The organism is Catenovulum adriaticum (assembly GCF_026725475.1).
GTDB lineage: Bacteria > Pseudomonadota > Gammaproteobacteria > Enterobacterales > Alteromonadaceae > Catenovulum > Catenovulum adriaticum.
Window position 1 is genome coordinate 346,029 of sequence record NZ_CP109966.1, and the last position, 230,686, is coordinate 576,714.

Here is a 230,686-nt window from a genome sequence, read left to right on the forward strand (position 1 = left end):
AGTAGCACACGTTAAGATAAAAATCTTGCTCCTCAATTTAGGTAAATTGCTGAGGGTTAATGGAACGTGAGCACGATCAACTACTAAAGTAGCATACATAATGAGGATAAATCATGAAAAAACAACTACTGACTCTATCAATCATTACGGCGTTATCCGCGTGCGGTAGCAGCGATGATGACAACACTAAAGCACAAGCTCCTGCGACATTTAGTGGTGATCTTTCTGTAGTATTATCAAAAGCCGAAAACCCTGAATTAAGAGTTGAAGTGGATGATCCAAATAAAAATGAATCACTTATCCACTCAGAAGTCATTGAAGGAAAATACGGTGAGTTAAGAATTGATGCTGCAGGTTTTTGGACCTATGAATTGTACGTAGGGGAAGATGAGCACCCAGATGTTACAGCTTTGGTTAGTTCTGAAAATGCAGACATATCAGAAAACCCGCTTACAATTAAATCAGCAGATGGTACAACTCAAGATATTCAAATCACGCTTGAAGGTATTGACGTACCTGCAACTTTTAAAGATAGAACTTCAGTAGTCATTAGCCACGATACTGGCAGCATAGATGCATTTACCTCTGTTCGTGATGATAATCCTGCTGAAGCAGCTTTTAAACCAGCCCTAGAACAAGAAGGTGCTCAAGAAGTTGATGGTGAAGTAAAAATCACCACACAATATGGTGTGGTTACAATTAACGTAATTGAACCTGTTGATGCAATAGAAGGGGTAGAAGCCAGTGAAGGTGTAGAAGAAGTTGAAGCCGTGCCTGCTGTTCTTGGAAAAGTTGAGTGGACATACGAAATTGATCCGGATAACGAAGAAGCCAGAGCTTTAAATTATGATGTAGAGCCAGAAGATTCTTCTGCAATTCCAACCTTAGACGATACATTTACGCTCACTACTTTAGATGGTACGGAGCAAGAAATTGTTGTTACTCTTCGAGGGTCGTTAAAAGTACCTGCAGATATTGATGCGCTCCCTGGCGGAATTGATGTAGAGCTAACCGAGGAAGAAATAGCGGAAGGTGTTGAACCCGTTGTTAACCCAGATGCAGTTGTAAATATTAACGCTGGCGATACATCAGGTAATTTAGTCATCACTGATCCAAATTTAGCTGAGGAATCTTTTGAAATTCAAGAGGATATTACAACTACGTACGGAACGTTTACGATTGATGCCAATGGCGCTTGGACATATGCATTAGATACGGACAGTGCTGAAATCAAAGCTCATAAAGGTGATGGCGTTACAAAACCGGCACCATTAATTGATAATATTGTTGTTACTGCTGCAGATGGCACTGAAGCTGTTTTACCTATCACGATTGATCCACTCGTTGGCGGTAATTTAGTTGCTGAAGTGGGCTCGGATAAAGATGGTAAATTTGTTGTGAACACCCCAGCTGCAGCTTGGGAAAAAGGCCGCGTGACATTTAAGTTTCAGTATCCAGAAGCCTCATCAAAAGATGCTAAAGTTATCTTAAATGGCCGTAAGTATAAAGGCACTGAATTGAACCGAACGATAATTGCAATGGCTTTTAGAAGCAACGGTGAAATTAAACTTTATAATGGTACATCAGGCACTGGCACTTTTGTTATTGATCAAACTCATACACCTGGTATTTGGAATGATATGGTGTTTACATGGGATGGCTCAGAAGCAACCAGAGGTGCTAATGGCGGTAACGCTACTGTATCCATCTCTATCAATGATACGCCAATTAGTTCCGCAGGTGGAGAAATATTAGCCAATCAAGTTTCAGGCGAGTTTTTCAAATCCTTTACCAACTCTGCCGCGTTTGGTCTGATGGATGAGGCTCAATTTTTTGAAGTACAAGCTAAAGGTGGCTCTAGCGTTTATCTGGACGATTTAACAATCTATTCAGATGAAGCGGGTAACACTGAAGTGCTGAGTGAAAACTTTGATGAGTTAGCAGAAGGTGCAGCATTGTCTGTGGATTATACCTTTGATGCACAAACTAAAGAAGTGATGGTTAGCCCAGTTGCAAAACCAGAATAATAAAACGCTTTACTAAAGCGTTTTAAGATTAAAAATAGCGCTACCTTGTAGCGCTATTTTTGTTTGGTTATTACACCATTTCTACTTAAATAGACCGTTCAACTTTATACATCTCGAGTTCCCTACTCTCATCGATAGTGATTGCAGTGGCAGAATAATTTGGCCACCTAACGAAGTCTGTTTGCGAACATCTGGTTTTAAAGTTTTGTATTAGGTTAAAGAGAAAACTAATCCAAATATGTTTTGGTGTTTTAAAGCCTGGGACAATCTATCAAAGAAGAACGGCTCAAGATTAAATTTGTACTAGGTTGAATAACATGGTTTCTATAAACGCTTCATCCAATCACTCCGCTGACAAACAGACAAAGCTGATTAAACTCATTATTTTGCTAGATTATTACAATTCCCAAATAGGTGGTGAACCGATCTTTTCAACTAAATAATCAATAAATACTCTCACCTTGGCTGTTAAAACATTAGACTTAGGGTACACCAACCAAATCGCCGCCTGATCATCTATTTTATATTCAGGTAAAATTTGCACTAAGCTCCCTTCCTTTAACTCAGTGTAAACATTCCAAATTGAACTCATACATATACCCACTCCTGCTTTTGCTGCAATGCGCATACTAGAACCATCATCACATACAACCCTGGGTTTACTGCTTGTGGGAGGGAATGCGTATAAGCTTTTATCAGTTTTAGAAAATAGCTTTCGTGCTTTGGAATTAATAAACACTAATAGTTGATGCTTTTTAAGGTCATCAGGTTTATTAGGCATACCATATTTTTTTATATATTTAGGCGATGCACACAAAATGCGTGTGTCGTTAGCCAATTTTCTGCCTATTAAGCTGCTATCTTCAGCAGTATAGTTGCGTAGTGCTAAGTCAAAACCACCATCAATTAAATTAACTTGTGTATCCGTTAACTTTAACTCAACGTCAATTTCAGGATATCGTTCAAGAAACTCTGGCAATATTGGCGCGATAAAAAGTTGTGCAAACGTGCTAGATGCCGCAAACCTTAATGTACCACTCACCGTCGCTTTACCTCGTCCAAGTGCTGCTAGGGCCGCATCCTCTTGAGCAATAATTTCTTTAGCATAAGGTAAAAATTCAATCCCTTCGATAGATAAAGCCATATTTCTCGTTGAACGGTGAAAAAGATCGGCACCTAACTGAATTTCTAATTTAGATAAACGAGCGCTGGCCACTGAAGGGCCTATACCTAGCCTTTTGCCGGCCGCTGTAATATTGAGCATTTCAGCCGCCAATACAAACAGGCGAATACCGCTTGTATCCATTAGTTACCTCTTTAATTATATTTAAAAACCGAATTCTGATTCCTTTTATACATTGTTTATTCGTTAATTCAATAAAGATATGATTTAACCATCAAATTAACTCGATCAACACGCAGCACTAATAACCCGATAAAAATGCGGTAGGAAGAATAAATGTTAAAACAGCAAAGTCTCGACACACAATTAGCTTTTCCTCAATTAAATGCTGGCTTTAATCACGTATTTAAGCCAGGAAAATTGTCTGTTGGCTTAGTTGTACCGATAGAGGAATACAGTTATAGCGCGGTTCCTGGTATGCATCAGCAACTTGAGAAAATAAAACTAGCTGAAACATTAGAATTTAGTTCAGTCTGGTTAAGAGATGTTCCTTTTAATGTACCTTCTTTTGGTGATGCTGGTCAGTTATTTGACCCGTTTGTCTATCTGGGCTTACTTGCCGGACAAACTAGCAAAATTGCACTAGGCGTGGCGAGTTTAATATTACCGCTTAGACACCCGGCGCATGTTGCGAAAGCAGCTGCATCGGTAGATGTAATTTCAGGAGGCAGGCTCATCCTTGGGGTGGCGAGCGGCGATCGGCCAGAAGAGTATCCGGCAATGAATATAAATTACCAAAACAGAGCTAAATTGTTCAGAGAAAGTTATGACTATATTCGAAAAATGGCTGAAACAGCACCAAGTATTGAAAATAAATTTGGTTATTTAAATAAACAATTAGATATGTTACCGAAGCCATTGAAAGATCGTTTACCGCTATTGATAACAGGGGCTTCTCAACAATCAGCAGATTGGCTTGCAGCAAATGGCGATGGATGGATAACCTACCCTAAACCACAGGCACATCAGCACCAATTTATTAAACAGCTACGTAAAAAAAACACTAGTGGGCTGACTAAACCCGTTATGGAACCGCTCTATATTGATATTGCTGAGGATCCTAATAGCGAACCTAAACCTATCCACTTAGGTTACCGGCTTGGTGTTAACAAATTGACGCAATATCTAAAAGCGAGGCAAGCAATTGGTGTTAACCATGTCGCGTTGAATCTTAGATTTAATCAGCAAGATATTGAAAAAACATTACATGAAATCGCTGAATATGTCTTGCCTGAATTTAACAAAGAGGATTAAACAAATGCGCAAAACAATTTTATTGACAGGTGCAACAGACGGAATAGGTTTGGAAACCGCTAAACGGCTAACCAAACTTGGCCATACCCTATTGTTGCATGGTCGGAATGAAACAAAACTGGCGCAAGCTAAGCAAAGCTTAATCACGTTAAACCAGCAAGCACAAATTGAAACCTATATCGCTGATTTATCGAATTTAGCTGAAGTGGCTAACTTGGCAGAATTGATAAAACAGCAACATAACAACATTGATGTCTTAATCAACAATGCGGGTATTTATACAACCCCTACGCCAATAACAAGCTCAGGTCATGACGTACGATTTGTCGTTAATACCTTAGCGCCTTACGTGTTAACTGAGCGATTATTGCCTTTATTTAATAATACAGGCCGCGTTATTAATTTGTCTTCTGCAGCGCAAGCAAGTGTTAATTTGGATGCATTAACTGGCGAGCAAAAATTAACAGACAGCGCAGCCTATGCTCAAAGCAAGCTGGCGATAACGATGTGGACTTTTTATCTTGCTCAACAACAAGAGAGTCGTTTTCCAACTTTTATTGCTGTGAACCCTGCATCATTTTTAGGCAGTAAAATGGTGAAGCAAGCTTATGGTATGGCGGGCAAAGACATTTCAATTGGCGCTGAAGTTTTGGAACGCGCAGCACTCAGTGAAACCTTTAAAGGCATCACCGGAAAATATTTTGATAACGACGTAAGTGATTGGGTCAGACCACATCCGGATGCCCTGAATCAAGAAAAGAACCAAGCATTAATCAATGTTTTACAGCAGATAACACAACAGGTTATCTAACTAAGTAATAAACAAATAACAAGCGTGCTTGTTAAACACGACACTAACCAATATTGGAGAATAATATGAAAGCAATGATCGTTAATACCTTTGGTGGGCCTGAAGTATTTGAATCAACAGAAATAGCCAAACCAAGTGTAAAAACAAACCACGTACTCGTAAAAATAGCAGCGACCAGCGTTAATACAGTTGACACCATGATCCGCTCTATGGGGTCAGAATTACCTTTATCTCCAGCAGCACCCGCGTTGTTAGGAATGGATTTCGCTGGAACTATAGAAGAAGTTGGAGAAGGTGTAACAGAATATAAAGTAGGTGATGAAGTATACGGTTGTGCTGGCGGTTTGGCCGATTTGCCGGGTACATTAACTGAGTATATTGTCGCCGATACAAACTTACTTGCCTTAAAACCAAACAATTTATCTATGCGTGAAGCAGCCGCGTTACCACTAGTTGGTATCACTGCTTATGAGGGACTACAACGCGCAAATATAAAATCAGGACAAAAAGTATTAGTCCATGGCGGCTCAGGTGGAGTTGGTCATGTTGCAATACAATTAGCGCGTCATTTTGGAGCCGACGTATTTTCAACAGGTGGCGGTGAGCCACAAGCAAAATTGATTGAAAAACTAGGTGCAACTTCTATTAATTACCGTACAGAATCGGTTGAAGATTATGTACAAAAACACACCGACGGCACTGGTTTTGATATCGTATTTGATTCAGTTGGCGGCGAAAACATGACTAACTCTTTTATTGCTGCAGCTTTAAATGGGCATGTTGCTTCAACTGTATCTATGGTTGAACTTGATTTAACCATGGCTCATTTTAAAGGACTCTCACTACACGTTGTATTTATGCTTATCCCTATGTTGCATAATTATAAACGTGAAGAGCATGCACATATTTTAAAAGCTTTGGCTAAAATTGCAGAAGCTGGAGAATTAACCCCTGTCTTGGATGAAACCTCGTATACGCTCGCTGACATTAGTCTCGCGCATGAGAGATTAGGCAGCGGTCAAGCAATGGGTAAAGTTGTGGTAACGATATAATCAGCTATTAATTTATTCAAGGGGGCGCGCTCCCTTGAACACTTTGAAGGAAACACTTATGTTCAATTTTCAAAAACTAATTCCAAGTATTATATTACTGACTTCCTGTTCTTCTTTCTTTGCTTTTTCAGCAAACCAAAACCATCAATCAGAAGTGGTTACAGCAGAAGAAGTTAATTGGGGTTATTTAAACCCTTTAAGAGGTGATAAAAGCCCGGGTGCAGCCGATTTATGGGGCGATCGTTCAAAAGATGTTGCGACTGGTATGTTGGTGAGATTTAAAAAAGGTTTTTCGTCACCACCTCATATACACAATATTTCATACCGCGGTATTGTTATAAAAGGAGCAATGCATAATGACGATCCTACGGCCGAGCATATGTGGTTGCCAACCGCATCATATTGGACTCAGCCAGCCGGTGAAGATCACATAACAGCTGCTAATGAGCAATCGAACATGATTTATCTGGAAATAGATAGCGGCCCGTATTTAGTTAAACCATCTGATCAGCATTTTGATAATGGCGAGCGCCCAGTCAATATTCACGCAACAAACTTAGTTTGGTTAAATTCGCAAGATTCGGCTCTTATTGATGGTAACAATTTACAAGTTAGTTATTTGTGGAAAAAATCTGGTTCTGCGCCATTAGAAGGTTTAATGATCAAAGTAGCAGCTGGCGCAAAACTTACAATTAACAGCGATAGTAAAGAATTTAGAGCGGTTGTTATTCAAGGGCGTGGGCAGTATCAATCTGATGAATTAACGACGGCTGCAAGCCTCAATCCAGGTAGTTATTTTAGTTCAACTGGGCAATTTACTCATCAGTTAACGACACTTGAACCAACTACTATTTATATTCGCAGCAACGGTAAACTTAAAGCTTTTACGAAACCTTAGAGATAACCGCATCTTTAATTAATTATTTAAGTACGTGTTTAAGCCTAACTAAACCTTAAAATTATCCGTATTTAAGGTTTAGGGCTTATTTTTTATAAATATGAATATGTCTTTATTAAAGAGGCTTTATAAATATCAGCCAAATGCTGTAATGGTCAACTTTTGCTGTAGAAATTCTAAGCGGCATTTTTCATTTCAATATACTGTTGGTGTGGCGTCATATAACCCAGTGCAGAATGCCTTCTTTTGTAATTATAAAATGCAATGTATTTTACAACTTCACACACAACAGATTCATGGTTAATAAAACTAATATTATTTAATCGTTCAGTTTTTAAACTTCTAAAAAATCTTTCCATCACCGCATTGTCTAAACAATTTCCACGTGTGCTCATCGGAAGTGTCATAATGCGGCTAAATTTCAGCACTGTATATGATGAAAAGCTACCGTATTTAGTTAATGATTGGTGATAACACACACGTTTACCCAGCATATCCGACGGAACTTGTGAGCCAGCTTTAATAACAATTCCAGCACCATCAACGCCTGGAATATATCCGGCTTGCCAATCTAACGGGTTATTGTCTATAAACTTCCAGTCAACGGGATTAATAGATGCGACTTTATTCAAAACAATTATTTCATCCGGTTCAATGATTTGAGGTGGCTTCACTTTAGAAAGAAGCAGCGGACGAGCTGCTTCTGTAAATTGCCACGCCAGTTGGCAACTTTTCATATTAAATATCCCATTGCGGTGAAAAGTCCGGGTTGGCTTGACGTTCTTTTCTATCAAGCTTGTTGATAGCGTTGAGCTCTTCTGAACTCAGTTTTAATGATTGACCGGCTAAATTTGTTAAAAGATTGGAACGTTTAGTTGAAGAAGGTATGGTTGATAATCCATTTGATAACGACCATGCAATAACTACTTCTGCTGGTGTACATCCTTTATTATTAGCAATATCAACAATTGTTTTATCTTTTAGAACTTTACCTACCGCAAATGGCATATACCCTGTTGTATGGATATTTTGGGCCTCACAATATGCTCGCAATTTTTCGTTCGTTAGATAAGGATGAACTTCTACTTGGTTTGTAAATATCTGTGAAGCTGGTAACGTTTTTAGAGCTTCTTCCATTAACGCTATTGTAAAATTAGATACCCCAATATGCTTAGCCAATTTTTCATTTTTTGCCTTAGCTAACTCTGTCAAATACACTTTCATTGGTTCGTTGTTCTCTGGTGCTGGCCAATGAATAAGCAGTAAATCAAGATAATCTGTTTGAAGTTTTTTCAAACTCTCACGAACACTTTTTTGAAAAGAATGAGGGTTTAAATTTGAGTTCCAAACTTTTGTGGTAATAAAAAGTTCACTTCGTTTAACCCCGCTATCAGCAATTGCTTGACCAACTTCAGCTTCATTACCGTAAATTTGCGCGGTATCTATATGTCTATAACCAAGCTCTAATGCCATTTTTACTGAATTATAAGCAACATCGCCCTCTAATCGAAAAGTGCCCATCCCCAAAACGGGCATTTCATTATTTATTAATATCATTTGGATTCCTTTATTTATGAAAAATAGGTAGAACTAACTCGGAAATTGCTCGCATAGTTTCTTCAATTGGTGCTTCATTTCTTCGAAGGTGTAAACCGATATGATCAACACCAACTGCTTTCATTGCTTTTAATTCATCAATTAAGCCGTTAATTCCTGACTTTATACCAAAACGGTGGCGCTCAATGGGTGCTTCAGCTTCTGGTAATAGGTTTAGGTGAATAAAGCTTACATAAGGTTTTTCTCCAGCGACTTGACGCCATAGTGCAACTCGTTTTTTATGGTCAGCTGGTGTGCCCGGATAAGCTAACCAGCCATCTACATTTTCGCCCACCCACTGTGGCGACTGCTGGGCAAGTCCTGCTACATAAATAGGATAACGAGAAACTTCAGGGAGGATCTTTTGCCCTGCGTTAAGTTGCGCTTGCGATTGATCTTTTAATATTTTAACAGCGTCACGAAACAGTTGGCCTCTAGCATCGTAATCAACACCAAACAGGGGATATTCAGAGGGTCTATCACCACTCGCAACCCCTAGAATTAGTCTATTGTCACTTAAAGAAGCAATCGTGTTTGCCGATTTTTTTACTAACCAAGGTTGCCTTAGTGGCAACACAATTGCTGCAGTTCCTAACAATATATTTTTAGTTAAGCCTGATAGATAACCTAGGTATGAAAAAGCCTCAAACACTTGTGCAGCGTCACCAAAGTTAGGGTCATAAAGCGGAACATCCCGTACCCATGCAGTACTAAAACCCAATTGATCTGCCAACATAATTCGTTCTTTGTGCAAGCTAATATCCGGTACGCCAAAAGGTCTGTTTTCTGTAATTCTTTTGGCTTGACCTTCTTTACTCCAATCTGAATCTAGTGGTAATTCCACACCAACTGAAAATCCAATTTGCTTTAATTTATCCAGGTTCATAAGTTATTTCATTGGGGATTGCTCCCCAATTCTCCATTAAGCGAGTTTAGCTTGGGCTTGGTCACGTGAATCAAGAAACCCTGAAATTCTGGTCAAGATAATTGCAAATACAACAATTAAAGCGCCTACCCAAGGTGTATCTATAAGCGCCATATCTTCGACAATAACACCACCAACAATAGAGCCAATTGCGATACCTACGTTGAAAGCCGCTATATTTAGTCCTGAAGCAACATCAACCGCGTTTGGAGTATACTTCTCAGCTAATTGAACAACATAAACTTGCAACCCTGGTACGTTACCAAATGCGAATGCTCCCCAAACCAGTACCGTAAGCACGGCACCAATTTGGTTGCCAGCAGTAAAAGTGAAAGCAAATAAAACGATTGCTAGTGCAGTGAAAATAATATTCAGTGCTTTTACGGGTCCCATTTTGTCTGCAAGTTTACCGCCCCAGATATTGCCGATGGCAACTGACACACCATAAACCAGCATGATTAAACCAATAGAGCTTGACGCGAAACCAGACACCTGCTCAAGGATGGGTGCAAGATAAGTAAAGGTAACAAAAGTACCGCCATACCCCACAGCTGTCATCGCGTAAACTAATAAAAGACGAGGCTGAGTCAGTACTTTTAACTGTTCAGAAATCTTAGCGGGTGCTGATTGTTTCAAATTTGAAGGCACTAAAATCGCACTTCCGATTAGGGCTGCGAAACCTAAAATTGATACAATTAAAAAGGTCGCTCTCCAACCAAGCTCCTGCCCTATCCATGTGCCTAATGGAACCCCTGTTACCAAAGCAACTGTTAACCCAGTGAACATAATAGCAATTGCACTTGCCTCTTTTTCTTTAGAAACCAAGCTTGTAGCAATGGTTGAGCCTATTGAAAAGAAAACACCATGTGCCAAGCCAGTTAATATCCTAGCAATAATAAGTGTTTCATAACTTGGCGCTTGCCAAGCCAAAAGATTACCTAAGACAAAAAGCCCCATTAAGGTTAAAAGTACAGATTTACGATTCCAACGACCGGTTAAAGCCGTAAGTACAGGTGCACCGATGGCAACACCCAGTGCGTATAAACTAACCAAAAGGCCAGCTGATGGTAGCGAAACCCCTAAATCTGCAGCAATAGTTGGTACTAAACCGACAATTACAAATTCAGTGGTTCCAATAGCGAAAGCGCTTAAAGTGAGCGCGAGTAATGCTAAGGGCATGTTCAAAATCCTCAAATGATTAAATGATTAAAGTTGAATCATTTTCAACAAAAAAACGGGATACAGAAACAGCAAAAATAGCAAAACAATTTTGTTAAAAGTGTAATAATTAAAATAGGATATCAGATTGCTTTTGTAATAAACTGAGCTTTACAAAAATTGTAGGAATCGAGTTTTATGGGTGTAAAATCAAAAACAGAAGATCTAGAAAACTTTATCACGGTTGTTGAATCTGGCAGTTTTACCGGAGCGGCCAACTTACAAAATACCCAAGTTGCTAAAATTTCTCGTTCAGTGGCCCGGCTTGAAAAAGAGTTAGACGTCACTTTATTAAATAGAAGCACCCGAAGAATTGAATTAACTGAAGAAGGCCATCTTTTTCTTAAATATGCGAAAGAAGGATTAAGTTCTCTAAATCGAGGTGAAGAAGCGCTAAATGATCTTAGAGGCTGCCCCAAAGGTAAATTAAGAGTAGATGCTGCCAGCCCGTTTCTTATTCATCAAATAATTCCATATATAGAAGATTTCCAAATTACATTCCCTGATATTCAACTTGATCTCATTTCCAATGAAAATATTGTTGATTTAATCGAAAAGAAAACTGACGTTGCTATTCGTATAGGCAAGCTGGCTGATTCTAATCTTTACGCTAAAAATTTAGGAAACAGCAAGCTTCATCTAGTCGCCAGTCCTCGTTATCTCGCCAAATTTAATGCACCTCAATCGCCTTTAGAGCTAAAGAAACACAAACTAATAGGATTTACAGATTCACCAAAACTCAATAATTGGTATCTAAAAGAAAACGTAGAAATCAAACCGTATTTAACTGCAAGTAATGGCGAAGCCCTAAGGCAGCTAGCATTAAATGGTAACGGTATCGCGTTGCTATCGAACTTTATGATCAAAAAAGATTTAGCCAATAAAAGCCTTATTGAAATATTGCCTGAAATGGTTATTTCACCTAATCCACGGGAAGAAGTTCACGCTGTTTATTACAAAAACTCTGCCGTATCGTCGAGAATTGCCGCATTTATTGATTTTTTTTCAAAAAGATTTACTTTATAAAAAACAGCTATTTTTGTACATTTTCAAGGTTACTAGATTAATTATTAAAAATAATAAAGCAATTTGTATTATTGCAGGTGTGCACGCGCATAACGACCAGCTGCCACAAAATTGATTAAACAACTTAAGCTTAGCTTCTCGCTGTTTAATCAATTTTAACAACGCGTCCAATCAAACTTGCTAATTGGGCTCATTCAACTGTGATGGCAACATAATTACCACCTCATTGCTTGGGTGTGTAAAATTGTGTATAGACGGTTTCAATTTTTTGATTTGATAAATCGGTTATTTGTATCGCTATTTTCTTTCTCCCAACACGTTTATTTGTGACTATTGAAACCACTTGAATCGCAGAATGACCACTTGGTAGATTAATGACAGATGGGTCATTAAGTACAAATTCAGAGTTAGCTGGTAATGAAATAGCAAAACTTTTAGCTTGTTGCGATTTGTTCAACAATTTAATTGTGTATGTATTTTCAACTTCACCCGAATAGTTAACCCGATATAGCGCATTGCGGTCTCTACTTACATCTATTTCAAAATCATTGCGATAAATCCCCCAAAAGATAAGCATAAGCAAAGTAATAAAAGTAACTGCGCCATAGCTTAAATGTTGCTTCCAGCGATTAGGTGACGTTACCAAACTACTATACTTAATTAACCCATTGGCATAGTTAAACTTGCCCATAACTGAATCGCATGCATCTACACAAAGACCACAATTAATGCATTCGTATTGAAGGCCATTTCGTATATCAATACCTACAGGGCAAACGTCAACGCATAGGTTACAATCAACACAATCACCTAGTCCATCAGGTTTTATTTGGTTACGTTTACGAAGACCGCGGCTTTCTCCTCGTGCAGCGTTGTAAGTAACTAGCTTAGTGGCTTTATCAAACAGCACTGCCTGAAAACGCGCGTATGGGCACATATGTAGGCACATTTTGTCCTTTACCCAACCGGCATTAATATAAGTACAAGCGGTAAAAAATAAAATCCAGTTTTGCACCAAAAAGTAATCATCAAAGTTAAATAAGTTTGAGTAAAGGACATCGACCGGTACAAAGTAAGACATAAAAGTACAAGCCGTTAAAAAAGCAACAAGTAACCAAATACCATGTTTCGCCCCTTTTTTTATTACTTTTTCAATGCTTAGCTCAGCTTTATCTAACGCTTTACTGTGATGATGACTACCTTCAATTCGTTTTTCAACCCAACTAAAGATAAGCATCCAAATAGTTTGTGGACAGGTGTAACCACACCAAACTCGGCCATACAAACGAGTGACATAAAATAGAACGAACGCAGCTAAAATAAATAAAATGCCCACAATCAATAAATCTTGTGGGTAGAGGGTAATTGAAAAAAAATGTATCTTTTGGGCGGTAACATCAATGTTAAAAGCTGCATGAGATTGATAACGCACAAAAGGCAGCAATACAAAAATAAAAATAAGCGCTATTGATAATTTGCGCCTTATTGATTGAAAATATCCAAACTGCTCTCGAAAATATATTTTTTTCGGTTTGGTAGCCGTGGTCATTATAATTCGATTCGGTTCAGGTAAGCTCATTCGTTTCACTCTTTAGATGACAGTAAATTCATTTTATAGAGTGAATCTGCTATTGATATGTACAAAAAAATAAAAAATAATAGGGACAGATAAAATAATAACCAACCTAATAGATGTAAGCAGATAACGGTAATACCTAAAATGTCCCAGTTCTTATATGAATCTATCGCAGAACGACTGCGTAAAAATATTGAAAGCCAATTTTGGTCAATTGGGCATAAACTACCCTCTATTCGTACGCTTAGTAAAACTTATAACAGCTCAAAAATTTCTATCCAAACGGCTTTGCAAAAACTAGAAGCTGCCGGATTAATAGAAGCAAAATCACGCTCAGGTTATTATGTAAAAAAGCAAGATCAGCCCCATCAACCACAACACCAGCTTGAGATCACCCAACCTAAAAAAATTGAATTGCCCGACCTGTTTTACCAAATTATGCAAAAAAGTGCGGCTTTTGATATCTATCCCAGTGCCAAAATCCAGCCTACTGAGAATAATATTCTCACGTTAAATCGACATATAAACCGGGCTATGCGGCATCAAGCAAGCAGCAACGCCCTGTATTATTCTCCCCCTCAAGGCAATCTGGATTTAAGGCACAAAATTAGTCAACATTATTTAAGCCGCAAGCTCTACGTAAAGCCAGAACAAATATGTATTACTGCTGGTTGCCAAAATTCTTTATATTTAGCTTTAAGTACTAGTACTAAACCCGGTGATACCGTGGCAATAGAAAGCCCGGCATTTTATGGTGTACTACAAATATTGCAGCAACTAGATTTAAAAGTAATAGAAGTTCCCTCTTCAGCTACTCAGGGCATTCTGTTAGATAAATTAGAGTCAGCTGCCAAAAAATGGACATTAAAAGCATTAATTGTGACGCCAAATTTTAATACCCCAACAGGTTCATTAATGCCGGAAGCAAACAAGGTAAAATTGTGTGAGTTAGCAGAAAAGTTACAATTTAATATTATTGAGGACGATATTTACGGAGATTTAGGCTTTCACAGAGTGGTTATGCCGCTCAAAGCGTACGACAAATATAATAAAGTTATTTTATGTGGTTCGTTTTCAAAATCGTTATCGCGTGATTTAAGAATTGGCTGGATTTTTTCAGAAAACGATCTCAATAAAATAACCCATCTCAAAATGCTAACTCAATTATCTAATAGTGAATCAACCCAACAAGGATTAACCAGCTTTGTTGGTGAAGGCTTTTATCGAAAGCATCTTCTACAGTACAAACAAAGGCTATTAAATCAAAGAAATAAGCTAATTGAACTTATCAATCAACATTGGGATTTTCACTTCAAATACACCACACCTGAAGGTGGGCTCTGTTTATGGATAGAACTAAAAATTAACACGGATAGCGTTTCATTGTACAACCTAGCAATAGAGCATAATATCGTCTTAACGCCTGGAGCGCTGTTTTCAACAACACCTATATTTAACAAATACATCCGATTAAGTTACGCTCATGAGTTTCAAAAAGAGAGAGTTGAAGCACTAAAAAAGTTAGGCAAAATAATAAAGAGTCTCACCGTATAGCCAGGCTTTATATTCAAAAAATCTTAGCACCACGCCTCGACAACAAATTATCATATTTGAGCGAACATAAAGTAGAGTAAATATTTGGCAAGAAAAGTGCAGAAAACTAAAATAATTTTTACCGAAGTCACCTTAGCTTTGGAGAAAAATGTCACAGTATTTTAGCAATGACCGGCTATAAAGTGTTTTTAAGGTGTTTGGAATAAAAGAAAACTGTAATTCATAACTTGTAATTATTACAAAGAAATTCAGTAATTTTTACCCTGTTTTATCCAAATGCTTCAAACAATACCTCAGCTTTAAAACCCAGGATGATAAAGCCAGATGGAGATAGGTGAATTAAAAATGTCTTTTTGGAGCAAAGTTAGCAAAAATGCCTTTTACGTCGGCATGCTATTAATGCTCACGTTACCTTTGGCGTATGCGCAAAGTCAATCCGCAATCGAGCCCGCGAGCGATCAAGCTAAAGGAATCAGCTATATCTGGTGGAGTATGTTTTGGGTTGCTCTAGTGATATTTGTTGCTGTGATGCTTTTACTCGGCTGGGGCTTATGGAAAGGTAGATCTAAAAAACCGACGCAATTAAGCTATCTAGCCAGTCGTAATTTGGTCGTTATTGCCGGTGTAGCAATTCCTCTCATTACCGTTTTATGTTTAGTTGGCGGCAGCTTAATGTTGGGTCGTTCCTTGTCAGCGCAACCACCTGACGGTGCGCTAGAAGTTCGTATCACCGGTTGGATGTGGTGGTGGCAAATTGAGTATCTCGATGACAACAACAAGGTTATCGCAACCACCGCTAACGAACTGCACATACCAGTAAATCGTCCAATTAAACTCTACCTAGAAAGCGGCGATGTCATCCATAGTTTCTGGGTGCCACAACTGCACGGCAAAACGGATTTAATTCCTGGACGCACTAATTCTAGCTGGTTTGAGGCCAATGTCGCAGGTACTTTTCGAGGACAATGCGCCGAATTTTGCGGATTACAACATGCCCTTATGGGCTTTTTGGTGGTTGCTGAATCTAAAGCTGAGTTTCAGAGTTGGTTAAAAAACCAGCAATCCGAATCACAACAACCGAAAAATAGTGAAACCTTAGCGGGTCAGCAGGTGTTTTTTAAAACTGGTTGTCAGCAATGTCATACCATCCGTGGCACTGATGCGGCTGGCACGGCAGGGCCCGACTTAACCCACTTAGCGTCTAGAGAGTCAATCGCTGCAGTGACCAGAAAAAATAGCCGAGCACATTTAGGTGGCTGGATTGCTGACCCTAACGGCATTAAGCCCGGCGCTAAAATGCCATTGTCCCAGTTAAATGCTAAGCAGTTATCTAATTTGCTAGATTATTTACAAAGTCTAGATTAAGTGAGCGAAACAGCAGACAAAAACGCTAGTCAGTGATTAAAAACAAGAGAAAAGGACGTGAGCTTGAAAAACCAAATACCAACCGAACAAGCTATTTTTGACCATCAGCAGGGATCAGAGCCAATATTGGATAAAACTTGGTTATCTCCTACTGGATTCTTTGGTTGGTTCACCCATGTGAATCAACGGAAAATAGGTTTTCGTTTTGTTGTCACCTCATTAATTTTTTTCGCGTTAGGCGGACTATTAGCGCTACTGATGCGCTTACAGTTAGTACAACCTGAAAATACCTTGATGGGCGCTGAGTTTTACCATCAAATAATGACAATGCATGGAACTACTATGATGTTCTTTTTTGCAGTGCCAGCAATGGAGGGGCTCGGTATCTACTTAGTCCCCTTAATGCTCGGTACCAGAGATATGTCATTTCCTCGGCTGAATGCATTTGGTTACTACGTTTATTTGATAGCAGGTATCACTTTATATTTGGCTCTATTTTTAGGTATGGCCCCAGACACAGGTTGGTTTAGTTATGTTCCTTTGGCTGGCATTGAATTTTCGCCGGGAAAAGGGGTCAGTTTCTGGACAACCATGATCACTTTTATTGAGATTTCGGCTCTAACGGCAGCCGTGGAATTAATTGTGACTATTCTAAAACAACGAGCCCCAGGCATGACCTTGAATCGAATGCCTATTTTTGTCTGGTCGATACTTGTGATGTCATTCATGATCGTATTCGCTATGCCTACTGTGATGGTCGGTAGCGTTTTATTGGCTTTAGATCGTACTTTTGCAACTCAGTTTTTTGTTGCCGCTGGCGGCGGGGATCCTTTGTTGTGGCAACATCTTTTCTGGTTTTTTGGTCATCCTGAAGTTTATATTATAGTTGTCCCCGCGCTTGGGATTGTATCCACGATTATTTCCACGTTCTGTCAGCGTGAAATTTTTGGTTATACTGCGGTTGTACTCTCTATGGTTACCATTGGCTTTGTATCGTTTGGATTATGGGTACACCACATGTTTACCACTGGCTTACCACATTTAGGACTAAGCTTTTTTACCGCTGCCAGCGCCATGATCGCCATCCCTAGTGGTGTGCAAATATTTTGTTGGATCGCCACACTCTGGGGTTCAAAAGTGAGACTCAAAACGCCTATGCTATTCATCATGGGTTTTTTTGCAGTATTTGTAATTGGTGGATTAACAGGCGTAATGGCTGCTTCCATTCCATTCGATATGCAAGCCCATGATAGCTACTTTGTAGTGGCTCATTTGCATTACGTGCTAATCGGCGGCGCTGTGCTACCATTTTTTGCTGGTTTATATTACTGGTACCCTAAAATGACGGGAAAAATGCTCAGTGAACGTTTAGGGCAATGGAGTTTTTGGCTAATATTTGTAGGATTGAATTTAACCTTTTTTCCTATGCATCAATTGGGTCTAGATGGAATGCCTCGTCGGGTTTACACCTATTTACATAGTATGGGATGGGAAGACATCAATTTTTTTGTAACCTGTGCCGCTTTTTTAATGGCGTTTGGTTTTCTACTCACCTTTATTAATACGTTTATCAGTCCTCATAAATCGAAATCCGCAGGTAGTAACCCTTGGCAGGCAGATACGCTTGAGTGGTGGGCAGAATCGCCGCCACGAAATTACAATTTCCGACATCTACCCGTTGTAAACAGTCGCACGCCACTGTGGCAAAAAGCACCAATACATAAAGTGACAGGGATCCGTGCTGACCGCCGCGAGACATTAATTACAACCTTACTCGACGCAAAGGCCCAATCGGTTTGTATTATGCCTACCCCTACTTACTGGCCGTTTGTGCTTGCACTAACAGTGGGCTTTGGCTTTTTAGGTTTTATGTTTAAACCAATTTTGTTTGTAGTAGGTTTCTTTCTTAGTTTTTTTGCGATTTTGGGTTGGCTGTGGCCGTCACGTCCTTGGTTGGCAGAAAAGCCGCCTGAAGAGGGTCACCCTATTCGAGGTTTACAATAATGAGCACACAAATGAATAATGAACAACAGGCCACGAACGCAGATATAGATGTATCTAATTTCTCTCGTCATTTAAATGGCAGAAATGCGCCTATTTGGTGGGGCATCATTGGCTTAATTTTGATTGAGCTCAGCGTAGTGTCTGCTTTCACTGTGACCTATCTGTACTTATATATGCAACATCCACAATGGCCCCCTAATGATATTGAGTTGCCTCCTTTACTAATTCCTACTTGGTCAATGATTCTCATGTTATTGAGTTGCGTGACCATGTATCTTGCGGGTAAATCCGTTGAAAAAAGCCAGCCAAAAGGTTTTGTGATTTATACATTCGCATCTGTCTTTATGGCTTTATTAGTTCTGTGGATACGCTGGGGTCAGTTCGACAATTTTTCAATGAGTTGGAATGAACACGTATACGGCTCACTATTATGGACCATCTCAGGGTTTCATTTTATCCATATTGTCTCTGCTGCGATTGGCACGGCTGCAATAGGTTTTTTCGGTGTTGCAGGATTTTATACGAAGCAGCGACAAATTGGTGTGGTGGTCGATACCATGTACTGGAACTTTGTTGCCCTTGCATGGCTACCATTTTATTTTGTGCTGTATTATTTTCCTAGGTTTTAAATAATGATTAAACCCGCTTCACTTAAAAAAATTGGCGCTGGATACCTATGGCGTTTTTGGTTTATTGCCATCTTGGCTTGGGCACTGCAATTATTTGCTAGCTACGCGCTGGTAGAGTGGCATTGCACCCGCCCCCGAGCTTTTGATGAATTAACGTTGCAGTTACTCGTGGGTATTTTAACAATCGTATGCGTGGTAACTGAGCTTGGTAATCTGTTTTATGCATTAGGTTATTATCGGCTTCTTAAGAAACACAACAATAGCCATTCTCGCGAGATATTTATGGCAGCAGGCGCTATTTTAATGAGTGGTTTTCTTGCTGTGGCAATTTTTGTTCAGGGTTGGCCAAGCTTAATATTGCCGGCGTGTCAGAGCGCAGGAGGATAATGATGCAAATTCGAATATTAATTTTGCTAATAAGCATGCTGCCTAATTGGGCATTTGCCCACGTAGTGCATATGCCCTTATCCGAACAATACCGCTTTCTTAACATAGATCCTGTGGCGGCATTATTACTGCTCATTATTGCTGTTTGTTATTATCGTGGCAGTCGCAAAATAAGTCAGCGACTTGATTCCAAACAACAAACATTTCGCAAGCATATGCACTGGTTTTGGTGGGGTTGGTTCACACTACTTATTGCTTTAGTTTCGCCAATAGATGCCATTGGTGAAGAGTTATTTTCTGTACACATGATTCAACACGAAATGCTGATGATGATAGCCGCGCCTTTGCTGGTATTATCACGTCCCGAACAAAGCGTTTTGCTTGGCGGTAAAGGAATGATGACCTCTATTTTTCATCTTTTAACCGGGCGCTCGCCACTGATACTCAATTTTTATCGAAAACTGGTCACACCGCTTTGGGGATGGGTGATACATTTTTTAGGGCTTTGGCTATGGCATTTACCCGTGCTGTTAAACGCGAGTTTAACTAGCACTTGGGTACATAGCTTACAACACGCCACATTTTTACTAATCGCATGGGTATTTTGGTATTCAATTTTCAGGCTTGATAAGTCTCACTCGATGGCTGCGGTTGTTTCATTATTCACCACTGCTATTCACGCTAGTTTATTAGGGGCTTTGCTCACGTTTTCACCAAAAATTTGGTATAGCCCTTATGCTCATACTACGCAGCAATGGGGTTTAAGCCCTATTGAAGACCAACAATTAGGAGGGCTTATCATGTGGATGCCAGCAGGAATTGTTTTTATTGTAGCGGCACTCGTAACTTTGGCTCGATTACTAAGTTCTAACAACCAAAATCAACAAGCTTCAAACGAAGGATTTCTAGGTCGCAAAAAATGAATATTTCAATGCGTGCTTTCACTATAATTACATTAGGTATCACTATTAGCCTGAGCTTGGACTGTGTGGCTAGGGAACACGTAGATGATGGCCAAAAATTAATGATTAGCAAAGGGTGCAGCAGTTGTCACCAATTAGCCAAATTACCTTCAGCCAAAGGATTAGTAGGCCCGCCCTTAGATAATATGGCCTTGCAAAGTTATATAGCGGGTGTGCTACCTAATAGCCGTGAAAATTTGACCAAGTTTTTGCTTAATCCGCAACAATTTCATCCTGATACCGCGATGCCAAAACCTGAAATTACTCAGCAAGAAGCGCAGCGCTTAACTGATTACTTATGGAAAGATTAATTTTTGCCTATGACTCGAACACTCCTCATTAAATTTAACAAACGATTTTTTTCAATAACGGCTTTGGCTTTTGCTTTAATCGGGGCGGTGCTGTTCAGTCTGGTTTTTTTTGGAGCTTATAATGTCTCCGCACTGACAGGGCACACAAGCCCAGTATATAAATTTTTGGATTATACGCGGATCCAAGCAATAGATGCACGTATAAAAGATCAAGTTCCAGATTTATCAACTTTTGATAAGCAAGAAACTGCCGTTAAAAGTTATGAGCAACACTGTATATCATGCCACGGTGCGCCCGGTGTCGCGCCTGAACCTTTTTCGTTGGGCATGATGCCGGCACCAAGCGCGATTGTTCGCGTCGCTCGTCAGCGTTCACCCGCTGAACTTTATTGGGTAATAGAAAACGGAATTAAAATGTCAGGCATGCCTGCTTGGAAATACCGTTTAAGCGGTCAGGAAATATGGCAATTAGTTGCCCTAATTAAGCAGCTACCCAAATTATCAAAATCTCAATATGCTCAACTAGCAAAACAGAGGAATACACCTAATCAGACAGCTTCGCATGTAAGTGAAACGGCATTTGTTTCCGCCAGCGAAAGGAATAACGAAACCCTTTCTGGGCAAGTGGCGCTACAACAATATAACTGTAACAGTTGCCATGTTATACAAGGTATTGCATCGGCCATTTACCATGTTGGTCCCCCGCTCAATAATATGGTTAACAGGCGATTTATCGCTGGCACATTGCCAACCACTCGTGAAAATCTAGTTAAGTGGATCATGAACCCACCTCATTTTAAGCCTCAAAGCTTAATGCCCAACTTACAGGTTAAACGGCAACACGCTGAAGCTATGGTTGATTATTTATATGAAATTTCAGATAAATAGCAGTTAACCACAGCAAATAAAAGCGATACCATTTGTTTAGCTTTGTAGCCAATCCACTTTATAATCTAATTTAACTTAAACATGTAAACATGCGTGTATGCTCACTTAGCCTTTTTCTTGACGTCTTCATCGTCTTTAAGATCTTTTAAAAATTCTTCAAGAGCTGAGCCGGGATCTTCTTCTCCGGCTATCGACTCAATGGCTGCCTGAGCTTCATCATGATCAAGCACTTTGTCGTGTTTCTTGTCGGTATGTTTCGGTTGACTGGTCATTGAAAATTACCTCTGTTTATATAAACAATCATTTGCTTGCTTCTTCACACAAGCTTGCTATTAACCTTTTAATTTGTTTGGCTAATTCACTTTAAAGTATGATTCCAATCAATCATTAACGCCAAAAATTATTCCTAAGCAAACTGTAAACATCACTGGTTTTGCCATTTAATACGGCTTTTAAACCAAATAATGCGGTAGAGGCTACATGTTCAGCCTCAATTTTGGGTGGCATCACTAACTCCATATTGTTCACTTTAACATCTAAAAGTGCTGGACCATCATGTTCAAGCCATTCTTGCATTGCACTTTCCAACTCGTCAGCTTTTTCTACTCGTGCACCATATAAGCCACAGCTTTTTGCCAATAAACTAAAATCTGGGTTTTTCAGCTCGGTATAAGCATCTAGCATCCCCTCAACGCGCTGTTCCATTTCTACAAAGCCGAGCGTTCCGTTGTTAAATACCAATAGTTTAACTGGCGTATTTTCTTGTACAAGTGTGAGCAAATCGCCCATTAACATGCTCAAACCGCCGTCGCCGCACATGGCTATTATTTGGCGTTCGGGGTAGGCCTTAGAAATACCAATGGCCTGCGGATAAGCATTTGCCATAGTACCGTGCAATAAGCTGGTTAAAAAACTGCGTTCTCCAGTAGCCTCTAAATGCCGTAACAGCCATACCATAGGCGTGCCACCATCAGCGGTAAAGGCTGCGTCATTATCAGCTAATTTATTAAGTGTTTGGGTTAAAAACTGCGGATGAATCAAGCTATTATCAGGCTCGTTGGCACGGTCGAAATAAGCTTTATTGTCCTCTTGCCAGCGTTTTAACATTTTATCTAAAAAACCTCGTTCGCTGCGCGGTTCAAGCGTTTCTAAAAGCGCATTAATCGTGTCACCAACGTCTCCTTGCAAACCTAAATGTATTGGCGTACGTCGTCCAAGGTTTGTCGGATTTATATCTATCTGGACAATTTTAGCGTCTTCTGGATAAAACTGTGTGTAGGCAAAATCAGAACCCAAGCAAATAAGAAGATCGCATTCAGTCATTGCCTCAAGTCCGGAGCGGTTCCCTAAAATACCTGTCATTCCGACATTGTAAGGATTATTAGGCTCAACGAATTCTTTAGCTCGCGTGGTGTGAGCCACTGGCGCTTTTAAGCATTCCGCTAAAGCGATTACTTGATCGTGAGCGTGGCGCGCACCAATACCAGCATAAAGCGTTATTTTCTTTGCTTCAGTTATTAGCTGAGTTAATTTTTTTAGCTCGCTATCTACTGGGCGAACAAGTGTTTTGGGCCGATGAATGGCCCAAGGCAAGTCATCAGCGGTATGTTCTTTAAACATATCGCCATTAACCACAATAACAGCGACTCCGTTACAGGCAAGAGCGGCTTGTGCCGCCATTGCTGTAACACGGCGAGCTTGCTCAGGATGAGAAATTCGTTCACAAAAAAATGAGCATTGTTCGTAAATTTTTTTCTGATCTACCGCTTGAATGAAGTTAAACCCCTCTTCAGCGCGATCAATGTTAGAGGCAATCATAACCACAGGGGCACCATTTCGATGGCTCTCGAAAATACCATTAATAAAATGCAAACTACCTGGGCCTGTGGTACCCGCACACACCGACAATTCTTGAGTTAAATAAGATTCGGCCCCTGCAGCAAAAGCACCAACTTCCTCGTGGCGCACGTGCACCCACTGAAGTTTCGATTTGCTTATATGGCCGGTAAGGTGATTAATGGTGTCGCCCACTATTCCGTAACAACGTTTTGCGCCTGCATTAACGAGCGTATCAACAATAACTTCAGATACTGTTTTTTTCATAGCATGCTTCCTTGTTTTTCAGCTTGTGTATTTTTGTCACGCATAGGTGCCAAATCAATTTGAGGTGCAAAGCTGTCTGCCGACGCGGCCTTCCACCACTCTGCATAATAAGTTTCTTCCGGGGCATCCAATAAAATGTTTTTGGGTAGAAAACTATAAATGCGGTCAATCATTTTTGAATCGGTATCCCCTAAACGGTGAATAATATGATGAGGCTGTAAGTCACGGGGATGAGTTACCCCCGTGGAGGCGATAATATCGCTTAAACCTACCAGTGTTTTTTGATGAAAACGGGCCGCACGCTCAGCTTGGACATCGACCACTAAACCACGTTGGCGACCAGGATCTTGAGTGGTAATACCCGTAGGACAAGTACCCAAATGACAGCGCTGAGCCTGAATACAACCAATAGAAAACATAAAAGCACGAGCTGCATTACACCAGTCAGCTCCTATGGCAAAATTGCGTGCCAGTCCTGTTGCTGAATACACTTTACCACTGGCGGCCAACCGCACCTTGTCGCGTAGTCCCGTACCAACTAATGCGTTTCGTACTGTAATTAACCCTTCTGTAAGCGGCATGCCTACGTAGTCTGATAGCTCTAAAGGCGCTGCACCTGTTCCCCCTTCGCCACCATCGACAACAATATAATCTAAATAAATGCCGGTTTTGTGCATCGCTTTCATGATGGCAAAAACTTCATGAATGTGTCCCACGCACAATTTAATACCCACAGGTTTTCCTCCCGAAAGCTCTCGCATTTTAGCGGCAAATTCTAATAACCCAATAGGGGTCGAAAATGCCGAATGAGCGCGCGGTGATTGACAGTCTTCATAAGCTGTAACCTGTCGAACTCGAGCTATTTCTTCGGTAACTTTAGCGCCAGGTAATAAACCGCCATGCCCCGGTTTGGCCCCTTGGCTGAGTTTTATTTCGGTCATTTTAATTTGTGCTTGGCTTGCTCCTTCAGCAAAGCGAGAAGGGTTAAAGGTCCCGTCATTATTTCTACAACCAAAATAACCAGAGCCAAGCTCACACACTAGATCGCCGCCGTGTTTTTGATGGTACGGACTAATACCACCCTCACCTGTATCCTGGTAAAAACCACCAATTTTTGCACCTTTATTTAACGCTTCAACCGCATGCGCAGAAAGCGCACCAAAACTCATTGCAGAAATATTTAAGATAGATGCACTATAAGGGGTTGAACTCTGCTCATTACCGACACTAACACGCGGGTTTTCATCTGGATTTTCAATCGGAATAATGGAGTGGTTGAGCCATTCGTATTCAGGCGAGTTGGTGTTAAGTTCAGTACCAAAAGGTCGAGTATCAGTTTTACCTCGAGCTCGGGCGTGAACAAGATCACGAGCCTTTAAACTAAAGGGTTTTCCCTCTAAGTTACCCTCAACAATATAAGAACGAAGATAGGGGCGCAGATCATAAAAAATCCAGCGAATACGCGACGCCAATGGAAAGTTTCGGGTTAATGTCCATCTAGTTTGGTAGTGATCAAAAACCCCTACGATGAATAACGGTAAGGTAAACACCAAGCCTATTAACCACCAAGGATTCAAAAAAGCACAAACGATAAAAATAACGCTTAAGATTGCTACGCTAACTAATAAAACCGAGCGTTTAAGGCTATCAAGAAAGCCTTTTAAGCTTTGTGTACTAGTACGCGAAGATGCCATAAAAGGTAATGCTCCTTATTTTTATCAAAACAGCTTAATCGTCTTTAAGCGTTCTAACCGTTTAATATGCAAAAGTTACCCTGAAATTGCCCGCATTATTCAATACCTCAAGCTATTTTAAACGCACATTTTCAAGTGGAAATTTAAGCTCAGCCTGTATCGGAAAATGATCAGAATACACCTTAGTTTCGGGGGTTTTTAATACCTTAGCTTGCTGCACTAAATGACTTGGCTGACACCAGAAACGATCCAATTTAAACAAAGGAAAACGATTAGGAAACGTTGCACCTAAACTCACGGAGCGTAATTGCCGATTAATCCTACGTAAACTGCGAGAAAACAATTGCCATTCATTAAAATCACCCGCAACTAAAAATGGCACATCGTCGACATTTATTAAATTATCTACCACAGCTTCTAATTGAGTAAATTGTGCCAATCGTTCATATGATTTTAAGCCCTTATGGGTATTTAAAATACGCAGTTGATGGCCATCTATATTAAATAGGACATCCTGAATGTTTCGTGGCTGTCGAGTATCCACACTAATATCAAGAGAACGCTGGGAAAGATGTGAAAAGCGCGACAAAATTGCGTTGCCATACCAACCTGACTCGGTAAAAACAGCCGGCGATGCGATAAAGTCAGAAAAATAACCCGCTTTAAGGTAGTCTATTTGAGCTTCTTTATCTAAATCTGGATTACGTAAATCCATTTCTTGCAAGCAAACAATATCTGCTTGTTGTTGTGCTAGAAATTGACCGATTCGACGATAATCAAAAATATCGTCAACCCCTACGCCACTATGTATATTGTACGAAATAATTTTTAATGACATTAGTAAATAGGTCTCTATATTTGGTCTTGCATTTTAATAGGTGAAGATTTGTCTTCTTTACTCGGCTGTTTTTTTGCTTGCCGAGCCTGCCAATAATTCACTAGGCGTTGCGACCCGTAAGCTAATAAAAACCAAGCGATTATACCACCGACCAAAAAGCCAATATGTTTAGGGGTTGGATTTCGGAATATATCCGCAATAGACCCACCAACAACGGCTTTAACGATCATTGGCGGTAACATACCTAAAAAGGTCCCAGCTAAAAAATGCATTAATTTAATAGATGAAATGCCTGCTACTAAGTTAATCAAGCTAAATGGCGCGATTGGAATCATCCTAATAACAGCCACCCCAAAAATGCCATTTTGAGCAAACTTTTTATCAATTTTATTTATTCTTGGACCCGCCAAATCACGTAAGCCCTTATCACCCATCAAGTTCCCTATTAAAAATAATACCGCTGTACTAGCCATTACACCCGCCATCCCGTAGACCACACCCCAGGTAGCGCCAAAAACCATGGCAACAGCTAGGGAAAGCACTGTTACCGGAAAAAATAAAATACCCGCAATAACGTAAATACCAATCACGGCAAAAAACGCCCACGGGCTATCACGCACAGATGTGAGTAACGATTGCAAATAATCTTTGCTCATCCAGTCAACATTTTGACTCAATAAATATCCCCCACCAACCAACAAGGCAATAATAACAATAGCCGCTGTAATCAATAATCCACTTTTACTTGGATTTGGAATTGAAAATCGTTTGCCATTTGGTAAAGGGATTGAGGGAACTATTGGCTCTTGCGGATCGCCAATAGGGGTTAAAATTTGTTGCAAGCTTTGATCAGTAAATATTTGGTCGTCGGCCTCTTTGAGGCAATACGCATACTTTTCTTTGCATTGGGTAAGCTTACCAAATGTGTTTTCGCCATCTATGAAAGTTTGAACTTCATCTACCGACCAGCCCGAGTGCTCGCTAATAAGATCATTTCTGAACCATGCTATTTGCTCTTTGTGAGTATTGTTAGATGCCGCAAAAATCAGATCACACTCTGTATCTAACGACATCGAACGATTCGTTAAATTAGAAGAACCAATCACAAAGTGTGTATTATCAATGACCATCACTTTAGCATGAACACGTTTTTGTCCTTTAATTCCGTCTTCATTGGTTGAGCCTGAATAAGCAACAAGTACTCTTTCATCTTCGATACCGTTTTCTAGGATTTGTTTAAAATCTATGCGTCCAGCCCAATAAGCTTCTGTTTCCACTGCACCTACTGGTTGATAAGAACTCACTAACAATACACGTAAATTTGGACAAGCCTTTAGACGTGCATTTAATGCTTCAGCAATTTCACCCCGGTTAGCAAATTGATTTTCTATATAAATGAATTCTTCTGCTTGTTCAATTAATGAAAGCAGCATTTTTCTGACTTCTTGCACAGGCTTTACATCGTCCATAAAAGGCACAGTCTGTGACACTGCACAATCAATATTTTCCAAAATAGGCGTTACACTTTTTGGCCAGCAAGAAGGAAGGCCCTGCGTATTTTCTTGCGCAGTTAATTCGGTAATGTGTTTATGTTTCTCAACTAATCGATTCCATCTCCAACGTACTAGCTCAGACAATTTTTTCACAATAGGGCCTGTAACCGCTATTTGAACATCGTGAAATGGCCCATAACGCCCATCGCCATCGTCACGTTCTGGCTCATTTATGCGGTGTTCACGTGTATCCCAGCGGTGAACGGCAACGTCCATACCACCCGAAAACGCTAATTCATCATCAATAATCACTATTTTTTGATGCTGACTTCCACCCATCGGAATGCTGCTGTCTAGCACTGTATGGACATTACTTGGTGTTTTCTCATCCCAAACTTCTTTGGCCCAAACCTCTCGCATTCCAAAAAAAGCGAGCGAAGAATCCCAACGTAATAAATACACCTGTAAATCTGGGTTCTCTTTAGCTTTTAAAGCGATAAGTTCACTAATGACTGAGGGCAACTCAGAAGCTTTTTCTTCATCTCCTCTGAGCAGACGAATTCGACTATCGATGTCCCACCCAACAATAAAAATACTACGCTGTGCTTGTGCAATTGCTTCGTGCAACGCTCGATAGTAATTTGCATAGTCAACAATAGGAGCTGCGTATCGTGCGGTACTTTTAGTCGTGTAAATATCTTCTTGATCAAAAATCGTTTCAGCGCTATTCATTTAGTAAATATTTCCCGTTTGCTAAGTAATTATTTCATTTTTTTTAGCTGGTATATCTGCTAGCCATTAGAAATAAGCTTCGCATGCTATTTAATAAAACTTTATTGATATAGATAGCAATTTTAGTGCCGATGTAAAAAGGGGGGGGGAACAACAGCCAAAACCGGCACTGTCTGGCACCCTGTTCAAATGCTGCGTTCATGAGTCAGAAAAGTAGAATAAGGGAATAAGGGAATAAGGGAATAAGGGAATAAGGGAATAAACAACATTAAGTAATCATACAAAGCTATATAGAAGATATGGGTATTTGTTGATCCCGAAAATATACTTGATTGGACTTAGGTATCTCAGACAACTTAGCTTGATTAATAAATCTAACTGATGACTTAACCTAGTTATGGACAAAGCTAAGGATAACAGCCTACCCTTGTCATCAACATAAAAATTAGCGCTATGATGGTCATGCTAGAATAGGCTCATTTTCAAACCAGTGATTTTAATTACTTTTCAAAGTTTTTTATAAAAAAATCAATAATGTGTGATTAATACCTAGATTAAATCACTACAAGTAATTTTCGAGCCAGCTATTAATTTCTTTTTGGTTTCGCTTACCCGTTAAGTTTTTGGTATGAATATTTGTTGGATTAAGGCATAAATCTTCATTGTCGTCTCTTCCAAAACGAAATTCTCTCACTGCGCCGACTGGCTGATCTTCAGAACCATATAAACCAATTACGTAAAGTCTTAATGTGTGATCTTTTTCTATGATGGATTGATCTTGATTTTCACTTGTGAGACCAATAACACGCTGGATAATATTATTAAACTCGCCCATATCTCGATAAGCGCCGCCTTTAAGAGGACCTTGCACTGTGGTACTTGTATGTTTATCCCCATGAGTTATCTCAAGATCTGTAACTGAGCACCTATATGTTTTTTGTTTCGTAATTAGCTCCGCGATTACGAGCGAAACATATAATGATTGTTCGCTCATATTACATATTAAACAACGAGACTTTAATGCTGTGCCTAAACTTTGATTAATCAGTATTTTAGGCCTCATTTTGCGGCGATAATCACTCAGTAGTAGTTGAGCATAGAGTAACCAAATTGCTAACATGCCAGCATTAATCAATACAGATAATGGTCCTTGATACTCTGAAATCCAGCTTAACATGATACCTCCAGTTATCTTAGTCAAAGCAAATAGTTTAACTTTTTTTTTGTTAATCTCAAGCGGTACAAAGCTAAATCGTCATGTTAGGTAAAATGACTGTAAGGTCTTAAAAGTCATATAATTTTAGTTGGATTAATGACTAGCGCTCTCATATTAAGATCTGCATAGCTCAAAATTTAACTTAAAATAGCAATCTAATAAATAAACATGATTTTAACTTAATGAAATAAAATGTTATATCTACTGCGTCAATCGTGTATCATTTAAATGTTAACTATTAAATGTAATAGTGAATTATTAATTTATTCCGGAGATAACCGTGGTAGTTTTTAACACATCATTTTATAAAAAAGCACGCACTATTAAGCTTTTGGCTGGGTTAATGGCTGTCAGTAGCTGGGCTGTTCAAGCTGATTCATTGAGTAATGATATAAAGCAGTTAATCGAAGATCCCAAAGCCCTGTCAGCTGGCAAACAAACTTTTGAAATGGTATGTGCTGCTTGCCACGCTAAAGATCTAAGCGGCGGTACGGGTTTTAATTTAAAAGATGAAGAATGGATACATGGTGATAAACCGGCCGAAATTTATCACAACGTATTTAATGGTTTTATTGATCAAGGTATGCCTGGTTTTGGTGCTATTTATCAACCCCAACAACTCAAACAAGTTGTGGCTTACGTACTCTCAAACCGACAAGGTTTGGCTAACTTACAATACCGCATCTATCCCGTTACCACTGAAGAAAAACAGTCTGACTATCATTTACCGGTTAATGCTAAACCAGCAAAATCAGGGCCAGTGCCAAATAATTTAATTGATTTTGCTTTGCCTGAAATTCAAAATTTTGTGCTTGAATTTGAAGGTACTTTATATACACCGACAGATGTTTCTCGTTTGCATGCCACCACTAACTACAAACATAGAACTGAGTTATTTATCGACGGCGAAAAAGTGCCCATGGATATGGACCACTGGCAAAAAAGAGTCTGGACGCTAAAACCCGGTAAACAAAAGTTTTTATTGAGATACTATCGCATTGGTCAAGCTAAAAACCTGAATAAAAAAGTGAATTTTTTTGTAACCAATGAAAGTATGACCCAGAAGCTATATGGTATTTCAGTATCGGGTAAGCAGTTTTTAAGTAACGCGACTATACCGCTAAAAGCCGACCAGCATGCTCGATTAGTTCGTAAAAAAGTGGTTGATTTACCTACATTTTCGATCTCGGTTGGTCTACCGAAACAAGTTAATTATGCCTTTAATACACGAACTTGCTCTATTGTAGGTATGTGGACTGGCGACTTTATAAACGTGGGGCCCAATGTTGAAGGTCGCGCACGAGACGGTTCTGTTATTTTGGGAGACTGGGTATTTAAAAATCCTCAAGTCATTTCTCCCATTGCCGAAACTAGATGCCGTTTTGAACAATATCATGTAAATGAAAAAGCGCCTGAATTTATTTTTTGGCACGATAATACAAAGCTCAAGATGCGCGCAACTGGCGAAAACGGTAATAGCTTAACATTGAACTACCAAGTGATATCTGGAGATTTAAACAGACTGACTAAGTGGCAATTACCTAAAGGCGATAACTTTAACGTAAATGTCCAAGGCGGCAGTATGAACAATCAAGCGTTAATATTAGATAAAAACAGCCAGCAATGGCAGATAAAAATTAGCAAAAAGGCAAATTAATCATGAGCATTCGAGTAACTAAACTAGCGACTGGATTAGCTTTGTTAGGGATTACATGGGTAATGCCCTCACAGGCCGCCAAAACCACTTATATACCGGATGGCTATCGTATTGAAACCATTAAAACACCCAACGATGTGCGTTTTCATGTCACTGGAATGGATTCAAATCAACAAGGAACGCTTTTTGTTGCAACGCGCTTTGGGGATGTTTGGCGTTACAAAAATGAACAATGGTTAAAAGTAGCAGAAGGCCTACATGAACCAACAGGCCTGCTATGTGATGACGATGGCAGCTTAGTCGTTGGGCATAAACCCGAATTGACCCGTCTAATTGATGATAATGGCGATGGGATTACCGATCGTTATATTAACATGGCCAGTCAGTGGGATTTTCACGATAATTATCATGAGTTTAATTTTGCCCCAGTGAAAGATAAAGCCGGTAACTACTATGGCACTTTAAACCTTGGTCATGGCGTCCCTGATTCATTAAGTATTGGCGCAATGGACACAGCTGGCGGTTATCGTGGTTGGGCATACCAAGTTAATAACAAAGGTAAATTTGTGCCTTATGCTTATGGTTTGCGATCACCAGCCGGAATAGGAATTAGTCCAGACAACGAATTATTTTTTACAGATAATCAGGGTGACTGGGTTGAAACATCTAAACTACATTTGCTGAAAAAAGACGCTTTTTATGGACACCCAGTTAGCTTGCGAGATCACCCTGACTGGACGGTTGAGAAAATTTTAAAAGAGAAAAAGAATTTCAAATTATTTGATGAAATGCGTGAATACCCGGTCGTTTGGTTTCCACACTTAGAAGTTGCGAACTCACCTGGTAACCCGGAATGGAATATAACAAAAGGCCAATTCGGACCATTTGAAGGACAAATTTTTATTGGTGATCAAACGCAATCAAATGTGTTTCGCGTGATCTTGGATGAAGTAAATGATGTTTACCAAGGCGCCGTTATCAACTTTATCGATGGTTTTCAAAGTGGCAATATCCGAACAGAGTTTGATAATAAAGGTCAACTTTGGGTTGGTCAAACAGCAAGAGGTTGGTATTCAAAAGGCGGTAAACCTTTTGGCTTACAAAAAGTCGTGTGGGATGGTACAAACCCATTTGAAATACTCAATGTTAAAATGATTAAAAGTGGATTTAAAGTCACTTTTACAGAAGCCATTACTCAGTCATCTGCTGATAATTTGACCTTAGATATTATCGAATGGGGATACGAATACACCAGCCGATATGGCTCACCTAAGCAAGATGAAAAAAGGTTGCCGGTAAAATCACTTAAAGTGTCAGACGATCGTAAAAGCCTAGTATTTGAAACCAACTTAAATGAACGTAAAGTCGTTAAATTTCAAATCAATGGGCTAAAAGATAAAAAAGGACGCAGTCCAAGTGTGCCAATTGTTTATTACACAGTGAACAAAGTGAAATAAACAAAGTAATGTTGGGGGTAAATTTTACCCCCTATCTTCTGTACTTAATTTTTTACTTAATCTCTCATATTTAATAAAAAATCACCTCAACAGAGTTCGGATTTTAGCTGGATAATTGATTAAATATGGTTTTACCTAATTCATCTAACTTTAACAAGACTAGTGGATTTTTATTCCAGATTTCTGAGAGCGAAAGAAATCATTGAATGATAGAAACTGAATCACGCTCAACAATATCAGATAAAAATAGATGGGTACGATTTGAGACTGCTTTGCTTGTATCACTTAATTTAATCGCAAGCTCAGCTGCATAATGAGCCATTTCTTCTATAGGGTAATGCATAGTTGTCAATTTTGGGCGACAAGCTTTAGCAATAGACAAATTATCAAAGCCAATTACAGATACATCTTCTGGCACTCGAATTCCTGCATCGAATAAAGTATGTATAGCACCGATTGCCATTAAATCATTATAAGCAATCAAGGCAGTAAACTTGACACCTGTTGCTAATAGTTCTTTTGCAGCTTGCTCCCCTCCCTCTAAATTGGCAGTAGCTTCCCTAACAGCGTTTTTATGTAACTGCAATTCATTTGCCGCCAACGTGTCTTGAATACCCCTTAACCGAATTTCGGGATCGTTATTTTGATATATACTGGTAACGACAGCAAAGTCTTTATGGCCTTTGTCTACCAAATACTGAGTCGCTTGCTTGGCTGCTGACTCATTATCTAGCCAGACACAACGGTTTGCAATTTTAGGAATATAACGATTAATCAAAACCAAGCCTGGTATTTTTTCCGCTAAATCAATCAAGGTTTTTTCATCTGAATATTCGCTATGAAGAATAATTGCATCACAATGGTGATCTCGTAACGAGTTGATTGCATCCAATTCGGACTGGGTTTCATATAACGAGTTACTCATTATCAATTTATAGCTTTGATCTTTTGCTGCCTTTTCCACACCACACGCCAAAGTACCAAAAAATGACATAGACAATTTGGGAGTGACGACCCCCAGTGTGTTCGTGCTTCTTTTTACTAACGCTTGTGCATTCATATTTGGACGATACCCCAATTCCTCAATAACTTTTTTAACCCGTGAGCGACATGCATCACCAACGTGCCCACCGTTATGCACAACACGGGAAACTGTAGCGGTTGAAACACCGGCAACTTTTGCAACATCCTTGATTGTAACCATAAAAACCTCTGCAAATACTTGAACTAGGAATCAAAACCGACTGATAATAGCAACCATCTAGTATTATTATGTATCGCTATATCACAAATGTTATCCAAAAATAGCCAATTGGTAAACGTTTAACGCGGTATTTTCAAAAAACGTAATAATAACAGTCCAATCAACGCAAAAATAACGGTGCCAAAAACAAGAATAAGTCGCATTAATAATATGCTGATCTCATTTTGTTGAGCAGCTAAATCCGCATTAAACCCAATAATATTTAGGCTCACTCCAGCCAATATAATAGCTCCAGCGCTACTAAAATTATTAACCCAATTATACAAAGCCACAAAAACACCTTCTCGCTTAGATCCAGTTTTATATCGATCGATGTCTACTAAGTCAGCTAACATAGCAGGTATAATAATAGTCATTGCACTCCATATTGGTGCACATAAAATCGCATCTAGTAAAACCAACCAAGGATAATTTGGATTAAAAATAAACCACTTAGCAAAACCACCGAAAATGGTTATAACAAATACCCACTGTAATACATCTTTTTTTCCAAATTTTTGCGCAGCATAAGAAATTACCGCAGCACTAAAAATACCAAAAATAGCATGAACACTAGACAAACCGCCTTTTAGAATAGAACCTTGAGTTAAGTCACCATCATATAAATAATAAACAATCAAATAATAATCAAAGCTTGCTGCAAACGCAGCACCACATACCTGCGTAATACAAATACAAAATAAAATCAGTATCGGCTTGTAACTTAGTACCTCTAGAATGCTTTTTTTAAAGTTTGGTTTATTTAACAAGTATCGATCAGGTTTAACTTTATCATTATTTGCATTTTTTTCTTTCACAAACAAAGCAGGCAACATGCCTAAAAACCCAATGAAAAATAAACCCATTCCCCAACCTACAAAACGCACACCTACAAAAACACTGCTAAAGATAGTCAACTGAGTTAACGGAAACACCCAATGATAAACTAATGACGCTAACCTTACGAAGTATGTAGTAATTTCCATTATTTGCGTTCTTTGTTTGGGAACTGAGGTGATTTCATATGATAAACATGTTGTGGGAACCACCAAGAAGGTAACGCTGAAATGAAACAAACATGAGAAAGTAAAAAAATAAGCTAACTGTGCCGTTTCAGACCAAGATTCTGGCACCATCCAAATCATGCCAAAGTATACTGGTGACAAGCAAGATGACACTAGGATAAAAGGTTTTCTACGGCCAAATCGGCTATAAAATTGGTCAGAGAAATGTCCTACCCACGGACCAATAAAACTTGCCAGTAACACCGGAATTGTCATGGCTAAACTCAATAGAAACGGATCAACCGCAAGTGTCATTTGATAAAAAGGGATAGCCAAAATGCCAATGCCTTGATTCGCAAAAAATATTGCAAAAAAACCTAGACCTAAGGCATATTTTTGTTTTTTATCAATAACTTTAGAAAAGTTAGATTCATCGTTATAGTCACAAGGTTGAGTCAATTAATATCCCAGAAAAAAAATACAAGTAGCAAAGCATATAAAAGCCTTCAGTATATATTTACATACCCCCTAATTAATACTAACTATTCTGTTCATTTTAATCATATTTGACAATATATCTGCAACTTGATTTAGGCTTAAATCAATGTTTATAAATAATCTAAACATCCATTGTAAGCCTTTTTTGCCATCTCCTACACAAAGGAAAATAATTAATTTTCGAGACTCTAACGTTCGATTTTTCGACTTTAAAACTACGCAATAAAAAAACTAGCGTTTAATCAAACTCACTGATTCAATTTCAACTGCATGCCAGTTACTTAAGTTAGAATTTTTACTTGCATCAAACGAAAGCTGGAACCCCTGCATATCAGTTAAGTCATCTGTACTAAAAGTCTGAGATTTAACCTTATTAGCAGGGTAAACCGACGGCATAAACATAGGGTAAGCTTGAGGTAAAATTGTATCGACAGGTTTTAGTTTATTCAGCGGAATTAACACATATTGCCAATCTGTACCTATTTTCACGCTTGCACCGTAAGCCAACCCATGTTTATTTAATAATGCAAATTGAAGATGCTCAGCCACACTTGCCGATTTCGCTTTTAAAACCAAAGTATTATAACCAGTTAACTGTCTATGCTGCATTGCATTATCTTCCGCTAAGGTCGCTCTCAATAGCGGGTTATGGGTTTTATCTAAACCGTCAATCGATAATTGAATCGCTAAGCCATTACCCATTTGACCACTCACGTATTGCCACTGTGCTTTAGCTTGCGCCGGATATACAAACGCATTTTGTACCTGATTAGCATCAAATAAAGTAACAGGTGCATCTTTAAGTTTTAAATTGGTTTTATAATATAATGGGAAGTTATTGGTATTCTGCTTTGCAACAAAATTCCAATCAGACGGTTTACCTTTAATATGACCCGGTAAAGTCGTGGTTTGATTAGCTTGTTTTACCACAAACATATATTCTAATTGGCCAGCTTTATTCCAGTCTTGAGTATTTGGCAAGTTTAACTGATACCAATGATCATCGGCTTGTTGCATAGGTAGCGCGGTAAAGTCTCTGTGACCTTTGTATTTAACCCAAAGTTCAACTGATTCAATGGTTTGCTCGCTACTTACCTGAACTTTGAATACTTTTTTATCCGCTTGATTAATCTCACGCTGTGGCTGATGAAATACCGTAATTGGATGATGATGTGGAGTATTGTTAAGCTGTTTTATACTTAACTCTGGTAAATTAAAGTAAGTATCAATTTTTGCCGTAATATTTGAGTCAACGGACTGCTTTTTACTTAACAGATAAATACCGGGTTTAATCTTAAATTCAGCCGACTTTGCTTGTGTCTGAAAATTATTATTTTCATTCAGCCCTTTGATATAAAATGAATTACCTAATCCAGTTAGCTCTAGTTTCATATTTTGTTCGGTTTGAAACAAACGACGAACTTCACGATGTTCACTTGAGTTTTGGTAAGGATCTTCTATCAACTGCATATCTGGATACACTTCAAGCTGCCAAACACCACTATCAAGTTTATCTAAAAAATAAGCGCCGCTACCGCTGTATTGAACCGCTTTAGAGTTACTTGTACCGGCAATATGTTGCAGTTTTTTCGGATTAACCGGCTGGCTTTGAGTCGAGTTAGAATAATAAAAATGTGTGTCGCTGTTAAGTTCACTTAAATTATTAACCGGATCAATATTAAATTCACCAAACTGGTTATTTTGAGGGTAGCTTCCTGCATTTGCTAATCTTTGCTGACGAGTAAATACTTGGGCTGCAATCATTAAGCTAATCGCTTTTTTAGGTGTGTAAAGCAGGTTGAGATAATGGGTATTATACTCAGAGTTGGTATGCGCAATTACACTCGGATCATAAGCAAATTGTGTCGCCCACTGAAATCCCGCTTCGCGAAAACTTCGTGCCATAACAGGATAGGTGTAAGCATTGTCAATATCCGCCGCATCAAACTCATATACCATTTTGGCTTTATTGTCACAGGCTTTAATATCAGCAAATGGGTTAGTATAACGGGTAACAATCGGCAGCACATTGGAGTTAAAACGGCTGTTTTTAACTAATCCAGTTGGATACCACTGAAAAGCAACACCATCAATGCTGGTTTCACATAACGCTTTGGCAAAGTCAGGATCATAACCTTGTTCACTGGTGTTATAAAACAAAGGTTTTGTCACACCTGCATCTTTTGCTGTTTTAATTAGTTTTTCAATATACGCCGCACTTTTTTGCGGTGTAGCTGTATGTTTTGGCTCGTTAAATAATTCAAACGCAATAATATTTTCGTCTTGCTGGTATGTTTTGCCTGTATACGGATTGACATGATTTAAAAATTGAGTCAGGTATTTTTGCTGTGCTTTGATTGCCTCTGGGTTTTGATTCATTTGATACTTTTCATATAGGCTTGAAAAACCCGGCTCGGTTGGATCGGGTTCAGGCCAGCCACTACCCCACCACGAAATTGTGGTAATAACCACTTTTATATTTTTTTCAGCAAATTTTTTAACCGCATAATCAAATAAATCCAGATGATCGTTACCGTCTTTTAAGGTTAATAAATTACCCTGATGATCACTAATTTGTCTGTCCCATATATGGATTCGATAAGCCGTTAACCCCAAGCGGGCAATATGGTCGACATCCATATCAATCGCTTTTTTATGGTCTATTCCTGCGCGTTTAATCGCCCGATAACCATGTGCAAAAGGCACATTATAATTTACCCCAAACAAGGCAACTTCATCGCCGTTTGTCCATTTTAAAACGCCGTTTTCAACATAAGTTGGACTATTTGACGCCGCTACAGGCGCATTAAATACAAGCGCTGCCGCGCAAGCAAAAGAAAGCTTTAATTTAGAAAAAGTTTTTAATTTCATGTTGTAACCTCTGGTTGTTACAATAAAGTCACGATAAAAAAAGCTGAATCCAATTACCTAAATTCAGCTTTTTTATTCAAGTTCTCAACAATAATTTACTTAAAACAAGTTATCAGCCGTTGATACATTAAACTGTTTACTGGTTGCGGTAATTTTAGCTTGTTTAAAATCGCTGCCCGTTTTAATCACCGCAGTGGCAATGCCCTGCTCGGTAAACGGAGTTTGCGGATTAATCAGCTCAATATCACCTTGAGTGCTAAATTCAATTTCAACGCCATTAGCCGGAACCAAATTACCTTTATGATCCAACAACTTAGCGTATACAAATACAACATCATTAGCCGCCGCAGCAACTGTGCTGGTATCTAAACTCAACTCAACACTTGCAACTTTACCCGGTGTAGTCACCTGATGTGTTGCAACCTGTTTACCATCAATAAAGGCTTTTGCAGTTAAGCTGCCCGGTTTAAATTCCGCTAGCTTAAATTCAAACGGCGGATGTGGTAAATGAGTCGATAATTTATCGCTATTTGGCTGTTGTTTAGCAATTAATTTATCATTTAACCAAAGTTCAACTTCTTCTGCGTTACTGAATACTCGCACGTTAGTCGATGAGTTTTCTGTCCACTCACTGGCGATATGTACCATAGGACCAGACTGATAAGCATCAGACTGAATATCAGCATCACGCTGGCTTTGATAAAAGTAATAACTATATTTTGGCAACCGATAAATGCTCATAATACCCGAGGCTTCTAAATCGTCAGCGTAACCACGGTTATAATCAAACATCACCCAATAACCATCGGCAAAAGCTGGCACTTGCAAGTTATCGTTATGTGCTTCTTGCAAGTTAGTGGCTTGTTGCAATAATGGTTTTTCGCCGGCACTTAATAACTGTCGGCTGGTACGTTCGCTTTCTTTTAGATCTGCCCAGCTATCCTGATTTAAACCGGCATTTTGCGCATAGTATTCCCAGTCACCGTATTCAGATACATTGTAAGGATAGGTAGGGGTTTCGTAATGTTTCATTCTGTGCTGACGCGCTTGCAGATAAATATCGTAGCCTAACTGCCAGCCCGCAGAATAAGAGTTTGGATATTCATCATCCACCGCCTGATTAAACTTGGCAATTAACTCATCTTTCATCCAAGATTCGTTTAATGAGCATTCCCATGCTAATACACTGGCATGATTGCGATCACGACGGATCATATCGCGACAAGTTTGTACTACCTGAGCTTCAAATTCAGGTGTTTCATTAACGTACTGCCAACCTAAAATCGCATCAATTAATACCAAACCTAATTCATCAGCAGCTTGCATAAATGCAGGTGAGTGCGGGTAGTGAGATAAACGCACATAGTCAAAACCGGCTGATTTTATTTTCACTGCATCACGGTAATCTGCTTCTGGTGAAGTTGCATAACCTACATGCGGATATTCCTGATGACGGTTTACTCCACGCAAAAAGGTTTTTTCGCCATTAATTAACAGTTCATGTTTATCGTTAAATTTAAATTCACGAATACCAATTTGAGTTTGTTTGCTTTCAACTAACTTATCATCCTGCCAAATTTGAGTTTCTAACTGATATAAATTAGGGGAATTAGGCGACCAAAGCTGTGCATTTTTAACTAAAACTTGCTGATTAATATGCGCTTTTTGACCAGCAGCTAACTGTTTATTTTGTTTAACTTCAGCAACCACTTCACCTTGATAAACTAATCGCTGAACTAAATCAAAACTAGCCGCTTGCTGGCTATCATTGGCAATTTCAGTTTGTACATTTACTTTTGATTGCGCTTTAGCAACTTGCGGGAAAGTCACAAAAATACCACCACCGGCTTGAGTAGCTGACAGCATTTCATCGGTAATGTGGAGCGGGTTTTTAATCAATAAATTAACGTCACGGTATAAACCACCGTAAGTATTAAAATCTAAAATATCTAAAGGTTTAGGACCCGTAATATCACTGTCGGTATTATCCAACTTTACTAATAAGGTATTATCTGAACCTGCTTGTAATTTATCGGTTAAATCTAGCGTAAAAGGTAAATAACCGCCTTTGTGATGGCCAATTTTTTCACCGTTTAAATAAATATCCGCAATATTCATAGCCGCTTCAAAACGGATTAATACCTTTTTATTTTGCCACTCTGGCTTAAATTCAATATTCTTTTGATACCAGACATAACCCTGAAATTGATCATTAACCAATAGCGGTTCAATTTTTGGCGTATGCGGTAAACCCACAGTTTGCCAGTTAAGGGCTGTTAGCTTGTCATTCGCTAAATTTTGTTCGCTTTTAGCAAATTGCCAATTTTGATTAAAGTTAATTTTGACAGCTTGGTTTTGTATTTGCTGAACTTGAGTCGTATCACTGGTATTAGTAGAAGGCGTTGAGTTAATACAACCAGTTAAACTTGCTGCAACTGCAAGTGCTAAGCCATTATAAATAAGTTTATTCACAATCTATATCCTCATTACAACATTGCCAAATGGCAATTGGATTGTGTTAAAAACCTCAATAATATTAATTAAACTAAAAACAGGTTAATCAATTAAATCAATTGAGTGCGCTAGAAAGATTAAAAATAAGGGGGGTATATCCCCCTTTAGTTGAAACTCAGTTAAATTACATTGAATATTGGAAGCCAACTAAATAACGGCGACCCCATTCAACACTATAAGCTGGTTTTGAATAGTCATTATCCCAATAGTTTTCTGATGACTCATTAGTTAAGTTTTGAGCTTGTAAAGTCAGTTTTAAATTCTCGGTGACAAAATAACCAATACTTGCATCAGCTGTTGTTTCAGATGAATTTAAGTTAACTAGCTGAGGATCCCAGCTATTTACACCTGTATATTCACTACGATAGTTGACAGAGAAACGTGCATCAAACCCGTTTTTGTCATACCAAAGTGTTGCACTACCAATATGTTTAGACAAGCCACCTAAATTGTATGGATTGCTTTCTGGTTTGAACTCTTTAACATCACTATCTGTATATGAGTAGTTAGCAAATATCCCTAAACCATCAAATGGTTCTGGTAACATATCAAACGACTGTTGGTATAAAACCTCAATACCTTGAATTACACCACCTTCACCATTCATCGTACCGGTAAAAGCATAGTCTTGGCCGTCAAAACTTAATGTACCTTCGGTTAAACCAATATGTGACTGTAAATCTTTAAAGAAATAGTTAATTGATGCAGTAGAATTATCGCCCCAGTAATATTCGTAACCTAAATCAATTTGGTTTGCGATATACGGATTTAATCTTGGATTACCACCACTTGCTGTTGGCGGGTTAGTTTGATTACTAAAGCTAAAGCCAGTTCTCATTTCTAATAACGGCGGACGAGATAAAGTTCGAGCAGCGCCGAAACGAATTTGAGAGTCATCGGTAATATTAAAAATCATATTTAGTGACGGTAAAAATTCATCGTATTCATGCTCAACTGTAGTTGGCGAAACAACGATTTCTTCATACCATGTACCATCATCTGCCTGAACCCAACCATTACTCACCATTTCATGGCCTGATGATTCAACTTCTGTTTTAGCATAGCGCACGCCAAAATTACCTGAGTAAGGGATACCCGCTAAATCACCAACCATTTCAACTTGAACATATAAAGCAGTATTTTTTTCTTTTAATTTCCATGACGAAATATTATCAACCGCAGTATCTTCAGGAGCTGTTCGTCCATCAAAAGCTGCACTTGCAACTTTATCCCAGTTTTTAAAAGTATATAAATGAGGTTCAAGATCGTCTGACGTAATTTGATATTTATCAACTAATGCCTGCCAAGCTGGATCATTACCAAATACAGATGGGTCAAACGCGTAATCAGAGCCAATTGAATATGCTTCACCAAAATCGGTTAAACCATGATCAACATTAGCTGTTTTTGTCCAATTTGCTAATTGAACATTCTCTTTAGTTCTGTCTGTAACACGTGCACCAAATGCAAACTTACTTAGCACACCAAAGTCTAAATCACGTTCAAAATCTAAATTGATATTGCCCATTTCATCAGTTAATTCTCTTTGACTGTCACCTGTCATGGTTGCATAAGTGGTTTCAATTGTTGGCTCCCAAACATCTGGTGAAGTTTCATACCAAACTTCCTGCTGCGCACTAAACGCATAGTTGGCCGGGTCATTAACTCCACCAACCATTAAAGGCTGAGCTTTATCACCAGAAGCATTAAAGCCAACTAAATAATCACCACCAACATATAAAGGTTCGATATTTACCCATACAGATTCAATACTGGCTTCTGACATCCCAATATCGAATTTTGTTGTCCAGATTTCTCCAATATGCTCCACATTAATTCCAGCACTTAGCATTTCATTTTTCTGAAACCACTTCGGAATAGATAACTGAGCACCACCTAATTCCTGTACACCGGCAATAACTTGCTCTGAACCATCACCACTGTCTTCAATCACAGGGTTTAAATCAGCATTATGATATGCATCATAACCAAATCCAGTAGGACCACTTTCCTCATCAGCCCAATTACCTAGATCATTTGGGCCTTGCTGGTCATCTAATTCTTTGATATCAAATTGTGAATAAAAAAGATCCCCTTTAATATTTAACGACTCAGTTGGTTGAAATTCTAAAATCAGTAAACCACCGGTACGCTCATTTTGCCCCCGTTTACTTTTGGCCATTACACCCCAAGGTGCATCTTCAACTTTACCATTTTCATTCATGTCACCACGGTTTACGCCATTATTGTAATCCCATGATTGAACACCTTTCTCTATCGAAGGTTGATCTTGATAGGTTAAACCAAATGCATAACCAAATTTTTCTGAAACTTGATCAACAACACTAAAATTAGCTTTATATCCGCCGCCATCAGCATCCGGTAAATCATCAGCTAATGTATTGTACATATAGCTTGCACCAAAATTGATTAACCGTTTATCTTTTGATAGAGGGCTAACAAAGTTCATATTAACTAAACCCGAAATACCACCTTCAGCCTTAGTTGCTAATGGGCTTTTATATACTTCAACCCCGTCAATTAGCTCTGCCGGAAATTGCTCAAAGCGTACATCACGGCTTGGTTCAGCCGAGACAATTTCTCGGTTATTCATAGTCGCCACATTTAATCTTGGACCCATACCACGAATTGAGATTCGACTAGCGTTACCACGGTCACGAGAAGCAGCAATACCAGGTAAACGCACTAAAGAATCAGTAATACTAACATCTGGTAATGTACCTAAATCGTCCGATGAAATAATTTCAACTGTAGATGAAGCAAAACGTTTTTCACGTAAAGCTTTACCTAACGCACCACCAAAACCTTTAACTGCGATAACTTCAATGTCTTGATCTTCTGCTGTATTTTCTTGTGCATCTTCAGCTGCCTGTGCCATTTGTACATTAAGCACTTGTGAAACAGCCAAAGCTAATAAGCTTAATTTGATTGAATTTTTCATTATGTATCCCCAACCGTATGTTAAGTGTGTATTTGCAAGCTCAAAAACAGCCTAAAATTTAAGCTTGTCACCGTATTGTTAAAATATACACGTTAGTTAAACGTTTACCAAGTGTTTTTTTAATATTTTTTATAACAATTAAGACACAAACGAAAGTAAAGATGGATTAAATCTGCTTTAAAGGCTAAAAATCACCAAAAAAAGGTTTTAAAATTATAAAAATACAATTAATTACCACTACCCCATCGCAACCGAGCACACATCAGAGTAAACGATTACCATCGACACCTTTAAATAAAAATAATCCTATTTATTTGATGAGATATTTACGGAGTTTGATTATTAGTAACAGATAGTCTGTAACAATAAAGCCTACTATTAAGTTTGTTAGACATAATCCTTTTTTATAAATATTGCGAGTTGGGATTATTTTTTATCTAATGGCATCATTAGCATGCTTTTTAAACTGGATGTTTTTTCTGCTTGAGGATACTGGCTAAGCCCTAACTTAATATCTTGATCTGTCTTTTGCGCAGTCGGGGTAAAGCTAGCGAAAAGCTTATCCCACCACGAAACACTAAAGCCATAATTAGAGTTAGTTTCACTAACGCGCTGGCTATGGTGAATCCGGTGCAACCTTTGGGTAATGAACAAATAACTCAACCCGTTATCTAGTTTTTTAGGCAACCGAATATTTGCATGGTTAAATACTGAAAACGCGTTTAAGCCAATCTCAAACACTAGCACCGCATAAACAGGCACACCCAAAACCAATACAAAAATAGCTTTATAAAATAAACTTAACATGATTTCGAGCGGATGGAATCTTAGTCCGGTGGTCACATCAACTTGGCTATCGGCATGATGCACTTTGTGCAACCGCCACAGCAAAGGAACTTTGTGCATTAGCCTGTGCTGCCAATAAATCGCCATATCGAGTAACAGCAAACTGCTTATCAAAACAAGTGTTGATGAGACGGCTATTTGATTAAATAGCCCCCACTCTGCATTTTGAGCCATAATAGCAACGCCCGCTAAACCCGCGGGTAAAATCCAACGCGCTAACAGCGCTGAGCAAAATAGTAATAAAAAATTGCCCTGCCAATGTTGCCAACGCTTTAATGGGGCATCGCGAGCTGGTTTTAGGGTTTGCCAGCAAGCCATAACCATAAAAACCAACAAAAATACGCTTAATCGCCAACTTGAATCTGTCAAAATTTATGCCTTTTCTGTGACTTGTTTAAGGGTTTTATAGCCACCGTAAATACGAGTAAACACAGTAATAAAACAGGCAAGAGCAAACAGGTAAGCCAGTACAGCAAAGTGTTCAGGCCAAATACAAAAAGCGATAAAGATTAAAATGGTTTCTGTGCCTTCGGTTAATCCGTGTAAATAATAAAAACTTTTGTATTTAAACTGAGGTCGCTCTATTTGATATTTTTCAGCGGCGATCGCAAAAGCTAAAAAGCTACTGCCCGTGCCAATAAAGCTCACTAACAAAACCACAGCTGGCAACGCATTGTTGACTGGATCGGCCAAAGCAAACCCTAAAGGTACAGCCGCATAAAATAAAAAATCTAAACTAATGTCTAAAAAGCCACCGGCGCTGTTACTGCTTTTTTGATAACGTGCCAATTGACCATCTAAACCATCTAAAATCCGATTAAAAACAATCACGCCTAATGCAGCGTACCAATGTTGCATCGCCAATAAAGGAATGACTAACAAACCCACTATAAATCCGGTTATGGTTAATTGGTCTGCGGTGATTTTGCATTTATTTAATAGCATGACCAGCGGCGTTAATACGCCTTTAACCAAAGGCGTTATGGTTGAATCTAACATAAAGTGTTTACCTCTATTACCGGGCCGCCTGCGACTTTTGCATCCTCAATATCGTGAGTCACCATCAGCGCAGGTAATTTACGTTGGCGAATTTCAAAAAAGACTAATTCTCTAATCGACTGCCTCAATTGGCTGTCCAACTTACTAAAAGCTTCGTCTAATAAAATAGCATTGGGCTGACTAAAAAGTACTCTTAGTAAAGCCACTCTTGCTTGTTGCCCGCCAGATAATTGCTGTACGGGGGCATCGGCTAAATCAATCAATGACATTTGTGCTAACGCTTGTTCAATTTTGGCTTTTTTATCGCTTCGGCTAAGTCCTTGTTCCGGCATGGCAAAAGCAATATTGTCGGCCACATTTAAATGATTAAACAACAAAGCATCTTGAAACAGCAATCCGGTTTTTCGCTGCCACGCAGGTTTATGATCAATTCGTTGATTGCTTAACCACACTTCACCACTTGCGGTAAAGTTTTCAGGTAACATGCCAGCGACATAGCTTAATAATGTCGACTTTCCTACCCCAGAGGGGCCCATAATGGTTAGCACTTCACCGCTTGCAACCTGTTCATTAATCGAAAGTAGTTCTCTCTCACCGAGCTTAATACTAACGGCTTTTAAATTAAGTCCTGTCATGTTTGCTGGCCTTGTTTACGAGTGCTGATATTGACTTTTTTATGCGCGTTTTCTGGATTAAAAATAAGCTTAGGTAGCCAAGCTGCCAGTATAAAACCCAGTAAAGGTAATATCATTTGTAATATGGCATATACAGCACTTGTTCGTCTGCTCGCGCCATTTGCTAATGCGACTGCCTCTGTGGTTAATGTCGCGTAGCGCCCTCCACCCGATAACAATGTAGGTAGATATTGGCTCAAACTAATCGCCAACCCCAGTGCAAAAGCCACCATAATAGCAGCAAACATTTGTGGCAGTTTTATTCGCCAGAATATTTTGCAAGGTTTGGCGCCTAAACTGGCAGCCACTTTAATCAATGCAGGGTTAAAATTTTGATAGCTCACCGCTAAAGACAAATACACATAAGGAATAACATAAATTAAGTGGCTTAATAAAACCGGAATAAAAACAGCTTCACTAAAAAAGGCTTGTTGAAACCATAACAAACCAAATAAAAACGCCACACCGGGCACCAACAGAGGAACATAAATAAGCATATCTAACCAATGGCCGCCCGCTAATTTATGTTTATTCGCTGCTGATTCTAGGGTAAATAAACTGAATAAAAGTGCAAGTCCGCTACTTGCCAGTGCCATTTTGACACTATTTAAAATAGGTTCATGCAATTGAGTCAATGCATTCTGCCAATGCAAATAGGTTAACTCTTGTGGCCAAGCATCAGGATAAGGCCAGAAACCAGCAAATGACCACACCAACAAACCACCCAAAGAAACAGCCACAACAATGACAAACAAAGCCACAAAACTAAACGCCAAAATGCGATAAAACTGACTTAAACGATTTAAATTGATGCTTAATAAAAACGATTTATAGCGACAAAACAAACGCTCAGCTATTAGCCAGAGCAAAATAGCCGTTAAAGTGACTAAAGTTTGCAATAAGGCTGCGGCACTGGCTACAAATCGTAAATTCAAATCTGAATGATTAAACCAGTTTAAAATCACCACAGCCAAAGTTGCTGGATTGTTGGGTCCTAAAATATACGGAATTTCAACACTCGCGCTGGCATAAGCCAACACAGCCAAAATAGGTAAACGTATTAAAGGGTAAATTTGAGGTAATAACACTTTTATAAAAGCGGCTTCAGGTTTTAACCCTAAACTCACGGCAACTGTGGTTTCTTGCGCTAATCTGTGCTTTAAATTAGCTTGCTTTAACACACTTAAACTCATTAACAGCAAAAATGGCAGCTCTTTAAAAACTAAACCAATAATAATAGAAATCCCCCAAGGATCATTTGGCAGTAAGCTATTAGTCACTTCATCAGAGCCCGTTAACCAAGGGGATATTAACCGATTAAACCAGCCAGAGGGGGTTAGCAAAAATGCAATCGCGATAGCAGCCGCCGCATGGGGCACAGCCAGCACAGGGCTAAGCACGTGTTCAATGCGCTTTAACCACCGGCTTTGATAAAAAGTTGCCAAAATTAAAATATTTAATTTAAACGCAATTAATGTTGATACTAAGCCACAAAACAAGCTTAAACTCAGCATTTTATCTAGGCCTGGGGTTGTGAATAATTGCTGAAATACCTGCAACGAAAATTCATCTCGCCCCAGCGCCGGAAAATAATTAAAGGCAGGCAACACAACGCCAAATAGCCCAGCACCTACCGGTAAAGTAATAAGCAATAGCAAAACGGGTCGACTTAAAGCCGATAACAAATAATAAACTAACGACATTATTGCACCCCATACCGTTTTAACCATTCACGATTTAAACGGCTAACCCAACTTGGATGCAGTTCACTTAACAACTTAACCTTTGCATCTGTAGGCAAAGCAGACGGATGGGCTTGGTTTTGCACAAATAATCGTTGTTGCTGTTTGGAAAGCGCCGCCATATCTAATACCGTTTGATCGCCCCAAATATCAATTTGTTGTTTTTTTGCCTGCGCTTGCGGCGATAATAAAAAATCGGCTACTTGCTTAGCCGCTTGTTTATGTCGGGCATTAAAAGGAATAGCCACAAAATGAATGTTACTTAAGCTGCCATCTTGCATTACATAAGTTCTCACTTTACGCGGCAAGTTATACTGCTTAACCGCAGCAGGAATTTCAGCCGCGGTAAAAGTAAAAGATAAATAAATTTCTTGATCGTCAATTAAGCGCTGCATTTGCGCACCACTTGATGGAAAGTACTGCCCTTTTCTCCATAAGTGAGGATGCAATTTATCCAAAAATTGCCATAACGGCTTACTCAATTGATCAAAACTTTTATTATTGACGGGTTGATAAAGCATTTGTTGAATTGCTTCTGGTTGCGTTTGATTAAGCACACTAATGGCATATTTTAAAAAGCTGTTTGCATAAAAATCAGGTGGTTTAGGATAAGTAAAACGATGCGGATATTGTTTAAGCCATTGCATGATTTCAGCTAAGGTTTTGGGTGGCTTAGCGACCAAACCCGAGTGATAATAAAACACCAAAGAAGCCTTACCCCAAGGCGCTTCTCGCTTTTGGGTATCCATTCCAAAATCTCTCAATACTGCGGGATTTTGCTTTGGCCGGGTTAACTTAAAATGTGTTAATTCGTCTAACCACGGCTCGGCTAATAACTGATGTTCAAGCATAGACGCAAAATTTTCGCCATTAACCCATAATAAGTCGACACTGCCATTTTTGTCATTTCCCGCGGCTTTTTCGGCCAATATCCGGCTAACCGCATCACTGGTATCTGTTAATTTAACATGGATTAACTCAATGTTTTTTTGCGCTTGTAAGGTGTGTTTTGCCCACTGCAAATATTGATTAACTTGCGGGCTACCGCCCCAAGCGTAAAAATAAACTTTTTCTGTGGCCTGAGCTGCTTGACAAAAAATCAGCGTTAATACAAAAAAAAGCAAATTAAGTTGGGCATTCAACCCTTTGTTATTGCGCGCTAACATCATTTGCTCACATCATTTAAAGACCAATCATATTTTAAAAAATCTAGCGATATAGATTCATCTTTTATTTGTTTAATTTGAGTTTGATTTAAAGCCAGTTCATTTTTGTATTTTAACGCAAACTGATAGAGGCTATTCACCCCTTGCCAACCTTGTTCAAAATCCTTGTCATACCAGTCAAATATCGACGAAAAATAAAGGGTTTTGCCTTTGGCATAGTTACGTGAACTGTCTGACATAAAGCGCACCGTTTGCGCTTCTAATTGTTGATTTAATTGCACAGCTCGGTAAGCTTGTTCACGTAGAGCGGGGCAACCAACACTGGCGCAATTAACCGCAAAATGAATTCTGGGCTCGTTAAATTGCCCATTGCCGCGGATCCATTCGTGCTCAATTGTATCTAAACTGACCGTTTGCCCTAATAACGAAATAAAGGTTTTAGACCAAGGCGACGAAAAAAAGCCGCCGGTATCTCGAATAGAATCTACCGGATAGTGCTTAATAATCCATTTTACGGTAAAAGCATTATAAGCATTCAACAAAAAAGCTAATTGTTTATTTTTGTGCCATTGCTTAAAACGTTTATGACTGACTGCCGATAGCGAATTTAAATAACGATCCAATCGATCCGGTTGCTGTGCCAGAGCCTGATAATTAAATTGTGTTGCATGGCCACCTGCTATTTTCACAACATGCTGAGCTAAAATTTGATCCCATAATAAATGCAAATCTTGATTGTCTTCAGCCTGTGCTTTTGAGTAAAAACTCAATATCAGGCACAAACTTAACAGATATTTTATCTTCATTAGCTGCGCATCCAACGGTGATATTTTTCTACCCAGTTTAATAATGTTTGTGGCGCATTCGCGCGCTTCCATTCACCTGCGGCGTATTTATTTACTTCAGCCCATGTAGGGTAAGCATGAATAGTGCCCAATACTTTATTTAGCCCTAAACCGTGTTTCATCGCTAATACAAATTCAGCTAAAATATCACCGCCATATTCACTGACTAAAGTCACGCCTAAAATCGTGTCTTTACCGGGCGGAGTTAATACTTTTATAAAGCCCGTGGTTGAGCTTTCGGCGATTGCCCTGTCTAACTCAGCAAGGTCAAAACGCGTGACTTCATAAGCAATGCCTTTTTCTTTGGCTTGCGTTTCATTTAAGCCAACCCGCGCCACTTCAGGATCAATAAATGTGGTCCATGGAATCACTCGGTAATCTACTTTAAATCTTTTAAAGCGACCAAATAAAGCATTAACCGCCGCGTACCAAGCCTGATGCCCTGCAACATGGGTAAACTGATAAGGACCAACGACATCACCGACTGCAAAAATATTAGGGTATTTGGTTTGCAAATATTCATTGGTTTTAATGGTTCGTCCTGTCTCTATGCCAAGCGCTTGTAAGCCAAAACCTTCTAAACGAGCCGAACGCCCTACCGCACAAATGAGTGAATCAAACTCAATATTTTTTTCACCTGATTCGGTTTCTAACTGAATCACTTTTTGACCGTTTTCAATACGGCAAGCCTTTGCTTTATGACCCGTTAAAATATTAACGCCTGATTTTTGCAGTGTTTTTTCAGCTAATTCAGACACTTCAGGATCTTCACGCAGCATAATACGATCAGCCATTTCAACTTGAGTCACTTCACTGCCTAATCGAGCAAAGGCTTGCGCTAATTCGCAGCCAATAGGGCCACCGCCTAACACCACGATGCGTTTTGGCACTTCGTCAAGTTCAGCATAAGCTTGCCATAAGGTATCCGATGTTAAATAGCCCACCTCATCTAAACCCGGTAATGGCGGAACAAAAGGTCGAGCGCCCGTGGCGATAACAATATTTTTACTGGTTAAGGTTTGTTTTGAGCCATCGTTTAGCGCAATTTCAACCGTCCAAGGATCAATAATATTGGCATAACCCTTTTGTACGTCCACGCCTAAATTAGTGTAACGTTCTACACTATCATGAGGTGCTACCTCTGATATCACGCGATGGACTCTTTGCATCACGTTTTTAAACGAGAATGGTGCATTACTTGGCGTTAATCCATATTGGTCGGCATGTTTTTGTTGATAGGCCAATTTAGCAGACTTAATAATCGCTTTGCTTGGCACGCAGCCGTAATTTAAACAATCGCCGCCCATTTCGCCCGCTTCAACTAAGGTGACTTTTGCTTTAACCGCTGCGCCAATATAGCTGCTGACTAAACCACCCGCGCCCGCACCAATCACAATTAAGTTTCGGTCATACCTTTTTGGTTTACGATAACCTAAATACACTTTTTGGCGGTTTATTAACGCGATCAATCCTTTAGCCAACCACGGAAATATTCCCAATAAAACAAACGACAATATTAAAGTGGGCGACAAAATGCCTGACAAACTTTCGAGCTCGGCAAGCTGAGTGCCCGCGTTAACATAAACCACAGTGCCGGCCAACATACCTACCTGACTGACCCAATAAAATGTCCAGCTGCGAATTGCGGTTAAACCCATTAACAAGTTAATTAAAAAAAACGGAAATACAGGCACTAAACGCAGCGTAAATAAATAAAAAGCTCCTTCTCTTTTTACCCCTTCATCAATCGCTTTGAGCTTTTCAGGGAATTTATTTTTTACCGTATTTCGTAAAATAAAGCGCGCAACTAAAAAGGCTAATAACGCACCAATACTGCTGGCAAATGAAACAATAATTAAGCCTTCAACTAATCCAAATAAGGCACCTGCCGCTAACGTTAAAATGGCAGCGCCGGGTAATGAAAGCGCGGTAATTAAGACATAAAAGACAAAAAACGCGGTAATAACTAAAAACGGTGTTTTGGCTTTTTGCTGATCAAATTCTGCCATCGACGACTTTAAACCATCTAAGGTTAATAAGGTGTGCAAGTCATAATGGAAAAAACCCAATACCGCACTGAAAATAATCAAAATTAACAATATTTTTTTAAACATATAAGGCTCTTTAATTAATTGAGTTCAAGCTAATTGAGTTCAAACGCAAATAAACAGGCGCGTGTTAAAATTTTTGTTCAAAACTCACTTTGGCGTGAATAGGCTCATTGGGCATCACTAAGGTTGCGCCAAAATAACCCCCTTCAAAAACAGGCTGCCAGTTTTCTTGATCACTTGCGTTAATCACATCTAAACGAATATTTGCTAAATCACTTAGCCGATAACGGGTATTTAAATTAAGACTATGTTGATCACGAATATTGACTGTTCCGAGATAATCCAACGGATAAGACTTTGTATAAACTAAAGATGTCCCCAATTGCCATTTAGGCGTTATCCACACCGCGCCATTTAAACTCACCATTTGCGAAGGTATGCCCTGAACTTTAGCATTAGATGCAGCAAAAACTGTGTATGCGGGTGAACCGCCAGCCGTTCCTTGAATAATATCAGGCCTTGAATTATCAAATGCATCTGATATTTGGCGAGTTTCTTGTGCTGAGGTGGAGTCATTATAACGAGCATCTAAATAACTATAGCTCAGATTAAACCAATAACTTTCATCTGTGTGCCAAACTTGTGTCTCAGCGCCTTGTGTTTTAATACCGGTATTACTGCCATCTTGGTTTCTTAAACTACGGGTTTGCTCAAAAATGGCAGCATCAAAATACCAATTAGACTCGAACGGTGCATATTTAAACCCAAGTTCGTATAATTTGTTTTCAGTTGCAAAGTTTTGACGACTAATTAAATTATCGCCCCCGAGAACATTACCACCCGCCATACTATTTGAAGTTGAATCGTTATTGCTGTAGCTCATGTAGGTATTAAATGTTTGAGATAATTGATAACTTAAACTCGCTTGGTAAGATTGTAACCATGCTTGAGTCTCATCTTTTGCAGCAACAACCCCAGATGGCGCCAAGGGGTCTTGTGCTTGCACATCATAAAAATCACTTCGGTAACCCAAGTCCAAATTCAAATATTCACTTAACTGCGCTTTGTGTTGCCAAACTAAGCCAATTTGCAAGCTTTTTGAATCGGTCGTGTCTGACAAAGAAAAATCGCCTACTCCATCATTATCAAGATCATACTGCCCACCCGGAGAAACAAAAACGCCGGGCCGCAATTCAATCAAACGATCTTTTTGCGACTCGGTTAACGGAATTTCACGGTTAGATAAAGGCCCGGTTAAATCAACCGGGTTATCAGCTTCTGTGGTAAATTGGCTGTAGCCAAGTACATTGTTGTATCGTATATCCAATGCAAAAGTTGAAATATGCGCTAAGTTCCAATGCAGATCCAATTCACTTCGATTTTCAAATGTATGCGCCCCATCAATAATCTCAACAAAACTATTTTGTGCAATTTCCTCACGCTCTAAATACTGATAATAAGTTAAATTTCTAAAGCTAAGTCCATTATTTAATACCGTTTTATAATGGCTATGTAATAGATAAGTGCTTGCATCGTTTTTGTCATTGGGGTGGGTATACACTTGACTACGCGGTATTTTAATCAAGCCTGTTGGTGAAATAACCGCGCCCGCGCCGGGAACAAAACTGCCATTAGGTTGCTGACCTTGCCCTTGAATATACAAACCATCATCAATTAATGCCTGGGTTGGGCGGTTAATGCCCGCATTATCAGTATAGTCCACCTGATAAACTTCAAAATTAATATCCCAACTGGTATCAGCATCAAATTGCTGGGCGTAGGCCATAAAAAAACTATCACTGATAAATTGGCTGTAATCGTAAAAACTGCCTTTATCTTGGTGTTCATAACTCACTCTAAACGCTTTATTGTCCGGCTCAAAAGCATAGCTATAATCCAGCTGAGCTGAGTATTGGTCCCAACGTGCTGCAGATAATTTAAGCTGACCAAAGGATTTTTTTAAATGAGCGCGTTTTGAAACCATGTTAACAAAGCCGCCATTACGCTGCGTTGTCCCTAGCAATACAGGCGCAGGCCCTTTTACAATATCTAATTGCTCAACCGAATTAAATGATAAAGGAATACCAAATCCATTATTACCTGCTTGGCGGCGCATCCCATCTTGAAATAAATCGCCCAATTGTCCACGCAAACTCGGTAAACTCGGATTACCAAACCCACTAGCAGCATAACTGTTAGGCGTTACCGCTAAAACATCATGCAAATCATTAATATTAAGTGCGGCCATAGCCTCTTGGCTTAAGCTAGTCAAAGCTCTTGGAATTTCTATCGCGCTCACACCTTCACCGAAAGGCCCTGAAACCAGCGCATTTTTTTGGTTCAGCCGCGAGCCACCTTGACTGCCTAAAACTTCAATAACCTCAATACTTGAGGTTTCAACTTGTTGGGCTTGAACGGTCGACGATATCGTATAAGCCAAAATTGATAAGATAAATGTGTGTTTCTGTGTTTGCATCTGCAACCCTGTCATTATTCGAGTTTTTATTTAAGCGCTTTTATGTAAGAAAAGTGATAATTAAAAGCGGATATATACAAGTGACCGTATAGCGACTGGGTAAATTTCAAAAAAATTCAATTAAACAAATGTATTAGGATGAAATTATATTTTGTTTCATCAGGTCTGTGTGCAGCTCAATCATTAAAATTATGTTAGGACGTAAAATGGATAACTCAACTCAAATTAGTCAACAACAGGTAAAGTCGATTCAAATCAGTTTGTTTGCACTGCGTTTAGGGGTATTTATCGTGATGTTTGTCTGGATGATAGATAAATTTATTAACCCTTCACACAACATAGCCATATTTAAATCCTTCTATGCCATTGACGGATTAAGCATATCGTTAACTTATGTGATTGGTATTGTACAAGCCATCTTAGTATTTTCATTTTTGGCAGGGTTTAAAAAACGAATTAGTTATGGCCTTATCTTTATATTACATGGTGCCTCAACTTTATTTTCATTCCCAAGATACTTAGAACCTTTTGACAATATGTTGTTTTTTGCAGCATGGCCTATGTGGGCAGCTTGTTTTGCACTTTATTTATTACGAGATTTAGATACCTTATTTACTGTACGAGCAAAAAGCTAAAAGCATTTAATCTTAATACAAGATAAATTTATGTCTCGACAGCCTTAAAAACAGTGAAACTGACATAATCTCAGCTTCGCTGACTGAAACACAATTAACCTCAACTCGGGGTAAAACATAATCATTAAACCGAGTTGAGGTTAGTTAATCTTCTTTAGTTGTCGCTGGTAAGCCAGTTAACGGGTCCAGCACAATCGTTTGATACGCTGGCAGTTGAATTTCAATTTCTTTTGGTAAAGTATCGCGATTACTTTTAAAGCCATAATAATCCCTGCCCTGCTGAAAGTATTGGTAATGTTGATTCACCATATATTCAGGCAAAGCAAAATCGTAAAACGCAACTTCATCAATAATGCCTTTGAAAGCTTCGCCGGCATGGCCTGTCGCGTTAGGCGAATTGCCAATATTGGCAATGCCTGATCCCCCACTTAACATTTTAGAGCCAGGCGGATATTGATAATAAGCGAGCATCTGACCATCAAGATAAATAGCTTTCAAACCCGACTTCACATCGTAAGTCGCCACCACATGATGCGCCTTGCCATCTTTAAGCTCAGCTAGAGTGGGACGATTTTCTTTGCCATCTAAGGGCAGTTTTAATTCGTGATAACCTTGACCCACTAAATAAAGCCCAAAACTTAACGACTCATCAAAATCACCTTCAGGTTTGAGCATAGTTTTGCCTTTATCGTTTTGAAAACTCAGTAACATTCGATGCTCTTTATCATCCTGATCTTTTCTAAATATTTCATCTATTTCGCCGTGTTGACGACCAGGGAAAGTCACACCATTATATTCAGGTACGATCAGCGCTTCTATTGTCACACCATCAATCACCGAAAAGCTACCCGTGGCAGGCGCAGTACCGCCCCCACTACCCACGTTAATTCGAGCATCTTTTGTGTTATCAAACTGAAAAGCACCACTTCCCACTAAACCATTTACTCTAACAGCACCTTTACTGGGTATACCAGCGGAGTTCCCCGCAAAATCTTGAGCTTGATCACCCAGCCCATTAAATGACCAAAAATGATTTGGGCGCCAACGTGCAGGTATTAAAGCTGTATTTTTCCCTGTGGTAATCTGAGGTAACTCATGTGTTAAGTCCACCGTCAAAGTTGATCCCTCTGATCGCACTTTAAAATTAGGCCCAGAGACAACAAGGTAACTGCCAGCTGCCTCATCGACAGACAATTTACCTGTTCTTAACTCGATTTCTTTATCATTATAAAACTTAATTTCTGTTTGCTCAGCTAACGATAATTGTTCACCCGATTTTAGTGTTAACTGGGTGGTTTTTTCGGTGTAATAAACACCGGAGGTCAATTTATTATTGTGAATACTTCCGGCTCCGACAATACTCAACCGGCCGTCAATAATCTCAGCTAAGTTAGTATCCTCTGAATCAGCTAGTCCAAATATAAATACAATAACCGCCAACATTATGCTCAATAGACCGCTAATAATAACCAGCCATTGAAGGTAAGCAGGTTTTTTAAGCTGAGATTTATGCGTTGTCGGCAATTTTATCGCCCCATCCAAAACGGGTGAAACTTGATTAACCTCGGGGTATTCTTGTTGACCAACTGGGCGAATTAACACTTCATCTACCTGCATGCGCCTGCGAACCACTTCCATCGTGGGGACTGAGTCAGCAAGCATCTGAACATGCATTTCAATATACTCATGGTAAAATTTTTGCGCTTGTGGATTACCGCTTAATAATTTTTCTAGTTGTTTTGTTTGTTCAGCAGTGACGGTGTCGTTGCAAACTGCATCAGCAATTGCCCGAATGTCTTCATATTTGTCTGTACGGTTCAAAATAAACCCTCATGCTTTTTGCGGTCAACACAGTCAAACAGTTTTTTTCTGAGTTTATGCACCGATTTACGAATGGCGAATATAGAACGTCCCGTTTTGTCAGCTATTTCTTGGGCTTTTAAGTTCTTAAGGTAAAAGTTTTCATATAAAATTTGATCGGCTGCTAACAATTGAGCACGGCATGACTCTAATATATTCCAGCGCTGCTCTGAGCTGCTGTCAAAAGTACCAGCGTCTGCAATTTCATTCATTAATGATTCGCTCAAACCATAAGAGAGCTTATTGTTTTGGCGCCGATATACCCTGACTCGGTTAAATACAATACCATTCGCCCATTTAGAAAAGCTGGTATGGGGCTCAAACTTCTCAAATTCTCGCCACAAAATAATGCTGGTTTCTTGAAAAATATCATCAGCCGCACTTTTGTCCATCACATAAGCGTATATATAAGCGTAAATGCGTTTGCGATCCGCTTCAAATAGCTGAATAAATTGTTGAGAGGTGTTTTCAATTGCCTTGTTATTTTTATTGACTAAATTATTTTTTAACGTCAATGCAATGCCTCTTACTGAGTTAAATCTCACCCACTATTATTTGTAATGAAACAAACAAAATGTCAGTCAGCCCTGTGTCAGAAAGGGCTTGAGCGGGTACTTGAGCGGGTATGAATTAATTTGCTCCTTTTAAGCTTTTTTCAGCCACAACCAAATAAGCATAAATTTAAATTATTTTAACATCCACCTCAAGTATTACAACGGAAGATGAGCCTATTCTAGGTTTTTTACACATTAATTAAACTTAAATTTGAGATGACAAAAATTAAAGATAAGAAAATTATGACGGTTAATGGGTATCAATTTTAAAACTAACGGCCTTTTCTGATTAAAAGTGATTAATTTATTTTCTAACCGATAAGGTTTGCCCCTTGTTTAAATAGCAACTGAATTAATCTCATCAATCTATATTAATAAATAGTTAGGTAAAATAATGAAATATATTAAGGTTTTTAATCGTCTCATTTTCAGTAGTTTATTTTTAATATTTTCGACTCAGGTCATGGCAATAAACTGGCAAGCGGAGTGGATTTGGACACCGCAAAAAATTGGCAAACCAAACTCTTGGGTGGCTCTGCGCAAAGAGGTTAATGTTGAAGAATTAAGCGATACAGCCACCGCCTATATCAGCGCCGATACCAAATATTGGTTGTGGATCAATGGTGAAATGGTCGTGTTTGAAGGCAGTTATACTGGCGGGCCATCACCTGTTAAAGCTTCTCCTCGAGTCGATAGTTTCCCAATCGCGTCTAATAAATATTACGACGAAGTCGATATCAGCGAGTATTTAAAACCGGGTAAAAACACCATTGCTGCTTTAGGTTGGTATTACGGCGCCAATGGCGATAAAGGCACGCATATCTCTGCTAGAATCGCTGGTTTTATTTTTCAAGCTAAGGTCGGTGAACAAACTATAATTTCAGATGCCTCTTGGAAAGCTAAAGAACACAATGCATACCAACCTGTGGAGAAAGAAAAACACCGTCGGGTTGCCGCATGGAGTGTTAAATATGATGCCCGAAAAGACATGAATGACTGGAGTGATCAGGCTTGGTACATGCCAGGTTATGACGACTCAGCATGGAAACCGGCCAAAAGCATGCATCGTCCACCACGAGCCCCTTTTTATGAACTATATCCAAGTGAAATTCCAATTTTAAATGATTATGGTTTAGCCAATTGTAGCAATTTCCCAGATTCAGCTTTCCCTTTTGTCAGCGACGGAAAAAAAATTAAATGTAAGTTAGATTTTAATAAAAACATCACCCCATATTTTGATATTGAAGCGGACGCTGGCTTAAATATTCATATCAAATCTAATATGCGTTTAAATACCATTCAAACCGACTACACCACCAAACAAGGTCGACAGCAGTTTGAATCTTTGTCTTGGATGAACGCTCGCATTATCGAATATACCATTCCAAAAGGCGTTAAAGTGCATGGCTTAAAATATCGCTGGACGGGTGTGGGTGCAACTCCCGGTCATTTTGAGTCTGACGATGATTGGTACTCACGCATTTGGCAAATGGCAGAGAACACTTTATACATTTGTGCCCGTGATAATTTTATGGACACACCGGATAGAGAGCGCGGTTTATGGATTGGTGATGTTGCCGACCAAGCCAGTTATTTATTCTATTCAATGGATAAACCCGGTCGCGATTTATTGAAAAAAGCCATTAAAGTGACCATGGCTTTTAGTGATTCTGAATCAGGTATTTTCGCGGGTTTAGGTCCGGGCCGTTTCCGCGAATTACCAGCGCAAAGCCTGCAATTTATTGAGCAAGGGATTTGGCATTATTACTACAACACCGGCGATTTAGAAACGCTTGAATACGCATATCCGTATGTACATAAGTATCTAGAACTTTGGGGCATTAAAGATAATGGTTTAGCCACGTTTAGAAGTGGTGCATGGAAATGGACCGACTGGGGCCCGCAAGACACCATTGATTACGATGTAATTCAAAATGCGCTTTATTACAGTGCCTTAGTATCTGCACGTAAAATGGCAAAAGCGCTGGGTGATGACACTCATATTGCCATGTATGACCAGCGCATTGACTCTATTAAAGCCGCTTATCAAAAATACTACTGGCAAGATGGTTTCTATAGCAGTAAACCAAACAAACTAAAAGATGACAGAGCCAACGCTATTGCTATTTTATTTGGTTTAGCCAAACCAGAACAGTACCAACAAATTGTTGATAACGTTTTAGTACCAAATCATTTTGCCAGCCCACATTTTGAATGGATGGTTTATAACGCCATGGCAATAGCGGGTCGTTATGACGATGCTTTAGCTCGAATGAAGACCCGCTACGCCAAGCAAGTAAATAATCCAGCATTATCTACTTTGGCTGAGTATTTACCTAGCGGCGGCACTGAAAACCACGCCTGGAATGCACCGGCGACTGTACTAAGTCAATATATTGCGGGGATTGCGCCTACCTCGGTGGCGTGGAAAACCTTTGACATCAAGCCGAATATGGCCCACATGAAACAAATAAAACAATTAGTTCCAAGTGTGCAAGGTGATATTGATTTTGAAATTAGCCGCAGCTCGGATGACATTAAAATTTCATTAAGCTCGCCTAAAGGCACAACCGCTGTTGTTGGTATTCCAAAACAATATTTTGAGATTGATGAAGTGACGGTAAATCAACAAAAAGTTTGGACTAAAAATAAGTCTTTCTGGTCAAAAGCAAAACCGATTGATGGCGTTAAATTTATCAATGCGGATGATAAATATCTGAACTTTGAGGTCACTGGCGGTCAGTGGCAAATTGAAGCTAAAAAATAATATCTGGTATTTAAGTGAATCAAGCTTTCTCAAACTCAAAGCTGGTTCAAGGAAATTAAAAGGCCATGCATAAGCTGACTATATATGGCCTTTTCATAAAGCTTTAAAACAACCTTTATAAAACCATCAGCTAATAACAATGGGGCATGATTGAAAGGCTAAGCCTGAATCATAATAAAATTAATGGGTCTATCAATGAAAAACAATTCTAACTCGCTGACGACTATTTTTAGAAAAAAGTTAGGGATAAGCCTGAGTGTAACCACTTTAAGTTTGCTTAGTGCATGCAACAATACCGGTGTGCAACAATCTGATCCAACAACAGAAACATTGGTTGAATCAAAACCGGTTCAACAAGCCAATGACGCTTTTTATCAAGCCCCGGCGGATATCCTTAAACAAAACTTTAAATCGCCGCCTGAGCAAGTTAAACCTTGGGTTTATTGGTATTGGATAAGCGACCATATTTCTAAAACTGGCATTGAAAAAGATTTAGCCGCAATGCAAAAAGCCGGCATTAATACGGCGTTAATCGGCATTGTTCACCTAAATGGTGAACAAGGTGATGTGAAAGCCTTAACCGACCCATGGTGGGATCACGTACGTTTTGCCATCAAAAAGGCTGCAGGCTACAACATTGATATTGGTTTATTTAATTCACCCGGTTGGAGTCAGTCGGGTGGCCCTTGGGTCGACTTAGATAAATCAATGCGTTATCTGGACAACCAGGAGTTTCAGGTTGCTGGCCCACAACAATTTTCAATGACTTTGCCAGCGCCGGGCGCAAAAGGCATGTCGGGTGAATATTATCAGGATGTGAAAATCGTCGCGTTTAAAACGCCCACTTATGAAAAAAATCGATTAACGCCAAATAATAGCCAAATTACAATAAGCAACCCGGCTACACAAAAGGCGTTAGTTCAACAGGATTTAACTGCTTTATTTGATAATAAAACATCAACCAGTTATCACCTGCCTGATGCTGTCTTAAAGCATAATGGCAAAGGGCCGAGAGGTGGCCGGTTACAAGTTGATTTTCAGCCAAGTCAAACGTTTCAGGCCCGCAGCTTAGAGCTTTACCCTCACAAGAGTTTTAGAACTCAAGTCACTTTGTCGGCTAAAAACGCTGCCGGACAATTTGAAGAGATAAGAACATTTGAAATGCAACGTCCGCGGGATATGGCAGCCATAGGCCCAGATCACGATGCGCCTATCGTAGTCACTTTTCCTGCTATCGAGTCTAGCCACTTTCGTTTAACCTTTAATGGTTTTCATCTGGGGCGTAAAAAAAACAAAGATGAGCCAATTGGTTTTAAAGAAATCTCATTATCTACAGCTTACAAACTTGAACGTTATCAAGAAAAGAAATTGGCAAAAGTATTTCCCAATCCCATGCCAAAATTTGATACTTACCAATGGCCATTATCAACGCCGATTGATCATCCACAATTATTAGTTCAAGGCTCTGAAGTAGTTGATATTACTGAATTTTCCAAAAACGGTGAGCTGAATTGGCAAGTTCCTAAAGGTGACTGGACCATTGTTCGTTATTTTATGCGCCCTACCGGCACCAAAAATAGCCCATCAAGCAAACCGGCTCAAGGGCCAGAAATTGATAAACAAAGTAAAAAAATTGCCCAATATCACTTCGATGCCTACATAGGTAAATTTTTATCCTCCATGCCAGCTGAAGATCGCACCGCATTAAAATATGCCGTGGTCGATAGTTACGAAAAAGGTGCTCAAAACTGGACCGACGGTTTTGCTGAAAAATTTAAGCAGCGCTATGGTTACGATCCAATTCCCTATTTACCGGTTTACAGCGGCCGTGTAGTTAATAGCGTGGAACACAGTGAGCGTTTTTTATGGGACATACGACGTTTAGTCGCCGACAACGTTGCCTATGAATATACCGCAGGCCTTAGAGAAAGAGCCAATGAAAATGGTTTAAAACTTTGGTTAGAAAATTATGGTCATTGGGGTTTCCCCGCTGAGTTTTTACAATACGGTGGACAAGCTGATATTGTCAGCGGCGAGTTTTGGGCAAGTGGTGATTTAGGCGCAATAGAATTAAAAGCCGCCTCATCAGCGGCTCATATTTATGGCCAAAAAACCGTGATGTCAGAATCTTTTACGTCAGGCCGTGATACCAGCTTTAAAAATCATCCGTGGAATTTTAAAAAACGCGGTGATTGGTCGTTTGTTGAAGGCGTAAACCACACCCTTTTACACGTTTATATCCATCAAGCGTACGACGAACGTTTTCCGGGCGTAAATGCCTGGTTTGGCTCTGAGTTTAACCGCAACAATACCTGGTTTGATTATATGGGCAGCTGGTTAAATTACATCAAACGCGCCAATTATATGATGCAGCAAGGCAAGTATGTCGCTGATATTATGTATTTTATTGGTGAAGATGCGCCAAAAATGACAGGTGAAATAAACCCTGCCTTGCCTGCAGGTTATTCGTATGACTTTATAAATGCCGAAGTCATATTAGAGCGTTTAAGCTTCGCCGATGGTTATTACCAACTTCCGGATGGCATGCGTTTTAAACTGTTAGTTTTACCTAATTTAGAAACGATGCGCCCTGCTGTGCTGGCAAAAATTGCGCAATTGGTAGAACAAGGCGGCGCAGTTTATGGCCCTAAGCCTAAGCGTTCACCAAGTTTAGAGAACTACCCACAAAGTGATAAACGTGTGCAGGAATTAGCTAACACTTTATGGCAAAACATAGACGGTAAACAGACAACGCAAGCTCGATACGGCAAAGGTTCTGTCTTTTACCAGCAAGCTCAAGATGTCAAAGGTGCTAACGCTGAAACGATCGATTTAGGCGTAATTTTAGATCAATTAAACACACCAGCTGATTTAAGTGGTTTACCAAAAAAGGTCATATGGAGCCATCGCAGTAGCGATACGCACGATATTTATTTTATTGCCAACCAATCAGAACAGGTGCTCAGCATTAACCCAAGTTTCCGCACGACAGCTCACCAAGGTCAGCCTCAGTATTTTAATGCTGTGACCGGTGATATTTCAGACATTGCTCAGTTTAAAAAGGCTAATGGCCGTATTGAGATACCAATGCAGCTAAATGAACTGGAATCACGTTTTATCGTGTTTGAAAAACAACCATCCGCTCAAAGTCACACCCTTGGCAAACAAAATATTCACCAAGTAAACCACGACGGTAAAGCTGTTTTGTTAGCAAGTCAATTTGATAAGCAAGGCAACCGTATTATTGAAGTGAGCAAAAACGGGGCTTACCAAATCATCAATCAGGATGGCAGCGAGCAAACAGTATCAGTTGCCGATTTGCCTGAAGTGATAACGTTAGACCAACCTTGGCAGCTAACCTTTCAAGAAAACCGTGATGTACCAAGCAGTTTAACCTTAGACAAGTTAACCTCATTAACTGAGCTAAAACCGGTCGCTTTGCAGCATTATTCGGGCAGCATTCAGTATCAAACAAGCTTTAATTTAAGCCCAGAAATGTTACGGGATAATCAACAACTGCAACTGGATTTAGGCGAAGTTGGCGTCATAGCGCGTGTGAATATTAACGGTAAAGATTTAGGGGATTTATGGAGCCGGCCTCTGACCGTTAACATTAATGACGCAGTAAAAGCCGGTATCAACACCCTAACCATTGATGTGGCGACTACTTGGTTAAACCGTATTATTGGTGATTTAAAATATCCGGAGCAATTCCCAGAAAGCAACAAAGCTAAAAGCTTCAAAACCGACATTACCTTTGAGGGAACCATCAAGAAAAACGCCGCACTACAGCGTTCGGGGTTAATCGGACCGGTGCAACTTAAAGCGATTCGTCAGGTGAAGCTATAGCCACCTAAAATAAGCAGGATAACCACTATTTTGGCGCAAGTGACGCTGTTGGTTATCCTGTTTTTCACCATCAAAAACTAGTGAACCCATTAACATCTACTTTTTCAGGAAAATAATCCTAATGCATTACCTCAATAAAACAGCAGCCACAGCGATATTACTCTTAAGTTGTATTTTCATGGCCTCCTGCTCTACTTCATTAGCACCAGAAAGTGTTAACGATGACGATATAATTAAAAGCCAGCCTTATTCGTTTGAATCTTTATATCAACAGCAAGGTATTGATCAATCATGGCAACAATTATTGCAAACCGACGACCTAAAACCGCTTGGCACCCATACAAGGCACGGTTCTTTGGGCGCGGAGGTTGATATTAATAATCAACTTATTGAAACTGGCCCATATGCCAATACCCCGATCGATGCAGTGAAAAGGGATATGCGTTTGCATACCTTAGGGCATCCGGCACTGGATAGTAAAGACTTTGCCAAGTGGTCTCGTTGGTATCAGGAAGACGGCAATACCCAAATATTTCGATTATTTAAAGACGAAGTTAATACCTCAAATAAACGAAAAAATGCCGCTAGGGTAGAAACTTTTATCCCGAGTCAACGCTGGTTACCTCAGCTCGGTGTAGTACGTGAATTTGGCGCACGTTTTACCGTATTAAAGTCAGGCGGTTGTGTCGCCCCCCACTATTGTTCAATTTTCCAAGCGAAAGGCAATAACGTTGATCATTGGTCGGTGATGTTACGAGTCGATAGTGACGGTGCATTATGGTTTTATCCTCGCGAAGATTTATCGAAACGACAATTGATATCAAAAAATGCCATTGGCCGCCCCTTTGATATGAAGGTATTAGATGATGGCTTAAATTATGAAATGTTCATCGACGGCCAATCAGTTGGCACAGGTCAGTGGCAACGTACTAAAGAAATTGGTTTTCGTTGGGGGATTTATGTTGGCCGCTCAGCAGTACCTGAAGACATCATTGTTTTGGTGACTGGCGCTTCAATGAAATAGGCATATCAGGCTGGCACGGTATCAAAGTGAGTGCCTGTTATGGGAGCCGCTTAGCTGTTCCCAGTTTTTCTTACGGCACAATAAAATAAATAGGTTAATCATGATGAACACCTTAATATTTAATACATTTTTAAAATTAAAACCACTTGGGTTGCTATGCCTTTTTTAGTGATAAGTGCATGTTCATTTAGCGGCATATACAATAACAGCTCAGGCAATTCTCAAGCTGCTACTGCCCCTATCACACTTAAAGTGGGTGAAGGTTTTGTGGATCCTATTGGTTATTATGAATCAATACCTCGTTTTTCTTGGCAAATTGACCCAACGGCAAGTTATAAATTTCAACAAGCATTTCAAATTCAAATGGCATCGTCTGTCTCAAAGATTGCAGATGCTGATTTATGGGATAGTTTAAAACAACAATCATCAGCTAACGCTTGGATAAAATATCAAGGTAAACCACTGTCATCAAGTCAAAAAGTCTACTGGCGCGTTCGTATTTGGGATGAAGACAATCAGGTTTCTAATTGGAGCAAACCAGCGACTATTGAATTAGGGTTATTGTCTAATCACGACTGGCAAGGCAAGTGGATCCGTCATCCAGAAACAGGTGATACGGTCACATTTGATGTATCCGATAATAAAACGAAAGAAGTTAAAACAGTAACAAACAAAGTTTATCGTCCACAATATTTAAGACGGTCTTTTACAACCCACGACAATACCAACTTAGAAAAGACAGAAATTAAACCTAGCATCAAACAAGTACGTTTATACATTACCTCAAAAGGTATTTTTAACGCTTATGTGAATGGTCAAAAAGTTTCAGAAGATGTGATGACCCCAGGTTGGACACCATATAAACAGCGGATTGAAACCTTAACCTATGATGTTACTTCGCTGGTTAATTTAGGTACAAATGTACTCGCGGCCACCGTAGCCGAGGGCTGGCATACCGGACGTTACTTAAAGTTAAGAGCATTAAAAGTCGAACCTTCAGCCTTATTAGCACAGCTTGAAATTACCTATAGCGATGGCACATCGCAAATAGTAACAACAGCTCAAAACTGGCAAGTGACACTTAACGGCCCTATTCGCTCGGCGGGTAATTGTGATGGCGAAACTTATGACGCTAATTACGAAATGTCGGGGTGGAATACGGTTGATTTTAACGCTAATGACTGGAATACAGTTATCACCGAAAACATCGAACCACACGTTGCGCTAGCGCCTAAACGCCACCAAGCGGCAGCGATAAAATTAACCATACCAGCACAAGAAATTGTTGAGGTAGCTAATCCAAAACCCGGAGTGGTGGTGTTTGATATGGGGCAAAACATGCTGGGCGTGCCTGAATTATCATTGCCTGGTATTGCTAATCAAAAAATGACCTTTCGTTTTGCTGAAGCTCTACATAAAAATACCTTTTATACTAAAAATTTACGTACCGCAAAAGCAACAGACTACTATACGCCCGCTAAATCAGGCCAAATCAATTATATTCCTACTTTTACCTTTCATGGTTATCGATATGTCGAAATCTCAGGCTTTGATCAATCTAAAACACCTGAGTTAAGTTGGGTGAAGGGTCGAGTATTACATTCAAACTTTATTGTAAATGCCAATTTTAAAAGCGCTCATGCTAAGCTGAATAAACTCTCTAAAAATGTGGTTTGGGGCCTCCGCGGTAACTTTTTAGATATTCCAACCGATTGCCCACAACGAGATGAGCGTTTAGGTTGGACTGGTGACGCTCAAGTTTTTGCCGCACCTTCAATGTACATGGCTGATGTGTATGGCTTTTGGGCCGCATGGATGCAATCGGTCAGAGAAGCGCAAAACCCAGACGGCGGTGTACCAAACTTTGTACCAAATAAAGGCCATGGTTTTGGTAAATTAGCTTCTGCTGGCTGGGGAGATGTTGCCGTAATCATCCCTTGGGAGCTTTATTTATTAAATGGCGATAAACAATTTTTACGAGACAACTATGACATGATCAAAGGCTGGCTCGATTTTCACAACTCTAGGTCAGAAAACTATATTTCGAGCCTACGTGGTTTTAAAGATTGGTTACAACCCTACGCCAAAAAAGGTCAAACGCCACAGTATTTAATATCCACGGCTTATTATGCACGCTCATTAGATTACGCCGTAAAAATCGCCAAAGTACTCGGTTATGAAAATGACGCTTCAGCCTATACCCAGACATTAAATAAAGTAAAACAGGCCTTTCGCAATAAGTTTTACGATGAAAATACCAAGGTAAAAAGTGCCTCAACACAAACCAGTTATCTGTTACCACTGGCATTTGAGTTATTTGAGGGTCAAGACCGGATTAATGCACAGCAACATTTAGTAAAAACCATTAAAGCCAGCGATAAACATTTAGGTACAGGCTTTTTAGGCACGCCTTTATTGGCCCCGGTACTACAAAAAATCGGCCGAAGCGATTTGATGTTTGATGTATTGTTTAAAGAAACCTATCCCTCATGGTTTTATTCTATCAATAATGGCGCCACCACCACGTGGGAGCGATGGAATTCATACTCACTTGCAGAAGGTTTTAGTAAAGAGTCCATGAACTCGCTTAACCATTACGCCTATGGCGCTGTAGCTAAATGGTTTTATGAAGGCATTTTAGGCATTCAACCCGCCAGTGCAGGTTTTAAAGAGATTAATATTGCACCGCAATTTAATCATCGGTTAAAACATGCATCGGGCAGTTACAAAACACCTCAAGGTGAAGTAAAAGTGAGCTGGAAAATCGAGCAAGATCAACTTGATATGCAAGTCAGCATTCCAAAAAACAGCCGCGGTAATTTTAAGTTACCACAGGTGACTGACTTAACAATTAATGGCGTAAAATTAACTGAATCGAATCAGCACATTTTAGCTCAGCAACCACCCGGTGTTTACCAAATTAACGGCATCATTTTGCCTGCTAAATCAAACTAAAACATAAAGAGTAACCTTATGAGTATCCAAAGTTTATTTAACAAAATGCCCTGTTATATTAATGGCCTGCTGCTGTTAATATTGACCTCAGTCGCCGGCTGCAGCCTAAACGATAACGACAGTAACCGGATTGCCCAACCACAATCATTAAAAATTAACGAAGGCTTTAGCAATCCGCTTGGATTTTACGATGCAAAGCCCAATTTTTCATGGCAATTGCCAGCAAGTAGCAGCGTAAAAGCACAAAGCCGCTACCAAATAAAAGTGGTATCAAAACCTGAACTGTTAAGCCAATCAGCCGATTTGTGGGACTCTGGGGTGGTACAGAGCGAACAAACAACTTTTATTGAATATCAGGGTAAAGCACTGGACTCAAGACAAAAAGTGTATTGGCAGGTTCGATTTTGGGATCAAAACCAACAGGTATCAAACTGGAGCGAACCGGCTCAGTTTGAGCTTGGTTTATTAAACAATCATGATTGGTCAGCAAAATGGATTGAAATTGATAGCAAAAAACCGATTCAATTAAATCAATATAAAACGCCTATTCATATACCACAGCATTTACGAACTGAGTTTAACGCCAATAAAACCATAAAAAGTGCGCGTTTATATATTACGGCCAAAGGCGTATTTGAAGCTTTTATTAATGGCAAACGAATTGGAAACGATATATTAACGCCGGGCTACACGCCCTATAAAAAACGAATTGAAACCCTCACCTATGATGTGACCCCGCAAATTACCCAAGGGCTTAACGCAATAGGAATTCAACTGGCGGAAGGTTGGTATGCCGGCCGATTTGGGCCTAAACGCCATTGGCATAAAAAATTAAAGCTAACGCCAAAAGTACTGGCTCAATTAGAAATTGAATATGCCGATGGCAGTCAACAACAAATTGTAACGGATCAAAACTGGCAAGCCACTCAAAATGGCCCTGTGCGCACCTCGGGTTTATATGATGGCGAACGTTATAATGCTAACGTTGAATTACCAGGCTGGGCGCAAACAGGGTTTGATAGCTCTGATTGGTCTGGGGTAAAAACATCAAACATTGAAGCGGATGTGTTACTGCAACCCAAACGCCATTTTACCTCTAAAAATAAACAACTATTACCTGCCCTTTCGGTTAATAAAGTTAATCGTAAAACCATCTTTGATTTAGGCCAGAATATGGTTGGCGTACCTAAAATAAAAGTGCCAATGAAACAAGGCCAAACCCTTAAATTGCGCTTTGCCGAAGGGGTAAATCAAGACGGTTCGCTTTATACCAAAAACCTAGGCAGTGCTAAGCAACTGGATTTTTATACCGCCAAACAAGACGGAATAGTTGAATGGCAGCCACAGTTCACCTTTCATGGTTTCCGCTATGTTGAAATCAGTGGTTACGACACTGAATTTAAACCAAAGCTAGATTGGGTAACGGGTGTAGTGCAATATACTGACTTTAAAATGACAGGTAAATTTGAAAGCTCAGATCCACTGTTAAATCAACTGCAATCAAATATTGAATGGGGCTTAAAAGGTAACTTTTTAGATATACCAACCGATTGTCCGCAACGTTCAGAGCGTTTAGGTTGGACAGGTGACGCCTTAGCTTTTGCCAATACGTCTTTGTATATTGCTGACAGCCATGCCTTTTGGTCGGCTTGGATGCAATCTATCCGAGAAGAGCAATTTGAAGATAACAGTATACCTGTGGTTGTTCCAAATGAAGTGGGCGAAATCGCTCAAGCGGGTTGGTCTGATGCAGCAGTCACTATTCCTTGGGATGTTTATTGGCGCACCGGTGATAAAAACATTTTGGCTGAAAACTATGAAATGATGACCCGCTGGATCAAATATCATCAAACTCAGCTCAATAACGGTATTAGTGAAATGTGGACAGTCGGCGACTGGCTACAACCTTATTCACAGCGTGAAGATTCAAGACGAGGCGAAACGGATCATAGCTTAATCTCAACCGCTTTTTATGCCCGTTCGGTCGAATTTACCTTAAACAGCGCCAAAGTATTAGGCAAAATCGACGATGTTAAAAAATACAGCACATTATTAGCCGAAATCAAAACAAGATTTCAGCAACACTTTTTTGATCAAGGTGGCCGTTTGCAAGTGGGCAAACAAACTCAAACTGCTTATTTACTAGCAATAGGTTTTGATTTGCTAGATGCAGCTACCACAAAAAAAGCAGTCCCGCATTTATTAGCCACCTTTGAAGATGCAAATAACCACCTTAGAACCGGATTTTTAGGCACGCCACTGATTGCGCCAGTGCTGGAAAAAGTGGGCCGCACCGATTTGGCCTTTGATTTATTATTTAAAAAAACCTATCCATCTTGGTTATATTCAGTTACCCAAGGGGCAACGACAGTTTGGGAACGTTGGGATGGTTACACCCATAACAATGGTTTCGCAGACAAACAAGGTTCTTTAAATCACTATGCCTATGGCGCCATTGGCGAATGGATTTATGATCGCGTTGTTGGGATCAGTCCGCTCACTGCTGGGTATAAAAAAATACGTATCGCGCCGTTAATTACTGAGCATTTACAGTTTGCACAAGGAGAGTTCCAATCCGTTTATGGCACCATAAAATCACATTGGGAAAAAACAAACTCTGGATTAATTATGAATATCAGCATCCCTAGCAATACCCAAGCGCAAATAGAGATACCCCATTTAAACAAGGCAGTTTATATTAATCAGCAACGACTAACATCGGATAGATTTGAGATTATCGAGCGTAATCAACAACATGTGGTTATTTTAGTTGAGGCGGGAGAGCATCAAATTGAAGTGAAATCAAAAGATTTATAAACCTATAAATAGCAAAACAGCTTCAAAGTCAGCCATTAATATAGACTGACTTTGAAGGATTTCATTTCTTGAATGGATTATTGGGTTACCATATTTTTGTATTGTAAGAGCAGATGTAGGCGCCCCCGTATCAGGATTAAATCTGCCATTACAGGAATATTTTATTAACGAGGTTTGTCATTCGTTAATATGGATGCAGGCCAACAAGCAGATGATTTAGTCTAAACTCGGGATAAGAAATTAGCTAAGAGATTAGCTTAATTAGATTTGAAAAAAGGTTACTTTTCTTGGCTTAGGTTGCACTGATACAGACGGGTTTCAATAACCGTTCTCTTATCTCCAAAAGCATTGTTATCCAACTGTATTATTTGAGAGTAATCTATCACCTCATCAACTAAAACCGTATCTGCACCTGCTTCTGCTGCCAGCTCTTTTAACCGCCGATTACAGTGCCTTTCACCATTTTCACGGCGACTTTCACAGTTTTGCATCCGAATATATTTACATGATTGGGTAAGCTCTGTAACAATAACAACCTTGTCGGCTTCATTATTAGAAGCTGTAACACAGGCTGCTAATATCAAAAAAAGTGGCCAAATCAAGAATAATTTCATTTAGAGTTTTCCCTTTATCATTTCAGATTATAGCAAGTCATGTGAATAGCTTGCTGCTGTTCAAATCATCACATCGCTTGTACTATAAAAACTCCGTAACTCACTGAAATAAAGTACAAGTAATTTGATGAAAGCTTTTTAAGGTGGAAGTTTTTAAGGTGAAAGTACAGGCAATCAGCAATAGAACACCAAACATGATGTTCTATTGCCTCGTACAGATATTAATTAAAATATCTTCTGCGTATCGCTAACAAAACAATCAATGCTGCAAATAATGATGTAGTGCTGCCACCACCTGAACTTGAACCTGATGTCTGATCTTGCTCATCGTTATCGTCTTCAGGGTCATTATCGTCTGGCTGTGTTTCTTTTGCAGTTACCACAATCTGCATAGTTGTTTCTGACTGTAAATCTTGGCTATCCGTTGCCACTGCTTTTAAAACATGAGTGCCGACTGGCAAATCAGCCAGTTGAGTTTCACTTGCAGTCCATTGGTAAGGAGCAGATGTTAATGCCGAGATTTGAACACCATTCACAAACAAAGTAACTTGCTTGATTGTGCGTGTACTCATTGAGGTAGACGCAGTTACATCAATCGTTAATTCGTTATACCCCTGCTCAACGCTTAGTGAACTTTCACTAAAATTAACCTCTGGCGCGACGACTGTTTCTTCTACAATTAAATCGGCAGTCACTTCTAACGTAAGGCCTTCACTATCGGTCACAATCGCTTTTAAAACATGAGTACCGACAGGGAAGTTAAGTAACTCTTCTTTAAAATCATCATTATGGCCCCACTCGTATGGCGCAACCGATTCTTTTCGAATGAGATTACCATCAATGTACAGTGCGACGTCGGCAATAGTGCGGGTTTCAACTGGGGTTGATGCATCAACGCTCAAAGAGAAGCTGCTATACCCTTGTGAAACTGTGTAAGTCTCTTGCGAAAATGATGCGCTCGGCGTTGGATCCACTACACTTAAATTCGATGTGGTTTCTGCTGTTTCACCTTTACTGTCATCCACAACGGCTTTTAATACATAGTCGCCAATTGCTAAGCCCTTTAGGCTAGCCTCGGTATTTGACCATTTGTACGGTGCCGTATCGAGCGTTGAAATAAGCGTATCATCTAAATATAAACTAACCGAGTCAATGGTACGTGCGCTATCAGGCGTGCTCGCATCAACATTGATTTCAAGGTTTGTGTAATCTTTAACCACTGTGATATCTGATTTAACAAACTCGACTGTTGGTGTGCCTTCAACCACATTTAGAGTCATAAAAGTTTCAGAAGTGGCGCCTGTATCATCAGTTACTAGTGCTTTAACCGTATAAGAACCTAAGGCTAAATTTTGTAATTTTGTTTCGCTTTCTGTCCAAGTAAACGGTGCCGCGTTAAGTGTGGACACCAGCTCATCATCTACATATAAAGAGACAGAAGCAATCGAACGCGCAGGATCTTTAATGGATGGCGTGGCAGAAATTAATACTGATGAATAATCTTTAATTAAGGTTAATTCAGGCTGATCAAAATTAACGGATACGGTAGGAATATCCAAATCAATAATCTGTAGATGTAACGGCAGTGAATTGCCTGAACCTCTTTCCTGCAAATAATAATAAACTTTACCATCATGAATGTAGATAGTGCCGTGGGCAAATGTCGGCCCATCTGTTGCTTCATAAACTCGAGTAAAAATACTAGTACCACCTGCAGCCATTTCAACATACGGTCGGCCGTTATTAAGCCCAATAATGTAAATATTATCACCCGCAGTATAAATTGAAGTAGCCCCAACAAAGTCTGTGTCTATAATAAACTCTTCGGCTCCAGCAGGTTTATATGAGTGGATATAGACCTTTTCTTTTGGCACATCAGCAAAACCGTACTTGTCAGCTTCAGATGAATTGTTATTCGTTTGTACAAGACTAATGATATGAATATCACCACGCGCAGTGACCGTCCAATCAAAATCTTTAACAATATAAACTGAGTTTGGTTGCTCGTGCGTTATATAATCACCGGGCTCAAATACTTTAATTTCATCTGAGTTAACCAGCGGATACGTCATGGGTTCACCTTTATGGTTTTTCCAATCTCCATCGCCTTGAGGATGATCCGAATAAGCATAATAAACACCATTTTGGTATTTATATTTATCATCGTTGTCATTACTACGTTGCTGAAAACCAACACGAAGCTTACCATTTAGGTATTTCATATTACCGTATAAGCCCCAGTTGTAGGGGTTGCCGTGCGTTTTTTGATCTTTGTGGTTAAATGGCGTGAATTTAGACCACTTTTGATTTTCTGCATCATAACGGTTAAAGATATAAGCCCCGTTATTATTACCCCCTAAACGCATATACAACAAAAGCGTACCATCTGTTGTTTCAAAAAATTTGGGGTACGTTAAACGCGCAAAATTACCTTTATCCGCAATATCGCCTGTCATCGTCAAATGTTTATAATCATCATCACCTTGGCTAACTTCACTGGTATCTTTCACAAACTTGTCTAAGGTAAAATCAGCGTCAGGTAGTTCAGCCGCCCCAGGCACGGAATAAGAATAACGGAAAAAATCATCTTTGAATTTACCGTCATAGTTATTATCGTCATAGGCGTGCATGTCGAAGACCATATGAATGGTGCCATTAATCGGACTCACCGCTAAACCGATGGTATTGTGTGATTCACCAATCCACCAATCACCTCTAAAACCAGTGTGTTGGTGCGGAAACTCAATATCAACCGTTTTACCAGTGAGGGTATTAAGCCGTGTTAACATCACGTGGCGATCGTCTTTACCACCACGATACCAAGTCATAAAGACATAATGTTTGTAAGTTTTAACCGCATCACCATGGGCAGAAATACTTCTGCCAAAATGAAAATCATAGACGTCAGTACCATTGTTTGGCACATTGTAACCAACATTACTACCATCAAAATAAAGGCCATTGTCCGCTATTTTAGTATCACTCTCTAACGTCACATCAGCATTTACATTTGCGGTTGTCAGCAATAAGGCAGCGGTTAATAGTTTAGAAGAAGTTTTAACTAAAGATTTTAGTATTAAATCAACACCTTTCATACGACTACGACAATTGCCAGTTGCTGACTTGTCGTCGCCAACTGGTATGCAGCTTGTAATGTTGTTCACGTTTATACCTCGTTTGAAATAGATTTGTCTTAAGCCACTATTAACAGGTCTGAAACCCAGTTAACAAAAACCCAAAACGAAGACAATTATTAATACATTATGCCAACATTTAAAATCATTATCAAACACAAACAATCAACTCAAATCACATTTAATTTATAAACGTGGATAACAATAAATAAACCATTGCTTTTAATGACGAAATTTGTCAGTTAATGATTACCCCCACCTCTTTTATTTAACGCACAGTTTGATTGCCGAAATGCTTGTACCTAAAATTTACCAGCAATACTTAAACCTGTTCTAATACGGCTGAATTTCACCCGTCAGCAGCCAACTGATACAAGATATCAGACACATTAGTTAAATGACCGCCAAGTTTAAAAACTTCATTAATAAAACAATGCATACAAGGGGGAAAAATCACTAACCAAATGATTTTATAATCTTTTATAGATGGCTGGCTTTTAAACTTACTCCCGTAAAGCTTCGCATTCATTTATTATGAGCCTATCTTCCCGTAGCGGCTGCGTTGAGACAGATGCAATACAATTACTCCGCTCTCTGTTTTTACCGGAAAATACATTTCATACCGACCATCGCTGGACGAGAACCAATGCTTTTTATTCTCTGCGCTAAAAACGGAGTTCAAGTATTTCCGTTCTTCACTGGACGTGCTTAATATGTAGTTCGCTTTTTGAGGTTCTTTGTCATCATTAAGGTACATGTATCCGCCAAAGCCCAATAAATACGACTTGTCATTGATATCATCTCTAACGATTACAGTAATAGAAGGAAATTTTTCCTCTACCTTACTTAAAATTTTAATATCTTGTGAGGTATTCTCGAGATACTCTCTTGTAAATGAGTAATTAGATAGTCTCGACATAACATCACTTTGCTCTGTAACCAAATCAGCAGCAGAGGAAACAAGATAAGTTTCTTTTTTGTAGTGGCCATATCCCCCAAATATAGCCCCAAAAATATAACCAGTAATGAACTTGTAAAAATAAAGACCGGACGAGTGGTATTTGATTTCCTTGCCTCGACATTTCTATTACCTTCAGCAATCGCAGTAAGATTGAACATAATATTCAATATAATTGAGCCCGACAAAACTGCAAAGATACCCAATATACTTAGCAAAAACATTTCGGTCATATTTTCCCGAAATACCTTAAACCCAAAAACTGTAGAGCAAACAAAAATGAAAAACCAGTACATTAGCCCAACAACCGAAACTAATGCGATTTTGTTTGTAACTTTAACGATATTCATAATTTCAATTCCATATGCTCATAACGATTTAGTATTCATACACACCTAGTTTGTGTGAATAAATCATTTGTTAAACGGGCAAACAACACGGTTGTTTGGTTCTCGGCATAGCAACATCCGTTCTCGGTGGTATTTTTGATTTTTGGCGAAACCATTATACCACCTTGCTATGCCGATTATTTTTTAAACAAAGATCAACAGCCTTAGTTAGCTTCTCTTTTTACCAAGTCATACATTTGGGAGCCAGCCAGTAAAAACGCGCCTACGCCGTACAATTGCGAATCTTCATACGCAACCACATCAGGTTTATCATTTACACCTTGTACCCAACCAAACTTTCCATCAGGATGAACGGACGAAGACAATATATCCCATGATTTCAAAATGTGAGGCAAATATTGATTTTTATCTAACAGTCCGTTGTTAACGCCCCAAGTTAAGCCATAGTTGTAAAAAGCAGTACCGCTCGATTCAGGATAGTTATCTTTTTCACCAGCCAATAAAGACATAGGCCAAGAGCCATCTTGTTTTTGATGCTTAACGATTGCCGCCGTTAATTGAAGATACAAATCTTCATAATAAGGGCGGTATCTATGATTTTTTGGCAATGCTTCAATAGAGTTAACAACGCCAGCGTAAACCCAACCCATACCACGGGACCAGAATATTTGCTCGCCATATTTGCCTTTTTTATCAAAGTATCTTGAATCTCGGAACATTAATCCAGTTTTAGGATCTCTTAAAAAATCGACTGTGGCCTGAAATTCTTTATGCGCATATTCAGTATATTTTTCGTCACCTGTTATTTCAGATAAAGTAAAAAACGTAGGCGGTCCCATAAATAATGCGTCAGCCCAACACCAGCGCCATTGGCAATTATGCACTCTGTCTTTATTTCGGCCTGCGATAAACTCTAAGCTGTTTGTCGGGTTCTGCTCAATTAACCAGTCGAAAGTTTCTTTTACCGGCGTTAATGCAGCCTTATTTTTGTGTCTGTTGTAATACCAGAGGTTCATCTGACCAATAACATGATCATCAGCAAAGTATTTAACCTTACCCAGTTTCCAGTTATGTGCATTGCCAACATAACCCATCCAGGTCTCATAAAATGGATTGGGTGATCGCTCTGCTAATTCGGTTAAACCCACGTAAAATGCACCTTGGATCCAGCGGCCATAAGATTCCGAACCTTTTTGAGCACGACCGACATGTGGCATATGTTGAGTTCGCGCTATCTGCCAATTGGCTGATTTTTCCATTAACGCCATCACTGACGATGCCTCTGGCAGTTCATTTCCGCTGCTGTGAGTTTGAGCCTTAGGTGCCAAGCCGCAGGATGACATACCAGCTAACAAGACCCCGGCAATAACCAATCTGCCGAAAGGTTTAAATTTTTTCATTTTTTATCTTTCTCCAATACCTAACTTTTCAAATTAAACACTTGCAAATACAAAGTACGTTTATCGCCTTCGCCATCTGCTTTTTTTAAATAATAATAAACCTTGCCATCCGCTACGTATAAAACACCTTTATCAAATTGAGGGCCTTGTTTATGCTGATAGACGACTTTAAAGTTGCTCTCGCCTCCTTTGGTCCTTGCAATATTGACCCGCCCGTTATTTAAACCAATTAAATAAACATAATTGCCGGCAGTATAAAGTTGACTGCCTGTTTCGTATTTAACTGTAGTGAATTCTTTGCTACCTGATTTGCGAAAGGTGTGCAAATTAATGACTTGATCAAATTCTAAATCCTTTACTTGACTAACAAAGTGCTCATCCCCATCATCTGTTACCGTAAAGTCAAATCCATGCACAATAGATACTTGATCTTTCTTAGTCGTTTTAGCCCAATCACCTGGCTCAGCTATTTTAATTAATTCCGATTTAGCCAGAGGTAAGGCAATAGGCTCTCCATACGCATTTTGCCAATTGCTTACGCCTATAGGATCATCAGAGTAAGCATAATAAATACCGTTTTGATAAAGATATTTATCGGTTTTATTTTTTGAACGACGCTGGAAAGCTACGCGAAATTTTCCGCCTACATATTTAAAATCGCCATACAAACCCCAGTTGTACTTGCTTCCATGCTCTGATGCCAATACGCGATTAAAATCGGTATAACCATGCCATTGTTTACCATCAAAGCGCGCGAACAACATTTTTCCATTGGCTGAAAATCCAAAGCGCATCTTCATAAATAAGTCACCGTTATCGCCTGTAAAAAAGGCTGGGTAAGTCAATAATTTAGTCGTTTCAATATCATTGATGCCAGGAAAAGCTAGGTGCTTATAATGTCCAGCTTTAGAATTAACAAATAGGCTTAAATTAAATTGCTCATCAGGCACAGTGGCAGCCCCGTCCAATGTGTATGAATACCGCAAATAATCATCGGCAAAGGCGTTTACTCGACCATTTCTATGCATATCGTATAACAGGTGGATTGAGTCATTTTTAGGACTAATGCCAACTGCAATGGTGTTATGGCTTTCGCCTAGCCACCATTTTCCTTTAAAGCCGGTATGTCGGTGTGGAAAAGCAATCGTTTTAAGCATCCCTGTTTTGGTGTTTAACCTTGACAACATGACTCGGCGATCATCTTTTCCACCGTGATACCAAGTCATAAAGACAAAGTTTTTATAAACTTTAATACAATCACCGTGTGGAGATAAGGCATCGCCAAATATATAATCAAACCCGTTGGGATTGTTCTCAGTGTGTTTTCCAGTAACTTTATTGCCATCGAAGAACATAGCGCTGTCAGTCACTTTTATTTGTGATACAAAGTAATTTTGAGAAATTGTAGCGACCTGAGCCAAAGCACCATAAGTAACAAATAGCAGTACGCCTACAAACCAACGGCTAAAAAACTTTAAATATTTCATTTTTATAACTCTCGACCTTTCAATGCGATTATAATAATCAAATATAATCAACAACGCGACAGTTAAGTCAAAAAAAACAAAAAAGATTAATAATGTGTCAGTTTTAGTTTAAATATAGGTTAAACTAATTTTATAGTTAAAATTTGATAATAGATTTAATCTAGGCGAAGGCGTGTTTATCTTTGTTTATAACTTGAGCCAAGAGGTCAAAATGAAAATTAGCAGAATACGATTCATTACCGGATCTAATTTTTCAGCAACACAGATTAATAACTCACTTTTTCTATTGCTAAAAATTATACTGACAAGTCTTATTCTAGCGTTGGCAGGCTGCAATCAAACGCTGTCCAAACAAGCAGCTACCCAAGATGTCGAAACCTTAACGCCACCCAACATCTTGTTTATTTACACTGACGATCAGGCACCATGGGCGTTGGGACGCTCAGGCAATAAACAAGCGTTAACACCTAACTTAGACAAGCTTGCAAATCAAGGTATGTATTTCCCCAATGCGTACGCCACTACACCAGTTTGTACACCTTCACGAGCTGGCTTATTGACCTCTCAATACGGATACGAATTAGGTTTAGATGATTGGATCAATACTAAAGCTAAAACATTAACTGGACATCAACCTGATTTAGGTTTAGAACAAAAATACGAAACTTGGCCTGAGATACTGCAACAAAAGGGCTATAAAACAGGGCTGATTGGGAAATGGCACCTAGGCTACCAGCCAAAGCATCATCCAACACAGCATGGCTACGACGAATTTGTTGGCTTTGTTGGCGGCGGCACTTCGCCAGATAACCCCGTGTTAGAGATCAATGGTCAAGCACAAAAAACACAAGGTTTAACCACAGATATTTTAACTGACCATGCGCTTGCTTTTATCGAAAAACATAAAAATTCACGTTTTGCTTTATCACTGCATTATCGAGCACCACATTATAAATTTTTACCCGTAGCACCAGAAGATGAAGCTCCTTATCTTAATATGGAAATGGAGCTACCCCACCCTGCCTACCCAGATTTAAATACCGCACGTGCAAAGCAATTTATGCGTGAGTACCTATCTAGTGTCCGTGGTATTGATCGCAATGTGGGACGCGTAATGAATCTTTTAGATAATCTAAAATTAACTGATAATACCATGGTGATATTTACCTCTGATCATGGTTACAATATTGCTTTTAATGGTATTTGGCATAAAGGTAACGGGTTTTGGCTTGTTAATAACCCACCCGCCAGTACAGAGCAGATCCCATCAGGACAACGCCCTAATTTATATAATCCAAGCCTTAAAGTACCCACGCTTATCCGTTGGCCAAATGTAATTAAAGCCAACACACAAAACCTGACCAGTATTTCAAATTTGGATTGGTTTCCAACATTGATGCATGTGGCCAATGCAAAACCCAGCGCCTCGAATATCATTAGAGGAAAAAGCTTTTTTACAGCTTTGCAAGATGAAAATATCGTCTTATCAAGCGATTATTACGCAGCTTATACCACTCAACATCAATCGATCACTGGCATGAGAATGTATAGTGATGGTCAATATAAATTACTACGCGACTTTAAAAACCCAGGCCGTGATGAGTTTTATGACTTGATAAATGATCCTGAAGAAACAACCAATTTAATAAACTCAAAGTTATCTGAACAGCAACAGAGTATCGTGACAAAATTTGACCAAATTATTTCAGAAAAAATGCGTACGACATCTGACCCATTATATCAAGCCGTCGTGTCAGATTAGATACAGAAGCTAAATGAGAAAAAATTTGAGAACTTCTTATATGGCAAATTAAATGGCCCTAATGCTTAATGAAAGTCGTTTACAGATCACTGGCACCGTTGGTGCCTTTTGGGGGGCATGGAAATTGGGCCAATCAATTGCTACGGTTGGCAGAAAAAATAGGTGAGGCGCAGGCGGTGCTGACAACAACCATGAAGCAAACCCACACCGATATAGGTGTTACATGCGGTAAAGGTCGCTTACATGGAGATCGACAAGTTCATCAAAACTTGTCTCTTTGCTGCATTTTAGCGCTCATAGCTTTCATCATTTTTTTAACGAGCTCGGGGTGCTGATCTGCCACATTTTTAGTTTCTTTTTCTTGGCTTGCAAGATCATATAAAGCAAAGCCTTTTTTACCCATGTGAATTAAGCGAAAGTTACCCATGCGTATCGTATGATTGTGCCGCCAATAGGCATAAGCAGCATGGCCTTGTGCATCTGGGTCATTAACCTGCTTAATAAGTGACTTACCATGAGGCTGCTCTGGCATTGGTAAACCGATTAACTTTGTTAATGTTGGGAAAATATCAGCGGTTTCAACGACTGCCTGAGAACCTTCACCGGGATTGGGCATATCAGGATAGGAAATTAATAACGGTGAGCGTAATGCTTGTTCATACAAATTATGTTTACCCCACATGCCATGCTCACCTAAATTCCAACCATGATCCCCCCACAAGACAACAACTGTATTCTTATCTGCGCCAGAATCTTTAAGCGCTTGTAAAATTTTACCGACTTGGGCATCAGCGTAACTCACACAGGCGGCGTAATGGCGACGAACAGATTGGGCAAAGGCTTCGTCGGTGAGCGGGTTTTTGCCCCAGCGGTTATATTTCATGAATTCATTAGAGTTAAACCACGTAGAAGGCCCCTTGGGTTTATTCGGATATGGATTTTCTGGAAACGCTACTCCCTCATATAAGTCGAGGTATTTTTTAGGAGCGCCAAAGGGCAAATGAGGTTTAATTAACCCTACAGCTAGAAAGAAAGGCTTTTCGGGTTGATTTGTCAGTTGCTGTAATTGTTGGATAGCCTCATCAGTAATTAAGCCATCAGGATATATATTGTCATCATCTTCTGCGGCTTGAAACACATCCATATCTGAGGCTTTTTTGCGAATTTCACCGTGTGCTAAGCCATGCATAGCGCCTTTGGGGGTTTCCCACTCAGCCACTGGCATCAGGCTTTTGCTCCAGCCGTCAGGTAGCTCTGGCTGAGAAGGGTCGTCCCAATTTTCACCCATATTTCCGCCTGGGTAATGAGAAACTTTACCGACTGCAATCGTGGTGTAGCCTTGCGATTTAAACCATGCAGGCATACTCGCGGGGATCTCACCTGTGCGCTTTTTCAATGCTTCAGCGCGGCCTTTCATGGCATTATTACTGGTTGGCCCATAACGACCCGTTAATAACGAATACCGAGAAGGGCCACAACTGGGCGCATTCACAAAATGATTTAAAAAGATCCGGCTATTTTCTGCTAGTGCATCAATATTAGGCGAATGAATATGGGTCGCGCCGAATGAATTTAGTTCAGGACGTAAATCATCAAGAGCGATAAACAACACATTTTTAATTGGCTGTTTTGGGCTAACTGTGTCTTCGTTAAGTGGCGAGGTAGTACAGCCTTGAGCCAATAGAACACTTGTGATTAGCGCTAGTGAACAGACAAGCTTAGTTTTTATTATCCTCAGTTAACTGTAATGATCAAATGTTGTGACGAGTTAAAACAAGGAAGTGTTTACGGCTGCATGGATGATGGCTCACCTAAAGCATTAAACAAACTGACAGGAGAAACAAAAACTAACATGAAAACAACGCGCTAAAAATCACGGCCGACAACGGTCTAGCTTCACTCGCCTTGAAAAAAGTCTGCCATGACGACACACCTGTTTATTCCTTATATAAGCAGAACTCAACACCGGGCTTGTGACGTGCAAGGATGCACTAATGCCTTGACTGCAGGACGCAGAGAAACGGTCCAACAATAGGATTAAGTTGCGGCTTTGCGCAACATATCCTTATTTATTAGGTATACACTGCTTCATAAATAACAATACTGTTAATAATTAACAATACAAAATACGCTAATTGCTCAATATAGAACAATGTTGGTTTGCTTAATTTAGCAGCCTTTAAAATATATGATTCTTTGAAAACAAAACCAAAAGTAAACATCGAAACCCATGCAATAAAGATTACAGATACTATTACTTGTTTAACTAAGGGTTGCACCAAGTTTTCATTGAGCGCTAAAGCACAAATAAGAAATATGATTCCTAAAAAAGTATACTCGAATATGCTCTTAAATTTTTTCTTCGATATTGGCATCAGACTCCAAACTTCTATGTATACCTAACCCGCAGCACGCGCGGCTTTATAGTGAAAGCGCAGCCGCAACGAAAAATCCGTCGCCGTGCCTGCGATTGTTAAGAGGGCCAGTGAACAAAACCCATAAGACAGGCACACCTAAAAACTATAACTTACAGTAGCTTAAAATAAATTAACATTTTTTTAGTTTTAGATTTGACAAAATGTTCTCATCAAAACTGTATACCCAACCACGCGTGATTAAATAAACAGTTGTTTAGAGTGTTGTTATGGCTAAACCCAGAAGCAGTTTAAAAACCCACAGCCCTTATTTAATGTGCAATTTAATTGCCGAAATACTTGTGCCTGAAATTTACCAACAATACTTGAATCTATTCCAATACGACTGAATTTCACCCGTTAGCCGCTAACTGATACAAGATATCAGACACATTAGTTAAATGACTGCCAAGTTTAAAAATTTCATTAATAAAAACAACGAACCCAAAGACAAAAAATCACTAGCCAACTATTTTTATGCTCTTTTATAGATTGCTGGCTTTTAAATTGTTATTAATTAAAAATCTTTATTCAATGATGAACTAACATTGCTATAATCCGACTAAAAAATATAGAAGTATACACACACTATACTTCTATATTCTGTATCCAAAAAAAATCTAATTAAACATTATTGGTTGGTGGCATGTTAACCGTCGGCTAAAGCACACCTAAACATTCATTGTATTTTCGCTAAGCTCACTTCTTTTCAATAACAGGTGTAAGTCATGCAAACCAATCGAGCACAACAATGGCTGAGTTTAATTCGCCAACAACCTACGTCTGGTCTAAATATTCAAGGTTTTTGCCAACTTAGCGACCTCCACATTTTATAAATACCGCAAGCTATTAACAGCCCAATTTAGCTTTAGTAAAGTGACGATTCAAGCTGAACAAATGACACATCAGAATATGAAAGAGTGTAATGATTTTTTTCATTACACTTAAATCGCCGTTAACGACATTAATTGGGAATTGCTGTTTTAGCTTTTATGACTTATGTCGATTTAAACCCCATTTGTGCCAAAATGGCAGATACACCGGAAACCTCTGATTTTACCTCTATTCAGGAACGATTAGGAATAGCCCCTGCTATACCTAACATTGAGCAAGAAACGACACAAGCAAAGCAGACTCAAGTCGATTCAAAACAATCCAATTCAAAAGTAACCCATCCGTTAAATCCAGTTCGTAACGCTGAGTTATTACCCTTTGTTAAATCAAATCAAGAACTAGCACCCAATTTTAAACGGGATGCCAGTCATATTCCATTTTCGTTAATTGATTATGTCCAATTAGTCGATTGGACTAGCCGTCAAATCCGCCAAGATAAACGTGGATTTATTCAATCTAATATCCCTTCCATTGTCCAACGATTAGGCTTAACAGATGAATCTTGGCTTGAATTTGCCAGTTCCATTGAAACAAATTTTAGCCATTCCATTGGTCAGGCGGTTCAATTACAACACTATGCTAAAGCCCATCAACTCAAACGCGTCAAAGGCATCACCAAAACAAAGCAGCGGCTGCAGACCTAAATTCAAATAAAACCAAAGCCCTTATTTTAACACGCAATTTAATTGCCGACATGCTTGTGCCTGAAATTTACCAATAATACTAAAATCTATTCCAATACGGCTGAATTTCACCCGTCAGCAGCTAACTGATACAATATATCAAACACATCCGCTAAATGACTGCCAAGATTAAAAACTTCATTAATAAAACAATGCATACAAAGGGGAAAAATCACTAACCAACTGATTTTATAATCTTTTATAAATGGCTGGCTTTTAAACTTTATTTTTGGCAGGGTTTAAAAAACGAATTAGTTATGGCCTTATCTTTATATTACATGGTGCCTCAACTTTATTTTCATTCCCAAGATACTTAGAACCTTTTGACAATATGTTGTTTTTTGCAGCATGGCCTATGTGGGCAGCTTGTTTTGCACTTTATTTATTACGAGATTTAGATACCTTATTTACTGTGCGAGCAAAAAGCTAAAAGCATTTAATCTTAATACAAGATAAATTTATGTCTCGACAGCCTTAAAAACAGCGTAGCGGACAATTGTCCGCTACGCAGGGCAAACAAAAAAAGCATCTAATCGTTACCTATCTTGTAAGGCTAATTTGGGTTAGTGTATAAGATAGATCACAATGAACGTAAGCGAATCTAACCGTAAATTAACCTACTCTGCTCTGTGCAAATAACTAGGAATAATAGCAACAGACTCCGGTGCTGTGTAACTCATACTCGCATCCGCACTAATATCCCCACCACTGCTGTTGATAATGTTATCAAATCGCATAACAAGCGAGTTTGACTTTTCAGCAACATACAAATCTTTACCTGTGTACATAATATCTACTGGATTACCAAGCTGACTATTTACACCAGCAATTCTTACACTCATATCCGTTAAACCAGAAGCATTAGACGCTGAAGGCAATACATAAAGCTTACCATCAGCAGGATCGGCCGCGCTGCCGACATCTGAAACAATTAAAGAATTTGTAGCCGGATCATAATCAATACCATGAATATTGGTCGGCGCAGTCACAGCAGTACCTGAAATAGCAGGGATAATTGTTCTATCCTGACCGTTAACGCTTGTTTGACCAGCTAATATTTTGGCGTTTACTTGATCAAATACTGCAATAGAGCCATTGGTTAAGGCAACATAAGCTCGATCTGTATGTGCATCGTAGTCTACATCCCATGGTCTTGCTGAATCTGCAGGGATCAAGCTAATGAGTGGTGTCACATTACCAGCTGCACAAGTTGAATAAATCAAAATAGCTGGCGTGTTCGCATTATTTTCAGCCACTAATATTAAGCCTTGATTTGACGCAACATCTAAACCTTTAGGTGATATCAGCCCAGTATCAGCCCCCATAATCATTCGATCTCGAGATTCGGTATAACTACCAGCTGAACGCTCAACCGCAACACGATTACCAATAATAATCCCCCCCGTCGATGTATTAGGGTTATCAAAGCTAGTGTAACTGTCGCCAGCTAAATCAAACACCACACTTTCTATGCTCATGGTACTGTCAAAGCTTGTTGACTGGGCATTTAAGGCACTACTAAATTGAGCTATTTGACCTGTTGTAGCGCCCGCTGTACCCGGATTACTACTCACTGCTACGCCCAATAAACTCACCCCTGTTTGCCAAGTATCTGAAATATCCGAATACATCAGTTTAGATTTGGCTTGAACCAAAGACTCAGGTTTGCTGGTTTGTGTTGATAGATCAGGCTTAATGTCGCCACTTGGGCCACTGTAAATGTTTGAAAAAACTAAAATAGCATCATTGGATTTTTCTGCGACTCGTAAATCACTACCAGATAAAACAATATCTACCGGATTACCCAACATGCTCATAGGACCTGCAATTTCTCTGTCTACCGGGGTCATTCCATCGACTGTTGAGGCATTGCTAATCACAAAAATTTTACCATCAGAGGCCGAACTTGCATCTCCGACATCACTCAACACTAGCTTGTCTAATAACCTATCGTATGTGATGCCATGAATGTTAACTGAGGTTTTTACCTGCTCTGAATCACTTGGCGTAATGGTGCGTGCTGGCATCGCAACATAATCGCTTGCTACATAATTATCGTAAACAGCGACTGTTCCGTCAGTTAATGCCACAAAGAGTCTGTCGTTTACTTCATCATAAACTAAATCCCAGGGCTTAGCGGTTGTGGGGGTTTCAGCTAATGGAGTAACATCTCCAGCAGCAGCTGAGCCAAACACACTTACTTGCATCGCATTAAAATCAGCAATCAAAATCAACCCTTTGCCTTGCGCAAAATGGATCCCTTTGGGATTAACCAACCCCGTATTAGCGCCACTAATATCGCGATCTATATTCGCGTTATACATAGCACCATTGGCTCTGTGTTCAAAGTGACATAAGGTCTTAATACTACCAGCATTTGAATCTCCGGCATGTATTAAATTTTGTAGTGGGTCGATGGCAACGCCTTCGTTGTTACCTGAGGTAAATCGCTTCAGTTGTGCACCATTTTGATTGACCCAATCGATTGTACCTGCATTATCACTACCATTATTTGATAATAAAAATCTAGACTGTACAAATCCAGGTGAACCGTCTTGACCATCTTCACCATCCATTCCAGGGGCACCCATTTCACCTTGAAGTCCCATTTTCCCATCATCGCCATTACACGCGGTGAGAGCAAAAATAACAGATAAACTCACTAGGCTTTTAACTAAGTTTGAAGTGTTTAACTGACCATTTAACGTATTCATTTTCAAGCTCCTTTGAATATATGACTTAACTATCGTATCAGCAGTGCCTGCTCGAACACCGCCTGTCATAATGCCAAACGCGCAAGTCATGAAATTGGATGCAAAATATTTTCAGTTTTTAAACAAATGCGGAATTTAAGGCAAACGAACTATTGGTAGCTATACCAAGGTGATGAGGAATTAATAAACTGCTTAATAAAAACAAAAAAAGCAATCAAAAATAAAAAAACATTTATTTTATTTAAAACTAGTGCCGGGTTATTTGATAATCAATGCTAACACATTCGGCTTGCCGAGCATCTGATTCACTGTAGGTGGGCTGATTTTAAATACTTTTGTCTCTCAGTATGCGCTGGTGCAACCACTCCTGTTTATATAGTAACAGATGAAAGTCAAATATTGACCTTACTTCTGACACCGTTAGCTTTTTTGTTTACAAATTAGCTTTTAATCTAGAGCTTATAAAATTTACAATATGATAATCTTTACTTTTGTTTACTTAAAACCCTTGAATATCTATCATTACGTGGCCAAATTATTCTGCCACCAAACACAGTAACAAAAAGCGAATAGAGTAGCCCAGAACCGCTAGTCCCAGCTACTCAACAAGTTATAGATACAAACAACTATGTGTGCTTAAGGCAACTCAGAATGCCAAATAGGTATTAGGTGTTGTGGGATATTCAATTGTTTGTCGTCAGCTCCTTTCGCAAAATCAGATACCACATAGTGGTTTTCTTGCGACCAGTCAGCTTCAACACGGCCATCGCCTAAAACAATATGACCTAATTTTTGCCTAAACCATTTGGCAAGCGCTTTATATTCAGGATCATAGGCGAGGTTATTACGCTCCAAAGGATCTTTTGCTAAATCATATAAAGCCATGTCAACTTCAGTGTCGTCAGCTTCTAAACCCCATTTAATATTTTTACCAATATCGCTGTCTGGAACCGCATGGTAATAAGGCCGAGTACGCATTGAAAACCTGAATCGTTTAGAATGTAAATAAGCCCGAGGGCCGCTAACCACACTGGTTTCACCCAAAATGTATTCTCGTTTTAAAGCCTTGCCGTTAGCAACCTCTATCAGACTTTGTCCATCTAAGTAATTAAACTCAGCTTGCCCAATATTAATCCCTGCGAGTGACATCATAGTCGGTGCAAAATCAACAAATTCAACCAAATCTTGATTAACAGTGCCTTGAGGCAATAATGATTTATCTGACGCAGCCATAATCACGGCGTTAGCGACAGATTGCTGCCAAGGGCCAGTTTTACCAGCGATTCCATTTTCACCCAAGTGCCAACCGTGATCCCCTATCGTATAAATAATGACCCAGTCTTGATTATGCTTGCGGCTATAGTCTTTAAACGCATTTACAGCTTCTCCAACGAGTTCATCGCCATGTGCAGCAAATGCATAATAATCTTGAATGGCTTGTTGTTTTTCTTCATCCGTGATGCCATCTATCTTCATAGCACGATAAATTTTTTGTAACTGAAGCGGTAGCTTGTTAAGTTCAGCTTCATCAAATTCTGGCAATTTATACTTTTTATTGCTAAAACGTTCTCTTATTGATTTTGGCGGTAAAACCGGAGTGTGGGGCAAATGCAATCCAAGGTTTAAAAACAAAGGTTTAGATGAATCTACGCCTTGACGTGGGTGGCCTGCTAACGTGTTGTACTGCTGATTTTCATTTTGTAAAAAATGCCTTAATTCACGTACAATTTTCGCGTCAATTGTATCGTTTTTCGGGTTCGGATTCACGCCACCAATAATGGTTTTATTACTGCCACGGGTGTAAGCACGTAAAATATCAAACTCTTCATCTGTTTGTTTTATTTGCGCTAAATCATCTGCTGTTAAATCCGTATTATTGCGGCGCACGTGATACTGCCGTGTTGTCCCATCCGCATATTTCACGACTTCTGTTAATCCGGTAATAACTAACTTGCCGTCCACTTTACCGTATCCAGCTTTAACATAAATATCACCCTGATCATATTTTTGAATATCGTGTTTAAAATGCACTCGGGTATCAAACAATTCATCAATATTATAAAAGCCCTGACCCGGCCCCCATCTAAATACATAATGATCATCTTTACCAAAAACCGCAGCGCCATAACCTGCTGATTTAAGATGTTGTGATACAAGTGGTTTAACAAAATCAGGACCCTGATGCGACATTTCAAATGCTAAACGACTTTGCCGAAACGGATAACGACCAGAATGCATAGAAGCTCGAGACGGAGCACAAACCGGTGAATTAGCAAAAGCATTGGTAAACATAACGCCTTGTGCCGCTAAACGATCCGTATTTGGCGATTCGACGTAGCCTAACGGGCTTTCGTCTTGATTATAAACCGCACGATTGTAAGCGCGGATAGAATCTGGACGATGATCGTCTGTTATTATCCACAAAATATTGGGGGGTTGTTTGTTTTTATTCGCCTGAATCTCTTTGCTTGGCTCATCCATAATATTTTGACTGCAGGCCGTCAGCCCAAGCCACCCAATAACAAGCAGCATGGTTTGTTTAAGGCATTTTGTCATTTCGATACTCCATTTTTTCACTATTAATAAAGTGCAATTAAAAATATATATGGAGTATTTGTTACGAGTTACCCAAGCTGACACATTTTTTGTAAGGTACTGAGCCCACTAGTTTGCTTTAATGCCACTTGAGGCATTTCGTCTCAGCTCTAGCTCGATATTTATAGCTGTTACTTCGGCGATGTTATTTGCGTGACGCAAAAAGCTTTACCTTAAAATTTACGTTAAACTTTTTTGTATCGAGCTCGATTGCATATTTTAAACTACAAACAAATAGCTCTAATTGGCAATGTGGCAGCACCTACCGCCACAGGCTGTTGCTTAACACTACTAGGTACAATTTCAGGCAATGGGCGTTTAGTGCCACGCCGAAACTGCGCATAAATTTCAATTTTTGGAATGAGTTTTTCAGCCAGTTCACGGGGGATGTGCCCACCGATAATCAATGCTTGACTGTCTAAAATAGCTGAACAAGCAGTTGCGACAAAATCGAGCGCATCTTGAACTTTATAAGTCCACTCTTCGACCCCAGGCCAATTAATATCAAACGTATTCTGTAAATTGTAAATAGAGTCTATTTCAACTCCATTTTTCAATAAGATTCGTTTTAAAATTTCTAAGTTAGGATGGATATACAATTTTGGTGGAATCATATCACCCAGTTCGCCAGCATTGCCATGCGTACCATGCAAAATATCCCCGTTGGAAATCAATCCCCCCCCAAATGCAGCCGAAATAAATAAATAAACAAAATTTTTATAGTTGCGGCCAACACCCGCCATTCCTTCGCCGGCAGCTGCGGCCGTAGCGTCATTAACAACCCAAGTCGGCAGTTTAAAGTAGTCAGAAAATAACTTACTAATATCCACCAACGCCCAGTCTTCTAATTTATGGTGCGTATTCATTTTGCCATCGGTTGATGTAAAGTAACCAGATATCCCAACCCCCATACCAAGCAATCTATCAGCTGAAAGCGAGTGTTCAGTAATCAACTTATCGGCTAACCTTTCCGACTCATGCAGCACCGTTTTAATACTCATATCCTGAAGCGGCTTTAAACTACTCGCAATAACTTTTCCGGAAAAATCTAAAATCGCAATAGAAATAGCATCCAATAAAACAGAAACACCAATACAGTACGCAAATTGACCATTAAACTCTAAAATATAAGCAGGTTTGCCACGATTACCAACGATTTGCTCACCATTTTTTAAAACATTACGCCCGATAAGCGACTTAACCAAACGAGACATGGTTTGCTGCGGAATCCGAGTGCGCTCAACCAAACTGGATTGCGTTGTATCCTGCTGCCAAAAAACGGTTTTCAAGATATCTCTTTCATTATCTTGAAACAGCTTTTTGCCTTTCCCTAATTCAAAAGCCGGACGTAATAAAGGAATATGATCTGACGATAACAACTTAAATTTCCGCTACAATTAATAATCTATGCAAATAGTCTATCATAAACTCAATCAGCCATACCATTGACATAAATGGCCCTAAAATCATTTACATTAGTATTGGTAGGTCCGGTAATAATTAAGTCATCCAGTTGATCAAAAAAATGATAACTATCATGGTTATACAAATAAGAATCCGGACTTAAACCTTGCTTACTAGCTCTAGTTAAAGTCGATTCATCAATAAATGCACCTGCAACATCTTTACTCCCGTCAACCCCGTCTGTATCACATGATATGGCGCAAATTCCAGAAATACCATCGAGTTCCATCGCCATGGCTAGCATGTACTCTTGATTAGGACCGCCCTCGCCAGTTGCATTTTTAGCTTTCACTGTCATTTCACCACCCGACAATAATAAAATACGCTCACCTTTGCGTTTATATTCAAGTGCAATTGCAGCATGCGCTTTTGCAACCTGCTGGGCATCGCCTTCAATGTCGTAAGATAAAATATGAGTTTTAATACCAAGTTGATGTGCTTGGTTGGCAGCCGCATCTATCGCGACATTCGCATTTGCAATAATAACATTTTGCGTATTGTGTAGATGCTTAGTATCAACTCGCGTACCCCGAGACAAAATTTGCTCAAGCTTGCCTGATACCGGATATTGATACTTAGTCAAAATATCTAAAGCTTGTTGAGGCGTTGTGTGGTCAATAACTGTCGGGCCTGACGCAATCACACTCATATCATCCCCAACCACATCGGACAAAATGAGTGAAGTCATTGATGATCGGCAAACAGCCGCTAACTTACCGCCTTTTAGTGCAGAAAGATGTTTTCTAACAGTGTTAATTTCGGTTATTGAAGCGCCGCTTTTAACTAAAAACTGATGAACTGCGAGTTTTTCACTAAATTCAAGTCCATCAACGGGTACACATGCCAGCGCTGAACCCCCGCCAGATATCAAAAAAACAACCGGAATATTATTTGGTGTTTGTTCAACCAAATTTAATAGTTTTTTACCAGCCAACAAGCTATTTTCATCCGGAGACGGATGCCCAGCAGTTAATACCTCAATTGCACCTGTGTCTTTTTCAGTCTCATAGCCATAACGTGTAACCACTGTGCCATAACAAGCATCACCGAAATAGGCATGGGCTGCTGCAGCCATTTCTGCAGCGGCTTTACCAGCGCCTATAATGCAAACTTTATCGGAGTATTCAATAGTTGATAAATGTGTCGGCATTGCCTGTTCAGCTAAACACGACTGATAGGCTGATTTAAATAAATTTTGTAACAGATTTTTATTGTCTGAGTGCATCATTATATTGTTTCCTATACAAGTAATGGCAAAGTAAAGCAGATAGCTAACATTGCAACAAATGCAGCGAGCATCATAAAACTGTCTTTCCAAGTTAAGATGTGCTGATATTCCGATTTTTCAGGCACAGGCAGCTTCATACCCGGAATTAAATAAGTGACAGCAAAAGAGACGATAAGAGTGATACTTAAACCGATAAAGTTCCACCAAAACCAAAATACATCAGGCAACGCGATAGAGACAATTAAATTACCTATAACCCCAGATAATAAAGCCAGATTAACCGCCTTAGCTCCAATTCGCTTAGTCACCACTGCTAATAAAAACACCCCTAAAATAGGGCCATAAAACACAGAGCCCACTTTATTGATGGCTTCAATAATAGTTGGCGCTATACCACCAGCATACAAAGATAAAGTTAACGTAATAACACCCCAGAAAAAACTAGTATATTTAGCTGTTGATAAATACTGTGACTGGGTTAATTCTTTACCGGTAAAACGGCAATAATCTTCAATTGTTACTGCGGCTAACGAATTAATTGCAGAACTTAAAGACGACATTGCAGCCGCAAGAATAGCAACCACCAACAAGCCAATAATGCCATTTGGTAAATAGTTAAGCATAAAAACTGGCATCATCCAGTCTGGATTATCAGCAGGAATTTGCGCCATGAATTCGGGTGTCGTAAACGCTAATGTGCCAATCACTATCCCAGTAAAACAGTAAAGTAACGTAATTGGAAAGCGTGCAAAACCGTTGGCTAATAACATGATTTTAAGATTTTTTTCGTCTTTTGCGGCCAGTGAACGTTGAGCCTGAGTTTGATCACAACCATAATAAGAGGCGTAAAGCACAACCCCACCGAAAATCATCGGCAGCAAACCAAAACTATCACCAGATATCCCCCACGAATCCGCTTTGATCGCGGTAAGACGAGTCGGATCTAATTTATCGACAAAGGCATCAAACCCGCCTAAATAATATAAACCAAAACCTGCACAAATCATGGTGCCTAATATAATCAGTACTAATTGAATTGCATCGCCATAAACCACCGCTTTCATACCGCCTTGTAAAGAATATAAGACAGTAATAACGCCAGTTAATAAAATAGATTGCCAGATTTCAATACCCAAAGTACCTTGCAAAATAACGGATACCGCATAAACCATAATCCCAGTTGCAAAAGCGCGGCTTAATTGAAACACCAAGCTAATCAGTAATCGAGACGACACCGAAAAACGCTGCTCCAAATAATCATAAATACTAATCACACCTGACCGATAAAGCTTAGGTATAATAGTGGCTAGCAACAATATCATTGCCAGCGGCACGCCCAGCTCATAACTTAGCCAGATCATTCCGCCGCCTTCACGTAAACCAACAAAAGCAGGTGCTGAAATAAAACTAATTGCGGAAAGTTGAGTCGCCATAACTGACAAAGTTAGCGGCTGCCAAGAGAGTGTTCGTCCACCTAAAAAATAATCGTCTTTGGATGTTTGGCCTTTAAAGCAATATCCCATTCCAATTAGCAGAACCAGATAAACCACAACAACGATATAGTCTATGCTATTCATATTACGTACCTTTTTTTGATTAAAAAAAGATCATCCTTGACCTTCAGGTTAGAAAATTAAAAGTCGTAACGGACACGGAATGTGACACGACGCGGCAATATTGGGCGACCAATAAAGTACGCCGAGCTCGAAGCATCACCACCTGCCTGACGCGGAGAACCTTCCGTAATACCTTCTGAATCAAATAAGTTAAATACGCCAACGCTTGCTCTAATTGACTGATTATCTTCTAATGCCAATGTATAACCTGCATCTAATCTGAATAAGTTAAACGCATCCAACTTAATACTGTTCGCATCATTTGCGTAAGCACTGCCAGTATAGCTATGGTACAAACCCGCATCCCATTTTTCACCTTGATAACGCAAACTATTATTCATTGCCAATTTTGGCTTACGAACTAACTCATTACCAACAAATGCAGCATTGCTTTCAAAATCTGAAAACTCATGATCTTGATAAGTCACATTTGAATCCAAATACCATTCATCGGTAATTTTAAAATTAACTGCGGCCTCTATCCCGTAAGCAGTGGTCGATTGCAGCGTAACGCGTTCAACAATGGCGCCCTGCGAATCATTTTCGAATCGAACCGAACGTCTATCATCTAAATCGGCTTTAAATAAAGCCACGCTACCAGATGCCAACCCAGTGAAAAATTTTACACCTAATTCAGCTTGAGTGATTGTTTCTGGCTCATAACTACTAGGCTCACCCAATTCATTAATGCTCACAGAGCGAATTTCGGGGAAGAAGAAACCTTTTGAAACGTTACCATAAAGATTAATCGTATCGTTTAATTTGTAAAGCGCTGCAGCTGATGCCGCAAAATCACTTGCCGAAACATCTACGCTTGAAAACTTGCCCGTACCGATAACAGATTGTTGAAGAGCAGGTGCAAGGGAGTCATCATCGTTGAAAACCACTGCACTTGAACCTTCTCGTGTAACTGTACCTTCAATTTTTTCATAGCGGAAACCTAAATCGAATGTCCACTTGTCGCTATCCATCTGATCAGCAATATAAATAGCTTTTCTTACCGCGCTGGCTTCATTATTTGAATAACTAATTGCGGGTCCAGTTATCCCATTTTGAGAAAAAGTAACCTCATTGCCCTGCTGGCCACTAATACTGCCATCTACATCTTGCACAACTAAATCAATTAATCTTGGTTTGTTATTAAACTCAGCTAAATAACGAGTAATAACATTATCGTCTTCTGCCTCAGCACGAGAAAAAAAACTGCCAACTGTCACATTATGAGTAAAATCTCCCAGATCAAAACTACGCGATAAATTAAGTTCTGTCGAAAAATCACTAACCGGGCGATCTCTATCAAGTACACGATTAGCAAATACTAAGGCGTTTTGATCAACAGCTTGGCCATTGTCCGTATAGGTAAAATTCGCATTGTCGATACTAGGTAAATCTCGGTTGGCTAAATACTCATCTAAAGTTTCAGGCACGTTAATTAAGCCATCACCATCTAAAAATAAATTAAATTGATGATCATATTGAGCAAATTTAGCTTTAGCCAATATTTTCCAATCTTCATTAATATATTTATCTAGCACCACAGAAAATGAATGACCTTTAGTCACAACACCTTCAGAAATAGGTGATTCATATCGTCCATTAGCGGTTTGATAAGCTATATTAGCCGCGTGGCTAGACTGCACTGATTCAACATCTTGCCCGTCGTTACCGGGAATACGCTCATGCGTTTTAGCATCTAACGGAAATGGTAAGAAAAACTGAACGCTGTCATCAATCGATTGGGCATAAACCGTTAAACTACCCGAACCATCATCAAATTCTTTTTTCAAATTACCACGAATTTGATGACCTTTAGTTGGTAAACCTGTATCTAAAGGGCCTTCATCATAGCGGTAAAAACCTGACATGGCATAATACAAACCATCTTTTGAATTAACCGCACCGCTGGTTGCAAAATCTAAACGTGTACGATTGTGATCTGAAACTTCTAGTTGAACTGAGTGTTCTGGGTCATCTGAACCTGTTTTCGAAATATAGTTAATAATACCAGCAACAGAACCTTGTCCAAATAAATTAGATACACCACCCCGTACAAATTCAACCCGCTTGATCCCCAAATCGCTACGGTAGTAAACGTCATACGCTGATGAATTTAAACCAAAAACACTCAATGTTGGTGAGCCATCATACATTAAAGGCGTAAATTGAAATTGACCCGTAGAAGGCAATCCACGCACCTGCAGGTTAGTCGCAACTTCGCCGCCGCCCCCTTCAACTTTAATACCAGGTACCACTCTAAGCGCATCAGCCTGACTACCAGCTGATACTTTAGATAATTCAAATTCACCTAGCGTTGTAACTGATTGTGGCGTATCCGCTTCTAAACGCTTTACGTTTGTACCAGTAATAATAATGGTTTCAACATCATTTGATTTTTTTGAGTTACTTTCTGCTGCCATGACTTGTGTTTGAACCAAGCATAGTGAGATTGCAACTGCTATTGGCTTAATTTTCATTGTATTTCTCCAATTCACCTTAGTACCTAATCTGGGTTTAATTAACTCACATTTGTTAATTAAAAGTTTAAATAATATTAAACAATCTTAGTTAAGCATTAAAAATAGTTGATTTCAACTCTTTTTGGGTATAATTTAGTATTTAATTTGAACGAAGGGTCTAAATATAAACCCAAAATGGTTATAAAGAGGAAATCAAATGAAACTTTCAACCTATCAGAACACAGCTAAAGAGATTTTAAAGATAAATGACTTTGGCGGTTACACAGTACCAACTAAAGGTTTATACCCGTTTCAATGGAATTGGGACTCCGCGATTACCGCATTAGGTTGGATGTACGTAGATGAAAAACGAGCCTGGAAAGAAATAGAAATGCTCATTGCAGGTCAGTGGCAAAACGGTATGTTACCTCATATTATTTTCCATCAAGAATCAGATACTTATTTTCCAGGTCCTGATGTTTGGGGCGCAGGTGAAAAGTTGCATAGTACGTCAATTTCTCAGCCACCCATCGTCGCTAGCATGATGCTGGAAATGGCCGCTATCGCAACCGATAAACCGTTATTAGAAAGCAAACTCAAAGCAATGTTACCCGCCATTGTTGATTATCACTTGTGGTGGTATCGCGATCGTGATCCTCAAAATACGGGTTTAGTCTCTTCGTATCACCCTTGGGAATCGGGTATGGATAATAGTCCTGCGTGGGATGATGCATTAGCTGCTGTGCCGCAAGTTGAATGGGAATATCAACGACGAGACCTTAACCATGTAGACAGCGATCAAAGACCGCACAAAGCTCAATACGACAGATATTTATATTTGGTTGATTTTTTCAAAAAATCTAATTTTGATCCACAAATTATCTATCAAAATTGCCCTTACAAAGTTCAAGATATTGGCATTATCGCCATGTTGTATAAAGCAACTTTAGATCTCCTAACTTTATGCCAACAATTTAAAATTGAGCATCAGGGTTTAGACCAATTATCAAAAGAGCTCGAACTGACAGAACAAGCGATCGATCAACTGTGGTCGGATGAAACCCAGTTTTATCACAGCCGAAATACAATCACTAATGAGCTTTGCTTAGACCAAACGTCGGCAGGGTTTATGACAGTATATGCGGGATTGTCTTCTCCTGAAAAAACGCAAATTTTAACTGAGTGTGCACAAACTTGGGCAAATAGCAGCCAATATAGCTTGGCATCAACTATACCAAGCAGTGAAAAATACGAACCACAAAGATATTGGCGTGGCCCCATTTGGTTACATATCAATTGGATGATTGCTCAGGGCTTTGAAAAATCAAATCAAAATTTCATTGCGGAAAAACTTCAGCAAGATGCGAAAGCACTTTTGAAAGAATCGGGCTTCTTTGAATATTTTCATGCGGACAGCGGGCAAGGTTGCGGTGGCGATAATTTTTCATGGACTGCCGCTATTGCGCTTCATTGGATACTCAAATAAGGAGCTAACGTTATGTATCGCCAATTTGAACTCTCGCTTGAACAAATTTGTGATGTCGCTAACTCGTTTTATCGGGCCGTTTTAAATTTGTCAGATAGCACCCCAAGCTCATTACAATTTTTGCCTAATTATATTAGCGCCAAATCCAGTCAAGGACAGGAAACTATCTACGTACTTGATATTGGAGGCTCAAATGTTCGGGCCAGTTTAGCGCATTTTGAAAATGGGCAGTTAACTAAAATTGACCCCGCAATAGAAGCAAGTATGCCCTGGAAACGGGGCGTGAGCTTTAGCCTAGACGAATTTTTAAACATTCAATGTGAGCTGCTTAACCGACTAAACAGAACCGATGTAACCACCTTGGGTTATTGCTTTTCATATCCAACTAAAAACGAACCAAATGGCGACAGCCGCTTGGTTCAATGGACCAAAGGTATTGATATTGCCGGTACAGAAAATCAGTTAATGGGTAAACTCCTAACCGATTATTTCAGCAAACATTACGGCAAAACCATTGAACAAGTTAATTTAGTGAATGATTCAGTTGCTTGTTTATTAGGTGGTTTAAGTAAATCGCCTGTCGACAATTACTTAGGTTTAATTGCGGGTACGGGCTCAAATTTGGCGACATTCTTTCCAGTAGAACACACACTACAAGCGGTTAATTTAGAGTCGGGTAATTTTGATCCGCCACATTTAAATCAGTTTGATGAAATGCTTGATCAAAGATCAGATAAACCAGGGCATCAATTATTTGAAAAAGCATCTGGTGGTATGTATTTAGCTCATTTATTCAATCTTGCGCACCCAGAGGTAAACTTAGATATTAGCCAAGGTGCTGCCGGTTTATCCGCGTTATTTAATTCAAAGTTAACCCATAAAATACATAAACAATGTATTGCCCGAATTTACACCCGAGCCGCAAATTTAATTGCCGCGAAATTAGCAGGTATGATCAAATATCATTGGATTCAAAACCGCAGCAGAACGTTCAGAATCACCGCTGAAGGTGGGTTATTTTGGAGCCAATTAACACCTGATTTAAAATTTAAACAACTTATAGAAGTTCAAGTTAGATGTATCCTCAAAAATTTATCAATAGAGCCCTGTTCATTTGAGATTTGCAAAATTGAGAATGCCAACCTAATAGGTGCGGCTTATGCCACCCGCAATAATCTGAAGGTGCGTAACGATGCCAGATAATAATTTAGTCAAAATCGAGCTATCCAGATACATTAACTGGGTAAAAAACAAAGCCATTCCATTTAGTCTTGCGCAGGGGTTTAATTCAGAAACTGGCGCTTTCTATGAGCATATTTTAGCAAATGGCATGGCTAACAAAAAAGCAAACATGCGGGTTAGAGTACAAGCAAGGCAACAATTTGTCGTATGTTACGCAACAGACAGAGGCTGGCTAAATGACGCTCAAATTTATAGCGACAAACTTAACCAGTTTTTACTAGAAAGTGGAAAAAGTCCAAAAAATGAAGCTTTGTTTGCGCACCTAGTTTCACCCGAAAAAATGTTACTGGATGATAAAATTGATTTATACGACAGTGCATTCCACCTACTTGGATTTGCTTGGCGCTATAAAGTATTTAACGACAACACGGCACTTGATAATGCACAACGGCTCGTTAGTCAATTAGATATCTTATTCAAAGGTCATGCAGGTGGCTGGAACGAAGGCGATTATGCAACCCATTGGCGTCGTCAAAATCCGCACATGCATTTATTTGAAGCCTTCTTGGCGTTATATGAAGCCACAAACCAAGCTAAATGGCTTGCTCGAGCCGCTGAAATATATAGCTTATTTGAACAAGTGTTTTTTGATCATAAAGACACTGTTTTGCTTGAATTTTTTGAGCGAGATTGGCGACCCTTTAATGGCCAAGGTGGCAAAGTTGTTGAGCCCGGCCATATGTTGGAATGGGTATGGTTACTAAAAAAATACCAGTCATTTACTGGCAGCCCAGTTGATAACTATTGTCTTAGTTTGTTTCAAAACGCAATTGAGCTGGGTTTAAATGCCTCTACCGGATTATTTCACGATCAAATTACACCCAATGGTAAAGCAATTAGCCACACACATAGATGCTGGTCATTAACTGAATATTTAAAAGCGTCCATTGCATTAGCCAATGATTCTCAAATTGACACTGACAGCCATATTATTAAATCCATTGAAGCCATATTTAAATACTATGTAACCAATGAAACAAATGGATTATATGTTGATTGCATCGGCAAATCGGGTGATGTGATAGATGATAAAGTGCAAACCAGTACTTTATATCACCTTGTGCTAGCTGCTGGCGAAGCTGAAAAATATTTAACGACTTTAGATTGATTACATCTTACATTGCCTGTTAAAAGCGTTTAGCAGGTAGGTATTTATTGCCATCACGAATTTATAAGGCTACTAGTCATCGCAAACCTTTAATGTAGATATTAGTAGCCGCATTTAAATAATGGAAACTGCAAGCCTATTTTAGTGACAGGTCTAACACACCAACCTAGATTGTATTTTAACACGCTTCAATTTGTTCAAAGTTAGCATCCAAAATAGGTTTTGCTAACTTTTTATTTTTAACTTTCGATGATTCCAAACAAATCGCTTCGTTTACAAGTTTAGCTGTTATTTTTGTAGGTACAGTCAGAACGCACGTTAGAGATCTTTTCTTAAATCTTAGCTACCTTCGACCGATATTTTTTAAGTTATTATAATCCTTAACTTTTTTAGAAAATTACAAAAAATAATCACATATTTAGTACCTATAATCGACCCTCACAGTTTTTGTTGATTCTGGTCATTGACAAAGTGCCTCTTCACAAAAGTTAAAATCTAATACGGTCCCCTCTTTGTTTTTGAAACATAGCAAGACGATGAAATACCGCCAAATTATTCAAGTAGATATGTTTATTGTTAAATGAAATTTTAAATTATATTTAAAATTTCACTTTCATGTGTTAATTTTGTTACGTTAGATTCCTTATAACAAAATACGAACAATGAATTAATAAAAATATTCCTATTGGGTAGGTACAACTCTTATGAACCACGCTTTTAATTTTAAATTTATTTTAATGAGCATGCTGTTATTCAACGGTCTTGCACATAGTAATACCACAGAACTAGACAAACAGATTGAAACAATGAGTTTGCAGGCAAAGCATTTAACCGCTGGGCAAAAAGCCTTTGAATCGGTTTGTGCTGCTTGCCATAGCGCCGATTTAAGTGGTGCGATGGGCTTTAACTTAAAAGACGGTGAATGGGTACATGGCGCTAAACCTTCCGACATATTCAAAAATATTCAAAGTGGTTTTTCACAAGCGGGTATGCCGGCTTTTAAAAACATCTTGAACGAACAGCAAGTTAAACAAATCACCGCGTACATATTGTCTAAACGGGAAGGTTGGGACAATTTAACCTATAAAATATATTCGCTCGGGGGCGACAAACCGCGCACTTGGGCCCAGTTAGCAAACCATAGACCTGTCAAACAAGGCCAAGCTTTAAAAAATATGCCTGATTTTAGTATGCCGGAGAGCGAAGAATTTGCGATTGAATTTACAGGCGATTTTTATGCACCACGTGAACAAGACACTGTGCTATACGTAAAAGCACCTCACGTATTAATTGACGTATATATAGATGGCCAGCCCGTGAAAAAAATGGGTAATCAATGGAGTGGCAGCTGGCCGCTTAAGCGTGGTAAACAACAGGTAACATTCAGATTAACGACACCGCCTAAACCTTTCCCAAAATACACCCGTACCAATGCGCCATTGATCGTTACCAATAAAGAAAACACCATAAAATTATTTGCCGCTTCAAAAGTTGCAGAGCAGCAACTGGCCGGCACTGATTTTCCAATAAAAGCGGATAAATCCATTCAGGTGCAACGCAAGGTTGTGGTTGATTTACCTCCCTATACCGTTGCCGTTGGTTTGTTAGAAAAAGTTAATTATGGTTTTAACACCCGCAGCTGTGCAATAAGCGGAGTGTGGCTAGGAGATATGTTAAATATTGGACCCAACATCAAAGGCAGAGGACAAGACGGAAGCGTACCTTTAGGTAACTGGTTATTTAATAGCGATGCCCAAATAATGCCACAGAGCAACCATTGCGAGTTTATAAAATACAACCGGCAGGCTGAAACCCGATTTGATTTTAAATTACAAAATGTCTACCTGTCGATGCAGGGGGTAGCAACAGACGGAAAAACCTTATCGCTGAACTATCAGGTGTTGAGTAATCCGACAAATGTCAGCGACTTGCAGTTTAAATTACCTGAAAACAAAACCATGTCGATTTCAGTAACTGGTGGTCAAATTAAAAACACTAATAAAGGGAAAACCTTTGTGGTTAACCCAGCGCAAAACAAACACTTTAGCATTCAAATAAACGCGACAGGAACAAAATAAAATGCAAAATAAACTCAATGTAATGAAAAATCAGTTTATCCGTGCATTTATTTTGTGTGGCATGGTTATTAACACGCAAGCTGTAAATGCCGTGGAGCACCCAAAAGGCAATTACATGCCTGACGGATATTCTGTCGAAACCATCGATTTACCGAAAGATGTGCCTTTTCATATAACCGGCCTAGACACCAGTAAAAATAAAGAGGTATTTGTTGCCACCCGTTTGGGCGAAGTTTGGCGCTTAAAACAAGGAAACTGGACAAAGTTTGCAGATGGTTTACATGAAGCAACTGGTTTAATGGTAGAAGAAGATGGCAGCATTATTGTTGCGCAAAAGCCAGAATTAACTCGTCTGGTCGATATTAACAACGACGGACAGGCAGATGATTATATTCAAATTACGGACGACTGGAATTTTCACGATAATTATCACGAATTTACTTTTGGCCCAGTAAAAGACAAAGCCGGCAATTATTACGGAACTCTCAATTTAAGTCATGGTGCGCCTAAATCGTTTTCGCTTGGCACTATGGGCAGCGCTGGCGGATATCGTGGATGGGCATTTAAGGTAAATACAAAAGGCCAATTTGAACCATTCGCTTACGGTTTGCGTTCACCCGCCGGAATTGGCATAAGCCCGCAAGATGAGTTGTTTTTTACCGATAATCAAGGCGATTGGGTTGAAACCTCTAAGCTACATCTCTTGCAGGAAAATAAATTTTACGGGCATCCAATTCCGCTCATTGATCATCCTGATTATAACAAAGATAAAATTCGCAGTATGACACCGGCAGACTTTGACAAATTGCGTGAAAAGCCGGTTGTTTGGATCCCGCATATTGAAGTAGCGAACTCGCCAGGAAATCCTGAATGGGATACCACAGAAGGCCAGTTTGGCCCCTTTAAAGGGCAAATTTTTATTGGTGATCAAACCCAGTCAAATGTCTTTCGTGTGATGCTGGATAAAGTGAATGGTCAATATCAGGGGGCTGTTATGAACTTTGTCGGTGGCATGCAAAGTGGCAATATTCGTACACGTTTTGATAGCCAAGGCGATTTATGGGTGGGTCAAACGGCACGCGGTTGGGGTGCAAAAGGCGGTAAACCTTTTGGTTTAGAAAAAATCGTTTGGGACGGCACCAACCCGTTTGAAGTGTTGGATATAAAACTGACGAAAAGTGGTTTTAAAATTAATTTTACTGAAGCGGTTGATCCTAACACCGTCAGTGCTAATAAAATTGCAATATCGGAGTGGAACTACAAGTACAGCGGAGAATACGGCTCAGCTAAGCAAAACCTGAAAAAGCTTAATATTCAAAAGGTCAGGCTGACAAACAATAATACGACATTATGGGTCGATATGCCGTTAACCGCGGATAAAGTGGTCATGTTTGAATTTAAAGCGTTGACCAGTGCCAATCAGCGAAAACCCAGCGTAAATAAGCTTTATTACACGCTGAATCAAATGCTTAACTAATTTTATTTGAGCACATTTAGGCAGCAGCAAACACCTCATGCGGTTGCCTGAATAACTTGATTAACTATTTTACAATTTAATTTAGGAGTTGAGCATATGTATCAAATATCAGAAGTTCAAAACCAAGCGAGCCGCAAAACAAATAATCAAACCTATGTGTTTTTTGTTGCTTTGCTGTTTGTTGTTGGTGCGGCTGCTATTCCACTGTATTTCGATATCTGGCTAAACTGGTTATGGCTGTCTGTTGGGTTATTTGTATTTTTATATTTTCAGTTTGCGCAGAATCAAGATGAAACAACAGACAAAGAATCAGAATTACAGACAATGCAACAACAGTTGCAAAACATAATTGCTCAAAAAGACTGCGAAATTAGTGAGCTCAAATCACAGCTTACAACAGTCAATGAAAAGCAAGTTTTATATAATACCGTATTGGATTTGATTCCTGACTGGATTTATGTGAAAGACACTCAGCATAATTATATATATGCAAATCGTTCATTTTTAAACGCAATCCCCAAACTAAAGTTGGGAAAAAGCGATGATATTTTTATGCCACCTGATTTTTGTGAAAAAGCGTGGGCGGATGAAAAAGCCGTAATGCATAAAAAAATGCATTTTCAGGATATCGAAGAACAAGCTGGCGATATCTGGCTGGCTACCACCAAAGTACAGTGGACAGAAGCCAAAACCGGACAATTAAATGGAATAATTGGCATTACAAGAAACGTCACCCCGCATGTGAACAACCGGCAAACGATTGAAAATAATAACCGTTTGATAAGCGAAAAAGTAGAGCGAGTGTATGAAATTCAGGCCGATACGCAAAAAGCCGGAAAACGCTCAAAGGATTGTTATCAGGTATTTTCAAACTTATCGGAAATCATCACAGACATTAATACAAAAAACGATCTGATCGGAGAAACAGTCGAACTGATTCAAGGGCTTGCGAGCCAATCAAAATTATTGTCAATTAATGCGGCAATAGAAGCAGCAAAAGCTGGGGATTCTGGTCGTGGATTTGGTGTTGTCGCCCATGAAGTACGTGAACTGGCCGAACGTAGTGAACAGGCGGTTAGTAAAATTAAATCGGCAATTAACGCCAGTACAGATGTAATAGGCTCTGGCAACCGCATGATGACAGACGTTAGCCAATCGTTTAACCAAACAATTGAAAACTTTCAGACCATAGCGCACAACTTGGATGAACTCAGCGACGATTTGAGTAAAATATAAGACTAGCCGCATTTAATCGCTGTCATTATCAACCACAGTTAATCCATATAAACTGTGGTTGATAAGGGTTTATAAAATGCCATTTTCGGAAACTTGCTTATCATATTTGAATGTATGCTGGTGATACGCAGCTGCAAACCTAAATTCAAATAAAACCCAAAGCCCTTATTTAATGTGCAATTTAATAGCCGAAACGCTTGTGCCTGAAATTGACCAACAATACTTAAATCTATTTCAATACGGCTGAATTTCACCCGTCAGCAGCTAACTAATACAAGATATCAAACACATCCGCTAAATGGCTGCCAAGTTTAAAAACTTCATGAATAAAAACCAACGAACCCAAAGACAAAAAATCACTAACTAACTGCTTTTATTATCTTTTATAGATGGCTGGCTTTTAGGCTTTAGGCTCTAACGCCCGCATTTGCGGCTGGTTTGCAGCGCAGCGAAAAACCAGTCCGGCAACATGCGTTTGTTAGGGCGCGATAGACTAGACCACTTTGGGTTTTCATTGAATATTTTGCTTGCGCCAGTTTTCAACTGCAGTTGATAAACGGTTATCTTTAACTGACTTCTGCCATTCATCCCAAAAATCGACCGTACCGCTATTTGGCTTATTTTGTGGTTCATCAATTCTAATCCTACTAGGCAAAAGACTCGCATCCCCAACAACAAGTGCTTCACCTGTGTCTAGGGTCGGCAGAATATCGCTGAATCCGCCAAGACTATCCGGAAGCAGGCGCTTGATAACGCCCTGATCTTCCGCGTTAGTCAACCTCATGGATACGAAGTTGCTACATTGGCTTAGCATAGTCTTATTTACCTCAGATGGCCGTTGGCTTATTACCACCAAACTAACACCATATTTTCGCCCCTCCTTCGCAATACGCTCGAAAATATCAAGTGAGATATCGTCAGCAGCATCAGCCATCCCACGCTGCGGCATATAGAGATGAGCCTCATCGCATAGTAATGCTATAGGATGACGCAAATCCGAAGGCGTCCATTGTTGTACGGAAAACGTAACCCGTGCGACGAGTGACACGATTAACGGCAAAATATCAGAAGGCACTTCCGAAAAGTTAATAATTTTAATTCCGGCTTTTCCATTTTCACTGGTGCTTCCGAGTACGGCAGTGACGAATTTATCCAGCCACGTAAAATCCAACATGTCATCACCGCCGTTGAACATAAAGCCAAGCCGCCTATCGGATATTTTGTTCTCTAGGCGGGAAATCATCCGAGCGAGTTTTCCGAAGAAATCACCTTGCTTCTCGCTACCAGCCCTAGCTCCAGGAACCATTTCTACGTTGATCTCATTTAGTCGCCCCACAAGGACTTCGAGACTAAATGGCACTGGGCTATCAACAGTAAAATGTGTCAACACATCATGCTGATTGTTTTCCTCTAGATACATTCTTTTTGCTTGGTTGATTTCACGCGCCATAATCATCGCTTGGTTTGGTGCATTCTGGTCGCTGCGGTCAACGAACATGGATACAAGCGCCTCATACGAAAGCAGCCAATATGGCAGGTAGAGTACACCATCGCCTATGGTTTTCTTGGTTTCAACATCCGCAGGCCCGGCGACTTTAAAATGTTGAATGCCATCCCCTACCAGAGGTGAGTATTCTCCGTGGAGGTCGAAAACGATGGAATTTGCAGTGGAAAGTCCCGACATTTGCTCGATGATCTTGGCTGTCGTCCAAGACTTACCTGAACCTGTACTCCCTCCGATAAAGGCGTGTCTTTGAAAGAATCTATTGCCATTGAGATAGGCAACTGCATGCTCGTCAAGAGTGTATTTACCCAAAGTAAGAGAATTTCCATCGGCCGCAACATTGGAAAGAGTACGCATAAATCCTGTAAGATTTTCGCTTTCGAGGGAGAAGCAGTTTGCATCAATTTCAGGAACGCTTTCCAAAGTGCGTCGGAACACGTTTTCCTTTTCACCATCACGATCTAACATGGTGCCAATAAGGGCGATACGACACAGATTTAACTCGGAAACCTGATCATTTATACCGTCATTTATTGCTTCTTCAATACCACGCTTGCGTGTCACCTGTGTAATGAGACCGATCAAGTGTTGTCCCGGCCTACTGCTTTGAAGAACGGCAAGATGGTTAACCTGCAAACGCTTGAGCTGATCGACGTTCTCCACTTCAACGATGACATTTGTTGTATCAACGGAGGCTACCTTTCCAAGCGCGTCTTCGTCCTTAAAGTTGAATATTGACATATATATTCCTACATAATGATTGACAAGTAGCCTTCAAGGCTCCAAATATTTGCTTCGACCTTGATCGGATTCGCATCTAGAGATGAGTAAACGATGGATTGATCGTCTGTATCGCCCCGTTCGATTGCTAGGTAATTCTGTGCTTTACCTTCAAGAATAAGCTTTTTGGCAGAGTCAGAAAGTTTATAAGTAATAATCGTTATAGGTGTTTTCTGTCGAAGGCATTTCACCATCAGTTTCGGCTGAATATGCTCGTCATTAAAACCGTAACCAATACACAAGTAAGAACCAGCGTTATTGAGCGCATTATCAGCGTTATTAATAATGGAACGAAAAGGCTCAAGGTGAGTTTTTTGATATTTTTGAGTGCCTGGGGTCACTATTTGAGGTTGGTAATTATCCGGTACCGACAGGGTATTTGAGAGAGCAACTGTGTCTTCTAAAGGGGACTGGAACCAGTCCAGAGATCCATGAACCTTCCAAATATTAACTCTGCGATCCGAAATAATTTCTGAAGGTGTCGCGAGCTGCCTGAAGAAACCATGGGTGAACCCAGTGTAATGATAGATACGCCCCTGTTCGCATGCATACTCCACTAATCGATCATAATTAGTAGTTACAATATTTATAGTTTTGAGACTACTTTTGAACATATGATCAAGAAGTCTGCTAAGCGGAAACATTGCGCTATCTTGGAGGCTCTTCCGAAAGATCTCGTTATCCTCAGAGTTAATCAAGGCCCAAGTAGATTTGACTATTCGGGATGTCAATTCTTCAGAAGCTGTTACATCGTGTAGAGCAGTTTCCAGATCGACATTCTGCTTCAAACGTTCACAGAACTTTTCCCAAGTTTCGTTTTCTGCTGCATTCAACCCTGTTATGTCAGTATTTTCTACCAGATGGTTTGCCAATGCCCACATTCCAGACATGCCGTAAGCTGCTGAGGCACCGCTGCCCAAAATAATCACAGGCGCCTTTCCATAAAAATCTTGCGCTTGCTTTTGGTAGTTCAAATCAGACATATCATCCTCAGTATTTGCCGCTACTTTCTACTTTTTAACCTATGGAATGTCGGTATTGCTTACCGCCCTAACAGCTTACTCATTAGAAGAGCATATAGAACTTTTCAATATTGAACCTATAAACGCCATTCCAATAAGCTTTAAATTAATAATTTCATAAACTTAAGCATTAACTCTTTAAAAAGCAACAAGAATTTTCAGATAGAAAGCAAGCCTATCGTCAAAGCGAGCCACGTAAAGGGTCGTTATGTAAATTCATTATTATAAAAAACAAATAAAATCATATTGTTAAATATCTTTCATCTCCAAGAAACCAATACTTTGTTAAAAACAAAGCGAGAAATAATCTGAGTTTTTGGTACATCACCATTTATAACTGTATAAGTAAGCAATAACTTGAGTTTAAGGAATTATTGATGCTAAATCTCAATTTATCGAGTCAATTAAAACGGAACTCAGAACCAAGCATTATAGCTATGCAACCGAAAAATCTAATTTGCATTGGGTTCGTACCAAGCAATGTCGATTATTTCTAATCTATCAGGTAAGTATCGAATCATAGCCGGTTTAAGAATAAATGAGGCGCTAAGGTTAAGAGTTACACTGAACTTAGTTTCCCGATTAAATTCGCTCTTCAGCTCTGAGCGTCAGCACCTCGTAACCATCAGAGGTAACAGCAATGGTGTGTTCCCACTGAGCGGATAATTTTTTATCACTGGTAACAACTGTCCACCCATCTTTTTTTAATTTAACTTTGGACTTACCTTGGTTAATCATGGGCTCTATGGTAAATACCATCCCTTCTGTTAACACTAAGCCTTTACCTGCCTGACCATAATGCAAAACCTGTGGCTCTTCATGCATTTCTCGCCCAATCCCATGCCCACAGTATTCGCGTACAACAGAATAGCCGTGTTTCTGGGCATGAGTTTGAATGGCATGACCAACATCTCCCAGAGTCGCGCCAGGTTTTACCTTTCGTATCCCTTCCCACATGGCTTCATAGGTTTTATCAACCAAACGTTTAGCGACTGGAGACACATCGCCAATCATGTACATTTTGCTAGAGTCAGCGATAAATCCGCCCTGCTCCAATGTAATATCAATATTTACGATATCACCGGATTTCAGCTTTTGAATAGCAGAAGGCACGCCGTGGCATACAACGCGATTTACCGAGCTGTTTAAAGCATACTGGTATCCGTACTGACCTTTACTGGCTGGGCGGGCATTTAGCTGATCAATTATATAACGCTCCGCCAAATCGTTAATCTCCATCGTTGAAATCCCAGTTTCAATATATCCATCGAGATACTCAAACACCATTGCCAAAAGCCGACCAGACTCCCGCATTACATTCAATTCGTCAGCACTTTTTAGTTTTACGTTAGCCACCAGCAGCTTTCCTTATATTAACGTCAGCCAGCTTTAATTGATCGCGCATGATTTCAGAAAAAGACATACTGGGGTTGGCCTCGGCTAGCATTCCAATTTTGATCCAATACTCAGCTTGAGCATTAATAGATCGAACCATAACTGAGCTCGCTTTACGAATCTCCCCATGCAATTCGTCATCAATTTTAACAATTCCCATAATACACCCTATATACGATATGTATATGGATCATATATCAATGGTTAGGGGCTGGCAATAACATACTGACTGGTTTAAATATGCTTGATTTTTATTCAGTACATGTTCAGGGAGTTTTTTTTGTTTCCAATGATCATTAACCATTTTTAGTACTTGTAATCGACTGTTGATATTCTTTAGGTGTTTTGCCCGTTTGTTTTTTAAATACAGTCGAAAAATAGGCCGAGTTATTAAAGCCTATTTCAAATGCGGTTTCTGTTACCGACATGGTTATTAATAAATCCTTAGATTTGTTAATACGCACATCAATTAAATACTGGTTAATGGTTTGCGCCGTTATATTTTTAAATGTTTTAGTAATGTGTGAACGGCTAGCACCGATTTCATTGGCTATGTCATTAATGGAGATATCACGGTTATAGTGACTTAAAATATATGTTTTGATTTTATCGACTAAGGCGGTATCTGCTGGCGATTCATTAGCTTCACCGCTTAATTTTGCTAAAAAGCTGGCTTCTTGCAGAATAATTTTATCAATATCTTTAAATGATGTTGTGGTTTCTAAGGTTTGTCCTTTTTCTTCTAACCGTTCGAGTAAATTTGCAGCATTGCCACTGTTGAATATTGACGCGTCAAACAACATAAACAATACTTCTTTGGCGCGTACCCGATAGGTATCGACATTATGCTGGCTAAAACTTTTTAACGCGTGCAATAAGTTTGTTACCCGGCCAGCAACTAAGCCACTACGGGCTGCGCTAACGGTTTCTATTAATGCTTCACGTTCTTTAAAAGGATAAGATTCGTTAATACTGTCTGGGTAATACTCCGTAAATTTAGTATTTAACGGTGCCGCGTATTGCGCGATAGCGAGCGAGCTTTGGTGTAAATAATGCTGTTTTACTTTGTCGTTGGTCATTTGAATATCACGATATATGGCCCAAGCCCAAATAATCGCGGTTAAGCCTGAACCACCATAATAAACAACCCATTGTTCTAACGCATTACCAATGCATATACAGGTATACAGTAACAAAACACCATATACTAAAACCCCTACATAGCGTTTAATGGGTCGGCTTAGTATAAACAAACTCGGTATTAACAGTTGGATTGTCACAACAAAAATTTGAGACAGATAAATATGTTGATTGGTAATACTATCTAATAATCTCGGCCAAGGGAGCTGATCAAGGTGATGATAATAAAAAGGCGGTGCCATTATAAACAAAGCCGACCAACTTATGCCCAGTACAAGAGCAAACATAAAAAATTCACGCCGAATTTTAATTTCAGCCTGTATAAACAGGCCATATAACAGAGCCGGCATACCGACACTAAATAACAACACGTTTCTAACTAAATCAAACCATCGTTTAGCATTATCAATGGGCATAAGATTAATAATTGGACCCGATAAAAACAAAATAATGCAGCTGATAAAAGTTGCATAAAACGGATAGGCACTACCAATGCGGGAGCGGACGATAGTAAAATAAATCAGTACCATTAAAAATATATTGGCGGCAATAAAAGGGATGATGGCTCTAAGAAAAGTATTCCAATCTAACTCTGTATATATCATTTATTTTTTAAGCTCATTATGTTTGATCAACCCTAAATTGGGCTCATGCTAAATGCGAGTCGGTACGCTATTTAAAGTCGAAGCGCTGCAATTTACTTGTCATTATTTTACGGAAACGGCTTAATTTAACTTTAAATATAGGCCAAAAGCCTATTTCTAAAATGAAATTTCATGTCATTTTTTACAAACTTACAAAGACAATATTCATGTAAAAGCATGAAAAGTAACAATTATTATTTTAAAAATTAAATTTTAGCTGATTTTAAAAGCATGATTTTAGCTAAACCTTGATACTTATATGGTCGTTAGTATTAAGTTACTTTCATCGCTTTGTTTCAAAAACTAACAAATATTAATTAGCACTGAGAAAATAACCCATGAATTTATTATCATCTAAAACCAAGTTATACCTCATTTTAATTTGTTTACAATTAACATTTATACCTAAAATAAATGCAGCTCAACAGCCCAACATTTTATTAATCATTTCAGATGATGCGGGTTATCACGATTTTGGCTTTCATGGTAGTAAAACCATGAAAACACCTAATTTAGATAAGCTTGCTAAACAAGGCATGTTGTTTAAACAAGCTTATGTCACCGCAGCAGTTTGTGGCCCGTCGCGCGCGGGGCTATTTACAGGCAAATACCAGCAAAGGTTTGGTTTTGAAGAAAATAATGTACCCGGCTATATGAGTGAGTCGGGCTTAACTGGCGACGAAATGGGTTTGCCTTTGTCTGAGTTAACTGTGGCTGACCATTTAAAACAACTAGGTTATACCACAGGTTTGACCGGTAAATGGCATTTAGGCGACCATGATAAATATCATCCAATGCGCCGAGGTTTTGATCACTTTTATGGTTTTAGAACCGGTTCCCGCAGTTATTATGCTTACGATAAAAACGAGCTTAATAGCCGTCAGAACGAGCGCATGGAACTGGGTTTCAAAAACTTTAAAGAGCATAAAGGCTACTTAACCGAGGCACTTGTTGCAGATACTAGTCAATTTATTACCAACGCTGTGCAAACTAAGCAACCGTTTTTTGCGGTATTGTCGTTTTCAGCAGTTCACGCCCCTATGCAAGCGAAACCTGAAGACTTGGCTCAATTTCCAAATTTGTCAGGCACACGCAAAATACTCGCAGCGATGAACCTAAACATGGATCAACAACTGGGATTATTATTCAATAAGCTTAAGCAACTAAACATTGCCGACAATACCTTAGTGGTATTTGTGAATGACAATGGCGGACCAACTGATCAGAACAATTCTAATAATTATCCGCTAAGTGGTACCAAAGCCAATCACCTAGAGGGGGGAATCCGTGTGCCCATGCTAATGCGTTGGCCTGAAAAATTAAGTGCTAATACCCGTTTTGAATATCCGGTCAGTACACTCGATTTAATGCCAACGTTTTTAAGTGTCGCAGGCGCCAATTTATCTGAGTTTGCTCACTTAGATGGCGTCAATCTAATACCCTACTTAAAAGCACCAACACAAAAGAAAGCTCAAGCTCGTCCGCACAAGACACTGTATTGGAAAAAAGAAAACCGCGCGGCAATCCGAGATATGGATTGGAAACTTTTACGCTTTCCTGATCGCCCACCCGAGTTATACAACTTAGCTAACGATGAAGCTGAGCAAGTTAATCTTGCCCATCAACAACCAAAAATAGTTAAACAACTTTACAAAAAATTATTTGACTGGGAACTCACATTAGAACGCCCATTGTGGCAGTTAAAACGCAAATTTGAAGGCGCGGCGATGGATAGAATGGATAAGTTTCGCGATCATCAACCAGATTAAATTAACAACCCTATTTACACATGAGAAGTCTTGGGAATTTTATTATGAAATTATTTAACTTATTTTTAGGTCGACCATTCAGTTTTGCCAAATGCAAAATATCATCTATTTTGATGCACAGTTTCGTCTTACTAGGACTTTGTTTGAGCTTTACTTCTATGGCCGATGATAGACCAAACATTATCGTCATTTTAGCAGACGACCTAGGCTATAACGATGTTGGCTTTACCAATGGATCAACGCAAATCAAAACCCCAAGGTTAAATGAATTAGCTGAACAAGGCATAACGTTCGAAAACGGATATGCAACTCATCCATATTGTGGCCCATCTCGCGCCGGTTTACTAACCGGCCGTTATCAAGCTCGCTTTGGGATGGAAAATAATGTGTCATACACCCCCTATGATCCGCACATGGGCTTACCGACCGAGGAACTAACCTTTGCTGAACGTTTGCAAAAAGTGGGTTATAACACAGCGGTTTTTGGTAAGTGGCACTTAGGTGGTGCGCCAAAGTTTCAACCTAATAAACAAGGCTTTGATTACTTTTATGGCTTTTTAGATGGCGGCCACATGTACATGCCAGGCCAAGTACATGTAGGCAGCCCTGATGGTTATTGGCTGCCTATTATGCGCAATAATTTACCAGCTGAATTTGACGAGTACTTAACGACAGCCTTAAGCCGTGACGCAGCCAAATACATTAAACGCAGCACCGATGAACCCTTTATGATGTATCTCTCTTACAACGCGCCACATGCGCCATTACAAGCGCCGCAAGAAACCATTAATAAATATAAACATATCAAAAACAAAAATCGCCAAATTTATGCCGCCATGGTGGATGAAATGGATCAAGGCATAGGCATGGTTGTTGATGCATTAAAAGAAAAAGGCAAGTACGAAAACACCCTAATATTCTTTTTATCTGACAACGGAGGTTTATATCCAGACACTTGGTGGCCGCAATTTGACTGGGCTGATAACTCACCCTTTCGCCATGGCAAAGTCGCATTAATGGAAGGTGGCGTACATGTTCCGTTTATCGCACATTGGCCAAATAAAATCAAAAAAGGCTTTAAATTTGATGGCCTTGTATCTGCATTGGATATTGCAGCTACTTCAGTCGCACTGGCTAAAGCCGATTCATCAGATGGTTTGCTTGATGGCGTTAACTTAGAACCATACATGACAAAACGCAAAACTGGTACGCCACACAAAGCCTTGTTTTGGCGTTTAGAAGAAGCTGACAACATATGGGCCGTTCGCACAATGACAGGTAAATATATGCAGCAAGGTTTACCAGGCGTTGGCCGTGCATATTTTGATATGGTTAATGACCCAACCGAACAAGTAAATGCGGTGGATAAATACCCACAAAAACAAGCTGAATTAGCCAAACTTTGGAACGAGTGGAATAAAAACAACAAAGAAAACATTTTGCGTCAATCGAATGAATATAAAAGCGCAGTTCAAGCATTTTATGAACAACTAAATAAGGACGATCGCGCACAAGCTAACGCTCGTGAAAAATATATTGTTAAATAAATATTTGAATTAAATTTTGCCAGAAAGTGCAAATAATAACCACAATTAGCTCGTTAAGCGCCAGTGCGTTATTGTAATGGCTAATAGTTATAGTTCATCAATTTGCACGTTATCGACCGCAGTTATGCTAAAACCTAATGGCGATCACATTTTGTGGTCGCCATTATTTAATTTGGTTTACACCGAAAAACTCAGATAAAAACAATAGCAGAAATTAGAGCTGCTTTATATTATTACCCATTAAAGCAAATCACTGATTCTCTTCTAAATTTTTAAGCATTTTTTGCGTTGTAGCGTAGAAGGCTTTAATATCTTCCTCGGCTATTCCTTTAGTCATAGATTGTTCAGCTCGTCGACTAATTTTAGATAAACTTGCTTGTATTCTTTCGCCCTCTTGAGTTAACAATAAAAACTGACTTCTTTTATCTTCAGGGTTTGGGACTTTTTTGATCAAACCTTGATCGATTAAACCACTAATTAAACGCGTGATCTGAGCCTTATCCCGTTGCATAAAGCTAGCTATATCCAAAGCAGTGCAAGGCGAACGTTTATGAATTATCTTCATCACCCTCACTTGCATCGGCACCAACCCTAATGCTTCAACCTCTAGCTGGATAGCCAGTTGTCTTTTAACGGCATGAGCCAAACAACGTATCGTTTCTACCGCACCAATATCTGCCACAGGTAACTCCTTTATAAAGTAGTTGACATAGTCAACCATTATGCATTATAGTAGACATTATCAACTATAATTTGAAAATTGCAATAGTCAGGAGCATATATGACAATAATTACCCCTTCGGTTGCCGAACGGTCAAATGCCGAAAGCCGCCCTATTTATCAAAAAGTAGCCATTATCGCACTCATTATGACTACCATTTGTGGTTCCCTTACCGGCATTATGAGTTTTGCAAACAGAGACGTTAGCGAAAGTTTTTTGTTCCAATGGGCATCGGCTTTTATTTTTGCTGGTTTAGTAGCTCTGCCTATTGGCATACTCGTAATGAATTTGGTTAGCAAATTAATCCAAAAACTGCTATCTGGTACTTCAGAACTGGCTCAAAAACTGCTTACTGGCACTATTATGGCCGTCGTAATGGAATCCGCAATGGCTGCTACCACAACCATTAATCATCTGGGCTTTAGTAATGCCAATCAGTTTACAACGCATTGGAGCCAAAACTTTATTGCTGCATTGCCATTTGGTTTGGTGATCGCAATTTTTATGACACTGGTTATTAAGCCCAAGCTGCAAAACTTTATGAATAGCTAACATCCGAGAGAACTTATATGAAAATGCGAATGACACAAGTTGCAAAAATAGAAGACTTAGGGCCACATATGCGCCGTATCACTTTGACTGGTGAAGATTTACATGATTTTCCACTTGATCAAGAAAGCGCGCATTTTAAAGCTATTTTTCCACAGCCAGGTCAAACAAAACCCAAACTAGGCATATATCTAGGTTTTAAAAAATGGATACGTTCATACACAGTACGCGCCTTTAACAAACAAACCAAGGCACTAACCGTTGATTTTGCTGTTAATGATCATCAAGGTTTAGGCACCGATTGGGCAAAAAATGCACAGCTAGGAGATTATTTAGGGGTTGCTGGCCCTGGCGATACAAAACACACAAATTATGATGCTGATTGGCATTTATTAGTTGCCGATCTCACAGGTTTGCCAGCAGCGGCCGCCGTACTAGAAAAACTACCTAAAAATGCTAAAGGCACAGCATTTTTGCAGGTTCCAACCGAACAAGATAAGCAAATTATTAATTGCCCCGAGGGCGTCAATATAAACTGGGTGATAAACCCAGATTTAACTAAAAATGCGCTACTGACGGCAGTACAAAATACCTACTGGTTATCAGGCGAGCCAGCCATATTTATCGCCGCAGAAATCAGGCAAGTAAAAGCCATTAAAAAGTATGTTAAAGATATGCCCGGCTATTCAAACAAGCAAACTTACGCTTCTGGCTACTGGAAAGCCTAACATTATAAAAAAATCATGATGTGTCATGGTTAACGTTAGCTCGGGCTTCAGCCCGCTTTATGCAGGGCAAATACAAAGGCTATAAATGGCGATCTAGCGATAATTCACTGTCAAAAGTAAATGAAAATGCTGCTAACGTAGCGACCAACCCAAAAGCCACAGAACGAATGTTCCAAAAGACACATATTGGGAGTTGGTTGAATTAACACTATCATTTATTATAACTTTCATTATTGAAGGTAGAAATAAAAATAGTTATCATTAGTGATATTGTATTTTACCAACCTTGGAATCCTGAATGAATTTACGTAAAAGTGCGTTAGCCGTAATGGTCAATGTTGCGTGTGTGAGTGCGCCAACATATGCCCAAACAGAACAAAGTAGTACAAATAACAACAAAGATATTGAGCATATTACGATTAATGGTTCACAAGTCGATTTGCGTGACAGTTTCCCCGGAGGACAAGTATCTCGAGGCGGTCGTGCTGGTATTTTAGGCAACCTTGATATGATGGATTCGCCTTTTAATAGTACAAACTTTACGGCTGAACTCATTCGTGAGCAGCAGGCTAAAAGTGTCGCGGACGTACTACAAAATGATCCTGTTGTACGTGTTGCAAAAGGCTTTGGTAATTTTCAAGAGCTATATATAATGCGCGGCTTTCCTGTGTATTCTGATGATATGACTTACAATGGCTTATATGGCATTTTACCCCGTCAGTATGTCGCGGCGGAGTTACTAGAACGCGTCGAAGTCTTTCGTGGCGCAAGTGCTTTTTTAAATGGTGCAGCACCAGGAGGCAGCGGCTTAGGCGGTTCCGTTAATATCGTACCAAAACGTGCGGGTGATGAACCGCTTAACCGTATTACGCTTGGCTATGAATCACAAGGTCACTTATATGGCGCAGCAGATATTAGCCGCCGTTTTGGTGACGATAACAATAGTACAGGTATACGTGCCAACCTTGTTCAACGGCGTGGCGAAACGAATATTGATAATCAAGACCGTGAATTGAGCGTTGCTTCTGTTGGTGTTGATCATCAAAGTGACCATTTCCGAGTATCTCTTGATTTAGGGTTTCAAGATCATCAAGTTGATGCGCCTCGCCCAACAGTAACACCTGCTGACAGTATCCCTGAACCACCACAAAGCGATACAAACTTTGCCCAAGAATGGACTTACACCAATGAACGTCAATTTTTTGGTGCAGTGCGCGGGGAATATGATTTTACAGATAACGTTACAGCTTGGGCTGCGTACGGATTCAGAACAGGTGAAGAAGACAACATTTTTGCCAACCCTAGGAATGCTCAAGAAAATGGGGATTTTTCGGCTTATCGTTTTGATAATGTTAGAAATGATGATATTCAATCTGGTGAAGTTGGCGTGAATATTGAGTTTAAAACTGGTGCAGTTGGACACACAGTTATAACGTCCGCATCTGTCTTTTCGTTAGAATCAGAAAATGCTTATGCGTTTTCTGACTTTGCCGGTTTTACTGGCAATATTTATAGCCCTGAAACTGCAACAATACCTGATGCAGACTTTTTTATTGGCGGCGAACTAGATAACCCATTAGTAACCGAAAAAACCGATCTTTCAAGTTTTGCACTTGCTGACATGATGTCATTCAATGACGGGAAAATATTAGTAACGCTAGGAGGCCGAGCACAAAATATTGAGACCCGCACATATGACTACAATACTGGTGATGAATTATCAAGTTACGATGAATCTCAATTTACACCAGTTGCGGGTGTTGTTTATAAATCATCAGAGCAGCTTTCTTATTATGCTAACTATATTGAAGGCTTGTTACCCGGAGAAGTTGCTCCGACAACAAGTGGCGGTGAAGCAATTGAAAATGCAGGTGAAGCTTTTGAACCATATCGTGCTGAGCAAATTGAAGTTGGACTAAAGTATGATGCAGGCCAATATGGTGGCTCATTAAGTATTTTTAATACTTCCAAACAAACATCTATTGTCAAAAACAATATTTTCAGTACTGATGCCGAACAACAAAACCAAGGCATTGAGTTAAGTGTATTTGGTATGCCAACTGATAGCTTACGTATTTTAGGTGGGTTTACTTGGCTTGATGCAGAAATGACGAAAACGCAAGATGGCATTTTAGATGGTAAAACAGCGATTGGCGTACCAGATTTACAAGCAAACATTAACCTTGAGTGGGATGTTAACGCCCTGCCGGGATTAACCCTAGATGCACGTGCGGCATACACAGCCGAGCAATATGCAAGTGCCGACAACAACCTTAAGGTTGATGCCTCAAACCGCTTTGATTTAGGGGCTCGTTATAACTTATTAGTTGGCCTGACTGATATTACCATTCGAGCGCGTGTCGATAATCTCTTTGACAATGACTATTGGGCATCAGTGGGTGGTTATCCTGGTTCAAATTATCTTGTATTAAGCGAGCCTCGTACCTTTAAATTATCTGCATCATTTAGTTTCTAATAAGGAAATTTATGTTGTTGTCTATCGCTGCTTTTTTGGGCAGCACGTTGGCGATAGGTTTGTTTTACCGAGCATGGCAAAGCACACATGTCGCCTTTAAACGTTTAGCTAAACTCTCAGCATTACTATTAATGTATATGAGTTTAAACTTTTGGGTTACACAATACGGATTTGAATTAGGCACTTGTTACGCTGTTATCGCCTTTTCTTTACAAGCGTGGACCTGGATATACCTCGCGCGTCAACGAATTAATAAACACGTTAAGCGTGCCGACTTGCCGTATATATCGGGCTTGAGTAAACCGTCTGCGCCTACTGTATTTAATGCCTTTATCAAATTGATCGGTTGTCTATTCTTAAGTGCAATATGTGCCATGTTAGTAACCGTGGTATGGACGACATCTTTGAGCTTAAGTAAAGTCAATCAAATCGCATTAGGGATTTATACTATGCCTATTTTATGGGGCTGCGGTGCATATTGGCTATGTGCAGATAAAAAGTTATGGCGTCCTATTCGCGTGCTAATTATGCTTAGCGCTTTGAGCTACCTCATACTTTATAGTGGGTAAAATGAATATTTCTATTTCTCCAAGCGCCAATAAAAGCGCTTTAAAAAGTCACGCATGGTTAGGCTTAGCCGTGAGTGTATTAATGTATTGGGTTTGCTTTTCAGGCACATTATCGGTTTTTTCGCAGGAATTATTACGTTGGGAACAACCTCACATTGCCGATAACCTCAATTATACTCCTAACAGTATACAAACTGCCTATGAGCACTTCCTCGCCATGAAGGACGGGCAAACACAGGGTAATATCGTTATTCGTTTACCAACCCACGATTTGCCACGAGCTGGAATTAGTGCAGATGGAGAGCGTTGGAACATTTCACCTACCGGTGAACTCAGTGAGCCTTCAAGCACTCCCATTACAGACCTTATTGTTGATCTACATGTCGCTTTGCATCTACCCGAGGATATCGGCATGATAATTGTAAGCATGTTAGGTGCAATTTTAAGTGCATTAATTATCTCAGGTATCATTGCTCACAGACGTATTTTTAAAGATGCCTTTCGTTTACGTACCGGAAATAATGAGCAGCTCACACAAGGTGATTTGCACAACCGAATGAGCGTGTGGGGGATACCGTTTCATCTCATGATAGCGTTGACCGGTGTATATTTTGGTTTGGCATCATTTTTGACCGCAATTTATGCTGATACATTATATGAGGGAAAAGAACTCGACCTATTTGCCGATATTTATGGCGCTTCGATTCAAGTTGAGCACCAACCAGCAATAGCGAATATTGCAAAAGCATTGACCGAAATAAAAAAGATGGAGCCAAATACACAACCTATATTTGTTACGCTTGAAAACGCAACAAAAGATAACCAATACATACTACTTGGTTCGCAACATTTAGATAAGCTTATCTACTCAGAACAATACCGTTTTGATGCACACGGACAATACATAGATAAAGTTGGCTACTCTGATGGAGAAGCAGGTCAACAAGCTATATTCTCTGTATATCGCTTACATTTCGGTCACTTTGGTCCCGAAGCGATGAAAATATTTTTTGGCTTAATGGGATTTGCCTTAACGATTATTTCAGTTACGGGCATTAATCTATGGCTAGCAAAGCGTTCAAGGCAAGATGCACTGAATCAACTTTGGCTTGGTTTTGTTTGGGGCACACCAATCGCATTTATTTGCGCTGCGTTGCTAGAGCTAACTTTCGCCTTACCGACAAAGCCTATTTTCTGGCTGATACTAGTTGCAATACTGATAGGTTCATTAATGCAAAAAGTGTTAATGAAAACCCACCTAATACTCTTAAACTGCTTGGCGACGCTATTGATAGTATTAGCGATTACACACTTTACTGTACATTACCCGAACGTATTGGTGTTGAATTCACTGGTTATTGACGCTGCATTTATCATTTTTGCTTTGTGTGTATGGCGATATCGCTATTCACGAATCCGAAAAGGCTGGAATAGCTAATCTTAAACTGGGTGGGGCATACGGTCTCTCCCTCTCATAAAATTATATGGGTGAGCCTAATAATCTCGTATACGACTTCTATATATTTCCATTGAGTATATAACCACTTAATATATATCCTATTTTTATAGGTAGCTGTCATTTATTTTAGCCATTTCCAAAAATTGTCATCATGGTGTTTTATCCACTTAGAGATAAAACCATGTCAAAAATAGAAATGACTTTAATACAGCGTAAAGACGTTTTACATGCCTCACCTCAGTAGCTTACGCTAATCGCTAATATTCAGAATTCCTACTTTAGACAAGCCTGAGTGCTGCCTGCATCCATTAATAACATAGAGGCAGACATATTCATTAAATCCACTAGAGGTAGACAAAAAAACTAGCTGCCGTGACTTATTAATTGCTATATGCACTGTCAGCTTGAAAAAATTAATAAGATCCTTTAATTGCAAAATTGCAAGTGTTGAGCCACCCCACCTACAGACTTCAAAGTAAATCTAATAATCCAATCGTTTTATATATTACGTTTTTTAATGATTAGGGGTATCAATTAGTACGGTTAATGCCTATTCCTGATAGTAAGCCTGTATTTTTAACTAAAAATAAAAGTGATCAAATGAAAAAAATTATTTTATCGATCTGTGTCAGCTTATGTTTAATAGCTTGTACTGATAACGCTTTAATAAAAAATAAAAAAAACGAAAACAACAAAATAAGTTCACCTATTAAATTAAAAGTAGGCGAAGGGTTTGTTAACCCTATCGGTTACTACGAATCCAAACCTCGATTTAGCTGGCAATTACCACCCGCTTCAACCCAAAAACAACAAACCAGTTACCAAATACAGGTTGCAAGTTCGGCTGATTTTTCTAAATCTAGTCTCATTTGGGATAGCGGCAAGGTGAATTCAGATGACAATGCTTGGGTTGGTTATCAAGGTAAAGCACTTGAGTCTCGCCAACGGGTTTATTGGCGAGTGAGAACTTGGGGGCAAAATCAACACGTCTCAAACTGGAGTGAAACTCAATTTATTGAATTAGGCTTGCTCAATAATAATGACTGGCAAGCGAAATGGGTGGGTCACCCTGATACTAACGAACGTTATACTAATCCTAGTTTTAATGGCATGCCCGCAGTCGATCACATTTTGTATCGACCTCAGTATTTACGCACCAATTTCAACTTGAATAAGCCGATAAAAAAAGCGCGTTTATATGTTACCGCAAAAGGGGTATTTAAACCCTATATCAACGGCTCTGCAATCAGCGAGGATGTAATGACACCAGGCTGGACGCCTTATCACAAACGCATTGAAACCCTAACTTATGATGTCAGTGATTATGTAACTCAGGGCGAGAATGCCATTGCCGCCACACTAGCGGAAGGTTGGCATACAGGTCGTATTTTTCATCCAACCCAGCAAGAACATGTAAAACCAATGCGTTTATTAGCGCAGTTAGAAGTGACTTTTAAAGATGGCACTCAACAAGTTATTGCTACCAATAACCAATGGAAATCGACTAACCAAGGTCCAATTCGTGAAGCAGGTAATTACGATGGCGAAACCTATGACGCTAATTTTGAAATGCCCAATTGGAATGCCGCTTCTTTTGACGCAAAAAACTGGGCAAAGGTTTATGCAGAGCCAATTGATCCAGAGGTAAAATTAAAACCTAAACGCCATAGCGCGCCCAGAGCGACAGTAACGCTTCCGACTGTTGATATTGTGAGTGTTAAAAACGGAGTCGCCATTTTTGACATGGGTCAAAATATGGTTGGTGTACCTGAAATAACAGTGCCGGCTAAACAAGGCCAAACCATCAAACTGCGCTTTTCTGAAGCTTTAGAGCAGGATAAATTCTATGTTAAAAATCTTCGCTCCGCCAAAAATATTGACTTATATACACCTAAACAAGACGGTGAAATAACCTATCGTCCAACTTTTACGTTTCACGGTTACCGCTTTGTTGAAATTAGTGGCTACGACACGGCATTTAAACCTGATCTAAATTGGTTAACCGGTAAAGTGATTCATTCTGACTTTGACGTTTATGACAACTTCAGCAGTAATCATAACAAACTCAATAAATTATCCAGCAATGTTTCGTGGGGCTTACGTGGTAATTTTTTAGACATACCAACCGATTGTCCTCAGCGCGATGAACGCCTTGGTTGGACAGGCGATGCGCAAGTATTTGTTAGTACCTCAATGTATAAAGCCGATGTATATGCTTTTTGGGCAGCGTGGTTAGAAAGTGTTCGTGAAGAGCAAAGCATTGACGGTATGATCCCAAAATTTGTGCCGTTCAGACCTTTTTTAACCGACGGAACCGCCGCCGCGTGGGGTGATGCGGCCACGATAGTGCCTTGGGAGTTGTACCAATATACCGGCGACATAAACGTGCTGCGCGAAAACTATAACATGATGAAGCGCTGGCTGGAATATACTGAATTTCACAGCTTTGAGCATATATCCAACATAGGAACTTACGGGGATTGGCTCCAACCTTACTCTGAAAACGGACGCGCGAAAGGCGATACACATCCAGATTTAATTGCGACCGCATACTATGCTCGCTCAGTTGATATTGCGGCAAAAACGGCCCGTTTATTAGGCTACAAAAGCGACGCGCAGCAATACGAACGTTTATTTAATAACATTAAAATTAAATTTAGAGATTACTTTTTTGATGACAATTTAAATGTTGTAAGCACTGCGATAAAAACCATTAAACGTGAAAAAGGCAAACGTTTAAAACAACCCAAACAAAGCAAAATCACACTCAAAACGACTCAAACCAGTTATTTATTACCGCTATCATTTAATTTATTTAACGAGTCAGAGCAGCAAGTCGCGGTCAAAAAACTATTGGCAATGCTTGAGCAAAGTGACAGGCACTTAAGAACAGGCTTTTTAGGCACCCCGATGCTTTATCAAGTTTTACAACGCTATGGTCATAGCGATGTGATGTACGACATTCTGCTAAAAGAAACTTACCCTTCTTGGTTCTATTCGATAAACAATGGCGCAACGACCACTTGGGAACGCTGGAACTCTTATTCACTTACCGAAGGCTATAACAAAGCTAATATGAACTCGTTAAACCATTACGCTTATGGTGCAGTCGCTCAGTGGTTTTACAATGGCATGTTAGGTATTCAGCCCACTCAACCAGGATTTAAAACCTTCAAAGTTGAACCACAATTCACTCAACGTCTTAACGATTTAAGCGGCAGCGTGCCCACCATTAACGGCGATATCAAAGCCAGCTGGTCAATCACTAACACGCAATTAACCATGCGTTTATTCGTGCCAAGTAATAGCCAAGCCGAGCTATTGCTGCCTCAAGTGACAGAATTAAAGGTAATGAAAAACGGCAAGGCTATTAGTGATTTAACGGCACTTCAGCCGGGGGAATATCAAATCTCAGGGCAAGTGCAATTAAAAAGAGATGTAACCAATGAATAAAGCTAATTTAATTTTTATACTACTTTGTGTCTTCGTGACCAGCAGTTGCCAGAACATACAAAGTTTTACAGATGGCAGTAAACCCTTACATTTAAGCGTTGGCGAAGGCTTTGTTGAACCTATTGGTTATTATGAAAAGCAACCTCGTTTCTCATGGAAATTGCCAACAACAGCTGCGGTTGAAAAACAAACCGCCTATCAAATCCAAGTTTCGACTTCGCCAAATAATATAAAAACGGCAGATTTATGGGATAGTAACAAAGTTTTATCATCTCAAAATTCGTGGATAAAATATCAAGGAAAACAATTAACGTCTCGCCAGAAAGTATTTTGGCGCGTTCGATTTTGGGACGAACAGAAAACCGCATCAGACTGGAGTGAAATATCTAGCTTTGAGTTAGGTTTGTTGACTAATGATGCATGGCAAGCTCAATGGATAAGACATCCAGAAACGGGCGAAACAATCACGATTAACAAAAAAAACGCATCCTTTAAAAATAAACTGTATCGACCACAATATCTTCGTAAAGCGTTTTTTAGCGAAAACAAAATTAAGCAAGCTCGACTCTACATTACTGCAAAAGGCATTTTTAAAGCTTATATAAATGGTCAAACTATTTCTGATGATGTAATGACACCGGGTTGGACAGATTATTTACAACGAATTGAAACCTTAACTTATGATGTTACTGATATGGTTAACAAGGGCCAAAATGCATTAGCTGTCACGGTTGCAGAAGGATGGCATACAGGTCGCATTCTGAGCCTTCAACCAAGAGATGTTAAACCATCAGCCTTGTTAGCGCAGTTAGAAATAGAGTACGTAAATGGTGCAAAAAAAATCGTTACAACCGATGATAGCTGGCAGGTTACTCTAAATGGCCCGATAAGAGCGGCTAGTAATTATGATGGTGAAACTTATGATGCAAACTACGAAATGCCAGGCTGGAAGCAAGCGGATTTTGATTCAAGTCAATGGAATAATGCCATCAAAGAGCCTTTAGATCCAAAAGTTGCGTTAACCCCAAAAAGACACACAGCACCTACCACTAAACTGGTGCTGCCAGCTAGAAAAATCGTTGAGGTAGCCAATCCTCAGCCGGGCGTTGTGGTATTTGATATGGGCCAAAATATGTTAGGTGTTCCCGAGTTAAATATTCCAGTCATCGCCAACCAAAAAGTAACGGTCCGCTTTGCTGAAGCGTTAAATAAAAATATTTTTTATACCAAGAATTTACGCAGCGCCAAAGCCACAGATTATTACATTCCTGCAAAAAGCGGCGACACCAAATATATTCCTTCATTTACCTTTCATGGTTACCGTTATGTTGAACTCTCAGGCTTCGACCAATCCAAAAAGCCCGATTTAAGTTGGGTTAAAGGCTTAGTACAGCATTCCGATTTTAACGTGCATGCCAGTTTTAACAGTTCACATGGTAAGCTTAATAAACTCGCTGACAATATTGTTTGGGGTCTTCGCAGCAACTTCTTAGACATACCGACAGATTGCCCACAACGAGATGAGCGCCTTGGCTGGACGGGCGATGCACAAGTATTTGCCAGACCTTCAATGTATCTGGCCGATGTATATGGATTTTGGGCCGCTTGGTTACAAACAGTGCGAGAAGAACAAGCAGCTGATGGTCGAGTACCTAACTTTATTCCCACCAAACAAAATAAACATACCAAAGGGGCCTCATCTGGTTGGGGTGACGCGGCGGTTATTATTCCATGGGAGCTATATCAGTTAACGGGTGATAAACAAATCTTGTCAGAAAATTATTCAATGATGCAAGCTTGGATTAAATTTCACCAATCCAAGTTAAATAATCATATTTCATCATTGGGCAGCTTTGGCGATTGGCTGCAACCCTTTACGCAAGCCAAAGAACGCGTAAATCGTGGTGATACACCAACCGCACTGATCTCAACCGCCTATTATGCCCGATCATTAGATTATGCTAGCCGGGCAGCTAAAGCACTAGGTTTTAACAATGACGCCAAAAACTACGCAATACAATTGGAGGAGGTCAAACAAGCCTTTAGAGCTAGGTTTTACGATGAACAAACAAAAGTAAAAACAACCGCTACCCAAACCAGTTACTTATTGCCTTTAGCATTTAATCTATTTACGGATGAAGGTGATATCAAACGCGCACAAACCTATTTGCTGGAAGAAATAAACAATGCAAACAACCACCTACGCACTGGTTTTTTAGGTACACCGCTCTTAGCACCCGTTCTTCAACAAATGGGCAGAAGCGACCTAATGTATACTATTTTATTTAACGAAACCTACCCATCTTGGTTTTACTCCATCAACAATGGTGCAACTACAACATGGGAACGTTGGAATTCATACTCGCTCACAGAGGGTTTTAGTAAGGCGTCTATGAACTCCCTTAATCATTACGCTTACGGTGCAATCGCAGAATGGTTCTACACCGGTATATTAGGGGTGCAGCTAAAAGCACCTGGATTTACCAAATTTAAGGTTGCCCCGCAATTTAACCCAAAACTCAATCAGGCAAGTGGCAAAGTGCCCACCATTAACGGTGATATCAGCGTCCACTGGTCAATCACTAACAAACAATTGTTGATGACTTTAACAGTACCTTCTAATAGCCAAGCTGAGTTGCAACTAGATAACACCCAACACATACAAGTGAAAAAAAATGGCGACCTTATTAAAAATTCAGATAAGTTAACACCCGGCAAATATCAAATTACGGGCATCACAACACTTTAAATTATCACTGCTAATCCAATGAGAACGAAAAATGCGTAAAAAACATAACCTATTTAAAAAAGTAGCACTAGCCGTGAGTGGCTCGCTATTGTTGACCTGCTCAACAAGTTACGCTAACGAGCATCAGACAGAGCCCCTTTCTGTTAATAACTTTGAAACCCCAGCAAAAAACTATTTGCCCAAAACCTGGATGCATGCCATGAATGGTAATTTAAGCAAACCAGGTTTTACCGAAGACTTTAAAGCAATGAAAGAAGCAGGGATTGGTGGGGCGATATTTTTTCATGTTCACCGACGCAATAAACCTTACTCGTCACGAGGACCTGTTCGTTTTGGCACGGATGAATTTTTCGATACTTTAGTACACGCAGCAGAACAAGCCGATAAAAACGATATTGAGTTTGGCATTCACAATGCCGACGGTTGGACCTCAAGTGGTGGACCTTGGGTAACACCTGAAATGTCAATGAAACGTGTTACTTGGTCAGAACAAGCTGTAAAAGTTAATCAAGATGGAACGGCTGTCAACCCGCCACAGCCTGGATTCTATGAACAGTTTTATCGTGATATTGCGGTAATCGCCCTACCCGCCAACAAATACAACCAAAGCAATGCCTTTGCTAATGCCAAGGTAACGGTTTCAGATCCCGAATTAGATGCTGATGTGCTTACCGACAACGACTGGGATAGTGTACTGACATTTAAAGCCAATAAAAACAATGATTACTGGGTGCAAGTTGAGGTTGACCAAGCCACTACACTACGTAGCTTACACATTGAAACCCCCGATCGTTTTGGTGACGCCGCTTTACAAATTTCTGATGATGGCGTGAATTTTACCACTGTAGTTGACAAACTAAGGCGCCCTCGCCCCGGTGCTCGCTTATGGGCGTTTAGTCCACAATTAGTGAATGACAAAACGGATGGTTATACCGCTAAATATTTTCGCTTAGTGTTTGATAAACCGATAACCCTTAAGCGATTTGATTTATGGTCAGTCCCAAGATTTGATCATTGGTTTTCAATGAATGGCATGGAACGAGGTCGTTTAAGTCTCAATCCGAAAATGCCTTCGCAAGCTATCACTAAAACTGAAGACGTGCTTGTGCTAAATCGTGGAGAGTTACCTCAAGATGGGATTAAATTGCCAAAAGGCGACTGGCTCATTTTGCGGTTTGGTTACACCAGCACAGGCGCATTTAACGTACCAGCCACTGTTGAAGGAGAAGGTTTAGAAGTTGATAAGTTTGATGCTAAAGCCCTGCAATTTCACTTTGATCAATACGTTGGCAAATTAGTTAAAAAAGCCAAAGCGCAAGGTATTGATTCAATTAAAACGACTGAAATCGACAGTTATGAAGTTGGTGGTCAAAACTGGACTAAAGGCATAGAACAAACATTTAAAGAAAAGTTTGATTACGACTTAATTCAATGGTTGCCACTGTTAACTGGTCGTGTGATTGAATCATCTGAACATACAGGTGCTATTTTACAAGAGTTTCGCCAGCATTTGTCTGACTTAATGGTCGAAAATTATTTTGGCGAGTTTACCCGTTTAACCAAACAATATGGCTTGGAATCATACATTGAACCTTATGGCTGGGGGCCTTTTGATGAGTTGGCTTCGGGTGGTAAAGCGGATCGTGTGATGGGTGAATTTTGGGTTAAATTTAATTTACCCAATAATAGAATTTATCATGGCCGCACCAGCGCTGCTATTTCATCGGGTCATATTTATGGTAAAAAAATTATTTCAGCTGAATCATTTACCTCAACCGGTTTAGGCTGGAAAGGTCACCCATATTTATACAAACACCATGGCGATCATATGTGGGCGCGCGGCATTAACGAAACCATGTTTCATCGTTTTGCGCATCAGCCCAATAACCATATTAAACCGGGCATGACCATGGATTCGATAGGTTCACATTTTGATCGCACCCAAACTTGGTGGAACAACGGTGGCACAGAATGGTTTAAATATTTAGCGCGTGGCTCTTACCTATTGCAACAAGGCGTACCTGATGCCGACTTTTTAGTACATTTAGGCGATGTTGCACCAGTGCGTGGCGGCAGCAATGTTAAAATCCCGGCCGGTTTTGGTTATGACTTTACGAACACAGATGTATTGCTCAACCGCCTCAGTGTTAAAGATGGATGGTTAGTGTTACCCGAAGGAACGCGCTACAAAGCTTTATATTTAACAAGAACAGATTACTTGCACCACAAAACTTTAAAACGTATACAAAGCTTGGTCGCTAACGGCGCAACCGTTATTGGTAACAAGCCAGGTGAAGTAATTGGTTATAGTGAATGGGCAAATGAATCACAGTTTAAACAAATTGCGGATACGCTATGGAACGATGGCTCACCTACGCTGCGTTCTTATAAAAAAGGTCGGGTCAGTAGCTTTGATTTAGCAGAAAGTATTGAGCGATTAGGTTACCAACCCACATTAAAAATTAATAACCAGCCCGTAGAAGTGTTCGCCAAACGCCGCATCGCGGGCAATGATTTGTATTTTTTCCATAGTGAAAAGCCTGAGTTTCGCCAGGTTACAGTCGACATTATTGTTGAAGAAAGTGATGATAAAGCCGGCTATCAAGGCAAAGTAATCCCTGAAATTTGGAATAATACAGACGGCACGATTGAGCCCATCAATTCATACCGCCGTGACGGCAACAAAATAACCTTTGATTTAGCCCTTGAGCCTTATGCAAGTCGTTTTATCTTAATCCGGCGCGATAATAAAACCCCTATATACAAAGGTGAGCATTCGCAGTTGGTTAAAGATATTTATCTAAACAGTACAAAAGGCTCTAAAATTAACGAACTTACAGGCGATTGGCATGTTCAATTTGATCCAAATTGGGGCGGCCCTGAATCCGTTACTTTTGATCACTTACAAGATTGGAGCAAACATTCAAACAGAGGCATCAAACACTACTCTGGTACTGCAAAATACCAAAACACTTTCACAGTAGCGGCACAAGATATTAGCAACAATAAACCTCTGTATTTAGACTTAGGTGAGGTACAGCAAATCGCTGAAGTGTCAGTCAATGGTAAAAAGCTAGCCACTCTATGGAAACCTCCGTTTGCAGTGGATATCAGCAGTGCAGTAAAAACGGGCAAAAATAATCTTGAAGTCGCAATCACCAATACTTGGGTTAACCGATTAATTGGCGACGAAGCCCTGCCCGATACCAGTGGTTATAAAATGACTGGCGATACCGTGCCTTGGTTAAACGCTAATGAGAAACCTCCTAAAAGCGAGCGATTTACCTTTACTGGCTATAACTTTTTTGCCAAAGACAAAAATAAAGTTTTACAAACGTCAGGCTTGATAGGTCCGGTTCGTTTGATTCAACCGGCCAAGTAAAACCGAGCTGAAATAACGCCCTATGTAATCGATAAACGTTGAATTACATAGGGCGTAACTACCCTAAAGCCAAAACTCAAAACCATTAATTTAAACGACTGAAACTAAATATGCTTAATTTATTTTCGGTAAAAACAAAAAACCAATCAATAATTGTCAATAGTAATCACAATGTTTTTTTGGTAATCTTTAACTTTCTTTTTAAAGATATTTAAATCTTAGATATACATATAGAAACATTAATTTAAATATTTAAAAAATAACGAATAAGCCAATTAATTCATTGTCAATGAAAGAGTAGATCGGAGCATTTATGCTAATAAAAACAAAGAGTATAAAAAAATACAGCGTATTACTGTCGGCTTTAATGCTTAGCGCTTGCACAGAAAGTAAACCAACCGTTCCGCAAGTAATCGAAAGTACAGCTCAAATGGCCCCCGTTGAGCTAACCATTGGCGAAGGATTTAATGAGCCACTGGGTTATTATGAATCACAACCACGCTTTTCATGGAAAATTGCTAAAAATAGCGATTTAAATACCCAAACGGCTTACCAAATTCAGGTAGCAGAGCAAGCTGAATTTTTTGAGAACAATGAGCTACTTTGGGATAGTGACAAAGTCTTATCTGACGATACATCTTGGATACAATATCAAGGCACGCCATTGTCTTCACGTCAAAAAGTGTATTGGCGCGTACGCAATTGGGGCAAAAACGATCTCATCTCTGATTGGAGTGAACCGAAAGCATTTGAACTGGGCTTGCTCAACAACAATGACTGGCAAGCACAATGGATTGGCCATCCCGACACACAACTTGATAAAACACCTTCACAAGCACTGTTAGCAACTCCCCAGTACTTTCGCAAAACTTTCAGTGTAAAAAAAGACATTATAAAAGCACGGCTTTATATCAGTGCAAAAGGCTTGTTTAAACCTTTTATTAATAATGCAGCGGTTTCCAATGAAGATGTAATGACACCCGGCTGGACGCCTTATGCACAACGTATAGAATCACTCACTTATGATTTAACAAATCATATTAAACCAGGTGAAAACGTAATTGCTGCAAGCCTGGCTGGCGGTTGGTATGCTGGCCGAGCTTTTGATCAGCATGAACAAGATCATAGAAAGCCTGCACGTTTATTGGCTCAACTAGAAGTGACTTATGCCGATGGCAATACTCAAATTATTCCGTCTGATACAAGCTGGTCTGTTACCCAAAATGGACCTATACGTTTTGCCAGCATTTACGATGGCGAGCGTTATCAACAATCGATGGAAATGCCAGGCTGGACAACAACCAACTTTGAAGATAAAAGCTGGAAAACCGCTATTGCTGAACCGCTGGAGCAAAATGTTAAAATAGTGCCTAAACGTCATGCACCTATCCGCATCACCGAGCAATTACCAGTAAAAGAAATTGTCGGTGTTAAAGGCGATGTAGCTATTTTTGATTTTGGTCAAAATATGGTGGGCGTGCCTAAAATTAAAATTCCTGTTATTGCTGGCAAAAAAGTTAAAATTAGATTTGCTGAAGCCTTACACAAAGGCGAATTTTATACCGATAATTACCGTAGTGCTGAATCGACCGATTATTACCTACCCAATAAAACAGGTGAAATTGAATATCAACCTACCTACACCTATCACGGTTACCGCTACATAGAAATTTCAGGTTTTGACGAAAATAAACAACCTGAAAAATCTTGGGCAACCGCCATGGTTCAACATTCAGATATGGCATTACATGCCAGTTTTGAAAGCTCACATGATAAATTAAATAAACTATCAAGCAATATTGTTTGGGGGATGAGAAGTAACTTTTATGATATCCCACTGGATTGCCCACAAAGAGACGAACGATTAGGTTGGACAGGTGATGCCCAAGTCTTCGCCACCCCATCAATGTACATGGGCGATGTATACGCTTTTTGGTCTGCATGGTTACAAAGTGTGCGTGAAGAGCAAAATAGTGAAGGAAAAGTCCCATTATATATTCCTTTTATTGACTGGAAAATTAAATGGACTTCTTCGGGCTGGGGCGATGTTGCGACTATAATCCCTTGGGAGCTTTACACTATTACAGGTGATAAAACGATTCTTGCCGATAACTACGACATGATGCAAGGTTGGGTTAACTATCACCAGAAAAAGAGCGATAAGTTCATTTCAAACATGATGACTTTTGGCGACTGGCTACAGCCTTATCCAACCAATTTAAAGGACGGTGACAACGGTAACCGTGGTAATACCGACTTTAACTTAATTGGTACCGCTTATTTTGCGCACTCAGTAGAGTTAACAAAACAAGCAGCGCAGGTATTAAATAAGCCGCAAGATCACAAAGAATTGAGCCTTTTGCACGACAAAATCAAACAAGCTTTTAATCAACATTTTTTTGATGAACAGCTTAACCTAAAACAAGGCGTAGAAACACAAACCACTTACTTGCTTGGCTTAGCTTATAACTTATTTCCACAAAATAAACGTGATTTAGCAGTTGATAAGTTACTTGCCCTAATTGAAGAAGCAGATTCGCATTTACGCACTGGCTTTTTAGGCACACCATTGTTAACACAGGTTCTACAAGATGTCGGTCGAAGCGATGTGATTTATGACTTGTTATTTAAAGAAACGTATCCTTCATGGTTTTACTCTATCAACAATGGAGCCACCACGACATGGGAGCGCTGGAATTCTTATTCAATTGAAGACGGCTTTAACCCACAAGGCATGAACTCGTTAAACCATTATGCTTATGGCACCATCTCTCGTTGGTTTTACGAAGGTATCCTAGGGATAAAACCCGCTAAGCCCGGTTTTAAAGAAATTAATATAGAACCTCAATTTGGCGATCAATTAACCCAAGCAAATGGCAGTTATACAACGCCACAAGGTGAAGTATCAGTTAGTTGGAATACCAAAGGTAATCAACTGGTGATGGATGTAGTTGTACCCAAAAACACGGTTGCCAATATTATTTTACCAACAGTTGATGTTACTAAACTATCTGTAAATGGCGATATTTCAACAGATATGAATTTAAGTAATATACAGCCTGGTGAGTACCATATTAGAGGCAATATTAAAGGGAATTTAAAATAAAAGGCAATTTAAAATAATAAACCTACAGGCGCGATTTAATACCCTCATCGCGCCTGTCACTATTGCCATAAATTTAAGCTTATTATCCGCCACGCAATTTAAATTAAAAATACGGCCTAAAAATTAGAGTGACAAAAAATATCGTATACCATTTATAACTCTTATTTAACTTCTATCCGGCGTATTTTAGCCTCAATTTCTGGCGGAAATTTACTGGTATAACGAATTTGCATGTCTCGATAGTAAATTTCAGCCGCTTCTGATTGAAATTGAATCTGTCCTGATGTCAAAGGCTCGCCTGTTTTTGTTTGTAAGTTTTCCACAAACATCACCACTTCGCCGTTCACCATATGGACAGCTTCATCTCCCACGGCATAAAGCTCAACAGTGTTCCAGTTACCAAAAGGTGCGTCGTTTTCAATATACGCGTTGGTGTATCTTGCACCAGTAATAATATTTTCACTATTAGGGTCATAATAGTATAAACCGCTGTCGCGTTTATCTGGCTTGTTTTCTTGTTCAACTCGATAACCACGATATTGACCTCTAGGGCCTTTTAACCCAAGATAATCGCCAATATCAGTTTCTTGAATTTGATATTCAAGGCACGCTTTCCATGTTTTCCAAAATACACCATGCTCACCGGTACAATGATATAAAAGGCCACTATCACGCTTAGCGGTTAATCTGGGTTCCCAGCGCTGCATCCCCCATTTAAACTGAAATTTAAGATGATAATTACCGTAATTTTTACGTGTATTGATACCTGCGTATACTTGGCCCGAAACTTTGATAACGAGCTGACCATCTTCTTCAATTACATTAAATATGTTAAGCGGATCGTTATTAAGTCCAAGTGGCGTGCCTTTGGTCACATCATTACTTTGGTAAGTCCCTGTGGGTAGCCCTTTAACCGTTGAATGTGGCACACCACCCCAAAATTCAAATTGTGAAAGATTTTTATCTATCAAGTTATGCCATTCTGAGCGCTCATTTGCACAAACTGGTAATGCAACTAAGCAAGCCAGCAAATACGAAGCGGTTTTAGTAATCATAGTTAATATCCTTTATGAAGTAGTTCAAATAATAACAATTTCAACCACTCAGCAAATGACCAGCTATACCCTAGCTTAAGACCGCTTGTTCTTTTTGGTGACTGATAATGAAAACAAGGTGTCGCAAACAAATCACGACAATCCCTGTCCGACTTTTAACCACCTGGCCTATATTCTGTTTGCGCAATTTTGACTTCAGGTAACCATTCAGACAATTTTTCGATAACCTCTGCATACTGAGGTTGGCCAATTAGGTTGTTGTATTCGTGCGGATCTGTTGTTTGGTTATATAATTCCTGACTGCCATCTTTGTATTGGATAAAATTCCAGTTTTCAAAAATAATGGCATTATTATCTTGCTGATAAGTTAACACTGCAGGGCGTTGCCAATCTGCTTTGGCATTATCCATTAGCGGCGTTAAGCTAACGCCGTCTAGATCTGGTTTTGCTGGCAAGTTTGCCAACTCAAGTAATGTAGGATAAACATTCAATAAAGTGACTGGTTTATTAATCATAGCGGCTTGTTTGCCCGGCGCTTTAATAATAAATGGCGTATGTGAACCTTGTTTCCATAACGTAAATTTTTCCCATCGGTTTTTATGACCTAATTGAAAACCGTGGTCGCCCCATAAAACCAAAATAGTATTGTCAGCGTATTCACTATTATCCCAAGCTTGCAAAATATGACCTATCATAGCATCAGCAAAACTCGTACTGGCTAAATAACCTTGTACCGCTCGCTTCCATTCATCCGGTCTGTCCATTACCAATTTCGCAAATCCACTCGACCAGTTGTTTTGTGCAATTGCTGGTATGTCTTGCATATCCTCGGCCGGTACGGCTGGCAATTTAATGGATTCAAGTGGATACATGTCAAAATATTTTTGCGGGGCTAGCTGCGGTGAATGCGGACGGAAAATACCACAAGCCAAGAAAAACGGTTTGTTATGCGATTGCCTTAGATAATTGGCACAATAATTAGCGGTTTTATAATCACCCGTTTCTTCATCGGTTTGTTTTATCGGTCCCCAAATACCGTGTTTTCGAATATATGGAATAATAGGTAAACCTTGATACGCTTCGATGCCACCATGCCATTTAGCCCATCCCTCATGGTTTAAATATTCTTTATCACCACCTGTGCCGGTTGGCCCAGCAAATTGAGACTGCCAAGAAATCGGATCTGACATGGGTGCGGGGTTGTTTTTCTGTCCTCTCGGGTGATGAAATATTTTACCGGCGGCACTGGTTTTATAACCTTGCTTAGCAAAATATTGTGGAATAGTGACGCGTTTGTCACCACCTTTTACATCACGAAAATTAGTTTCATTTAAATAAGCGCCCGTTGTTTCAGGCCGTTGCCCAGTCATCACGGCAACACGTGATGGATTACAAGCAGGCACGACTGAATAAGCATTGGTGAAAGTAGAACTTTGAGCCGCAAGTTTATCTAAATTAGGTGTTTTAGCCGGACCGCCTAAATAACCAGCCCAGTTGTTCAAGTCATCCACCGCAATCATAATGACATTGTAAGGCTGATTTTGTGTATTTTGTTCAACCATTATAGGTTTGTTTACTTGTGTAGATGTAGTTGCATTATCTTCACCACAGCTGATTAGCGTTAAGCTGACCGGCAACAAGCTGCTAAATAGTATGTGTTTAATTTTCATTTTACGCTTATCCATTTTGTGTTTATTAGCCAAGTGGCTAGTTTATTGGTATTGCCACTTATAAACCCAGGGGTCGTTAGTTTCAGATTGATAGGCTTGTAACTGCATCATTAAACGGTGTTTAATGGTTTGATAATCAGGATGGTCTGCTAAATTAACGTGTTCGCCATAGTTTTTTGAATCTTCACGCATGTCATATAGTTCAAATTCAGGTCTGAACAAATAATCTTTAAAGCTGCGCTGACCAAACTTCATTAATTTTCGCTCGATTGCACCTTGCCATGTGCTCGATATTTGTAGATCAGACGCAAACGGATACTGCAAACCATGTGCTATATTCCAAATTAATTTAAAATCTCGGGTACGCACAACACGCATTGGATAATACATAGTGATCTCGTGAAAAGTGTGTGATGCATAAATGACATCGCGTTGGTGATCTTTTTCCGGTTCACTCAAGACTGATTTAAAAGACTTTCCGTTAAAATCAGTGGTTTGATAAGGCACTTGGGCTAAATCTAAAATAGTCGGTGTAATATCAACCCAACTCACCATAGCTTGTGTTTTTTGGTCGGCTTGAGCTTTATCGGTTTTGTGGGGTTTAATGACTAAAGGCAAACGAATGCCCGGTTCATAGACAGTTGTTTTTGCACCAGGCATGGCGGTGCCATTATCAGACAAATAAATAATCACTGTATTTTCATACTGCCCAGCCGCTTTTAACAATCTTACGAGCTCGCCCATAGTGTCATCAACACGTCCAACCGATTGATAATATTCGGCAAGTTCGCGTCGTGTTTCAGGGATATCAGGTAAATAATCTGGTACTTCTACCTCATCAGGATGATAATCTAAACGTTTCAAAGCTAGACCTTGGTTATCACTTTTATTACCAAATGTATTGTCACCTAAACTATTCTGCTCATGCGCTCTGTGTGGATCATTTGTTGCTAAATACAAAAAAAATGGTTTTGGAGACTTTTCGGAAAAGAGTGGCTCTGCTGCTTTTGCCATCCCTATGGTATTGCGTGAACCATCAGCATTTTGCTCTGATACTTTTAGGTATCGATCAAATTTATAAGTAGCACGTGGACCGATATGAAATTTGCCCACTTGAGCTGTACGATAGCCAGCGTCGGCTAAGCGCACCGGCAAAGATTTAATATGCTCGAAAGTTGAAAAATGATGGTATGAGTGCTCATGTCCGTATTGGCCATTGGCATGGTTTTGTAAACCCGTCAATAATACCGAACGGCTAGCACTGCAACTAGCCGAAGTGCCATATGCGTGATTAAATAAAACACCTTCATTAGCAAGTTGATCTAAATGTGGAGTGCGAATAGCCTTGTTGCCATATGCACCAAAAGCTTCGCGGCCATGATCGTCTGCAACCATTAAAACAATATTGGGTTGTTTTGCTATCGCTGTGGCTGAAAGCAAAAAAGCAACACACATAAGCAGTGCAGCTTTCAATCTGCCCATTGTTATCTTTTTCTTCAACATCCTCGTTCCTTACAAAACTGATAGTTATATTTTCAATTTTGTAACATTATTATCAAAGGCGTAAGGATAATTTGCGTCTCAATTATGACCATTAGTTTTGACCGATGGTCATTAAACATCTTGAACAAGTAATACAAGTCGAAAAGCTCCACTTAAAAAACCATAACACCCTGTTTTAAAAACATTTTATAAAATTATATTTAAAATAATGGCAACATCAATGCCAATTTCAATTTGAAATATCTGAAAATATTCTGATATTTAGACCTGACACAATTTGTAAATATTTTGTCAAATTCGGGAAGGCTAGTCGCTGATGGCCTACGGATATTGTAATATAATACAACATCAAAAATGTTAATGGCTAATTTACACTCTCTACCAATTAGCCATTAATTAAACTAAACAAATATAAACAGGTGAATTTGTGACTGAAAGTATTGCACTACAACCTATAGATTGGCTTTCGTTTATTGGCTATTTCGCTCTACTGAGTTTAGTAGGATACCTAGCCGGACGACGCAAAAAAGAACAGCCAGAAGAAAACGCCGAAGATTACTTTTTAGCAGGCCGCAGCCTACCTTGGTATGTGGTTGGTGCTTCATACATCGCTGCCAATATCAGTACCGAACATTTTATTGGCTTAGTTGGGGCTGCATTTATATATGGCATTTCAGTAGCCACAGGCGAATGGAGTACCGTCATAGCCTTTACTTTTATGATATGGATTTTTATCCCTTTTCTCTTTTCTGCCAAAGTTTTTACCGCACCAGAATTCTTAGAGAGACGATTTAATACAGGTATGCGGATATTTTTTGCGATAGTGACAGTTATCGCTAATATCTTCGCCTTTTTAGCACCTGTTATATATGGTGGTGGGTTGGCACTTGACGCCATTTTAGATTTTAACTCAGTGATGGGTTGGCAAGCTGATTCACCCAATGGGTTATATTTATCTATCGCCTTGATAGGTTTTGCCGCGGGTATATGGGCTATTTGGGGTGGCTTAAAATCTGTCGCCTGGATGGATTTACTCACCATTATTGTGATGGTCATTGGTGGCCTTTCAGTCACATTATATGGTTTATCTGCATTAGGCCATGGCGATATTTTTGCAGGCTTCACGACCATGGTTGAACGTAATACCGCTGAAACGGGCATTTGGCAGCAAGCTGTTGCACATATGAGTCAAGAAGCCGTAGGCACAGATGATTATCAACGTTTGTCAGTTGTTCAGCCTTTATCCCATCAATTAGTGCCGTGGTCACATTGGGTACTCAGCTTCTTCTATATTGGTTTGTGGTACACCGTCATCAACCAATTTCTAATTCAACGTGTATTTGCTGCAAAAAATATTTATCACGCGCGTATGGGTATTACATTTGCTGCTTATCTAAAGTTGTTATTACCATTTATTGTCGTCATACCTGGGCTTATTTATTTCGCAATGCGCCCTGATATTATTTTGGCTGGTGACAGTATTAACGATGTACGTCAAGCTGCCGATCAAACTTACATCACGCTCATTGTTGATGTTATTCCATATGGTTTACAAGGTTTATTGATGGCTGCATTATTTGGTGCTATTCAATCGACTGTAAGTGCTGTCTTAACCTCGACCTCTGCGGTTATAACAATGGATTTCTACAAACGTTTTATGAATCAAGAAGCAAAAGAGCACGACTTAGTAACATTGGGTCGTATTATTACATTTGTTATTTTAATTGGTTCAATTGGTTTAGGTATCTGGATAAGTACACAAAAAGTTAGTTTATTTGCTTATATTCAAGAGCTATTCACCTTCTTTGCTCCGCCATTTTCGGCAGTATTTTTACTCGGTACTTTTTGGAAACGTCTTGGTGGTCAAGCAGCACTAATTACCGTTTCTGTCGGTTTTGTTTTTGGTATTGCGGTTAAATTATTAGTGAATACGGGCAATGCGCCCGATATTTTAGCACCCTATGCCAACCAGGGCATTTTGAACTGGATGCTATGTATGTTGCTGTGTGCAGGCCTTGCGTATATAACACCTAAAGCACGCCCGGAACAAGTCACAGACGATCTGACCTTTAACTTTAATAGCATGAACTTTAACGAAGGGTTAGGCGAAAAATGGTATCAGCACGTTGGATTATGGTCAGGTTTGTCAATCGTCTTAATGGTGGGTTTCATCATTTTATTTTCCGTTATTTTATAAATTGAGAGAAAACAATTATGAGTTATTTTAATTCACATCTCGCGCAAACTCCGCCTATGGGTTGGAACAGTTGGGATTGTTATAGCGTAAGCATTAATGAACAAGAACTTAAAGCCAATGCCGACTTTATTGCTAAGCATCTCAAACAATTTGGCTGGGAATACGTAGTATTAGATTTAGGGTGGTATGCTGTAGGCGCAACCCACGAAACGTATAAACAGTCCGATATTCCGGTGATGATAGATGAATTTGGGCGTTTTATCCCATGCCCTGAAAAGTTTCCATCGTCACAAGGTGGTAAAGGGTTAAAAGCAATTGCGGATTATATTCATAGCTTAGGTTTAAAATTTGGCATTCACATTATGCGTGGTATGCCTTTACAAGCAGTCAAACAAAAAACGCCTGTAAAAGGCACAAAAGTTACTGCAGATCAAATCACCTACGAACGTGAAGCATGCCCGTGGTTTAATAGCTTACGTACGCTTAATTTTGCCAAGCCTGAAGCACAAGCTTATTACGATTCAATTTTTGAATTATATGCCGATTGGGGCGTTGATTATATAAAAGCCGACGATGTAAACAGCTGGCACGAAGTTTCCAATAGTGACGGCTCTCCTACCGGTAACGGCTCACCCTATCGCATTGACGATATTGAAGGTATCAGTAAAGCGATTAAAAATTGCGGCCGCGAAATGATTTTAAGTTTATCGCCAGGCGGCCCAGAAACTACTTTAATAAATCATTTGCGCAGCAATTCAAATTTATGGCGTATTTCGGCCGATTTTTGGGATGAATGGGGTTCGCTGAAAAAACAAATGGAACGCTGCGCGACTTGGGCTGAATTTGCCATTGAAGGCCACTGGCCAGACGCAGACATGTTACCGATTGGCTATCTGCCACGTGGTGAATCAGGCGGGCAACAGCGCAAATCAAACTTTACCACCGCGGAGCTACATAGCTTAATTTCACTCTGGTGTATGGCCCGTTCACCACTGATGATAGGCGCAGATTTACCATCAACAGATGAACAAACGATAAGTTTGTTAACCAACCAAGCAGTGCTAGATATTAATCAATATTCGCATAGCAATAAACTACTTAAATGCGAACAAGGTATTGATATTTGGCACGCTAAAAGCAGCCAAACCAGAACGAATTATTTAGCCTTTTTTAACAAAAATGATAATGCTGTTACTTACCAGTTCGATTTAACTGAACTCAATATAGATACCACAGATATCAAGGAGCTATGGCAACGATATACTGTCAGCCAGCAAGGTTCTATCATAACCTTCGAAATAGCAAAACACGACGTTGTATTACTGGCCTTAAATTTATAAAAACACTAAAACCAGTTGCTTAGGTGATGTATTACGACATCACCTAAGCTTTGTAACAAATAAATAGTCTTAATGAACAAAAAATGGCCTCAAAGTATTTTGAGTTATATTAATACATTTAAGTTTTCATCGACCCAAAAGATCTTAAAAATGCGTTAAGTAGCCTAGATGTCAACAATAGAAATGACAAAAACAAGTGAGAATATCATGCTGTTTTTAAACAAACTAACTCTAAACTCTCGCATTATTGCGCTAGTGTTCATTCCATTAACGGTCGTCGCTTGGTTCTCATTCGAACGTTATCAAAGTGCCAATCAATCAAAGCACAATTTAAACAATATTAGCTCATTAATGGAGCTAGTCAGTCAGTCTTCACATTTACTGACAGCGCTACAAAACGAGCGTGATTATTCTTTCGGCTTCGTTTATTCAAAAAAAGCACGATATGGCAGCGAATTAACCGCAGCACGCAGCCGTGTCGACCAACAAATTAACCAGTTTAAGCAAGTAATATCAGAAAACACCGAATTACTTACCATACCCAGCATAGCTAAAAAGATAGAAGCAATTCAATCGTCATTTTCAGAATTGGCCGAAGCTCGCCATCAAGGTGTCGATAAACTAAAAAACAAATTAAAAGACAAATATACCTTTAGAACTTACAAAGACCGTAACACAAAAATTATTCATTTAGTGGAAGAAATAATTGCCTTTTCCAATGATAAAGATTTAGCCAATAAAGCAACCGTATTACATGCACAAATGATGGTTAAAGATATTTATTCAGAAATACGGGGCTTACTTTACGGCACTTATATCACCAAAGGTACATTTGGTCCCGGGCGTTTTCGTCACTATGTGAATATTGAAGCTGTATTAAGTGACTATCAAGCCCGATTAGTGCGCCAAGCATCGGCTGAGGTACGCAGTATTCTTAAAGGCATTGATAACGATCCCTCCCAACAACAAGTAAAAAAACAACTCAAAGACCTATTGGGAATGTTAAATGAGAAACTCATGGGCGATCCTGACCTTTTTTTTACCAACATAAGCCAATTGATTGAAACACACAAAACTTCAGAAGAGCACATTTTAAGTGAGATTTCACAACAGTTACAACAAAAAATATCAGAAGCTGATTACAGGCTAATTTCAACCTTAATTGTTACCGCCAGTTTGTTTGTATTTATCGTGATAATTTCCATAGTACTAATTCGAAGTATTACCACACCGCTTTCGGTGCTCGTGAAAACGTGCTTTGAAATAAGCCGAACTAAAAACATTACAAAGCGGGTGCAAATCTACGGCTCCGACGAAATAGCAGAAGTCGGTCAGGCTCTCAACTCATTATTAGATAATTTCGATTCAGCACTTAAGCAAATTAATCAACAAACGGTATTAATGAACGACGTGGTTTCACAAGTGGCAGATGCGTCCAATACCAGCTTACAACGCTCCAATAACCAAAATGATGCAACTGACAATGTATCCGTGGCGATGAATGAAATGACTGCATCTATTAAGGAAGTTGCTCAAAATACGCAGCAAACCTCTGATGCAGTATTAAAAGCACATAATTTTTCAATTAATTGTTCACAAATGGCTGAACACAGTAAAAGCCTAATCACCCACTTAATCAATGAGCTTAGTAGTACTGCTACTTTAGTATCACGCTTAAACGAGGAAACCAACAATATTAGCTCTGTGGTCAACGTCATTCAGGCTATTGCCGAACAAACAAATTTATTGGCATTAAACGCAGCAATAGAAGCCGCTCGCGCTGGCGAACAAGGCCGCGGCTTTGCCGTTGTCGCAGACGAAGTGCGAGAATTAGCCAGTCGCACACAAGAGTCGACTAAACAAATTGAAGCACAAATTGAGTCATTATTAGCCGGTTCAAACGATGCGACACACAGTATGCAAACGCTAACAGGTACAGCACAAAATGCGATAGATGTGGTGCTAGAAAGTGTTTCAGCATTTGGCGAAATGAAAGAAGAACTCAATAAAATTTCTGATATGTCAAGTCAAATAGCGACTGCAGCCGAAGAGCAAACCTCGGTATCAAATGAAATTAACGAACGTATTCATGCTGTACGGGAGGACGGTGTGCACATGGCTGAACATGCAAAAACCAGTCGCTCGTCTAGCGAATCACTCACCCAAGCGTGTAACACATTAAAAAACTGTGTTAACCAATTTACTGTAAGTTAGGTTGTAACTATGAAAAATATAAAAAAACTTGTTGTACATTTGACGACTATGGCCTGTTTAAGCTTAAGCGGCAACGCCATTGCAAAGCAAACATCTAATTTGGATAAGCCAAACATATTAATGATTGCAATTGATGATTTAAATAATTTCCCAGCATCTTGGGGCGGCCCGGCTATTACCCCCAATATTGATAGGCTCGCTAGTCAAGGGGTGCAATTTATGAGTGCACATCCGGCCGTACCCGCATGCAATCCGTCTAGAGTCGCTGTCTTAACAGGCTTACGGCCAGAAATTACAGGTCAACATGAAAACAAAGGTAACTTTAGAAGTAACCCGCAAAACAAAAACATAAAAACCATTCCGCAATGGTTGGCCGATAGCGGTTATAAAACAGCCGCTGCCGGCAAAATATTCCATAAACCACGAGGCACAGGTAAAAAACCAGAGCCGCAGTCCGATCCACAATCATGGCATGAACAAAGTGCTAATAATACGGGCGTTAGAGGCGCTCATTTACACAAAGACGAAAATGGTTATGCTAAGTGGTTAAACGGCATTGAAGAATATGACGGTCAAAAAATTAGTGCCTATTTACGTAAATTTGCTATTTGGGGAGCCTCAAGCGAAACAACGGAAGAATCTGGCGACTATCAAACTGCGCAATACTGTAACGACTACGTACAACAGACACATAACAAACCATTTCTATTGGCCTGTGGCATTTTCCGCCCTCACTCACCGCAAGTAGTGCCGCAAAAATATTTAGATATGTATCCGCTCGATTCGGTAAAATTACCACCGAAACCCTATGCTGATATGCAAGATATCTCAAAAAGAGAGCAAATTAACTTTTCAACCAGTGTTGCAAAAGCGGTTGTCGACAACGAAGCAGAATGGAAACGCGCGATGCAAGCTTATTTGGCCAGCGTAACGTTTGCCGACGAAATGATAGGTAAAATCATTGATGGTTTAGACAACAGCCAATACAAAAACAATACAATTGTTGTACTGTGGAGCGATCACGGTTTCCAAGTGGGTCATAAACTGCGTTGGGAAAAGTTCTCGTTGTGGAACCAAGCAACTCAAGCTCCTTTTATTATGCGTTTACCCAATGGTTCGCCAACTAAAATTGAACACCCAGTTTCGTTGTTAGATATATACCCTACACTAGCTCACATTTTAAATATTGCTGAGCCGCACAAAATGTCTGGCAACAACTTATTACCTTTAATCAATAATCCTAGTATGGCGTGGGACAAACCTGCGATTATTACCTATATGCCAGGCAACCATGCGATCCGCTTAGGTAATTTTAACTACATTAAATATGACCACGGCGCTGAAGAGTTTTATGATTTAGCTAAAGATCCCAATGAATATAGCAATTTAATAAATGAACCCGCATATCAATTAGAAATTGAAAAAATGCGCGGACATTTGCCGTTGAAATAGTTTTTTATGAACTAAAAACTAATTCCAGCTCCAAATTAATTGAGGATTGGAGCTGGTCTAAAATGGTGGAACTCATACGTAAATTGATAAATGTCGAAGAACTCCAAACACCAAAAATTAAATTATTGAACAGACCATTTTCAAATACACTATCGATTACACAGCCCACGGTTAACACAGAACGAGTGATGAGCGAGGCTAATAAAAGACGCCGTATTCGTATCTGGTGAAATTGCTTATCTAAGATACCTTGGTTCACAAGAGCCATTTTACACTAACAACCTAAAAAAACATTGGACGAATATGGTAACTGCTCTTCTTAGATACATACAGCAAGGGTTCGTGCGCCCTAAACCGCCAACACGGCATTGACACCCTAACCGATAAATTATTGCCGTATTTCGAGCAATCTAAGCTTTCAATACTACGTATTATCAGGTCTAAAGTATCCGAGTATTGCGGCACAGTTAAGTATCATAACAACTTTTCAAATATAGCTGGAAATTGATTGGATAATGTAAGAACCGTTAGGTGAACAGAAAAAAACACGATAAATTAGGGAATATATCACCAGCTTAATATGAAAAAACTAACTAAAATACGTTTAAGCTGTCTACAAAATTAATTGACTGTTATAGTATTAATCAATAATAGAGGCAACAAAATGGCGTAACTCATCATCAAATATTTGATTAGCAAATACCCCGCTATCAAACTTTTGGTGATTATTTTTTTGATAGGCTATTATATTTTCCAAAAAATTACGCTTAAGTTGTTTGCTTGGCATCATATTAATAACGTCATTTAAATTATCGTTCAGGGAGTATTGATATAGTTCTTGTTGATTTAATATCCACCTAAAAAATATAGGGTCGTATCTAAAATAATCAAAACCATATTCTAGTGTCTCAACTGCGTTTAGTCTGACCAAACATGGGAAAGCTAAATAAAAAGCTTCTCGCCTTTCTTGGTTTTCATAAGCATAATCAAATATTTGAGTAATCCTCCAGTCAATTGGTTTATCTATCAATATTTCAGAAAAAAATTGTGCAGCAAATATATGATCAATATCGTTATTCAAATTGCCTAATAAGGTCATATCTTCAACTAAAAAAGCAGAACTGCTTCTAATACTTTTTAATAAAAATAGCTTTAAATAATCTGCCTCATTTAGCCATTGAGGTTGAGACAAAAACCAAGCTCTAGCTGAATTGAATTGCAGGCTAAAAATATCTTCCAGAAAAGAACTTGCGATTTCATTAGGGATTGAACCAATATATTGAACAGTGAACCAATCATTTAGTAATGCAGGTGTTTTAATAAAAGATTCAAGTAAGAGCATGTTAATCGCCTGTGGTTGAATGTCATAACCAACGCTATCAACAAGTAGTGTATAACTATTTATACCTTCATGCTGAATCAAATAGCCAATTACATTTTTTTGTAATAAATAAAAACGGCTACTTTTATCAAAAGGAGCTTTAAACATTTCAAACAATAGAGCTTTTTTATCTGTGGTATACCAATCTGACAAATAATTTTGATATTCAACTAAATCAGTGTTGTAAAGCATTGATAATTTAACAATATTAAAGGATGTTGTGCTATTAACTTCACTTGAATGTATTTTTTTAATAGGAGCGTTTTTATTAATAGGTGATAAAACCTCAATTTTTCTAATGTCAGATATTTTATCTAGTTCTTGTTTCTTTAAGGGAAAAATAGTGTGCTGAAATGTAGTAAATAATGATACTAACCCAAGTAATACTAAGGATAGTATCATTAATAAAATAATAGCTATACTCCGCATTACAATATTATTAATTATAGGTTAAATTAATATTAAACAACTAACAGCCACAGCCATTAATAGTCGAAGTGTTACCAAAATTAAAGTAGTTTTTAAGTCGCCAAACTCCTTGCATATAAGCATGAGCATTACCATTACCTTGTTTAGCTGCTGGTGCGGATAATTTTATGCTCGCATTAGACGTTTCTTTCAAAAGCAATTTAGAATCGCTACTGCCCTTCATAACAACTAAAGGCAGATTTACTAGACCATTATATCTAAGTTTTGCGTTTGTTGGATATTCTGCTTTAATACTTGAAATGTTTACTGTTGGTAATACTTTGCCACCTGAATTAGAAAATAAAGCTAAGTTAAACTCATTATTTGTGGCAACACCACTTTGAACTAATACATTATGTAAATTGTGAGTTGTGTTAGGTTTATCACCCCAACCTAATTGAAATGGTGCTCCGTTCGCGTTATGAATAATAGTTACATTTTGTACAAAAGTATTATTACGATAGAGCTTAATTGCATCATCCCAAGTATCTATTTTTGTGTTCGTTATACGTGTATTTGGACCACCACCGATACCATCCGAATTACTTTGATAATCATTGCTTCTAGTATTTATAATATTAACTCTGTCGACATTTAATGCTTGATTAAAAGCAGTAATTGCATATGTACGAGCGTTCTCTATAGTTAGGTTTTGTATTTTATACTGAGCACTGGCTGGGGCATTATACTCAACACTAATTGCGCCATACTTCCATTTATCACAATCATCTACTCGATCATCACCTTGTGGTCCATTATCACAACTTGTGCCAGAATCCTCTACACCATCTGCGCCTCTGGCCCATGCTTTTGTATCAGTACCAAAAATTTTACTGGTTGCTCTATTACCTCCTTTAATTGTCATAGGTTCTAACAACCTAAAACCACCTGTAACAGTTACACCGCCATTAATATGAATGGTTTTAATGTTAGTAGGAACGGTCCAATAAAAGCCTTCTACGTTTGAATCACCGCCAAAAGAAACTGACTGAGAAATAGTTAAAGTCTTACTACTTGCATTCCAGCTTGCATTATTATCATTTAAATTCGAATGTACGCCACTGGGTAAAGCTGCGAGTGCAGTTTGAGACAAACTGATTAAAAAGGTCGTAATTGTTATTAATTTCAATTTCATTATTTTTCCTTAATTAATTTTAATAGTAATTAGTCAGAAGTTTGAATGCCAATTCCTGATAATTCTTATAGCCGGATAAAAAGTAGCACAATATTAATATAATACAAATATAAAACTAACAATTACCAGCTTTTCTTTCACATCATCAGACCAATATGACTGTTTAGGTTTCCCTTTCATGCTGTTTTTTATTGCGTAATGGTAGGCTTATGTAGGAGTTCTGTTTAGAGGTATAATTCAATCCAACTAATGGGCATAAAAACTGTTGATTAGTGATTTTTTGTTTTGTATACGTTTTTTATTAATGAAATTTTAAACTTGGCAGTCATTTAGCTAACGCGTCTAATACTTTGTATCAGTTAGCTGCTAACTGGTGAAATTCACCATAAATGCAACACAGCTTCGATGTATGGGATGTTCAATCTGAGCTATATTTCTCCGTTAGTCGAAAACTGTTTCTATTATAAATCTTTTAGATAACATAGCCTTGTCTCACCCAGATAGTGATTTGGGCTTCATGTTTTTACATTGGCCTGTAACGTAATTAATGCCTTCTTTATCCACATATAAACTGCCAGTAAGATTTTCGACTATATCTAATACCGGTTGTCGATCATCCACTTTACCCGCTTTTACTGAAAACAAACTACCTTCATTATCAGATGAAGTTTAAATCCATAAAAAAACCAGCCCATTGTGACTTTTACATGCTCTGCAATCCCCGAAAAATACTTTCTTACGGGGATTGCACATGTTGTGACAGACCTTCAACTTGGTTAAATCAATAAATGTTACTCTGTTTAGTTTAGAGAATTTTTTGTGCACAGCTAAACCGGAAATGGCCATTAACACCAACCTTCTTTGCTAATAGCAATGTTTTAATCTTCTAGGGGTTATCCCCATAAAATTCATCTTTGACTAAGCCGTGTTGTTTGTCAGTAAACTTTTTATCAGGTTGATCAAAAAATTGAACAGAGTCAGTTATGGTAAATGTTTTCTTTGTGGAATCACAAATGTGAGTTTTTTGCATTAAAGGATGGGTGAATCCCTTGAATACCATACAAAAACGCCAAAGTTGGATATTTGGTCAATAAATTCATTACAAATGGACTCATAAAAATAACAACAAGAGCATTATTATAAGGTTTTCCGGTTTTCTCTGTAGGACAAAATGACCCAGAGATTTGATGTTCTGTTTCACAGTAATTGGGCAACTGAAACAAAAGTTAAAACGGATAAGCGCACTTAACTCGTCTTTGTCTTTAAAATATATAGGTATGATTATTATGTTCACACTATACAAAAAAAATATTTGGTTGATTTTATATAGCTTGACGTTGGGATTAATATTTTCCAACAGCAGCTGGGCTGAGTTAACAAAAATAAATCGCAACCTCGCACAAGCAGCTAAACCAAATTTTATATTTATTGCTGTTGATGATCTAAATATTTATAACTCAGTATTAGGCGATAAAGCAGGCAGCTTCCTAAAAAAAGTTTACCCAGATGACGACGTTCGAAAGTCTGTTGTAGGACGGCTTACTCCTAACCTTGCAAAACTAGCAGAACAATCAAGTGTGTTCACAAAAGCTTACAGTGCGTCTCCTTTATGCGGCCCCTCACGAACAGCATTACTCACAGGCATCCCAACCCACATATCTGGCTATTACCAGCATGATAAGCACTTTAGATATTATGACACATTGGCCTATACAGTAACACTTCCACAATATCTTAAAAAAAATGGTTATTATACTGCCGGAATAGGAAAGGTATTTCATAAAGGCCGCTCCGAGGTTGATAAAGGGCTTCATAATGATTGGGCCGATTCTGAATATTCCTGGAGTGCCTGGGTCGATCGGTATTCAGGTACAGGTACCATGTTAGGAACCATACGCAACAAAAAAGAAGTTATCTCTAAATATTGGGCAGATGAGAATGGCAAAGCGCCTAAATTCAGTCGATTTGGGACAACCTCAGTGCCAACAGAAGCGTCCAACGACTATGTCAATGCAAAATACATAGCGGATTTAATAGTCAAGGGTCAAATCGCAGTTGAAGACATTAACAATAAAATACATCAGCTCACCCGCCCGAAAGACCAGCCCTTTTTTTTAGCCGCCGGTATTTTCGCCCCCCATTTACCTTGGGTCGTTGAAAAAAAATATTTTGATCTTTTCCCTCAATCTGAAATGGCAATAAACCGTGACCTATACAAGTGGGTACAGCAAGATCTTCAAGATCTGTCAAAAACGGGTAAAAAACAGGCGTCGGATACCAAATTTACCCGATTGATCTCTCATGGCAAAATGCTAGAAAAAGAAGGTGACATCCATGCATGGCGAGCCGCATTTCAGGCTTACCTCGCAACAATTGCTTATGCAGACCGAGTATTAGGTATTTTAGTCGATGCAATTAAACATAACCCTGCGAAAAATAACACAGTAGTCGTATTATGGTCAGATCACGGCTACCACCACGGTGACAAAAACTGGATTGCGAAAACCTCATTGTGGGAAGCGTCAAATCAGGCCAATTTTATGATTTTAGATCCGCGTCAACCAAACAAACTAGCTCAAATATCCGCTCCGGTCAGCTTGCAGGATATTTACCCGACCATAGTTTCAATGGCAAATTTAAAACGCCCTAAACATATCCATGGGTACGACTTAACACCTTTACTTAATAACCCCGAATTAAACAACGCGTGGGATAAACCGGTTTTAAATACTTACAATCCAAACAACCATGCACTTCGAACCAGAAACTATCGCTACATTCGTTTTAAAAATGGCGATCAGGAACTTTATGATCTGCGTAGCGACCCAATGGAGTTAAATAATTTGGCTACAAATCTAGATAACCAAAGCTTGTTGAAGTTATTTTCTAAAAAGCTAGACAAACAGCTTAAATTATTGCCAAAAGATTACTTTTAGCAAATAGATAAACAATCTTTACCGACAGGCGCTCTAAAGAGATGCCTGCTATTCTGACTCAGTATTAATAATACCAACAGTCAGGATCAGTTTTGAGGCGTGTAGCAAGCCCAAATGAAATAGTGTGCCAATTGCGGATGTAATGGTCTAATGCAACTGTAAAGATTTATAGCTTACAATTAGCGAAATCTTCAAAGTATAAAAATGATCAGAAAAACAAAAGTCACAGTTAGCGCAAAGCAAAAATTAGAATACGCCAAGCTTATGATTGAAAAAGGTTACAGCAATCAACAGGTAAAAGAAATATCAGGCGCGGGCAAGTCAGCAGTATCGCGTTTAAAACAATAATACATTGCGCAGTTACAAGGAAAAATAACGTCAAACGCAAAAGTATTAACACCCGAGCAACGGAGAATACAAGAATTGGAAGCTCAGCTTAAACGTGCTCAAAGAGATAATGGCATATAAAAAAGCTGATGCTTTCTTCATACTGGACAATCCAAACCACAAATAATGAAGCAGATGAAAAAAGCAGATCCAGGCTTTAGCACCACGGAATTATGTAATGCGCTTGGGGGTTGCAGAGATCGTTTGTAGTACGATGCCAAAACACCGTCAGAAGAAAACAAAGCGCTAAATCTGTGGGTTAAAACAAAATATTCAATGAAACTGGCTACACGTATAGTGAACGAAAAATACAAGCTGAATTGAAAGCTATTTGATGTCACTTAGGATCGTACAAAATATCTAAAATTATGAAAAAATCACATTTTAGATACCGTCAGAACCTCGCTATTTTGCAGCAAGCCCAAAGCGGGGTGCCAGCCCCTGAGCTATGCCGTGAACATATTATGGAAAACTCAACCTTTTATTATCTTCAACGTTACAAAAAAGTTACACGATTAATTTTTTATTTCATACATATTTAAATAATCAGTTGGGCACCGTTATCATCTACTCAATAAAAAAATTGTTCACTTAAATAGAACCTAGTTGTGTATTGCTTCAATGCACTGCAGCGCAGGAGCGCTCCTTATAACTCAACGCCCATTTCTTCAAACATAGCTGCGGCGGTTAAAAAGTGGGTGGTTATCCAAAGTACGGTCCATTCTTCCGAGTAGCCTCCTCTAAAAGCGTGTGCTGCTGCATTATCACCTGCTTGTTTAATATTATGTTTACTCTGGGAAAAATTGGTTTGTTGTATTTGTTCACCTTGCGAGCCATGTGGGTCTATTAATTGGCCGCACGATAAATACATTACTTTTGCTAACTGTTTTAGTTTGTCATCTTTTAGGTATTCGCCGAGTTGGTATATCGCAGGGGTGGTTAAAACCCCATATACATCCAAATGTTGATTTTGTGGTGACACAGCCGTCCAGCCGGTTGATTTAAAACCATGATCAGCCAAGCGCCCTGCTGGCATATCAATATCCCAAACCACAGTATAACTTAGCATGACGTCAGCCGCATGTTTTGCCCAAGCTAAATATTTATCTAGCTTAGTTACCTTGTACATAGTTAAAAATGCTTGAAAAGCACCCCATGCGCCTTCTTTATCTTCGCCTGTAGCATCCAAAGTGCCGCCCCAGTAGGGTTCTTGCATACTAATATGACGTTTAGCATAATGTTCGCTCGCTTTAGTTGCCGCTTTTAAATAAATTGGATTATCAAACAGCTCGCTTGCTAATACTAATGGTGCAACTAAAAAGGCTTGGTTTGTCGATTTGGGACGCCAATTACTTTGTAAAATTCTTTGGCTATGATAATCAGATGCTTTTTGTAAAAAAGCTTTCCAACGTTTTGATTCTATGTGCTTTCCTTCGTTCGCCATTCGGTTAGTAAATTGTATGGCTTTAGCAAACATATACATGGCTTGGCCTTGTGAAACAGGATCGCCTATGTATTTTCCCTTAGACGGATCTAACTTTTTAAAAGCATGGTGCGTCCATGTTCCGGGTTTTGCGTTAAAATTAACCGTAAAACCATTTATCTCATCAAATTGCGCTGTTGATAAAAAGTCCAGCGATGCTTTGGCTTTGTTTATCCAATCTGGCTGGTTGTTTAAATACCCCAATGCAAGCAAAGCGTAGCCGGGCGCGTCAGACTGCCCAGCCCACCCCATCACTAATTGTTGCCGATAGCTGTGGTCAAACATATTGAATCCGGCATAATCAACACCATTGTTGCTGGCGCCTTGCATGTATCGGCTCAATAAAAAACGGGTTTTATCCGCTACAATTTGCTCAAAATTTGGTAAATCCTGTTTTTTATGTGGCTGAAAAATATCCAAAGATGCTTGCATTGCACGTGAAAAGCCCGCACCTTTATTAAAACTTCGATGTGCCTGTAGGTAGTAAGTTTTTTCGATTATGCTGTTAGGCTTAATGTTTACCGTTGCGTTTTGATAAGGTAGCGCGCTAAATTGATAGGCCTTAGCAATATCTGCTTGTTCATTATAACCAATAGGCCCCGACAATAGTCTGAGTTCAGATTTACCATCAAGATATTGTACACCGGCCGACCACCATAAATCCGGTCGATTTCCATTGATGGCTTTAGAAGGTTGGGTGTGTAATGCAGTACCGAGCATTGTTCGCCCGTCACGCCATTCAAGGCTGACAAAAGGCATGGATAATCTGTGTTCTTCAAATTGTGCAAACTCTCCCACTGTCTGTGATAAATGAGCAATTGCGTCTGGGTTATTTTGTTTGGCAGACGGGTTCCCATGGTAGACAACACTTGGCATCACCACTTGCGTATATTGTTTAGGTGCTTGCCAGCGTACCGATAAAACAACATTTTTAAGCGTTTGTTGCCCAGTCCAATGGTATCGGCGGATACATTTAATTAAGATTTCGCTAGATGCAGTTATATGACGGCAACTATCACGCAATTTCCAAATCCCTTGCTCTGTCACCATTTCACCTGAGAATACTTGCCAGTCGCCAATTTTTTTAACTTGCTCGACATGTGCATGTGTATAATTCAGCGCTGATAATCCTTTTGACTGCTGGCCAATCGACCATACGCCTTGTTCTGGACTGGCTAAGAACACCTGATCTTCATCTACCAATTCCAGTTGACCTTGTTTATTGAGTGCCAGCTCTGCCGAATGAACGCCTAAACAAAAAAAACTTAAAAACAAAACAAATATTGTGCTGAATAAATACACCTTTAACCCTCCTTGCTCAGCAATAATAATCTATCCGCTGTTTGAAAGTCTTCTTCACTACTCGGCGCTTGAACCTCAGTTAAACTTTTGCCACTTGCTTTGAGGGTAAATGTTTTGGTGTAGTCCCCTGTAACAGGATTAAACCATTGAGCAAGATAGTGGCCCGCTCGTGCGCGCAAATCTAAACTTGCATTGCCGCCGTTGGGTAAATACAACAAAAGGTTATCTTGATTAGCAAGCACATAAGATTTAACTTCGCTGCTGGAAATAACCAGCTCATTTTGATTAAACATTTGATTAAGCGGTAACTTGTTATCTTCAAAAAACTTGATAGCGTTGCCAGCATAAATCCAAGACAGGTGACGGCTTCTAAAATCTTCTGCCAGTAAATCATTTTCAGCCAAGCGATATCCAAAATAATATTCTACGCCTGCACCACCGGCCATCAAGTTCCCCCAGAGTGTGTATTTACGAATTTGATGCAAATTGTATTTGTTATCGCCATTACGCGCCCAACCATCAAAGCCCTGATAACCTGGATCGGGTGGTACACCCAAACCGGCAGGATTTTGCTCATCATTACAAACCACCCAAGGTTTACCAGCATTTATAGACGCGTTGACCCAGTTCAACGTAAGCTCATGCACATTACCCCAATGATTCTGTAGTGATACTCCGGTAAGCGCTGAATTCGCGCCCAATAAGGGCGGGTAAACTCGGGTTTGGTGAGAAGGAAATGTGTGCAACACAATATGATTATTGTAAGCATCCAACTCGCTTAGATAACGGGCCATTTGCTGTATTTCTTCAGTGCTTTGGGTATTTTCTTCGCCTAAATTCCAATTAAGTGCATTTAAATGCGCAAAACGTGCAATCATTTCACGCAGATATACTTTGCGTTCAATAGCCAATAATCCGCCATCTAACGACTCTTCTATTTTGGCATCTGCGCGTCCAGCCCCTTTGCGGTTATCGTCATTTTCATTTTCTTGCAGTTTAAAATGTAAAAACAAGCCTAAGCTTTGAGCATGTTCAAATACGATACGCCACTGAGCAAGTTTAGATACGTCAAAATGATATTTAGCATTACGGGAAACATATGGCCATACGTTGTCACCATCGCCCCCTGCATTGTAAGTTAAAAATGAAACGCCGTTTGCACCAGTTGAAGACAAATAGTTTAGCGCGCCTAATAGGTTTTTACCTTTACCATTTTGCCAAGTTGGATCTGTGGATTTTGCGTCTTTTGCGTGCAATGGATATGTTTTTAGCGCTAAATTGCGTTTCGCACTACCTGTGCCATCGAAGTCTGCATAAGCCAATAATGTTTCAGGTGCGTCGCTACCAGCTTTTATAAAAATATCTTTAGTATGAGCGAAGCGTAAATACCTTTGTCCGACGTACGATAATTTACCTTTACCGCGAAAATCCCTTCCACCTTTATCAGTTTCTGTCACCATAAATGAACCGGAGATCCCATGATAAGGCGCTAAGCTATGTCTGCTTTCAACTGAAACCGCTGCATTTTCCCCAGTTGAAAACGCAATTCTGTAATACCATTGTCCGGGTTTATTTGGCGAAAAATGGGCCAGCCACTTACTGCCTTGTTCAGATGACGATTCTGCCGCGATGCCATCACCAGCAAAATACCCCGGCACAGTAATGCTTTGGTTATTCGTTTCGTGCGTAAAAGTAACCGACATGTTGTAATCTAAAAATGGATTAGGTGCGACATCTAATTCGTGAGCGAATGGGCCGTCTAAGGAAAGATCTATGCTGTGCCAAGTTTTAAGCTCTCCGCTAATTGTAACGGTACCGTCACCGTTTGCCATTCTTGGCTCTACTAAAGCGGGGCCGCTTTCAAATTCTTGATGTGTTTTAAACTCACTTGCTTTAACGGTTTCTAATTTTGCGTCTGTTAAAAATTCAATTTTCTGCCACAGCGCTTTGCTAAAGTCTTTACCGTTATTCGTTTGATTAAAGGCTTCGATAGTTAACGTTTCACCTTCACTTATTTCGATATTCTTCCAAATTTTGATGTTTTTTTCGCTTTGCGATTTATGTTTTTCCGTTGTTGGTGCAGTAAATTCACCGATTAATTTACCACTAAGATAAATTTTATAACGCGCGCCACCAAGGTTTTCGCTAATTGTATAGAGCTTAATATCAAAGGTTTGATTGCCAATAGGCAGTGCAATATCCACCTTACCCTTACGCTGTTTTTCCCAAATATTGACACCCACCAGGCCATCATTAGTTTGAAAAAAACCAGTGTCTTGCAACATTAATTGTTCAGCGGTCAGGGTATACACTAATTTTTTGGCGAAGGCCTTTACTGGTAAAAGCAGCATAATAACGAAGAGTAATAACAATGGGTAAGTAACGGATAACGCTTTGGTTTTAAAATGCACTCTAATTAACTCTCTCATTACAAACAGCCCTCATACATAAAAATTGAAAAATCCCCTAATCAAAATTAATTAGGGGGTGTAAAAACATCCTTGTTTAAACAACAGGACAAATCATGTGATTAGAAAAATCGCCAGTAAATAAACACGGTTAAAGCAATAATGCCGGCGGTATGGATAATGTCCCACTTATCTATACCCGCTTTAATTTCTTTAAGTTGGTCTACGTCCATAGTTGAAAAAGTTAAACCTTTTAACGACTTTTCATCTTTTTGTGGTGTTACAAAACTCAAAACCACCATCAAAATCACAATTAAGATGAACAAGAAGATACAAATGTATAGCCAGTTTTCATTGGCGTACCAGCCAATAAATGGAATGTCTTTTACAGTTTCGGCAAAGAAAGAAAGTACTAAACGAACCATTCCTAATACAAAACCAATAACTAAACCCCAAAAACCTGCGCTTTCGGTAATGCGTTTACTACTAATACCCAATAAAAATACTGCGGCGATACCCGGTGCAATTAAAGCTTGAACCTGTTGTAAATACTCAAATAAATTTGCCGACAAGGCGAGCATAAGCGGTATCCACAACATACCTAAAATTACGATCCCGATGGTGGCTAAACGACCAACTTGCAATAGGTGTTTTTCCGTTGCTTGAGGTTTAAATTTCTTGTAAAAATCAATTGTGAATAAAGTTGCTGATGAATTAAATAGTGATGCAAGTGAGGACATTAATGCTGCTAACAACCCCCCAATAACAATACCTTTAACACCAGCGGGTAGTAACTCACTTACCAATGTTGCAAACGCGGCATCAGAGGAACCATAATGAATTAAACCTTTTTCTTGCAGCGCAAAGGCAATCATGCCAGGAACTAAGAAAATAAATACAGGAAGCAGTTTTAAATAACCCGCGAAAATTGTACCGCGACGTGCTTCTTTAATGCCTTTAGCTGATAGAACTCGCTGTACAATATATTGATCAGTACACCAGTACCAAAAACCTATGATAAAGGAACCAAAGATAATGCCTGGCCAAGGGAAGTTAGGATCATCCCATGGTCGCATTAAATGCATTTTTTCGGCATTTATACGCTCTACTTCAGCCCAGCCGCCAACTTTGTCCAAGCCTACCCAAAGAATAATAATGGAACCTAATAAAAGTACCGGTGTTTGCAAAACAGAGGTCCACATAATGGCTTTCATACCACCAAGTACCGTATAAATACCAGTGATAACTACCATCCCAATTGCGGCAACCCAAAAGAAGTCGATACCCCAAACTGTGTCTATACCAAGTAACGTTTGTAATACTAAAGCACCGGCATAAACCGTTACGGCAACCTTAGTTAATACATAACTAATAATTGAAATACCTGCTAAAAATGTACGTGAGCGTTCAGAGAAACGGCGCTCTAAAAACTCTGGCATGGTATAAACTTTTGAGCTCCAATAAAAAGGAACAAAAAACCACCCAAGTATTAATATAATATAAGATTGCAATTCCCAGTGCGCCAAAGCCATGCCTGATGATGCGCCTGCGCCTGACAATCCCACTAAATGTTCTGAGCCTATATTAGATGCAAAAATAGATGCACCTATGGTTAACCAAGTGGCATTACGCCCTGCTAAAAAGTAATCGGTGGTATCTTCTTCTTTGCTTCGCATCGAAACATACACAACACCTGCAAGTATTAAGAAAAAACCGCCTAACACTAGCCAGTCTAAAATGCTTAATTCAATCATTTACAACTACCTCAATTATTATATTAATGACGACCAGCTGCGCCTTGAACCACTTGCCAACGTGGGTCAGGAACATGCGCTTGTTGCATAAATTTATCGATTTTAGCCACCAATTCTGGATGTTGACTAGCTATGTCGATTTGTTCTTTTGGATCTTGGTTCACGTTGTACAAACGTATTGTTCCAGTAAAAAATGGTGAGCGAATGGCTTTATAGTCCCCATGACGCACAGCTTGAATACCACCCATTTCATAAAACTCGAAATACACCATGTCGTGTTGTTGCTGATCATCACTTCCAGTAAAAACGGGTAGCATAGAAACACTATCTAATGGCCGGTGGGCTGATGCATCAACCACATCAAGCGCTGTTGCCATTAAGTCACCGAAATAACCAATGTGATCACTCACTTGACCTTGTGGAACTAAACCTGGGCCCCAAGCGATAAATGGCACACGAATACCACCATCTGTTAAAGCGCGTTTGGTTCCCGTAAATGGACCTGAAGAGTTGAAAAAATAAGGATCATTTCCACCTTCTTCATGAGGGCCATTGTCTGAAGTAAAAATAACGATTGTGTCGTCTGCTAAACCTTGAGTTTTTAGTGTGTCCATAATTTGTCCAACTCCTTGGTCAATATGGCTCACCATAGCGGCGTAACCTTTGGCTGGCTCTGGCCAATCTAAATCTTTATAAATTCCGTAGCCAGGTACTTCCATGCCATGAGCCCAATCAAACTTTTCTGCTTCATTGTTAGCATGCGGTGAAGTTAAGCTTACGAATAAAAAGAATGGGTTGTCTTTTTGTTGTTGAATAAAATCTATTGATTCTTGATAGAACAAATCACTCGAATAAGTTTTGCGATTTTCAGGTTTTGCCACCCCACCATGAAAACTCATGTAAGCGACTGGTCCTAGCTCGACTTTATTATCTAAAGCGACTTTTTCTTTGTTTCTCCATAAAAAATCTGGGTAATGATTATGTGCATGTACCTGATTTAAATAACCAAAAAAATAGTCAAAGCCTTGATCATTAGGCAAGCCTGTGTTGCCGTCGTCTCCCAAACCCCATTTACCAATTAGTGCAGTTGAGTAACCTGCGTCTTGTAAAACTTCAGCTACAGTCACATCCTCTGGCGCAAGTGTCTGAATCGTTTTGTCTGCATTGCCACGCACGGGGGTGTGTCCCATATGCAAACCTGTCATTAAGACAGAACGAGATGGCGCACATACGGTTGTGCCTGCATACATATCAGTAAACCGTATGCCTTCAGCCGCCATTTGGTCGAGTCTTGGTGTCTTAATTTTCTGTTGGCCGTAGCTCCCCAAATCGCCGTAACCCATGTCATCAGCCATAATCCAAATAATATTTGGCTGGCGCTTTTGCTTTGTTTCTTTAACTGACAACTGTGTTTGTTGCTCTGTGGCGTTATTAGTTTGTGTAGCCGGTTGGCAGGCTGACAATGTCAGCCCTGCCAACGCACCCAACACAAACTTTATATGTGTGTTGTTTCGCATCATCTTTCCATGCCTTATTTGAATATCGGGTTACGTTGTCTATCCGGGCTTTGATCGCTTTTACTAATCGGCCAATATGGATGTGGGAAATGGTTTTGCTCCATTATTTCTGCAAACTCTGCAACTAACTCTGGGTGTTGAGCTGCTAAATTTTTACTTTCACTTGGATCATTCTCCAAATCGTATAGCTCGATAGGCCCTGTCATTAGTGGTAAACGAATTGCCTTCCATTTTCCTTTACGCACAGCTTGCGAAGAACCATGCAAATGGAACTCCCAATAAATATGGTCGTGTTGCACTGTTTGCTTTTTACCAGTTAATTCATTAGCGAAACTTAAAGAGTCTAACTGAGTATTATTTGGTACTGAGGTTTGCGCTAAATCAGCGAAAGTTGCCATAAAATCACCACTATAACCAATGTGGTCAGATATCTTCCCTTGAGGTACTAGACCTGGGCTCCAAGCTATTGTAGGCATGCGGATGCCACCTTCGTATAGATCACGTTTTATTCCACGCAGGTTACCGTTTGAGTCATGAAAATCTGGGTCGTTGCCTGCTTCTTGATGCGGACCATTATCACCAGTAAATATCACTATCGTATTATCGGCTATCCCTTTTTCTTTCAGCTTAGCCATTACTTCACCTACCGAATGGTCGATGTGGCGCATCATAGCTGCATAACCTTTTGCACTTTCTGGCCAACTTTTATCTTTAAACTCACCATAACTAGGAATTTCTAAACCGTGTGCATAATCAACTTGATCTGCTTCATTATTTGCATGTGGTGAAACCATCGAATAGTACAAGAAAAATGGTTTTTCTTGATTTGCGTTTCTATCGATAAAAGCAACCGCTTCGTCACGCAATAATGAGTCAACATACTCATAGCGGGCTTCCAGAGGCGTTACGTAACCTTCAAAAGCAAATTTATCGCAGTAATCACATTCTACTTTTTCAACTTTATTTTTAAGTGGTACTTGTTGATAATTGCGCCATAGAAAATCAGTAAAGTGATTATGCGCGTGCACATGATTTAAATAACCAAAAAAGTAATCAAAACCTTTACGGTTAGGGTGGCCAGTATCGTCAGCTTCTCCTAAACCCCATTTACCAACAACACCTGTAGCGTAACCAGCTTCCTTTAAAACCTCTGAAATTAGTTTTTCATCTGGGGTAAAAGTACCACCTTGGTAGCGCAATGAGCCATCTTGCTGTGGAATTGTCATATAATTTGCTTTTACCGGCGTTCGACCTGAGTGTTGACCAGTTAATAAAACACTCCGTGAGGGCGCGCATACAGCTGAGCCAGCATAAAACTGACTAAAATTGAGGCCTTCATTTGCCATTTTATCTAAGTTAGGCGTAGAGAAGTTTTTTTGTCCATTCACTCCAATATCTGCAAATCCAATATCGTCAGCAAGAATAAGTACGATATTAGGTTTCACTTCTGATTTTTGCGTAGTCGCTGCTACACCTTCTCTTTCTTGACTGTCGTTAAAGTTTCCAGAACACGCAGTTAAACCAGTGCCTAGAGCGCTTGCTAAAACAATAGATTTTAAAAAGTTGCTCACGTAAAGTTTCTCCCATTAAAAACATGGGTTAAATTATATTACAATTAAACTTTGCAAAAAGAGTTGATAACAAATCAGATACAAATGAAGTTATCTTTGAGACAAATAGTATGGTTAAGGCTATTTTTGGGACATTTGGCGGGAAAACTAGGCGAATCTTAAAGACTCGCCGTCATATGACTACTGGTCAATTTTAGCTTCAACAAACAATATAGCCTCATCAATTAACATATACATAATATTGCGAGCACGCTCAGCATTACCTGACTTAATAGCCTGATAAATTTTTTCATGCTCTTCAACGACAGCAATTGGATCCGCTTTTACAGGTGAGGTAAATTGAATGCTGGCATGCAACGCAGTACTCGTAAATTCTTTCATATGAATATAAAAGCGGTTCTTGGTCGCTAATAATATACTAATATGAAACTCTATATCTGCCTCTAATTCAGCTTTCGGATCGCCACTTTCGGCTGCCGTACGCATTTTAGCAAGAGCCTGCTCTATTTTTGAAATTGCGCTAAAATCGCTTGTCTGAGCTGCTAATGCCGCCGCTTGAGGTTCAATGCCTTTGCGCATTTGTAAGTATTCACGAAGAACTTGTAGCGAAACTTCGCCTTTCAAAGACCAGCTTAAAACTTCTGAATCAAGTAAATTCCAATTAGATTTAGGTAAAATCCTTATTCCTTGCCTTTGTCTACTACTAATAAGGCCTTTCGCTGATAACATTTTGACAGCTTCACGCACAGCTGTACGACTTACACCAAATTTTTCACATAAATCTGATTCTGAAGGTAAACCTGTTTCAGAGTTGTATTCACCACGTACGATTGCTTTACCTAATTCAGTAACCATTCGTTGCGATAAGCTATTATTCCGTTCTAGAATCGCCATTTGTCTTAATATCTCATATTATTAGCAGTGGATTTAGCTATTATAATACCAGCTGATATTGCTCTTGCCTACTTTTAAGACAAGATGAATAATTTAACCTCAACTCGGTTTAGTGAATGTATTCCAAACAGCCTTTCTTCAAGGAGGCTGTGTTAAATAATTCAAATAGTTAGAATGCACCTTAACCTGCTTTGAGGTTAATTTACAAAGAAAATACGTTACATCATTTAAATATTCACTAATCATAGAGCACATCAGTTAGCCTGCTTCACTCTGCAGATGATGAGGATAATTGAATCGTAATTTAGAGAAAACAGAACATATTAGGAGAAAACTTAAATCTAACAAAGAATTATTTAGGGGGACTGGAAGATAGCCCCCCCTAAATGTAATTTCGCTTATTGAGGCTTACAATTTTCACAGCCAGTAACGGTTTGCATGTTGGTAGAAGTTGACTGATTACCAGGCCAAACTAGCGTGCCTGCACCGCATTCAATAACCGGTGCGAATAAACGCAACTGCGAATTATTGGCATTTATAAGAGTGATTTTTGATTGAGGATGTTTTAAATAAACCAAAGGGATAGGCTGATTTGTCATACATTTATTTAAAATACTATTGTTTTTATATTCAGCCGTCATCCCCGCAATTCTCACTGTCGCGTCAACTTTACCACCTGAATTAGCAAATAAAGGTAAATTGTAGCGTTTTTGTGGCGATTTGGACGGACTTTCAATTACTTTTACATTTTTAAGTAGATGATTAGTCGCTGGTTTATTCCCCCAACCGAATTGAAATGGCGCACCATTGGGGTTATGTACTATAGTGACATTTTCTACGATCATGCCATCTCTATACAACTTAATTGAGTCGTCCCAGGTATCAATGTAAGTATTTTTTATCACAGTACCGGGCCCGCCACCAATACCATCAGAGTTACTTTGAGTATCCGGATATTCACGGGTGTTTAAGATATTCACCCCATCAATATGAAATGTATGACGAATTGACGTGATAGCGTAAGTTCGTGGGTTTTCAACCGTTAAATTTTTCACGTAAAAAGTTGCATTTTGGGGTGCGGTTGGCACAACACTAATCGCGCCATATTGCCATTTTTCGCAGTCATGTACTATATCATCACCTGCAACTTTTGCAGGTTGACCATTACGTGAACAACGAGTCCCTTCATCTTCTTTTTTATTTTCACCGCGTGCCCATGCTTTAGTTGGAGTGCCATAAATAATACTGTTAAATCGACTTTTCCCTTCTATATTTTGTTCGCATGTCATTCGTAAATGCCCCGTCACAGTGACGTTTTCATCTATAAGCACCGTTTTAATATCGCAAGGAATATCCCAATAGAACTCGTCTTTCAGTTTGTCCATTTGCGTAAATGTCCAATTATTTCGGCCATCAGGTACAAACTGAACCGATTCAGTTATCGTCAAAGTTTTGCTTTTCGCATGCCATTGCGTATTGGTTGAATTAAGTGCAGGATGTAATTCAAGTTGTGCGAATCCATCGTTGTTATTGTTGCTTGCACAAGCCGCGGTTATACTAAATACCGAAATAACCGCTGTAGTTACAAAAATTTTGCCAATATTCATTTCACATTCTCACTGCATAATTATGTTTATTTATATTATATTTTGTTGAATAAAGTACATTGACTCATTCATTGTTAATTTGTAGCAACAGGACTACCGATTAAATTAAGTTCAGTTATCGCCCAATTATGTTCTGACGAACCATTGGTTAAAACAAACCGAATATAACGCGCCGGCTCGCCTAACGTTTGTATTTGATGTCTATCTGCAAATTCGATTTGTTGATGCACTGTTTTCCATTCTTGTCCATCAAGCGAGAACTCTAAGTTGAATGAACGAGCACATAAACGTGAAGCATCACGGCAATCCATATCAACTTGGCTGATGTAATATGCTCCAGGTAACTCAATTTGAAACCACATATCCACGGCTTGTTTATGCGCGCTATCCCACCTATTCCAAGTTAACTTACCATCTATAAGCGCCTCAAAGTTTTCAGGGTTATGGCTTGCGCTAAACTTCCATTGATTTCTGTCAGTTAACTTATTTGCAAATAAATGATTCAGCTCAGGCAAAGTCCAAGGTGTAGTGCGGCTTTCAATTTTTCGTAATTGGGCGATTTGTTCTGGTTTTACAGCTGAAGCATTATTACCAAAACTATTACGTATATAAGTTAATGAATCAGCTATCCATTCATCTCCATTTAAACCAATCGATGCCATCATGCCACCTAAATAGCTTTTGCTTTCAATTGGCCCAGTCAAACCTTGCAAAACAATGCGACCTAAAATAGCAAGGTCGCCATTCACTCTTGCGTTATTAACAAACGACGGGGCAATTAAGCCATCGCCTACTACTGTTCCAGTACCATCGTCACCATGGCATGACGCACACATTGAATTGAAATTTTGTTTACCACGTGCCATAGATTCAGCAAAATCTTTATTTTCGTTAGCCATTTCAGCTTGCGCCTGCTCCTCAGCGATTAGATAACGCATCGCTTTATTAATCGCTGCAACCGATTTAGATTTCGCGAATTTTTTCTCAACTAAAGTTTTAATTTTCTCACGCGTTTCATCGGCCACGTTCACATAATAAACAGATAAAAGAATTTGCTGGGCTAGCTCAATATCAGCTTGTTTAATGAGCTTTTGCCAAACATCAACTATCCCCGTGTCGCCTCGTTCAACTAATTGTTCGGATATACGCACAGCTGCCGTATTGACATAGGAATGTGGATCGTTAAATGCATTCAATAATAAATTTTTGTCGATAACACCTAAACCTTCCAATGTCCATAAGGCATGTAATCTTGCGAGGGGGCTGGTATGTTGTGACGCCATTGATTTTAGTTTCGGTACGACTGACTTATCTTGGCGTAATACTAATTGTTTCTGTGCATTTAAGCGCCACCACTGGTTGGCATGGGCTAAGTGGCTTACTAAAGTTTGACTAGATTCGTCAAACATGTTTGGTTGCGAGTCTCGGGTTACACCCGATTTAGTAACTCGATAAATTCGACCGCCACCAATAACTTTATCCAGACCATATTTATCGATCACCTCGCGTAAATAAGAACCTTTTTTTGTCCAGTTTCCTTCTTGTATAATCCCGCGGTACATATCAACGATGTATAAAGTGCCATCAGGGCCGGTTTCGCTCCACACGGGACGAAATGACGAATCGGTTGATGCGATAAATTCTTTTTGCGCTTGCTGGTAAGGATGCGAGATAACCGAATGACCATCTTCTCTATTTATAATTGCTCGCCTAACCAAATTACCCACCGGCTCTGGTACAAAATAATTACCATATAACTCTGGTAATTTGTCACCTAAATAAACACTGGGTCCGGCAACACCAGTAAAATGGTTTAGTGATCCATTTTCACGTACTCTAGGTAATCCACTTTGAACGTCTGGGATGTATTCAATTGGAAAAACCTCGGTAAAGCCTTCCGCTAATTCACCTTTAATTGGCACAGCGCCATATACAATTGGAAATTGAAAACTAAAACCAGGCTTTTCGGCACCTGCTTTGGTAAAATAATGCCGCCCGACTTCGTCTTGACCTAAACCCCATTGACCGCCGCCGTATCTAAGGTCTTGAGTGATAATTTTACCATCAACAAACTTGTAGCGTCTGTTGGTATAAGTTACATACAACCAATTGTCTATACCCCAAATCAATCCACTTGGTTGATGCTCTAAATTGCCACCACGTCTACCGCCTTCAAAAATTGTTTTACGTGTATCAGAAACACCATCACCGTTAGTATCTTCAATTAACAGTAAGTCTAATGTATTGGTTTCTCTTACAATAATCTGGCCATCAGCTAAAGGCAAAATCATACGTGGTAATAATAAATTATCTGCAAATATTGTCGCTGAATCCATAACACCGTCATTGTTGGTGTCTTCCAAACGCTTAATTCGGCTGGTTGCTTTCAACTGACCACTGCCATCAGCATCTTGCATGTAGGTGAGCATTTCTGCCACATACATACGCCCGTTTGCATCAAAGCTTAATAAAACAGGCTCTTCTACCATTGGCTCGTGTGCAACAAGTTCCATTTTAAAACCATCTTGCACAACCATAGTTGCTAACGACTGTTCGGGTGATAACGCGATAACCTGTTCATTTGCATTTACTGTGATAGAACTAAAATACAAAATTAAACTCGTGAAAAACTTTGCAATACTAAAATTTTTTTTGTTAAACATTAAATAAAACCACGCTATGAATTCTTATTCTGACAAGCGTTCACTTTAAATAATTAGATGCCGATTTATTACGTCTTTTCGTATCAATAATCAGTACATATGTACTTAAAAAACCACTGTGAATAATTCAGACTGGCAATTTTGCCCAATGTTTAGTTAATTTGTTTTTTACGACTTCTAGTTATCACATTGCTAATAAAAAAGTGTAATAATATATTATATTTGTAACCATAATGAGTGAAGTATGAAAATTAAGATAAAAATAATATTAATCAGCTTATGTTTAAGCTTAAGTGCTTGTTCAAGTTCCGCCATAAACCCAGTGTCAGTGAATCAGAAACAATTGAAGGCATTGATAGTGGATGGTCAAAACAATCATATAGATTGGCCAAAAACTACAGGAATAATGAAGAACTACCTCGAACAAACAGGTTTGTTTGAAGTAGATATTTACCGAAGTAAATACACCTGGAAGGCAAACGTTGCAGGTAAACAATTTGCTTTAAACGATGGAAAAAAGTATCAAGATTTACCCGAGCCAAAAACCGATCCTGAATTTTCTCCCAATTTTACTGAATACGACGTTGTGATTTCCAACTTTGGTTGGAAAGCTGCAGATTGGTCAATTTCAACACAACAAGCTTTAGTGAGTTACATGAAAAACGGCGGTGGTTTGGTGGTCGTTCACGCGGCAAATAATTCTTTTCCGCAATGGCTTGAATATAACAAAATGACGGCTTTAGGCGGTTGGGGCGGCCGCAGCGAAAAAGATGGACCTTATGTTTACTTTAATAAACAAGGCAAATTAATCAGAGATCGTAAAAAAGGGGGGGCTGGAAGTCATGGTCCAAGACATCGTTTTACAATAAAACACCGGGATTTAACACATCCAATTACTCAAGGTTTACCGGAACAATGGCTACATACGGAGGATGAGCTATATGCAAAACTAAGAGGGCCAGCGGAAAATATGCAAGTTTTAGCGAGTGCATTTTCAGCTAGAGATAAAAAAGGAACAGACAGACACGAACCCGTTTTAATGGTGATTAATTACGCTAAAGGCCGAGTATTTCATACAACCTTGGGGCACGATGTTCAAGCGATGTCAGGTAAAGGTTTTAAAACAACATTTACACGTGGCTCTGAGTGGGCTGCTACGGGCCAAGTGACACAATCCCCGCCTGAAAGTTTAATTGAAAAGCCGTAAGACTCTGACAAAGCACCGTATAACGGCTGTCCTATTTGATTCGTATCCTACCAAACCCGAACCGAAGGCATTTGGTTGGGGGTCGGGGTTGGTAGGATAGATCGATAAACCAAGTTGTACAAATTAATACCTATTAAACCTTAACTCAGGTTAAAGTGTATTCTAACGTATTGAATGCTAGAACTTTTTCGAACTGCAAGGTTCCTAACAAAATTTTTGTGTAGACAAGGCAAACCCACGCCTCAATAACTAGTCTCGGCTTTGGTTCCGACGTCACTCTACTTCACGCATCCATGGGGTTTTAGGCAATAGAATTTACCTATGCTAAAATATTTTCGCTGTATTTAAACTATACAAAATGCAGTCGTCTGACAAAAACATTGCAGCTTAAAATATCACAAACCCACAAAAATTTGAGTGTTCCCTGAAAATCAAGTACGTAACCATAACCCTCAACGTTTATTCGTTTCTGTCCATCAAACCAAGATGAAAACGCTATTAAAGCACTAACCCACGGTCGTTATAATGACCGTGGTAATCAGTTAATTTGCTCTAAGAAAAAATTTTTAGAGTGGTATTTATAACAATAAGGTGTACTTGATATTCAAAAACAGCAAAGAACTATTTTTTATTTGACTCTTAGCAAAATTATCATATGTAATCGCTAAAACTTCAATGGTGGAGAGTAAGACAATTTGATTTTACGATACATTTGAATCAAATTGACTAATAGCAGGTATAAAACATCGGGGCGTACATTTCTTTATGTACGCCCCGTCAAAAGTAAATACCTAAACATAGGTATCTACTTGCCACAAGAAATTGGTTTATCAATTTATAGCTTGATAAATATGTCACCATCCATAGGTTTTATATTAAATTCAGTCCCGACTTTACCTGTCGCTGAAGATTGATGCGGCAGGTTAAATTCTATATGAATCGTTTTGTTACCTTCCGGATTGTAAAATACCTCAGCGTTAGTAAACGAGCGAGTCGTTGCACCATCGTCTAATTTACGCCCTTGACCTAACGGGTCGCCTAAATTTACATCCCAAAAACTATACCAATCATGCATATGATCGGGTGTCGGAACAGGATTATAATCAGCGAACAAGACATATCCGTCACTGTGGGTTAGACCTAAAGTTGTAACAGCGCGCATGCTTTGAAGATCATGACGCTGGCCCCAAGCTTCTAATGCGTTTATTTGCGGGCTTCTTAAATTTTCTTCATAAAATTTAAGCGATTTCGCCATACTGTCCCAAGTACATAGTTTTTTTGGATTATCCGGCATTCTTCCATTTGGCCCACATTCCATAAATGCGCCGTTAATATACTTTTTGTACTTTTCACCTTTATCGATTTCGTCGTGAATATTAACGGTTAAAAGTGCATCTTCACCCATGTATTCACGTACAATTTTAACGATTGGTAAATAGCCACTCCAGTCGAGCATTACGCCATCGTAAATTCCTGATTCAACAACGGCTTTGGCTTGCTCACCTAAACGTTTTTGGAATGCTTCATTTTTATAGTTGAGCATATAGTACGGCTCTGGGCCGCCGGTCCAGCCTTGTACTCTGTTGCCTTGGGCATCGCGTAGCCAAAACTCACTGTTTTCCGGTAAATAACTTCCCGGTGCATCGCGCCAGCGAACTTCAAATAATGAAACGATATTTGGATTTTTATCTAACAAATAAGTTAAGTTTTTCTTTGCTTCAGCTAACGATTCTTTAGTAAAGCTGGTGGCTAAACCCGCGTGTTTGTGATCCCAAACTAACCCAAAAACCAACTTAGTATCAAATCCCAGTTGGCTGACCGGTTCTTCCCAAATTAAACTGTGTTTCGCCGCGTTATCCAAAAATTGCTCATGTGTGTCCGTTGGGTACTTACTTGGCATATCCAAAGGGTTCCACGCCTGAAAAACTGCAGGATAAGATTTATCGGCTACACGTTGTTCAATTGTTTTTTTACCTGCAATTTGTACCTGCGTGTTACCGCCTGAAGTTAAACCACAAGCTGAAAGTGCCATGCCAAGCGTGGCGCACAGCAGTGATTTTTTTATTTGATTTAAGTTCATTGTTAGTGCCTGTATACTGATTAAATACCTAAGTTGTGGAAATAAACCGCGTTGTGACGCAAAGTTTGTTTAAAGTCACTTATTTTGGTACTTTCATCTATTGTGACTAACTCAATCCCCGCGATTTCAGCGAAGTCTTCAATTACATCCATAGAAACACCTTGAGTATAAGTACTGTGGTGCGCACCACCGGCTAAAATCCATGCAGCGCCAGCAACAGCCAAGTTAGGACATGGTTCCCAAAGCGCAGTTGCCACGGGTAAGTTTGGTAACTCAGCTGGTGGCTCAACCGTATTGACTTTATTAACGATTAATCTAAAGCGCGTGCCCATATCAATTTTAGAAATGTTTAACGCTGAGCCTGATTTACCAGTGAACAATAGCCGTGCAATATCTTTTCGAATGCCGATAGTATGAGACGCAACAACAGCTCTTGGTTTATCTTTAGCAATAGTTGGACATACTTCTAACATGTGCGCGCCTAATACTTGATCAGTTTCGCCAAAGTGATAGGTATAGTCTTCCATAAACGAGGTTCCACCTTCTTTCCCTGCTCCCATCACTTTGACAATGCGTGTCATTGCTGCGGTTTTCCAATCGCCTTCACCACCATAACCGTAGCCTTTGGCCATTAAGCGTTGTGTTGCTAAACCCGGTAGACCGGTTAAACCGGTTAAATTTTCAAAACAGTTAGTAAATGCTTTAAAGCCACCTTTTTCTAAAAATTGTTCCATGCCAAGCTCTAAACGCGCTTCGTTTTCAAGCGCTTCAACTTGAGATGAATCTGCTAATAACGCAGCATCAATTTGGTAATCGTCTTGATATAAACGTACTTGCTCTTTAATTTGTTTCTCAGTGATCGTCGCGCACTCTTTCTCTAAATCACCCAAGCCAAATGCGTGTACTTCGTAACCAAACTTAATTTGCGCAGCCACTTTATCGCCTTCAGTTACCGCAACTTGTCGCATATTGTCGCCAAAACGCGCTACTTTTAAGTTTTGCGCTTCATTCCAGCCCACCGCTGCACGAATCCAATCATCTAATTGCGCCTGGACCGACTCCGAAGTCCAATGGCCCACAACCACCTTTCGGTCTTGACGTAAACGAGTGCCGATAAAACCAAATTCACGATCACCATGCGCACTTTGGTTTAAATTCATGTAATGCATATTAATGTCATTCCATGGCAACTCCGCACCAAATTGAGTATGCAAATGCATGTAAGGCTTGTTTAATAACTGTAAACCTTTAATCCACATTTTGGCTGGTGAGAATGTATGCATCCACAGAATAACACCAACGCAGGATTTATCCGCATTGGCCGCTAAACATACATCAGTAATCTCTTCGGGCGTTGTGACAACGCCTTTGCTTGTGATATTGGCGGAAACTAATTCAGATTCGGTCAAACCTGAGGCTATCGTCTGGCTGTTTTCGACTACTTGCTGCAGTACGCTTGGGCCATATAAATGTTGTGAACCTGTCACAAACCATATTGATTTATCTGTAAAAACTTTCATTCTAAATACCTCTATTAGTTCTGACCGTAATACGCATTTTGACCGTGCTTACGTAAATAATGTTTATCGGTAATCGCTTGTTTAAGCGAACCCTGAACTGGATTGATTTGTTTAGTTAGTAATGCCATTTTGGCTAACTCTTCTAATACCACTGCGTTGTAAACTGCATTATTAGCATCTTTTCCCCAAGTAAAAGGCGCATGTCCTGCAACTATCACCATGGGCACTTCAATTGGATTTAAATCAACAAACGCTTCGGTAATTTGTTTACCTGTTTCTTCTTCGTAATCACGCGTTATTTGCTCATCAGTCATAATGGCGGTGCAAGGCACTGAGCCGTAAGCATAATCAGCATGGGTGGTGCCAAAACAAGGTATTGGCATTTGTGCTTGCGCCCATGCGGTCGCATAAGTTGAATGAGTATGTGTAACACCACCAATTTCATCAAAATGACGGTATAAATGAGTATGCGTTTTGGTATCAGACGACGGACGTAAATTACCTTCAACTATGTTGTTTTCCATATCAACAATGACCATATGTTCTGGCTTTAGGTCTTCGTATGGCATACCGCTAGGTTTGATCGCCATTACACCTTGTGCTCGGTCAATTTGTGAAACGTTACCCCAAGTGTAAATAACCAAACCTTTAGCATTTAATTCCATGTTGGCTTCAAATGCTTGGCGCTTTAACTCTAAAAACTTCATTATTTGTTCTCCTCAACATATGCGCCGAGCGATAAATATTCTTCGTAAAGTTGACGGTAAAGTTCGGCGTTTGTCTGAATAGGTTGGTAGGTTTTACATACTTTAGATGCCATAACGGCCTGCGCACTGGCAATGTCGGGGAATGCACCGCCAATTTTTGCTGCAAAAATAGCGGCGCCCAATGCACAGCTTTGATCGCTTTCAAGTACTTCAATCGGGCAATTCCAAATATCCGCACAAATTTGCATGACTAAATCAGATTTTTTTGAAATACCGCCAATGGCAACCACTGAGTTAATTTCAATTTTTTCTTGTTTAAAGCGATCGATAATGGCTTTAGCACCATATGCACTGGCTTCAACCAAAGCGCGGAATATTGCTGCGGCATCAGTCCCCATTTTCATACCGGCGATTGCACAAGATAAGCTTTGATCAGCATCAGGGGTGCGACGACCATTTACCCAATCAACGGCCACTACTCCAGACTGACCCGGGGATAATAAAGCAGCTTTTTCACTTAAGTGAATTAGCGTTTGTTCGTCAACTTCTGCTAACAACGCATTTTTTTGCTCGTCGGATAAAAATGCATTATTTTGAATTATTTGGTTTGCTGGACCATTTACTAAGCGCTTATACCAAGCATATAAATCACCAAAAGCGGATTGGCCAGCTTCTAATCCAACCATCCCTGGTAAAACTGAACCATCTACCTGACCACATATACCCGGCACGCATTTGTCACCAATTTGCTCAGCACTTGCGACCGTAATATCACAGGTTGAAGTACCCATTACTTTAGTTAATACGCCCGGTTTTACCGCTGCGGCAACTGCGCCCATATGACAATCGAATGCACCAAAACCAATTGGAATGCCAGCAGGTAAACCCAATTTATCTGCCCATTCGTTTGTTAAACCACCAACACTTTGGTCAGATGGAAAGGTTTCTAACGGCAAACGTTCAACTAAACCGTTTAATACCGGGTCGACCGAGGTGAAAAAATCATTTGGTGGGAAGCCACCCCAGCTTTCGTGCCACATCATTTTGTGGCCTGCTGCGCAGCGACCTAAACGTAAATCACTTGGCTTTTGTGTACCCGTCAAAATAGCTGGCAACCAGTCACAATGTTCAACCCACATGTATACGTTTTTAGCGACTTCTGCATCTTGGCGCATTGCGTGTAACGCTTTTGCCCAATACCATTCAGAAGAATATATACCTCCTTCATATTGGATGTAGTTAGTCGCGCTGTCTTTGGCCGCTTTGGTCAATTCAGCCGCTTCACCTATACCTGTATGGTCTTTCCACAAAATAAACATGGCATTGGGATTTTCAGCAAACTCAGGTTTTAATGCTAAAGCTTGGCCTGTTTCGTCAATTGCTATCGGGGTTGAGCCTGTGGTGTCGATACTTAATCCAATGATGTTTGAAGCAGCATCTGATGGCGCTTTAGGCCATAAACTTTGAATTACCTCAACGGTTGATTCTAAATAATCAAGCGGATGTTGGCGAAATTGTGATCGCGCGGGCTGACAATACATGCCTTTTTCCCAACGTGGATAATTTACAACATGAGTTGCGATTTCTTGGCCCGACTGAGTATCAACCAAAAGTGATCTAACAGAATCTGAACCAAAATCTAGGCCTAGAGCGTACGTTGCCATTTTGTTCCTCTCAAACATTAATATGTTTTTATACTACAATTAAACTTATTAAAAAAACTACCAACCTGTCTCAAAATAGCGGTAATTCTTCTCTTTCGACTACCTTACTGTATATTATAATACAAATAAAGAGTGCGCAATTATTCTCGTTACACCCGAGCTATCATTAAATCATGCCACCATCGACAATGAAATGCTGTGATGTACACATTCTTGCGTCATCCGAAGCTAAAAATAAAGCCATGGCAGATATATTTTCAGGGATAACAAATTCACGTATACACTGGCTATCACGCACTTTATTACGTGCTGACTCATCAGCCAACGCGTTTTGTAATTGCCGCCTTGTCATTACCCAACCTGGTACTAAAGTATTGACTCTAATATTATCGGCACCCATATCTCTAGCAAGGCCTCGGGTTAAGCCCTCAATCGCAGCCTTCGAACTTGTATATCCGGGCATACCACCATGTGTCGCGTACCAACTCATAGAACCAAAATTAATAATTGAGCCGCCTCCTTTCGCTTTCATCATGGGGTATACAGCTTGCGCTGAAAAAAAGTAATGTCGTAAATTTACCGCTATACGCTCATCCCAATATTCAACTGTTACCTCCCGAAAATCGTGCCTATCATCATTAGCCGCATTATTTACCAATACATCTATAGTGCCGATTTCTTCTGAAATTTTAGCTATTGTTTCTTTTAGACTTTTTATATCTGTTAAGTCACATTTATAAAAATATGGCTGGGTGTACAAACCTTTTCGCTCTAAATCACTTATTAGCTTCTGAGCTTGATCAACTAAAATATCGATAAATACGACTCTTTTCGACTGCAAGCAAAATGCTTCAACTAAGTTAGCGCCAATTCCTGAAGCGCCACCAGTAATCAGAACAACCTTCTCTTTTAAACTTGGATATTGATTGGTTAAGTTCATATTTTGCAGCTAACCCAGTTATTTTAAATTTCACTAACAACATTACTAATTTTACGTTAAATTAACAATGGCATTTCTTCCAAAAAGACAGACCCACCATACATGACCAAAGGTCACCTAAATATATAAAAATTATAACCATAAAAATCAACAACTTATATCTCACCACACAATACTTGCGTTCGTACATATAAAAGACAAATAGACGATAAATGAGATGCTTTAATCTAGCGATTCTCTACACGACCATTTAACATTATCTCGCTAACATTTAATTGGAATTTAAAATGAAAATAATTAATATTAAATTAAAACTGAGTTTGTGGGGGTTGAGTTTGCTTGCTTGCAGTTTGAATACCGCTACAAGTTTTGCACAGCAAACTAAACAACCAAATATACTGATGATAGCTGTTGACGATTTAAATCACTGGGTAGGTCACCTTGGACGTAATAGCCAAGTTAAAACTCCGAATATAGACAAGCTCGCAGCTAAAGGTTTAAGCTTTCATCGCGCATATTCTCCTTCGGCCATATGTAATGCAACTCGTTCAGCAATGATGACTGGATTACGACCTAACACCAGTGGCGTTTATAAAAACGGTCGTGATTGGCGAAGTGTCGTTGGACCAAATAAATCTTTACCTGCTTTTTTTAAAAAAAATGGCTACTCAGTAATGGGGGCTGGAAAAATATTTCACAATGATAGGGTGATTTATCCACAAGATTGGCACTACTACTTGACTAGCAACAATATTTTAGAGCGCTATCGTTTATCTGCTGACGAACAAGCCAAAGCGGATCAAATAAAAAACAATTTTAAAACTGATAAATATAAAGTGGGTAAATTGTCCATTTCTCAAATTGCAGCGGGGGATGATACCTTATGGGACTACCACGTCGCCCGTTGGGCTGCTGACCAGGTAAGTATTAAACATGAAAAACCATTTTTTATAGCTGCTGGTATTTTTCGCCCCCATTTGCCTTGGCATGTGCCAAAGGCCTATTTTGACATGTACCCGCTGGATGAAATCGAATTACCCCCCTATTTAAAAGATGATCTGGAAGACTTAGCCAAAACACCAACTAATACAGAAGAACACGATATGATTTTGAAAGAAAAATCATGGCGTAAAGCAATTCAAGGGTATTTAGCTTCAATAACTTACGCAGATACCCAAGTGGGTAGAATTTTAGATGCTTTAGAACAAAGCCCAAATAAAGATAATACAATTGTCGTATTATGGGGCGACCATGGCTGGCATTTAGGTGAAAAACATAGGTGGCGTAAATTTGAATTATGGGAAGAATCTACTCGCACCCCTTATGTATGGTATGTTCCGGGTGTGACAAAACCAAATAGCAAAACCGATACACCAGTCGATTTGCAAAGCTTATGGCCTACTCTAGCTGAACTCACCAACACCAAAGCGCCAGATTTTGTAGAAGGCACCAGTGTTCTCCCTTTATTAAAAAATCCGAACATGCGTTGGACGGTACCGGCACTCACCACACAGGGCTATAAAAACCATGCTGTTCGTTTAGGCCCTTATCGTTATATACAATATCGAAATGGCGGTGAGGAGTTTTATGATCACACAACCGATCCGTATGAGTGGTATAACAAAGCCAATACCGAAGAATATGCGAAAGCTCAGGTCATCCTAAAATCAGCTTTACCTAAATTAAACCGCGAATGGGAAAGCGCAGCTAAGCTCTATGGCGGACAAGCTAAATATAACAAGTTAAAACCATCAAAAATGGTAACTGATTATTAAATAATTGAGCTTAAAATCGTTAAATTAAAAGGGTTGTTGATAACCATAACCCTTTTAATTCAAATATGCTTTTCTTATCTTTTCGCGAGCAGAGCCATCATTGCTTACATTGATAAACTCGCTCCCCCAGTATTTTTTCTTGCTTTAAACGGTTAAGTAGTAATAGAAAAAACTGAAATCTTTCAATTGTTTTTTAACTTCAGATCAACCTAAATTAAATCTGAATACAGTTTTAAAGCACTAATACTTCAAGAACAAGCAATTTGCCTTCCCCTTACCTCTATGTGTTTTCCTGAAGAAATGCGTTCATGTCTTTCGTTAAAATCTGTCCATACAGAGAGTACTCAAATACAGCCACAGTAACGCGAAAAATGCAGGTGTTATATTTATAATCGATATTTTAGTTTATAAAGGTGTTTCTAGTTTTTCAGTATTCAAAATATACAACTAGTTAACCGAGAGCGCCGCCTTTATACCTCCACCAGTATCTGAATTCGAACACGGCAGAATGTATTAATGAGGACAAAGTAACCAGAGATATTAAAACTAGGGCTTTTCACCTAACGGTCTATATGAGTGAGTATTTAGTTAACCGATGTTAAATCTAACCATAGTTCTTTTCTATCTAGCGGCGTAGCAACGGTTAAATGAGGGTTATCAATTTTAAATACTTTGCGTTTATCAATGTGGGTTTTATTCATCACATCTTTAATAAGTGGGTAGTTAAAGAAAAACGTATCAAAACTACCGTCAGCTATCGCATCTTCAAACAATCTGGTTATTTCTAGCGCCAATGCTTTGTTGTCCTTAGATACAAATAAATATAAAGGCAATGGATAAATAAGCATGAGCTCTTCTTCAATCGTTAAACCTAGCTCCTTGCGTGAAACCACTTCTGAACAAGGTTCATGCACAGCTCGGGGAAAATAATCGAAACGGCCACCTTCTAACATATAAAACAAATTATCATATTTATTTGTTGTGACTACTTTTAGCCTGAACTTTTTAATATCTGCGTGTCAGACCATAATTTGCCCTGGCCTGCTTTTAATTTAAGTAAATCATTAAAACTATTTATGCGACTAAAACGCTTCTGCTCACCTTCTCGAATGATAAAAATTCGGTGCCCTAAAAGACCTTTTAATATAGGAATACGGATAGGGGTTAAACGTTCTTCAATGTCTTTATCCGCTTCAAATGCCGCTATGGTTAATGCGCCGCTTTGTTGATCCGCTTCTTGACGAGATTCAGTAATAGGCCCGTCATTTGCTTTTAATGAATAGTTTGGATGATCTTTAAGCAAAAATTTAATCAGATCAACGTGATATGGTCTTTAGGTTCAGTTGTATTTAAGTAGATTATCGATGTTTTTGCGCAAAGCGTAAAACTAAAAAGCAAAGCCATTAGAGTTACAATATATCTTTTCATAAATACCTTTCAAGGGGTTATTAAACCGGTTAACTAAATAAAATCGAGACCCCAGCAAAGGCCGTAATACTCAATATAAAGTTTTTTAAACGATTTGATTTGTCGTTAAATTTTACCCATGCAGCTGCATACCAGCCAATTATCAAAGCAGGTATACAATACAAACTGTTCACAAAATCTTGCATTGTCACTAGGTTTGCAATATATAAAGAGATGAGTCCTAACAAATTAATAATCACAAAAAACGCATTGAGATTAGCTTTTATCAGTTTTTGCTGGCTGTTCTGATATAGAAGTCCCATAGGCGCACCGCCTGCAGACGTAAGTGTACCCATAAAACCTGAAGCGGCCCCCGCCAAGATACTCGACGAAGGTTTAATCTTAAAATTAAAACCCTTTACCGAAAGCGCTACCGCAGACAATATAATAACGCCAAATATTAACCTATATATCTCAGGAGCAACAAAAGCTGCTGTCGCACCTGCGGCGAATATACCAATAACTCCGCCAAAGGTCGCAAATGAGAAGTTACATAACTGTATCGATGCTTTATTTTTATAACAAACAAGTGATGTCACGAATAAAGAATTCAATATCATGGTGGCAGGGACGAGCTCAGGCGCAAAGTGCATAAAAATTGGGGCACATAGCAAACCTAAGCCGAAACCAATACTATTTTGCAGCATGGCGCCCAAAATTAGCATTAGATATATAAACAACCAATACAACAAATTAATTACTCGTTCATTACAAAATAAGCATATTATAATATATATATAACTTCCTTAAGTATATTTTTTATTCATAAAGGTCGAATATTTAATAAATTTTCACTTAATTATTTATTTAACCGCATAAAACAAACAATTTTTAATACTAAAACCCAATAAATATATTATATTAATATCAATATCAAAGTTATTTACATAGGTAATAAAATGAGCAATACACACATTAATTTAGCTGTAAGTTTAATTATTGTTATGGGGATGTCCGCATGTAGCGACAATAACCAAACCATTAAAATTGAAGAAATCAACTGGGGGCAAACCGCACAGCAAAATGTACATAAATACACTCTGACCAATACTGAAGGCATGTCGGTGCAGTTAACAAACTGGGGCGCAACTGTCATCGCTGTTAATGTTCCCAATCATCTTGGTCAAGTTGAAAATGTCATACTCGGATATGAAAACGCAGAACGGTATTTAAACGATTGTTGTTACACCGGCCCTGTTGTTGGTCGTTTTGGAAACCGAATTGCCAATGGGCGTTTTACAATTGATGAAACCACCTATCAAGTAACACGCAATGATGGGCCCGACAAAAATCTTAATCAATTGCATGGCGGCTTAAAAGGTTTACATAAACGCTTATGGAAAAGCGAAATTGTCAATAATAAAGTCGTGATGTCTTATCAATCACCTGATGGTGAAGAAGGTTATCCGGGATTACTTGATATTAAAGTCACTTATTCACTTGATAACAATAATCGTTTTACTATTGATTATTTAGCAACCACCACAAAAGCAACGCCCGTTAATTTAACCTGGCATGCTTACTTTAATTTGTCGGGCGATATGAAACGCTCTGTTGAGTCCCAAAACCTGTACATTAATAGTGACAAAATTACACCGGTAAACAATACATTAATCCCAACGGGTGAATTTATGTCTGTTAAAAATACACCTTTTGATTTTAACCAACCTAAACCTGTTGGACAGGATATTAGAGTATCGCACCCACAACTAAAACTAGGTGGTGGTCAGGATGCAGTATACGGTGGCTACGATCACAACTGGGTATTAAATGATTATGATGGCAGTTTAAAACACCAAGTAACACTGACCGATCCGCAAAGTGGTCGCTTAATGAAAATATTTACCACTGAACCCGGCATGCAATTTTATTCAGGTAATTTTATGGATGGCAGCGTTAAAAATGCACTTGGAAAACCGATTAACCATAGAGATGGATTAGCGCTCGAACCACAGCATTTCCCTGACTCACCAAACCACCCACATTTTCCTAATTCCATACTACGACCAGGAGAAACTTACCAATCCACTTCTGTCTATGAATTTAGTTTGCTGACGGAATAATGCTTCATGGCGACTAAAAAACAAATTTTCGATTTAAAAGGGTAATCTGTGCATAAGCTAAAAAATTGCAATTGCTTGTTGATAGCAACTATATTGGCGGTGACAGCTCCGAGCTATGCAAATATCATTCGAGCAGATCAAGCGTACGATACGGGCCAATATGATATTGCGCTCACACAATATCAATTGGCGGCCGCCACAGGAAATGTCCGTGCATTACATACCTTAGGTTTGATGAACTACCAAGGGCTAGGAACGGATAAAAATGAAGTAACTGCCGCAGCGTGGTTAATTTATGCGGCGCGATCGGATTATGAAAATGCAGCAGTGTTAGCTAAACATATTATTCAATCATTTACGCCTACACAAAGACAACAATTAGATAAGCGGCTTACTACACTAGAACCTGACTATGGTATAGAAGGTTTAAACAAAAAGGTTTTGCCTGAACTATTATCGGATAAACTCGATAAACAAATTATCTTTAGTTATACAGCCAATTTTCAAGGTCTTGAGCAAGATTTGGATTTATTCAGCAGCTTTTCTGAAGAAACCGAGATAGCGGATTTTCCGTTAGATCTCGAAGAAGGAGGAGGTTTTAGCATCGAGCAAACAAACCAACCCACAGTTATTAATGAAATGCGTAATCGTCCCTACTTTCTGATAGCGGATCTAAGCATAGCACTAGATGGTACGGTTAGGGACATCGAAGTTATTCAAAGTTTTGGTTTTGCTGGCCAAGCTATACGTAAACTGCGGGAAGTAAAATTTGCACCACCCATTTTTGATAATATTCCAGTCCCTTTTTATCAGCGAGTTTATTTGGGAGATGCACAACGTAACTTAAGCAAAATGACGCTTATGAGCGACTATCCATCCGTGTACCGCGGGATCCGGCCTATATTACAAAAAGCTCAAAATAGCCCATCTGCAGGCGAACAGTATCTATACGCGATCACCTTAATGAATTTTCCAGGATTAAGCAAAGATAATAACGAAGTGGATAGGCTACTAGAAAGTGCAGCTAAAGCGGGCTTAGCTGAAGCCCAATTTGTTTTGGCAACCAATCTATACCGAGAGCAACGTAATATTAAACAAGCAATTTCTTGGCTTATACAAGCTGCGCAAAACAGCTTAGCCAACGCTGAATATTTATTAGGTGAATTTTGTTTAACCAGCCCTTGGTTTAAACACGATGAAATTAAAGCTCAATTTTGGTTAGATAAGGCTGCAAATCAAGGTCACATTATTGGCTTAAAACGCGCTGCTTATGTAAAACTAAGAGCAAAAAACACTCAACTGCATGATGCTAAAACGGCTTTGCAATATCTCCAGCTATTAGAATCCACTAAACATAATGATCCTGAAATTATGTATCTAACTGCACTTGCGCATGAAAAACAGGATAAAAGACGTAGAGTAGAAGCAGTTTCTATGATCAAAAAAGCGATATTTAGAGGTGACCAATTAGGTTGGGATACCAGTAAATGGAAGTATACACTGTCAGAATGGACTACAGGTGGTAGGGTGACTATTACTAAAGAAACTTACTAACAACTTAATTAAAAATTGAAAGAGCGGCAATCGCGGCCGCTCCAAACTCGAGTCAGGAAATTAATTAAACTGATTATCGCCCGCGACAGGTAAAGGTGCACCTGCGAAAAAGTCTGGCGAGGAGACTTCTACCGTATTGCCATTCGTTTTAAAGACTAAATAAATGGTACTGTTGTCCCCTTTTGCCTCGCGCAAAAAGGTCTCTGTACGCGCGTTGTTTATTTCTGCGCTGTTATCTCTTAGCGACAAAGTTCCCATTAACATACCATCTGGTGAATCTCTGCGAACTTCTATGTGACCATGACGGGTCGTTTTGTGTACTGTCATACCAAAATAATAATAACCGGTACCTAAATCTAAATTATCGAATTTAACAATTGCGCCATCTTTAGCGACAATTTTATCCTGAATCAGGCTGTAATTAGTTCCTGAATTCGGGACATTAGGTTTAATGCTAAAAGGTTGTTGAATACTAACGGCGCTGACACCTTCAAGGGTTTGTTGTACAGGCAGCGCGTTGCCATCTTTATCATAGTTTAGATAATCTACCGCGACAGAACGTTGAGTCCAGGTACCTCTTTCTTTAAATTCGTCCTGTTTCCAAGATGATAAAGCTGAGGTGTGGTAGAAGAAATATTCCTGACCATGAAATTCAACCACTGCACCGTGGTTTGATTGCGTTAAACGCCAAGGTACATATGATTTTCCCGGTAATTTAGGGCCGTTGCTGTTGTCAACTTGATAGCCTAATTCCCAGTTTACTGTGCCTTTGTATGTTAACGGACCGGTTGGTGAATCCCCCATAGAGTAATCTAAATGGGATTTAGCACGGTTAGGATCATCAGGATTGTTAGGGTCAACCTTGCCATTATATTTGGTGTGATATTGGTAATAATATTTGCCATCACGTTTATGCATCCATGCGGCTTCCATAAAGTTTTTTGCACCATAATTCAGTTTAAAAAACTTGCCATCGATGTCACGCATGTCTTCTTTAAGTTTACCCATGTAGGCCTGATTCCAGTAGAGGTAGGCCTGACCGTCGTCATCAATGAATACAGATGGATCTAAACCAGCAAACGGCACCCCCGCCATGCGATCAACGGTAACTTTATATTCACCGTCAGGTCTGTTACTTTCAGCTACCGCTATATAACGGTCGACTTTTTTCTTTTTGCCTTTGCTTACTTCTAACAAATTGCGCATTGGGTAATAAATATAATAAGTACCATTACGGTATATCATATCTGGCGCCCAAATCGCCCAATCTTCATCTTCACCTTCGGGCATATCTTGGGTGTGTAAAATAGTGCCGTGATCAACCCAATGTTTCATATCTGCAGTAGAAAACATTTGTAATGCTTCCATGTTGTGATAACCCGGTTTATCTAAATGGTCGACCGATGTCACCATCCATACGCGGCCATCTGGCATCACTTTTGGCGCAGCATCGGCTGTGTACATGTGTGTTACAACAGGGTTGCCGTACGGATAGGGTTTGTCATTAACGTTTTTTTTCGCTGCTAATCCAATTGAGGGTATGGCAAGCGATGCTGTCATTATTAGGGATAGAACTTTAAACTTCATGGGACACCTTTATACTCATTATTTGTCCATGTTAGTTTTAAACAACTTTTTAAAAACTTGTTAAATTTAGTGTCTCGCATTTTTAATCTATTGTTTTAAGCTAGCAGAAAAATACATGACTACAGGTTATTTTGTCTTGCGAAACTGACAATTTGTATTTTTTAAATGGTAAATCAGCGAAAGCTTATAGTTTTTAAATTTTAAATAAATGAAAACACGCCATATCGGCGTGTTTTCTAACGTAGCATCTATTCGATACTAAATTGCTGTACTTCTTCTGGCCCGGGGTATTTGAAACGATTGTCTTTAACGTTAAATTTAACTTCCCCGTTTGCGTCTTTATATATTTCAACAGGCACCAACATAGCACCAGTTGGAGTCATAGTGTAGGCCTTATCATCTTGACGAGATTGCTGCATAAGTTGCTTGAAAGGGACATATTTACCGTTGGTAAACGCGGTAATCCACCAACGCCCTTGTTTATCTTGAAACGGCGTACCGTGGCCTAAAAAGCGCCCGACCCATTTTCGCTTAGAATAAGGCCCTTTTATACTTTTGGCCGTAACATAATAGAGATTATAGCTACCATGACGCATTTTGTCTGTGCTCCATGCAGTACCAAAAATAACGTAAGTGTCATCAATTTTAATAACATAAGTACCTTCGTGACCTATTTTTCGGTCTGCTGGATTTATCTTCCATGGTTTACCGATAAAATCATCCCAGTTTTCTGTCATTTCAACAGCTTCTATTGCGCGGTATAATAAGTAATTTTTCCCGTCATGATTTTGGTAAAGTGTTGGGTCGTGGCGGTGACCGAATTTACTGGCACTGATTGCCTCTTTGTATGGCCCCATCACATCGTCGGCTACCCACAAAACTGCCTGTTGTGCGTTACTGGTGTGGGTGATGTACCATTTGTTGTCAATATAATGTAATTCGGGCGCCCACAACAAAGGTTTGCCATTATTGTGCTGTTTATTTTTTAACTTTTCTAACATAGCGTCTAGGTTTGATAACTGTTTAAGACGCACTGGTACGCCTAATAATTCCCAGTCAGCTAAGTTTTTACTGCGCCAAATTTCAACACCTTCATTCAAGTAATCGTATTTACCGCCACCTAAAATATTCGCCAACCTTGTATTGGTTAGATAGTAATAATTGTCGGGGCCTAACATGATGTAAGGATCGCGTAGAAAGAATTTTGGTGTAAATATATTGACCGCTTGGTCGTGATTTTTGAGTGCCGCCCTACCTTTTTCATCTAGCGTAAAATAGCGTGGCACTTCATTTCCATGACCAACAGAAAGTGTTTCAGTAGAAAAACCAGCCTGTACATTCTGTGTCTTCTGGTTATCTTTTTCAATTGTTTGTTTATTATGGTGATCGGGCACAGCGTTACAAGCAGTGATTAAACTGACTATGGATAGCATCAACACTGAGGTTTGTTTTTTTATACTACTTATTTTAAACATTATGGGTATCTCCTATTTCTTTTTCCAAATGCCACGCTCGGTAATTTCAACCTGTTTAATCGTACCGTCTTCATTAAAATGCAGGTAATCAGCACGTACTCGGCGATTGTGCTTGTCACTTTCGGTTGGAGCCCATTCGTGGTAAAAAATGATCCAATTACCTTCATACTCGATAATTGAATGGTGGTTATTTCCGCCATATGGACGCATAAAATCACCTTGGTACTTAAATGGTCCAAGTGGCGAGTCTGAGGTGTAATAAATAAGGTTGTTCCAATCACGCGCAATGGTAAAGTAATAAATACCCTTACGTTTAAAGGCGTAAGCGGCTTCAAATTTAGTTGGACGGTAATCTAACTTAATGTCGATCGCCTTTTGATTTTTAAGCGTTACCATGTCGGGATTTAATACATGCACTTTATCTTGCAAGTACATATACGCAGTACCGTCTTCGTCCATAAATAATGCTGGATCGTGACCTTTTACCAACATTTTGCCATGCACTTCAGTGAATGGTCCTTCAGGGTTTTGGCTTTTTGCTACACCGATCCCACCTTGAATATTTTTACCATTTTGAAAATAATAGTAAAAATAGTACCAACCGTCTTTATATGCTATATCTGGCGCCCAAGCATTGTCTATGCCCCACTTTGACGCAGTGGTATCAAATATAACACCATGATCAGTCCAGTTCTCTAGATCGCTTGATGACCATACATGCCAGTCTTTTTGATCGTCCCATTTCTTTTTATCGTTAGTTGGATAAATAAAAATTCGGCCGTCTTGCGCGACGATTGCAGATGGATCGGCTCCCCAAAACAAAGGATTGTTCGCACTAGCGACAAAAGACAAAAATAAGCTGGATATCAATATTAACTTTATCATGACTACTCCTAATTTAAATGTGTTGTAACAAAGATAAATACTTAATTGACAAACAACTTGAATAAAAGCTGAATATTGAATATTTTTTAGCTAATGTATTTCTTAAGAAATACTTAAGTTGTTGTTATTTAGTTTAATAAAATAATTGAGAACGGATGTGTTTGTGGTAATATTTGTATTATATAAATAACATATTTTATTTTAATTGAGGTATTAAGGTGGATGAGTTCAATACCAGCTATCAGTTAGGCGACTGTGTTTTTCACCCACATCTCAATACATTGAGCAAACAACACCAGAAGATTTCACTCGAACCTAAAACCAGCGGGGTATTACTGCAACTTATTAAACAATATCCAAATATCGTCACAGTTGACGATTTAAATAAAAACGTATGGCCCGAAACCATAGTGTCTAATCAATCTGTACAACGTAATATTTCAATTTTACGCAAAGCGCTGGGTAAAACCGAATCAACTACGGGCTATATTAAAACCATATCCAAACGCGGTTATATGTTAGTTGTCCCGCCAACTCGATTAGAAGCCACCCCGTTGAAGCCTGCTTTAAATATTTTTAGTTTGATTAAACCGCATATGATTTGGCTATTAAGTATTTTAAGCTTAATCCTTGTCGCTTTTTTATTGATTAGCTTTTCCAGCAAAAACAGCAATGAAATAAGCGACGCGTCTGCAAGCGACGTTGTCTATTTAAACGCACAACATCCAACTTGTATTGCTTCAGTAAATTTAAATTCAAATAACCTCAGCCTAATTTTAAAAAATTGGCGTAATGAAAAAACAGCGACTTATTTACTAAGCAATAATCATTATTTTGGAAGGGAGTTTCAACTTGTTTGGTCGCCTAATTTTAACCGGTTAGTCGTCGGCTGGTTTGATAATCAATCGCGGTTGCAAATGTTTAATATAGATACAGCCTGCGACAAGATAAATCTAGATTCAAACCTGCTTGCTGATGATACGTATAGATACGATACACTCGCTTGGTTAGACGAAAACAAACTGATTGTCAGTCGCACGTTACATGGAGAGTTGTTTTATCAGTTAGATCAATTAGATGTAAAAAATGGGAAAATAACGCCCTATATAGAATCAAAACACCAAATTCGGCATTTTGCGGTTAATTCAAAATATTTGTCTTTCGTAATAAAAGACAACAAACAGTTTTTAATTCAAGTACTGGATAAAAAATCGCACAAACCAATTACCACTTTTGCCAGCTTGCAGCCAGCTGTCTCGATGCAATGGCGTAACGAAGATGATTTATGGGTACTGCACCAAGACAATGCCATATATCGCTATTCGTTAAATGGTCAAAAACAAAAACTTCGCCATTCATTACCTTATAACAGCCAACCGGTACATATTTCGTATAACCAAACGCGGCAAGCATTGTTGATATTGTCACATCAAAAAAACCAGCAAATTGAGATAGTTAATATAAAACAGCAAAAACAATCTCAGGTTGCCCCAAACTATGGCGATCAAACTGATGCTTCATTGTCCAATGAGCAAGGTAAAATAGCATTTGTGTCCAATGCGAATGGTCACAACCAAGTATTTTTGTTGGATAAAAAACTGACGCCTAAACAACTAACTTATTTTAATTCGGCGCTGAATATTTCTCATCTCAGTTGGAGTAATGACGACAGCAAGTTGTTATTCAAAGCAGATGACAGTGTTTACTTATACCAAATTAACAACGCCCATTTAACTAAATTGATTACGGCTAATTTACTGAAGAAACCATTGGGCTTTATAAACGATGCAACAACATTCGTATACGCTGATGACAATACAGAGCGCACGCGTTTTTGGCAACAATCGCTTATTAACGGTGACAAAAAATTGCTTGATATTCCATTTGATAGCCAGTTGGTTTTTAACGCTGAGCATCTTTTTTACCATCCCCGCAATAGCTCAAGTCTATATTCCATCCAAGCAGGTAGAGCTGATGAAATCGAAAGCGACTTTCCAACCAAGGCGACGTTAATTGATGCTGACGATCAGTGTATCTATTACAAAAAGAATATACATGCGCATATGCGCAGTATCTATTGTTATCAATTAACCCAAAAAACCCATCATTTAGTTTTAGACAGATTAAAATACATAGGTGAAGTGTTGGCAATCAAGCGCACTAAAGCCGTGATTTTAAATACTCAATTACAGCAATCGAATATCACTATGATTAGCTTAGAGCATTAGTGCCTTTGGACCTATTGAGCGGTTTTAGGGTTAATTAGGCACAAAATGTCATCTCAAACAGCGTGTTAATCAAATACTATTTAATTGTAATACATTATCAATTATAACAGGTGAGCGGATATGAAACCCTCGATTAACAGTCTGATCTTAATCACGTCGCTGAGTACAAACACAGTTTTAGCGGCACAATGGCAAAGTTTATTTAACGGTAAAGACTTAAGCGGCTGGAATGCCAGCTTGATTAAAAATGCTCAACCGGGCGATAAAGCCGAAGATTATTTTGTCGTAAAGAACGGCGTTATTCATGTATATGCTGGCAAACCGCATGGCAGCCAACAAGCGTTTGCGGCCATCACAACTAAACAGCGCTTTAAAAATTATCATTTGTCACTTGAGTATAAATGGGGTGAAGCCAAATTTGAGCCCAGATTAAACCTGTTAAAGGATGCCGGCTTGTTGTATCACGTACATGGCAAAGGTAAACCTGCTTGGCCATTGAGTATGGAAAGCCAAATTCAACAAGGCGAAAGTGGTGATGCCTATGCAATTGGTACACAAATGAGTGCATGGCTAAAACCTAATTCATTAGTTATCAACCCAAAAGGCACAGTAACTTACTACGAATACAACCCATACTATCCAGTGCAAGATTTTTTACCCATTGGCAAACCGGATAAAATTACCCGTATAAAACAAGTTAACGATGCTGAAATTGACGGCTGGAACACCATGGAAATTATTGTGCGAGAAGATCAAGCGATTCATATTGTTAATGGTGTTGTTAATATGCGTATTGGCAACTTTAAAAAATGGGATTACCAGAACCGTCATTGGCAACCACTGACCGAAGGCAAAATTTTATTACAGGCCGAAGGCGCAGAAGTATTTTATCGCAATATTAAAATTAAGACTTTAAATGAGGTAGAGACCAAATACTGATTGGATAAACTGGGCTGGGTATTACCTTCCAATAATTTAAAACATGAATTGTCCAGCCGGACAATGGCTGGCTTTAGAAGTTAAAGAAAAATGGCAAGAAGTTTAAAAACACAGAGCTAAAGAACAACAGCCACTTGCTAACAAGCAAGTGGCTTTCGACTACTCAACAAAATAACAAGTAGGCTGAATTAAAACGCGCTTAACGACCAGCGCTGGCAATCACCGCCTAACCATTGCCAAGTCTGTACATTAGCACCATCAGCAGTGGAACAAGCATTGACATCTAACACCTTGCCACCATTTTTTGAGAATATTTTATAAAAGCCACTTTCAACCTCTTCAAATCCCCACTTTTGACAATCCGCATTAGCTGTTGTCCATTGTTGAACATTCTGCCCATTGACAGCTAAACAGCCATCGACGTCTAATGCCATATTGCTATGTTTAGAAATGATTTGATAAAAACCATCAGAAGTTGCATCAAGAATCCAACGCTGACAATTAGCACCACTCCAAGGCCATTGCTGCACATTATCACCCGCTGTTGTACCACAACCAGCAACGTCTAATACCTTATTGCTGTTTTTTGAGGTAATGCTGTATTCACCGCTATTAATTGCATTTGGGCTAACAGGCTCTAACTTCCATTGTTGGCAATCACCAGCTAACCATTGCCACTGCTGCACGTTTTGCCCATCAGAACTTGAACAAGCATCAACATCCAATACTAGGCCTGAGTTTTTATTGACTAAACGGAAATAATCACCACCAACAGGTTCTATTTTCCATTTCTGACAATCTGCATCATTCCACGGATACTGTTGAACATTACCACCATTGCTGGTGCTGCAGGCATTCACTTCCAACGCTTGGCCGCTATTAATCGAGGTGATTTTGTAGTCGCCGTTGCCTAAATATTCAAGATCCCAGCGCTGACATTCACCACCTGTCCAAGGCCATTGTTGCACATTCGCAGCGCTCGCTGTTGAACAACCATTTACATCTAAAGCTTTACCACTATGTTTAGCCACAAGTCGGTAAGCGCCTTCACTAACCGGCATATTAAACGCGCCAATATCTGAATACATACGACACTCTTTGTTGGTCATATGAATAATTTCATTACCATTTAAACGCGGTAAAAACTGCGGGCTATAACTGTTACATGGGTTAGTGCCATCACTCGGCACAAATAAAGGTGCCGCGCGCTCTGCCCATAAACCATCACCATTGCTGCTGTTTACCATATAAACACTATGCTGTTTATATACATCATTATTAGCTGAATCTCTTAACACCTGAGCACCAACAACCAGCTCACCATTCGCTGTGCCATTGTCAATCCAAGTGATGGTTGGTGCATGAGAGAAGTGATGACCAGAAACAGATTCAATTCGAGTGCCCGGATGCGACACTGTGCCCCAATTTAAACCATCACTTGATTTTTTATAGAAGGTATCGCAATTGTAAGTAGAGCCACATATTTCGTACACCATCACATAATCGCCATTTGGTAGCTGGGTTATGGTCGGCATGCCTGGGCGTTGAATGGTATCATTCATTGCTACATCAATGACTTCACTCCCCCAAGTAACTCCACCGTCCGTGGAAATTTTATGTGCGATTAATTGGTTGTAACCATTACCTTTATGCTCTTCGCTGGCGTAATACATAACTAAACGACCATAGTCATCAATTATAAATTCGGCTTCCCATAAGCCAGTGGCGCCAGAGACAGGCGAGGATAAATAACTCCAACTTTGCCCTTGGTCGGTACTTTTATATATTTTGATTTCACGACTTGCTGGCGGTGTGCCATTGTGTGCAGACACAGCCCAAAACAAAGTACCTGCAGTCGTTGAGCCCATATTTACCGGCATTTCATACAATTCACTGCAACAGGTATTGGCAAAACCGTTTTCGTTGATGGTGGCGATTTTGCTCCAACTTTGTCCGTCGTCTGTGCTTTTATAAATGTAACCAGCGCTGATAACATCAAAGCTGGCAATAATTGTGTTGTTGGCAGCACCATTGTGTGCAAGCCTAACCATGCGCGGATAAAACGAAGTTTCATCCTCAAACAATACTTCTGCTGCTTGTGCTTGAGCAAACAACAATATAGCTAAAAAACCCATTATTCTTTTCATAGTGTTTTACCTTAATTAATTAAATTTAAATTTCAGACTGTTCCCCCAATAGAAATTTATTTAAGAATGGCCACCTCCTTATCTTCAGGTTAAATAAACAAATTTTGCGCGCACAAAAGCACAGTACAAAATCAATGATTTTGTACTGTGCTTGATTACAAGGTTTAAATTAGAGTTGTTAGAAGGGTTAGTTGCGAGTTATCTTGCCTTTCACAACATAAATACCGTTTGGTGTGCTTGCATCACCGGTATTAATCGAGCTAGTGGCAATAATAGTATCTTGGTCAATTACGGTAACCGCATTCCACAAAGACTCACCATCTTCTTTAACTAAATCTGTTGTGAATGGTGTAGTTGGATAAGCAAAATTACGCGCCTGAGCATCACCCATATATACACGCATAAACGCCAGAGTGCCTTTGCGACATTGTGATGTTTGGGTAGATAATATAGTTTCACCCGTTGGTAGCTGTGCAATATAAGGTGCACCCGCATAAATACCATGATCAAGCTGAGCGGCTGGTGCTAACGCATGTTCACGCTGCGAACTATTAGCATCAACCACACCTGACATCCAATTATCCGCTAAGTTACTGCGAATAGTCACAGGCTTAAATTCACCCGCAATACCATTATCTTCAATTGCAAAAACAATTTCTGACTGGTCATTGAGTAAAATTGGCACAGGCATACCATCACGACTACCTTGGCGATACGACAGAGTTTCGACATCACCCCAAGTAACACCATTATCAAACGAACGTTTCATGCTAATTTCTTGGTCATGGCTAGTGCCACCAAACGGAAATTCGTTGGCGAAATAAATTTGTAATTCCCCCGATGGCAACTGCAAAAATGCTGGTTCCCACACTCCTTGATCAAACTTGTTTGCCGCTGCGAAAATCAGCTGTTCAGCTTGCCAACTACTGCCTTTATCGTAGGAGATAGCCAGCTTAATTTGGAAGGTTTCAGCGCCATTGTCTACTTTAGGCCTAGCATTCCAACCATATACCCAACTGCCATCTGCCAGCTCAATAAATTCAGCATTAGTGTAGTTATATAAATCGCCGCCACTAGCAACAGTTTGTTCAGCTTGCCAAGTATCACCATTGTCATCACTAACCCGATAAACCACAGCTGGGCCGTCGCTATAAACTAAAATAAGTCGACCGTCAGCCAATTTATGTATACGCGAATACACCCCAGAATTAACAAACTGTACTGTGTCTTGTAACCAGTCGATTTGAATATTGGCCGCTTGTTCAGCATTGGTAAAAGTATCGAGTTCACACTGCTGTTGTACTGTTAATTGATTGCCGTTATCAGGCAATTGAGTTTCAGGATCTGCCGAACCAGAAGAGCTGCTACAAGCGGCTACTGTAGCTGTTAGTAACAATGCGATTAATGTTTTATTGGTAGTCATGTAATGCCTCAATTATTTAACGCTAAACTTGTAGCTTGAAATGGTGTGATAAGTATCGCCCGGCACTAATAAAGTCGACGGGAAACTAGCTTGATTTGGGCTATCAGGGTAATGCTGAGGTTCAAGCGCTAAGCCATAACGAAACTTAACTGGCTGGCCGTTTTTGCCCAACATAGTGCCGTCCATAAAATTACCCGAGTAAAACTGGATAGCTGGCTCTTGGGTATAAATTTCTAACAAACGGCCGCTGACAGGATCGTGCAAACTCACCTGATTTTTTAAACTGCCGTCGTAGTCAGTAAATACCCAATTGTGATCGTAACCACCATGTTGTTTGTCAACCCCACCGCCGTATCTAAGCTGCTTATTCGGTTGGCGGATATCTCGGCCTATTTTTTTAGCCGAGGTAAAATCAAATGGCGTCCCAACTACAGGTTCAAGCTCGCCAGTTGGTATTAAATATTGATCAACTGGGGTGATTTTATTAGCGTTAATCTGCAACACATGCTGTTCAATGTCCGTTTGCATATCACCAGATAAATTAAAATAAGTATGCGAAGTTAAATTCACATGAGTCTTTTTATCTGTGGTCGCAAAGTATTCAAACTGCAATTCATTATCATCAGATAAAGTGATGTTGAGTTTTATCTGCAAGTTGCCCGGATAACCCTCTTCACCATCTTTCGATAGATAACTTAGTTGCACACCATTTTCGATTAACTCACTTTGCCAAAGCCTTTTGTGTAAACCTTTAAAACCACCGTGCAGTTGATTGATATCTTTATTCGCACCACCATCATTGGCCGATAACTGGTAAGTTTGTCCGTCAATGCTGAATTGTGCTTTGCCAATACGATTACCAAAACGCCCTACAATTGGCCCTGCATAACAACAGTCGTTGTAATATTCATCCCAACTATCGTAGCCAACCAAGACATCAGCAAATTCCCCCTTGCGATCAGCCACGATAATCGACTGAATATAACCGCCCCAATCAGACAATTTAACTGTCATACCTTGGCTATTTTTCAGCGTATATAAATGCACAGTTTGCTTATCCGCTTCACCCCATTTTTCAGCTGAAACTTCAACGCCAGATAAAGATTGATTTACCTTAGCTTGATGACAGGCACTCAACAACAGCGTACTCATGCAAGCGAGCGCCAAACTTGTTTTATTTGTTTTAAACATAATTACTGCTCCACTACACCGCTAGGCAGAGGCTGAGGTGTAACAGTTGGCCCCCAAGTTTGTAAAATATCAGGGCCATTTGTTAGTGGTACAAAACGCATACGGTCGATTGAAATTTTGCGTGGTTCAGTTTGGGTTAAGCTGTAATGTTGGTGATAAACCACAAACCATTCTTTACCGTCAGGTGATTTAGCTAAACTATGATGGGCAGTGCCATGCGCATAAGTGGTCGACTTCATAATTGGATTACCTGAATATTTTTTCCACGGCCCCAATGGGTGTTCAGCTACCGCATAACCAATTGAATAATGTGGGCTTTCAAAATGGCTACCCGAATAAGTCATGTAATAGTAGCCCTTGTGTTTAATCACAACTGCACCTTCTGCAACATTCGCCATATGGGTTTCCCACGGCTCTACTGGTGCAATTAAATGTGTCATAGTCGATTGTTTTACCGACATCATGTCGTCATTTAGCTCAGCACCCCATAAGTGGTTACCATTGTCGAAACTAACGTAGTAGAAATAACGTTTGCCGTCGTCATCGGTAAATACATGCGCATCAATTTTGATTGAATCAGGTTGCATAGGCTGTTGGACTTTTTGCACAAATGGCCCCATAGGTGAGTCGGAAGTTGCAACTGCAATACGCTCATCCACCGCGTAATACATATAAAATTTGCCGTCTTTCTCAACTACATCTGGTGCCCAATGACGTGAAGTGCCCCACGAATCTTCGTTTTTTAAAACAAAACCTTGGTCTTGCCAATTCACTAAATCTTTAGAGGTATACAAACGAATGCCCCGACGCATCATTGGAAAATCTGGCGTGTAGGTACAATAAGCGTAATAAGTTGATTGATAAGTTAATAAACCCGGATCAGCACAGTTTAATTGCACAGGGTTAGTATAAGTAACCAACTCATTTTTTGGTTGGTAATCTGTTACTTCAACATTGCGGATTTGCGCATCATCCGAAGTTGAAAATAAACCGAGTTGGCCTGAGCTATAGCTATTATCAACCGCGTCATACATAGGATAAGCATCCGAGCGAATAACTTGGTCGTCGATATATAAAACAAAGTGGTTATTGCGCACCAACAGCTTGAGTTTGTACCACTTGTTTTTATCCACTTTAAAATTCTTTTCAGTAATTGTTTTATCTGTTGTGGCTAAAAAGACACTTTGTTTAGCTGTATCTAAGCCTGTGGTGTAACCCGGTTGTCCCGCAAATGAACGAAAGATTAAACCGGCTCTGCCGCTGTCATTGAGTTTTATTTCGGCGCTTACTTGGTAAGACGCTCTTTCTTCAGCCAATAACAATTGAGCTTGAGATTGGTGTTTTACTTTTTTACTCACTTGCTGCTTTTGCCCATCTATTCTGATGTCACTCACTTTGAGCTGCGCAGCCTGTACACTTGCGACTAAACCAACTAAACCTAAAGCTGCTAACACATTTTTTGTAATTGTATGGAGTTTCATATTTTTACCTGCTTTGCCTATTATTCAATTAACCCAGCGGATTGATGTATTTGTTTTAATTGTTCAGCCGTTAACTTTTGCGCTTTGCGATCATAAGTTAATAAGCCATTAATTTCGGTTTCAACATCACTGGTTTGGGTATACACGCCTGCCGCAATACCGCGTTTCTTCAATTCGCCTAAGTTATTGATTGAGCGAATATACCTTTGCTGATATTCACTGAGTGTTTTTGGCATGTTGCCATAAATCATCTTTTCTCTATCCGGTGCCCAAACATGGTTTTTAACTGGCCAACCATGACCACCAAATTCGCCAACCACTTTGATATAACCAGTAAACTCTTTAGCATCTAATAAGAACTTAGGTTCTGGATAATGGTGCGCATCAGCAATGTCACCAATTGGGAAAAAGTTACCACCACTGGCAATATTCAAGTGCCGAGTTGGATCATACAGCTCAACAAACTCGCCCACTTTTAACGTGTTGTGTTGTCCCCAACGCTCGTTAAAGGTAGTCCAAACCACAATACTTGGGTGGTTGGATAAAACATCCAACATGATTGTTAATTCATCCATGTATTGTTGATGCGCCCATGTTGGCCAATGTGCTTCAATTTCACCTTGCATACGGTCTGGGTAAGTTTGTGAAGTTTGATGCCAAATCGGCCATTCTTGTTTACCGCCATTGGTATCTACACCGCCAGAAACCTGATCTTGCCAAACGAGAAAACCCATTTTGTCGGCAAGGTAATAATAACGGCGTGACTCAACCTTTTTGTGTTTGCGGATCATGTTAAAACCAGCTTGTTTTAAGTAATCCATTTCATACAAAACCGCGGCTTCGCTCGGCGGCGTTAACAAACCATCCGGCCACCAACCTTGATCAAGCGGTCCCCAATGGAATATTGACTGTCCATTTAAAGTAAATAACCAATTGCCGTTTGCATCTTGCTGCCGTCCGACGGTTCTAAATCCAACATACGAAGTAACAGTGTCAATTAGTTTATGGTTGGCATCGAACAGCTGAATTTTTAAGTCGTACAAATTAGGCTTATCTGGGCTCCAAGTTTTAACTTTATTCAAGTGCAAATTAAATTCAGCATTGTTCGAAGTAGCTGAGGCAATACGTTGGTTATTAAACAACACATCTAATTTAGCGCTAATACCTTGCTTGTTATTGGCTAAGTTTAATCCGACCTTGAGTTGGCCATTTGCTTGAGCCACTGCTTTTAAAGAATCTATATGCGTAGGGTGAACACTCTCAAGCCAAACTGTTTGCCAAATACCAGAAACAGGTGTGTACCAAATGCCACGATTATCTTGGGTTTGTTTACCACGCAGTTGATATCTGTCTGCCGCGTCAGTGTCGTCAATTACCCGCACAATCAGTTTATTTGCGCCATTTTTTATCGCTGCACTAACATCAAATTTAAATGGTAAATTACCGCCTTGATGTGCACCAACATATTGGTCGTTTAGCCACACTTTGCAGGCATAATCGACTGCTTCAAAATGCAGAATATGCGCTTGTTTAGTGCTGTGGTTAAAATTAAATTGTGTTTGATACCACAAAGCTTGTTGCTCAAGCCTTTTGCCGACACCAGAAAGTGGACTCTCGATGGCAAAAGGTACAAGAATGTCGCCTTGCCAATCTTTTGGCTCAGCAGCTTTGCGATCAACTACAGCGTATTGCCACAAGCCATTTAAGTTAAGCCAGTTTTGTCTTTGTAACTGCGGACGCGGATATTGTTGCCACACATTGTCAGGAGTAATTTGTTCTCCCCAAGGCGTTAACATAACGTCTGCTTGCGCCGACCACTTAGCGTTCAGTTGGTTGCTGAACAAGCTAATGCTCGCCAGCAACACAAGGGTAAATTTCAACTTTGCCAATTTGTTCATGTTAGTTATTTACCACTTTTATCAATGCCAAAATGTGTAACTAACTTGTCGTATTCAGCTTTAGAAATCGTGATCATGCAGCCATGGCGCAATTGTTCAGGCATTGAATACTTGTCCCAATCAGCAAAGAAGGTATAACCCGAAATTTGGTACCAAGGCCCCTGTAAACTATCCGCAACCGACAAACCATATGAAACACCGGGATATTGCTCGTAATACATATACCAAGCTTTACCATTAGGTGATGGAATTAACATAGGTGCTTCGCGGAAATTCGGGCTAATTGGCGCGCTTAAATTACGGTATGGACCAAATAAATTATCTGAACTGGCAATACGCACGGTTTTACCAGTTGGCCAATCTAAAGTTGGATATCTTTCATCTTTGATAATGCTCCAGTATTGCCCTTCAGCTTGACGAATAAACACATCAATTGTGCCTATGTCCCAATCAAATAACATTTGTGGTGGTGCTGAAAAATGTTTTAAGTCTTTTGATGTTACGTACAAAGTGCGTTGGCTGTTCCAATAACGTTCTGGGTCTTCTTCAGTGCCATTTAAATGTGGTGTATGCCAGCTCATCACAAACTGCTCTGACGCTTTGTCATAAAAAAGTTTTGGTGCACCAATTCGTTGTAAAGCTTGGCTGTAGTTTGGCGTTGCTTGTAAATTCGGTCGATAAGTAGCGTGTTTGTCCCACTGAACTAAATCTTTGGAGCGCCAAATATTAATATCCGGCGACGAATCACTGGTATTACCGGCAATGTAATAAGTGCCGTCCGGCCCTTGTGTGATATCCGGGTGGCCTTGATAGTCGTTAAACACGCGTTTGCTGTCGTTTAATCTATACCAATGTAGGCCATCTAAACTAACTGAGTAATATAGACGGCCATAATCTTCATGCGTCATATGCGCGAATAAATAGGCTTGATGTTTTGCTTGTTCACCGGCTTGCACTTGCCCCGGTGGATTTGGCTGTCCAGCCAAACTGATGTTGCTAACCAGCAGCAAAGCTGCCGACAAAATTCGGAAAACGTTCATAATACAGATTCACTAATTACTTAAGTAAAGTGGCACAGCCGAAAACGGCTGAACCACTTGGTTGGGAGAACACCTTAGAACTTGGCGCGAATACTCATACCTATGGTTTTTTCGTCGTCACGCACATCATGTGGGAAAGCTTCTGTTTCAAAGTAGCTGTAGTACTTATTGCCAGTTAGGTTAGTACCATCTACTGAAACGGTCAGACTTTCGCTTAAGTCATAAGCAAGTGAAAAATCTAAACGGCCAGTGTCTTTAACCATGTTAAATTGTGGACCTGCACCTACTGGGCGAATGGTATTAAGTAATGCTTCACTATATTTTGAACGGAAGGTATACACCATACGACCAGTAAAACCATGGTTCTCATATAACAAACCTAAGTTATAGCTGTATTTAGACACACCTTGTAGTGGCTCACCTTCTAATGGGTCGCCATCAGTGGTAATTTCACTATCGGCTAAAGTAAAGTTAGCCATAAAACCAACACCATCAAGTGCACTTGGTAAGTCTTTAAATACTGAATCTAAAAACATTTGAGTCGATAGTTCGAGACCTTGCAAAGTGGCGTCAGCCGCGTTGCGAGGGCGTGAAATATTGTATTCAATACCATCTATGGTTTCTGTGGTGGTTTGTGCCATCACTCTATCGTTCAATGTACGATAATAAACCGCCGCCGCAACATAACTAGTTGGCGCAAAGTAATACTCAAGGGTTGCATCATATGCTGTTGATTTTTGTGGTTTTAACTCAGGGTTACCACCACCGCCGTTTGGACGAATATTAGCGTTAAGTGGCACTTCATAAGTTAAACCTGGGTTTAAATCACCAAAAGCAGGTTGTGAAATAGTTTTTGCCGCTGTTACACGCAATTGCAAATCATCGGTTAATTCAACTCTTGCACTGACATTTGGTAATAATGTCGTTTCACTGGTTGAATTAGTGACAGTTGTTGGCTCTGCTGCAGGGTTTGGGTTAGCATCTGTTGGTGCTGGCCTAACTAAACCTGTACCAGTTAAGTCACGTGAAGTACGGGTCGCACGTAAACCAATTAAACCATCGACATAAAAGTTGCCAATTTCAGTGGCATATTTACCTTGTAAATAGGCAGATAAAGTTTGTTCAGTTGCATCGTAATTTCTTTCAGGTGCCCAAGCTGGATCGCCTGGCTCTGCGCCATAAATGTCACGTAAAACATCTGTATGGTCGAGTAGAAAATCTCTATCTGGTGTCATCCATTTTTGACCGCCGTTGATGTATGGAATGCTAGTGGGTGACGGAATTAAAAAGTCATCTGGTAAACCAACAGAATCAACTAAAGTTACACGGTTACCACCTGGTGCAGCTGGGCCGCCTGGCGCATTTGCTCTAAATACAGATTCACGATCGGCATAACGTACACCAAATTGTAATTCTTTTAAGAAGCTGTCTTGTAAAAAGTATTTACCGTTACTTTCAGCCGCAAACATAGTCCCGACCGCATCATTTAAATCTTGGAATAAACCATTAGCAAATCTAAAGTCATCAGCCACACTTAATGGGTCGCCCGGCATAGTTGTGGTGCCATAACCACCAGCGTCGACCACTACATCTACTTTGTCGATTTGTTTACCGATATCAACAATTATGGTGCGATTATGTGTGTGGGATCTTTGATATGAAACGTCAAAATCTAATTCGTAATCGTCTTGTTTATAACGAGCACCGGTCGCAATTAAATATTGATCTGTGCCACTGTCTTTTGCTTGGGTACTCGACAAACCCGGAACATTGTTAAAAGTGGCTGATTCAGCAATACACAAGTCTTGTAGCTGACCATTTTCCGCGGCATAAAAACCCGCACCATCTATGCTGTATTGCGCACAATTAGTTGAAGCTTTTTTATTGGTAATACTTTGTGCTGCGAAGATGTCGGAAAATACAAAGTCTGATTCCCAACGCGACTTATACTCTGTGTAGATACCGTCTAGGTACAGCTCTAGGCCACTTGGCATACGCCATTGTAGTGCAGTATTAAACTGTGGTCTTTGGTAGTCACCATATTGGCTCACACCACCCACGCAAGTTGGTAGGATTACGCCATCACCACCTGCAGGGCCATTTGAACCAGATCGAGGATCACAGTTAAACGAAACCGGGCGGTCGAAGTTAATGTCTGAGTAAGAAACGTTTAACAATGCACCGAACTCATCACCTGAGCTAGTTGACCAGCGATTTGAAACTAAAGCACCTGTTGCATAACTTGGTGAGTCTTCGTTACTACCTTTAAAAATACGTGCATTTAAAGCTGTAGTGACACCTTCTTTAAAATTAAGTGGTTTGTGTAATTTCAAATTAATCACACCAGCAACACCACCTTGAGTTAAATCTGCTGTATTTGATTTGTATACATCAGCGCCAGATAAAGCTTCAGCCGGTAAGTCTTGGAACGCAAATCCACGGCCAACACCAGTGAAAATTTCGCGACCATCTAAGGTAGTTAAGATATCGCCGATACCACGAATTAATGGGCTAACAACTTCGTTATTGTCACCCATTACAACTTGAATACCGGGTACACGTTGCAGCGCTGCTGCGGTCGTTGAATCTGGGAATTTACCAATATCATCCGACACAATTGACTCTACAACTAAATCAGATGAACGTTTAAGGTCGGCCGCCATGCCTAAGCTGTTTCTTAGGCCTGTTACCATAATAACTTCGGGTTCTTTGTCTGCGTCATCTTGCTCGTTTTGAGCAGCTTGGGATTGCTGTGCTGAAAATGCGGTTAGTGTGGCCAGCGCGATTGCTGAAAATTTAAAGTGCATTTTTGAAGCTTTCATATTCTTCTCTTTATCGTTTACGTATTTGATCTGAATGTTTACTTACAAATAACAACAATTATATAAACATTTATTAATTAGATATTCACATATCTACTAGATAAAACGATTGACTGCTAAAAATGCACTAAACCAAAAGCAAAAAATTTATTTTTTGCTTAAATAAATTTCTCCTTGCTCGTTTTTCACTAAAGAAACATTAAAATTACGCTCAAGATCTTGTAAAAAACTGTCGAGTTTTCCATGTTCAAAACGGCCAATTACTCGGATATTTTTTACTTCTTCATCGGCCAAATAAATTGGCTGTTGTAAATAACGATTAACCTGTTCAATCGCCTGTGCCATAGGCTCACCAGAAAAGGTTACGCTACCACTTAACCACGACAAATTAATATCTAGTTTGGCCGACACATCTTCAACCCGGGCTTTTAAACTATTAATTGAGCGCTGGGAATCTATCGCAATTTTTTGTCCAGCTCTTAATAACAAAGTTTGTTGTAAAGGTTGCGTCATTTTCGCGAAGTTAACTTTATCTTGTAGCAACCCACTATCTGCGACCATAACTTTACCTTCAGAAACAATTAACTCAATTTCACTTTTAGCTAAGTACTGCACATTAAATGCAGTACCAACCGCCTGAATCATTTTGTCTTCCACCAAAATATTCAATGGTTTGTCTTGGTTATGCGCAACCTTGATATGCAGCTCACCTTTCACCAATTCGATATTACGATAATTCTGATCGTATTTAGCAACTATCTGACTATCTGTATTTAAACTAACTTCAGAGCCATCGGCCAATACAAAAGTACGCATTTCACCTTTGCTGGTTGCATAAATTTGTTCAACCACAGTTTGTTGCACTATCTGCGGTTGTTGCGCATCAGACAACCAAACAGGGCTAGTTAAAAAAGCCAGCATAAAACAGGCAATCAAAGCAGACGCCGCATACAAATAGTATTTAGGTTGTGCTGCTTTTACTTGCGGGGTTTGATACGGAATAATATCGGCAAGCTCTGCCATTACATCTAATTCATCCCATAATTTAGCATGTGCTAAAAAGCTATATTTATGCGCTGGCGATTTAGCTAACCAGATTTGCAGTTGCTTTTTGCGCTCGGCAGGCATATCGCCGCGATCTAATTCCATCAACCAATGTAGCGCCTGCTCATCGATATCGGCTTGTTTTGCTCTTTGTGGCATGCGAATAATATTGTCTGTCATGTTAGCCACCTCTTTTCACTTGTTGGTCAACCGGATTCGTTTCCGTTGCAAACGACTGCTCAAGTTTACTGAACTGTTTCATTCCGTTCACCAATTGGTTGGATACTGTATTAACGCTAATGTCGAGTTGTTCCGCTATCTCTTTTTGACTAAACCCATACACTTTACGTAATACAAAAATTTTGCGGCTTTGGCTGGGCATTTGTTGGACAACTTTGCAAAAATGCGCAAATTTTTCATTGGTGACGGCTTCGTTATAAAGTTTGTCACTGTCTTCTACATGAAATTCACTTTCGTCTTCTACCTTGTCGGTAAGCTTATTATCGGCTTTTTTGACATGGTCTAAGGCTAAGTTTTTCGCCATAGTATATAAAAAAGATTTGTTGTATTTAGTTGGGTCTTTGTCTTCAATCGAACACAGTTTGACATAGGTATCCTGCACTATATCTTCCACATCGGCAGGTGGAACAATTCGTGAAATATAGTGAGCAATACTCTTACGTAGCGCCATAAATGGCGCTAAAAAGGTCTGTTCGTTCTTATGCATAACAATCTCAAATTAGCTACTCACTCTATTAAACGATTCAGAAAGAAAAACACACTACCACTGTTTTCTAAATCCTAGTTGATAACTAATGCCTGTGTCTTCAAAGTGGGTGACACGGTTACGAACATCCGCATATTCTAGGTGCGAACTACGGGTTAAATTAAATACATCCAGCGACACTTCAAACTTAGAATTAAACTGATAACCTAAACGCCAATCTAAATGCCCTGCAGCGCGTGTATGTTCAGGAATACCACCGGTTCGAGTACCTTGGCGGGCATTTAAAAAATCACTACGCCAGCTATATGCCAAATAACTATACAAACCGGCTAACTTAATATTTAAATTTAAATTAAACGCCTGTTCCGACAAACCTTCAATCACACTTGCAGGCTCTTGCACTGCTGTCAGTTCAATTGGATCTGTATTCATTTGATTGTTGAGTATTTGCGTATAGTTGAGTTCGGTCGCGAGCTCGCTACAAAAACCACACCAAGCGGATAAATCAAACCTAGATGACAATTCCACGCCAAGAATGCTGCCGCCAGAGATATTCTCGCTGGTACTTACTAACTCAACAATTTGTGGACGCCGCTCTAACACAGCGTCACTGACTTCTCCTTGAAAAGTTTGTTCAAAACTAGAAGTTGCAATAAAGGTATCGATATTTTTGTGGAATAAAGTGGCCGAATAGGCATTACCACTTGTTTGGTAATATTCTAACGACAAGTCATATTGAGTTGCTGAATAAGGTTTTAATTTGGAATTGCCGCCGCTTAACACCAAAGTGCCGCTGTCGTCTGAAGTGAATTTTTTATTAATACCAATTTCTTCAATGTTTGGAAAACTAATCACTCTAGCAACCGCGGCTTTTAGCTGATAACCGTTACGAAAATCTAGCGCAATATTAGCACTTGGCAAAAAGTAACGACTTTCGGTATTGCTTTTAGCAGGCTCAGGCTGGCTATAAGTTAGCTTTAAGCGTAATTCGTTGTCACTAGAGTTTGGGTCGAGATCTATTTTTTCGACATTTTGTAAAAAACCTTCCGAGGTATTATTAAATACCAAATAACGTGCACCCGCGCTTGCATGCCAATCAAAATACTCGCTTTGTTCTGTCATTTTAATTTTGCCATACAGCGACAAATTTTCTTCATAGTTGCTGTACGACGCAGACGGATCAAAGATGGTTTGATTCCATTTAACCCCATCAGGCACTATGCCATTAGCTTCCATAATATTCTGAATTTTAAGATTATAAGCTTCAACATCCGTTAACATTAACCACCTATTTGGTCTAGCACCGCTTTCATTTGCTAAATAATCAGGATATTCGATAACTTGAAATAGATAGTTAGGTAAATCGACTAGTCCACCACAAGGTGCACATTGGTAGTCGTCATTCCATTTATATTGGCTGTGTGATTTATCACGCTGAAAATACGAAATGCCAAAGTTAACTTCTTCAATTAAACCTTGGTCAAACAAATAGCGGCTGTCTAATTTTATTTCATCAACTGTATCTTGAATAACATAGTCGAGTTTGCCATTCCAATGTGCACTAATTTGTGTGCTGTCTCCCAAAGGAATATTTGTTGTCATAGATAAAATATTGCCTTGGGTAAAATCTAAATGGATATTTTTATCTTGTGCGCCAACATAATGAGGGATCAAGGCATTTAAACTTTCGAACGAATTTGCTTTTGAATGTGAAATATCAAAATCAATCCACCAGCCGTTTAAGTTAAATTTACTATTGTATCCAATCGCTAATGTATCAATATCTTCAACTTGTTGTTCAAATACCGCATCTAGGTTGTTATCAAAGATATCTGCTTGCAATAAGGTCTGATTGTCGTCTATTAATACGTTTTTATAATTGGGTGATTGCCCAGGTATTTGTACACCTGATGAAAAAGATTTGCGTTTAAAGCGTGCGTAAATCAAATCTAGCGTATGCAAACCACTCATAGCGGTTTTCCACTGCAGCACTGAGTTGATACTATCGCGACGCTTTTCACCATTTTGCACATCAAAAATCATCCGTAGGGGTCGGCGAATTGTGCTCGCTTCAACAGCTTCGCCACTTTGGTTTAAGACTTCCCCTTGTAAATTCTCCGGTAGGATATTCGATTGCGCTAACCTTTGGGTTGAATAACGATCAACCCGATATAATGAACGGTCGCGCAATACTCCAATCATAAAACCAAGTTGACCATCAAAAAAAGTATTGCTGTATAAGTTGGATAAATGCGTGCCATATTCAGGACGCAACTCACTGGTATTTAAACCAAAACGCGTGTCTACATATAAACCGTCGTAATCAAATGGGCGTGCTGTACTAATGTCGATATTTGCGCCTATGCTACCGGCACTTAAGTCGGCCGAAGCAGATTTAATAATATCTATGTTTTTTACAAAATCGTTCGGCAAAATTCTAAAATCAAAATTGCGATTAGCTTTGCTGGTTGCAATAGTGCGCCCATTCACAGTTGTAACATTATAGTTAGGGCCAAAACCTCGTACCGATACATCACCACCCTCACCTATGCTGCGAGAAATAGACACTCCAACACTTTTTTGCAAATTTTCAGCTAGGTTCTGCGATGGCTGACTGTTCATTTGTTTACGGTCAATGAGATCTTGTACACCATCAGAAACCTGCTTTAACCGCCAGTTGTAAGGTAAATCGCTGTCCATACCTTTAACGTAAATAGTTTCTATTTGTTCGTCTGTGTTTCTTGGTGGGTCTAACGGTTTTTCCTCTGCAACTAATTCGTTTTGCTCGCTGACCAGAGCTCGAGCTTTTAGTGCAAACGCGCCATTTTCATCAATTCCCCCAACTAACTTAGTCTGATTAAATAGAATTTTCGCCGCTTGTATTAAGGTAAACTCACCAATCAATGGATTAGTTTTTACCCCTTCAACCAGTTCGTATGAAATAAAAAAAGACAGTTTTGCCTGATTAGCAAACTGTAATAAGGAGAGTTCTGCGCGAGTTTCTGAGATATTAAATTGAAATTTTTTCTCGCTTGCCGCTAAACAAGTATTAACTAAGCAGCCGATAATAATTCCAACAAATACCAATAAGCGCGTTAAAGCTTGAAACATCGCACAATCACTGCAAAAAATGTATAAACATCACGACATTTAAACAAATCAAAATAAAAACAACAATAAATTAAAAATTTGTTTTCACTGTGCATAGTCTTGTGTCGCCGCTGTGTGTGTTATTGCGAATAGCTTCAGCTAGCTTTAACTAGCTGAAGCTATCTTATTAATGTTTTGCGTTACGTAAAAATTGTTCAGCGCGGTTAGGGGTTAACATTTCCCATAACGAAGCAACTACCCAACCCGGCGCAAAAATATCGTTGTAAAAACCTTTACCAAAATGGCCATAATCCCAGTTGGTATGCTGCACAACTTCAGGGTAATAACCCTCTTTGCCAATATTAAACATATGTCCTTGGCGTGGTAATAACTGGCTTTTCATTGACGATTCAATCACCTGCGCAAAAGCAGTTAGGCGTTTATCACCATTTTTGTCCGCCAACCAATACAAGACATCTAAATAACCAAAAATAAAGACATCAACATGATTATTTTCAACCGACACATTGCCCCAACCACGGGTTTTAAAACCAACATCCCCAAGCATTTGCCCTTTAGCAAAAGGCACATCCCAAGTGTAATACCAAGACATCACAAAATAATTAGCTTGTTCAAGCAAAGCTATGTATTTGTTTTGCTCGTTGCCGTCGGTTACCAATGCCAAATAATACAAAGCCATAGCGGTATAAAATGCGGCTTCTTTATCAACACAATTGGCATCTAACGTTGAAGATACATACTCAGCTGGTTCAACAATGTGGGTCGCTAAATACTCAGTTGTGTGGCGTGCAACATTTAAGTATTTTTCCTCGTTAAAATATTTATACGCCATTACATAAGCCAGTACCGCAGACGGGCTACTGCCACCCGCACCATCAATAATTTCAGCTTGTGGGGTAAACTTGCGTGGGAAAGCACCATCTGCTGTTTGTAACTTAGCTAGCTGCTCTAATAAAGTGTGAATTTTTGCATCCCACTTTCGCATATTATGCCCTTGTTGCTTGCGATAATTCATATACAAAAGTGCGGCGTAAATGCCTTCTGATTGACGACGAATCGACATAGTGCGCGCTAAATGTTCAGCTGGATGATCAAAATTTACAACTTCACGGAAAAAACCTTGTTGATTAAAACCATCCTGTAAATAACTATTGAAGATGCTTTCGCTCATCTCAATTAATTGTTGATCTTGCACCTGCTCAGCGTATTCCAACGCATTAAATGCATTCAGCAATACACGGCCAACAAACCCCACCTCAAACAAGTTTTTCTTTTCAACTATGTCAGTACGCAAATGCACACCAGAAAAACCTGCTAATTCTTTTTCGTGCAAATAACTTTGTTTAAAGTATTTAGTTAATTGGCGTTTAACTATTTCGGTTGGCAAAGCAGTTTTCACTGGTTGTGGTTGAAAGGTATCGATACTGTATTGCCAGCTTTGTTTTACAAAACTAGAAAAATCACTAACTTTAGTTTTTTCAATTGCGTAATTAAGCTCTATTGTTTGACCTTTGTTTATACTAACAAACGCCATAGACTCAGGTGCCAGCGTGAGTTTGCGCACGTAAGTTTTTGGTGTTTCAGCATACGGATAACCAAACTGCAAATACGCTTTGTTATTCACTTCACCAAAACCTAAACTACCTAAATCAGAATGAGCAGATAAAATCATTTCGCCAACACCCGGTACAGCCACCGAGTCTTGTTTAATATTGTCTAGTCGAGTGATGGTAATAGCTGACTGGCTTTGTTGATTAAACAAACCTGTAAGCGGCGTGCTTAATCTATCTTCGCGAAAACTCCAACTTGTCGCCTCGTTGACCGACGGTGCATCAGCCGACGAGTTTTGATTTTTTTTATACCAAATACCCGGCATTAAAAACTCAGTGTTTTGATAATTAAAATTGGTTGGATAAATATTTTGTAGATTAAAATGCACATCCGCTCGCGCGACAATTTTATAGCTATAACTGTTGGCTTGTTTGCTAACTTGAATGTCTAACTTGTGGTTATGCTCAGTTAATTGCCAATGATTATTGCTGGTTTTTCTCCAAGTTAATTTAGCCGTTGCGGCCGGATTACCCGCAGTTTTGATATTTAAATACGATTCTATCCCTGCTGCCTTAACATTAGCGCACAACAACAGCATTAAGGCGGTTAACACTCGCTTCATAAAAACTCTCTAATTTGTAGTTAGATTAATCAATTATTTTAGATAGAACGAATGGCAGGAAAAAACACACTAAGGATTTGAAAAAAAATTTAATGCTTTGTTAAATTAAAGATAAACCTTTGCAGTTCGAATATCTAGAACTGTTTACCACACAGCAGAATGCCCTTCTAAAAACTAGATCAACAAAGACAACAAATAGTAAGTATGTGCAATTTGCTGCGTATCGACCGAAATTGCTTCAAAATGACTTAATTTAAAATCAGCCGACGGATAAGCTTGATTCTCACCAGCTAATTTGGTGATGATAATTTGTGATGGGCTACTATTAGCTAAACCCTGTGGCGCTTTGGTTTTAAAACTAATGGTATTTTTACCATCGGTTAAATCAACTAAATGAGTCCATGTTCCATCAGCTTAAGTATTTACAGGTGTATAATCACCACCATTAACCGACACGAGCAGATTGCTTTCACTAAATGATGGTGTCGAACTGTCAAAATCATCTGGTATGACTAACCCAGCATACCCACGGATCTTGATTGCATTTTTATCTGTGGCACAGCCCGCCGACGGAAAAACGAATGCAGCATCTAAACGTGCCCATTCCGGGTCTGCTCCTGTCCGGGCGTAACCATCGAAAGTTTGCTCAACTATCGTGATACCCTTTGCCAAACGTGTTAAGTATTTAATTTGTAATATCTCAAAAGCTAATTATATTGCTGGTAGTTAGGGCGTGTTTATCTTTTTTATAATAATACAAAGATCAACACGCCCTAGGACCTATTGAGCGGTTTTAGGGTTAATTAGGCACAAAATGTCATCTCAAACAGCGTGTTAATCAAATACTATTTAATTGTAATACATTATCAATTATAACAGGTGAGCGGATATGAAACCCTCGATTAACAGTCTGATCTTAATCACGTCGCTGAGTACAAACACAGTTTTAGCGGCACAATGGCAAAGTTTATTTAACGGTAAAGACTTAAGCGGCTGGAATGCCAGCTTGATTAAAAATGTTCAACCGGGCGATAAAGCCGAAGATTATTTTGTCGTAAAGAACGGCGTTATTCATGTATATGCTGGCAAACCGCATGGCAGCCAACAAGCGTTTGCGGCCATCACAACTAAACAGCGCTTTAAAAATTATCATTTGTCACTTGAGTATAAATGGGGTGAAGCAAAATTTGAGCCCAGATTAAACCTGTTAAAGGATGCCGGCTTGTTGTATCACGTACATGGCAAAGGCAAGCCTGCTTGGCCATTGAGTATGGAAAGCCAAATTCAACAAGGCGAAAGTGGTGATGCCTATGCAATTGGTACACAAATGAGTGCATGGCTAAAACCCAATTCATTAGTTATCAACCCAAAAGGCACAGTAACTTACTACGAATACAACCCATACTATCCAGTGCAAGATTTTTTACCCATTGGCAAACCCGATAAAATTACCCGTATAAAACAAGTTAACGATGCTGAAATTGACGGCTGGAACACCATGGAAATTATTGTCCGCGAAGATCAAGCGATTCATATTGTTAATGGTGTTGTTAATATGCGTATTGGCAACTTTAAAAAATGGGATTACCAGAACCGTCATTGGCAACCACTGACCGAAGGCAAAATTTTATTACAGGCCGAAGGCGCAGAGGTATTTTATCGCAATATTAAAATTAAGACTTTAAATGAGGTAGAGACCAAATACTGATTGGATAAACTGGGCTCGGTATTACCTTCCAATAATTTAAAACATGAATTGTCCAGCCTCATCCCATTATAATTGCATAAAGCCCAGTGCATTTATATGAAGCTGGGTAGGTCTCAAACCTTACAAACAAAGGAAAATCTATAAATTAATAATCGCGGGCCAATTCTCGCTGGGCGTTCTAGCATTTTTTAAATATTGAGTTAGCTCAGCGACTATTTTTGGATAATCCTCGCTTAAATCTTTTTGTTCGCCAATATCCGATTGCAGGTCATATAACTCCATTTTTTTACCGTTCTTTTTGCGAATGATGCCTTTCCAGCGGCCGTCTTTGAGTGCGACTAAACCTGTGTCTCGTCCTCTAAATTCCCAATATAAATAGTCGTGAGCTTTAAACTGTTGAGCATTGCCTGAAAAAATGGGTAGCAGACTATGGCTGTCGATATTTTTAGGTGGTTTCACTTGCAAAATATCCGCAAAGGTTGCCATAAAGTCGCCAAAGTAAGCCACTTCACTTCGAGTCTGATTGGCTTTAATAACCTTTGGCCAACTCACTACAAAGGGAACACGAATGCCACCTTCCCATAGTTCCATTTTCCAACCGGACAATGGCTGGCTTGGTTTAAAAAAGTCCATAGGTTCAGCATGATCTATATGCGGGCCATTATCAGACGTAAAAATAACGATGGTATTGTCTGCGATGCCATGCATTTGAAGTCGATGCATCAATTTTCCAATATCGTTATCCATGCGTGTAATCATTGCAGCATGGCGTTTTGCGCCCAACATCCAAGGTTTTTCAGCATAAATACCAAGGTTAGGCACTTCTGCACCATCAGCTCGGTTAATTAAAGTGGCCTCATTATTTGAATGCGGTACATTGGTTGCGTAGTACAGAAAAAATGGCTTGTTTTTATTGTGGTCGATAAATTGCAAAGCTTCATCAACAAATAAATCAGGTGCGTAAACTTTTGCTTTGGTTGCAAAGCCTGCGCCGTACATATGACCATTTCCCATCGGCTTAACTTCGTTGGGTAATCCGACTTGTATTTCGTTACGCCATAAAAAGGTTGGATAAAAATTGTGCGCGTGATGTTGGCTTAAATAACCAAAAAAGTAGTCAAATCCCTGTTTGTTTGGGTGACCTTGGGTGTTTGGCATACCCAACCCCCACTTGCCAATCGCCGCTGTTGCATAACCTGAATCTTTAAATAATTCGGCTAGCGTGTAGTCTTGTTCGTAAAGCTCTTGTTTACCGTTGTCTTCAGGGAAGGCATTACCCCGGACACGTGTATGTCCTGAATGTTGACCCGTCATAAGAACACTACGCGATGTTGCACAGACCGGCGCGCCTGCGTAAAACTGGCTGAATTTCATGCCGTTTTTTGCAATTTTGTCGATGTGCGGTGTCTTTATTTTATCTTGCCCATATGCGCCAATTTCGTTGTAACCTAAATCGTCGGCCACAACAAATATTACATTCGGTCGCTCAGCATAGGCGCATGACCATGTGCCCGCAGCCAAAAAAATAAATAGGAATAAAAATGTTTTGTTACGCATTGTATATCTTTCGTTTTAATTTTGAATATAGAGTCACCTGCACCATCCCGGGTGCAGGTGTTCTCAGCTAAGTAGTCGTGCTTTTAGTGATTGCGTCTCACATAAAAAAGAGATGGTTACTCTTCGTACTTAAGTTTGAGCCAATCGACGTTACAGCAGAAGTTTGATCTGTCTCAAATTGCAGACGTAATGTGTCGTATTGGTTGTTTTGTGGAGTAACTCTAAAATTCTCATGAATAGACCTTAAAAAAAACACCGCTGAGAGAATGGTTAAAACCATCACCAAGTAAATGAAAGCAAATATTATGGTGGATGAAAACGATCTGAATAAAGGTATATTTAAACGTAACCTTCGATTACAATTTTTATCACAATACATTCTTAGCAAATTTCAGCTCAAAAAATAAAAGCACAGGCAATGTGGATTTTGCCTGTGCTATAAAAAAGGCCAGTGACCTGGCCTGAATTTATATCAAGGTTAATCAATCCTTTTTACTCTGGTGCATTGATTAGATAAACCACCTCGTCGGTTGTTTGATCAATCGCGTACATGGCTTTATTGCCGTTATCTGCTGCGACCATAAAGTGCATTCCATGATCGAGTTCTAAGCCAGTTAAGTCACCGAAAGTACCGTCAAATTTAGCGGTGATTTCTGCTGTTGCCGTGCCAGCAATTAAATCGTCGATATTGGCTAAGCTGAATTGAAAGATATTACCCGCGTCTGCTATGTAAGCCATTGAGGTTTTATCATCTACCGCAATACCGCCAAATGAACCATCAAAGGCTGTGCCATTGGGGTGGGTAAAACTGACCGTCCCAAACGTAGATGCAGCTAGATCATCGTGATTTAGCTTAATAATCCACACATTGCTGTTGTTTACTTCATTAGCAATCAAATATTCTTGGCCAGTACTGTCAACATAGTTGTCTATAGAATCAAGTTCCGCAATATCCTGAGTAACATATTGAACAAACGTATTCGGGTTTGTATTATCAAATGGCTTGTCGGCACTATATTCAAAGACGTGATAGCCTAATCCATTGATATTTGCTGTAAAGGCAATATCGCCTTTTTCAGAGAACACTGCTCCACGCGTCCGATTTGCAGAGTTCGCACCTGAAACACGGCCATCAGATAAGCTCTCAGTTGGGAAGCTTTGTGATAAGTCGGTTACATTCATCGACTGCCAATGTTCAGTACGCAATACGTAGTTTGCATCGTCAGTCGTTCGATGGTTATTGATAGCGATATCAAATACATATTGTGTATTGGTGATTAAGCCATCTCCCGCATATACGCTACTTGGCTCGCTATCAACTCCGGGAATAAACTTAAAAATAATGTCATCATTTTTATTTGTATTGTCAAAAAAACCACCTTCAATTGCATCGGTATCCAATAAATAGTAAGTATGTGCGCTTTGCTGCGTATCGACCGCAATTGCTTCAAAATGACTTAATTTAAAGTCAACCGATGGATAAGCTTGATTCTCACCAACCAATTTGGTGATAATAATTTGTGATGGGCTACTTTCAGCTAAACCTTGTGGCGCTTTGGTTTTAAAACTAATGGTATTTTCACCATCGGTTAAATCAACTAAGTGGGTCCATGTTCCATCAGCGTAAGTATTTACAGGTGTATAATCACCACCATTAACCGACACGAGCAGATTGCTTTCAGTAAATGATGGCGTCGAACTGTCAAAATCATCTGGTATGACTAACCCAGCATACCCACGGATCTTGATTGCATTTTTATCTGTCGCACTGCCTGCCGACGGAAAAGCGAATCCTGCATCTAAACGTGCCCACGCTGGGTCTGCTTCTGTCCTAGCGTAACCATCGAAAGTTTGATCACCTATCGTGATACTTGGTGTGAATTCAGCATAATACTTTTCGTCATCTGATAAATTTGCGACTGAATATTTAATTGATAAAGTTTGCCCCTCATCAATCTCACCTGCATCTGTTGTGTATTCACCACCGTCAATTGAATAACTGATACCTGTGCCAGCAACACTGATTGGCAATTTCGCATTGGTGCCCGTAATAGGTATTTCAATTATATGGTCTAGGCTCGGAGAAATATCATACAAGGTACCTAAGTCAATCGGGTCTACTTCCCTGTCTTCTGCAGCGCTAGTCACACTAAATGTGTAATCTTCCATTTCTCCATTCTCATTCGGCCATTGAATGGTTGCTGTGTAGGTTTCTCCGAATGTTTTGTCCGGAATTGCGATATATAAATCAATATCATTACCTAACGTTGCGCAACTATCGTACGTTGTTGCATTGATATTATCACTTAGTGCCGATTTTACTGTCGTCCAAACCGCAGGGTAAGTTTCGCCATGTTCAAATTCGAAATGTGAACGCCCTTCTTTGGCTTCGTTATCCATAAATTTATGTTGTTCAAAATCATAGACAAAGGTTTGACCACTAACCATTGATGTAAAGTTAATTTTATAGTGTTCGTTTAAACCTAACACGCCACCATCTAATTCGAATTTAATTAACTGGTTATCTGCAACATTGGTTAAAACAAAATCTTTGCCAGTACCTGCACCAGATTCGTTCGCGAGGTTTGTTTTGGTTACGCCTGGTCCTGTATAACCGGATGCCTCTGATTTGAATTTTAAAGCATCAGGCGCAGTATCAGTTAAGTCCTCAGTAGTGAGGTTAAAGCTAAAGTTTTTGTCAGCGTAATTTAAAGTCGCATCATATGTAACACCATAACGATTTTCCGGGATATTAAAAAAGAGTTCTAATGTATCCCCGTTGTGCACACTGGCTTTGCCTAATGTGTTTGAAACCGCTAAAGAAACTACATTATTGGCGACTTTTTCTTCAATCCAATAGTCTGCATCACCCGGGCACGCATCAGGATTGGGTACTTGAATGGTCGCAGGGTTTGCTGTTAGAGATACAGGGTGCGTCGCAAATTTATCTAAACCCGATACTGGAAGTAGATCGCCGTTTGCGTCTAGCACTTGCCATCTATACAACTGGCCATCGGCAACTTGTGCATCGGCTGCCCACCAATTTGCAGTTTGCCCTGCACTTTCTACTTTAGGTACAAAGTTACTCATGTTTAGAGTTTCTGGCGTGTTATCTGAACTGTGTTTTGGTTGTTCTGGATTATCAGAACTACAAGCGGTTACCATCAATGCAGCAATACAGGTGGTAAGCGTTTTTAATTTAAAGCTATGAGTATTCATTGATTACTCCATAAAAATTCTGTCTGAAAATAATGGCGGCTAGAAGCTAAAACTAGCCGCATTCAAAATTAGTTACATTTAATTACACACTGAAGCTGGCTCTGTACTTGTGCCTTTTAACAGCACAACACGTTGGCCTGAAATTGGATCGATTGCGATTACCGAACCTTTTTCTTCATCTGTGGCAATTAGATAATCAAGATCGGCTTCCATTACCATGGCGGAAATTCGACCCATTTGTAATGGAGAGTCATTACCAAAACCTTCGTTGCTTGATAATTTTTCAGCTGACCATTGGCGTATGCCTTGGTCACGAATGTCTTTTAAATCGACCTTCCAAATAATGTCTTCTTTTGCATCATTTACAGTTTCTGGGACAGCAATGTAAGCGTAACCTCGCTTATCGTCTATCGCGACAGCATTTGCGCGATATAAGCTGACAGGTGCGTCACCATTGTTTTTATCTACTAAGTTGATAATCACATGGCCTTGTTCTGGGTTGTGTGACTTAATCGCAGATTCATCCGCCGGCACTTTCATGCTACGTAAATACACATCACCCTTGTTAGTGGTATTCAAATCAGGGTCATTGCGACCAAAACCATTAACAACACCATCTAATGAGAGAATCCAATCTTCAGTTACCTCGAGCCCCTCATCGTTGGTGTACGTAACTGTGTATGCGTCGATAGAAAAGCCATTGTTAAGTTCTTGGTTTGCATCACCTGCACTTGTGGTCTCTTTGGCTATCGCACCTTTAAATGCACCGCGTGAACCGTTATTAACGTTTTGGTTGCTTGAACGGCTGTAATTAATGGTTCCGTCTGCTTCTTCTGTAAACTTAAAGGTTTGCGAAGCAACAAATTGTTGTTCGTTAAGTTGGAAGCCAAAGTTTGATTGTGCTGCCATATACAAAGTGTAACCGCTTGGGTCAAACGCCATATGACTTGCATACTCAGGTGAGTTACCAGAAACGTTTAAACGCGTTTCTAAATTCAGCAATTGGCCATTTAATTCGCTATCACCGATATGACCGAATTTCCATGTCCAACCGCCGACAAATAAACCACCAACCTTAGGCACCGCATGGTTAAATTGAATGCCGTGAACATCGGTGTTAATAGTCGCACGACAACTAATAGGGGCATTTTGAGCTAATGGAAATTCCCAAATAATGGTCTTGCCATTTACCGCTAGGTTAGAGACATCAGATAGATACACTCTAGGGTTGGCTACGTCGCGGTTATCTATTGTGACATCTGTCAAGTCTTTAAAATAGGTGCTTGCAGCGGAATGGGGATAATAAGGCATGCTTGAACGTAAATTTAAAGTGATAAATTGTGGTTCAGAGATGCTTTCTTTCACGCCCTGTAAATCAGATTTAGCGCGCACACTGAAAATATTTGTGTCGCCTTGCAAATTGACATCTGCCGTCCACGCAAACTTTTTAAGTACTTGTTGGCGCTCGCCAACAGTAACGGTCTGGCGGGCTGATTCAATTTCAACTAAATCATCACCTGAAATAACAATTTCAGCAGCATCTGGCAATGGTTCAAAGGTTTCATCAACTTGTTGGAGTATAATCGCAGTTACATTGATATCGTCTTGCGAACTAAACTCAGCCTGGTCCATATTGATATAAGATTCACCACGGAACTTAATCGAACTCTCAGAAGTGGCTGATTTTAATGGTGGAAACAAGATGTCTGTACTTGGACCCGGCACATAGTCTGCGCTATGGTTGGTAAAAGTAAAACTATCCACGAGTTGGTTGTTGGTCGTTGAACTATCACCGTCAATCAGATTACCGTGCTCATCTAACGCTGGGGTTATCTCGCCTACTACTACTTTTGTGGTGTAGGTTTGCTCAAATGCGTCATCTGGCGTAGTAAAATACAAACTGAATTTATTGTTTTCAGCGGTAATAAAAAAGGCTTCTCCAGAATAATCCATTAACGAACCATTACCCAACTGGTATTGTACTGAATAGTCTTTACCGTCTTCCAATTCAACTTTTACAGGTACTTGCGTGTTGAACCCTGAAAACTCTAACGATTTTTTAATCGCTCTTCCCGGCCGGGTATTCTCCAAATCACGACCTAAAAAATTAACACTGCCGGAGGTTACTTTTGGATTTCGCTCGCCCGTTTTAAGTATGTACTCCTGCGTAATGCCACCGATATTAAGTTGCGCTCTATAAAGCTTATTCCAATCTTGATCAGTCAAATCAAATGTCGCATTTATGATTGTGCCATTAATAAAAACACCTTGCTCTGCAGTTAAAGGGGCTTCCATTCCGACTTCAGTTTGATCAGCATCATTGATTGTTTTTGATAAGCTGTATTTAAACTTACCTTGAGGTGTGACATCTTCTGGTTGCTCTACGATAGTGACACTTTCCCCACTCTCAGTTTCAAATGCTTCTGCTTCAGTACAAACTGCAAAAGAATCAAAATGGCTTAAGACTGACGGATCGTAGCAAGTGCCACTAATTTCTTGCACAAGTTCTACATAAATCGATGATTCTAACCCAACGGTTAAACCTGTAATTGGCGTGGTAATCGAAGGTACCTGCCGGTGTGCTGGGCTTTCAGCATAGTTGAAATACTCAGTTTTACCGACTTTTTCTTCAGCTGTTGCGTCGGGCGCATTTGAGCCACGAACCACAATGCGTTGTTCTCGAGTAAACGAGTCACCTTCGTAATCGTACAATATTTCATTGGGGGTAAATTTATCATCTACCTGAATATCTGTCGGTTTTAGGTCTGCTTTACATCCAGCTAAATACGCGGTCAATAAAGCTACAGACAAATAAGTTAATTTAGTATTCATAGTTCTTTCCTAAATTCTTGTTGAGATACAAATTGCTTTACAGACGCACACTAAAACCAGCTACATAGCTTGTGCCGGTTTCTTGATAGCGGGTAAGTAAATGTTTAGTACTATCTTGATCGCCCGCGTAACGTCTGCTTGGTTCAGACAAGAAATTACGCGCTTGTATAAAGAAGTTATATTTTTTGTATCTGTAGCTTGCTGATAAATCGAGTGTTGCAAATTCGTCGTTCCATTCAGGCAGCTGAATACCGCGAGCCGAGTAGACTGTATTTCCTTCGACGCCTAAGTAGTCTTCGTATTTATCATAAGCAAGTGGATCAACCCCCGCGGTAGAAGTACCATTTAAATTTTCTGTTCTGTAGTTGTACGCCGCCCGGAAGTTAAAACCGTTTTTATCGTAGAACAACGTAAAGTTATAGCTGTCAGCTGACAGGTTCAGTACAGGTAAAGTCGAACCATCCAGCTCACTAAACCCCGACTCTTGTGAACTACTTGTGTGGGTATAGTTTGCTTGAACACCAAAACCATTTAATAATCCAGGTAAATAATCGAATGTATGCAACGCGGCTAATTCGATCCCTTCAATACGCCCATCACCACCATTAATAGGCTCTTTTACTGTAATAGGGTCATTGGTAAGGTCTCCGTCGCCATCTCTGTCAGATTTACCTGAGATGACATAAAACCGGTTGGTTAAAAAGTTATCTAGCTCTTTTAAAAATAAAGCGGCGGACAAACTATTGGTCTCGTTAATGTACCACTCCCAAGACAAATCATAGTTAGTCGCTTCTTCCGGAAGTAGGTTTGGATTACCTTTTTTCGCTGTCCAAGAATAGTTTGGCAAATCAATGGAGGGTGATAAATCTTGAGGGTTAGCACGAGACATTGTTTTAGCTGCCGCAAAACGTAGTAACATATCCTCAGTGATAGCCCAGTTAATGTTCAATGAAGGCAATAAATTTGAGTATGAATTGTCGCCCGTTATCGCGTCATACTGCTCAACTGCTTGTCCATCATTGTCCTTGCGTACTTCATTTCCATTTAAGAAGTAATTTGTAACAACACCAAGCGTTTCAGTTTCAGTTTCTACATAACGTACACCGAAGTTACCACTGACAAAGTAATCTAAAATTTCAGTTTCAAAGTTTACTTTACCGTATACCGCTTTAGTCGACTCGGTAATTAAATAAGGATACGAACCATCTTTATCGTACTGAGCTTGTGGTATTGTTAGGATAGCGTCATATTCGTTGTAGCCATCCTCTGCTACTAATTCATTATTACGACATTTTGTATCTTCATCAACGATTAAACAGTCACCTTGACGGCCCGGAAATGCTGTTAGAATCATATCTTTAAAAGCATTGTGTGACATGTCCAAAGTTAGCCAAGGTTGCACACCACCACCATTAGCTTCTGGAAACATCGAAGGTGATGTCGTCAGGTTATTTCCATAAAAACCAGCCTGATTATACTCTTCAGCCATGACTTGATCGGCGAATTCAATCGAGATTTTATCATTGCTGTTTATATTGTCACTTTCAGGACGAGTAGAGGTATCTCTATCGTAAACGCGCCAGTTATTAGAAAATATAGAATAATTACCAAAGTTAATAAATTCTAATCTTTGTCTATGGCGTTTCATTTGATTATTGGCGTAACGTGCACCAAATTCCACTTTGGTTAGTACGTCATGATCTAACATCCAATCAATATCAAGCGTCAATTCATCTTTTTCATTTTCATTGGTAGAAATTGAGCCCCAGCCATTGTGTAAAGCGTAAAGAGACTTGTCAGTAAGTGGGTTTTCAAGTTTTAGTTCTTCGTTTGTCTGTGAATCGAGATAAGAAACACCCACTAATGGAAGCTCTTTATCAGGGCTAAAATCGTAATGAACGTAAGCGTTAGAAAGTGCATTTCCGGCCGTATCGGCGGCGTTTGTACCCGGGCTAAATCGCTGTGCGATATTATCTCCTTTACCTTCAGAATGAGAATAGGCGTATTTTGCTTCGATTAACAAATTGTCAGTTAAATAATACTTAGTTGCGAGGCTAAACGTTTCCGAATCTATAGTATTAATATCTGAGGAATACTGACTTGCAATTGGAGCATGAAAAGCCGATCCCGTAGGCGTTAATGTACCAGACTCAACTATGTAACGGTCTAAAGGTTGATTAGCTTGAATATAATCATTTTCGCTTGGTGAAATTGAATTATCTTTGGCTGCCTCGTTTAAATAACTTTGAGTTAAGAAGTATTCACTGGAAGTTGGCTGTCTAGACCAAGCGCCTAATATTACCGGCGATTCATCTCGGCTAGTTGCAACTAAGTCGTGATCAAGAATTGCATTTTTTTGGTGCCGAGTGCCGTATTTAATCTCTTGCCCAATATTACCCCTTTCAAACTGAGACACTTGTCCGAATAACGTAAATTCTAAGTCTTCACTGGGCTGCCATTGGATAGTACTGTCGATTGATAGATTATCTTGTTCGAATGCTAAGCGGCGAAAGCCAATATCTTCAGGACGAAATACTGAAAATGGTATATTAACGTCTGTTGAAGTTTTATCCCTGTATGTGCCATCATCAGCTAATGCTTGCTCGGTTAATGTACCGTCCAAAAATTCATTGTTTAGTAACTGATTAGAAATTGCTGGTGACCAAGCCGTTTTCATTTCGTGCGTTTCCGCAAAACGTTTTTCGTATGAGACATTTAATAATGCACCTACTGCACCAACGCTCTCCAGCTCCCAGTTGTCCATAGCTGCAATAGACAGCTTTCCGCCTTTGTCTTGCGCCAATGAATCTTCTGTACCTTGAGCATTAATGTTTACAAAGCCATTTTTACGCTCTAACGGCTGAAAGGTTTTTAAGCGAATAGTGGCACCGATTGCGCCTTCAACCATGTCTGCCGTCGGCGACTTGTAAACCTCAATTGCTTTAAATAAAGCTGAATCTACATTTGCAAAAGAACCTGTCCGTGAGCCGTCGGAACTCGCCATACTTTGACCATTTACTTCAACTCGGTTTTGGCTCAAACCCCGTACCTGAAAACCGGCGCCAGCCCCCGTGTCGTCACGGCCAATTTGCACACCGGTGACACGCTGCAGCGCTTCTGCGATATTGTTGTCAGGCAATTGACCAATGTCTTCAGCGGATATCGCATCCATTATTTGTGATGCATTCTTTTTAAGGAATGCAGCATCTCGTAAGGAGCTTCTTACACCTGTTACAGAAATTATCTCCGTCTCTTCAGCTGGTTCTGCTGTTTGAGATTCTTGAGCTTGTGTGCTTGATATACTTGGTAGCGTGAGTGCTAACGATGCCCATAAATATTGTTGTATATTTCGGGCTAATTTTGTTTGTTTAAACATCGTTTATCTCTTCTTCTCTAGCCATGTGTTTGTTGTCATGTTCGGCGAACATGTGTTGTTAAATTTATGTTATGAATGCATAAACTACCACGACCAAACGATTCAATAACCTGACCAAATATACAAATTGAATTAATATAATACAATTAAAGGGTATTATAGATAAAGTACAGACAGTAGCATGGTTAGAAACTCAACATAAAAAAACAATAATATTCAACAACTTAAATAAAGTGACTGCAGGTCACTAAAAAACGAAAAATACTCTTTTTAGATATATTAGTAAATATATTGTAAATTTTAATTGTAATCAAGAATATTAAAATAGCGAAAAACAAATCAGAAAAACACAAAGTGTCAGCTTTGTGTTTTGTCTTTTGATTGTTTTCTATACTGTGATGGGGTTAAATTAAAGTATTTTTTGAAAGCACGGTTAAACGGGCTCGTTTCTGTGTAACCAATCTTTTCGGCAACCTCGGCAATATAGGCACCTTGTTTTAACATTTGAGCAGCTTTATCCAAACGATAATTTTTTATATATTCAGCTGGCGGAATACCAACCACTGCACTAAATTTACGATAAAATGCACTGCGGCTCATGCCAACTTCTTTAGCAAGTGCTTCGGCGGAGAAGCGGGTCTCTGAATGGTGGAGCTCAACCAAGTCGATTACCCGTTTCATAAATTTACTTTCAAATTGTTCAAACTCTGGCGGGTTGTCATCAAATGTAGCTAAATGTTGAACTTTAAAACGCTGAGCGAGCTGCTCTCTGGTTCTAATTTGGCTCGAGATTTTACTTAATAATACGTCAATGGATACGGGTTTAGTTAAAAAATCAATTGCGCCCAGTTTAAGTGCTTCTATTTGCTTGCTTTCAGATGCGAATGAGGTTTGCAGTAAAAGCGGAATATGGCTGGTCTCTGTACTGGATTTCAATACTCTGCACATTTCAACACCATCCATACCCGGCATGCATACATCCGAAACAATCACATCAGGCACTTTTTGCTGAGCAATTTTTATTGCTAATTCAGCATTGTCAGCTTTAATTACTTGATAAGTATCAGACAATTCCTCTGCTAAAAACTCAAGTAATTCAACATGATCGTCGACAAGCAACACAAGCGGACGTTTATTTGTTACAAGATCTGTCTGTTCTTCATCGACAGGTTGATTCAACTCAGTTGAGGGATTTACACCTTGTTTAATTACCGATACATCAACTGGTAAGCTCACCCGTATTCTTGTCCCAAACTTTCGACCCGATTTATTGTGAATCGGACTTTCAACTACCAGGTTTCCACCCCACAATTCAACAAGCTCTTTTACCAAAGCTAGGCCAATACCAAAGCTTGAGAATTGTTGGTGTGCTGACTTCTCTCCACTGAAGAAAGGATTAAACACGTTTTTTAATAATTTGTCGTTAATTCCTTCTCCGCAATCTTCAACGGTAAAAATTAATTCTGAAGGCGCTTTGACATACGAGAAACTTAATTCAACTTTGCTACCTTGCGGCGAATATTTGAGCGCATTAAATATCAGGTTATCTAATATTTTATGTAAAACATCAGGATCAAACTGACACATTGCGTGCTCCATTTCACAATGAAACACCATGCTTTGGTCCTGCTGCTTGGCAATTTCTGAAAAGTCGTTAGCTAAGCTATGGCAAAATGCGACGACATCACCATTTAATGGATAGATCTTGTGCTTTCCAGCTTGAACTTTTCGATAATCCAGAATTTGCTCAACCAAACTAGATAAACGTTTGCTATTTCTCAGCGCAATATCGATTTTTTTCAGTGCTTTATCTGTTAACGCTGTTTTATCTAAAGTTTCCAATGGGGATGTTATTAGTGTAAGTGGCGTGCGCAACTCGTGGGATACATGCGTCAAAAATTGCAGTCTAGCTTTTTCTAATGCAACTAGATTTCGGGCTCGTTGAATAAAGAGCATCGCCATCAGTGAAACAACTGCCAATATCATTGCGGCACATAACAGCCAAAACCAGAGCGTTTGCCAGAATGGCAGGTTTATCGTAACCGGTAATTGGTAAGGCGTTTTGTCTATATTACCATCACCGTCTCTGGCTCTGGCTTCTAAAAGGTGTTCACCGGTTTTCAAATCACTAATAAAGGCAGTGGTTTGGGATGAAAAGTCGCTCCACTCGCCTTGATTTAGGCGATAACTGTATTGCAAGTTTGAACTAGGCGTTTCGTTCCATTTATCTACGCCTCTTAACGTAAAATAAATCGAATTTGAGTATTTATCTTTTGCTGAAATCCACTGAATATAAGTTTCTGGTGGATTTAAATCAGGTTTGTAACGAATGGTTTCAAACATTTTCTGTTTTATTTCACTGTAATAATTTCTAAACATCCAATGGTAACTGGCCGTGCTGACCCATACAGAACCATCTTGGGTTTGATTGATTTGATTACCATACCTGCGTGTTTCAATGTTGGCTAAATCCATTGCTTGCCAATTATTGCCATCAAATCTTAATAAGCGCCCTTGTGCGAGCGCCAGCAAATCGCCAGTTTGGGTTACAAAAAGCTGGGTTATCCTTGAAAACGCAGTATCCTCGGCTTGTTTTACTTTTGTCCAATGCTGTCCATCAAAACGGCTTAACCCCGACGCCCATGTCGCAACCCAAACATTATCCTCATGATCAACCACCATATTATCGACCCGTTGATTTAATAACATTTCGGGTTTGCTCTCTGGTTTATTAACCGAGATTTTTTGCACCATATTACTGCTTGAAATCAAATCTCCGGTCGACAAAATAGCCAAATTGTTTACGCGACTATGCAGGCTCTTAAACAGGGTTAATTGATAATTTTGATTACCTGTTTTTGCTAGTTCATAAATGCCTGTACTAGGGTTAGATGTATCTATGGTATTAATAGATAAAAACGTGCGCTCGTGCTTTTTATTGTTGGGTGTAGCAACAACAAAAGAAGCCGAAGACAAACTAAATTGCGTTTGTTTAGTGTTCCAATAGTTTTTCTCTGGTTTAAAGACACTAAATGCTAGGTAGTTGTTGTGACCGCCTAATGCAATCGCATCACCCGAAGCTGTACAAATCAATTGATTGGTATTTTTAATCAAACCATCTTTTTGAGTATATCTTAACCAGCTTAGTGTATTTTTATCGTGTACAACCACGTCACCTTCAGGATTGAAAAAATACTGCCTACCACTGACATCTTCACATTGAAAAAATAGCTCATCATATATTTTGTTGCGTTTCCCTGCGTGATCGTACCGTAAAATCGCTGAACGTCTTTGCATTAACCAAACATAACCTTGTTCGTTTAAATGCAATTGATTAAATGAGGTTGTTAAATCGATTTTTTCATTATCCACGGTGTTCCATAGGCCATTGTCCAGTATGTGTAACGATGATTGCCCTGTAACGACAATATGCCCTTCCGGTAATTGTAAAATAGCGCTATTTACATTGGATGGTAATTGATGTTCACGCCAAACATTAATACTAGGTTCATATGATTTCGGTGGTACATCTGATAGTGAATTAACCACCCACACAGCCCCAGAATCACTTTGTAACAATTGTCCTGCTTGGTAGGTCATTTCTCGCCTTTCATTTGAATAGACTAGACCTTTAAATTCTTTTTGGACAATTAATTCTTGTGGCGTGGCTTTATGGATAACGACATCGCCTGTTTCAAGATCAAGTGTCCAAACTTGGTTATTATCATCCACCAAAACATCAGTGATAAATTTACCAGCACCACTGTAAATGGTAATTTTTTCGTTTTTAAAAGCTAGCAACTTATTCGCTGCAGCAAGCCAAGTTCTACCGTCATTTCCTTCGCGAAACTGAGCGGAATAAGGAATATTTAAGCCTGTTTGAATCAACTTCCATTTTTTATCTTTATATTGGTAAATCCTTTTGTTATCAGCTGCGAGTACGACACCATTTGATAAGGCTCGTATGGCGGTTATTTTATTTAACTCTACCCCATCTTCTTTACCAAAGTATTGGACTTCGCTGCCGTTATAAAAAGCTATTTGAGTATCTAAGCCCAGCCATAGATGTCCAGATGGATCGACACTCATACTAAATAAACGGCTGCTATCTAACCAATCTAAGCGGCGCCATAATTTTTGATTATTTAGATTTACCGTCAGTTTAGGTTGGTAATTCTCAAGCGCATATGCATTTTTTATTTGTACGCCTTCTAAGGTACCAAATAATAGAATGTAAATAAGAGTAATCAGTCCTTTGATATGATGAGTGCTATTTAGAATATTTTTGTTCATACAGTCTTCTTTAGTGTTTAGCTGCTCGGGTAATCAGATTTGTTATTTAATTTGTAATAATATATCAACTAAATGAGATTAGTTAAACAATTTGTCTAACTAAAGAGATTATAAGTCAGTTTCAAAACTTTTCATCTTGTTAACATTACTTTAGCAGTTTTCTGCTTAAATAGAGTGTTGCCTCCAAAAGCAGCTTTATCCAAAAATTAAATTTAACGAGCAAGCTATGATGAAAAAAAAATTATTGAAGTGGCTATCTACAAGTTTGGCCTCTATCGCATTAATCTCTACCAGCGTTCAAGCACAGACGGCACCTGAAACTTTTAAAAACCCAATTATTGCCGGCTTTGCACCCGATCCAACTATTACTAAAGTGGGGAATGATTATTATCTTGCAAATTCAAGTTTTGAGTTTTTTCCTGCAGTCCCTATTTACCATAGTAAAGACCTGGTTAACTGGCAGTTGATCAGTTATGCCGTATCAGAACCCAGCTATTTACCTGAGTTAGCTCAAGTTGACCCAAACCGTGGAATTTACGCACCGACCTTGCGCTACCATGACGGGCTATTCTACATGATCACAACCTGTGTCAGATGCGGAGACAACTTTTACGTAACCGCTAAAGATCCAAAAGGCCCTTGGAGTAAACCTATTTGGGTTGAAGGTGATAGAGGAATAGATCCGGACTTGTTTTGGGATGACGATGGAAAAGTATATTACTCGGGTACAGGCATTTTAGATAAATCTAAAGCGCCATGGAAAAATGCGAATGGTATTTGGATACAAGAAATTGATTTAAAAACCGGTAAATTATTGGGTAAAAAAACGCAGCTTACTTTTGGTCATGCGGCTCAGGCTCATTATACCGAAGGTCCTCATATTTATAAGATTAACGGCGAGTATTTTCTGATAGTTGCTGAAGGGGGTACAGGCTCTAGTCACGCTGTTTCTGTGTTTAAAAGTGAAAATGTTAAAGGCCCATACGAACCATTTCAAAATAACCCGGTAATGACACACAGAAATATGGGGCGTAAAGCTTTTATTCACACCACTGGCCACGCTGATTTAATCCAAACTCAAAATGGTGAATGGTGGTCTGTTATGTTGGCTAAACGGAATTTTAACGGTAAAACAATGCTCGCGCGCGAGTCCTATTTAACCAAAGTCGAATGGGAAAATGGCTGGCCTGTTTTTAATGCTCCGGTAAATAGAATATTAGAAATAGACAAACGTCCTAACTTACCTTGGAGCCCATTCCCGGCAAAACCACATCGTTATAATTTTGATGCCAATAAATTGGATTTAGAGTTCAATTTTTTACGCAATCCAACGCGTAACTGGTACAAATTGTCTAAAGGTAAATTAGCCGTTGAATTACAACCAGAAACGGGCCATATGAACAAAGTTAACCCTTCTATGGTGTTACACAGAACTCGTGATTTACAGTATGTGGCAAGCACTCATGTCAGTTTGCAAAACCGCAAACAAAACGAAGCTGCGGGTTTAGTGGTTTATCGCAATAAAGATAATTGGTATCAGTTTGTCTTAAAAGGCGATCATGTTGAACTTTCATACTACCGCAAAGGCAAGTTATCTGAAGTTGCACGTCAGGCATACTCCGCTGACTCTGCTGTACTTAAGATTGTTGCAAGCGAAGATATTAAATTGTATTTCAGTTATGGTGAATCAGAAGACAAGCTGCAGAGCATTGGAGGTGCAGTAAATGCAGATGCAACCAGTGACAATATTGCACTCGGCTTTAATGGACCTTATGTTGGCATGTATGCAACCAGCCACAATAAACCCAGTAACAAAACCGCTTATTTTGATTGGTTTGAATACAAAGGGTTAGACGAAAAAAACGCCAAATAGGGACAGATTGACTGATATATAATACAAAGTGTCTGACGCGTTACCTTTTGGGTTAGTAAATTGTTAATCGGGTTGTTTATTTTTTTAACAACCCGATATTTAATTCACTACACACAAAGGAACTAAAAATGAAAAAAGCACTTTTTTGTTTTGGCTTGATATTGTTTATATTCAGCCAATCTCTAAAAGCTCAAATTGTTACACCAAACTGGCCAGTTGCCCAAGGCTACTTACAAAACTCCAACTATTACACTGTCAAAGTTAAACAAGGTAACCAAAGTTTTATCACTGTAAAAACCTGGATGACAGAATCACAAAATGAACTCATGACGAGCGGGCAAAATGGTTTATTTTTAGACCGAACTTTTAACTTTTCGTCTTTTTCATTTGATCCCGCCGGTGGCCCTGTCACAGTGAGAGTTATAAAATCAAACATAGCGGGCAATATTTCCGCAGGCGCTGCAAACGTTGAAGTTATCAATGCCGATGGTGGTTTGACTAAAATTAATAACAATACCATCGACTTTAAACTGAATAATCCAAAGTATGTATCCGTCAATATTAAGTTATCAGACAACCAAAAATCCTACAACGTGCATAAAGTTGTCAAAAATATGCTGATGATTTTTGCCGATCCAATCGACAGCGATTTGAATGAACCCAATGGTGCAAATAAAGTTGTGTACTCACCCAGCGTTTCACAAACTCAGTTAAGAAATGCCGACATTATTGTGTTTAGAGACGGATACCATGATGTAGTGAGTAGATTTGGTAACGACGGCGTACGATTTAAAGCGGGTGCAAAAATCTGGTTAGCGCCCGGCGCTGTGGTTGCTGGTTCTTTTATTGGGGTTGATGGCAATAATAACACGGGCTTTAATGTTGCCCCCAACGCAGAGGTATATGGCCGTGGTTTGTTATACATGGGTGAGCATAGAAACAACCCAAACAATCCAAACTCGGGTCCATTTTGGCGACCGAATGACCCTGATTATGTCCATTCCGGCGCGCTAAGCGAAGCTATTTCATTAAACGGTAGTAAAAACGTAGAAATACGTGGTCTTATCATTGGCGATATCATGTGGCATGGCATTGTTGTTGGCGAAAATGCACTGATTGAACGGGTAAAAATATGGGGCTGGCATGCAAATAATGATGGTATGCGTCCGGGTAATAACTCGCTTGTGAGAAACAACTTTATACGCCCTGTTGATGATGCATTTTATGCGTTTTCTATGACAGGAGAAAACAATCTTATTTGGCCAAGCTATAATGGCGCATTAATTACAGCCGGTTGGGTCGGAAAATATCATACGGGTGGTATTGAATTAAATAATACAACAGTGATTTACCCAGAATGGACTGGCAAAGGTAATAACAACGGTATTGTTGCGTCGCAATTAGGTGATACACAAGAATGTACCGGGATCACAATAAATAATATGGAGATCTGGGGCGATACAATCGCCATATTAAACTTAAAACCGAGCAGTCGACGCCACGAGTCACCAAACTGGAGTGGTCAGTCTAGTTTTCCGGGGGTCAGAAACGTAGCGATAAACGATTTAACAATTAATGGCAGTTTAAAAGCGCCTAATTTAGTAGAGCATGATGGTGCCTTTGATGTCAGCAACATAGATTTACATAATATAAAAATAACTGGGTTTGCGAATCGTTATTTAAATAACAATGACAGAACAAACAGTCAGTTATTTGAAGGAAATAATTTAACAAATGGCGCAAAATTGAATATTACCGCTAACAATGGTACTGGCGGCGTGGCGAATGGTACTTATTTTATTGAAGCAAAACACAGCGGAAAGTATGTAGAAGTTGGCGGTTTTTCTACCAGCAATGGCGGCAACATTCAACAGTGGGATAGCCAACAAGGCACCCAGAAACAATGGCAAATTACGTTAGTATCGGGAAACTATTATAAGTTGGTCAACGTGTTAAGCGCAAAAGCAATGGATATTCAAAACTTCTCAACTGCTAATGGCGGTAATGTGCATCAATGGGGATTTTCCGGTAGTGATAACCAGCTATTTTCCATTGAAAGTACAGGTAACGGATATGTACAAATTAAAGGAAAACAAAGTGGAAAATGTTTAGATATAGCGTTTAATAATCAAGATAATGGCGCTAACGTTCAGCAATGGGGTTGCTCTGGAAATGATAATCAGTCATTCAGATTGATTAACGCCAATTAAATATTTGCTATTTGGGGTAACATCTGCGATTACGCACAAAAAAACTTGTGCGTAATCTTTAGCAAACATTTGAGTTTCATTAAGCTAAGTTCTATTGCTCAACAAATACAGCTTCAATTTTCACATCAGCATTTGCGTTATTTACCGTATAACTGCTAACTACACCTTGTGATATGTCGTTCACTAAAACATCTGATAGCTTGTAACCATCTTTGGCTTCAAAGGTAAAAGTTTGAGATTTACCCGCCAGTAATGTGATGTCACCCTCCAAAGGTTTAACACTCCCATTTTCATTGCTTAAAACCGTTATTTTGTATTGTGCGCCATTACAGCCGTGAAAAACAATATCTTCGGTGGTTACCGGGTCAATTTGGTTATAAGTGTTTTTATTATCTTCTGTTAAACAAACACCATTAATTTTGACATGGTTAAAGCTAATGTCTGACATTTTATAAATGTCGCCATTGTCTAAAACAGTACCTTCAATTAATCCTTTAGATGCTTTTGCGGATTGTTCATAACCATTGCCGCTGAAGTCAAGCTGTTGACCTGTGACAGTAACATTCTCAAAATAAATGCCAGACACTTGACCAACGGAGTTTCTATTATTATGGCTGTTGTCGATAAATTTTTCGCCTTTGTTTAAACGCTCTGTACTATTATGTAAATTTACCAACCCCGGTATGTTGCCATCGATGTGCAGATTTCTAATCAGTACATTCGTGCCAGACATGTCATAATCAATTTGTGACATCACAATACCGTGGTTGTTACCAAGCGAATGCCATTCTGGATAAATGATATAGTTGTTAATGAAGGTTGAGTTTTCGGTATCGTAATTTCCGTTCCATCCTAATGTGACAATTGAACCATTGTATGAGTGCCAAAATACGGTATTGGTTACCATCAGTGATTTATTGTAAAAAGCATCGTCTA

Annotated in this window: 140 protein-coding genes and 4 pseudogenes (1 of these 144 running past the window's edge); 57 read left to right on the forward strand and 87 right to left on the reverse strand. The window is 39.5% G+C overall.

Annotation, left to right across the window (positions count from 1 at the left end; translation table 11 throughout):
* Positions 1-113 precede the first annotated feature (113 nt).
* Positions 114-2,027 (forward strand): VCBS domain-containing protein, encoded by a 1,914-nt coding sequence (locus OLW01_RS15035; RefSeq protein WP_268076318.1) that lies wholly within the window; start codon positions 114-116, stop codon positions 2,025-2,027.
* Between the two features lie 397 nt (positions 2,028-2,424).
* Here OLW01_RS15035 and OLW01_RS15040 read toward each other — a convergent pair whose 3' ends face one another.
* A complete protein-coding gene (locus OLW01_RS15040) occupies positions 2,425-3,333 on the reverse strand; it encodes a LysR family transcriptional regulator (protein ID WP_268076320.1) in 909 nt (302 codons plus the stop codon).
* 153 nt (positions 3,334-3,486) lie between these two features.
* Between OLW01_RS15040 and OLW01_RS15045 the strand changes: the two genes are divergently transcribed.
* The 4 genes from OLW01_RS15045 (at position 3,487) to OLW01_RS15060 (ending at position 7,225) form a co-directional block, all read left to right on the forward strand.
* On the forward strand, positions 3,487-4,464 hold the full coding sequence (locus OLW01_RS15045; protein WP_268076321.1) for an LLM class oxidoreductase: 978 nt from the start codon (positions 3,487-3,489) through the stop codon (positions 4,462-4,464).
* A gap of 4 nt (positions 4,465-4,468) precedes the next feature.
* Positions 4,469-5,275, forward strand: a complete 807-nt coding sequence (locus OLW01_RS15050) for an SDR family NAD(P)-dependent oxidoreductase (protein WP_268076323.1) — start codon at positions 4,469-4,471, stop codon at positions 5,273-5,275.
* 65 nt (positions 5,276-5,340) lie between these two features.
* Positions 5,341-6,327: a zinc-dependent alcohol dehydrogenase family protein gene (locus OLW01_RS15055; protein ID WP_268076325.1), complete on the forward strand. Its 987-nt coding sequence runs from the start codon at positions 5,341-5,343 to the stop codon at positions 6,325-6,327.
* A 58-nt stretch (positions 6,328-6,385) separates the two neighbouring features.
* Positions 6,386-7,225 carry a DUF4437 domain-containing protein gene (locus OLW01_RS15060; protein ID WP_268076326.1) on the forward strand — a complete coding sequence of 280 codons (840 nt, stop codon included), beginning with the start codon at positions 6,386-6,388 and terminating at the stop codon, positions 7,223-7,225.
* A gap of 176 nt (positions 7,226-7,401) precedes the next feature.
* On the opposite strand, the pseudogene OLW01_RS15065 reads toward OLW01_RS15060, so the two are convergent.
* The 5 genes and pseudogenes from OLW01_RS15065 to OLW01_RS15085 form a co-directional block, all read right to left on the reverse strand.
* Positions 7,402-7,620, reverse strand: a pseudogene (locus OLW01_RS15065) (integrase core domain-containing protein); the annotation flags it as partial.
* A 12-nt stretch (positions 7,621-7,632) separates the two neighbouring features.
* A pseudogene (locus OLW01_RS15070) lies at positions 7,633-7,962 on the reverse strand (alcohol dehydrogenase catalytic domain-containing protein); the annotation flags it as partial.
* Between the two features lies 1 nt (position 7,963).
* Positions 7,964-8,782 carry a 2,5-didehydrogluconate reductase DkgB gene (gene dkgB, locus OLW01_RS15075; RefSeq protein WP_268076327.1) on the reverse strand — a complete coding sequence of 273 codons (819 nt, stop codon included), beginning with the start codon at positions 8,780-8,782 and terminating at the stop codon, positions 7,964-7,966.
* 10 nt (positions 8,783-8,792) lie between these two features.
* Positions 8,793-9,707, reverse strand: a complete 915-nt coding sequence (locus tag OLW01_RS15080; RefSeq protein ID WP_268076329.1) for a TIGR03571 family LLM class oxidoreductase — start codon at positions 9,705-9,707, stop codon at positions 8,793-8,795.
* Between the two features lie 36 nt (positions 9,708-9,743).
* On the reverse strand, positions 9,744-10,925 hold the full coding sequence (locus tag OLW01_RS15085; protein WP_268076331.1) for an MFS transporter: 1,182 nt from the start codon (positions 10,923-10,925) through the stop codon (positions 9,744-9,746).
* Positions 10,926-11,102: 177 nt separating this feature from the next.
* On the opposite strand from OLW01_RS15085, the gene OLW01_RS15090 reads away from it, so the two are divergent.
* Entirely contained in the window at positions 11,103-11,990 is an 888-nt protein-coding gene (locus tag OLW01_RS15090; RefSeq protein ID WP_268076332.1) for a LysR family transcriptional regulator, read from the forward strand.
* A gap of 223 nt (positions 11,991-12,213) precedes the next feature.
* Here the strand turns inward: OLW01_RS15090 and ccoG are convergent, their stop codons facing one another.
* Positions 12,214-13,569 (reverse strand): cytochrome c oxidase accessory protein CcoG, encoded by a 1,356-nt coding sequence (gene ccoG, locus OLW01_RS15095; protein WP_268076334.1) that lies wholly within the window; start codon positions 13,567-13,569, stop codon positions 12,214-12,216.
* A gap of 141 nt (positions 13,570-13,710) precedes the next feature.
* On the opposite strand from ccoG, the gene OLW01_RS15100 reads away from it, so the two are divergent.
* From OLW01_RS15100 to OLW01_RS15135, 8 genes are all read left to right on the forward strand, one after another.
* The gene (locus OLW01_RS15100) at positions 13,711-15,120 is read left to right on the forward strand and encodes an aminotransferase-like domain-containing protein (protein ID WP_268076336.1); all 1,410 of its coding nucleotides are present in this window, start codon (positions 13,711-13,713) and stop codon (positions 15,118-15,120) included.
* 345 nt (positions 15,121-15,465) lie between these two features.
* The gene (gene coxB, locus OLW01_RS15105; protein WP_268076338.1) at positions 15,466-16,485 is read left to right on the forward strand and encodes a cytochrome c oxidase subunit II; all 1,020 of its coding nucleotides are present in this window, start codon (positions 15,466-15,468) and stop codon (positions 16,483-16,485) included.
* A gap of 63 nt (positions 16,486-16,548) precedes the next feature.
* Positions 16,549-18,489 carry a cytochrome c oxidase subunit I gene (gene ctaD / locus OLW01_RS15110; protein ID WP_268076339.1) on the forward strand — a complete coding sequence of 647 codons (1,941 nt, stop codon included), beginning with the start codon at positions 16,549-16,551 and terminating at the stop codon, positions 18,487-18,489.
* 11 nt (positions 18,490-18,500) lie between these two features.
* On the forward strand, positions 18,501-19,118 hold the full coding sequence (locus tag OLW01_RS15115) for a cytochrome c oxidase subunit 3 (RefSeq protein ID WP_268076341.1): 618 nt from the start codon (positions 18,501-18,503) through the stop codon (positions 19,116-19,118).
* A 3-nt stretch (positions 19,119-19,121) separates the two neighbouring features.
* The gene (locus OLW01_RS15120) at positions 19,122-19,505 is read left to right on the forward strand and encodes a hypothetical protein (RefSeq protein WP_268076342.1); all 384 of its coding nucleotides are present in this window, start codon (positions 19,122-19,124) and stop codon (positions 19,503-19,505) included.
* Positions 19,505-20,428: a cytochrome c oxidase assembly protein gene (locus tag OLW01_RS15125; protein ID WP_268076344.1), complete on the forward strand. Its 924-nt coding sequence runs from the start codon at positions 19,505-19,507 to the stop codon at positions 20,426-20,428. The genes OLW01_RS15120 and OLW01_RS15125 overlap by 1 nt, the downstream gene beginning before the upstream one ends.
* Positions 20,425-20,778, forward strand: a complete 354-nt coding sequence (locus OLW01_RS15130; RefSeq protein WP_268076346.1) for a c-type cytochrome — start codon at positions 20,425-20,427, stop codon at positions 20,776-20,778. Before OLW01_RS15125 ends, OLW01_RS15130 begins: the two co-directional genes overlap by 4 nt.
* A gap of 165 nt (positions 20,779-20,943) precedes the next feature.
* Entirely contained in the window at positions 20,944-21,666 is a 723-nt protein-coding gene (locus OLW01_RS15135) for a c-type cytochrome (RefSeq protein ID WP_268076348.1), read from the forward strand.
* Between the two features lie 101 nt (positions 21,667-21,767).
* Here the strand turns inward: OLW01_RS15135 and OLW01_RS15140 are convergent, their stop codons facing one another.
* From OLW01_RS15140 to OLW01_RS15165, 6 genes are all read right to left on the reverse strand, one after another.
* The gene (locus tag OLW01_RS15140; protein ID WP_268076350.1) at positions 21,768-21,938 is read right to left on the reverse strand and encodes a hypothetical protein; all 171 of its coding nucleotides are present in this window, start codon (positions 21,936-21,938) and stop codon (positions 21,768-21,770) included.
* A gap of 115 nt (positions 21,939-22,053) precedes the next feature.
* Complete coding sequence (locus tag OLW01_RS15145) at positions 22,054-23,769, reverse strand: thiamine pyrophosphate-dependent enzyme (RefSeq protein ID WP_268076352.1); 1,716 nt, start codon at positions 23,767-23,769, stop codon at positions 22,054-22,056.
* Positions 23,766-25,463: an FMN-binding glutamate synthase family protein gene (locus OLW01_RS15150; RefSeq protein WP_268076354.1), complete on the reverse strand. Its 1,698-nt coding sequence runs from the start codon at positions 25,461-25,463 to the stop codon at positions 23,766-23,768. The genes OLW01_RS15145 and OLW01_RS15150 overlap by 4 nt, the downstream gene beginning before the upstream one ends.
* A gap of 112 nt (positions 25,464-25,575) precedes the next feature.
* The gene (locus OLW01_RS15155; protein WP_268076355.1) at positions 25,576-26,301 is read right to left on the reverse strand and encodes an endonuclease/exonuclease/phosphatase family protein; all 726 of its coding nucleotides are present in this window, start codon (positions 26,299-26,301) and stop codon (positions 25,576-25,578) included.
* A 14-nt stretch (positions 26,302-26,315) separates the two neighbouring features.
* Positions 26,316-28,526: a VTT domain-containing protein gene (locus tag OLW01_RS15160; RefSeq protein ID WP_268076356.1), complete on the reverse strand. Its 2,211-nt coding sequence runs from the start codon at positions 28,524-28,526 to the stop codon at positions 26,316-26,318.
* Between the two features lie 562 nt (positions 28,527-29,088).
* The gene (locus OLW01_RS15165; RefSeq protein ID WP_268076357.1) at positions 29,089-29,703 is read right to left on the reverse strand and encodes a hypothetical protein; all 615 of its coding nucleotides are present in this window, start codon (positions 29,701-29,703) and stop codon (positions 29,089-29,091) included.
* A gap of 319 nt (positions 29,704-30,022) precedes the next feature.
* On the opposite strand from OLW01_RS15165, the gene OLW01_RS15170 reads away from it, so the two are divergent.
* Together OLW01_RS15170 and OLW01_RS15175 are read left to right on the forward strand one after the other, a co-directional pair.
* Positions 30,023-31,399: a c-type cytochrome gene (locus OLW01_RS15170; protein ID WP_268076358.1), complete on the forward strand. Its 1,377-nt coding sequence runs from the start codon at positions 30,023-30,025 to the stop codon at positions 31,397-31,399.
* A 2-nt stretch (positions 31,400-31,401) separates the two neighbouring features.
* Positions 31,402-32,856 carry a PQQ-dependent sugar dehydrogenase family protein gene (locus OLW01_RS15175; RefSeq protein ID WP_268076359.1) on the forward strand — a complete coding sequence of 485 codons (1,455 nt, stop codon included), beginning with the start codon at positions 31,402-31,404 and terminating at the stop codon, positions 32,854-32,856.
* Between the two features lie 199 nt (positions 32,857-33,055).
* Here the strand turns inward: OLW01_RS15175 and OLW01_RS15180 are convergent, their stop codons facing one another.
* From OLW01_RS15180 to OLW01_RS15240, 13 genes are all read right to left on the reverse strand, one after another.
* Positions 33,056-34,060, reverse strand: coding sequence for a LacI family DNA-binding transcriptional regulator (locus OLW01_RS15180; protein WP_268076360.1), 1,005 nt, complete (start codon positions 34,058-34,060; stop codon positions 33,056-33,058).
* A 119-nt stretch (positions 34,061-34,179) separates the two neighbouring features.
* Entirely contained in the window at positions 34,180-35,562 is a 1,383-nt protein-coding gene (locus tag OLW01_RS15185; RefSeq protein WP_268076362.1) for an MFS transporter, read from the reverse strand.
* Between the two features lie 270 nt (positions 35,563-35,832).
* Entirely contained in the window at positions 35,833-38,472 is a 2,640-nt protein-coding gene (locus tag OLW01_RS15190; RefSeq protein ID WP_268076363.1) for a glycoside hydrolase family 5 protein, read from the reverse strand.
* Positions 38,473-38,571: 99 nt separating this feature from the next.
* Complete coding sequence (locus OLW01_RS15195; protein ID WP_268076364.1) at positions 38,572-40,944, reverse strand: glycoside hydrolase family 2 TIM barrel-domain containing protein; 2,373 nt, start codon at positions 40,942-40,944, stop codon at positions 38,572-38,574.
* 166 nt (positions 40,945-41,110) lie between these two features.
* A complete protein-coding gene (locus OLW01_RS15200; RefSeq protein ID WP_268076365.1) occupies positions 41,111-43,948 on the reverse strand; it encodes a TonB-dependent receptor in 2,838 nt (945 codons plus the stop codon).
* Positions 43,949-44,374: 426 nt separating this feature from the next.
* Entirely contained in the window at positions 44,375-45,166 is a 792-nt protein-coding gene (locus OLW01_RS15205; protein WP_268076750.1) for a sterol desaturase family protein, read from the reverse strand.
* On the reverse strand, positions 45,167-45,793 hold the full coding sequence (locus OLW01_RS15210; protein ID WP_268076367.1) for a CDP-alcohol phosphatidyltransferase family protein: 627 nt from the start codon (positions 45,791-45,793) through the stop codon (positions 45,167-45,169).
* Positions 45,787-46,428 (reverse strand): ATP-binding cassette domain-containing protein, encoded by a 642-nt coding sequence (locus OLW01_RS15215; protein ID WP_268076368.1) that lies wholly within the window; start codon positions 46,426-46,428, stop codon positions 45,787-45,789. The genes OLW01_RS15210 and OLW01_RS15215 overlap by 7 nt, the downstream gene beginning before the upstream one ends.
* Complete coding sequence (locus tag OLW01_RS15220; RefSeq protein ID WP_268076369.1) at positions 46,425-48,170, reverse strand: ABC transporter permease; 1,746 nt, start codon at positions 48,168-48,170, stop codon at positions 46,425-46,427. Before OLW01_RS15220 ends, OLW01_RS15215 begins: the two co-directional genes overlap by 4 nt.
* Positions 48,170-49,378: an ABC transporter substrate-binding protein gene (locus OLW01_RS15225; protein ID WP_268076370.1), complete on the reverse strand. Its 1,209-nt coding sequence runs from the start codon at positions 49,376-49,378 to the stop codon at positions 48,170-48,172. The genes OLW01_RS15220 and OLW01_RS15225 overlap by 1 nt, the downstream gene beginning before the upstream one ends.
* Positions 49,375-50,181 (reverse strand): DUF547 domain-containing protein, encoded by an 807-nt coding sequence (locus tag OLW01_RS15230; RefSeq protein WP_268076372.1) that lies wholly within the window; start codon positions 50,179-50,181, stop codon positions 49,375-49,377. The genes OLW01_RS15225 and OLW01_RS15230 overlap by 4 nt, the downstream gene beginning before the upstream one ends.
* Positions 50,181-52,334: a dihydrolipoyl dehydrogenase family protein gene (locus tag OLW01_RS15235; protein ID WP_268076373.1), complete on the reverse strand. Its 2,154-nt coding sequence runs from the start codon at positions 52,332-52,334 to the stop codon at positions 50,181-50,183. The genes OLW01_RS15230 and OLW01_RS15235 overlap by 1 nt, the downstream gene beginning before the upstream one ends.
* A 64-nt stretch (positions 52,335-52,398) precedes the next feature.
* Positions 52,399-54,747: a TonB-dependent receptor gene (locus OLW01_RS15240; protein ID WP_268076374.1), complete on the reverse strand. Its 2,349-nt coding sequence runs from the start codon at positions 54,745-54,747 to the stop codon at positions 52,399-52,401.
* Between the two features lie 206 nt (positions 54,748-54,953).
* Between OLW01_RS15240 and OLW01_RS15245 the strand changes: the two genes are divergently transcribed.
* A complete protein-coding gene (locus OLW01_RS15245) occupies positions 54,954-55,382 on the forward strand; it encodes a hypothetical protein (RefSeq protein WP_268076375.1) in 429 nt (142 codons plus the stop codon).
* A gap of 144 nt (positions 55,383-55,526) precedes the next feature.
* Here OLW01_RS15245 and OLW01_RS15250 read toward each other — a convergent pair whose 3' ends face one another.
* Together OLW01_RS15250 and OLW01_RS15255 are read right to left on the reverse strand one after the other, a co-directional pair.
* Entirely contained in the window at positions 55,527-57,203 is a 1,677-nt protein-coding gene (locus OLW01_RS15250; RefSeq protein ID WP_268076376.1) for a LamG-like jellyroll fold domain-containing protein, read from the reverse strand.
* Positions 57,200-57,757: a sigma-70 family RNA polymerase sigma factor gene (locus tag OLW01_RS15255; RefSeq protein ID WP_268076377.1), complete on the reverse strand. Its 558-nt coding sequence runs from the start codon at positions 57,755-57,757 to the stop codon at positions 57,200-57,202. The genes OLW01_RS15250 and OLW01_RS15255 overlap by 4 nt, the downstream gene beginning before the upstream one ends.
* Before the next feature lie 433 nt (positions 57,758-58,190).
* On the opposite strand from OLW01_RS15255, the gene OLW01_RS15260 reads away from it, so the two are divergent.
* From OLW01_RS15260 to OLW01_RS15280, 5 genes are all read left to right on the forward strand, one after another.
* Entirely contained in the window at positions 58,191-60,563 is a 2,373-nt protein-coding gene (locus OLW01_RS15260; protein WP_268076379.1) for an alpha-L-rhamnosidase-related protein, read from the forward strand.
* A gap of 195 nt (positions 60,564-60,758) precedes the next feature.
* The gene (locus OLW01_RS15265; protein WP_268076380.1) at positions 60,759-64,412 is read left to right on the forward strand and encodes a glycosyl hydrolase; all 3,654 of its coding nucleotides are present in this window, start codon (positions 60,759-60,761) and stop codon (positions 64,410-64,412) included.
* Positions 64,413-64,590: 178 nt separating this feature from the next.
* Positions 64,591-65,436 (forward strand): hypothetical protein, encoded by an 846-nt coding sequence (locus OLW01_RS15270; protein ID WP_268076381.1) that lies wholly within the window; start codon positions 64,591-64,593, stop codon positions 65,434-65,436.
* Between the two features lie 156 nt (positions 65,437-65,592).
* The gene (locus tag OLW01_RS15275) at positions 65,593-68,391 is read left to right on the forward strand and encodes an alpha-L-rhamnosidase (protein ID WP_268076382.1); all 2,799 of its coding nucleotides are present in this window, start codon (positions 65,593-65,595) and stop codon (positions 68,389-68,391) included.
* Between the two features lie 18 nt (positions 68,392-68,409).
* Entirely contained in the window at positions 68,410-71,208 is a 2,799-nt protein-coding gene (locus OLW01_RS15280; protein WP_268076384.1) for an alpha-L-rhamnosidase, read from the forward strand.
* A 278-nt stretch (positions 71,209-71,486) separates the two neighbouring features.
* Here the strand turns inward: OLW01_RS15280 and OLW01_RS15285 are convergent, their stop codons facing one another.
* The 4 genes from OLW01_RS15285 to OLW01_RS15300 all read right to left on the reverse strand — a co-directional run bounded on the left by OLW01_RS15285 (position 71,487) and on the right by OLW01_RS15300 (position 79,151).
* Positions 71,487-71,822 (reverse strand): hypothetical protein, encoded by a 336-nt coding sequence (locus OLW01_RS15285; protein WP_268076386.1) that lies wholly within the window; start codon positions 71,820-71,822, stop codon positions 71,487-71,489.
* A gap of 221 nt (positions 71,823-72,043) precedes the next feature.
* A complete protein-coding gene (locus OLW01_RS15290) occupies positions 72,044-74,986 on the reverse strand; it encodes an Ig-like domain-containing protein (RefSeq protein WP_268076388.1) in 2,943 nt (980 codons plus the stop codon).
* A gap of 1,481 nt (positions 74,987-76,467) precedes the next feature.
* Positions 76,468-77,664, reverse strand: a complete 1,197-nt coding sequence (locus OLW01_RS15295; RefSeq protein ID WP_268076390.1) for a glycoside hydrolase family 88/105 protein — start codon at positions 77,662-77,664, stop codon at positions 76,468-76,470.
* Between the two features lie 20 nt (positions 77,665-77,684).
* Complete coding sequence (locus OLW01_RS15300; RefSeq protein ID WP_268076391.1) at positions 77,685-79,151, reverse strand: BNR-4 repeat-containing protein; 1,467 nt, start codon at positions 79,149-79,151, stop codon at positions 77,685-77,687.
* A 211-nt stretch (positions 79,152-79,362) separates the two neighbouring features.
* Here OLW01_RS15300 and OLW01_RS15305 point away from each other — a divergent pair, with 211 nt between their 5' ends.
* A complete protein-coding gene (locus OLW01_RS15305) occupies positions 79,363-80,913 on the forward strand; it encodes a sulfatase family protein (RefSeq protein ID WP_268076392.1) in 1,551 nt (516 codons plus the stop codon).
* A gap of 262 nt (positions 80,914-81,175) precedes the next feature.
* Here OLW01_RS15305 and OLW01_RS15310 read toward each other — a convergent pair whose 3' ends face one another.
* Positions 81,176-82,594 carry a sulfatase gene (locus tag OLW01_RS15310; protein WP_268076393.1) on the reverse strand — a complete coding sequence of 473 codons (1,419 nt, stop codon included), beginning with the start codon at positions 82,592-82,594 and terminating at the stop codon, positions 81,176-81,178.
* Positions 82,595-84,355: 1,761 nt separating this feature from the next.
* Between OLW01_RS15310 and OLW01_RS15315 the strand changes: the two genes are divergently transcribed.
* Positions 84,356-84,865 carry a hypothetical protein gene (locus tag OLW01_RS15315; protein WP_268076394.1) on the forward strand — a complete coding sequence of 170 codons (510 nt, stop codon included), beginning with the start codon at positions 84,356-84,358 and terminating at the stop codon, positions 84,863-84,865.
* Between the two features lie 265 nt (positions 84,866-85,130).
* Positions 85,131-85,334, forward strand: a pseudogene (locus OLW01_RS15320) (hypothetical protein); the annotation flags it as partial.
* A gap of 187 nt (positions 85,335-85,521) precedes the next feature.
* Here OLW01_RS15320 and OLW01_RS15325 read toward each other — a convergent pair.
* The 6 genes from OLW01_RS15325 to OLW01_RS15350 form a co-directional block, all read right to left on the reverse strand.
* Positions 85,522-87,618 carry a hypothetical protein gene (locus OLW01_RS15325; RefSeq protein ID WP_268076395.1) on the reverse strand — a complete coding sequence of 699 codons (2,097 nt, stop codon included), beginning with the start codon at positions 87,616-87,618 and terminating at the stop codon, positions 85,522-85,524.
* Positions 87,619-88,254: 636 nt separating this feature from the next.
* Positions 88,255-90,174: a sulfatase-like hydrolase/transferase gene (locus OLW01_RS15330; protein WP_268076396.1), complete on the reverse strand. Its 1,920-nt coding sequence runs from the start codon at positions 90,172-90,174 to the stop codon at positions 88,255-88,257.
* Between the two features lie 263 nt (positions 90,175-90,437).
* Complete coding sequence (locus OLW01_RS15335) at positions 90,438-91,592, reverse strand: ROK family transcriptional regulator (RefSeq protein ID WP_268076397.1); 1,155 nt, start codon at positions 91,590-91,592, stop codon at positions 90,438-90,440.
* Positions 91,593-91,642: 50 nt separating this feature from the next.
* The gene (locus tag OLW01_RS15340; protein WP_268076398.1) at positions 91,643-92,905 is read right to left on the reverse strand and encodes a glycerate kinase type-2 family protein; all 1,263 of its coding nucleotides are present in this window, start codon (positions 92,903-92,905) and stop codon (positions 91,643-91,645) included.
* Between the two features lie 11 nt (positions 92,906-92,916).
* Complete coding sequence (locus OLW01_RS15345; protein ID WP_268076399.1) at positions 92,917-94,482, reverse strand: sodium:solute symporter family transporter; 1,566 nt, start codon at positions 94,480-94,482, stop codon at positions 92,917-92,919.
* 56 nt (positions 94,483-94,538) lie between these two features.
* Entirely contained in the window at positions 94,539-96,995 is a 2,457-nt protein-coding gene (locus OLW01_RS15350) for a TonB-dependent receptor (protein WP_268076400.1), read from the reverse strand.
* Positions 96,996-97,194: 199 nt separating this feature from the next.
* Between OLW01_RS15350 and OLW01_RS15355 the strand changes: the two genes are divergently transcribed.
* From OLW01_RS15355 to OLW01_RS15380, 6 genes are all read left to right on the forward strand, one after another.
* The gene (locus tag OLW01_RS15355; protein ID WP_268076401.1) at positions 97,195-98,463 is read left to right on the forward strand and encodes an MGH1-like glycoside hydrolase domain-containing protein; all 1,269 of its coding nucleotides are present in this window, start codon (positions 97,195-97,197) and stop codon (positions 98,461-98,463) included.
* Between the two features lie 12 nt (positions 98,464-98,475).
* A complete protein-coding gene (locus tag OLW01_RS15360; protein ID WP_268076402.1) occupies positions 98,476-99,666 on the forward strand; it encodes a hexokinase family protein in 1,191 nt (396 codons plus the stop codon).
* Positions 99,656-100,813 (forward strand): AGE family epimerase/isomerase, encoded by a 1,158-nt coding sequence (locus tag OLW01_RS15365; RefSeq protein ID WP_268076403.1) that lies wholly within the window; start codon positions 99,656-99,658, stop codon positions 100,811-100,813. The genes OLW01_RS15360 and OLW01_RS15365 overlap by 11 nt, the downstream gene beginning before the upstream one ends.
* Positions 100,814-101,517: 704 nt before the next feature.
* Positions 101,518-102,891, forward strand: coding sequence for a c-type cytochrome (locus OLW01_RS15370; RefSeq protein ID WP_268076404.1), 1,374 nt, complete (start codon positions 101,518-101,520; stop codon positions 102,889-102,891).
* 1 nt (position 102,892) lies between these two features.
* Positions 102,893-104,368, forward strand: coding sequence for a DUF7133 domain-containing protein (locus OLW01_RS15375; RefSeq protein ID WP_268076405.1), 1,476 nt, complete (start codon positions 102,893-102,895; stop codon positions 104,366-104,368).
* Between the two features lie 96 nt (positions 104,369-104,464).
* The gene (locus OLW01_RS15380) at positions 104,465-105,604 is read left to right on the forward strand and encodes a methyl-accepting chemotaxis protein (protein WP_268076406.1); all 1,140 of its coding nucleotides are present in this window, start codon (positions 104,465-104,467) and stop codon (positions 105,602-105,604) included.
* A gap of 511 nt (positions 105,605-106,115) precedes the next feature.
* On the opposite strand, the gene OLW01_RS15385 is transcribed toward OLW01_RS15380, so the two are convergent.
* The 5 genes from OLW01_RS15385 to OLW01_RS15405 all read right to left on the reverse strand — a co-directional run bounded on the left by OLW01_RS15385 (position 106,116) and on the right by OLW01_RS15405 (position 112,050).
* Positions 106,116-107,849: an ATP-binding protein gene (locus OLW01_RS15385; protein ID WP_268076407.1), complete on the reverse strand. Its 1,734-nt coding sequence runs from the start codon at positions 107,847-107,849 to the stop codon at positions 106,116-106,118.
* A gap of 8 nt (positions 107,850-107,857) precedes the next feature.
* Complete coding sequence (locus OLW01_RS15390; protein WP_268076408.1) at positions 107,858-108,871, reverse strand: SIR2 family protein; 1,014 nt, start codon at positions 108,869-108,871, stop codon at positions 107,858-107,860.
* A 621-nt stretch (positions 108,872-109,492) separates the two neighbouring features.
* Positions 109,493-110,266: a type I methionyl aminopeptidase gene (gene map / locus OLW01_RS15395; protein ID WP_268076409.1), complete on the reverse strand. Its 774-nt coding sequence runs from the start codon at positions 110,264-110,266 to the stop codon at positions 109,493-109,495.
* Positions 110,259-110,465: a ParD-like family protein gene (locus OLW01_RS15400; protein WP_268076410.1), complete on the reverse strand. Its 207-nt coding sequence runs from the start codon at positions 110,463-110,465 to the stop codon at positions 110,259-110,261. The genes map and OLW01_RS15400 overlap by 8 nt, the downstream gene beginning before the upstream one ends.
* Before the next feature lie 136 nt (positions 110,466-110,601).
* The gene (locus OLW01_RS15405) at positions 110,602-112,050 is read right to left on the reverse strand and encodes a helix-turn-helix transcriptional regulator (RefSeq protein ID WP_268076411.1); all 1,449 of its coding nucleotides are present in this window, start codon (positions 112,048-112,050) and stop codon (positions 110,602-110,604) included.
* A gap of 377 nt (positions 112,051-112,427) precedes the next feature.
* Between OLW01_RS15405 and OLW01_RS15410 the strand changes: the two genes are divergently transcribed.
* Both OLW01_RS15410 and OLW01_RS15415 read left to right on the forward strand, forming a co-directional pair.
* Entirely contained in the window at positions 112,428-113,858 is a 1,431-nt protein-coding gene (locus tag OLW01_RS15410; protein ID WP_268076413.1) for a sulfatase-like hydrolase/transferase, read from the forward strand.
* Between the two features lie 44 nt (positions 113,859-113,902).
* The gene (locus tag OLW01_RS15415) at positions 113,903-115,405 is read left to right on the forward strand and encodes a sulfatase-like hydrolase/transferase (protein WP_428980195.1); all 1,503 of its coding nucleotides are present in this window, start codon (positions 113,903-113,905) and stop codon (positions 115,403-115,405) included.
* A gap of 250 nt (positions 115,406-115,655) precedes the next feature.
* Here the strand turns inward: OLW01_RS15415 and OLW01_RS15420 are convergent, their stop codons facing one another.
* The gene (locus OLW01_RS15420; RefSeq protein WP_268076414.1) at positions 115,656-116,087 is read right to left on the reverse strand and encodes a MarR family winged helix-turn-helix transcriptional regulator; all 432 of its coding nucleotides are present in this window, start codon (positions 116,085-116,087) and stop codon (positions 115,656-115,658) included.
* 99 nt (positions 116,088-116,186) lie between these two features.
* Here OLW01_RS15420 and OLW01_RS15425 point away from each other — a divergent pair, with 99 nt between their 5' ends.
* The 9 genes from OLW01_RS15425 (at position 116,187) to OLW01_RS15465 (ending at position 134,597) form a co-directional block, all read left to right on the forward strand.
* Positions 116,187-116,678 carry a DUF2798 domain-containing protein gene (locus OLW01_RS15425; protein ID WP_268076416.1) on the forward strand — a complete coding sequence of 164 codons (492 nt, stop codon included), beginning with the start codon at positions 116,187-116,189 and terminating at the stop codon, positions 116,676-116,678.
* Positions 116,679-116,695: 17 nt separating this feature from the next.
* The gene (locus OLW01_RS15430) at positions 116,696-117,403 is read left to right on the forward strand and encodes a siderophore-interacting protein (RefSeq protein ID WP_268076418.1); all 708 of its coding nucleotides are present in this window, start codon (positions 116,696-116,698) and stop codon (positions 117,401-117,403) included.
* 298 nt (positions 117,404-117,701) lie between these two features.
* Positions 117,702-119,879, forward strand: a complete 2,178-nt coding sequence (locus OLW01_RS15435) for a TonB-dependent receptor (RefSeq protein WP_268076419.1) — start codon at positions 117,702-117,704, stop codon at positions 119,877-119,879.
* Between the two features lie 11 nt (positions 119,880-119,890).
* On the forward strand, positions 119,891-120,448 hold the full coding sequence (locus OLW01_RS15440) for a hypothetical protein (RefSeq protein WP_268076420.1): 558 nt from the start codon (positions 119,891-119,893) through the stop codon (positions 120,446-120,448).
* A 1-nt stretch (position 120,449) separates the two neighbouring features.
* Complete coding sequence (locus OLW01_RS15445; protein WP_268076421.1) at positions 120,450-121,886, forward strand: PepSY-associated TM helix domain-containing protein; 1,437 nt, start codon at positions 120,450-120,452, stop codon at positions 121,884-121,886.
* Positions 121,887-122,507: 621 nt separating this feature from the next.
* Entirely contained in the window at positions 122,508-125,360 is a 2,853-nt protein-coding gene (locus OLW01_RS15450; protein WP_268076423.1) for an alpha-L-rhamnosidase, read from the forward strand.
* Positions 125,353-128,109, forward strand: coding sequence for an alpha-L-rhamnosidase (locus tag OLW01_RS15455; RefSeq protein WP_268076425.1), 2,757 nt, complete (start codon positions 125,353-125,355; stop codon positions 128,107-128,109). The genes OLW01_RS15450 and OLW01_RS15455 overlap by 8 nt, the downstream gene beginning before the upstream one ends.
* Positions 128,110-128,140: 31 nt before the next feature.
* Positions 128,141-131,491 (forward strand): glycosyl hydrolase, encoded by a 3,351-nt coding sequence (locus tag OLW01_RS15460; protein WP_268076426.1) that lies wholly within the window; start codon positions 128,141-128,143, stop codon positions 131,489-131,491.
* Positions 131,492-131,804: 313 nt separating this feature from the next.
* Entirely contained in the window at positions 131,805-134,597 is a 2,793-nt protein-coding gene (locus OLW01_RS15465; protein ID WP_268076427.1) for an alpha-L-rhamnosidase, read from the forward strand.
* 161 nt (positions 134,598-134,758) lie between these two features.
* Here OLW01_RS15465 and OLW01_RS15470 read toward each other — a convergent pair whose 3' ends face one another.
* From OLW01_RS15470 to OLW01_RS15480, 3 genes are all read right to left on the reverse strand, one after another.
* Entirely contained in the window at positions 134,759-135,652 is an 894-nt protein-coding gene (locus OLW01_RS15470; RefSeq protein WP_268076429.1) for a 3-keto-disaccharide hydrolase, read from the reverse strand.
* A 155-nt stretch (positions 135,653-135,807) separates the two neighbouring features.
* Positions 135,808-137,322, reverse strand: a complete 1,515-nt coding sequence (locus tag OLW01_RS15475; protein ID WP_268076431.1) for a sulfatase — start codon at positions 137,320-137,322, stop codon at positions 135,808-135,810.
* Positions 137,323-137,364: 42 nt separating this feature from the next.
* Entirely contained in the window at positions 137,365-138,825 is a 1,461-nt protein-coding gene (locus OLW01_RS15480) for a sulfatase family protein (RefSeq protein ID WP_268076433.1), read from the reverse strand.
* A gap of 427 nt (positions 138,826-139,252) precedes the next feature.
* On the opposite strand from OLW01_RS15480, the gene OLW01_RS15485 reads away from it, so the two are divergent.
* The 4 genes from OLW01_RS15485 to OLW01_RS15500 all read left to right on the forward strand — a co-directional run bounded on the left by OLW01_RS15485 (position 139,253) and on the right by OLW01_RS15500 (position 146,028).
* Positions 139,253-141,022 carry an SLC5 family protein gene (locus OLW01_RS15485; RefSeq protein WP_268076434.1) on the forward strand — a complete coding sequence of 590 codons (1,770 nt, stop codon included), beginning with the start codon at positions 139,253-139,255 and terminating at the stop codon, positions 141,020-141,022.
* A gap of 17 nt (positions 141,023-141,039) precedes the next feature.
* Positions 141,040-142,362, forward strand: a complete 1,323-nt coding sequence (locus tag OLW01_RS15490) for a glycoside hydrolase family 27 protein (protein ID WP_268076435.1) — start codon at positions 141,040-141,042, stop codon at positions 142,360-142,362.
* A gap of 168 nt (positions 142,363-142,530) precedes the next feature.
* The gene (locus OLW01_RS15495) at positions 142,531-144,576 is read left to right on the forward strand and encodes a methyl-accepting chemotaxis protein (protein WP_268076436.1); all 2,046 of its coding nucleotides are present in this window, start codon (positions 142,531-142,533) and stop codon (positions 144,574-144,576) included.
* Between the two features lie 9 nt (positions 144,577-144,585).
* Positions 144,586-146,028 carry a sulfatase gene (locus tag OLW01_RS15500; RefSeq protein ID WP_268076437.1) on the forward strand — a complete coding sequence of 481 codons (1,443 nt, stop codon included), beginning with the start codon at positions 144,586-144,588 and terminating at the stop codon, positions 146,026-146,028.
* A 640-nt stretch (positions 146,029-146,668) separates the two neighbouring features.
* Here the strand turns inward: OLW01_RS15500 and OLW01_RS15505 are convergent.
* From OLW01_RS15505 to OLW01_RS18540, 3 genes and pseudogenes are all read right to left on the reverse strand, one after another.
* Positions 146,669-147,838 carry a hypothetical protein gene (locus OLW01_RS15505; RefSeq protein WP_268076439.1) on the reverse strand — a complete coding sequence of 390 codons (1,170 nt, stop codon included), beginning with the start codon at positions 147,836-147,838 and terminating at the stop codon, positions 146,669-146,671.
* Positions 147,839-147,878: 40 nt separating this feature from the next.
* Positions 147,879-149,012, reverse strand: a complete 1,134-nt coding sequence (locus OLW01_RS15510) for a glycoside hydrolase family protein (protein ID WP_268076440.1) — start codon at positions 149,010-149,012, stop codon at positions 147,879-147,881.
* 378 nt (positions 149,013-149,390) lie between these two features.
* Positions 149,391-149,786: pseudogene (locus OLW01_RS18540) on the reverse strand (transposase); the annotation flags it as partial.
* A gap of 512 nt (positions 149,787-150,298) precedes the next feature.
* Between OLW01_RS18540 and OLW01_RS15520 the strand changes: the two are divergent.
* Both OLW01_RS15520 and OLW01_RS15525 read left to right on the forward strand, forming a co-directional pair.
* Positions 150,299-151,948, forward strand: a complete 1,650-nt coding sequence (locus OLW01_RS15520; RefSeq protein ID WP_268076444.1) for a sulfatase — start codon at positions 150,299-150,301, stop codon at positions 151,946-151,948.
* Between the two features lie 204 nt (positions 151,949-152,152).
* A complete protein-coding gene (locus OLW01_RS15525) occupies positions 152,153-152,296 on the forward strand; it encodes a hypothetical protein (RefSeq protein ID WP_268076446.1) in 144 nt (47 codons plus the stop codon).
* Between the two features lie 685 nt (positions 152,297-152,981).
* Here the strand turns inward: OLW01_RS15525 and OLW01_RS15535 are convergent.
* The 8 genes from OLW01_RS15535 to OLW01_RS15570 all read right to left on the reverse strand — a co-directional run bounded on the left by OLW01_RS15535 (position 152,982) and on the right by OLW01_RS15570 (position 167,534).
* Complete coding sequence (locus OLW01_RS15535; RefSeq protein ID WP_268076448.1) at positions 152,982-155,120, reverse strand: hypothetical protein; 2,139 nt, start codon at positions 155,118-155,120, stop codon at positions 152,982-152,984.
* A gap of 2 nt (positions 155,121-155,122) precedes the next feature.
* A complete protein-coding gene (locus OLW01_RS15540) occupies positions 155,123-157,549 on the reverse strand; it encodes a glycoside hydrolase family 140 protein (protein ID WP_268076449.1) in 2,427 nt (808 codons plus the stop codon).
* Between the two features lie 101 nt (positions 157,550-157,650).
* Entirely contained in the window at positions 157,651-159,282 is a 1,632-nt protein-coding gene (locus OLW01_RS15545; protein WP_268076451.1) for a sodium:solute symporter, read from the reverse strand.
* Positions 159,283-159,305: 23 nt separating this feature from the next.
* A complete protein-coding gene (locus tag OLW01_RS15550) occupies positions 159,306-160,802 on the reverse strand; it encodes an arylsulfatase (RefSeq protein ID WP_268076453.1) in 1,497 nt (498 codons plus the stop codon).
* An 11-nt stretch (positions 160,803-160,813) separates the two neighbouring features.
* Positions 160,814-162,370 carry an arylsulfatase gene (locus OLW01_RS15555; protein WP_268076455.1) on the reverse strand — a complete coding sequence of 519 codons (1,557 nt, stop codon included), beginning with the start codon at positions 162,368-162,370 and terminating at the stop codon, positions 160,814-160,816.
* A 180-nt stretch (positions 162,371-162,550) separates the two neighbouring features.
* A complete protein-coding gene (locus OLW01_RS15560) occupies positions 162,551-163,264 on the reverse strand; it encodes a FadR/GntR family transcriptional regulator (protein ID WP_268076456.1) in 714 nt (237 codons plus the stop codon).
* 398 nt (positions 163,265-163,662) lie between these two features.
* A complete protein-coding gene (locus OLW01_RS15565; RefSeq protein WP_268076458.1) occupies positions 163,663-164,871 on the reverse strand; it encodes a hypothetical protein in 1,209 nt (402 codons plus the stop codon).
* 74 nt (positions 164,872-164,945) lie between these two features.
* Positions 164,946-167,534, reverse strand: coding sequence for a DUF7133 domain-containing protein (locus tag OLW01_RS15570; protein ID WP_268076463.1), 2,589 nt, complete (start codon positions 167,532-167,534; stop codon positions 164,946-164,948).
* Positions 167,535-167,940: 406 nt separating this feature from the next.
* On the opposite strand from OLW01_RS15570, the gene OLW01_RS15575 reads away from it, so the two are divergent.
* Positions 167,941-168,741 (forward strand): ThuA domain-containing protein, encoded by an 801-nt coding sequence (locus OLW01_RS15575; protein WP_268076465.1) that lies wholly within the window; start codon positions 167,941-167,943, stop codon positions 168,739-168,741.
* 835 nt (positions 168,742-169,576) lie between these two features.
* On the opposite strand, the gene OLW01_RS15580 is transcribed toward OLW01_RS15575, so the two are convergent.
* The 5 genes from OLW01_RS15580 to OLW01_RS15600 all read right to left on the reverse strand — a co-directional run bounded on the left by OLW01_RS15580 (position 169,577) and on the right by OLW01_RS15600 (position 175,652).
* The gene (locus tag OLW01_RS15580) at positions 169,577-170,821 is read right to left on the reverse strand and encodes a hypothetical protein (protein ID WP_268076466.1); all 1,245 of its coding nucleotides are present in this window, start codon (positions 170,819-170,821) and stop codon (positions 169,577-169,579) included.
* 20 nt (positions 170,822-170,841) lie between these two features.
* Positions 170,842-172,341 carry an L-arabinose isomerase gene (araA, locus tag OLW01_RS15585; RefSeq protein WP_268076467.1) on the reverse strand — a complete coding sequence of 500 codons (1,500 nt, stop codon included), beginning with the start codon at positions 172,339-172,341 and terminating at the stop codon, positions 170,842-170,844.
* Positions 172,342-172,355: 14 nt separating this feature from the next.
* A complete protein-coding gene (locus tag OLW01_RS15590; RefSeq protein ID WP_268076468.1) occupies positions 172,356-173,048 on the reverse strand; it encodes an L-ribulose-5-phosphate 4-epimerase in 693 nt (230 codons plus the stop codon).
* The gene (locus tag OLW01_RS15595; RefSeq protein ID WP_268076469.1) at positions 173,048-174,712 is read right to left on the reverse strand and encodes a ribulokinase; all 1,665 of its coding nucleotides are present in this window, start codon (positions 174,710-174,712) and stop codon (positions 173,048-173,050) included. The genes OLW01_RS15590 and OLW01_RS15595 overlap by 1 nt, the downstream gene beginning before the upstream one ends.
* A 166-nt stretch (positions 174,713-174,878) precedes the next feature.
* On the reverse strand, positions 174,879-175,652 hold the full coding sequence (locus OLW01_RS15600) for an SDR family NAD(P)-dependent oxidoreductase (protein WP_268076470.1): 774 nt from the start codon (positions 175,650-175,652) through the stop codon (positions 174,879-174,881).
* Between the two features lie 287 nt (positions 175,653-175,939).
* On the opposite strand from OLW01_RS15600, the gene OLW01_RS15605 reads away from it, so the two are divergent.
* Entirely contained in the window at positions 175,940-177,427 is a 1,488-nt protein-coding gene (locus OLW01_RS15605) for a sulfatase (protein WP_268076471.1), read from the forward strand.
* 584 nt (positions 177,428-178,011) lie between these two features.
* Here OLW01_RS15605 and OLW01_RS15610 read toward each other — a convergent pair.
* The 3 genes from OLW01_RS15610 to OLW01_RS15620 all read right to left on the reverse strand — a co-directional run bounded on the left by OLW01_RS15610 (position 178,012) and on the right by OLW01_RS15620 (position 179,559).
* Positions 178,012-178,380 carry a hypothetical protein gene (locus OLW01_RS15610; RefSeq protein WP_268076472.1) on the reverse strand — a complete coding sequence of 123 codons (369 nt, stop codon included), beginning with the start codon at positions 178,378-178,380 and terminating at the stop codon, positions 178,012-178,014.
* A 38-nt stretch (positions 178,381-178,418) separates the two neighbouring features.
* Positions 178,419-178,730, reverse strand: a complete 312-nt coding sequence (locus OLW01_RS15615) for a hypothetical protein (RefSeq protein ID WP_268076473.1) — start codon at positions 178,728-178,730, stop codon at positions 178,419-178,421.
* Positions 178,731-178,884: 154 nt separating this feature from the next.
* Positions 178,885-179,559 (reverse strand): sulfite exporter TauE/SafE family protein, encoded by a 675-nt coding sequence (locus OLW01_RS15620; protein ID WP_268076752.1) that lies wholly within the window; start codon positions 179,557-179,559, stop codon positions 178,885-178,887.
* 234 nt (positions 179,560-179,793) lie between these two features.
* Here OLW01_RS15620 and OLW01_RS15625 point away from each other — a divergent pair, with 234 nt between their 5' ends.
* Both OLW01_RS15625 and OLW01_RS15630 read left to right on the forward strand, forming a co-directional pair.
* Positions 179,794-180,957, forward strand: a complete 1,164-nt coding sequence (locus tag OLW01_RS15625; RefSeq protein ID WP_268076474.1) for an aldose epimerase family protein — start codon at positions 179,794-179,796, stop codon at positions 180,955-180,957.
* 48 nt (positions 180,958-181,005) lie between these two features.
* A complete protein-coding gene (locus OLW01_RS15630) occupies positions 181,006-182,511 on the forward strand; it encodes an SEL1-like repeat protein (RefSeq protein WP_268076475.1) in 1,506 nt (501 codons plus the stop codon).
* Between the two features lie 60 nt (positions 182,512-182,571).
* On the opposite strand, the gene OLW01_RS15635 is transcribed toward OLW01_RS15630, so the two are convergent.
* The 3 genes from OLW01_RS15635 to OLW01_RS15645 form a co-directional block, all read right to left on the reverse strand.
* Positions 182,572-184,098, reverse strand: coding sequence for a family 43 glycosylhydrolase (locus OLW01_RS15635; protein ID WP_268076477.1), 1,527 nt, complete (start codon positions 184,096-184,098; stop codon positions 182,572-182,574).
* Between the two features lie 248 nt (positions 184,099-184,346).
* The gene (locus OLW01_RS15640) at positions 184,347-185,573 is read right to left on the reverse strand and encodes a family 43 glycosylhydrolase (RefSeq protein WP_268076478.1); all 1,227 of its coding nucleotides are present in this window, start codon (positions 185,571-185,573) and stop codon (positions 184,347-184,349) included.
* 12 nt (positions 185,574-185,585) lie between these two features.
* Positions 185,586-186,458: a family 43 glycosylhydrolase gene (locus OLW01_RS15645; protein ID WP_268076479.1), complete on the reverse strand. Its 873-nt coding sequence runs from the start codon at positions 186,456-186,458 to the stop codon at positions 185,586-185,588.
* 218 nt (positions 186,459-186,676) lie between these two features.
* Here OLW01_RS15645 and OLW01_RS15650 point away from each other — a divergent pair, with 218 nt between their 5' ends.
* Entirely contained in the window at positions 186,677-188,686 is a 2,010-nt protein-coding gene (locus OLW01_RS15650; protein WP_268076481.1) for a winged helix-turn-helix domain-containing protein, read from the forward strand.
* 120 nt (positions 188,687-188,806) lie between these two features.
* On the forward strand, positions 188,807-189,625 hold the full coding sequence (locus OLW01_RS15655; RefSeq protein WP_268076484.1) for a 3-keto-disaccharide hydrolase: 819 nt from the start codon (positions 188,807-188,809) through the stop codon (positions 189,623-189,625).
* 188 nt (positions 189,626-189,813) lie between these two features.
* Here the strand turns inward: OLW01_RS15655 and OLW01_RS15660 are convergent, their stop codons facing one another.
* From OLW01_RS15660 to OLW01_RS15710, 11 genes are all read right to left on the reverse strand, one after another.
* Positions 189,814-191,772: an RICIN domain-containing protein gene (locus tag OLW01_RS15660; protein WP_268076486.1), complete on the reverse strand. Its 1,959-nt coding sequence runs from the start codon at positions 191,770-191,772 to the stop codon at positions 189,814-189,816.
* 187 nt (positions 191,773-191,959) lie between these two features.
* Positions 191,960-193,195 (reverse strand): sialidase family protein, encoded by a 1,236-nt coding sequence (locus OLW01_RS15665; RefSeq protein ID WP_268076489.1) that lies wholly within the window; start codon positions 193,193-193,195, stop codon positions 191,960-191,962.
* Positions 193,196-193,207: 12 nt separating this feature from the next.
* Positions 193,208-194,386 carry an aldose epimerase family protein gene (locus OLW01_RS15670; RefSeq protein ID WP_268076492.1) on the reverse strand — a complete coding sequence of 393 codons (1,179 nt, stop codon included), beginning with the start codon at positions 194,384-194,386 and terminating at the stop codon, positions 193,208-193,210.
* Positions 194,387-194,388: 2 nt separating this feature from the next.
* The gene (locus tag OLW01_RS15675) at positions 194,389-195,867 is read right to left on the reverse strand and encodes a family 43 glycosylhydrolase (RefSeq protein WP_268076495.1); all 1,479 of its coding nucleotides are present in this window, start codon (positions 195,865-195,867) and stop codon (positions 194,389-194,391) included.
* Positions 195,868-195,887: 20 nt separating this feature from the next.
* Entirely contained in the window at positions 195,888-197,765 is a 1,878-nt protein-coding gene (locus OLW01_RS15680) for a glycoside hydrolase family 2 protein (protein WP_268076498.1), read from the reverse strand.
* 5 nt (positions 197,766-197,770) lie between these two features.
* Entirely contained in the window at positions 197,771-198,805 is a 1,035-nt protein-coding gene (locus tag OLW01_RS15685) for a glycoside hydrolase family protein (RefSeq protein ID WP_268076500.1), read from the reverse strand.
* 74 nt (positions 198,806-198,879) lie between these two features.
* On the reverse strand, positions 198,880-201,627 hold the full coding sequence (locus OLW01_RS15690; protein WP_268076501.1) for a TonB-dependent receptor: 2,748 nt from the start codon (positions 201,625-201,627) through the stop codon (positions 198,880-198,882).
* Positions 201,628-201,774: 147 nt separating this feature from the next.
* A complete protein-coding gene (locus tag OLW01_RS15695; RefSeq protein WP_268076502.1) occupies positions 201,775-202,851 on the reverse strand; it encodes a FecR family protein in 1,077 nt (358 codons plus the stop codon).
* Between the two features lies 1 nt (position 202,852).
* On the reverse strand, positions 202,853-203,398 hold the full coding sequence (locus tag OLW01_RS15700; protein WP_268076503.1) for an RNA polymerase sigma factor: 546 nt from the start codon (positions 203,396-203,398) through the stop codon (positions 202,853-202,855).
* A gap of 54 nt (positions 203,399-203,452) precedes the next feature.
* The gene (locus OLW01_RS15705; RefSeq protein WP_268076504.1) at positions 203,453-206,509 is read right to left on the reverse strand and encodes a TonB-dependent receptor; all 3,057 of its coding nucleotides are present in this window, start codon (positions 206,507-206,509) and stop codon (positions 203,453-203,455) included.
* Between the two features lie 166 nt (positions 206,510-206,675).
* Positions 206,676-208,682, reverse strand: a complete 2,007-nt coding sequence (locus OLW01_RS15710; RefSeq protein ID WP_268076505.1) for a hypothetical protein — start codon at positions 208,680-208,682, stop codon at positions 206,676-206,678.
* An 889-nt stretch (positions 208,683-209,571) separates the two neighbouring features.
* On the opposite strand from OLW01_RS15710, the gene OLW01_RS15715 reads away from it, so the two are divergent.
* Complete coding sequence (locus tag OLW01_RS15715; RefSeq protein WP_268076506.1) at positions 209,572-210,390, forward strand: 3-keto-disaccharide hydrolase; 819 nt, start codon at positions 209,572-209,574, stop codon at positions 210,388-210,390.
* Positions 210,391-210,528: 138 nt separating this feature from the next.
* Here the strand turns inward: OLW01_RS15715 and OLW01_RS15720 are convergent, their stop codons facing one another.
* From OLW01_RS15720 to OLW01_RS15740, 5 genes are all read right to left on the reverse strand, one after another.
* Entirely contained in the window at positions 210,529-211,947 is a 1,419-nt protein-coding gene (locus tag OLW01_RS15720; protein ID WP_268076507.1) for an arylsulfatase, read from the reverse strand.
* A gap of 492 nt (positions 211,948-212,439) precedes the next feature.
* Complete coding sequence (locus OLW01_RS15725) at positions 212,440-215,166, reverse strand: hypothetical protein (protein ID WP_268076508.1); 2,727 nt, start codon at positions 215,164-215,166, stop codon at positions 212,440-212,442.
* 78 nt (positions 215,167-215,244) lie between these two features.
* Positions 215,245-217,998: a hypothetical protein gene (locus OLW01_RS15730; protein WP_268076509.1), complete on the reverse strand. Its 2,754-nt coding sequence runs from the start codon at positions 217,996-217,998 to the stop codon at positions 215,245-215,247.
* 37 nt (positions 217,999-218,035) lie between these two features.
* A complete protein-coding gene (locus OLW01_RS15735; protein ID WP_268076510.1) occupies positions 218,036-221,374 on the reverse strand; it encodes a TonB-dependent receptor in 3,339 nt (1,112 codons plus the stop codon).
* 357 nt (positions 221,375-221,731) lie between these two features.
* Complete coding sequence (locus OLW01_RS15740; protein WP_268076511.1) at positions 221,732-225,667, reverse strand: helix-turn-helix domain-containing protein; 3,936 nt, start codon at positions 225,665-225,667, stop codon at positions 221,732-221,734.
* 226 nt (positions 225,668-225,893) lie between these two features.
* On the opposite strand from OLW01_RS15740, the gene OLW01_RS15745 reads away from it, so the two are divergent.
* Together OLW01_RS15745 and OLW01_RS15750 are read left to right on the forward strand one after the other, a co-directional pair.
* Positions 225,894-227,540 carry a glycoside hydrolase family 43 protein gene (locus OLW01_RS15745; protein ID WP_268076512.1) on the forward strand — a complete coding sequence of 549 codons (1,647 nt, stop codon included), beginning with the start codon at positions 225,894-225,896 and terminating at the stop codon, positions 227,538-227,540.
* A 128-nt stretch (positions 227,541-227,668) separates the two neighbouring features.
* Positions 227,669-229,750 (forward strand): RICIN domain-containing protein, encoded by a 2,082-nt coding sequence (locus OLW01_RS15750; RefSeq protein ID WP_268076513.1) that lies wholly within the window; start codon positions 227,669-227,671, stop codon positions 229,748-229,750.
* Positions 229,751-229,841: 91 nt separating this feature from the next.
* Here the strand turns inward: OLW01_RS15750 and OLW01_RS15755 are convergent, their stop codons facing one another.
* A protein-coding gene (locus tag OLW01_RS15755; protein ID WP_268076514.1) for a glycoside hydrolase family protein crosses the window boundary here: on the reverse strand, positions 229,842-230,686 show its final stretch. 1,285 nt of this gene lie beyond the right edge of the window; 845 of the gene's 2,130 nt are visible here — the last part of the coding sequence; its start codon lies off the right edge, out of view — the gene reads right to left on this strand; it ends in the stop codon at positions 229,842-229,844.

Excerpts from the sequence above, each read along its gene's own strand:
- OLW01_RS15035 (WP_268076318.1), top strand. The coding sequence starts at position 114 with ATGAAAAAACAACTACTGACTCTATCAATCATTACGGCGTTATCCGCG.
- OLW01_RS15040 (WP_268076320.1), bottom strand. The coding sequence starts at position 3,333 with ATGGATACAAGCGGTATTCGCCTGTTTGTATTGGCGGCTGAAATGCTC.
- OLW01_RS15045 (WP_268076321.1), top strand. The coding sequence starts at position 3,487 with ATGTTAAAACAGCAAAGTCTCGACACACAATTAGCTTTTCCTCAATTA.
- OLW01_RS15050 (WP_268076323.1), top strand. The coding sequence starts at position 4,469 with ATGCGCAAAACAATTTTATTGACAGGTGCAACAGACGGAATAGGTTTG.
- OLW01_RS15055 (WP_268076325.1), top strand. The coding sequence starts at position 5,341 with ATGAAAGCAATGATCGTTAATACCTTTGGTGGGCCTGAAGTATTTGAA.
- OLW01_RS15060 (WP_268076326.1), top strand. The coding sequence starts at position 6,386 with ATGTTCAATTTTCAAAAACTAATTCCAAGTATTATATTACTGACTTCC.
- dkgB (WP_268076327.1), bottom strand. The coding sequence starts at position 8,782 with ATGATATTAATAAATAATGAAATGCCCGTTTTGGGGATGGGCACTTTT.
- OLW01_RS15080 (WP_268076329.1), bottom strand. The coding sequence starts at position 9,707 with ATGAACCTGGATAAATTAAAGCAAATTGGATTTTCAGTTGGTGTGGAA.
- OLW01_RS15085 (WP_268076331.1), bottom strand. The coding sequence starts at position 10,925 with ATGCCCTTAGCATTACTCGCGCTCACTTTAAGCGCTTTCGCTATTGGA.
- OLW01_RS15090 (WP_268076332.1), top strand. The coding sequence starts at position 11,103 with ATGGGTGTAAAATCAAAAACAGAAGATCTAGAAAACTTTATCACGGTT.
- ccoG (WP_268076334.1), bottom strand. The coding sequence starts at position 13,569 with ATGAGCTTACCTGAACCGAATCGAATTATAATGACCACGGCTACCAAA.
- OLW01_RS15100 (WP_268076336.1), top strand. The coding sequence starts at position 13,711 with ATGTCCCAGTTCTTATATGAATCTATCGCAGAACGACTGCGTAAAAAT.
- coxB (WP_268076338.1), top strand. The coding sequence starts at position 15,466 with ATGTCTTTTTGGAGCAAAGTTAGCAAAAATGCCTTTTACGTCGGCATG.
- OLW01_RS15115 (WP_268076341.1), top strand. The coding sequence starts at position 18,501 with ATGAATAATGAACAACAGGCCACGAACGCAGATATAGATGTATCTAAT.
- OLW01_RS15120 (WP_268076342.1), top strand. The coding sequence starts at position 19,122 with ATGATTAAACCCGCTTCACTTAAAAAAATTGGCGCTGGATACCTATGG.
- OLW01_RS15125 (WP_268076344.1), top strand. The coding sequence starts at position 19,505 with ATGATGCAAATTCGAATATTAATTTTGCTAATAAGCATGCTGCCTAAT.
- OLW01_RS15130 (WP_268076346.1), top strand. The coding sequence starts at position 20,425 with ATGAATATTTCAATGCGTGCTTTCACTATAATTACATTAGGTATCACT.
- OLW01_RS15140 (WP_268076350.1), bottom strand. The coding sequence starts at position 21,938 with ATGACCAGTCAACCGAAACATACCGACAAGAAACACGACAAAGTGCTT.
- OLW01_RS15145 (WP_268076352.1), bottom strand. The coding sequence starts at position 23,769 with ATGAAAAAAACAGTATCTGAAGTTATTGTTGATACGCTCGTTAATGCA.
- OLW01_RS15150 (WP_268076354.1), bottom strand. The coding sequence starts at position 25,463 with ATGGCATCTTCGCGTACTAGTACACAAAGCTTAAAAGGCTTTCTTGAT.
- OLW01_RS15155 (WP_268076355.1), bottom strand. The coding sequence starts at position 26,301 with ATGTCATTAAAAATTATTTCGTACAATATACATAGTGGCGTAGGGGTT.
- OLW01_RS15160 (WP_268076356.1), bottom strand. The coding sequence starts at position 28,526 with ATGAATAGCGCTGAAACGATTTTTGATCAAGAAGATATTTACACGACT.
- OLW01_RS15165 (WP_268076357.1), bottom strand. The coding sequence starts at position 29,703 with ATGTTAAGCTGGATTTCAGAGTATCAAGGACCATTATCTGTATTGATT.
- OLW01_RS15175 (WP_268076359.1), top strand. The coding sequence starts at position 31,402 with ATGAGCATTCGAGTAACTAAACTAGCGACTGGATTAGCTTTGTTAGGG.
- OLW01_RS15180 (WP_268076360.1), bottom strand. The coding sequence starts at position 34,060 with ATGGTTACAATCAAGGATGTTGCAAAAGTTGCCGGTGTTTCAACCGCT.
- OLW01_RS15190 (WP_268076363.1), bottom strand. The coding sequence starts at position 38,472 with ATGAAATTAAAAACTTTTTCTAAATTAAAGCTTTCTTTTGCTTGCGCG.
- OLW01_RS15200 (WP_268076365.1), bottom strand. The coding sequence starts at position 43,948 with ATGAAAAATTCAATCAAATTAAGCTTATTAGCTTTGGCTGTTTCACAA.
- OLW01_RS15210 (WP_268076367.1), bottom strand. The coding sequence starts at position 45,793 with ATGTTAGATTCAACCATAACGCCTTTGGTTAAAGGCGTATTAACGCCG.
- OLW01_RS15215 (WP_268076368.1), bottom strand. The coding sequence starts at position 46,428 with ATGACAGGACTTAATTTAAAAGCCGTTAGTATTAAGCTCGGTGAGAGA.
- OLW01_RS15220 (WP_268076369.1), bottom strand. The coding sequence starts at position 48,170 with ATGTCGTTAGTTTATTATTTGTTATCGGCTTTAAGTCGACCCGTTTTG.
- OLW01_RS15225 (WP_268076370.1), bottom strand. The coding sequence starts at position 49,378 with ATGATGTTAGCGCGCAATAACAAAGGGTTGAATGCCCAACTTAATTTG.
- OLW01_RS15230 (WP_268076372.1), bottom strand. The coding sequence starts at position 50,181 with ATGAAGATAAAATATCTGTTAAGTTTGTGCCTGATATTGAGTTTTTAC.
- OLW01_RS15235 (WP_268076373.1), bottom strand. The coding sequence starts at position 52,334 with ATGTTTAAAAAAATATTGTTAATTTTGATTATTTTCAGTGCGGTATTG.
- OLW01_RS15240 (WP_268076374.1), bottom strand. The coding sequence starts at position 54,747 with ATGCAAACACAGAAACACACATTTATCTTATCAATTTTGGCTTATACG.
- OLW01_RS15245 (WP_268076375.1), top strand. The coding sequence starts at position 54,954 with ATGGATAACTCAACTCAAATTAGTCAACAACAGGTAAAGTCGATTCAA.
- OLW01_RS15260 (WP_268076379.1), top strand. The coding sequence starts at position 58,191 with ATGAAATATATTAAGGTTTTTAATCGTCTCATTTTCAGTAGTTTATTT.
- OLW01_RS15265 (WP_268076380.1), top strand. The coding sequence starts at position 60,759 with ATGAAAAACAATTCTAACTCGCTGACGACTATTTTTAGAAAAAAGTTA.
- OLW01_RS15270 (WP_268076381.1), top strand. The coding sequence starts at position 64,591 with ATGGCCTCCTGCTCTACTTCATTAGCACCAGAAAGTGTTAACGATGAC.
- OLW01_RS15275 (WP_268076382.1), top strand. The coding sequence starts at position 65,593 with ATGCCTTTTTTAGTGATAAGTGCATGTTCATTTAGCGGCATATACAAT.
- OLW01_RS15280 (WP_268076384.1), top strand. The coding sequence starts at position 68,410 with ATGAGTATCCAAAGTTTATTTAACAAAATGCCCTGTTATATTAATGGC.
- OLW01_RS15285 (WP_268076386.1), bottom strand. The coding sequence starts at position 71,822 with ATGAAATTATTCTTGATTTGGCCACTTTTTTTGATATTAGCAGCCTGT.
- OLW01_RS15295 (WP_268076390.1), bottom strand. The coding sequence starts at position 77,664 with ATGAAAAAATTTAAACCTTTCGGCAGATTGGTTATTGCCGGGGTCTTG.
- OLW01_RS15300 (WP_268076391.1), bottom strand. The coding sequence starts at position 79,151 with ATGAAATATTTAAAGTTTTTTAGCCGTTGGTTTGTAGGCGTACTGCTA.
- OLW01_RS15305 (WP_268076392.1), top strand. The coding sequence starts at position 79,363 with ATGAAAATTAGCAGAATACGATTCATTACCGGATCTAATTTTTCAGCA.
- OLW01_RS15315 (WP_268076394.1), top strand. The coding sequence starts at position 84,356 with ATGGCAGATACACCGGAAACCTCTGATTTTACCTCTATTCAGGAACGA.
- OLW01_RS15325 (WP_268076395.1), bottom strand. The coding sequence starts at position 87,618 with ATGAATACGTTAAATGGTCAGTTAAACACTTCAAACTTAGTTAAAAGC.
- OLW01_RS15330 (WP_268076396.1), bottom strand. The coding sequence starts at position 90,174 with ATGACAAAATGCCTTAAACAAACCATGCTGCTTGTTATTGGGTGGCTT.
- OLW01_RS15340 (WP_268076398.1), bottom strand. The coding sequence starts at position 92,905 with ATGATGCACTCAGACAATAAAAATCTGTTACAAAATTTATTTAAATCA.
- OLW01_RS15345 (WP_268076399.1), bottom strand. The coding sequence starts at position 94,482 with ATGAATAGCATAGACTATATCGTTGTTGTGGTTTATCTGGTTCTGCTA.
- OLW01_RS15350 (WP_268076400.1), bottom strand. The coding sequence starts at position 96,995 with ATGAAAATTAAGCCAATAGCAGTTGCAATCTCACTATGCTTGGTTCAA.
- OLW01_RS15355 (WP_268076401.1), top strand. The coding sequence starts at position 97,195 with ATGAAACTTTCAACCTATCAGAACACAGCTAAAGAGATTTTAAAGATA.
- OLW01_RS15360 (WP_268076402.1), top strand. The coding sequence starts at position 98,476 with ATGTATCGCCAATTTGAACTCTCGCTTGAACAAATTTGTGATGTCGCT.
- OLW01_RS15365 (WP_268076403.1), top strand. The coding sequence starts at position 99,656 with ATGCCAGATAATAATTTAGTCAAAATCGAGCTATCCAGATACATTAAC.
- OLW01_RS15370 (WP_268076404.1), top strand. The coding sequence starts at position 101,518 with ATGAACCACGCTTTTAATTTTAAATTTATTTTAATGAGCATGCTGTTA.
- OLW01_RS15375 (WP_268076405.1), top strand. The coding sequence starts at position 102,893 with ATGCAAAATAAACTCAATGTAATGAAAAATCAGTTTATCCGTGCATTT.
- OLW01_RS15380 (WP_268076406.1), top strand. The coding sequence starts at position 104,465 with ATGTATCAAATATCAGAAGTTCAAAACCAAGCGAGCCGCAAAACAAAT.
- OLW01_RS15385 (WP_268076407.1), bottom strand. The coding sequence starts at position 107,849 with ATGTCAATATTCAACTTTAAGGACGAAGACGCGCTTGGAAAGGTAGCC.
- OLW01_RS15390 (WP_268076408.1), bottom strand. The coding sequence starts at position 108,871 with ATGTCTGATTTGAACTACCAAAAGCAAGCGCAAGATTTTTATGGAAAG.
- OLW01_RS15400 (WP_268076410.1), bottom strand. The coding sequence starts at position 110,465 with ATGGGAATTGTTAAAATTGATGACGAATTGCATGGGGAGATTCGTAAA.
- OLW01_RS15405 (WP_268076411.1), bottom strand. The coding sequence starts at position 112,050 with ATGATATATACAGAGTTAGATTGGAATACTTTTCTTAGAGCCATCATC.
- OLW01_RS15410 (WP_268076413.1), top strand. The coding sequence starts at position 112,428 with ATGAATTTATTATCATCTAAAACCAAGTTATACCTCATTTTAATTTGT.
- OLW01_RS15415 (WP_428980195.1), top strand. The coding sequence starts at position 113,903 with ATGAAATTATTTAACTTATTTTTAGGTCGACCATTCAGTTTTGCCAAA.
- OLW01_RS15425 (WP_268076416.1), top strand. The coding sequence starts at position 116,187 with ATGACAATAATTACCCCTTCGGTTGCCGAACGGTCAAATGCCGAAAGC.
- OLW01_RS15430 (WP_268076418.1), top strand. The coding sequence starts at position 116,696 with ATGAAAATGCGAATGACACAAGTTGCAAAAATAGAAGACTTAGGGCCA.
- OLW01_RS15435 (WP_268076419.1), top strand. The coding sequence starts at position 117,702 with ATGAATTTACGTAAAAGTGCGTTAGCCGTAATGGTCAATGTTGCGTGT.
- OLW01_RS15440 (WP_268076420.1), top strand. The coding sequence starts at position 119,891 with ATGTTGTTGTCTATCGCTGCTTTTTTGGGCAGCACGTTGGCGATAGGT.
- OLW01_RS15445 (WP_268076421.1), top strand. The coding sequence starts at position 120,450 with ATGAATATTTCTATTTCTCCAAGCGCCAATAAAAGCGCTTTAAAAAGT.
- OLW01_RS15450 (WP_268076423.1), top strand. The coding sequence starts at position 122,508 with ATGAAAAAAATTATTTTATCGATCTGTGTCAGCTTATGTTTAATAGCT.
- OLW01_RS15455 (WP_268076425.1), top strand. The coding sequence starts at position 125,353 with ATGAATAAAGCTAATTTAATTTTTATACTACTTTGTGTCTTCGTGACC.
- OLW01_RS15460 (WP_268076426.1), top strand. The coding sequence starts at position 128,141 with ATGCGTAAAAAACATAACCTATTTAAAAAAGTAGCACTAGCCGTGAGT.
- OLW01_RS15465 (WP_268076427.1), top strand. The coding sequence starts at position 131,805 with ATGCTAATAAAAACAAAGAGTATAAAAAAATACAGCGTATTACTGTCG.
- OLW01_RS15470 (WP_268076429.1), bottom strand. The coding sequence starts at position 135,652 with ATGATTACTAAAACCGCTTCGTATTTGCTGGCTTGCTTAGTTGCATTA.
- OLW01_RS15475 (WP_268076431.1), bottom strand. The coding sequence starts at position 137,322 with ATGAAAATTAAACACATACTATTTAGCAGCTTGTTGCCGGTCAGCTTA.
- OLW01_RS15480 (WP_268076433.1), bottom strand. The coding sequence starts at position 138,825 with ATGTTGAAGAAAAAGATAACAATGGGCAGATTGAAAGCTGCACTGCTT.
- OLW01_RS15490 (WP_268076435.1), top strand. The coding sequence starts at position 141,040 with ATGAGTTATTTTAATTCACATCTCGCGCAAACTCCGCCTATGGGTTGG.
- OLW01_RS15495 (WP_268076436.1), top strand. The coding sequence starts at position 142,531 with ATGTCAACAATAGAAATGACAAAAACAAGTGAGAATATCATGCTGTTT.
- OLW01_RS15500 (WP_268076437.1), top strand. The coding sequence starts at position 144,586 with ATGAAAAATATAAAAAAACTTGTTGTACATTTGACGACTATGGCCTGT.
- OLW01_RS15505 (WP_268076439.1), bottom strand. The coding sequence starts at position 147,838 with ATGCGGAGTATAGCTATTATTTTATTAATGATACTATCCTTAGTATTA.
- OLW01_RS15510 (WP_268076440.1), bottom strand. The coding sequence starts at position 149,012 with ATGAAATTGAAATTAATAACAATTACGACCTTTTTAATCAGTTTGTCT.
- OLW01_RS15520 (WP_268076444.1), top strand. The coding sequence starts at position 150,299 with ATGTTCACACTATACAAAAAAAATATTTGGTTGATTTTATATAGCTTG.
- OLW01_RS15525 (WP_268076446.1), top strand. The coding sequence starts at position 152,153 with ATGATCAGAAAAACAAAAGTCACAGTTAGCGCAAAGCAAAAATTAGAA.
- OLW01_RS15540 (WP_268076449.1), bottom strand. The coding sequence starts at position 157,549 with ATGAGAGAGTTAATTAGAGTGCATTTTAAAACCAAAGCGTTATCCGTT.
- OLW01_RS15545 (WP_268076451.1), bottom strand. The coding sequence starts at position 159,282 with ATGATTGAATTAAGCATTTTAGACTGGCTAGTGTTAGGCGGTTTTTTC.
- OLW01_RS15550 (WP_268076453.1), bottom strand. The coding sequence starts at position 160,802 with ATGATGCGAAACAACACACATATAAAGTTTGTGTTGGGTGCGTTGGCA.
- OLW01_RS15560 (WP_268076456.1), bottom strand. The coding sequence starts at position 163,264 with ATGGCGATTCTAGAACGGAATAATAGCTTATCGCAACGAATGGTTACT.
- OLW01_RS15565 (WP_268076458.1), bottom strand. The coding sequence starts at position 164,871 with ATGAATATTGGCAAAATTTTTGTAACTACAGCGGTTATTTCGGTATTT.
- OLW01_RS15570 (WP_268076463.1), bottom strand. The coding sequence starts at position 167,534 with ATGTTTAACAAAAAAAATTTTAGTATTGCAAAGTTTTTCACGAGTTTA.
- OLW01_RS15575 (WP_268076465.1), top strand. The coding sequence starts at position 167,941 with ATGAAGAACTACCTCGAACAAACAGGTTTGTTTGAAGTAGATATTTAC.
- OLW01_RS15580 (WP_268076466.1), bottom strand. The coding sequence starts at position 170,821 with ATGAACTTAAATCAAATAAAAAAATCACTGCTGTGCGCCACGCTTGGC.
- araA (WP_268076467.1), bottom strand. The coding sequence starts at position 172,341 with ATGAAAGTTTTTACAGATAAATCAATATGGTTTGTGACAGGTTCACAA.
- OLW01_RS15590 (WP_268076468.1), bottom strand. The coding sequence starts at position 173,048 with ATGAAGTTTTTAGAGTTAAAGCGCCAAGCATTTGAAGCCAACATGGAA.
- OLW01_RS15595 (WP_268076469.1), bottom strand. The coding sequence starts at position 174,712 with ATGGCAACGTACGCTCTAGGCCTAGATTTTGGTTCAGATTCTGTTAGA.
- OLW01_RS15600 (WP_268076470.1), bottom strand. The coding sequence starts at position 175,652 with ATGAACTTAACCAATCAATATCCAAGTTTAAAAGAGAAGGTTGTTCTG.
- OLW01_RS15605 (WP_268076471.1), top strand. The coding sequence starts at position 175,940 with ATGAAAATAATTAATATTAAATTAAAACTGAGTTTGTGGGGGTTGAGT.
- OLW01_RS15610 (WP_268076472.1), bottom strand. The coding sequence starts at position 178,380 with ATGTTAGAAGGTGGCCGTTTCGATTATTTTCCCCGAGCTGTGCATGAA.
- OLW01_RS15620 (WP_268076752.1), bottom strand. The coding sequence starts at position 179,559 with ATGCTAATTTTGGGCGCCATGCTGCAAAATAGTATTGGTTTCGGCTTA.
- OLW01_RS15625 (WP_268076474.1), top strand. The coding sequence starts at position 179,794 with ATGAGCAATACACACATTAATTTAGCTGTAAGTTTAATTATTGTTATG.
- OLW01_RS15635 (WP_268076477.1), bottom strand. The coding sequence starts at position 184,098 with ATGAAGTTTAAAGTTCTATCCCTAATAATGACAGCATCGCTTGCCATA.
- OLW01_RS15640 (WP_268076478.1), bottom strand. The coding sequence starts at position 185,573 with ATGTTTAAAATAAGTAGTATAAAAAAACAAACCTCAGTGTTGATGCTA.
- OLW01_RS15645 (WP_268076479.1), bottom strand. The coding sequence starts at position 186,458 with ATGATAAAGTTAATATTGATATCCAGCTTATTTTTGTCTTTTGTCGCT.
- OLW01_RS15655 (WP_268076484.1), top strand. The coding sequence starts at position 188,807 with ATGAAACCCTCGATTAACAGTCTGATCTTAATCACGTCGCTGAGTACA.
- OLW01_RS15660 (WP_268076486.1), bottom strand. The coding sequence starts at position 191,772 with ATGAAAAGAATAATGGGTTTTTTAGCTATATTGTTGTTTGCTCAAGCA.
- OLW01_RS15665 (WP_268076489.1), bottom strand. The coding sequence starts at position 193,195 with ATGACTACCAATAAAACATTAATCGCATTGTTACTAACAGCTACAGTA.
- OLW01_RS15670 (WP_268076492.1), bottom strand. The coding sequence starts at position 194,386 with ATGTTTAAAACAAATAAAACAAGTTTGGCGCTCGCTTGCATGAGTACG.
- OLW01_RS15675 (WP_268076495.1), bottom strand. The coding sequence starts at position 195,867 with ATGAAACTCCATACAATTACAAAAAATGTGTTAGCAGCTTTAGGTTTA.
- OLW01_RS15680 (WP_268076498.1), bottom strand. The coding sequence starts at position 197,765 with ATGAACAAATTGGCAAAGTTGAAATTTACCCTTGTGTTGCTGGCGAGC.
- OLW01_RS15685 (WP_268076500.1), bottom strand. The coding sequence starts at position 198,805 with ATGAACGTTTTCCGAATTTTGTCGGCAGCTTTGCTGCTGGTTAGCAAC.
- OLW01_RS15690 (WP_268076501.1), bottom strand. The coding sequence starts at position 201,627 with ATGAAAGCTTCAAAAATGCACTTTAAATTTTCAGCAATCGCGCTGGCC.
- OLW01_RS15695 (WP_268076502.1), bottom strand. The coding sequence starts at position 202,851 with ATGACAGACAATATTATTCGCATGCCACAAAGAGCAAAACAAGCCGAT.
- OLW01_RS15700 (WP_268076503.1), bottom strand. The coding sequence starts at position 203,398 with ATGCATAAGAACGAACAGACCTTTTTAGCGCCATTTATGGCGCTACGT.
- OLW01_RS15705 (WP_268076504.1), bottom strand. The coding sequence starts at position 206,509 with ATGTTTCAAGCTTTAACGCGCTTATTGGTATTTGTTGGAATTATTATC.
- OLW01_RS15710 (WP_268076505.1), bottom strand. The coding sequence starts at position 208,682 with ATGAAGCGAGTGTTAACCGCCTTAATGCTGTTGTTGTGCGCTAATGTT.
- OLW01_RS15715 (WP_268076506.1), top strand. The coding sequence starts at position 209,572 with ATGAAACCCTCGATTAACAGTCTGATCTTAATCACGTCGCTGAGTACA.
- OLW01_RS15720 (WP_268076507.1), bottom strand. The coding sequence starts at position 211,947 with ATGCGTAACAAAACATTTTTATTCCTATTTATTTTTTTGGCTGCGGGC.
- OLW01_RS15725 (WP_268076508.1), bottom strand. The coding sequence starts at position 215,166 with ATGAATACTCATAGCTTTAAATTAAAAACGCTTACCACCTGTATTGCT.
- OLW01_RS15730 (WP_268076509.1), bottom strand. The coding sequence starts at position 217,998 with ATGAATACTAAATTAACTTATTTGTCTGTAGCTTTATTGACCGCGTAT.
- OLW01_RS15735 (WP_268076510.1), bottom strand. The coding sequence starts at position 221,374 with ATGTTTAAACAAACAAAATTAGCCCGAAATATACAACAATATTTATGG.
- OLW01_RS15740 (WP_268076511.1), bottom strand. The coding sequence starts at position 225,667 with ATGAACAAAAATATTCTAAATAGCACTCATCATATCAAAGGACTGATT.
- OLW01_RS15745 (WP_268076512.1), top strand. The coding sequence starts at position 225,894 with ATGATGAAAAAAAAATTATTGAAGTGGCTATCTACAAGTTTGGCCTCT.
- OLW01_RS15750 (WP_268076513.1), top strand. The coding sequence starts at position 227,669 with ATGAAAAAAGCACTTTTTTGTTTTGGCTTGATATTGTTTATATTCAGC.